This window comes from Natronorubrum tibetense GA33, from assembly GCF_000383975.1.
Taxonomy (GTDB): Archaea; Halobacteriota; Halobacteria; order Halobacteriales; family Natrialbaceae; genus Natronorubrum; species Natronorubrum tibetense.
Window position 1 is genome coordinate 1 of sequence record NZ_KB913018.1, and the last position, 230,686, is coordinate 230,686.

Consider the following 230,686-nt stretch of genomic DNA (forward strand, 5'->3'; position numbering starts at 1 on the left):
GGCCCCCCCCCCCCCCCCCCCCCCCGCCAGTCGGCGGGAGTCGATTCCGCCGGGATCTGTTCGTTCCATCGGTCACGGACGTCTTCGCGAGTGATTCGACGGTACGTGTCGAGCGGCTCCCGCTCGACAAATCGTTCGCCGACGGCCGCTGGCGGTCGATAGACCGGCGCAACCTGGGTCAGCGACGCGACATCGTCATCGACGGTCGTGAGATAGGATCCACACACGATACTTCCCCAGGAGTAACCGACGAGGTGAACCCGATCGAACCGACCGCGGATCGACTCGAGGACTGTGGCCACGTCTCCGACGACGGCCGTTGCTCGAGCGAGAGCGTTGCTTTCATCGTCGGTCGGCGACGGTCGTTCGCTCTCACCATATCCGCGGAGGTCAACGGCGAACGCCGCCCTGCCGCGGCAGGCCGTTGCATGGAGCCAAGAGTAACTCTCGCTGTCCATCGGTGGGGCGAATACCGCTCGACTCGGGTACGTCGCGCCGTGAACGAAGAGTACCGCTTCGCTCTCGTCGCCGCTCGAGACTTCCCAGCGGCGCAGTCGCGTTCCGTCGGGAGCCGTGATATCGCTTCCGAGAGGATCCATACGACGATATCCGGGTCCGGAATCAAAAGGATTGGTGCGGTCGACGAACGATAACACACTCAGTCGGCCGAGTAGCGGCTACCCGTTGCGGAAGGCGCGCCGACTACCACGGGCGAACCTTGGTCTGATACCGGAACAACGCTTTTAGCTCTGTCTGTAGACGCTAGAGTGTGATTGGCGAACAACCTACATTCACCGAAATCGAGCAGCCGTTCATCTGTACGATGATTTCGGAGCCGACTGTCGGGGAGGCACGTAGCGTGATGAAGCACTCGGAGTTCGAAGGGGCCGACTCGTTCATCGTGAATCTAATGGGCGACGGCGAGTTCGGACTCGAACGATCGCTGCTCAACGAGGCCGACCTCGGTGAACTCTTCAGGAGTACATCGCTTCCGTCGATGGCGTGTTACTACCGGTGGAAGTACACCGGCGAACGCGTCGACGAAGACGACGAAGAGCGCATGGAAATACTCAGGACCGCCGTACGGGCGGGCGCCCGAGCGGTCGATATGGTGGGAGACACGTTCAACCCGACCCCAGGGCCCGACGAATTCTCGGACGAAGCGACCGAGTACTCACTCGACCCCGATTCGACGGCCAGAGAGTTCACGACAGACCCGGACGCGATCGACCGACAGCGCGAGGAGATCAAAGCGATCAACGAACTCGGCGGAGAGGTTCAGCTAACGGCCCACACCAGAACACACCTGTCACCCGACCGGGCCCTTGAGATCGCGACGGCGTTCGAGCGGCGGGGAGCCGATATGGTCAAGATCGTCAGCGTCGACACGAGCTGGGAGGATCTGCTCGAGACGCTCGAGGCGACGGTCCTGTTGAACCGTGAACTGGAGATTCCGTTCATTATGATGAGCCACGGCGAACACGGCGTACTCGGTCGCTACATGGCACCGTTTCTCGGGTCGATGCTGTGTTTCACCCAGCACGAGTACCCACCGGGTGGATTCTATCTCCAGCCCCTCACGCCGAACGTTCGGGCGGTTTTCGACTCAATACGGAACGTCACACCGACTCGCGAACCGGCAGACCAGAGCTGGCTGTAGATTAGTCGCCCAACTCCAGTATACTCGAAACACCAAAGCAACCACCCGTCATACGGTACTGTATGCCACTTGACCATCCTCGTGTTGAGGTCGTTGAAACGTACCTCGAGCACCTCCGTAACGAGCGGTTCGACGCGGCCGCAGCGCAGTTTACGGAGGGCGCTTGCTATCTCCATCCGCCGACGTTCCAGGACGAGGTCGAGGAGGTCGGACGAGAGAACATCAGACGATACTTCGAGGAGAGTCGCGGTCCACGCGATATCGACCACAGTATCGAACGTACCGTCGTCGTCGACGAACCCTGTGCCGTTTACGGTCGGGTGACCAGCGGAGACGTCGACGGAGACGAGCGGTTCGTCTCGTACGCGGAAATCGAAGACGGAAAGCTATCGCACTACTGTGCCGGCTTCCTGAAGGGGACCATCGGCTGACCGAAATCACGGCGCCGTGGCAATTCGGGGACCGCGGCTCGACGACGGCCGTCGACGGTGAACCGCTAACGGCCGGTGTTCCGAAACCCTAACTGTTACGTCGTGAAGAGGACACCTCTAATGACAATGGAGATAATCCCCGATCCTCGCCGTATGATCGCCAAGCGGATCTACTACGGCTGGATCATCGTCGCCGCCGCGCTGTTAGCCACGACGGCTGTGTACGGCACCAGTTACGCGTTTGGCGTCTTCTACGACGTGTTCATCGAAGAGTTTGACGTCTCGCGGTCCGTGCTGGCGGCGGTGTTCGGCTTCCAGACGGCGCTGATTTACGTCGTCGGCGTGGCTGCGGGCAGTGCCATCGACCGCTACGGCCAGCGGGCAGTCGCGGCCGTTTCGTCGCTCCTGTTTGTGACCGGGCTCGTCTGGGCCGCGCTATCGCGGTCGTATCTCGAGCTCCTGTTCGCCTACGGCCTGCTCAGCGCTATTGGAATGGGCGGTCTCTTCGTCGTGAGCTTCGCAACTATTCCGCTCTGGTTCGAGTCCAGGCGCGGGACGGCCTCGGGTATCGCTTCAGCCGGACTCGGAATCGGCATGGTCGTCTTTCCGCTCGGCGCCGACCTGCTCATTTCGTCGGTCGGCTGGCGGCGGGCGATGTTCGGGATCGCGGTCTTATCGACCGTTCTGTGTGTCGTGTTCACCGCGTTCTTCGCCAACCGCCCGTCGGACGTCGGTGCGGACGCGAGCGTGGAGTTTGACGGCGGCGAATCTCCGTTCGAGACGGCACAGGGGTATCCCGGCGACCGCACATCCCTCACGAGCAACGAAACGATTACGTCGGTGCCGTTTCTGCTGGTTTTTCTCAGTTGGGTACTGCTGTCGGCACCGATTTATATCGTCATCAGTCACATCGTTTCCTACGCGACGATCATCGGAATCGGCCGCTCAGAAGGAGTCCTCGCGCTCACCGCGATCGGCGTCACGGCCACGCTCGCTCGCTTCGGTATCGGCGCCCTAGCCGACAGGATCGGGCGCACCCGAACGTTCATCGCCAGCACGTACCTCCTCGGAGCTGCGATGCTCGGCATCACGTTCGCACCGATACCGGCGGTCTTTCTTGGAGCGATCGTCTGTTTCGGAGTCGCATACGGTGGCTGCGGCAGCCTCTTTTCGCCCTTGGTGGCCGACCTGTTCGGCCATGACGACCTCAACACATCCTTTGCCGTGATGTCACTCGCATTCGCGGTAGGGGGACTGTCGGCGCCACCGCTCGCCGGACTCTGGTTCGAAATCACCGGCAGTTACACGGGATCGTTCCTGGTCGCAAGTCTCGGGACCATCGTCGGTGCCGGTTGCGTCACGGCCGCGTCTCGGCTCGTCTGAGCGCCGTTCGCGGCTCTCGAGGTCGACCGATGTTCGATTCCCAGCCTGTTCGGTGGGTGGCCAGTAGTCGCTTGGTTCAAGATCGTCTCGTGAGTGATCCCGCGAGTCCAGACCGACGGTCTCTGGCGGGCTGCTCGGTCGGCGACCGGCCCAGAAGCAAAGTGGTCGAGAGAAGTCATCGAGAATCGGTCCACAACGCGTTCAGCCGTTCGGCGAGTAACGGTACCACCATCAGCCCACCGGCCATCCCTACCAGCCTGCTGAAAACGATGTGCTCAATGACAAACATCGCTACAAGGATTATGCCCACACCCAGGATCGCGATCTCGTATCGATGTGCTAACACCGGATCATCGTACGCTCGAGCCATAATTGATACAACTCAGTGGGGTGTAAAAACGATACCGGCGTTCAGGATCGGCTACCCTCGGTCGCCTGCAGTCCGGACGCGCAACCGTCCGAGGAGAAACGACCTCGACCGACCGAGTAATGCAGTTGCTGAACGCGGCCGGTGCAGCAGTACTTACAGTAATCCACCTAGCGCGGTCATCGTCGTCTCTTTTTCAGCATCGGTCATGCCGAAGACGAACCCAACGCGGACCGCGTCGACCGCGTTGATTTCCGCGTATCGACGGACTCGCGTCTGAACCTCGTCCTGCGTGCCCGCGGCGGCAAACTTGTCGAGTACATCGTCCGGAAGTGCCGCTGCCATGGCCTCCTGATCGTTCGCCTCCCACGCAACTCTGATTTCATCGACCACGTCCGAATACCCCTGCTGGGCCACGGAATCCCCGTAGTAGGGACCGTACGCGCCGATCAGGAACGCGAGCATGGATCGCGTCGCGTCGCGCGCCCGCTCACGGTCATCCGCTGCGAAACACCGGAGGATCGGACTCACCTGGACGTCGCTCGCCGCTCGATTACCGAGGGCCAGTCCCCGTTTGAGGTCGTTGAGACGTTCCTCGAGGCCTGCCGGTGAAAAAAGCTGTGGGACCCAGCCATCGGCGAACCGCCCGGTCAGTTCCGTGGCTTTCGGACCGAGCGTCGCGAGATCGATCGGCAGCGGACGCTCCGGTGGCTTCCTGTCGTACGAGAGTCCGTCAAGGTCGAATATCTCGCCCGAGTAGTCGGCAGGACCGCCGTCGCAGATCGAACGCACTACCTCGATCGTCTCGCGTAATCGCCGCAGTGGCCGATCAAATGCCGCACCGTGCCAGTCCTCGGTCAGTGCCGGCGAACTCGGTCCGAGACCGAGACGGTATCGCCCGTCGGACAGATCATGCAGTGTGAGCCCGGTCTGCGCGATCATGGCGGGCGACCGACCGTATGGCGAGAAGACATCATTCGAGACACCGATGTTGTCGGTCCGATTGGCGATCAGTGAGAGCGCGGGAACGACGTTCCATCCCGTCGCTTCGCCCATCGAGACGCGGCTGTATCCCAGCTCTTCTGCTCTTCGGGCCCGGTCGACCATCGTTCCGTGCGCGTCGTGATCGCCAGACATGATCACGAGTTCGAGCGCCTCATTCATCAATCGATGACCTCGATTCGGCCGGAATCGCTTCGTTCCATCGGTCGTAATACCCCTTGGACAACAATAAAAGCTAATGCCAGGGAGTCGGTTGGTTCGTCTCCGTACCGGATCCGACTTCACGAACTGCCGACTCGTCCACGGACGTCCGCAATACATCGTCAGATCCGGTTTGGAGAGCCTCGATGACCGACTCTCCGTATCACTCGTCGGTACGGCCCGCCCGCAGGTCGAGTGCGTGCCTCTTTGGACCGAGTCACCACTCGAAACACCAAATTTCGGTTCGGCGATGAGCGGCGTTCGAGACACTGACATGCCGTCTTCGCACGGCCTTCGCTCTGTCTCGGTACTTGAGCGAACCGGTCGCAGTCAGGCCGCTGCGCCTCGTTGGCCGTTTCGGCAGCTCTCCGACCACGTGACTGTCGGCCAGTGGGTAGTACTATCTTCTCACTGAGTCGAATCAATATTGTTGGCGGAATTGAAGATCGACGCGTAATGGTGCAACTGAATCGGGAGGAGCAGAATCTACGCGATTCCAAGACGATCGAATCGCCACGATGCTCGAACCGCGTCCCGGACTGTACGCGACGATTTCCGCCTCGTGGCTCGGCGGATCTCAATTCGTTCTGCTGTCACCGCTGTTCGACCCCGACGCGACGAACTACCGAATCGCGGACTCGGATGCGAAAGCGATCGTCGTCCCGTGAACCAATCGTCGGTCGCGGGATTAGACACCGTTTGAAACCCGACGGAACCACCGAATTCGGAACGCTGCATACTTTTATATCGCGCGGACGCGACGATTATGCGTATGTCAGACAGAGACGTGTTTCTGCCGGTCGGTGCACAGCCCACTCTCGGAGATCTCGTCGAGCAAGCGGTGACTGCGGAAGACCTCGGATACGACCGCGTCTGGTTCCCAGAGGGCTGGGGACGCGACGTCGTCACGCCGATCGCGACCGCCGCCGAGCGAACCGAACGTATCGGACTCGGAACGAGCATTGCGAACGTCTACTCCAGATCGCCGACGTTGCTGGGCCAGACCGCCGCCACGCTGCAGGAAGCGAGCGACGACCGATTTCGACTGGGAGTCGGGCCGAGTGGCCCAATCGTGGTCGAGAACTGGCACGGCGAGGACTTCGGTAACCCGCTCCGACGCACCCGGGAAACGATCGAGATCGTTCGACAGGTGCTGTCGGGCGAACCAGTCTCGTACGACGGCGAATACTTCACGCTTGAGGGGTTCCGGTTACGTTTCGATCCACCGGAAACGCAGGTACCGATCGATGCGGCGGCGCTCGGGCCCAAAGCTGTTGAACTCGCAGGTCGCTTCGCCGACGGGTGGCACGCCGTCAACTACACGCGGGACGGAGTTACGCCCCGTCTCGAGGATCTGGAACGGGGTGTGGAACTCGGCGAACGCGACCCCGACGAGGTCCGCGTGACCCTTTCCGTGTGTTGCTGTACCCTCGAGGACGGTGACCGAGCTCGCGAACTCGTCGCCCAGCACATCGCATTCTACATTGGCGGCATGGGGGAGTTCTACCGAGACAACCTCGTGCGGCAGGGGTACGAGGACGTTGCCAACGAAATCTACGACGCTTGGCAAGACGGCGATCACGGTCACGCCACGGCTCTCGTCGGGGACGAGTTAATCGATCAGATGGGGGCCGCGGGGACCCCATCCGAGGCCCGCGAGCAGCTGTCGCAGTTTACCGATCTCGAGGGGGTCGACGCCGTCAACGTGTCGTTCCCGAGAGGTGCCGATCCGGAAGAGATACTCGAGACAATGAGAGCGGTGGCTCCGTGACGATGGTCTCGTCCGGTAGACCGCCCCGTAACCGTTCAGGTAACCGGTGTGCTGATCTGAACGAGCGGCCTCGAACAGAGGAACACGAACTTCGGGCCCCGTGACTATGGTGGTCTGGTGATTATACCGGGCCGATGTCCGGCTCCATCGGATCACTCCCAAGAAGACAGTCGCGCTTTACACACGTTCGATTATCCTCATTTCCTGACCGAAACGGATACACATGGTTGACAATGCAGTTTCCTATCCCGTCTGCCCGAGTTCATGGGCGAGTTTGATCAGAAGCATCACGCCGGTCGCGCCCAGCGGGTAGCCGTGGGCGATCACACCGCTGTTGATGTTGGTTCCTCCCAGGAGATGCCGTCTCCTCCAGCCACACGGCGACGGCCGACGCGAACCCTTCGTTCACCTCGAACAGGTCGATTTCCCCGGCAGTCATATACACTTTCTCAATGACACCTTCGGTCGCGGGAATCGGTCCAGGTGCTGTTCAGATATGGTCTGAAAAGCGAGACGGTTAGAATTCTATGTGTCTATTCCCGAATTCAGCCGCGTCATCGATTCTAGCAATGGCGTTCAATTAGCTTTTGTGGAACGCGAGGCGACACCACGCGAACTGATGCGACTCAGCATCCAATTCCGTCTGTCCAGTTTATCACTTTCGGATACTGTTTCTGCCCTAGGGGTTCGATGTCGAACGTGTGCGATCAACCGTTCATAATTGGATTCAGAAAGCAAATTTACAGCCGACAGACGGAAAACAACCGGATCACGTCGCGTTCGCCGAGATTGTGATCCAACTTAATGAACAACGTTACTGGCTGTACGCTGCTGTCGATCCCGAAACCAACGAATTCCTCCATACTGAGCTCTATTGAATGCGAACAACAGCTCTCTCCTCGATGTTTCTCGTCGATTCTGCACCGTGGCTCAAGGCTGTACTGCACGATCACGGACTCCAATTTCGATACGAAACTCATGAAAATCGGAACACCGTCGAACGTCTCTTCAGGAGATAAAACAATGTACAGCCCAGTTTGGAAACTGTTTCAGAAACGTTATCCAGCAACCGCTGAAACACGGCTGCAGAGCTACGCATACTGCAGGAACCAGCTAATCTGAATAATGCCTCGGGCTACTGGCGATCTGACCGATCGAGGGGGTGAATCATTCTCAGGACATGCTTCGACTCACCCCTCGGACGGCCGCACACGCTGACCGTTGTCCGCCGGAACCTTTTCCTACTCACTGACGAATGCTATGGCATGACAGACCTCCTCATTACGAACGCGCGGATCGTCGACGGAACCGGCGCTCCGTGGTTCGCGGGTTCGGTTGCCGTCGATGACGGAAAAATCGTGGCGGTTCGTCGGGAGACAGCGCCCGACGCCGACGGTGAAACGACGATCGACGCCGACGGCCGCGTCCTCTGTCCAGGTTTCGTCGACACGCACTCCCATTCAGACATGCGACTGTTCGAGGAGCCGACGCTCGAACCGAAGATCCGACAAGGAATAACCACCGAAATTCTCGGCCAGGACGGGTTCTCGATGGCGCCGATGTACCGTGAGGGTGGTGCAGCGGAGTGGAGCGCCCAGCTCAGCGCGCTCGCGGGACAGGTCGACGTGAACTGGACCTGGGGGAGTGTTGCCGACTATCTCGACGCGGTCGAGGAGAACGGAATCGCACCGAACGTCGCCCTGTTCGTCGGTCACGGGACCGTTCGGTTCAATCTGCTCGGGATGAGCGACAGGGACCCGACCGACGACGAGCTTGCAGAGATGCGCGACCTCGTCTCCGAAGCGCTCGATGACGGCGCGCTCGGACTGTCGACCGGACTCATCTACACGCCGTGTACGTACGCGGATCGTCGCGAAGTGCAGGAACTGGCCGCGGCCCTGGAACAGTACGGCCGGCCGTTCGTAGCCCACGTTCGAAGCGAGGGGCGCTGGATCTGGGACGCACTCGACGAATTCATCGATATCGGCGCTGAAGAGAGCGTTCCGCTCCACGTCTCACACTTCAAGGTCGCCGGCCTCGGACAGCAGGGAAAAGCGTCGCGGGCCACGACCCTGATCGAGACCGCCCGGGACCGGAACGTCGATATCACGGTCGAACAGTACCCGTACGCTGCGGCCAGCACGATGCTCTCGGCGGTCCTGCCGCCCTGGGTCCACGCAGACGGACCGGAACAGACGCTCGAGCACCTCGCCGACGAGGGGACCAGAGAACGGATCCGCCGGGACGTCGAGGAGTGGCGGATCGAGGGCTGGGAGAACATCGGTGCCCTCACCGGATGGGACGGCGTCGTCATCTCGGACGTGCGGACGGACGCCAACGCGGACCTCGAAGGAAAAAGCGTCGCCACCATCGCAGAGGAACGCGACACCGATCCGGTCGACGCGGTCTGCCGGGTGCTCCGCGAAGAGGAACTCGCCGTGAGCGCGGTCTATCACATGATGGACGAGGCGGACGTCCGGGAGATTCTCACTTACGAACGGACTTGCGTCGGTACGGACGGCCTGTTCGGCGGCAAGCCCCATCCGCGAGTGTACGGCTCCTATCCGCGAATTCTGGGGCAGTACGTCCGCGAAGAGAACCTCCTGACGCTGGGGGAGGCCGTCCGGAAAATGACCTCGCTACCGGCGCGGGCGATGGGCCTTCCACGGAAGGGACTGGTTCGTCCGGGAATGGACGCGGACCTGGTCGTATTCGACCCGGTCCGCGTCGGCAGTGAGGCGACCTACGAGAACCCGCGGCGGTACCCGAACGGCATCGATCACGTGCTCGTCGACGGCGAACCGGTCGTCCACGACGGCGAGGTCACCGGGGCGACGCCGGGGCGAGCGATCAGGGGCGACGAGTGACTCACCGGCGGCGACCGGCCACGCAGTTCGGATTCGCACGCGAACCGCACGCTCGGTCGGGTGACCCGTAACTATCTTCACCGAGAACTGCATATTCCACTTATGAACCTCAGAGAAGAACTCGAACCACCCGTGCCGGCAATCGTTCTCGCAGAGGGTGAGTTCGGTGACGCCGGCGGAAAGACGGCACACGGCGTGGTCATGCACAGCGACCTGTTTACACCCGCGGCGATCGTCGACTCGGAGACCGCCGACGAAACGCCGGCAGCGGTTCTCGACAAGCCGGATGCACCGGACGTCCCGATAGTCCCGTCCGTCGCGGCGGCGCTCGAGGTGGCGCCGGACGTCGAGGCGCTCATCATCGGCGTCGCACCGGCCGGCGGACAGCTTCCCGACGCGTGGGTCCGCGACATCGAGGCGGCGATCGAGGCGGGCTGTGACGTCGTCTCGGGACTTCACACGTTCTTCGGCGAAGACGACGGCTGGTCGTCGCTGGCCGACCGACACGACGTGCGCATCTTCGACGTTCGCAAGCCGCCCGGGGAAGACCGACTCCGGGTCGCCGACGGTTCGGTCGACGACGCCGACGCCGACGTCGTCCTCGTTCTCGGGACGGACTGTGCCGTCGGGAAGCGGACGACGACGTACGAGCTGTTCTCGGCAGCGCGGGAAGCCGGCCGAGACGCGGGCTGGGTCGCGACCGGCCAGACGGGGATCATGGTCGGTGCGCACGCGGGCGTCGTTATCGACCGGGTTCCGGCCGATTTCACCGCCGGCGTCGTCGAGGATCTCGTCTCGAAGGTCGCCGACGATCACGACCTCGTCTTCGTCGAAGGCCAGGCTTCGCTCACCCACCGCGCGTACTCCGGCGTGACCCTCTCGATCCTCCACGGAGCCTGGCCGGACGCGGTCGTGTTGGCGGACGACCCGGACCGCGGCGACCGGGCGCACTTCGAACAGTTTCCCGTCGACGGCGTCGCGGCGGAACGGCGAGCGATCGAAGAGCTGTCCGATGCCGTCGTGGCCGGCGTTTCGACCTGGGGCGACGCCGACCAGCAGGCCCGCTACGATCTTCCCGCGGCGAACGTGTACGACGACGGCGGTGCGACCGAACTGCTTGCTGCGATCGACGACGCCTTGGAGGGGGATCGCACGTGACCGAGATCGTCGCGGTGGAGGCGGAGCCACACGACCTCCCGCTCTCGGAGCCGTTCCATATCGCGCTCGGAACGCGAAACGAGGCCAACAACGTCCTGGTGACGATCGAAACCGAAAACGGAACCCGGGGGTACGGCGAGGGGTCGCCGAGCCTTCCAGTCACGGGCGAGACCAGGGCAGCAGCCCTGGAGACGGCGCGTGCGGCGGCGGAGCTGCTGGAGGGGGAACCGGTCGACGAGTATCGACGCCTCACCGATCTCGTCCGCGACACGTTTCCGGGGATGGTGTCGGCGACGTTCGCCGTGGAGACGGCGCTCCTCGACGCCTACTGTCGCGAACGCGGAATCGCGTTCGCGGAGCTGTTCGGCGGGCCGCCCGAATCCGTCCGAACGGATCTGACGGTCCCGCTCATGCCACCGGCGGAGGCCGGAGATCGAGCGGCGACGGCGGCCGCACGCGGTTTCGATCAGCTCAAGCTCGGCACGGACGTCGAGACCGATATCGAGCGCGTCGCGGCCGTTCGCGACGAGGTACCGGAGGCCGAACTGAAGAGCGACGCGAACCAGGGATGGACGCCGAAGGAAACCGTTCGATTCGCGAATCGTATCGCCGATGCGGACATCGATCTCGAACTGATCGAACAGCCCGTTCCGGCGTCGAACGTCGCCGGACTCGCCGAGGCGACGCGGCGGGTCGACGTCCCGATCGCCGCCGACTAGGCGGTCTTTACGCCCCAGGACGCCGTTCGGATCGCACGCGAAGACGCGGCCGATATTATCAACGTCAAGCTCTCGAAATCGGGACCGCTCGCGGCCGCGGACATCGTCTCGATCGCTCGCGGCGCGGACCTGGAGCTCATGATCGGCTGCATACTCGAAAGCGCGATCGGTATCCACGCGAGCGCGCATCTCGTCGCCGGAACCGGCGCGTTCAGCTACGTCGATCTCGACGGGAACCGACTGTTATCCGCGGACGTCGTTCCGACCGGCGACGGGCCCGAGCACGATATCACCGGGCCGGGTCACGGCGTCACGCCCAACGGGTAGCGACGTCGGGGTACCGTCTCGAACCATCCGGAGCGGGTCATTCGAACCGTCCCGTCCGTTCCCCACAGTCCAGACATCGGGTTACTTTCGCGTCGCGGTCGTCCGTCCACTCGATCGCCTGTGAGGTTCGATCACCGCAAACCTCACAGTCGCGCAAGAGGTCGAAATCTCCCCCATCCTGTGGCGCGCCGAGAGCGACCGCTTCGACCCGCTCGGTCCCGGTGTTCGTCCCCTGCTGGTACTCACCCGGTGCGAACCGGATGGCGTCCCCGGATTCGACGTCGACCGGTCCCTCCTCCGTCTCGAAGGTCACTGTCCCCGAACTGATAACGAACACTTCTTCCTGGGCTTCGTGGGCGTGATAGCCGTACGCGAAGCTGTCTCCGGGCGCGAGTTCGTAGTAGTTGATAGCGAGGTTCGATGCGCCGAGCGCAGCGGTGAGCGGTCGGTTGACGGTCGCCGAATCGATTCGTCGCTCCACGTCTTCGATCGTGACTTTGTGCATAGTCGGACGATAGTGGACCAGTGCCATATATACGGGGGGTGGACCGAGCCCGCAACTCGAAGCGATGAAAATACGTCCGCTTCCCGTCGATACGGCGTCAGTACTGTGAGGGAGCCAACTCTTCGGTGGTCCGTTCGGCGATCCGTTCGTCCGCGTTGCTCGGGATGGTCACCATCGGACGACTGATGCAGTCGATCTCGGCGATGGCCCGAAACTGGTCACGAGCCTGCTCGGGCGTTCCGGCGACCCCGAGCGCCTCGACCATCTCGTCCGTGACGTTACCGGCCGCGGCCTCGCGGTCGCCGCTGTGCCACGCCTCGGCGACTGCTTCGGCGCCGTCGGGGAACCGCCCCGCCACTGCGCGCTCGTATCCCTGACCGTTACCGACGTAGTAGGCGACGTGGGCTCGAACGGTGTCCTTCGCCGCTTCCGGATCGTCGCTCACGGCGGCCGGAACGTACGGCGCGACGTCGATCGTTGCATCGCGACCGGCCTCCTCCATCTGCTCGACGATATACGCGAACTCGTCCTCGAGGTCGGGGAACGGGACGTTGTGCGGGATCCAGCCGTCGCACAGTCGCGCGACGACCCGCTTGTTCGCATCGCCGAGCGCCGCGTGATAAATCGGAACGTCAGCGTTCAACGGCGGGAAATCTTGGACGTCGAAGATTTGCCCCTCGTAGTCGACGCGGTCTCCGTCACCCAGATACGCCGCGGTGAGTTCGATAGTTTCGTGGGCCCGTCGAACCGGATTCGGATCGTCCCACGCCATGCCGTGGAGATCTTCGACGGCTTTCTTGGTCGACGTTCCGACCCCGAGTTTGAACCGGCCGTCGGAAACGCGATTCAGCGACGCGGCAGTCATCACTAACACGGCGGGTGTCCGCGAAAAGACGTTGGCGATCGCCGTCCCGAGAGCGACGTCGTCGGTGTGGTTTGCGATGTCGGTGAGTTCCACGACGGAGCTCGATCCCCACAGTTCACCGAGCCAGAGGCCGTCGTAGCCGAGTTTCTCCGCGCGAACCGCCAGGTCGGTGTTGTCGAACGTCGAGCGCTGTGGTAACAGGAGATCGGTTGGCATCATTCGTCACACACACTCGAACGATAAAAAACTAGCCGCCTGTCCTCGAGTTTTCGAGCGACCGATAACTTCTTCGGACGGGACCCTCTTCGGAGGGAAATTCTTTTACGAGCAGCTACATTTATGATCCCCCACGTGGGTACTACTGTCATGTTCGGACGCTCGGAGGAGCAACAGATGTTAGTCGTTAGCATCGAAGGCGCCATCGAACGAGACATAGAGCCAGTTATCGAATCGTACGAGAAAGACGAGCCGGTATCAAAAAGCGACGCGAAAGCCGTCCTTCGCACGCTCTCCGAACAGGGAATGCTCGGACGGGATATTCCGGAGGAAGAGGGGGGTGCAGGGCTCGATCATACGGATTGGGCGCTCATGTTCGAGCAGTTGCCGATGCAGGTGGATCTGCTAGCGATGATCTCCAGCGAGGTCGCTCGAACGGTTCACTTCACCGGTTCTGAGTATGTCCGCGATACCTATCTCGGGCCGTTGCTCGAGGGCGAGCTGATCGGTTGCGCTGCCATCTCTGAACCGGGGGCCGGTTCCAATCCGCGAGAGATGCAGACGATCGCGGAACGGGACGGCGACGAGTGGGTGATTTCCGGGACGAAAACGTGGATCTCGAACGGCGAAATCGCCGACGTCGCGATGGTCGTAGCGGAGACGGAAGCGGGCAAAACGCAGTTTCTGATCGAAACTGACGCCGACGGATTCCACCGGGAACGACTCGAAATGCTCGGGCGGCAGTACGATCATATGGCCCAGCTCTACCTCGACGAGGTTCGCGTTCCCGACGCACACGTCCTCGGATCGCCGGGCGAGGGTCTGGATCGAACCTACGAGTCGTTCGAACTCGGCAGAGCGAACGTGGCGCTGCTGGGAGTGAAAACCGCACGGAACGCGCTGGACGACGCGATCGAGTACGCTCAGACGCGCGATCAGTGGGGGAAACCGATCGGCGAACACCAGCTCGTTCAACAGCTCATCGCCGACAGCGCCACGTACGTCGACGCGGCACGGCTGCTGGCCTATCGTGCGCTGCACCGATTCGACGAGGGAGACCGAGCAAGTGCGGAGAGCGCGATGGCAAAGTGGTTCGCGACCGAGATGGCCGTCGAGGTCACGTCGAACGTCGTTCAGGTCCACGGCGGGATTGGGCTCTCGCGGGAACTCGACGTCGAGCGGTACTTCCGTGACGCACAGATGCTAACCATCCCGGAGGGAACGACGCAGATCAACAAGCTGATCGTTGCGCGGGATATGCTGGGACTATCCGCGTTCGATTGAGTGCGTCGCGACCGATCGGTCGGCGACGACGATCGAGACGCGGATGGGAGACCGAACGGGGACTTACTCTTCCTCCCCGTACTCCTCTTCGAGTCTGTACCGCTGGATCTTCCCCGAGGCGGTCTTCGGAAGTTCGTCGACGAATTCGATGCGTCGTGGATACTCGTGTTTCGAGAGGCGCTGCTTGACGTCCGTACGAATCTCCTCGGCGAGTCCGTCGGACGGCGTCGCGGAAGCCGTCGGAACGATAAACGCCGTGACGGCCTGGCCGCGCTCGTCGTCCGGTAGTCCCACGACGCCGACTTCGGCCACGGTGTCGTGTTTCAACAGACTGTCCTCGACTTCCGACGGACCGATTCGGTATCCCGCCGAGATGATGACGTCGTCCGCTCGACCCACATACCAGAAGTACCTGTCCTCGTCTCGGCGAGCGAGGTCGTCGGAGCGGATCCACTCGCCGCCGAACTTCTCGTCGCTTTTGTCGGGCATCTTGAAGTACGCTTCGGCGAACGGAACCTCGTCCGTGGTCCGGACCGATATCTCACCCACGCCACCGGTGTCTACCGGTTCGTTCTCCTCGAGGTCGAGAAGCGTTACCTCTCGTCCGGGTATCGGTTTCCCCATCGCACCGGGCTTGATTTCCCACTCCGCCAGCGGGTAGTTGTTCACCAGCATGCCGCCCTCCGTGAACCCGTAGTGTTCGAGAACCGTCGTCCCGAACGTCTCCTCGACCCACTCGATCGTACTCGCGCCAACCGATTCTCCCCCCGAGTAGATGCGCCGGATGTCGACGGCCGAACTGTCGACGTCGACGTCGAGTTGCGCCATCTGTCGGAACGCGGTCGGTGGAGCGAAGAAACTGGTCACCGGATAATCGGCGATGATATCGAAGAGGACATCGGGATCGAAATCCCCACGAATTGTGATCAGTTCCGTCCCCTGGTGGAGCGGAACGACCGTACAGTAAAAGAGGCCGTACGACCACGCTGGCGGGGCCATTCCGAGGAACGTGTCGTCGGGCCGGAGGTCGGCAGCGTACCTCGTATACGGATAGAGGGCGACGGGGGAACCGTGTGGCATCTCGACGCCCCTCGGATCGCCGGTCGTTCCACTGGTATACTGGAGGGCACAGATATCTTCGGCGCTCGTTTCGGCCGGGTCGAAATCCGACTCGTACTCTCGAACCTCGGCGAACGTCGTCTCCGCCGCCGTTCCGCCGTCGACGAGGACGATCTGATCGAGACCGCTCAGTTGGGATTCGTCGATCTTCTCCCGGTGTTCGGGCGTCGTGACGAGCACTTTCGTCCCGGAGTTCTCGAGTCGGTACTGGAGTGCCTCCGGGCCGAACAGCGTGTACAAGGGAACGTATACGTATCCGCCGAGCCACGTACCCGCGATCGTCGCGTACAGCGCTTCCCTGGGTTCCATCACTGCTGCGACTCGATCGCCAGCCGAGAGGCCGCACTCGTCGAGGAAGTTCGCAAACTGGCGACTCCGCGTCGCAATATCGGTCACGGTGATGGTGTCTTCCGACCCATCGTCCATATCGACAATTCGAATCGCTGTCGTTTCAGTCTCATCGCTACCGAGAATTTCGCTCCCCAGATTGAACGAACTAGGCGTACCTTCGAAGGAATCCCAGGCCTGGTTCCAGTCGAATTCGTCACGCGCCTCGTCGTACATCGTGGATAGTGGATTGTCGACCGACATATGCTGTCACATTACAAACATCCATATAAGTGTTAGGTGAGGGACACCGGCTACGAGCCAGTCTACGGGACACGGACGGTTCATTGCACCCCTTTCGTGGATAGACCGCGTGGTACTTCTGATATCGGTAGAGCAATAGATGCGCTGCGTCAAGGAGCGTAACACGGTTATTCCGCGACGACCGTGATGCCCATTAGTATCAACCAAGCGCTTCGATCGCGTACACGTAGATGTTCTATTTCGAACACAACGGTGTCGAGAGGACGGCTTTCACCAGGAATCCACGCCGAGAACGGTTCAGCCGTGTCGGTCGCAGGCGTTCTATTACGATCATTTCGGATACGAGGTAATACTCGTGTCTGGCCGGCGTACGACCGGTCGAATCCATCGTGATATAAGATGTCATGACACGACGTACGCTTATTCCAGAACGGATCGGTGGCTGTGCGAGATCGCGTTTGGTCTCACCGGTCGAGAGGCAGAAATCGACCATATACATACATTTGTACGATTGTAAATCGAAGCGTAACACCGAGACGCACCGGAAGTGGCAGGCTGCGGACGGCAATCCGAAATAGTCGGATGATTCCCGGCAGCGGCCGACTCGAGTCGTACACGTACTCGGATCGTCGGCTGTCGAACGGCACGGACGGCGGGATACCGCCCACGCTTCGGCCGGCCCACCGATGTCGCGTGAGGTGGGCATTCTGTTAGCACTGAGCTATTTCCGAATATATCGGAAAGAATATGCAGGTCGCCGTGGATCGGTAGGGCATGGCAACGGGAATCGGATCACTCCGACGCGCGAACCGCCTCATCGAGCGATTGATCGAACTCGAGACGGCGTCGCCGACGACCCTGGCCAACGAGTTGGAGCTGCCGACGAGTACCGTCCACGACTACGTGACGACACTCGAGTCGCTCGGATATCTAACGAGGATGGACGACGGGCAGTATCGAGTCAGCGGTCGCTTCCTACGACTCGGTAACGAGGTCCGCCATCGGTACGACGTCTACACGACCGCGGAGCCGGAACTGGCCGAACTGGCAGACGAAACCGGAGAGTACGTCGCACTGATGGTCGAACACGGCGGACTTGGGTTGATACTCAGCATGAAACAGGGGAAGAAGGCCGCGCACGTGCGGATCGAGGAGACCTACCCGGGCATCCGGACGCGACTCAACACGACTGCCAACGGGAAGGCACTCCTCGCCTGCCTCTCCGAGGAACGCGTCGCGGAGATCATCGAGAGCTACGGTCTCTCGAAAAAAACGGAGAACACGATCGTCGATCGGGAAACGCTGTACGCGGAACTCGACCGTATCGGCGAACGTGGTTACGCGATCGATGACGAGGAGCGGTTCGATGGAATGCGAGGTATCAGCGCTCCGCTGGTGAGCGAACCGGACGAGACGGTCGCGTCAATCGGTATTTACGGCCCCACGAATCGCCTGACGGACGACGTCCTCCACGAGACGTTCTCGGACCGCATACTCCAGGTGACGAACGTCGTCCAGGTCAATCTCACGTACTCGTGATAGCCAATCCCGACCACGACCCTCGTGGCAACTGGCGGCCGTCGCGGTGGCGCGTCGAATACTGAAAGAGCGGTTCGGGACGGGTTACCCGCGGATGTATCCGCCGTTGACGCTCAGCGTCTGTCCCGTGATCCAGTCGGCCGCATCGCTCGCGAGAAACGCGACCGCGTCGGCGATGTCCGTCGGCTGGCCGAGACGGTCCAACGCGTAGGAGTTCTCGATCATTCGTTCGCGGTGCGCTTCGATCACGTCCTCTGTAGCCGGCGTCTCCGTCGTCCCCGGGGAGACGCAGTTGACCCGGACTCCATCGTCTCCGACCTCATGAGCGACGGTACTCGTCAGTGATACGTTGGCGGCCTTCGCCGCACCGTACACGGCCAGTCCGGGGTCGTTCCCCTTGTAGGAGTCGCTGGCAAAGTTGATGATCGCGCCCGATCCCTGATCGATCATCTGTGGGAGGGCGGCGTGCATGCAGTTCATCGTTCCGAAGAAGCAGACGCCGACCCAGAACTCCCACTCGTCGGGTTCCGTCTCGACGAACGGTTTCGCCTCCGTCAGTCCCGCGTTGTTCACGAGCACGTCAAGGCGACCGAACTCGTCGACGGTCGTCTCGACGAGGTTTCGAGCGTCCTCGTACTCGGTTACGTCCGTCTCGACGGCCTCGACGGTCGCGTCGTACTCCGCCGCGACGTCTCGAGCCGTCTCTTCGGCGGAGTCGATAGCGACGTCGGCGATGACGACGTCGGCACTGAGTCCGGCGAAGGCTTCGGCGATGCGTCGCCCGATTCCCTGTGCGCCACCCGTTACGACCGCCACCTGTTCATCGAACGCTACTTTCTCTGTGATTGTCTCACCCGTCATGCATTGACTCACACTTCGATCAATTACATAAAATTTCGGGGCTGACACGGTTCGAACGGTTCGCCGTCGTCGACTCGTCGACGACCATCGCGCGGAGGGACCTGTTCACACGGTCGGCTCGTCGACGGAATACTCGAGACGATCGATACTAGGAAACGAGCTCGAACTACTACTCCGACAGCGGTGTAATTTGATAGATAGTTATTTGTGCGATTGTCGATACCTCTCATATGGCATGGATACGGAGTACAACGATATCGACGTGAGTCTCGAGGACGATGGTCGAGCGAGAATACGGTTGAACAGACCGGAGTCCCTGAACGCGCTCAGCAATCGTATGGCCGACGAAATACTCGCCGCACTGGACCGACTCGAGGAGGAAGACGTACGGGTGCTCGTCCTCAGGGGAGCCGAGGGTAACTTTTGTGCCGGCGCCGACGTCGGGTCCCCGCCGGCAGAGACCAAACCCCACGAACAGACCCGTCGGTTTCGCCGACTCCGGCGGATGTTCAACCGCATCGAGAGTTTCCCCCGACCGACGGTCGCCGCGATCGAGGGATACTGCCTGGGCGGGGGGTGTGAGATCGCTTGCTGCTGTGATACCCGCATCGCCACCGAGAGCGCGACCATCGGCGTCCCGGAGATCATGCTCGGTGTGATCCCAGCCGGCGGTGGCACTCAGCGGCTCTCTCGACTCATCGGCCTCTCACGGGCGCGGGACATGGTCCTCCGTGGAAAGCACCACGATGCGGAGACGATGCAGGAGTACGGGTTCGTCCACGAACTCGCCGACGACGACGCGTTCGAAGCCGAACTCGAGACGGTCGTCGAGGAGTACCTGCTACGTCCACCGGTCGCGATGGAAGTAGCGAAGATGGCGATCAACGGCGGTTTTGAAGCCGCTCTCGAGTCCGGCCTCGAGATGGAGGCACTCGCGACCGGCGTCGTCTTCGGTACCGAGGACGCACAAGAAGGACTCGAAGCGTTCCGCGAGGATCGAGATCCCGAGTTCGAGGGCGAGTAAGGCGTATCGACCCCGATCGGATGCCGGGCGACGGGCTCGGCGGGGCCCGTCACCGGCCGATCCGTTTCCGTTCGCGTCCCGTCGGTGGCGAGTTAGCGAAACGAAGTTCTCCTCTACAATCCGCCGACGGCAAGAAGAGGACGTTTCACGGCGGGACCGACAGACGATCCGCGTGACGAGCTGGGGCGGTCGCGACCGGGAGGGAAGCCGAATCTCACTCCTGGTGGACCGCTCGGACGTGAACCGCTCCGGTTCCCCGAACGACGACTCTATACCCCGTATACCGAAAATCAACCTGCGTTTCGGGGGCACAAGAGTCCGCCCTGAACAACGTATTCAGGGCCTCGGGGTCGATCGCTTCGTGGAGTGGCGGCAGTTCGAAGCGGTCGGCGTCGGTCGCTTTCGCGACTGCAGAGACGACGGCGAAAACGGGTGTCATCCCGGTATCGTCGCCCCAGGCAGAACTGTCGGTGATTACTAAATCCGTTGACGGGTCAGCCGTGCTAACCCGAGTGTCATCCCCTGACATCACTCGACCATGCTACGATCTCGCATAAATCCGTTGTTGACCGGTCGATATAGTGCGCGAGAGACCACCGGGGGAGCTGATCTACCCTCGACACCGTACTGGGGAAGCTGATCCGCCCTCGACATCGGCTCGATGTTCCGTATTTGTGCCGCGATCGGTATGTTCGATCTCGGTCACCTCGGCACGTCCCAGTCCGCCCGGCCGGTTTACGGCGCCGGTTGATTCGGGTTCACAGCGTCGTACGAATCCGATGACTGTCGGATCGGGTGGCTGCAATCCTATAAATCCCTCGCCTCGCCGAGTCGTCCCACACGCCAGGCGTGATATCTTACGAAAAATCTACAAATTGATATCTTGGTGGAGTACTAGACTTATTAGCTCGGGCGGTGATCTTCAACGCATGCGGTCAGATCAAAGCTTCGAAGACTACCGCGAGTCGATGCTCGACTACCTGTGGAGCGAGATCGAACCACACGCCGAGGAGTGGGACGAGACGGGCGACCTCCCGCGAGAGGAGCTCTGGGATGAGTGGCAGGAGATGGGCTTTCTCGGCGCGATGGCTCCCGAGGAGTACGGCGGACTCGACCTGACACAGCGGGAGTACGTCGAACTCGAGAAGGAGTGGGCGAAAGTGTCCGGCGGACTCCGGGTCATCCTCCACGTTCACAACACGAACGTCGAACTGCTGGACCACGTTGGGACCGAGGCTCAGAAGGATCGGTGGATGCCGGAGATCGTCGACGAGGGCGCGTCGTTCGCGTTCGCGCTGACCGAACCGCACGCGGGCTCCGGGACGGACATCGAAACCCACGCCGAGAAAGACGACGACGAGTACGTTCTGAACGGCGAGAAACATCACATCACGAACGCCGACTTCACCGAATATTTCAACGTCATCACGCGGACGGAGAACGGCTTCTCCATTCTAGTCGTACCGCGGGACGCTGACGGGTTTACCATCAGAGAGATGCCCGAAACGATGGGGAGTCACGGATCGGAACACTGCTATCTCCACTTCGACGACGTGCGCGTTCCCGAGGAGAACCTGCTCGGTCGCGAGGAAGGCAGCGGCGTCCGCGACGCGGTCGACCACCTCCGGGTGAGCCGAATCTACATCGGTGCGAACGCGCTGGGGATCTCCGAACGCTGTCTGGAGGAAGCGGTCAATTGGGCGAAAATGCGCGTCACCTTCGGTAAGCCGATCGCCGAGCGGCAGGCCGTCCAGCAGTACCTCGGTGAGATGGCCCGAGACGTCTACGCGCTTCGCCTCGCCGTCGAGGACGCCGCCCGACAGGTGGACGAGAAGGGGCGGGCGGGTATCGAGGCGGACCTCTGCAAGCTCATGGCGAAGGACGTCACCCAGCGAGTCACCGACAACGCGATGCTCGTGTTCGGCGGGTTGGGGTACTACCGCGAGGTCCCGGTTCAGCGGTTCTACCGCGACGCGCGGCTCAACTGGCTCGAAGAGGGAACCCCCTCGATCCAGCAGATCACCGCCGCGAAGAACCTTCTGAACGGCGAGTACCCCTACGAACTCGACGAGCAGGCCGTCGACCACCTGGACAATCCGGTCGACGAATACGATTCCGACGGCGGGAACGAGTACGAACTGTCCTACGAACTGTAGCCGGCGCCGACCGACGTCCGGTGGCGTCACCGACTTCGGTCCCTCGAAACGACCTTTCGATCGATGACCGGAACGGTAGCCGTGGATCGCTCTGTTATCGACGCCAAGCTGTGCGTGCAGCGCGTGAAAGGATCCGAAACCCACGGAGTATCGGTCGGGTTCGCCCGCTCGACGGTTAGCGTGCGAACTTGTCCCAAAGGCTTAATAGTGGTATGGTCGATTCCTACACGTCATGGGAGAGTCACACGCTACCGACGCGTTCAATCCCGAGCGCGAGTTCATGGAGCGAGAGGAGATCGAGGACCGTCAGGAACGGATGCTTCGAGAGAAGGTCGAACACGCGTACAAGAACACGAGCCACTACCGGGAGGCGTTCGACGAGGCGGATATCGATCCGTCGGACATCAAGACGATCGACGACTACCAGCGGCTCGTCCCTACGATGCTCAAAGAGGACGTCCGGGAAAATCGGTCGGTCGAGGATCCGTTCGGCGGGTTCCTCGCCGTCGACAGGGACGAAATCGACTACTACCACACCTCGACGGGGACGACCGGCACGCCCACGTTTATGCCGGTGCAGGAAACGGAGGTAAGTGCGGCCAGCGAACTCATCGCCCGAACGCTCTATCCGAGCGGGATCGCGGAGGGAGACGTCGCACTCAACGCCGGAATGTTCTACCACCTCTACAGCCGCATGATCGAGGACGCCTACCACAATCACCTCGATATGATTCACTTCAATCGCGGCGGACTCCCGTTCGAGGTCGAGAGCGATCTGGAGGAGGACGTCGAACTGTGGGAGATGGGTAACCCCGCCGTAATAAACATGACTCACTCCTCGCTGCAGAAGGCCACGACGCTCCTGCAGGAACACGATATCGATCCGAGTGACGCGTTTCCGGAGCTGAAAGCGGTCGTCACCGCCGGTGCGGTCGTCACCGGAACTGCCCGGCAGGAACTGGAGGAGTTCTGGGGCGTCCCGCTCATCGAGCACGGCGGCCCGACTGACCAGATGTCGTTTATGGGAACGTTTTGCGAGGCCCGAACCGAAGGGTGGGGTCACTTCTTCGAGGACCAAGGGTTCCACGAAATCATCGACCTCGACACCCTCGAACCGGTCGCCGAGGGCGAACGCGGCGAACACACGTACACCACGTTCCATCTCGACAGCACCCCGTATCTCCGGTGGCGCTCGGAGGACGCCGGTGTCCACGGCGGGTACGATTGCTCCTGTGGCCGCTGTCACATGCGGACTCAGATCCTCGGCCGAACGGTCCAGGCAGTGAACGTCCAGGAAACCTCGGTGTTCCCGCGGGATTTCGAGGAGGTCCGGGACCGCCACGGCTATCCCGAATCGCCCTACCAGATCGTCCGGCGCCCCGAGCAGCCACAGGACCTCCTGACGGTGTTGTTCTCGGCCGACATCTCCGATCAGGAGCGGACGTCGATCGTCTCGGATCTCGCCGAGAGCCTCGGCCTCGAGGAGTCGGACGTGGATATGGACCACATCGACGAGGACGACATTCCGATGAAAGGGCAGTGGAAGTACCGGCTCATCCGTGACGAGGACGAATAACGGACGTTCGATCGAACGTCTGAACGACACGGTTCGAGACGCGGCGGAACCGGGTCGATCGGTGCGAACGCGCCTGTTCGCTCTCGACTGCGGTGGACGCAGACAGTAGGGACAGCGGCCCGAGCTTCGCCGACTCGTCGTCCTTCCTTTCGAAATTCTTATGACCGAGGCTGTGGATGTGAATCTATGTCACGGGTACATCCCGAGTACGACGAATCGCGGCGACTCGTCGACGGTTCGATACGCGTTGCTGAGGACGGCTATCCCGTTCTCGTGGGTACGGAGTGTGCGGAGTGTGGGTTCGTCGTCTTTCCGACGCGGTCGTTTTGCCGGAACTGCCTCTCGGAGGACGTCACCGACGTCGACCTCTCACGCGATGGTGAGCTCCGGACGTACACCGTCGCACGCACCGGACAGGAAGGGTTCGAGCCGCCGTACGCGTTCGGCTTCGTCGATCTCCCCGAAGGGGTCCGACTCTACTCCCTCCTCGAGGGTTGGGAGACGGGGACCCTCGAGGTCGGAGCGCCGGTGGAACTGACCATAGACGAGATCAAACCGGATCCCGAAACCGGTGATCCCCTGTTCGGTCACGTGTTCCGACTCGTGGAGGGTGACGATGAGTGATCACGACGTCGCCGTCGTCGGCGTCGGCCAGTCGGAGTTCGGAGCGCTGGAGGGACAGCGGGTGACGGAGTTCGGGGGACGGGCCGTCCGCGAGGCGCTGCTCGCATCGAACGTCGACAACGACGGTATCGAGGAGGCGTACATCGGCAACGTCGCCAGCGCCGCACAGGACCAGACCGGCGTCGTCGGGCAGGCAGTGCTGCGCGAGGTCGGAGTGACGGGCATCCCGATCACCCGCGTCGAAAACGCCTGTGCCAGTTCGACGTGTGCGTTCCGAGAGGCATACAGGACCGTTCGGTCCGGTGAGTGCGACGTCGTGCTCGCACTGGGCGTCGAGAAGATGACCGGCGTCCCGACCGACGTCGCCCTGAAGGACATGAGCGGGGCCTCCGACGCGGAGGTCGAGGGGCCGATGGGAATGACGTTCATGGGCGTCTACGGGATGCGCGCGAACGCCTACATGGATCGGTTCGGCGATGTGCGCGAGGAGCTCGCTGACATCGCGGTAAAGAACCACTCGAACGGGCTCGCGAATCCGTACGCTCATCTGCACCTCGACGTCGGCCGCGAAGACGTCCTCGACTCCCGGATGGTCGCCGATCCGATCCGGCTACTCGACGCCTGCCCGATGTCTGACGGCGCGGCTGCGGCCGTTCTTGCACGCGGCGAGGTAGCCGAGAAACTGACGGACGAGCCGGTGTACGTCGACGCCGTCGAAGCGTCCAGCGGGGACTACCTCGACAGCGACCTGGAGTACTGGCGCGAGGAACTCGACGAACGAGTCTCCGAGCGAGCCTATCGCGAGGCTGGCATCGGTCCCGACGATCTCGACGTCGTCGAGGTCCACGACGCGGCCACCATCGGTGAACTGATGCACTACGAGGGGCTCGGGCTGGCGAGTCACGGCGAAGGCGCGTCGCTCGTTCGCAACGGGGACGTGCTACTGGACGGACGGATTCCGGTCAATCCCAGCGGCGGACTCAAGTCACGAGGGCATCCGGTCGGGGCGACGGGGATCGCCCAGGTCTGCGAACTCGTCTGGCAGCTCCGCGGCGAAGCCGGCGATCGACAGGTCAACGATCCCACCATCGGTCTCGCTCAGAACTCCGGTGGGGCGCTCGTCGGCGAAGGGGGCGTCTCCACGGTGACGATACTCAGCACCCGCTGAAATCGAATCGTCGCCCTGCTGGGTTGACCTCATCCGCGTGAACGCGGAGGAATCCCGCCACGGGATTTCAGGCCGAGCAAAGCGGCCTGTTGGTTTCAAGACGCATACGTTCCAAGCGTCACCTGCTGGTTTTCAGCATCGGCTTGGCTGTCTTGCGGCCCGGTCAAAGAGGCCCCATCCGTAGCCAAGTCATCGTCACCGGCCTTCTGCCGGGAAGCTCGGTCGCTTTGGCGGTGACTCTCTCCACTACGGTAGCGGTCTGAAATGTTTATCGCCCCGTTCACGTCGGCTTGATACTCACCGACCAAACAGCCGTCGTTCGAGCATTTGAACGTCGCCTGTCGTGGCCGGTAGCCATGTTCACCGCAGGCGTGGCACGCCTTCGACGTGTTCCGGGGATTCACCGTCTCGACGGGAATCCCTTTCTCGGCGGCTTTGTAGCGAATCTGTGCGTAGAGCTTGGCAAAGCCCACCCATGCAACTGCCGATTCATGTACTCGCCGTAGTCCATGTTCTCGCGAATGTACGTCAAGTCTTCCAGCACCAGCACTGGGTTCTCGACGGACTCGGCGCAGTCCACAACCTCGCGGGTTACACGGTGGAACAGGTCGTCAATCTGGTCCCACAGTGCGTCACGTAGGACTCTGCGATTCGTTCACTGCCGCGCTGCTGAAGGCGTCTCTTGGCGATGAAGTAGGTTTTGCGGAGCCGACGAACGGCCTTGCCGTCGTCGGCCCACAGTCGGGGGCGAGCAGGAGAACCGTACTCGTCGCGGTGACACATCGTGACGAGACTCGCTTCTCCAATGTCCACGCTGATCGGCGTCCGCTCGTCGGCGGACGCCTCAGATTGGTCCTCCACATCGCGGGTAACGGTGATGTGGAGATACCACGTTCCGTCCCGCTCGAACAGCTGACTTTCACCCATCTCGGCGTCGTCTGCGTACAACGCTTCGAGCCAATCCCACTGTTCGGGATTGGCGCGTACCGGAATCCAGAGGTGGTAATCCTCGTGGTGTGGGACTTTGACGTACCACTCGATAGCGTTCTGTGGCTGATGGTCAAGTTGCAGTCCCTCGTTGGTGAACCGCACCGGGTGGTCGTCGTGAAGTTCGTCGGCGTCGTAGCTGTTGTGCAGTTGTGGGACGTACTTCTTGAGGGCGTTTTTGGCGTAGCCGCTCAGGTCGTACTCAACAACCACGTCGTTGGCCGCTGACTGTGTGTCACAGCCAGCGGTAAAGGCGGCCTGAAGCGCCTGCTGGTAAGCGTCTCGTATCTCTCGAAGCTTCTGACGCTTGTGGACGTTCGGGTCCACAAGCTTCAATTCGAGCGTTTTTGTGAGTTCGGTCACGCTTCGGCCTCCTTGTGTCGGTTGATGTAGTCCTCGACAGTTTCGCTGGAGACGTGTCCGGCTGTTCCGGTGTAGTAGCCGCGTTCCCACCGGATTTTCTCGCTATCGTGGTCGGCGTGGCGGTGGTTGTACTTCCGTGATGAAATGCACTTGAACCAGTTGGCGAGTAGTGACGGACTGTGTTTGGGCGGGCTACTGACGAACAGGTGAACGTGGTCGGGCTGAACAGTCAGGTTTTGAATGTCCAATCCCTTCTCGTCGGCAATTTCGTGGGGAATGGATTCCACACGGTCAGCAACCTCCCCCGTCAGTACCGTGTTGCGGTACTGAGCGGAACCCTGTTCCGCGATGTCCGCAGAGCCGTCGGTTCTGCGAGACTTCGGGAGCCACACTATGTGGTAGTTGAGGTTGCAGATTGCGTGCCGTGTGGTCTTCATTTGTGCCACACACTATGGTCATCTCATGAAAAATATCTTTCAAAAACGGTAGAAAATCCAGCAGTGCAATAGAACGGTGGACTGTCACACTATGCTGTCCGCTCAACTCCCGCCTGTTCGCTCCTCGGTTCCGACGGAGCGTCGGAACACTCGTCACTCACGGGAAGACGGGGGTATGCGCTCGATAACTCTATCAACGGCTTCACGAATCGATCGGCCTTTATATCGTCCGGTGGACGACGTGACCGCGTCGGTCCGGCGAACCGTCCGAAAGACCGGACGGTCAGGGTCAGTGATAGACCACCGGAATGGAGTCGGGTGGAACCGCGACGATCTCCGGAACGTATACGCCCGGCGGTCGAGTCGCGAGAAAGACGACGATCTCGGTGATATCGTCCGTGTCGAGGCGATCGACTTGAGCGATATCGTCGGTCATTTCGGTCGCTACCTGCCCGGGACAGACGGAACTCACCCGAATGGACGTCTCCTTCAGTTCCTTTGCCAACGTGTTCGTCATACCCTGGATACCGTGTTTCGACGCGCCGTACGCGCTCGTGCCGGCGAATCCAACCTTTCCCGTGAGCGAGCCCATATTGACGATCGTCCCCTCCTCGCGCTCCAGCATTCCGCCGGCGAGTGCCTCCCGACTACACCGAAACGCGCCACTGAGGTTTACGTCGAGTACCGTCTCCCACTCGTCGTCGGTGAGTTCCCAGAGCGATCCCTCGGTGGACGCCCCCGCGTTGTTCACGAGGAGGTCTACCTGCTCGAACGCTCCTCGAGTGCGGTCGAACAGTGCCGTCACGTCGCCAGTCGAGGTCACGTCGGTCGGGACCGCAATCGCCTCGCTCCCGCGGTCGCGGATCGTTTCGGCCACCCGCGTAATCTCGTCCTCGCTCCGAGCGGCAAGAGCGACGTTCATCCCCTCATCGGCGAGTCCGAGGGCGATGTTCCGGCCGATTCCGCGACCGGCGCCCGTGACGACCGCCGTCTTTCCGTCGAGATCCATGCTGGTCATCGGTCATCGATAACGACCCCATCGGCTGTCGCCTCGAACTCGGGCTCGATACTGAGTTCGTCCATCGAGATGTTCAGGATTGAGCGGACCTCGCCGGCGAACGCCTCCCGATCGACCGAATCCGGATCGCCCGCGACCGTCAGCGCAACGTGATCCGTCGTCCCCTTCGGACGAGTCAGTCGAATCTCGAGATTCTCGTGGTCGAGCTCGTCGACGCCCGCCACGTACATCGTTAGTTCGTCGGGATACAGTTTTACCCCTTTCACCTTCTTCATGCTGTCGACACGACCGAACACACCCTGGGGGAGGACGTAGTCGCCGTACTCCGACTCGCGTTTCTCGAGGATCGTGAGGTCACCGGTCCGGTATCTGAGGACGGGAGTCGAATCGGGGGAGAGCGTCGTGAGCACGAGCTCACCCTTCTCGCCGCGCTCGAGCAGCTCCCCCGTTTCCGGGTCGACGACTTCGGGGAACACGCGATCGGTAAACACGTGCATGCCAGCCTCCTCCCGCGACTCGAAGCCGACAAACCCGACCTCGCTCAGCCCGTAGTTATCGACGACGGTCACGTCTCCGCCGTAGGCCTCGCGTACCTCCTCGCGATAGCCCTCGATCGCGGTAAACGGCTCACCGCCGCCGATGACGATATCGACCCCGTCGAGGGTTTCGTCCGCAGTAGTGGCGAGCTCCTGTGCAAAACTCGGGAATCCGCTCACGACCGTTACGTCGTAGTCGCGAATGATCTGGACCTGTTCTTCCGCGTTCCCCGGTCCCATCGGAATGTGAGTTGCGCCGATCGTCTCGGCGGCACCGGCGATCGACCAGCCGAACGGGTACGGCATCATCCCGGCAGTGTTCAGCACCACGTCGTCCTCGGTGACGCCGACCAAGCGGTACGCCTCCGCGAGGCGCTCCTCGTCTCGCCGAATGTCGTCCTCGGTGGCGGGAACCGGCATTCGATGGTCCATGTATGGACTGGGCGTGAGATTACACCGGACCACGTCGTCCGGATCCACCAGGCTCCCGAAGGGGGGGTTCGACTTGACATCGTCGGCCTGGTCGCCGGCGTCCATCGTCGGCAGTTCGCGGAACTGGTCGATCGAGTCGATATCGCTCGGTTCGAGCTCTGCCTTCTCGAAGGCTGTACGATAGAGATCGTACTCGTAGAGCCGTTCGGCCGCCTCTCGGAGCTTTGTGACTACCTCGTCGGTCTCATCGAGCGTCGCACGTGTCATAGCAAGCAAGCAATTGACACACCTGTAGAAAAGCTTTGCCCAGCCACAGGGGTCGTGTTTAGTTTGTAGCATTGTGCCAGACGGCGAAGGCTTGGAGCCACGATTCTGCTGTCGACGGTTGTGCGTGGCTGAAACAGTTTGAGAATGAAGAGGTACGGCGCTTTATCTCACAAAAGACACGTTCAACACTGTTCCGACCTCCATGTTTTTCGTATCGAAATCGGAGCCCAGATCAGCGGAGTGCAGTCTGAAGATGTTTTGTTCCATCAACGAGAAACATAGCATCGTCGAGGTCATGTTTCTCAGTGAGTTCCTGCAGGAACTGTTCTGTCAGAGCGGTCGTAGTCGTCGAATACAGCCGTGTATGGAGTATCTTGTTAGTTTCTGGATCGACAGCAGTGTACAGCCAATAGCGGTGTTCGTCAAGTTGAATCACCGTTTCGTCAAGCGCGATGTGATTCGGATCCTCGTCAACTGCCGGCTGTAGATCGCATTTGTTAACCCAATCGTGGACTGCCTTTCGACTGCGCTCGACACCGAACTTTTCTAATTTTCGAACAGTGTTCGAAAGCGAGAGACCAGCAAGGTGGAGTCGAATACCAAGTTCCATCAGCTGACGCGGTGTCCGCTCTCGCTCCACAAAACTCAAATCAATCCAGTCGCTACACCAGCTGAGGCGGTCGATTTTGGCATGGATACCATAAAATCGCACCGCCTCACTTTTCACGCTTAACGAAACAGCGCCGCCACAGAAGGTAGATAGTCCGGAGCAGAACGGGCGAGGTTGTACCGGAACTGACGTACAGCGGCCCTACGAGAGGACCGGTCGAGCGATCGCGGTCTGCCCAACAATCACTTCACGGCAACGATTTCGTCGATTGTGATGGCGTGTATCGTCGCATCGAATGCTGCAGTGACGGCAGCCCGCTTCACTGCCAACGAATCGATCACGCCAGCGTCGACGACAGAGTCCACGCGAGCGGGGCCATCCGACGGGTCCACCACTCCGGCTGCCTCCTCAGGAACGCGAGCCCGAACTGTCGTCACCGCGTCCAGATCGTCTAGCCCGACGTTTGTTGCTAACGTCCGAACTACCGTCTCAAAAGTGTCGGCGATGGTTTCCAGAATTATCGCTTCCCGCCCTGCGGTCTCCGCGCCAGCCCAGCGAAGCGAGCGTGCGATGTGCATTTCACTACATCCGCCACCGGGAACGGTGGCGGGTTCCCGGACCGCAGCGGCGGTCGCTCCGATCGCAGCTTCGAGCCCTCGCTCGATCTCCTCGGCGCTCGTCCACGTTCCTCCGCGAGTGAGAACGGTAGTGGCCGCTGTGGATTCACACTCCCCGATGAGTGTGTACGACAGCGGACCGAACGTCAACTCCTCTACCTGACCCGCGTATCCGATATCAGTGGGACTAATATCTTGTACATCGCCGACGACGCTCGCGCCCGTCGCTGCGGCTACGCTCTCGAGTATGTTCTCCGGTTTAGCCCGGCGAACGGTGAGGATTCCCTCGCGGAGGAGGGCTGTGGAAACGCGCTCATCGATGCCCTTTCGAGTGACGAGCACATCGACGCCGGCTTCGCGTAGCGGCCGGACGAATCGGTCGTGAACCGCATCTTCAGCACGGTGGAACGCGTTCAGTTGCTCGGGTGAAGAAGGAGCCGCCCGTCGCTGTGTCTCCGCTTCTCCTCTGGTCGTTTCGATGTAGAACTTCTGGTCGACGGTCGCCACGCGAGCGTCCCGGATCGATGTCCGATCCCGGTTGAGGAGCTCTTTCTGGACGAGGATCCCGTCAAACCGTTGAGTCTGTGCCCGCGAGGAACCGGTCCGTGCGATCACGTGCGCGCGGTCAGTATCAAGCAGTAGGCCACCCGCCTCCGTGGGCCGAGCGTCTCGCGCTAGGGCTGTCAACACCTCGGTTATGAGCGGGCCAAACGCTGCCCCGTCGATGAGCTTCGTTCGCGCCTGCGATTGGGCGAGCGCGCGCATATGCGAGTCGGTCGGATCCGGTTCGATTGGGAAGGCAGCGTCCTCGAGCGTTTGTACGGCGATCGCTCGTGCCTGCTCTAGCCCGTTTCGAACGATCTGTGGATGGATTCCCGTCTCGATCGTCGTCTCGAGGCAGTCGGTCAGTAGCCGAGCGGTGAGCAAGACACTCGTGACGACCCCATCATCGTAGTGGGACGATTGAGTGTTGCCGACACCGTAGAGGAGTCGACCGACGGGGTGATCGACCTCGATGGTCCGAAGGACGCGGCTGCAGTCACGAGTGACGATCGACTCACCCTCCTCTGGGATGACGAGTTTGTACATCCCTTGCGGTCCGAGCATGGTCTCGGTCAGGTCGACGAACGACCTGGCCGCCGTTCGAAAGTTATCGTGTACCGCCGCTTCCGAGAGGAGACTCTTGGTCGTCGGTGACCGCTCTATAGGCATAGTGTCAGGGGGCGATCAACGGTATTAATGCTTGGGATCGCCTCGACCGTGGCGGCTGATAATACGGTGGTGCTGCTGACGAAGGAGACAGGAATCGAGTAGGAGACGCTCAGCGTTAGGCCCATCTCTCGATGAGAACGCTGTCCGCTCAGCAAACCACCGAAGTGGTGATAGTCCGAGAAAAATGGCGGTGGAGAACCGATCTGAAGCGGTTCCCGATCGGGAATCTGTCTGCAATCGTGTATTACAGCCGTGCTACACCTGATAGAGTCTAAACTTCTAAACCTCGAAAATTTCTTATAGCGCTATATGATTTATTGATTGGCTAAACACAGATTACATGGGCTGAAGGGCGGCAAATCAAGAAATACGTGGGTACTATCGAATACGCTTGATTAGGTGAATAATCAAGTGTAGTTTTATGATGGTCGCCTCCCTCTATCAATCACGACCGATGGAATCTAGCCAGATCCGGGCTCCCGAGGGTGATCACGCGTGACCATTGAATCAACGGCTGTTGGGGCGCCGCTCGAGGAGTTCCTTCGATCGAAGTCCAAGGGCGGCGAGGGAAGCGGGAACTACCGACGGAACCTCGAGCGCTGCGTCGAGGACTTCCTTGCATGGCTCGAGGCGGATTCGCAGTCCGGAACGACGTTCGACGAGATCGACGTACGAACGTTCCGCCGGTACGCGCGCGAACTCACAACCCGAGACCTCACGCCCGGAACGATTCGAACCTACTACGCTCAGGTGAGCGCCTACATTGGATGGTGCGTTCGAGAAGGACTTCTCGAGGTGAATTACGCGCAGCGAAACGTCGCGAAGGAGCCACTGCCAGAGAACAACGGACGACGATCGGGGGATCAACAGGCCTGGACCGACAAACACCGGCTACAGATCACTCGTTACGTCGACGAACAAGCTCACGACGCAGCAGATAAGAAGGGATTTGGCGCGATCAAAGAGTTCCGCGATCGAGCTCTTGTCTATGTCCTCTGCTACTCGGGGGTGCGGGGCGGAGAAATCTTTGCGGACCCAAAGGATGATCGGCGAAACGGGCTTCGCTGGAGCGATGTTTCCCTCGAGGATCAGAAGATGACCGTCCTTGCGAAGAAGCAGGATTGGTCCGATCGATCGTTGACGAAACAGGCTGTAAATCCTATGCTACGATACAGACATATACTCGATCCGGCTAGTGACGACTGGCCAGTGTTTCCAACGTTTCACCTTCCCTCGCTCTACGAGACGCTTCGAACTGGGTTACGAGATGTTTACGGCTGGTCGACCGACGATATCGAAACGTTCGTCGACGAACTCACCGGGCAGACCGAAGTGTTCGAAGCCCTGCGCGAATATGACCTCTCACCGACCTCGATCAATACAGACGGTGCTCGGAGGATCATGCGCCGACTCTGCGAGGGAGCCGATCTCGACCTCGAGGGGAAGCACGGCTATCTCGCTCCTCACGGAGGACGCCGTGGCGCTGGAGAGGTGATGGTTCGTCAGCGCGGATTCACCGCTGCTGCTCGTCTCTTAGATAACAGTGAGGAAGTTGTTCGCAAGTCATATTCACACATCGAAGCGAAAGAGATGGCCGAAGATGCGGGAAACGCCTTCTCCGAACACGACCAGTGAGTTTCAGTCCCTCACAAGGTCAGTTAGTCACTGAGCTCAGGAGCGTAGGATCCTTGATCAGGACTAGAGTAGCTGATCTCGTTGAACTCGTCGAACACAGCGTACGTGTTATCAGAGCCTTCGATTAGGAGGTTTGTCTCGTATTCGCTTTCGTCGAGTGGTACGGTCTTAGCGGTGGCCTCGACTAGCAGTTGATGGTATCCCTCGTCAGGATCGAGGCCGAGATTGTCCTCGTCAACGTGAGACAGGTGGTAGAGGTTCATCACGGTGTACTCTTCCATTGCTACGGACTGCCCCTCTCGAGTAGGATTCCGGTTTTTACGCCAGAGACTTGCGACGAATGTATCTCGCTGCTCGGTTAGGATCTCCCAATCTGTGGTATCCCGTTCTTGCAGTGATTGATTCTGTTCGCGTAGTGATTGGAAGACGCACAGATCACAGGTCGTCTCACCATGATCGGTCACTATGGGCTCACCGAGCAGCGTTTTCCTTGCCTTCTCGATTTCACTGCTCATGCTTCGATCGACCCTCCTTTTGGGACTGCGTAGTTGGTAATCTCTGCTTCTCGTCATTCGCCGCCTTTAAGAGATCGACGGCGGATCGTTCTTTCGTGGACATAATGCGTAAACCCTTGACGTCCACACCATGAGGCTGTGATCACCGTGTTTGAGCCGGTGATCGAACGCCTCTCGGAACTTTTTGCGGAGTTGTCATCCGCTCAGCCGCGGTGTCGACCAAGGGCAGTTTGGATCGGTCAGGGCTAACGTATAGTTCTTCCCCACACCCCCACGTTAGAAAGATTATATTCTGTATTATATGAAAATCATTTGTGGGTACAGTGCGTGAGGTCAGCCGGATTGTACTGGGCCCTATTGTAACCGTCAGAGCTACTTGCTCGAAAACCGTCATAATATTGCAGTGTATAACCTCGAGCGGTGCTGTATCTCCTTCCTGTTCGCGGTTTCAGCACTCGCCCGGGAAGGCACTCTTCGACTCAGTTCCGCTAAATCAACCCACCCCCCACCATGGGAATAGTTATTTGTAAACTCCCTATCTCGAGGACAAATATGAAGAAAAACGCTGACCCATCAAATAATGTCCAAGCACCATGCAAGAGACACAGTCCTCATTCACCTCCCAGTAGTATCTACTCAGTTCCTCCGTCAATAGGACTTGGTGCACTCGTCCTTCAAGGGCGTCTGAATGGATGTCTTACTCCTACCTTCGCCCATATCGATACTCTCATTGCTTTCCTCGTGGCGGGACCTCTCCTCACCGTGATCGGTTTCTTTGGTCTTGCTGAACTGATTTCTAGATTTGTCCCACACTCTCGGTATGAATACTACTTAACTAATGCTGTGAGTATCTGTTTTCGGGTTAGTTCCGTCCTGATCCTAATTGGACTATTCTTTGTCTTTTTCGTGATATTCCTTGCCCCAGATTGGATTCAAGCTTGCTCTAGGTATGGTGACGACACGGTTTCACTCATTTCCGCTCTGTGAACTGAGGAACTATTAAAAACTATGAATCCAACCATGACAGACCCGTTAGGTCGAATCGCCGATCACGCTTTGCCCGACTGGATCAAACACGTCCGTCATTCCCAACTTGGGTCGCGTCCGTATGATGCGGTCGCACTTTCAGAAGAACAAGCAGATCAATTACAAGAGGCAGGTGAGTCATACCAAGGCTACCTCAACCGAATCCGTCCACACAAAAACGAGGACGGCCTCGAGTACGCCAGCGAACTCATCTCCACCCTCCACAACGAAAACGCGTCTCACTCGCGGCTCGCCCAGAAATTCAACCTCGCAGAGGAACCGAAAAAGTTCACCTTCGAACTGGTACTCAACGACGAAACCGTCGAGTTTCACTGGGGACTGCCCGACACGATCGAACAGCGAGAGTTCCGCCAGCAGGTCTACGGACTGTACCCCAACTCCGAAATCAAGCCCGTCAAGAACAAGTTCCCCGAAATCGATCCGGGGATGTACGTCTCTGGGGGTAAACTTGAGCTATACAGCGAAAAATACCGTCCGATCAAAGGCACCAAGGGAGCTGATCAATTCGAAAACGACCCCTACCAGAGCATCCTGAGTGAACTCGTCGGTTACAGCGACGAGATTGCGATCGTCCAGTTTGTATTCACTCCCGCAAGCGACAAGTGGACAGAAGGCCACAAGTACCACGAGTTTAGCGCTGACCAGATCAACGATAGTCTCACGTACGGCCGAGTCAGAGGGAGTTACTGGAACCCCCGATTAGACGATCCCTCTTCAAAGGACCTCCGAGCAGCAGACGCTGTCCTCAATCAAGAAGGCAAGCAAGCCTTCTACGTCAACATCCGCTACCTCGTCTTCGCTTCAGCTTCGAAAATCGCCAAACACCACGCTCACGGTATTGGGTCGGTCTTCTCGTCACTCTACCACAACGACGAAATCGATCAGACGTTCACGCCACTGGCCTACCACGGCGATGGTCTCCTTGAGGAAGCTCGCCGAACAGCAGCCCGGGAGTTCCATTACGACCAGACCGCGCTTACAGTGGAAGAACTCGCGTCTGTCGCTCACCTCCCCGGCGAAAGCGTCGAATCAACAAACGTTGACTGGACTCGGAAAGGCGTCGGGAATCGCCCACCCGCCCAAGCCAAACGAACGGTCAAGCCGCCGGACATGGAGTACCAACGAGACACCTCTGATGTCAGCGGTGACGCCCTCGCGATGAGTTCCCTGTCGAACGACTCGATGGAGGAATCAGACACTGTCGGCAGTGAAACCACTGATAGCGATTCACTCCTCTGGAAAGGTGCCGAAGTCCTCGCACGCTTCCTCTTCGATGACAAAACTGACTCTGCAGATACCAACGCCCAAGGGGAAGATACTGTCGTCAAAATCGATAGCCCCGAACGACAGGAGGCATTCAACAACGTCTATCGCCGGTTCATCAACGGTGAACTCACCCGCCAACAGATCAAGGCCCAGTACAACGAGAACGTCGCAGATAACCTCCTCCGGAAATTCCGTGAACGACGTGCCGAGGAGATGGGCATCGACCTCGAGGAACTTGAGGATGGATCGATCTTCGACCAGCCGGGCGCTCGGAAAACACCCGACGAAGAACCAGAGCAGGACGACAAACCGGCCACGCAAGAAGATGACCAAGACGACGATACTGCAAGCGAACACACACGCGAGACATCTGCCCCCGAGAGCGTTGAAACGACGTCGGGGCTGCCAGACACGGTTGACGACACACTCCCCGAAAAGCAGGAGTCTGGACTCCCGGCGACTGATCGCCGTGGCTTAGAGAACCCAGCCCACCCAGCCCACTACGTCTACGATCAGGCTGACAGTGACGTCCAGTTCCGGCGTGAGCCGGGCCTTCAGCAGTACTTCCCGTTCGAACTCAAAGCGTTCGCGAGTGGCAAAGAGTATGCTGAAGAGGGAGCCGTCTACTCCGGCTTCGACGTTCGCGACCGACTCGTCCACTCCCACGAACACAACCCGGACGAACCCATCTGGCTTGGCTACGATTCCAACCCAATGGACGGGATTCGAGAAATCGGTCTCGAGCCGTTCTCGTGGTTCCGCCATGCGACTGTCTTCGGATCGACCGGGAAAGGGAAATCCACGACGCTGAACAACATCATGAACCAGATCGCCCGGAAGGATCATGGCTTCGTGTTCATAGACCCCAAGGGCGATACCGTCGACGACCTGATCACGCAACTTCCCGAAGATCGGATGGACGACATCCTCTGGGTCGAACCCGGCAGCGAAACCTTCGAGCAAGTCGCGGGCATCAACTTCCTCGAGCCCGGCAACTGCGAGACGGAGAAAGAGTTCAACCGGGAAGTCGAGTCGATTATTGACGATCTCCGGGCCGTCCTCCGTGGCGGTGAGTACTGGGGACCGAAGATGGAGGGGATCACGTGTAACATCGCTCGTGCGATGATCCGCTCCCGGCGCAAGTTCACCCTCGTGGATATGTACTACGTGCTGGCCGACAGCGAGAGCCGAGCGAAGTTCTCGAACGTCGTCAGCCAAGAAGGGATGACGTTCATTCACGAGTACACCACGAAAATCGCAGAGATGGACGACGAAGAAATCGACCCGGTGCTGCGCCGGATTCAGGACTGGGTCGAGGACCCCATCTCTCGGGGTATCGTCGCCCACCGAAAGGGGACGATCAACATCTCCGACGCCGTCGAAGAAGGAAAGATCATCCTCGTCCGGAATACGATCCGCTCCGACGAGATTCGGAAGGTTGTCTCGACGGGGATCATGCGCCGGGTCTGGTCGACCATCCGCAAGCGAGAGAAGATGCCCGAGGCAGAGCGGGAACCGTTCTTCGCGATCATGGACGAGTTCGACGACATCGCCTCGGAGAACATGGCGCTCGACAAGATGCTCTCGAAGGCCCGGTCCGGGAAGATGGGCGTCATCACCTGCTTGCAGAATCCATCACAGGTGCGGGACTTCGCACCACAGACGCTCAAGCAGATGTTCGGTAACTCGGACACACTGATCAGCTTCGGTGTCACCGAGGTCGATGACGCGAAGATCATCGCCGAGCGTTTCGATGACGAGAATATCGACTCGAGTACGTTCATGTCACTGCCAGCGTTCACGGCACTGACGTCGATCTCCGTGATGGACGAGGACGGCCCGATGCGGTCGGACCCACTGGCACCCAACACGTTCGCTGACTACCCGCCGCGGCGGACGAAAGCCGACGCCGAAGCGATCATCGGCGAGAACCTCGCTGAGTATGGTGTCGATCCACTCGAGCAGGACCTCGACGAATCCGAACACGCCCTGATGCACCTCGGCGGTGAAGCTGACCTCACCAAAAGCTTCCTCGAGGCGTTGTGGGCCGAGCAGATCCGACAGAATGCCCTCGATACACTCGAGGCCGACTACGAGACGCTGGACCCGTCCCCGCCACTCAACATCGATGCCCCAAGCGCCGATACCGATGGAGAAGCGGTCGCTGACGGCGGCACACTCACCGTCACTGTCGAAGACATCTTGGACGGCTTCAAACGCCGGACGAGTACCGCATTTGAGGAACTCCCCGATGGAGTGATGCTTGACGAGGAGTACGTCGAACTCGTCGAGGATGAGGATGAACCAGACGACGACTCGATCCGTGGCAGTGGCGGCACCCCACCCGGTGAAATCCGAATTGCGGAAACGGACACTGAACTCACGATCACGGACAAAGGCATCCGTGCCGTCCTCGAGCAAGCTGATGAGGACTGGCGACCTGAGACGGAGAAACACAATGAGGTCCTTCGGCGTGCGTTCGTCGTGTTCTCTGCAATCGGCATGGAAGTCACCATCGTACACCAAGAGAACAAAGAGAGTTTGCCAGACGCTGTTGCGTTCCCACCGATTGACACCACCGTTGAAACAAAACGGGCAGCGAAACTGCTTGAACAATTCGAGCGGGACTTCCCGATCGCTTCGGAACTCTCTGATGGCGGCGCAATCGCCATCGAAGCAGAGACTGCAACCTACAAGAAACCAGCACGAACCCTCGAAAACCTTGCTCGAGCAATCCGAAACGAGCAGAAGACGATGTTCATCACGCCAGAGAAGGAAGCAGATGACCGAACTGCGCCTGCTGCTCGAGTCAACCACATCCTGACTGACCCAATGTTCCATCGAGGTCACCTCCGAATACGTCCAAACGAGGACGAAGAGGATGTCGATAGTCCTGAAAACCGTGACCCACTCCCTCTCTACTACAACAAGACAGAGTACCTGAACCTCGGGACTCCAACAGATGGCGAACGCAAACATGCAGTGATCGAACGAGGGAAACAGGCTGTTTGGGTGAAGACAGACGACAACGAGCTCAGGCTCTACAACGGAATGACTGGCTCCAAGCGGCGTGGGAAACTCCGCATGGACGAGCACTTCGGTTCAACCAATGCTTTCGAGTCATGGTGCCGATTTGACGACCATAACAACGAATGGATCGTCTATCCGGGTGGTGAAGCACAGCGATACAACACATTGGGTGATCTCAAAGAAGACTGGCAACTCGTCTACGAACCATTCGTCCCCGAACGCGAGTTCGAGGAGCAACCATCCGAAGACCAATGGGACATCGTCCAAACGCCGCTTCCAGACTTCCTCTCACCTGCCGGAAGTGATGAAGAGCCAGAAGTAGAGGGACCATCCGAAACAGACTACAACCACATCGGCGAGGTTCCAGAGGAGGCTGCACTCGACCAAAATCAATCAGCAGATGGAGATGAGGACGACAACGACCCTGAGATAGACGCACGCAGAGCCGGGTTCACGAGAGAGGCAGTCCCACTCCCCAACCGACTGCTTCCAGAAGAGCTCCCAAACAGCACCAACAACGCTATTGGACAGTCTGTCACCGGCGGCCAACAGTATACAACATTACCCGACGATGCCCTCGAGTCAATCATACCTGACGAGTATCAGGACGACTATCGCGGCTTGACCGCACTCGCAGTAGCGGGCAACGATGCCGACCCGGTCGGACTCGACGAAGGCAGCGATGAGACTACAGAAGAAAGTGAGGGACAAGCCCCGGACGATACTGACGATACTAGCGTCGACGCTGAAGTCTCAGACGACGGCTTCGAAGTTGAAGATGACGACGATGGCCCAATCGATGTCCTCGGGGATGGAGACGAGACCGACACCAGCGCCCAGAGCGGCGCCGAACGAATCGCAAAGATTGAGTTTGACCAATACGCTGCTATGGAAGACCTGAACAACTACTACATCGCAAACGACGCCGACGAGAGTACCGCCCCCGAAGATATTGAGATCGACGACGAGGCCGTTGCCGATCGCTTCGGAAGCAAGAAGCCGACGACCCGGAAGTTCTGGACACGGATCTGGGACTCAGCAAACGTCGACGAGACCAAACCGATCTACCGTAACCGACTCCCCGGCGCAGTCGAACTCGCCGGCACTCGGAGTACACAGGTAGCCGATGCAGTCCAACTCGGCCTCGCTTCGGGCGAACTCGTCCCAGCTGGCGAAGACGAAGACGCTGTGCGACTGCCCGGCCCTCGCGATGCCTACCGCGACTACCTCGAGGATGATGAACTCGCGGAGGCTCAAGAGTGGAGTAACTGGAAACGGGTTTGGGACCGCTGCAATCGTGACCACTCCGAGTCACTCCCAGTCCGGCGAGTCGTCATGATGGCAAGGCTGGTTTTCGATGTCGAAGAGCAACTGGCTCGAGCATCGATCGGCGCCGCAGTCGATACGGGTGTTCTCGGCGAATCTGGAACGGACCTCACACTCGGCGACCGGAGGGTCCCGGCCTTCTGGCGTGCCGTCCTCGATAACCTCAACGAACCTGCCCATACGGACAACCACCTCCCCGAGCTCGTAAGTTGGGTCCAACTCACCCACGATATCGATGAGTCGGTGGCCAAGGCCTGCATCGATGCTGGTGTCGATCATGGCGCAGTCTATACCCAAGATGAGGGTATGGAGACCTATCACATCAACACACCTCGAGACAACCGTGGCCCGGAAATCGCTGAGGAAGCGTTCGATCCAGACGCCTACCCTCCAAGTGGCGATTCCGATAGTGGTGCAGGCGACAATGGCGACGGAGACGATGACGACAACTCTGGACCGAGCCAAACCGACGGAGAAACTGAGTCACCCCCATTGTCCGAGCAAACCGAAGCAGACAGAGATGGACCTGCCACGGATTCGTCGCCGACTGACGCAACGTCCAACTCCAGTGGAGCGGACCACAACGAGAACCAACAGGAGGCAGACAGCACACCCGGAGAGCAGGCGACCGAGACCGATGCGACCAAGACCACGTCTCAAGACGAAAATCGCACAGCGACCGACTCAGCGACTCACAGCGAATCGACCGATCAAGACTCGAGTGCTGACGGGGAACAGTCTTCTGAGACACCCACTGAAAATGACGATGGCTCAGAAGACGAGAGCGCCTCACAGAGCGATTCCAGTGAAACGAGTAGTGTAGGTCAAACAGCAGACGGCGAGCCGCGTACCGAGCCCAACAGCACACTCGAAACGAAAGACACGGACGACCTTCGACTCAAACCCACACCGGACCTCGGTGCCGTCCAAGCCTGTCTCGAGGAAGCCGCTCAGTTCTTCCACGACCAACTGGACCAAGAGATCGACCACAACGTCGAGTGGAACGAAGACCGAGCGTTCGAGGAAGGCTACCGAATGCCCGAGACCCCACGCGAGTACTTCACCAGTCTCGAGGGAAGCGATCCAGCCTACCCAGTCGAGCAGGATCCCGATGCTGCCGATGCGATGCCCGCCCATCGCGACGACCAACCAACGGGAATACAGTCGGTCGCAGACGCCGAACAGAAAGTAGCCAGCCCCAGCGACTTCGCCGTCGACGGGCAACCCTACCAGTTCCTCGGCGCCGATCACCGTGGCTGGAGCGAGTCGATCGTCGAACAGAAGCAACTCGGCTGGGCACCCGCCTTCGGCAAGGAACTGTTCTTCCATCTCGAGGAGGAGGGCTTCTCCCATCACACAATGGTCGCGACGGGGCTGTTCACGAAACCGAATGACGCCTACGGAGAGAACAGCGACGGTGAGGGCTTCGTGGACTACAGCCGCGTCGATGATCCAGACGATCTATCGTGTCTGTTCCGTGGTCGCTACATCTTCCCCTACTACGACGAGGAAGGGAGAGTCGCGTTCTTCATCGGCCGCTGTCCCGATTTCGACACCGAGTATGGCACCCATCCCGAAGACTTCACCAATGGCAAGTACGCCAAGCTCGCGACGACGAAGAACTACACCATCGTCGAAGAGCCGATCTACGGCCGAGAGACGATCCGCGACGGCGAGCCACTCGTCATCACCGAGGGGATGGCCGACGCGATCACCGCTCATGCTCACGGTATTCCGTGCATCTCGCCAGTGACGAAGACGTTCAAGCTGAAACACCGCGACGTACTGGCCGACATCATCCGCGGGCGCCAGATCCCCGACGTCTACTTCCTGCAGGATAGCGACCCACCGAAGCGTGTCGTCCTCGCCGAAGAAGATCAGGATCACGACGAACGGGCCTGCCAACGAGCAATGAACGTCCGGAAGCTGTTCTGTACCGGCGAGTTTCCCGGCGGGCCAGAGTTCACGCCAAACACTGTCGTCAGTGCCGCCGAAAACGATATCCTCGACGATATGCTCGAGGATCAGGACCTCCGTGTCTCCCCACCAGCCGATCCAGAGGCAGACGCCGAGGAAGAGACACCGGTCACGGCTGATGAAGTTCCAGTCCACCTCCTGACGACAGAGATGGACCGACCACGTGGGACCGGCCCAATCAGCGAGGCGATCGAGATTCACCAACACGGGCCCGGTGTGGACAGCGCGGTCAACATGGGTCGCGTACTGGATACGCACACCCCATCCCCTGACGATACGTTCACCGGGACCGTCCAGATGGCCACAGACATCTATCGCGAAGAAGTCGTCAACGGCGATTCCGATCCTACGAACGACTACAACGACCTGATGTCGGAACTCGCAGACCGACTTCTCTCGATCAACTTCGAGACCGAGGCAGACACCGAAGACGACTCGAAGAGTGAAGAAGACGGACAGGCCGCCCTCGCGGATGAACCAGACCCAGACCGTTTCGACTACGGTGGGACGAACGTCTGGCTGATCGAGCTCCCACAGTTCGGTGACGAAAAGCGCGACCTCGACGACTACCTACAGAACGGTTGGCTGGCGCTGGCGCCGCCTGCAGACTGGGCTCTCCGACTGACGATGGAAGATACCCCATCGGTCAAAGAACAGCGTGACGGACAAGCCACGGCCCCTGAGTGGATGCAGGCACTCGCCCAACGTGCCGATCCCGTCGCAGACTACCCGACCGGCATGGACACGGACTCACTGAACTACCCAGTGGCTCACGACCTCCTCAACACGGTCGGCTCGATTCCGCACGCAGCGGCTGGAGACGACTTCCCAGTGAAGTCGCCGCACGTCATCAACTCGGTTCCGGAAGCCGACAGCGACGAACTGCAGGCCACTCACAGACATCCTGTTGCCGACGCTGCCGAGCTACGGCAAGACAACAATGCACTCACCCCGACCCCAGAGTCGCCTCATGTCTACCCACCACTCTCGCTGTTCGGCGTCATCCCGACGATACACCCAACGCAGCATCCCGCAGCTTCGGGGACAGTCGGTGGCCTCGTCAACTCCGACAGCGCCTCGACGATCGATGTCGACCCACAGGAGATCGACGATCGTGCTGAGGAGCAGGACTACAAGAGACTCACTGGGAAGCACAATCCCATCTGGAGTCTCGAGCTTCGCGACCTCGGTCTGACCCCCGGCTCGCGAGGGAAGAATCCGTTCGGTCACTTCGGCGAATCGCAGAACTACTTCGTCGTGATCGACGACGATTTCGCCTACTGCCACAAGCGCGAGGCAGTATACAATTTCCAACACTTCGCCCTGTGCGACATGGGCCATCGCGACGGATCCACGTCGGCGAAAGGTCAGAATCTCGATGACTATGAATACTTCCTCCTGTGGAAGTACGCACGCCAAAATGGACTGGTCCCAGAGCACACACCGATCCCGCTCAAGGGGCTGGTCGGCTACGCGCTCAAGCACGACTTCTGTGACCCAGAAGACCTCGAGCAGTTCGGGGGTTCGGAGGGGGCAGACGACGGGGCAGATGACGACGATTCGGGATCGAATGAGAAGCCGCTCACACGTAATCTCAAGCTCCCCGATGACACCTACTTCCCAGTTCTCAAAGATATCGAAGAAGAGACTGGATACACTCCTGCACGCCTCGGTGACAGCGGATCCAGAGAGGGACAGACCGACCACGGTGATGGCCCCAAAGATGCCCCCGATGTGGACCCTGATGAAGTCGCCCGTGAGGAGGCACTCGAGAAGTTCAGTGGCTACTATCTCCTTGGGGACGACTGGCCGGACCCGATGGACCAATTCTTGAACGGGTTCGTCGAGTTCGATGACGAGATCACTGCGGACAAAGACGAGTCCAATTTCACCCCCGTCTCGGACGTCCGTGATGCCTACAATGCATGGGTACAGATCACCCTCGAAGACCTACGTCAAGATCCTGAGAAAAACGTCGACGAAGCCGACATCAAAACCTACGCCCCGGGCGGATTCTCGAGCCGGTTAAAGTCGGTTTCTAATGTGGATCTCCCGAAGAAGAAGATCACGATCGAGGGTCGTGGTCGCCCCCGATGCTACTTCGGTATCACCCTGACTGAGGAGGGCGAGCAGCTCGCCCAGCTCGAGGGTGAGTTCACGGACGATTAGTAGTTCACCACTGCCTTTCGACCTCGATTTTCGTCGTTCACCTCAACCGTTTCCCGCTTACTTCTCAGATTTCGTATGTGGATCTCACTTCCTATTCACTACTGTAAGACCACCACAAAATCTCTTCTAACTCAACGTTCAGGACTCCCAATTACCCCTCCACCAACCGCCTCTCAACGCCTCTCAATCGAACTATAATCCACAGACACAACCAGAAAATTATCTCTGGTATTGGCGGTCTGTGGCGAGTATAGAGATAGCCTGCTCCAGCGCCGTCTCTGAGTTAGCTGACCACCCTCGGATATCCAAATCAAAACCGCAAGAGGGAGACGGGTGTCCGGGGGTTAGATGTAGGGAAAACCACTCCAATATAATCCGTAGAATTAGGTGCGGATCGCGATTAGACGCTGGCCTCGATTATTACAGCCCCACAAACATGGAATATGCGATTTCCGAGAAATATGAAAATAACCATACGGCGTCGGGTGTCCGGGGGGTCGCCAATCCAAAATATTACCCCCCGGACACCAGTCTATAATCGCAAGACGGAGACGGGTGTCCGCGGGTTCACTTCGGACTTTATTCCGCTTCTAATACTCACATTTCAGATACGAAATTCCATATCGTGAAAATAACCATACGGCGTCGGGTTAGGGGTGATTTCATCACTCCTCTGTGACCCCCCTCGGACATCCCCACAAAATCGCAAGAGGGCGTCGGGTGTCCGAGGGGGTGTTACCCCATCAACATTTTTGACTTAGAAATACGCACACTAAACGCCTGTAACGCAGGAATATGAGCTCTCGAGTAGTTATTACAGACCTGAGTTTATTTCACACTTTGAGAGCCCCCCTGATTTTGCCAGCGGCGTCTGGAAAATACCGGTCTATCCCCCCGTTGGGTGGGGGTGTTCAGGCCACTGGGCCAAGAGTCAGAAGAGCTAGATAGACTTGGGCTGAAGAAGACAGCAACACACCCCCTTTCCCCCTGAAGGGGGATGGACTGAATTGGAGAGAAAAGAAGGTGAGTGAGAGAGGGGAAGTGAGGAGTGACCAGACGATCTCCCACCGGCCGGATGGCCTCTCTCCGAACACCAGTAACCAGCAGTCGACGGCCACCACAGCTGGCCGTCTCTCAGTGAACACAGGTCTGTCGAATATCTAGGCGAATCTGATATAGAACAATAACCCAACTTCCTCCGGTCAGTGGGACCGACGAGTGGAGACAAGTCTTGACCAAGATGTCCTGTTGGACTTCCCGTTCCAGATGTCTCCTGATGACCGACGGCCACCTCCGTTTCACTCATCTCGACGAGGCCTGTTGACCCTCGACCCTTCGGTGGAGATGAAGACCATGCTGGTCGCGACGATCGTTGTTCAACTGGACTCGATTCACCGGCGACGAGATGCCTCTCCCTCTGTGTCAGGTTGACCTAGATATTGGTGGTTGTTGACCATCTGGATTCCACTCGGATTCGTCCCTCAGTGATGGCCACGAACTGGCCGCGATAAGACCGTGGGTGACTACTACTGAATCACCTCCGACGTCGGTGACCGACTGGCTGTGATCGACACCACGATTCACCCCCAGATGCGGCAGTGAATTAGCCGCTATTCGACCGTTGATTCCGACTGGATTCAGACCCCAATAATTGGCTCCGAACCAACCTCGTTGAGAGACCGCTATCGCCGGACTCGATTCACCACTGATCGTGGCTGTGAACAAACCCCGATTCAAACTTCTTCGAGCCGTCGATCTCACGGTCGTATCAGCTTCTCGAGGTACCACCACGACCGGCTGTTGACCAGCTTATCGACGACCGACAAACGCGGCCGGAAACCACTTCCAGTCTGAGGGACAGAAGCTGCGGTCTGTGTTCTTGTGTGCGAACGAGACGCGACTCGCCAACGCGGGAATCCACGAAGTGGATATCCAGAACAGACAAAGACCAATCATTCAACCGAGGACGACACCCGTTCACAACCATTTTTGTAAAGGCTGATTTCGAATCGAGCACCGCCTTCGGATCGCTCCGTAATTGCAATCGCCCAGTCGTGTGCATCTACAACACTGGAGACGATGTTTAGTCCGAATCCAGTTCCATCCTCTGCCGTCGTATATCCAGCTTCGAAAATCTCGTCGTACTCCGAGTCTGGGATCCCCGGACCGTCGTCCTCGACATAGAATCCGTCGGCTGTCTCGCCAACGGTCACTGTTACGTTCTCGCCAGCGTGTTCGATTGCATTCCGGAACAGATTCTCGAATAACTGCTTAAGTTGATCCCGGTCAGCCACAACCATGCGATCCGTTTTGATAGCGAGTGTTGCGTCTTTTGTTACTACTGTACCCCAACACTCTTGAAGAATTTCGTCAAGTGACACCTCTTCGACCTCCATTGCATCATCTCCGACCCGAGCGAGTGTGAGCAAATCTTCAGTGAGGGTATTCATCCGGTTAAGAGCGAGTTCAATATCTGCTATGTGGGCGCTGTCGCACTCCTCTTGGAGTAGTCCAAGCCTCCCCTGTGCGAGTTGAATGGGGTTCCGAAGATCGTGACTGACAATGCTCGTGAATCGCTCCAACCGCTCGTTCTGCTCGACGAGTTTTTGTTTTTGTTTATTCTGTTCGGCAATGTCGCGGTCCATCGCCACGAATCGGTCTTTACCGTCCAGATCGAGGCGGATAAGATGAATTTCAACGGGAACAGTTGTTCCATCATTACGTTCGAGTTCACCTTCGAACCGTTGTGGGGTGTTCGTCGGTAAGTCTTTCCAGAACGACTGTGCACGGTCCGGGTCGGCAGCTGTGTCGAATTCCAAGACGTTTTTTCCGATAAGTTCGTCCGCCGTATAGCCGAGTTTGGTGGACATGCGCTGGTTGACATCACAGATGATGCCATTGGCGTCGTGGATAGCAATCATGTCTGGAGAGTGTTTGAAGAGTGCTTCGAGCCGTGCAGTCTGTGAGCGTAACTGCTCTTCGTGAGTCTTCTTTTTCGTCACGTCATTTTGAAAGCCGACGAAATACTCGATGTCGCCGTTGTCGTCAAAGAGTGGTGCAATGCGGACGTGATTCCAGAATTTGGTGCCGTCTGCACGGTAGTTCCGGAGTTCGACAGTAACAGGCTCCCTGTTCTCAACTGCAGTGCGAAGTTTGTCGACTGGTTCTTCGCGTGTTTGTTCGCCTTGGAGGAACCGGCAGTTCCGCCCGAGAACCTCGTCTTTCTCGTAGCCGGTGAGGTCAGTGAACTTATCGTTCACATAGATAATCGGGTTATCCTCGGCATGGGGGTTGGTGAGGATGATACCGACGGGTGCTTCGTTCATCGCTCGTTCTCTCACCGACAGCTGTGTTTCGGCAGACTCGTCAATGGTCGGATTCGAAAGCGTACAGATGAGTGAGCCGTCGTTCGTGTATGAGAGCGTGTGCTCGAGGTCAATCATGGTTCTATCTTTCCGGATGAACGATGTCTGACCGTGCCAGCGGCCGTCCCTAGCAGCAGGTAGCAACACATCATAAATCTCATCGATGTCCTCATCACGGTAGAGTGTCTCCCAATGGGTCCCGATGAGGTTGTCACGCTCGTAGCCGAGTAGTTCCGCGTACGCCGAGTTCAGATACTCAATGTGACCATCTTCGCCCAAGATGGCAATCCCGTCGTGAGCAGTTTCGATAGCTTCGAGGCCGCGATTAAGATAGCGTTTGGCCCAATAGTGTTCGACAGCGTTCTGGATGCGGTTAGCAAGTACCTGGTACTGTTCGGTGCCGCCGCCTTTTTGAAGGTACTCTGTGACGCCCGCAGTAATCGCTTCACTCGCTATTTCCTCAGATCCTTTCCCAGTAAAGAGGACAAATGGGAGCTCAGGATTTTCTTCTCGGACCTGTTGCAGGACCTCGAGGCCGTTCAATTCGGGCATATCGTAGTCGCTGACGATGCAATCAAACGTGATGTCACTGTCCCAAAGTCTGGTAAGCGCGTTCTGAGGATCTGTTTCAGTATGTACGGCAAAGTTCTCGCGTTCGCGCTCGAGAAACGTAGCGACAAGATCTGCAAAACTCTGATCGTCTTCGATATGGAGGATATCAATCGTTTTTGAACTAGGTAACATGGATGCATGGGCAGTAGAGGATAGATTCGATTTCATACTGAATTGATAGTAGTTAGGAGTCAGAGGCTCTTGAATAATATGGCCCTTTTTTCAGTTTACCCTGTACTGTTCGCTGATGTTCGCACACCCCCGTGTCCGCAACGTCCGTAATGTCCACAACTCTGTCTAAGTATTTTCTTTAAGTAACCCCCGCGTCCGCAACGTCCGGAGTAGTATTTGCTTAAATAACACACCCACCCCTTCGCGCCGCATAATTTTCCTACGAGAGGGGGGAGGGGGCAAGAGCCTGAAACCGAACAGAGATAGGGAGTTGAGCCGCGAATCGCTAAAGAAGCCATAGAGAGCAAGGGGAACCACGCTGCGGTCGGAGTACTCCTCTCTTGCTCTATGGGAATCGCCAGTGCGGTTCTGGTTTCTAACCAGTCCACTAAAATTTTTTCTTCCTAAATATTCTTGGTGGGACTGCTACATATCGATCATTCGATGTCTGTCTTTGGTCCCTCCCGATCGGTCCAAATGCAGACCTATCTAGCAATACCAACGCTCTCTCTCTGGGGGTATTCCCATAATCGACTTCGATCTATTTTCACCTCTATCCCACCCCCCACTCCTTCGGATGAGAATTATGCGGCGCGAAGGGGTGGGTGTGTTATTTAAAGAAACACCGTTCCGGACATTGCGGACGTGGGGGTGATTGATATTACCACATATGAAAACCGGATTCACTCCCACCTTCAGGGAGGGAGTTTCTCCTCAAAGAAAGATAGATATTCAACATAAACTGACTCCCCCACCCCGGATTGCCGCCCTATAGAATACAGAGGTAGGTGGGGCAGTTGAAAATGAGGTTTGACATGACTAAAATACCTTTCACAGAAATGTAAGGAGGAAGCCCATGACTTCAGTCGTGGGAGGAATCCAACAAGGCCCGAATCAATCCGCGAGCGATAGCAGTCCGACTCCCCACCACCAGTCGTAGTATTTATAAAGAGATAGTTCAATATGTGAAAAACGGATGGGAGACGTGATTCGCACCGTCAAAGTCAAACTCAACGTACCCACAGAGTGGTGCGACGACTTCCATCAGACGAAAGACCAGTTCCTCCACTGTGCGAACACAACCGCAGGGTGGGCGTGGAGACATCCACAGGACTACTGCGTGACCTCGAAACAGAAAGCCGAGAAAGCCCTCTACGAGCGACTTCGCGATGAGACTGAGTTAACCGCGAATCTCGTCCAGAAAGGGATTCGGCGTGCTATCGAGGCTACCAAAAGCGGTGTCGCTCGCCTCAAGAAAGGCGACAAGACGAGTCAACCACATTTCGATGCATGGAGCGTCGTCTACGACAAACGAAGCGCGACATTCCACCGCGACCACGTTTCCCTTTCCACAGTAAACGGGCGTGTCGAGTGCGACTACGTGATTCCCGACGATCCAGAGGGAACACCGGTTGACGAGTACTTGCTGAACGAGGATTACGAGTTCCGTATGTCCACGTTACAGTACGACCGTTCCACAGAGTCGTTCTATCTCCATGCACGGATGCGCCGAACCGAAAGTGACGAGCAGTCCACGACTGATTCTTCCGATGCCAAGCACAGAACAGTCCTTGGCGTTGACCTGAACGTGGACGGCTCGCTCGCCGTAACTTCCACAGGTGCGTTCATCGGGAACGCTGACGAGGTGAACCACCGACGCCGAGAATTTGAGAAGACTCGTGCGTCGATGCAACAGACGGGAACGCGGTCGGCGCACCTGTCGATTCAGTCACTGAAAGACCGCGAACACCGCTGGATGCAGGACAAACTACACCGAGCATCGAACCAGATTCTCGAAGAAGCCCGTGACCACGACTGTACGCATATCGCGTTCGAGAATCTGACCGATATTCGCAAGCGGATGGCTGGTGCCAAGCGATTCCACGCTTGGGCGTTTCGACGCCTCCACCAGTACGTCGAATACAAAGCCGAGATGTTCGGTATCATGGTTGAACAGGTGAGTCCTGCGTACACCAGTCAGCGGTGTTCATCTTGTGGGTTTACCCACGAGTCGAATCGGCGGTCGAAGCACCAGTTCGTGTGTCAGAAGTGCGAGTACGAACTGAACGCTGACTACAACGCGAGCAAGAACATCGCTCGCAAACTTCTCAAGAAACTCCACTCGGGGCAGAAGTCTTCGAGTGGAGGCGCACTCTGTCAGTGTGCGCTACCGTCAGGGACGCTGAACTTGAACGGCGATTTCCACGCCTCCGTCAGTTCGACGGCAGAAGGGGAGTCCACTGACAAGCCCACGACTTCAGTCGTGGGTCACTGACACGCGGATAACTGCTGTAAGACTGAGTTCCGGAAGAGAAGGCCTGAATCCCCGTTTCAAGTCTTCAAAGCCGAAGGCGTCTCGGCTTTTCAGTCTGCCGAAGATGGTATGCGGAATACTACAGCACCAATGTATAAAAAGCCACGTACCTCAACAATTATAACTGCTTCTTCTCTGTGCCGAAATCGGTAACACCAAAGCCTCTATCAGCGTTATTCGGCATATCTTCGGCTTCATCATCAAATATTTCCTCCGATTTAATGTTACCCGATCAATGTTTCTGTTCTCCCCCTCCCCCTCTCTCATTCTATACGGCGGCAATCCGGGGGGAGGGTGTCGCTTCGCTCAGATCAGATCCCTTCTTCTACAAACAAAACACGACCACCATTAGCCTCCAAAGCTTCGTTAGGAAACTCAACCTATAGTAACAGCTGAAACGATTTACACACCGATCGCAACGCCATCCTGCGATCAGGTGAGCATTGACTTCCAGTGGCTACTATAGCCTCGTAAGAAGAGTTGCTGGTGGTCTGAAGTACATGGATTGCAAGCAAACGGGATAAAGAGACGCTCGAGCCAGCGACACTTGCCCAGAACGCACCCAAGCTCGAAACAGTTGTCCAACTCCTGAATCAGCCAGCATTGGCCCGTGTGTTCGTCTACAGACGAGCAAGGCGAGTGCCTTGGAGCTTGACCCCGAGGCAATTCATTCTCATCCTCTCAACTGAGATATAACTATTAGAAAATTGTCTATTTGGAACTGTTCATATCGCTCACAGACCAGTAAAACTCTTTACTGTTGCATACAATTGTGCAACCATACAATGTATGAGATATGTGGGGAAAACGAATTCAAAACGCTTCTGGCGATTGAGTCAGGTGATTCAATCTCTGGTGTCGCTCGGAAAATCGACGAGAATCGAGAGACGATTCGTCGTGTTGTGAACCGGCTCGAAGACGCGGGATATCTCGTATATGACGATGGATTGGATGTTGTAGATCAAACTGTTCGAGATGCAGCGCTCTCATTTCTCGCAACGTCAGCCGATGTCTCGCCACCATCTATCTCTGAGGCCTATGTACTCCCGCAGTTCGCAGAGATGGAGTATGCCTACACGTCAATTGACGCAGTTTACGTCTGGACACGCGGTGGCTATCAAGTCGCACGTGATCCTGATGACTACCCACTATTCATTGCTGTTCGAAAGCAGGATCTCGAGATATGGACGGAGTTTTTCGAGCGCTTCGGGATTCTTGCCACTGAGGAACGACAGTCCGTAGACGAGCATGATGGTCGATTGCAGGTTGTCCTCGAACCCCGCGAACAGATCACAGCAGAAGTTGTCGATGGCCGGCCTGTAATTCCACTCGAGGAGACCATTGAGTTCGCCACTGAACACTATGCAACCTTTGAGTCTGCCCTTGAGATGCTCGATCGGATGTACGAAGATATTGATACGCAAGCAGAATATCGCATGGGGGCTGCCTAACCATGAGTCAGGAAGCCCGAAGTGAAGCACTCATCGAAGTACTGGAAGAACTAGAGGACTCGGATATTGGATTTGTTCTCGTGGGTGGCTACGCAATCAGCCAATTTGAAACGCGCTTTTCGACCGATCTGGATCTCGTTATCGCACCTCATGACTACGATGGGGTCGTGAACTTTCTAACGGAGCGTGACTTTGAACGAACTGCAGATCTGGAGGTGCCGCCAGCGGAGACCATCTATAACCGGGAAATTGAATTGTTCAAACGTACAACGGGGCTTCCCCATCCTGTTGGTGTGGATGTTCTGGTTAACGGACTTGGTTGTCGCCAGACTGAAGCTGAGTGGTCGTTCGATTACCTGTACCAGCATAGTACAGAGACCACCATCTCCGGAGGATCTCGCTCAACAACGGCGAGAGCTGCTGACGGCGAAGTCCTCGCGGCTGCCAAGCTTCACAGCGCTCGAAAAACCGATCTCGCAGACGTCCTCGCAGCAATTCCAAACATCAATCTCGAAGAAGTCGAAATGCACCTACATCGTGGAGACAACGAGGCACTCCGAGACCAACTCGAGAGCGCATTCAAATTTATCAAAGAAGGTGGCCTTGATCACCGGTTCAAAAGTATGTTCGGTCAGTCGTCGGCGTCAGCCGACGACATCGACGTATTGATCGAGTTTCTTCAGAGGCAGCAGAAACGTCTCTAGCCCTGTTTGACTACTCGCTGCGTGAATCTGCTTTGGCCTTAGTTCGTTGACCTACCCACGACTAGAGTCGTGGGATTCAGTGTAGACTCCCGTTCTGGCCTCTGGTGAGCCAGGAGAATAGCCTCCGTTCACGTTCAACGTCCCGCTGTTCAAGCGCACGCCCAAGGGTGCGCCTGTGTCGCCCCTAGTTTGGTTGCGTTCGAAAATCGCGATGCGATTTTCGAGCCAATCAGAACCCTTCGAGTTCTGATGACGATGGAGATACCACAAGCCGATGTTCTTCGCAGCGTTGTATCCGGTGTGATTCTCGTACCCACACTTGAAGTCCTCGTTGTCGCGGTTGTCTGGGTGCGTGAATCCACAGTGCGAGCAACGCCGCAACGTGTTCTCGTGGTCAACTTGCTTGATCTCAATGCCGTGTCCTTCGGCTTTGTACTCGACGTACTCGCACAGGCGGTTGAACGCCCATTTGTGGCGCCATGACGTTCCAGTTCGCTCGCGGATGTCGGTCAAATCTTCAAACGCGATGACTGAACATCCGTTTTCACGGGTTTCCGCGACGAGTTCGTTACTAATACGGTGGAGTGTCAACTTGAATCGGCTTTCCTCTTTTCGTCCGACGGACTGGATGTTCTCGTGCGCCCACCGAGTGCAACACTGTTGGAATGAACCACGGCGTTTCTCGTATTCTCTACGCCAGTGGTCGAACTCGTCACCCGCCCAGAACGCGCCTGTACTGGTGATGGCGAGGTTGTTCACGCCGCTACTAGACTAGTTTCGGATCCCGAGACAGCTGTCGTCACCGGTGTTAGACGAGAAGCTGTCTGCTGCATAGACTGCCGATAGACTGCTTGAGGAGTATACTAACGACTATCCGACCTAGCAACCATCCACATCGCGGCTCCCGTCAGTGAGTTTTGTGAGAGATGTATCCTCTCCCGAGGGGATCTGTTAGGTCGTGTCCATAGTTAGCCGAGGACGTCAGCTGTCTTCAGGGAGTCCGTATCGGTATCACTCGAAGAGGTAGTCTCACCGGGGATGTCGGCATCCGAAGGGAGGATGAGTCGCCGTTCAGTGTACTCGAGCCCGTTCTTGCGTTCGTTTCGCTTACGGATTGCGACGCGATGCTTGGAGAGATCGAGAATGGCATCGATCACTCGTGAGACGAGTTTCTTGGCGTAGGCTTCACTCGTTCCGGGCTCCTGACGGCGGATCCAGTGTTTCAAATCGCTGGCCTTGACGTACTCTTTGATTCCTTTGCCGCCTATGTCCCATGGGTTGTCGCCAACGCTTGAGTCGGTGCGGGACTGCCACAGCTTTGCAGCTAACCGGATCGGTAACGCGTTAGCCGTCGACTGGAGCATCTCGTCGTCCATTCGAGCGAGTTGTTGGATCGGCAGGAGGTCACCATACGACAGCGAGACGCTACCGTTGTCGAGTGGATCTGCACTCTCGGGGAGCCGGAAGTACGTCTGGCCGTCGTCTTTGGTGAGTTTCTCGAGACGATCGCCCTGTACCTCGAGTTCGTGTTCGTTGACGGTCTCCGTCTGGAGGTGGGCGCCTTTCTCGAGTTCACGTGCCTGTAGTTCGCTGATTCGATCGAGGTTGGTCGTAGCCTTTTTAACAGCAGCGTCGACAATGGCTTCGAGACGGTTGTTCTCCTTTTCAAGGTCAGAAATTTGCTCCTGTTGTTCCTTAGTGGTCGACTCAAGTTCGCCGATGCGGTCTTGTAGCTGGTTATTTTCTTCGATCAGTTGTCCGACTTGTTCCTCGAGAGTAGTAAGGCGAGCGCTTGTGTTCGGTTCTGCTGAATCCGTTTGCGTTGACATTCTTTATGTTGGGGTTAGTGCGGTTGATTGGGCATCGATACGATTACTGGGATAGACTCCGCTACATCTGAGGCGGTACGTCAAGTAGGACAGCGCCGCCGCTCTGTGAGCGGAAAACTTAAATCGATAGCTGATGCACAAAGAACTGCGTGAGGGGTTCTCGGGGCGAGGTAACGCCCCGGTGCGGTAACTATCGACCAGTTGGCGGTATTGCTTTGTACCTATCTTCTTGAATGACTGCTTGTAGTTGACTTCACTTAAACAGTCGCCCCGGGGAGTCCGGTAGATCGTCTAGAAACTCGATAAAATTAATACACTTATTCAACAACAGAACTAAAATTTTACATAAGTTAATAATGGAGCGTAGAAAAATGACATATGGGGGAGATGGAAAAATGCGTATAGACTCGACAAGAAGACGGTTGAGAGCCATATATCGGTATATTTAGATATGGTGAGAAATATGGCGAATCAATTTTATATAAGTGTATCTCAAGTATTTCTTCTCCTCAAATAGATACTGCTTATTTACTTAGAAACTACTAGATTCTTTTTGAATGGCTTATTTCAACCGTCTTCTATTATGCTATATTCCATTTTCTGATCAAGCACTTCGCGGTATGTTTGTGAATTACAGTCTGTATATGTTCTCGAGACAATTCATATGTCACGTCACTTTCGAAGTCTTCAAACCAAATGATAGCTTCAAGCTTCCACGGTATTGATAGGAGTAACGACTGCGTCGTAGTCGAGAGTTCTTTACTCTCTTGCCATCACGAACCCCTTTCTTTCGTACACCGATAGTGTATCTGTGCACTCATAGTGTTCGCTAGCCGAATCCTGTCACATCTCGGGACGTGGCGTTGACGCAATCGACGTTCGCCTCCCCGTGGAGATACATGCCCGGTGCTCGTCGGTCGAGAGTGTCTGCTTCGTCACGTTCCGTACATCAAGCGCTCGAGAGTCGCGAAATAGGCGGGACAGCAGGTCGAAAAGGCTATTTGGTTAGTACTTAGTGCTAACGACATGGCCAACCGGATCAAGTCTTCCGGCGCTGCGGGGCTCGCCTTGCAGGTTACGAACCCCGCTCGAGCGTCGGGGCTCGTCGACGAGAACGCAGAAGGAGAGGCAACCTCGCTTGCGGACGTCCGTGTGTACGCGTTCGATCACCTCCTACTGGTCGTCGATCTCGGGGCAGTCCCAATGGCCGACGTGTCGGAACTGGTGGTCGCCGCTGCACGGGATACCTCGAGTGTGCATCGGGCGATGGATGCCACGGTACAGATCGCCGGCAACGGCTACCAGATCCAACTGCCGCCAGCCGAAGATGCCGGGTTCAACGAGGGTGACCAAGCGCCGTGTTATCCCGCGCCGGGTGTGATCGTTATTTCGATAGACGATGGGACGTCTGCCGGAGCTGACGCTGGACGACTCGCTCGAGATCTAGTGACGATTCGGGAGGGACAAATCAGTACATAGTGTGTCGCTCGAGGTCATGCACTGAGGGGGTCATAGACCACAACTCAATCTGCGAAGTGGAGCAAGGTTCTATACTATTCCGTGTTGAGTCGAGAGATATGAGCAAGTCTGTCGACGTCTCTCAACAGTATACATTCACCTCGTCGATTGACGTTACAGCCATACTGGATCGGCTTGAGGTCCAATATCTGGATGTCAACGAACATCGCGCAATCGTCATTTTTGCTGGCGGGATTCTCAATCTCGAGAGTCAAGCGGGACTGCTGACCGATCTCGAGCGTGCAGAGATCACTGTCTACGACCTGCCACTGAACAGTGATAGGAACACAACGAACGAGACTGAGGCCGCAATTGAACTAATCGAGGACTTCAGGAACCAACTCTCTAACTGACCTCTCGGTAACAAGAGGCTGTGTCTCCCTTTTGACTCTACAGGAACCCAAACTCGGATAACTCTCTTGCAACCCGGTCCTCAACGGTGACGAGCGTGTCGTTGTGGCGGCCGCCATGGGGCACCAGTAGGATTCGTCGTATCTCAAACCCTCGAGTCTTGCCGATTCCACCGCTGTTCCACCCAAATGAGATAACCGTTGCACCGCTCGAGCAGATGCGCTCTATCTCGTCTTTTACGTCTGACCAGAATGTGGCCTGCGTCGTTTCCATTGATGTCTCGAGTCCGATCGAATCATAGACCTCTTTGATTTGTCGTGGCGAATACGGTGGATCGAATAGCACTCCACCGTCTATCTCGTTATCGTCGAACTGCTCGAGGAAATCGAGTGCCTTCATCGTGTAATCCGACTCGATTTCGGGGTTGAGGTCGTTTGTCACGTCGGCGATGGTCGCTCCGCCAGAATACGGATCGACCCACAGACCCTTCGATCGGTGACGCTCTTCAGTGACCAGATCACTGATTGGATTGATATCGAACGTTGCGCTGTTCGGCATTGCCCACTCGCGCTCGAACTGAATACCGCCGTTAGTCGGTCGACTGGTACTGTCTTCCGACATCACGACCACCTCGTGATCGTGGTGTGAGTCGGACTATTGGTACCTGAATTGGCACTGCTTGTGTTCGCTTCGTGTTTGATCACGCACTCAATGCTGCATCGTTCGGCGACTATCCGACTGGTAGTAAGTCCGAGAGAGGGGACGATACCACCATCAGTTGGGAGAGACCCATTGTGATACTGCCAGTCGATAGTTGGATCCTCTTTGGTGTTAGTAGACTGTTCTTCACTGCCGCTGTAGTCGCTGTCTTTAACAGAGAGACAACTCGTACGTTGTATTGCGGGTACCATTGTGTAATAGCTTTGCACTGACACCCGCATCGTGAGGCCGCGGTCACCGTGCTGGCACACGGTGACCGCGTCCTTGCGGCTTTGTCTGATATCGACTCAGCTTAGCCGCAGTACGCGTGTCAGACTGCATTTGGCGTGCCGCCGTGACGGTACTTATAATTTTCCCAGAGCGTGCTCTGTCAGTGAAATATTATAATAACTGACAATGCGAAGTCTTGCGATTTTCTCGGACAATAAACCTTTGGGGACGAGGGGTCCGACGTCTAAAATCGCCCATTTATAAGTCTGGTGTGTATCGTATTCATTAGAATATATTAACTATAGGATTGCGGAACCCCGAATAGCATCCACTCTGCTCGCGCGCACTGAAACATCGCTCTATCGTTAGTAGCAGCTACTAACGCGATCGCTGAGCTATCCGTTAGAGATCAGTAGCTGCTAAACTGAGATTGTTGTCGCTGTCGTCTCGATCCGGTCGAGACAGTGGGGCAGTCGATGAGTACTAATTCAGTCTCGTTAGTTTAGCGTCTCCGCTGGTATGAGCCCACCAGTGCAGATGACGCTCACGGCTTCCGAAGAGTCGAAATCTCCACCAGCGTTCACATAACACAGATCTCGTGGAGTCCGCGAGAGCCAAAGGTCCTGGAGACGACTAACCGGTATTCCCCATTCACGGGAAGCCTCGCCGTTTACTAGAAGGGGGATGTCACGTTGGACCCTGAATCGTGTCATGCTCGCATTTCGCTGGAGTTGACTATCGGAAGTGGTTGCTGGACGATATGTCTCGAGCCCATAGAGACAGATTGGATCAGTTTCTCGCTATTCGAAATTCCGGATCCACTTTCGGGGACATTCTCCAGAATCGGGATCCACCACTCGACCCACTCCCAGTGGTCGACCAGTTGCTCGAGATCGGGGTGCACGTGGTCGGTCAGCTGGAGCCAGCAGCCACAGACCGGATCATCTGGGTCGCCCCATCGGCTCGGGTCCTCAATCAACCCCGATACCAGATCTCGAATTGTGGCCTGCCAACACTCGAGCGAGCACCCTCCAGAAAACCGTTCAGTCTCAGTTACGAATCCCGACAGAGTTTAGCGATTTCCGATGATCTCTTAAAATTACATGCAGAACATAGGTCACTGAGCTTTAATTTTATCTTTTGAGGATTTCTGGTGATAACCGTACGCAATGACTTCGCACAAGCATCCGCTCGGAACTGTAGCTGAACTCGGCGAACAGCGGCTTCGAGAGCTCGACGAAAACCTCCGCGGCGATCTCATTCTCCCCGACAGCGAAGAGTACGACGACGCGCGCAATGTCTGGAATGGGCTTATCAACGAGTATCCCGCCGTTGTAGTACGCGTCGCCGATGCGACCGATGTCGCCAGCGCCGTTCGATTCGCTCGCAACACTGACCTCGAACTCGCCGTTCGCGGCGGCGCCCACCACCAGACCGGCAGCGCCGTCGTCGACAACGGACTCGTCATTGACCTCGAGGACCTCGACAGCATTCAGGTCGATCCCGAGAGACAGACCGCCCACGTCGAACCTGGCACCCGTGCCGAAGACGTACTCGCGGAGACACAGGAACACGGTCTCGCCACACCGACCGGGAGCGCTGGCAGCGTAGGTATCCCCGGTTCGACCCTCGGCGGGGGCATCGGCTGGATCCGTCGCAAGCACGGCCTCAGTATTGAGGCGCTTCGCAGTGTCGAGATCGTCACACCCGACGGCGAACTCCGGACGGCCAGTCCGGACGAGAACGAAGATCTATTCTGGGCCATCCGCGGCGGAGGCGGGAACTTCGGTATTGTCACGAGTTTCGAGTTCGAACTGTACAAAGTCGGGCCGATGGTACAGGGACTCGGCGTCTTCTATCCCGCTGCTGCGGCCGACTCAGTCGTGGAAACCTATCGGCAAGTGATGAGCGAAGCGCCTGAAGAACTGACCACGATGCTCATTAGCGGCCACGTCCCCGGACTTCCGCCGATTCCAGACGATATTGCCGGCGAGGATGCAGTCTGCATTCTCGGTTGCTATGCAGGCGATCCCGAAGTGGGCGCCGAGATAGTCGAACCGCTCCGTAACATCGCGGAGCCGCTCATCGATATGAGCGACGTGATGCCCTACGAGGCGCTCCACGACCTCGGCACGCAGATGTATCCGTGGGGTCGCAAGTACACCCATCGCTCGGTCTTCGTCGACGAAATCACCGACGAGATTCGGGATCTCGTACTCGAGCGGACGGAAGCAGCGCCCACGCCGATGGCCGCGATCGGTGTCTGGTCTCTCGGCGGCAACATCGGCAACGGACCCGACGCCGCATACGCGTGGGCGGACAAACAGTACATGATCACGATCGAGGGGAACTGGGAAGATTTCGAAAACCAGCCAACTCTCAACTGGGCTGCTCAGACCGAACGTGAACTTCGTCGGAGAGGTGCGGAAGGCGCCTACAGCGGTTTCACGGGCGTCGAAGAACGAAACTGGGAGGACTGGACGATGCAGGTCTACGACGACAACTATGACCGCCTCGCCGAGGTCAAAGCCGAGTACGATCCCGGCAACGTCCTGAGCCAGAACGTCAATATCGATCCCGACGAGGACTGATCGAGCGAAACGGCGGTCCGATCTCAGGCTTGAGATCCTCCGTGCTCTAAAGGCCGGAGCTTTCTCCTTGTTTCTCAGGAAGTCTCGACCAGAAGAGCGCGGAGGACGTCACCGATAGAATAAAGCCTTCTTGATCAGCATTAACCGGTACGAGGATTTTATAATGGAGATTTCAGATGACTTGCTATGCTTATTTAGCGCAGAGTTAAGAGAAAAAGACGGAAACTACGTTATCGAAATTCCGGCACGTGAAGTATCTAAGGGCCAGATTCAACCAGATCAGGTCTATCGTGCAGCGATAATGCAGACTGAGACAACAAAGTCAGAAGATCAGATTCAAAGACAGGACCGATCTGATTCAGTAGCAAAGAAGTCAGATCACTCAGCTCAAAGGCGAACCCAACCTGATCAAGAGCCCCCTGTCGAGAAAGGGGAACAGCGTACTGTCGATATCGAGGATCTCGGTGAGCAAGGTGATGGTATCGCTCGTGTCGAGAGGGGCTACGTTGTTATCGTCCCTGATACTGAACCGAACGAGCGCGTGAGAATTGAGATCACGGATGTCTCTAAGAACGTCGGTTTCGGCGAAGTCGTTGAGCGTGAGGACTACTACGAATAGCAGTTTGGATACAAGATCTACAGGAGGAGCAGACCGAGTGTCTTGGGGTCGTCCGAGAGATTTTCGCTCTCGTTTAATGACAAACGGCCTTTAGCCTTCCGAACCATTTGAGTCCGAGGCGATTCATCTCGCTGCGTGGAAAGGTGACGAACCGGAGGGAATCCTCTATCGCCTGGAGTGCATTAGTTTGACTGCTCAGGAAATCATGACGTCGCCGAGGAGATGGTCGGCACAAACTGAAGAATACTGAGATCATATACCTGTGCTTTAGAAAAGATATATGGCCTACGTTCTCGAAGAAGGAATTATGACAAAACAATCAGACCCCCCAAACGATCCGTCAAAACAGTGGGATGCGGATCGGACGACGTTTCAGCGTGTCTACGACATCCTCGTCGGTACTACCGATCCCGTTTCTGCACAACAGTTCGCAGAATGGGCTCGCTGTTCCGAGACCGGTGCTCGGCAGGCACTTGAACAACTCGTTGAGATGGGGATTGCGGAACGAACGGGAACCCGACCAGCTCAGTATCAGCGTAATCCATCGTACTTTCAGTGGAAGCGTGTTGAAACACTTGCACACGAACACAGTGCAGGTGAGCTCCGTTCGCGTTTGGCAGAACTTATTGAAGCAGACCGGGACCTTCAGGAAATGTATGGGGTCCCAGATCCGGATGCTGTCGTCGTCTCTGATGATCCTGTCGAAGATCACGAAGCGCTTCACGACCGGTGGGACGACCTTACAGAATGGCGGACGATTCGTCGAGACATTACGATCTTGAAACGAGCTGTTCAACGCGCCGAGTCATCAAATAATGGTCGTATCCAGTCAAAGACGTGACGGGGCGAGACGAAACGCCAAGCGGTCCTCTTGATGTTCCGACGCTCGAAGTACTCGCACAGCGTGCAGCAACGCATCCGCTTGTTTCAACTTGGGGGTTCCGACCTGATGCAATTTCTCCGCGTGTTCTTGAGCTACAATTAGACAAAACACAGTATCCCTCGGTAGTACATGAGGTTCGGATCGACATCCGGTGGTTTGTCGGAGGCGACTACACAGTCCACTATCTCGAGATCTCTGAAGACGAGACCTGGCAATGCCGATGGGATCGACATCCTAAACCAGAGGCACCCCGGGAACACTATCATCCGCCACCAGATGCATCCGCAAATGTAGAGCCGTCCTCACTCGAGTCTGACCATCACTTGGATGTCCTCTTTGCCGTACTAGAGTGGATCGAAGATCGAGTCCAGACGTTACACGTCTAGCCTGGATATATTTTCACAGCTAATCCGCCACATCGGATGAACGTATTATACCAATGGTGAATCTCCTCAGGGTCAGGCCCCATAGCGGTTCACAGTGTTCAACTTATAAAGAAATACCATTTATCACTACTTACAGCAGAATACGGGATAGATAACAAATACCACGACTGATGGAGTCTTCAGTGAGATGAACGACCTCACAGGATTCCAGCGAGACCTACTGTACGTGATTGCAGGAGCAGACCAACCGTCTGGTCAAGAAGTCAAAGAGGAAGTCGAGATGTACTACAGTAGTGAGATCAATCATGGACGGCTGTATCCGAATCTCGACACGCTCGTCAATAAAGAACTGGTCGAGAAAGGGGCTATTGATAGACGAACGAACTACTACGCAATTGCCGAGGATGGGGAAGAAGCAATCAAGGAACGACGTGAGTGGGTGGAGCAATACGTCGATTAGCTGATCGTGATCTCGTAGTAGTCCGTGTACTTCACGAGGTCACACTCTCGAAGCCCAGCTGCAATTGAACAATCGACAGGAAGGTCATTAGACTCCGTGAGTACGGGGATTTTTTCTTTTGTACCCTCGCTGAGTTCGTCGTAGTGGCATACTCAAGAGTCAGTAGGAATGTCTTCTACTGGCTCGAGTGTGATTTCTGGTGACATGGTTGCCCATACCAACCATGACATCTTCAGTATTTCTGTGGGTGCAATCTATGTGTGTCCATTAGAGAGAGATACACGGAGGTTTGATTAGACCTATGTCCAGAAATAGAGTGGTGGGCCTTCGAACAGCAATGGAAAATTAGATAGAACATATGGTGTGGCACCCGAACTCTAAGTGAATTACACTCACATCCAATTACTGTCGGTTACAAAATTTCGAAAAGTATTACTAAGATGCCGTGGCCTACGATACCATGACTCGGTGTCTCCTGGGTGAGAACACTACACTAAGCGAACAAATCATAGACCGCATAGCAACTCTCGAAAATACCGACCCACTTGAGCTTCCACCATTGTTTGACGCCATCGATCCGGATGCACTCGAGGCGCTCTTCGCTGATCACCGAATCGGAACAGTTGAATTTCCATACGCTGGATACACTGTGACTGTCGAAATTGGAGATGAGTCCACAATCACGATTACGACTGCTCGCGGAGCATAACGAGATGCGGGTGGAGATCCTCGAATTGAGGGCCTCTTATGATTCTCTTGCTTTCTTGGTCCCACTCGATGAACCCAGCATTAGCTAAGTGTGGGAGATGGACATGATGGAGTTCGACGATGGCATCCTGTTCTTGGCGCTCCAACTCCGACTGTATTGTGTAAGTCGCGTCGTTGAAGCAGGAAGCCCCTGCCTCAAGGAGCCGCCAAAGACGGCGAGTAGACAGGGGTAGTTCACAGGGGGCGTCTGCTCTCCCTATAGACAACGCCCCCCAATGTGCTGAATGTGTTTCTATAGGCGGAACAAGCCGAGTGCGTCGGGGCTTGATCCCCAAGGCAGTTCACTATTTTCACCCTATCTTTTTCAAGGGGAGATCCCGCCGTTCACAGCGGGGAGGATGTCACATCAAGCAGGTATAGTTTCTCCGAAAGAATAACCTATATCTATTACTGTTACCCACTATGGATATCAGTTCTGCAATAGTTCTTGCAGCTGGCGAAGGTCAGCGGCTTCGACCACTGACAACAAACCGGCCAAAGCCAATGCTTTCTGCCGGCCCAAAACCGATTCTCGAGCACGTTTTCGACGAGTTAATTGATGCAGGCGTAACCGACATCACTGTCGTTGTTGGTTACCAACGAAATCGGGTTCAATCTCATTTCGGGCCTACCTATCGTAATGTTCCACTCACATATGTGATTCAGGACAAACAGCTCGGTAGCGGGCACGCGCTGCTCATGGCTGAATCCGAAATTGACGAGCCAACGCTCGTGGTCTACGGCGACCAGCTTATTGACAAGCAAATCATTCGTGATGTCGCTACGCACCACGATTCAGCAAGCGCAACGCTTGGACTCGTTCAACAGTCGGACGTCACAAAGTACGGCGGCGTTTTGCGGACCGACGATGGCTACGTCACTGAAATTATTGAGAAGCCACATGACGACCGAAATTACCACCTCAATGCAGGTGTCTACGTGTTTGAGCCGAAGATTGTCGATGCTATCCGAACGACTGATTCACAGGCAGGAGAGCACTCACTTGTTGATGGCCTCGCAACTCTCATTGAGGAGGGGGCGACTGTCCAAAGCGTTGTCTCTGATGGTGTCTGGGTCGATGCAACGTACCCGTGGGACCTCCTCGAGATAGCGGACGATCTTTTCGAGAGCCGCAATGAAGTTGAGAGCCAGATCGCACCCAGCGCATCAGTACATGATGATGCGACGATTATCGAACCGGTCGTCGTTGAGCCAGACTGCGTCATCGGACCAGGCGCCGTTGTGGGACCGAATGTTTGCCTTGGTGAGAACGTTACAGTCGAGGCGAACGCAGCGGTCAGACATTCCGTCATCGATGCCGATACTCGTATCGGGACAAACGCAACGTTGATAGATTGTGTAACTGGCCGGGGCGTACACGTCGGCCCAGCATCAACCGTTGTTGGCGGTCCCGGAGATGTTGAAGTCGGCAATCGAGTCCACCGAAACGAACAGCTTGGAGCTGTACTCGCCGATCGAGTTCATGACGAAGGTGGCGTCACTTACGCTCCAGGAACGATCGTCGGTGCTGATGCGATTATTCACGCTGGCTCGACTGTCGATGGGACAATTGAAAACGATATAGAGGTGCGTGCCTAATGTGTGGCATCATCGGTTACGTCGGGACCGAACGCGGTGACGATGCCCTCGAGGTCTTGCTTGGTGGGCTGTCACAGCTCGAATACCGTGGGTATGATTCGGCAGGTGTTGCATTGGCAGATGGAGGAATCGATGTCCACAAACGTGAGGGTGAACTTTCGGCACTGAAATCTGCCCTTCCGATGGATCGATTCGGCGGTGAAACACTCGGGATCGGCCATACTCGCTGGAGTACCCATGGACCACCTTCTGACGTTAATTCACATCCACATACAGATACGGACGGACAGGTTGCTGTCGTCCATAACGGCATCATCGAGAACTATCAACAGCTGCGTGACGATCTAACGGATGCTGGAATCGAGTTCCAGAGTGACACCGACACAGAGGTTGTTCCGCATCTGATCGCCCAGTATCGCGACGAAGGGCTCGACCATGAGGCTGCGTTCCGTGCGGCGATCGATCGACTCGAGGGAAGTTACGCGATCGCTGCCGTCTTCGATGGAAGAGAGGCAGTGTATGCAGTGCGCAATGAGTCGCCGCTCGTCCTCGGCGTTGCCGATAATGGATACTATCTTGGGAGTGATGTCCCGGCGTTCATCGAGTACACTGATCAGGTAATCTATCTCGAGGACGGTCAGTTTGCCAGACTCACGCCAACCGAACTCGTTGTCACTGATGAGAACGGTGACAAAATCGACACGTCGATCAAGACGATCAACTGGGATCCAGAAGATGCGGGGAAAAGCGGGTACGACCACTACATGCTCAAAGAGATCAACGAACAACCCACAGCACTTCGAGAGTGCTTCCGTGGCCGACTTGATGAACTCACTGGGCGCGTCAAACTCTCCGAACTCGGAAATCTCGAGCCAAATGGAATCGTTACGTTTGTCGCGTGTGGAACGTCGTATCACGCTGCGATGGTGGGTACGCGGCTACTCCAGGAGCGTGGCATCCCTGCACAGGCGTTTCTGGCGAGCGAGTTCAATTTGGATACAGTTCCAATTAATCCGGAGTCGGTCGTCGTCGGCGTTACCCAGAGCGGCGAGACAGCCGATACAATGCGTGCCCTTCGAGAGGCAAACAGCGTCGGTGCAACAACGGTTGCCGTAACAAACGTCGTTGGGAGCTCTGCAGCTCGTGAGACGGATGAAGTCCTGTATATCCGTGCTGGCCCCGAGATCAGCGTCGCTGCAACGAAAACCTTCGCAAGCCAGCAGGCTGCGTTGACGATGCTTGCGACAGTGTTGAGCGGCCAGCGCTCCCGCGAACTGGTCCAGGAGCTCCGTGCAGTTCCCGATCAGATCCAGTCGGTGTTGGATACCTCCTCAGCACGAGAGATAGCTGAGACGTACCACGGCTCGGATGCCTACTTTTTCATCGGTCGTGGCTATCACTACCCTGTTGCACTCGAGGGCGCTTTGAAAATGAAAGAGATCACCTATACACACGCGGAAGGCTTTGCCGCCGGTGAACTCAAACACGGGCCGCTCGCGTTGGTGTCTGCAGACACTCCTGTCTTTGCGATCGTTACCGGCGACGGACGACTCGCTGAGAAGACGATCGGCAATATCAAAGAGGTCGAAGCTCGTGGGACGCCCGTCGTCGCCGTAACCGATGGTCAGTCAAACGTTGAACGGTACGCTGATCACGTCCTCGAGGTGCCGGCATCGTCGTCTGTCACCAGTTCAATCGTCGCGAACGTACAATTGCAACTGGTGGCCTACTGGACTGCAAATCAACTTGGACGGTCGATAGACAAGCCACGCAATCTGGCGAAAAGCGTTACCGTGGAGTGAATTATCTTGTCGAAGTGATTGTTTGAATGGGTTTAAACTCAGAGCTCGTACCTGCCGGTACGCCCTATAAAATGGGACGGAAGAATTGACGCTGGTGATCGTCAGTAACGATTCGAGCGTGCGTGCACTCTGATCGTCCCCTGTTCCGTCCCATTTTATGATTCAGCGCCAACTTATTTACCACTGTTGGTTATACCTTTTGGAGAATACTGATAACAATACAGACCTCACTACGTCCCCTATGATACTAACATTTACTCAGATATTTTCTATTTAGAAGACGTCGGAGGTGTGCCGACGTCGGAGCTCCCTATCCGCTAGTGATGTCTCATCGGATGGGCAGTCAAAGATCGAGTGTCGGCTGGTGTGGTCGACATGTGACTGATCTTCAACTGGGCGGGTAGTTTACGAATGTCTATCGTCGGAGGGAAGCTGTCGGCAACGACAGTACTCCGTACCCGCCAACTGAAGCTTCTTATTTCCAATGGTTAAACTTATTGGCCGGGTGACTTTTAAGCGATACTCGAAAGTTAGCGATCAGTTGAGGTTTCCGCAAAGCTAACTATTATATCGTGTCGAATGCTACCTGCTCACACAGAGGTGGTTCATACGAAACAACATTTTCCGGTTGCAGTACTCACTGACAACCGATCATATCCAACCTAATCTTGTTAGAACCCACCACGAGATTAGTGATTTCTCAACCTTTCCACCCGTTTTGTATATCGGTTTTTGTACGAATTGTACTTAGGCCAGCACTTGTCCCTAAAACGATAGCTATCAGCGGTTCGAACCCAAGTCCGACGTCGACGGGAGACGCCAGCCAACGACCAGTGCTGCAATCGACCCAATCCCGATAGCAAGAATGCCACTACCAGCGATCACCATCGGAGAGATGATAACTAACCCGTCAAACCCAACAATGGATTCAACAATAGTATTCAAGAGATAGGCGAACGGCACCGTCAGTGTAACACCGAAGAGCCAGCCAGCTAGCCCTAAGAAGAACCCTTGAGCGATGACAACGCCAGCAATCGTTGGACGAGCAATTCCCAGCGCAGTAAGTGTCGCTAACTCGGCCCGATGGTGGTAGACAAAAAGGGCTAACATACTGACCGTCAACACTGTTCCCGTGATGAGCGCAACGCCGACGAGCAGTCCGGCACCCACGAGGACTGTTGCTTGCTCACCAACGACAGACTCGAGTTGCTCCTGATTCGTCCGTACCTCGTACTCGGGGTATTCCTCTTGAAGATTGGCTTGGACGGCTTCGGGATTCGCTTCATCCTCGAGCGTGATCGTGATCATCGACGCTGGATCGGTGCCGGTTGAGCCGGTAATAGTCTGGAGTTCGCTCAATCTGACAGTGACTGTCGGCGTTCCGAGGAACTCAGAGAACGTAGAGGAGATCCCGACGACGGTGAACTCGTTGTCGTCGGCAGCCGACGTCGTTCCCCCGAGGTGAACCGTATCGTTGATTGAGAGATCGTACGCGTCAGCGGTTCGTTCGTCGATGACGACTTCGTGCCCCATCTCCCCACCGAACGATCCGTTTGCATAGTGGTCATCGTTCCCGCTAAAGCCCCTCCCGTCTGAAATTGAAACGGCTCCTCCCGCGCCCCCACCTCCGGTGACGCCTGTCCCAATTATCGTGTCGTATGAAGTGCCGTTCTCGCTGATATAGACAGTCTGAAACGACATTGACACGGCATTACTGACCTCCTCGTGGTCGTCTATCTGCGCGGCTACTTCGTGGGAGTCGTGAAGCGTATTTTCGAAGCCACCACCACCTGCCGGCGTCAGTCCAACGGGACCGCCTGTCACCCAGAGATCACGGTCAGCCGAATCGAATTGCTGTTCGCCAACCTCCATGACGCCGAGACCGCCACCAGCGAGCAACGTCATCGCGAGAACTGCAACAGCGATACCGACAATGGCCACAGCTGTACGGGTTCGATCGTGACGGAGTTGGGTTACCGCGAGCCCACCAGTCGCCCACAGCTTCCGTAGCAGCCGGATAAACGCATTACTCACGGATTCGCTCACCTCCGATATCGAGCCGCCAGAGTGCAAATCCAAGGAAGGGTATCGTGATGAGGCCGATCACCAACGCGACGGCGAACCCATACACGAGGAATACCGGATGCCCAACTGCTACTGCACCAACTGACGAGATCTGTTCAGCCGCGAAATTGAGCAGCCGAATACCGAGAAGTCCGATGACTCCGCCAAGGAGCCCCCCGATGATCGTTACGATGATGGTCTGAAGCGCATACATCGTTAGTTGAGACCGAAGTCCGATCCCCATCGCATGCAGTGATGCCAACTGCGAACGGTTCCCGATCAGTTCGAAAACCATCGTCGTTCCGATAAACAGCGTCCCCACGAAAATCGAGACGAGTATTGCCGTCAGGCTCAACGCCAGTGCGAGGTCGGAGTCGAGCACCTGCTGCGTAGTCATTTCAGAACTCGAGTACACTTCTGCCTCGTCATAGAGTCCCTCAAAATCGTCTGCGGCCGATGGAGAACTCGTTTGGACGAGGAACTGATCCGCTTGATCGTGTTCAGCTGCCCCGGTAAGTGTCTGCAGTTCGCTCAGTTGCATTACCGCGATCGGTGTCGTACCAAGGACACTCCCCGCGTCTCCCTCGTCGACATCGATAGTGGTGAACGACTGCGCCCCCCCACCACCGGATACCGACACGTCGGATCCCTCTTCGGCCTCGAGCAATGTCGCAGCGCCATTCGATAGAACGACTTCGTCGGTTGCTGTCCCATTGTAGCTCCCGTTTTCGTAGTAGGGGTCGCCAGGCGTCATCGCTGCAGTCGACAGTCCCATTACTGACTCGCTAGCTGAATCCGGAATAACACCGAGGGCTACGACATACTCAGAAGCACCCGAGTCGGATTCTATCTGCACCACTTGCATCAACAGTGGCGTTGAGGACTCAACGTGTTCGTACTCGAGCAGTCGGTCGTTCGCGGTATGGACGCTCCCGAACTGTGGGTCCCCTGCTGCTACAAGCGCCGAACTGTCGCTCTCCGATTCTGGAACGATCCAGTACTCGCTGTCGCTGCCAGCGCCAGTCATAGGCGACGCAATGCCGACGGCAAGACCGGTCACACTCACCAACAACGCGATTGCCATTGCGACACCGATGACGCTCATCCATGTTCGCTTTGGCGCCGTCTCAAGGCCTTGTGAACGGACCCATTTCCATGCAAGGCCGATTCGTCCACGCCACCGACGAAGCCGTCTGACTGTCCCCGTTACATTTGTTGGCGACGTTGTGTCGCTGGGATCGTTCGGCGCCATTACTCCGGTTTGGCACCCACTTCTGCTCGTTCGACATCATATCGCTGGCCGTCTCGAAGACGAATCACTCTGTCCGCCGCCTCCAGCGTTTGTCGGTCGTGCGACGCTACCACGACTGCTCGATCTGTGGCTACTGTCTTGAGTTCGTCAAGCACTCGACTGCCAGCTTCCCTATCGAGCTCTCCGGTCGGTTCATCAGCGATCACGAGCGGTGGTTCGGTAATGAGTGCCCGTGCGATAGCAACTCGTTGTTGTTCGCCACCGCTGAGCTGTCCCGGTTTATGTTCGAGACGGTCACCGAGACCAACGCGGTCGAGGACTGTCGCCGCCCGGTTCCGCCGTTCTCGCTTCGAGACGCCGATCTCGAGCAACGGAAGCGCAACGTTTGTCCGCGCTGAGAACGCCTCGAGGAGATGGAATCGCTGAAAGACGATCCCCACGTTGTGCAATCGATGCGATCGAAGAGCGCGGGGCGACAACGATGCGAGATCGGTCCCGTCGAAAATCACTGTACCCTGATTGGGCTCTTCAAGTCCCGCTAACAGATGCAACAGCGTCGACTTTCCACTACCACTGGGACCGGCGAGTCCAACAATCTCACCTGGGCGGATGGAGATAGAGACCTCCTCGAGAGCCGTTACCGTCGGTCGATCATCGTCTGTTGACCGCCACGGAAGAATCTTTGAACTACTCGTGGGTGTGCCGCGCGTGTAGACTTTCGAAAGGGAATTGCCGGTGATGACCGGTTCAGGTAACGTGTCTGATCGAGATCGTCGGTCTGCCGAGGGGTTCGATCGTTGGGTCGTGGGTTCGTCTGCGTTCATGGGAGGGCTAGATTGAAGATGTTCTGTTACCCGCCATCGGATCCGACTGAATGTAGATTGCCGAAGACGTGGTTGGCGTGTTCACGTCGGTTGGGAGTTCAGTTTTGCGCGGGGAGGAACCGGATCGCGAACAGGGAAATCGCGATAGCGAGGAGTGCAGCTAGAGGCCCGAAGCCAGGGATCGGGAAGGCACTATCGTCGTCTTCGCCCGGTTCGATCACAGTGAGTGTGCCCGCATCGGCGTCGTTGATTGCGATTTCGTATTCGCCCGCTTCGTCGAACTGTTTGGTGAACTCAACGGTCGTCTCGTCGCCAGCGAAGATTTGGACGGTCTCCTCGTCAACGACCTCGCCGTCGACGAGTAACTCAGCTGTGAACGTGCCCGTTTCGTCGCCGGTGTTCGTGACAGTCGCCGAGGCGTCGACTGAATCACCGATTTCGATCTCAGTGTCGCTTAGCGTTGCATCCGTTACGTCGAACGTTGCTTCAGTCTCGTCTTCTTTGTCTCCAACAGTGACCGTGCCGGCAACGGCGTCGTTGATTGCGATTTCATACTCGCCAGCTTCGTTGAACGAGTGCGTGAACGTGATCGTGTCTTTTTCGCCAGGTCCAACACGTACGATCTGGTCGTCGACGACCTCGCCATCGACGAGTAACTCAGCGATGAACGGTCCAGTACCTTCACCGACGTTCTGGAGTTTCGCAGAGACTTCAAATGAGTCGCCGGGTGCGATCTTCGCGTCACTCAGCGTTGCATCGCTCACTCGGTAATCTGGTTCCTCTGGTGGACCAGGGCTAGGTATTCCGGGCCCGCCTGTATCATCGTCCTCGTCTGCAAGTTCCATCACATCGGTCGATGTCTCGAACTCGCCGTCGGAATCGGCTGCGACGTGGATCCAGCGATAATCGTCATGTTCGCTCCAGTTGCCGTACGTTTCAACTGTCAGGTTTGCCTTTGGCTCATCAGTCTGGATCGCCGTCATAGAACCAGTGAGGTATGTATCGCCTGCCTTCGTCTCGACGTCGTCAGTCAACGTCACATCTCCACCTATGTCCAGCATCGCGTGCAACTCATCACGGAGTTGCTCGAGTTCTGTCTCACCCGTAGTTCGTTGGTGGTCCGTTTCGTTTTGGAATGAAAAGACTCCGTTCAATCCAACGACATCACGTTCGATGACGATATCATCCATGGAGAACTCCGAACTCGGCTCAGTGGTCGCGTTAATAACCGTATCCGTATTCGTGAACTCGTCTTCGTCGTAGAGGACGACTCCGTGTGCGATATCGTCGCCTTCGAGTCCAGTTTCCGCCTCGAACGTTGCATTCTCGCCGGGTTCGATCTCAGACGGTGCATCAACGGTAGAGGAATCACTGTGAACGAGGAATCCTTCAACACCGACGATCGTCGAATCACCCTGTGGATCCAACTCGTTGTTATTGAGTAACGAACTGTCTGTATCCCCAGTCGAAACGATTGCGACGTACTGGCCAGCCTCATCCGTTTCATACTCAATCGAGGACAGTTCACCATTCTTGTCAAAGCTTGTATCAGCGACCTCCTCGAAGCTCATATTCTCGTTGAGCGCCTCGAGTTCTTCCTCACTAAGTGAAGATGGAATCTCGAAGTTGGCGAGGTCTGCGGATGGTTCCGCCTGTCCAACTATTACTGTCGCTGGCTCTTTACTCAAGTTCTCTGTTGATACACCATCCTTGTCCTCAAAGTCCAGCCGGATGTTTTCCGACGTATTGAACATGCCAAGAATCTGACGATCAGCGGGGTGAGGCCCGCTGTTATCTGGTGGACTAATTTGGAACCCTTGGTTGCGAACGGTGTATTCTGCTGCATCCAGGTCTGTCCGGAGCGGAAGAACGGAGCGATCCCAGATAGAGACGTTTTCATGACCTGATCCATGTACTTGGTCTTCTGGAAGTTCCGGGTCAGTTGGTGATGAAACTGAGAGTGCGGGAGACCCCGTTTCCGCCGAAGATGATAACGCTGCACCTGCCACGCCGGCGAATGGCGCGAGGAGCAGCAGTATCGTCATCCCGACCACAACGATTTGTTTATACATAGCTGATGATATTCACAGAACCAGTTATCTCTTGCTCTTCACTATAGCTCTCAAAAGATAGAAATAAATTGAACGAAAACGAGTTTCAGGTCCATACTTTATGGACATGATCGACATAATACTGACAGTAATTCGGACGAGTGCTATAGATGTCAACAACCCCGACCACAAGGGGCCAGGGTATCCGATTTGGCCACTGATGAATCATAATACAAGAATATATGGCTCAGTAACAGAGATACAATCATGATGAAAAACCCTATATCTTCTCGATCAGGTATTTCCGCTCTCGTCATTGTTGTGGGGATATTGCTCCTCCTTTCGAGTGCGATCGTCGTCGCTGCCGACACAGCGGATGGTGAGCTGTCGGTGGCTGGATCAGTCGAGACACCGACGGAAACGGTCACCACCGACGAACTCGACTCCGAGTTTGAGGTTGATGCGTTCGCGACTCTCAGTGCCGGTGATTCTCTCGACGCAGATATCGCGCTGTCTGATGACAGCGCCTTTGATGTCTATCTCTACGATAATGATGGGCAAAACGTCGATCGTGTCGGCGGGACGGGCTCTGACTCTGTGACGTTCGACACGGATTCGCTCAAGTCGGGAACCTACGTACTCGCGTTGTACGTCGACGGGAATTACATCGACATTCACCCTGTCATCATTACTGGCTACGATGTCACGGTCGATGCCCCTAGCGAGGTGTCATCGGATGACGAATCGATGCTTGTGTCGGCCGATGTCACTCCGACAGCGCTCGATATCGATCCCGCTAGCGTCGAAATTGCTGTCTGGGACGACGACACCGTTCTCCGTAAGACAGCTGAAGATCGCGGTGACGGTCAGTACGAGGCTACGTTCCCGATGAGTGACCTTGAGGAAGGTTCGTATTCTGTCTCAGCCGTTGCCCAAGGAACGGACACAGTCAATGGTGAACGAGAAGCGCTCGGGATCAGTGACAGTGATGCCCTTACTGTCTCAGACTCACAAGACGATAGCAGTGATTTCGATGACGGAACAGACGACGAATTGAACGAGTCAGATGATGAACCCGACGAGTCGACCGACGAAACCGATGAATCAGATGATGAAGTGGCTGACGAGTCAGAACCAGGCGAATCCAATGATACCGACGATGCTAACGACTCGAGCGACGACACTAACGGGGTCCAGCAACCGAACCTCGAGGATGATGACGATACTGAGACGGACACCGATGACTCAGATGCCGTACCACTCGCCGTCGTGCCGGTAGTTGCGGTGGCCGCCGTGCTCGTTGGAGTGGTCGTTCGGGTGCGATACTAGAGACCGCTGATTTTCCCCTCATGACGACTTGTCACGACTTCTCCTGTTCGAAGGACAGTATTTCTGACTCTGTTGAAATCCTTGTCTGGTGACTGGTTTTAGGAGTCGTGCTGAATACAGGGTGAGAATGTGGCAGATATTACACGTTGAACAGGCGCAATACCACGGCCTTCAGGCGGAGGGGGATGTCAATCCGAACACGTAGGGTGCTGTGAAGTCATTGCACCAGAAAGTACTTGCACAAAACCAAACAAATAATTGATATGAAACGCCGAAATCTCCTCACAGCAGTCCCTATGGCGACAGCAGCACTTGCTGGCTGTCTAAGTACTAATAACGAGGACAATACCGGTGAAGTTACATACGAACAGTGTACAAACCGCGTCGTATCTCCCGACGACTTACCCGAACTCGCCAAGGATGAAGCAAATACCGCCATTGAGACAGGGAAGTATGAATCTGAAAGCGGCTTACTCCTCCCCGACGTCATCGACGTTGGCAACGCCTTTCTCAGTGTGAACGATGATGATGACACTGTTTACTATGAGATGGTCGTCACCGAACAAGAGAATATAAAACGCTTAGAACTCGAAAAAAGCGCCCCGTCAGCGAACCCCGTCAGCATGGTAATGGGTATGGAAAATCCAGATTATAACGAGAGGATAGAGGCTTACGTATACATAGAGAACGAAGGCGAGGCGCTCGTTGACGAACCGGTCACACTTGACCCTGATGAACGTGTGCGATTGAACGGCAACAGGGAGTACCGGTACGGGAAGTACCGAGCAAAAATCACCGCTGAGATCGACGGAAGTGAAGTTTCTGACGAGATTGAGTGGACCGTGAGCAACCACATAATGCAACCTGAACTGTACATCAGTGATGCTCCAGAATTAATTACTATCTATTCGACCGAAGAGTACAGACATTCGGAAGGATTTGGATCGGCATGTCGCCGGAGTGACACAGGTGAACTCGTAGCGGGACAAAACAGATCCGGAGAAATTGTAGACGGTCCGTCGGAGTCATAATTCGCTCGAGCTGTACAAGAGCAGGCAAAATTCGCACCTTTAAATTGTTGTGTGGATTATTAATATAGTATAAAAGACACACTCTGGCGTCTGATTTCTATAACTATTAACCGATTATACAAAGCAAGGAGAATACCTGCGGCTTTAGCCGCAGGATGAATCCGACAACACGGATACAATCCACGCTTCGATGGCCAGTTCGAGATTTCTAATCCGTATTTTCAAGTGGCAGGCCATCCTCCGTAGAAGTAGGAATCAGGCTAGAACAGAGTGATTCTGCTTAGTCCTACGATGGCGGCCTGCCCGCCCCAAGCAATCAAACAGTAATCGGAACCAGTCGATGACCGGCGAACCCTCACAGGGTTCGACCGGAGTTGACTGCTGTAAGCACGAAGAAAGTAACTCCGAGTCCGTCGAAATCTACCGGACCCCCCGAGGCAAAAACAACTCTGGGAGTCCGAATATGATGGAGGATAGGAGTACCGGGGACTTGGCACTCCCAGCAGTCCCACCCGCTACAGTCCGTGAGCATCCCCACGGATTCTCACCGTTCGGATGCTCGGTAGGACTGCAAACCTGAAATCTCCAACGCTCAGGATTCCTCCGCGTTTACGCGGAGGAGGATGTCAATCAATGTGGCTCGATTGAAACAGACGAGATCGGTTTGTTGCAGCTATTCTCTCTGTTCAGCAAATCGTTTGTTCCAGATTCTGTGGATTTAAACAGAGCCCTTGTTTGACTCGCCCAGTTAGTCGATTGCCGACGTCTCGGTAGGACTATCACGACGACGACTGACTATCCAGACGAGGAGTGCACCACAGCTAGCGACGAGCGCTGGCCAACGGTCGCTACTTAGGTACAAATCCCCTGCTGGCGGCCGATACTGGAGAAACGGCCAGAAAACAGTGTAGGCCTCACCGGTGGGTGTCAATAACAGGATATCGAGAATGTGGTGTGAAAGGACGCCGACTGCGAACAAAGCAAATGCTTGCTTGCGGTGGGCTGGTCCCAACAAGAGCGCACCGAGACCGATCAGGAGTACGGAGCCGACGAAGGTGTGCAGCGAACTCCACGAAAACGCCACACCAAGTGTTTCTGCGACACGCTCGTCCGGAGCGATAAGCTGAATTTTTACGAGATCGGGGGTGAGCGCACCGATCATGACAAGCGTGACGTGTGCCGAACGGAGCGACTCATATCTGATTGAAAGCAGTGTTCCGAGGATGTAGCCGACGAGGACATGCGTTAGGACGTCAGCCATGACGTTCACCTCCGTCAACAGTCGATTTTTCAGGATGCTTGTGGCGGTCTACGGCGGGTCGATCGTCGGTTATGGTGGACTGGCCGTCGTTGTCTTGCGATTCAGCCACAGCGTCCTGAGTCTGGTTAGGTCGACGCTCAGATTGTGATCGATTGGAGTTCTTCGTCTCTGAATCGTCCCTCCCGCCAAGCCGGCTGCCGAGTGGCTGCGCTCGCGGCCTGAATGCGAGTGCACTCCGATCGAACCGCCAGTGGTTGATGAATCGCCAGACGACCCAGAGCCCACCCAGTGCTGAGACCAGATACATATACTGCGCCTCGGATCCCTCCCGAGTAATCGCCCGCTCGACGACGAGAGCCGAGTCGTCCTCAAGGGTACCAAACGTGTTCACTCGATCGCCTATCTCGAGTGGAGCGTCGATGTTCCCGGTCGCTGTGTTTACATCGACGAGAACAAACTGCCCGTAGCCGCTGGCGCGTGTCGCAATTACAACTGGGTCGGTATCAACGACGAATCCGCCGAGGATGACTTGCTCACCCACATATTCCTCGGGTGTCGGCGTCACATCGCTTTCGTCTGGATATGCACCCTCCAGTGGATCACCAGTTGTTGTGCCCGCTAGGACTAGACTGCCGGTCAAGAGTGCAACAAGGATGATCCCGGCGAGAATGCGGCCAAATTGGCTATACGGCTCCGTCATCGGTGTTCCTCAATTTGAGGGTGTAGCGACGGCAAATGTCTTCTGATCCGATCGCTACTGGTATCAGGAACATCTTCGTCACAGCTGATTTTGATATGCATTAGACAACTTGAAAACCGAACGAGGATATTCAGGCGACCGCTGCGGATATCCAACACGCTTATCCAATGGTAATCGAATGCTCTCGATGGCGGGTGAGTGGACGACTGTCGTCTCGGCAGTTTCCACCGACTGAGACATCGCACCCACCCGCCACTCTCGGTGATTGAGTTGTCGTCGCGCCAATCGACACTTGATCGCCTGCTCATTGCCCCCCAGATGAGCTCCACCGCTGGCCCATTGCCAGCGGTTTCAACTGAAGCCGTAGCGTGGAGTCCCCTTCCTCAAGGAACGATCGAAACGTGTGAGTAGTATGGGGTAGTTGACACGGCGTCAGGAGTTCGATTTCACAGGTCGTTCCGAGGGCAATGAGTGTGGTGGCATCGACGTGAATTGATATTATAACTCGCGTGCGCTGTCAACGTCAGCTGCGAGATCGGCGGGTGGCAGTTGGCTCGTTAGATTCCGTTCGCGGGCGATTTCAAGCCACTCTGCGATGCTTATCCCGGCGATTCGGGCGGCCTGATTTGTCGATATCTCTCCAGTCTGATACTGCTCGACTGCGAACCGAATCCGGAGATCCGCAAGGCGTTCACGCAGCGCTTTCCGGATTACCTTGCTCTTGTCCTCGTCAAGTAGCATTGCGACTTCGTTGAGGTTATCTTCGTCCTCGTCGGGAATGCAGGCGCTGATCGATGGCATTGTATATCAAGTCGGACACTGAACTGCAAAAATTCACCGCCGAGATTCGTCGGCAGTGGACGCCGTAGCACCGCTGTGTAGGTGGATCTGCTGGCGACGCCCTATTTGGCTACACCGAAGACACAGACGATTCCCGCAAGTTGGACGAAAGAGAATGCTCCCCCGTCATAGTCCCGACCAATTATACTTGTCACTGGTATCTATGGTATATGGACGAACTCGAGCAAATCAGTATTCCAACGCCGTTCAGCGTCGGTCGAGTCAACTGCTACCTGCTTCCAGGCGACGAGCTCACCCTGTTAGATCCCGGCCCCTCAACGCCCGATGCATACGAGGCCCTCGAAAGCGGTCTGACGCAGGCAGGGTATCGAATTGACGATGTTGATCAAATCCTCATCTCGCATCCCCACATGGATCACTTCGGGCAGGTGCGTCGCATTCAGTCAGAGTCGAACGCGCGCGTCCTCGCCCACGAGGATGCCGTAGCGCGACTTGCGGATCCGCTCGAGCACTTCTCCCACGAGCAAGCGTTCTTCAGACCGTTCCTCATGTCTATGGGCGTTCCCGAACAGATCGTGGATACAGTAGTTGGCCTTCCGGAAGCGTACACTGAGTTTCAAGAACCCGTCGACGTTGACCGCGAGCTGAAAGATGGCGACGATGTTGCCGCCGGGATCGACCTAACCGCTGTGCACACCCCTGGCCATTCGCCGGGCTCGGTCTGTTATGTAGCACCAGCTGCGGACGTTGCGTTCACTGGCGATCACGTCTTAGCAGATGTCACTCCGAATCCCCTCCTGACGCTTGATCCCACCGCAGACACCAACCGAACACGAAGTCTCCCGCTGTACCTCGACTCGCTCCGGAAACTCCTCGAGGTCGACGTAACCGTTGGGTACGGCGGTCACAGCGAACCGATGCCTGATCTTTCCGGCCGCATCCGCGAGACGATTGAACACCATCAGGCCCGCAAAGAACGTATCGCAGCCATGCTCGCAGAGCAGGAACCGGCGACTGCATATGACCTCATGCAAGAGATGTTTCCAGATCTTCCGGCTACGGAAATGTTCCCGGGCATGTCCGAGGTGATTGGTCATCTTGATCTCTTGGAAGATGAAGATCGTGTCAAGATTAGTGATGTGGATGGCGTGCAGCGCTACGCGTCCGCTTAAACCCTTGTAGTACGGTGTTCGCTACGCCGCACCAAGCGCAGACATCTTTAGAACGTCGCTATCGACTTCGTCTGATTTTATCGCTCATTCAATATGATCCTCTGTAGCGATTCGCGTACGGCGGAACATTACGGCCAAAAAGTATAATCACCGTTGGTGTTCAGGATTGGTTATAGATGAGGATAATGAGGAGTGCTGTAGTTGCGTGTTTCGCCACGCTCATACTATTATGTTTGCTAACAGGTATGGCGGTCGCGGAGACAGCTACTATCGAGACGGATAGTACGAACACAACTGACGGGGATACGATCGTGGTCTCCGGCCAACTCACCCTGCCGGACGGTGAGCCGGCGCCTGGCGGGATGGTGTTGGTTATTACCGATAACGGAACGGAGACGATGGATGTCGATGATGACGGGTCATACGAGCTGACCCTTCCGGAACAGGACGAGCCGCACGACGTTCAGTACTACCACGATAGCGATTTAGACTTCCCGCATGATGGGGTCGCCGACGTGTATGCAATTTCCAGTGTCCCCGGCAACGAGGATACAGAACTCGGGACGACTCAGCTCCCAATGGGCCATCTGGTCGAAGCCACGGTCGTGACCCCGGATGGCGAGCCGGTGGCTGACGCAGACGTGTCCCTTCAGCACATTAACAAGGCCGCCAACGCGTCGGCCGGCTTCGGCGGGGCGACGAACGACGACGGCGTTTTCTATCCCCGGGAGCCACCTGGCCTCGAACTGAACGGAACGGTCGAGGTCGAAGTACAACCACCTGAAGACGACAACCGCTTCGTCGAGCAAACCTCCGAACGGACGCTCGATGTCACCGAGAACAAAACGCCAGAGATCGAACTCGAGCAAAAAGACCTCGTCGCCCAGATCGACACTGAGCCGTCGGCACCAGACGTCAACGAAGAGATCACGTTCGACGGCACCGAGTCGATCGGTGAGATCAAAGACTACGAGTGGGAGTTCGGTGACGGGGAAAATGACACCGGCGATAACGTCACGCACTCGTTCGACGAGATCAACACCCACGAGGTCACGTTAACGGTGACCGACGACGAGGGTGAGACGGCAACGACCACCGAGTCGATGTCCGTCGGTGGCCATACCCTGATCGAACACAGTGATGGCTCCACGACGAGCGGTGATGGAATGTATGCCGACATACCGACGATCCACACGAGCGAGTACGGGGAGGCGATAGATATCGGTGGCGACGCCGACACGGCGTTCCAGATTCATAACACCGACACCGGTGAGTCGATTACTGTCACGCCCAAGGAGAGCGACGACACCGTCTCGGCCGAGTTCGTCGACTTCTTCCTGTACGACTCGTCCGGGGCGATCGACCCCGACGAAGATCTGGCTATCTGGGCCCAAGGGGAGGATGGCGATGAAGAAATCCCAGTCGACGTGGCCGGTGACCTCGAGATGTTCGAGAATGAGGACACGTTCTCGCCGTACGAGGTGGCACTCGTCGATACCGAACACGATGGGGCGATCGATACGACTGATGAACGGTTGATGGGAATCGGCTACGAAGCCGAGTTCGAACAGGACGGTACGGAGGGCGAAGTCAACGTCACGATTCCGCGCGACGACGAGGTCAACGAGGAGTGGGACGTGACGTTTGGCGTGTACGGTGAGCATGCTGGCGAGATGCTCGTCGAACAGTCCGTTGCGAACGACGCCGACGCAGACGTGTTCGAGTTTACCGTCGACGTGAGCGATATCGATGATGGAGAGTACACGTGGGGACTTGACCTCGAGAAAAGCGAACAAGAACCACACGTGCAGTGGCTGTACGGGCACGAAGATTTCACCGTTGGTGAGGGTGCGCTCGAGGCGGCGTTTGATGTCGACCCGACCGAACCCGAACTGGGCGAAACGGTGACGTTCGATGCGTCTGCCTCGAGTGGCGACATCGAAGCCTACGAGTGGACGTTCGGCGATGGAACGGAGAAAACCGGCGAGACGGTCAATCACACGTTCGACGACGTCGATACCCATGAGGTCGAGTTGACCATCACGGATGCCGACGGAGCCACTGCGACGACCACCGAGTCGGTCTCCGTCGGTGGCCATACCCTGATCGAACACAGTGATGGCTCCACGACGAGTGGCGATGGAATGTTTGCAGATCAACCAACTATTCGAGTGGGTGAGTATGGGGAGACATTCGAGGTCGGTGGCGAAGCTGACACTGCGTTCCAAATTCGAAACACGGACACCAATGAATCGGTCACCGTGACACCGGACGATAGTGCAGACACCGTGTCGGCGAACTATCTCGATTTCTCCCTGTACAAGTCGTCAGGGGAACTCCGAGATGCGGAAGACCGCACTGTCCGGGCAATCGGATCCGAGGACACTGTAGAGCTTCCTGTCACTGTCGAGGGCGACCTCGAGATGTTCGAAACTGAGGAGACGTTCTCGACGTACGAGGTAACACTCGTCGATACCGAACATGATGAGCCGATCGATACGACTGATGAACGGCTGATGGGCATCGGCTACGAAGCCGAGCTCGAACAGGACGGGACTGCTGGCGAAATTAACGTCACGATTCCGCGCGACGACGAGGTCAACGAGGAGTGGAACGTGACGTTTGGCGTGTACGGTGAGCATGCCGGCGAGACGCTCGTCGAACGGTCCGTCGAGAACGACGCTGACGCTGACGCGTTCGAGTTCACCGTCGATGTGAGGGATATCGATGGCGGAGAGTACACGTGGGGGCTTGAGATAGAAAAGCCCGAGCAGGAGCCACATGTGCAGTGGCTGTACGCGTATGAAGGCTTTACCGTTGGTGAGGGTGAGGTCAACGCAGAGTTCGATGTCGAGCCGACTGAGCCCGAGCTGGGGGAGACGGTGTCATTCGATGCGTCTGCCTCGAGTAGCGACATCGATTCCTACGAGTGGACGTTCAGCGATGGAACGGAGAAAACCGGCGAGACGGTCAATCACACGTTCGACGACGTCGATATCTACGAGGTCGAATTGACGGTCATCGACTCGAGCGGCGAGACGGCAACAACGACGGAAACGGTATCCGTCGGCGGCCACACGGCGATCGAACACGGGGACGGTGCCGGGACGAGCGGCGATGGAATGTTCGCAGACGCCCCGACGATCCGCACGAGCGAATTTGGGGAGACGGTGGACATCGGTGGCGACGCCGACACCGCGTTCCAAATTCGCAACACGGACACCGATGAATCGGTTACCGTGACACCGAACGAGAGCGCCGACACGGTGTCGGCCGATTGGGTCTCGTTCTTCCTGTACGACTCCTCGGGGGAGATGATTCCCGACGAGGCGCACGTACGAGCGTCCGGGACTGAGTCAGGTGAAACCCTTTCAGTCGACCTTGAGGGGGACCTCGAGCTGTTCGAGAACGAAAACACGTTCGCGACGTACGAAGTCGCCCTCATTGATGGCGACGGCGAGCCAATCGATTCAGCTGGTGAACGACTAATGGGGGTCGGCTACGAAGCCGAACTCGAGCAGGACGGTACAGAGGACGAAGTCAACGTCACGATCCCACGCGACGACGAGATCGACGAGTCATGGAACGTGACGTTCGAGCTGCTGAACACCGAGACCGGCGAGATCATCACCAAGGTCCCTGTCGAGAACGACGCCGATGCTACCACGTTCGAGTTCACCGTCGATGTGAGCGACATCGAAGACGGCGAGTACACCTGGGAGCTAGCGCTCGACAAATCCGACCAGGACCCGCTCGTTCAGCGTATCCACGATGTTGACGACTTCATCATCGGCGACATCGAACGCGAAATCCTCATCGAACCGTATTTCGAGGTCTCGGATGAGACGCCGAGCGTCGACGACGACGTTACGTTCGACGCGTCCGATGCGATTGCACTCGAGGACGACGAAGAGATTGAGTTCGATAGCTACAGTTGGGATTTCGACGACGGAACGGAGACGACAATGGAGGACTCGGTCACCAATCACACCTTCGACGAGCCTGGCGAGTATAACGTCACCGCGACGTTCAGTGCGGGTGGCGAGACCAAAACCGACACACGCACAGTGACCGTCAGCGAACCGGTTGATCCGGCGTCCCTTGACGTCGACGATCTCGAGCCCGTAGAGAAAACCGTCGAACAGGGTGACGACATCGATGTCTCTGCAACTGTTACGAACACTGGTGACGAAGAGGCAACCCAGAAGGTCAAATTCGACCTGGATGACGAGGTCCTCGGAACCAAATCCGTTACGCTCGGAGCCGGAGAAACCGAGACAGTCACCTTCGAAGACATTGACACAGCCGGGTTGGACCCAGATGAGTACACGTACGGGGTCTTCAGCGAGGACGACAGTCAGACGTCGGTCCTCACCGTCATGGAACCAGCGTTCTTCGCCGTTACGATCGACGAGTCCGATGTCCCTGACGAAATCGGACAGGGCGATGAGCTGGCGGTCCCCGTCACTGTCGAAAACACCGGTGATGAATCGGATATCCAGCGCATTGAACTCGATATCGACGACGATGTCGATGTCGATGCCGAAGAAGTCGAACTTACCGGCGGCGAGAGTGAACAAGTCACGCTCACGCACAACGTTTCGGCCGACGCGGTAGCGGAAGAGACTGCAGTTGAGGTGCGGAGCGCCGACGATGAAGCCACGACGACCGTCGACATCTACTCGACAGAGAACTACACAATACAGAGTGTCGATACCTCGGCACCGGTGACCGTAGGCGACGTCCTAGAGTTCGATGTCAAGATCGAGAACGTTGGCGATGGCGTTGATAGCCAGACGCTGGAGTTCGAGATCGGCGACGAGACGCACAATGAGACGGTCGCTATCGATCCCGGCGCGACGGAGACCCATACGTTCGAATACGAGACTAACGGGAGCGACACACCCGGCGTCTCGGCAGACGTCACCACCGAAGACGACGAGACAACGGTGAGCGCTCGCGTTCAGTCGGCCGAGCCCGCGACGGTTGAAATCCTTGATGCCGATGTACCAACGGATGCAACCCAGGGCGAGACAATCAACGTTGACGCGACCGTCGAGAACACCGGTGATCTCGAGGGTGAGGATACAGTCGAACTCTACGTTGGTGACGATGTGGTAGTCACCGAATCGATCGAACTCGATGGCGGCGAAACGGAGACTGTCAGCCTTGAGTACGAACTGCCACACGAGCCTCGTGCAGGCGTTCAGTCCGTCGACGTGACGACCGTCACCACCGACGACGTCGCGTTCGAGACTCTTGAAGTCGACTACGAAACCATCGAGAGTGGTCTTACCGAGGCAGAGGCGGGCGACACCGTCTCCGTTGGGGCTGGCACGTACGAGGAATCTGTGACAGTCGAGACCGCAGACGTTCACATCCAGGCCATCGACGGCGCCGACGCAACCGTACTCGACCCGGTTGACGACGTTGGAATCGCGATCGAGGCTGAGAACGTGACCGTTGATCGGTTCACGATCGACGGCGATGGCTCCGGCACCGGTATCGCCGCCACCGCTGAAAATGCCGAGTTGATCCGAAACGCGTTTGTCGGTCTCGAGACCGGCGTCCACTTGAACGCGAGCGACGACCACTCCGTCGCCCATAACACGTTCACGGCGAGCGTCGAGACCGCGATTCTCGTCACTGCATCCGACGACAACGTGCTCGAGCGGAACACGATCTATGGTGAGAGCGAGATAGGAATCGCAACCACTGACGCCGGTACAGACAACGACGGCATTGTCATCGCGGATGGCGCTGACGGGACGGTCATCGAACGAAACACCCTCGACGTCGGCGGTGATGCCATCGTGCTCGAATCAGATGCAGGTGGTGCCAACACCGGGACGTCGAACAACCTCGAAGGGGACAACCTGAGCGTCGCCAACCATCTTAACCCGACTACCTTCGAGGGCAACGCGAACTACTATGACGGCGATCTCGACGATAGAACGATCGGCGAAGTCGAGGACGACCCGGTCGAGGACCGATACGAGGAGGCCACATACGACGTTGAGATCGGCGAAGTCACCGAGACGGTTGCCGTCGGTGACAAGCTGGAGGTCGAGGCGACCATCGAAAACGAGGGCGACTACGAAGGCCTACAAGACGTCGTGCTCGAACTCGATGGAACCGTCGTCGCGACGGCGGATGACCTGACGGTCGCCGAGGACGACGCGGCATCGGTCGAACTAACGTATGCGCCCACCGACGAGGACATCGATGAAGACGTCTCACTCACAGTTCGCAGCGACGATGACGCCGACGACACTTCGGTGACAGTCCAGAGCGCACCGGTGTTCGACGTGTTCGACCTTGACGCACCCCCAGAGGCCGAGCAAGGAGAGGACGTCCAAGTGACTGCGACCGTCGAAAACCTCGGTGGTGAAGCAACCCAGGACCTCGAACTCCGCCTTGGTGACGACCTTACGGACGACGACTCCTATACGGTGCTCGACACCGCATCGACCACGCTTGAGGAGAACGAGACGGTCGTTAGCTCCAACGCAACAATTCCCGACGACGACGCTGCCGGAATGGCGCTTCTCGGCGTCGCGAGCGAGGACGAACTGGATGAGACGACGTTCGACATCCTTGAAGCTGACGAAGAAGAAAAAGAAGAAGAGGGCTCGGGAGCACCGGCGCTGCCTCCGGCCCCATCCGAATCGGCGACCTTCGAGATAGGCTCGATCGACCTGCCAACGACGGTTGAGCCGGGTCAGGAGCTTACGATAACCGCCCCAGTCGAAAACGTCGGCGAAGAGGCCGGAATCACGGGCGTGATAGTTACGGTCTCCGACGACGTGATTGCAGAGGAGACGGTTGATCTCGACGCCGGAGCCGACGAGACCGTGACGTTCGACGTGACGGCACCCGAGGCACCCGGCGACGTTGACGTGGTGATCCAGATGCCGGACAGTGAGACGACCGGCACGTTCACTGTCGAAGCCGACGACGAAGTGGACGATGATGATGCAGCCACCGACCCGGCCGAAGAAGACGATTCCGACCCGGAAACTGACGACGAACCAGCTGACGATGGTACAGCCACCGACTCGGTTGAGGAGGACGACTCCGAACCCGAAACCGACGACTCCGTGCCCGGATTCGGGGTCGTGATGACCGTGGTTGCGTTACTTGTGGCTACGGTCACCCTTGGTCGTTATCGACACTGATACGTTCGTCTCCGGTTTGATTCCGGACTGATCCGACAATTTTAGCTTTTGATCTTCAGCAGATACTCTTACCACGGAACCGACTCCATCAGCGTGACAGTCCGTACACTCTTTACCTGAGATGTGGTGGGTATACTCATATCATGGCGGGCTCGAATTTCGATGGAGTGGAGTTGACTATCGATGGACAAATACGATCGAATCCGATTCAAACTCGCGAAGAGTGGGAGCAAGCGCGGGAGCGGGCAACCGCAGAGCCCGGCCAATTTCACGGAGCGATTGCAAAGCGGGAGATTCACTGGTATCATGAGTCTTCCACTGAGTGGCTATCATGGAACGATACTACAGAGACTTGGTCCGGATTCGACGCTCTGACCGGTGAACAGGTCGATCGACAGCACGCAGAATCTCACGAACCGTGGGACGTAGCGTTCGACGACTCGACAGCACCCCTGTACAAATGGTTCTCCGGTGGACTGACCAACGCCTGTTTTAACGAGGTCGACCGACATGTCCTCGCCGGCCACGGCGATGAAACGGCGTTTCATTTTGAGGGGGACCGGTGGGATCAATCAAAAAACGGTGGCCGTGGCGGACCCGTCGTCAGTGAGGGTGTATCACGGCGCGAGCTCCTTGTTCGCGTCGTTTCGGCCGCACAAGTGCTGACGAATCTTGGCCTCGAAAAAGGGGACCGGATCGCGCTGAACATGCCGAACATCATGGAGCAAATCTATTACACCGAGGCGGCGAGGCGTCTCGGGATCGTCTATACGCCGGTGTTCGGCGGGTTCAGCGACAAAACGCTGTCCGATCGCATCGCTCGGCTTGGTGCCGACGTGCTCCTCACAAGCGACGGTGGCTACCGGAACGCAGAGATCGTCCCGTACAAAGAACAGTATGCCGACCCTGCACTCGACAACTACCTTCCGACCGACACGGTACTGGAGATCGTCGATCGAACGCTTCACGAGCTCCCGGTTGATAGCCACCACGCCGAAACCATTCACAGTCACGTCAAGCGGGCGATCGCCGGCGAGGCGACCGTCAAACGGGGACAGGCAATGCGCGGGGTTGGAACGGCACTCTCCGAGTTCAATGATCTCTCGACCGAAGCGAAATCCGAGATCAGGACCGCCATTGCGCGGGCGTTGGTCGACTCAAACGAGCGGATTGAACGGGTCGTCGTCGTCGAGCATACGGGCCAGGAGATCCAGATGCACGAGCGCGATGAGTGGGCGTCGGATCTGATCGCCGACGCACAAGATGACATCTTGACGAACGCACAGGATGCAGGATTCAATGTCGAGACCTTCGATGACCTGTTCGGACTTTCAGATCGAGATCTAGTTCGAGCGCTTTGGGAAACGTCGCAACCCGAACCGGTGGACGCGGAATATCCGCTTTTCGTCATTTTCACGAGCGGATCGACGGGAAAACCCAAGGGCGTCGTTCACGTCCACGGAGGCTACACTGCGGGTATCGCACACACAATGAAGGTGTCGTTCGACGTCGTCCCGGGTGAAGATACGATATTCGTTATCGCCGATCCCGGCTGGATTACGGGCCAATCATACCTCATCAGCGCTTCGCTGACGACTCGGACGACAAGCATCCTGCTTGAGGGGGCACCCGTCTATCCGGATGCTGGTCGATTTAGTTCGGTAATTGAACGGTATGAGGCTACTGTGTTCAAAGCGGGCGTCACCTTCCTCAAAGGGATCATGGAAGACAACGAGAGCACCGGCGACGTCCGTAAGTGGAGTACCGACTCCCTTCGCGTTGCGACGTTCTGTGCCGAGCCAGTGAGTCCGTCGGTCCAGCAGTTCGGCATGGAAGAGATCTGTGAGTGGTACATCAACTCCTACTGGGCAACCGAACACGGCGGGATCGTCTGGACGCATTTCTTCGGCAACGAGGACTTCGAGTTACGGCCGGACGCACACACCTACCCACTACCGTGGATCTCCGGCGACGTCTGGGTCAAAGAGGAGGAGCATCCCGACGGTTCAGTTACGTGGCGCGAGGCAGAGCCCGAAGAGAAAGGCGAGATCGTCATCGAAGAGCCATACCCCTACCTGCTTCGGTACGTCTGGGGAGACCTCGAGAACTGGGATGGCACGGAGTGGAAGGCAAATTGGAACGGCAACGCGGAGCGGTTCGAAGACGAGTACTGGATCCAGAAGGACGGCGAGTACACGTATCTCCAAGGCGACTTCGCCAAACAGTATGAGGATCGATCGTTCAGCCTCCACGGCCGCTCTGACGAAGTGATCAACGTCTCCGGCCATCGGATGGGGACCGAAGAGATCGAGGGGGCGATTTTGCAGGACAAACAGATCAATCCCGATTCACCCGTTGCGAACGTGGTCGTAGTCGGTGCCGACCACCACGAGAAAGGACTGGCTCCCGTCGCCTTCGTACAGACGAAACCCGACGAACGACTTACGAATGATATCGAGGCTCGGTTGTCCCGACTAGTGAGAGAGGAGAAGGGTGTCACCGCGATACCTGACGCGTTCATCGAGGTTGAAGAGTTCCCCGAAACCCGATCCGGGAAGTACATGCGGCGGATGCTGACCGCGATGCTGAACCGTGAGGATATCGGAGATACGACGACGCTCAAGAACCCCGAATCGATCGAGCACATTCGCCCCAAATGTACACGATGGCGACGGCGCCAAGAGCTCGCCGTCGACCAAGAAATCCTCGAGCAGTACCGAAATATCGCCGTACAGTACAACGCCGTTCGAGGCACGGACAGTGAGACACGGATCGCAACGGTCACCATCGATAGCCCACCCGTAAACGCACTCAACGAGCGGGCACTCGATGAACTCAACACCGTCCTTGAACATCTCGACCGGCGCGAGGACGTCGGCGCAGTCGTCATTACGGGCGCTGGGCCGTCCAACTTCGTGGCCGGCGCGGACGTCGAGCAGTTCCTCGAGGAAGTTCATGAGTTCGACGAGGCGATTACGTTCCCGAACAAGGCCCACGAGGCCTTCCAGCGGATCGAGGAACTGTCGGTTCCGGTCGTCGCTGCAGTCAACGGCTCGGCTCTCGGAGGCGGGAACGAACTCCAACTCGCAGCCCACTATTCGGTTGCCGATCAGCACGCCGAGTTCGGCCAACCGGAACTCAATCTCAATCTGATCCCGGGCTACGGCGGCACCCAGCGACTGCCGCGCCTGCTGGGCGAGAAACGCGACACCGAGGGCGTCAGGGATGCCGTGGTGCTCATTACGAACGGGCGGACCGTCGACGCCGACACTGCCCTCGAGATGGGGCTCGTCGACGAACTCGAGACCGACCGGACGGCCCGTGCACGGGCGTCCGAACTCGCCCGGAAACACGTGATGGCTGCTGCGACAGGGGACGCAAGCGTACTGGCTGACGCTCGCGAACGGCGTCTTAAGAACCGATCGTCTTGGAACGACCCCGGTGAGTTCCCCGAGGAGGTCCTCGAGGACCCAATCGTCGAACGAAACCGAACCCAGTGCGAGCACAGAAGCGAGGGACGGTCGAAAGCGTTCGATCGGGCGATTGAGGCGATTCGAACCGGCTTCGAAGAAGGGATCGATGCCGGTTTGGAAAGCGAGGTGGTCCACTTCGCCGAAGCCGTCGTAGATCCCGACGGCGGAAAGCAAGGGATCGAGAAGTTCCTCGAGCGGGCGAGTGAGCCGCTGCCGACCCGGGGGCGATTCAAGCCCTCGCCGGCAGAGGAAACTGAACTGCTCGAGTCAGGCGACCTCCTGTCGCCGGGTGAGCCGTTTTTCCCCGGAGTCGATGAGATTCCTGACTACCAGTACGCACAGGCCGTCATCAAAGACGACGAAACTGGCGAGGCTGCACACGGTGATCCGAAGGAAGCGGAGGTCGAGGAGATCATTCCCGTCGAAGAGCCGGGGCCGAACGAAGTCTTGCTGTACGTCCTCGCGAGCGAAGTCAACTTCAACGATATCTGGGCGATCACTGGGATCCCCGTGAGCCAGTTCGACGCGCACGACCAGGACTACCACATCACTGGCAGCGGTGGTGTCGCACTCGTCGTGGACGCTGGCGAGGGAGTGATCCGCGAAGGGCGTGTGACGGTTGGCGATCTGGTGACGATCTACTCGGGCCAAAGCGAGCTGCTCTCGCCTACGATGGGACTCGATCCGATGTATGCTGGATTCTCGATTCAAGGGTACGAAGGGCCCAACGGCAGCCATCAGCAGTTCATGCTCGCACAGGGGCCACAGGTCCTCCCGATTCCACAGGAGGCGACGATCGAACAGGCAGGTGCGTATGTTCTTGCGATGGGGACTGTCTGGCGAGCGCTGTTTACGACACTCGACATCGACTCCGGGACGACAATGTTCGTCGAGGGTGCCTCAACCGGCACTGGATGGGAGACGACGAAGCTGGCGACGCGCAACGACGTCGATGTCACAGGGCTGTGCTCGAGCGCCGAGCGTGCCGAGCGCATCGAGACGCTGGATGCTGAGGCGATCGACCGAACTAACGAGCCATACGACGATATCTGGGGACAGATTCCGAAAGATCCCGACGAGTGGACGGAATGGAAAGCAAACGGGAAACCGTTCGTCGAAGCCTTCGAGGATCATCATAACGGTCGACGCGCCGAGTACGCTGTGAGTCACGCCGGCGAGCTATCGTTTCCACGAACGTTCCAGCTGCTCGGCGAGGGCGGTAAACTCGCGTTCTATGGTGCTTCCACGGGATACCACCTTACGTTCCTCGGAAAGCCTGGTGCGTCCACGCCGGCCGAGATGTTCGAGCGATCGGACATCCGCGCGGGCGATGGGGTTCTCGTCTACTATGGCACGGATACCGGCCCCGATGACATCGTCGACGAGACGGGACTGCGCGCCATCGAAGACGCTCGAGAGGCGGGTACGCGGATCGTGGTTGTCACCTACACCGACGAACAACAGGAGTTCGTCGAGTCGCTCGGCTACGGCGACGCAGTCGAAGGAACCGTCAGCATCGAGGGTCTGAAGCGCCGCAATGACGACTTCCGGTGGCCGGACACGCTCCCGGAATTGCCGGACGCACAGGACGATCCGGAGGCGTTCAGACGGACGGTTCAGGCGTTTACCGACGACGTGTTCAAGCCGCTTGGACAGGCAGTAGGTGAACACCTCCGAACCCCGAAGAATCCACGCGGCTATCCCGATATCGTCTTTGAGCGCGCTGACCACGATGCCCTCTTCGTGAGTACAATGCTCACGAAGCCCCACACTGGGTGCGTGGTGTACAGCGAGAACCTCGAAGATACACGTTATTCGATGTACGCACCGCAGGTCTGGATGCGCCAGCGTGATATCCTGATGCCGACAGCAGAGATCCTCGGAACCCACCTGAGTAACGCCTATGAAGTCGAACAACTGAACGAAGCGATCGATGCTGGAGAGATTGATCTGACCGATCCGGAAGTCGTCGATTGGGCGTCTCTGCCCGCAGCACATCAGGCAATGTGGGACAACGAACACGAGGCGAGTAGCTACGTCGTCGAGCACGCGCTCCCGGACGAACACCTCACAACGAAAGAAGAGCTGTTCCTCGCGTGGGCTGCTCAATCTGAGTAGCGACTCAGCTGCTCTCTGGGGAACTTGCAGGCTCTGACGTCTCGGCTGATCACGCTGGGAATTTCTTTGGGGCTCCAGACACCCAGTCGCTCAACGCCTCATCCGAAGCGCCAATACGCGGCGGCCGCAAACGACAGGCCATATGATGACGCCCCTTCGACCCGCTCGGTTTCCGTAGGCTCACCCCACAGTGGAGGTATTTCACCCAACTCAAAACGTCGTCCACCCAACGACGCTAACGCCGTCCATCCGCTCGAAGTGGTCGACGTTCGCTGTCAGCACCGACAGTTGCTCGACCGTTGCCGTCGCCCCGATATAAACGTCGTGGAGGTCATGGAGCGGGGTCCTCTATCGTCGTAACTCGCTGATCATGTCGGCCGCAGCGGTCGCGACTGCACGGTCGATGTCGACGAGTTTGAACTGGTCAAGGAACCGTTGAGGTCCAGGTCAACTCCGTCAGTCGATAACGGCAACCGTCTCCGTGGCCGTGTCGGCCCCTGTGTCGACGACGACGGGGAACTCTTCACGACCGCCAGCGGGCTCCCCTGCCTGAAACGTCAGCGTGAACGTGGACGATTCGCCGGGGGCAAGCGTGCGCATTACGCTATCTTCGACCTGTGGAGTATGACCGACGATGAGTTCGATATCGGTCGTTCCGGCCTCGTCGCCGACGTTCTCGATTGTGGTGTCGACCTCGAGTGTTTCTCCGCCGCCGACCGGCGAGTTCGTCGACGTTTCCATCACGTTAAACGTCGCGGGGATCGGTTCCTCGTCTTCGACTACGACGGTTTCCGTGGCCGTGTCAGCCCCCGTATCGACGACGACGGGAAACTCTTCACGACCGCCGGTGGGGTCTCCTGCCTGAAACGTCAGCGTGAACGTGGACGATTCGCCTGGATCGAGGGTGCGCATCACACTGTCTTCGACCTGCGGATCGTGCCCGACGATAAGTTCGATGTCCGTCCGTCCCGTTTCATCCCCGATATTCTCAATTATCGTATCAACCTCGAGCGTTTCTCCGCCCCCGATGGGCGAGTTCGTCGACATCTCCATCACGTTGAATGTAGCGGGGGTCGGTTCTTCGTCCTCAACGACGATCGTGAACTCGACGGAGTCGTCCTCAGTGGAGACTTCGCCAGGAAAGACCTCTCGCCCCCTAGCGGGATCCCCGGCCTCGAACGTCAGTGGAACAGCGGCCGATTCGCCGGGTTGAAGGCCCACGGTCCGTGAGTCGACAAGTTCGGGATCGTGGCCGACGACGAGTTCGACCTCCGTCGAGGCAGGCTCAGCGCTCGTGTTCTCGACTGTGGCTTCCACCTCGAGCGTCTCACCACCGGCGATTGGCGAATTGGTCTGCACGCTCGAGATTTCGAACGTCGGCCCCTCATCGGGGTAGTCGAACTCCCAGCGGTCGGAGTCGACGACGGCTCCGTATTCATTTACCACCCATGCCATGATCCCTTCAGGAACGATTTCGGACGCGTCGGGCGCGATACTCGCCGTGTCTTCGTCCCCGTCGACATCGGAGATCTCGATGATGTGGTCCGACGCAAGTGCCCACCAGATCACGCGGTCCAATTCTCCGTTTGGATCAGCTACGTCGAGTTCACAATCCAGTGTTGCTCCCTCTTCCAATGGGCGGCTTTCGTCTGGGGATGGACGGGCGTCGTGGATGTGTGGAGACCCGATGCCATCGGAACTGGTCTCGATTGTCCACGTGGTGGTAGTTTCTTCATCGGGATCGATAGTAGCGGTGACTTCACAGTCTTCGTCAACCGTGTACTGCCAAAATTCAGTTCCTTGGTGCTCGCGGTAGGCACTGTACCACGGTCCCATAGACAATCCGGTGGAGCCATCGTCAACTGCCCATTCCGGCCCGGACGAGCCTGCCGCGTCACCGGTGTCAACCTCGAACATGAGACGTGTGTCTGGTTGCACTGTCAGGTCACTCTCGGGTGGTCGTACACGCGCATTGTTCTGCGCAGTTCCGATCGCCGAGGCACTCCCCAAGGCACCACTTGCGGCGATTCCGACGAGGAGATGCCGCCGGTGTAGTTGCTCCCCATACATGGTCTACTACTAGCGGCGATGTCTTTTCTGGTAAACTATTCGTTCGTCTTATCAAATCAACAAATCATTTCGAAAACACGATGACGCTCAGTTTGTGCGAGCGGTGATGGCCGGTGGTCACTCCCGTTCGATTGATGCGCGCCTTGTAAGTGCGCGTTTCCACGGTTGCTACAGCCAGAGAACGATTCTCGAACTGGACGGACGCCACATATTGCTCGTGCAGCGGCGAGCAGCGTGGGGCTGTCTCGTCCGCTTTTTGTCCGGAGACGCATCCTCATCCCGTATTTTCCCATGTATCGGGGCGTGCTCGAGATGACCGTCGAGATGTGCGTATAAACGGCGAGCAAGACAACTACACCATGGTGGATTCACTGAGTACCAGCGCAGAAGCTTCGTGAAAAAACCCGACAGAGTGCTCAAGCATATCGGGTTCGATCGTGACGAGCAGATTGACCGGCAGATGCCGTGCGAGCGCTTCCGTGACCCTGACTGTTGGCAGGGAAACCTGCAGCGCCGTTCTCGATTTCGAAAAATTGCGTTGGACGTGATACAGAGTGCGAGTGCATACCCGCGTCTTCAGGCGCTGGAGGATGTCAACGTTCGAACCCTGACAAGATTGGTAGTAATATAATGTGAGAGCGGACGTGAGAGGTCGTATGGCGCTCGATCACGTCGAAACTCTCGAATGTACGGTCTGTGGGGCGACGTACGACCCCGACCAGATTATTTACACCTGTCCGGAACATGATGGCGTCGCCGGCATTCTCGAGGTCGTGTACGACTACGATGTCATTCACGACCGGTTCGATGCCCCGCTTGACGGTGACATCCGAAGCCAATGGAAATACCAGGCGTTCCTCCCAGTAGATACGGAGGCGACGCCGGTCGCGCTCAACGAGGGCGGGACAGACCTGCTCGACACACCCCGATTGGGGGCGGAACTCGGTGTCGACATTAACGTGAAAAACGACGGCCGAAACCCGACGGGCTGTTTCAAGGACCGTGCGACCAGCGTCGCCGTCACCAAGGCACGCCATGCCGGCCAGGACGTCGTCACCTGCGCGTCGACAGGGAATGCTGCCGCGTCGCTCGCAGGTTACGCGGCACGGGCCGGCCTTGATTGTCGTATTTTCGTGCCTGAGAGCGCCCCCGAAGGAAAACTCGTCCAGCCCCGCGTCTACGGGGCGGACGTTCTCGCGGTCGCTGGGAGTTACGACGAGGCATACGATCTGAGTATGGATGTAACCGACTCCTATGGATGGTACAACCGGAACGCCGCAATCAACCCCTTCCAAATCGAAGGCAAGCGGACTGTGGGCCACGAACTTGCCGAGCAAACTCAGGATTCGATCCCAGACTGGGTCGTCTTCTCCATGGGCGACGGCTGTACCATCGCCGGCTGCTGGAAGGGACTCCGGGAGTTCGCCGAGCTGGGGTACGTCGACGACACACCAAAAATGCTCGGTGTACAGCCCGAAGGGGCAAGCGCGATCCACGATGCATTTCACGGCCACGACGAGGTCGACGACGTTGCGGACACACTCGCTGACGCAGTCGCCGTTGGCCGCCCCCGGAATACGCTCAAAGCCTGCCGCGCACTCGCAGAGAGCGGTGGGACCGCGCTGACCGTGACCGATGACGATATCCTCGCGGCAGAGACCCTGCTCGGACGCGCGGAAGGAATATACGCCGAACCAGCGGGTGCGGCCCCCATCGCTGGCATTCGTCGGGCCCGCGAGCAGGGGATCATCAGCCGTGATGAGTCGGTCGTCGCAGTTGTCACCGGCATCGGGCTGAAGGACACCGCCGGGGCAGAGCGGGCGGTCGGCGATGTGATCCGCATTGAACCGACGCTCGACGACGTTACGAACCAGTACGGAACGGCAAAGAAGGAGCGGCGAGGACGATCCTGACAACAGAGGTCTCCAAGTTCGACTGACTCAAGAGAAGCCGTAGTATTGTCGTTCAATTTCCCAGCAGCTTGGCCTCCCCTAGTGGAGGTGCTCATGCAGGTCGTGGCTGACGTCTCCGGTGAACTCCTCGAGCCGACCGTTCTGTCGCTGCAATTTTTGTTTGCGTTCCTTGTGGATGGTGATATCGTGCGTACTGAGTGCCAAGAGTTGGCACAATTTGACTAGGTTTAGCTTCCCACGTTATTAGTACTTAGTACTAACAAAAGGAGCTGAGCGTCTACCACCCCAACTCTCAGCAAATGGAATGATTGTGTAGTGACATCCTCCCCCGGCGTGAACGCCGGGGCTTCCCGTACCACAGGTGGGTATTTACCGGTCTACGACGCGACCTGTTCTCTCGAGCGTCCCACGGCTCAACTGTCCGATATCGTCTTTGACGTCGTCGTACGTCTCCCAGTCGAGGACGCCTGCACTCGTGACGTTGGCGAGCCGCCGGCGCTCTTCGAGGTGATCCCTGACAACGCCGCTGAAACTGCGATCGCCCTTTTCGCTTTGAGTTCGTGTTAGATGCTGCCGGAAAGTACGATGTTCTTGCTCAGTGATTGCGTATGGATACCATACAAAATAGGATTTTGCGGCGGTCGATTCGAGTCGGCGCTTCGCCCGCGAATATCCGATCGATACTGGTCACTGTTCGGCCGACAGGCAGCTGTCTCATCGCACAGATTCCAGTGACCGCCGCACCTCGAGCGACGGCGAAACCACCATTGCACGCTGCGATTCGTTCGTCCGAAACGTCCCTCGAGGTGCTGAAGATGAGCATGCCGAAAGCAATGTCCTCTAAACGAGCGGTTTGATCGCTCTGTACCGGGCATCCCAGAAGAATTTCGTTTCTACTGTTTAGAGATGGTCACCCTCTCGGTATATCAGACTCCTAATCAGTGTTTTATTCTGACTCTACTGTTTGGTGGTCGACTATAATTTCATGCTATATTCTGACAGGCACGTTATACCTAAGATATAATATCTAAATGTTACTTTCGCACTATGCGACTTGATAGACGGTCAGTACTCAAAGGAATCGGCGCCGCCGGGGCAACGCTCCTCGTATCCGGGGTCGCGTCGGCAAGCGACGGACAAGCACGCTATATTGCCCAGACGAACAACCGTGGCGCGGACGTGGAGTCCGCCGGATTCGAGGTTCTGAACGAACTTGCCGATGGTGAACTCTTGTTGGTAAAAGGACCCGAAGACGCTGTCGACAACCTCAAAGACACCAACGGGGTCACCGCTGCTGTACGAGATCTCGAACTCGAACTCGAACCGGTACTCGAGGACGACCACGACGAAATTCCAGACGACCCCGACGACGTCTATGACGAACTACTGTGGGACAAACAGATACAGGACGTACGCGAAGCGCAGGCACACGCAACGGGCGAGGGGACGACGGTCGCGATCATCGATACCGGTGTCGACGAGAACCATCCTGACCTCAAAAATCTCGATGACGAGGCCAGCGCCGCGATCATCGATGGCGACATTGCATCTCACAAGGGGGACCCCGACGGGCACGGCACCCATGTCGCGGGGACGGTCGCCGCAACGGGTGATGAAGTAATGACGGGGACGGCGCCCGACGCAACGATTGTCTCCGTCGACGTGCTGGGCTACGGTACCGGCTCGTTCGGCGACATCATGGTCGGGATGGAGCACGCCGCCGACGTCGACGCGGACGCTGCGAACATCAGTCTCGGCTTCATGATAGCACCTCAGGAGTTCGCCGAATCCGAGGACAACGTCGGAATGTACCGGCGGATATTCGAGCCGGTCGCGAACTACGGGCAGCGCAAGGGTACACTGTACGTCGGGTCGGCTGGTAACGACGAGACGGACCTCCAGGGCGGCTGGCTCCGCCTCTGGAATGGGCTATCGGGCGTCATCGGCGTCAGTGCCACCGGACCGAACGACAAACTCTCATTCTACTCGAACTGGGGGCGGAACGACGTCGATGTAGGCGCCCCGGGCGGTGGCTACGAAACCGAGCAAAAGTCACTTGACCCGGAGGCGGATGTTGAGTGGCCGCACCCGCTTAACCTCGTGTTCTCGACCTATCCCGGCGGGTACAACTGGTTAGCGGGGACGTCGATGGCGGCACCACAAGTCACCGGCCTCGCCGCCCTCGTTCGCGAACTCGACTCCGGAGCGAACCCACAACAGGTTCTACAGGCTGTTCGGCAGGGCGCGGAGGTCGCAGACAACCACGGTGACTCCGATCTCGGGGCAGGACGGGTGAACGCCCTGAAGACGATCGACCGCTTCGACTGACCGCTGGTGACGCGGCCAGTCGCCAGCGGGAGCGCCCGTTCCCCCTTTTGATCAGCAACCACCCAGCACGCGCGTCGACCCTATCTAACAAAAAATTATCAGTCAACGTAGCAGATAGAAATGATCGAGTCGTATCCTTGCTCGCCCAACCAGACAATGGGCCATCAGATCTAAGTGTAATTGAAAGGATTTCAGAACGTTCAATGTGCGTACACGGGGAGTACGAGACGAGATGGGCGGGTGGCGAACCGCGATTGAATACAATCCACGGCCGGTTTGGAAGGGATCGATGACAGGTTTTAGAATGAACCGTCGCGAGATGCTCAAAGCGACCGGCGCGGGAACGGTATTGGCTTCAAGCGGTCTCACGGCGGGAACGGCAGTCGGAGCAACCGGAGACGTCTCGTCTGAGGTAGATATCACGTTCGTGGAGGCCGATCCAGATGCGGGATTCAATTATCCGTATTATTTTTACGCGCCCCCGATCGACGACGACTACGAGCGACCGATTCTGGTCGAACCAAACAACACCGGAGGAACCTCGGACGACCTTGAAGATCACCGAGACGCGGCCGAAGCACTGATCGAGTGGCGGTCGGCCGAACTCAGCGATCCGCTCGGCGTTCCGATGCTCGTACCGGTGTTTCCTCGACCGTATTCGGAGCCAGTCGACTGGAGGCACTACGTCCATGCGCTCGACGTCGAGACTATGCAGATCGAATCCGGCGATCTCCACCGAGTCGATCTCCAATTAATCAGTATGATCGAGGATGCAAAGGCGAAACTCGCGGACCACTCGGTCCCGGTCGCCGACGATATCCTTATGGACGGGTTCTCAGCGTCCGGGAATTTCGTCAACCGATTCACGGTGCTCCACCCCGAATTGGTCCGATCCGTCACCGCTGGCGGGATCAACGGAACGGCGATCCTCCCGCTGTCCGACGCAAACGACCACACGCTGAACTACCAGATCGGCGTTGCCGATCTCGCGTCACTCGTCGGCGAGAACTTCGACGAGGAGGCTTGGACCGAGACAGCCCAGCTGGTCTACATGGGCGGAGACGACGAGAACGATACGATTCCGTATGATGACGCTTGGAACCAGACCCAACGGGAGGTCGCTCTCAACGTTTACGGCGAGCACATGCAAGAAGACCGGATGTCCTACTGTAAATCCGTGTACGACGAGGCCGGTGCGACCGGTCGAGTAACGACGTATCCGAACGTCGGTCACAGACCGATCGACGCCGAAATCGTCGACTTTCACCGCAAGCGCGTTGTTCCGCACTACATCGAGTTCGCGGCGCCGCCGTCCATCGGCGCAACGGCCGTCCAGGTGCGCGCGCTGACGACCGAATCGTCGACCTATGACGTTCGTGCCTTCGATGCGAACGGGAGTGACATTACGGCCGATCCCGCAGAACTCGATCCCGACGGGGAACTGGCGACGACGCTCGAGCTGACCGAGTCCCTGGCCGCAGGCGACACGATTGAACTCGCGCTTCTCGAAGACGGACAGACCGACTTAGAGCAGGCGCTGGCCAGCGAGACGGCCGCCGCGGCGGGCCGCGTCGAACTCGTCGAGACGCCGGCCGCCGGCGAATCGGAGGTGATCGTCGAATACGAACTTTCGTCGTCGTACGACCCAGCGGAAACGCCGCGACTCCGACTCGACACCGAGCAGGGCGGCGCAGCCGTGGGTCCCGAGTTGGCTCCGGGTGACGCCGGTACCGAAACGGTCGAGCTGTCGACGGATGCAAACGGCATTCCGTTCGAACAGACCAGGGAAGTCGTAGCAAAAATCGTCGATGACGATCCCTACGGCATCGATCCAGTTGCCATCGATACGGAGACGGTCGGGATGCCGGACGAGCCTGTAGTAACGGTCGAGACGACCGCCGACCCTGCTATACGTGAGGGTGAAGACGTTGCTGTCGACGCTCGAGTCCGAACGCTGGGCGGCGATTCGGACGACTTAGAGGAGGCTACCGTCTCCTTTGCGATCGATGGTGAGGGCGTGAGCGAGGAGTCGGTCTCGCTCGAGGTCGGCGAATCCCGGACGGCATCGACGGACCTCGAGACCGATTCAGACACGGACGTTGACGAACTCGCTGTCACGGCCAGCGTCGAAGGCGAATCCGATGCGACGACCGTGATCATCGCGGAGGAGCCGGCGCAGGGCGACGGAACGGGTGAGCAGCCGTATCGGATCGAGACCAGTCGAGAGCTAGCATACGTCCACTTCGAGCTGGATGACGACTACGAACTCGGCGCCGACATCGACCTCTCGGGCTACACCAATTTCTTCTCGCTCGGTCGTTCCGAGAAACCCTTCTCGGGCGTGCTCGATGGAACCGGCCACGAGATCAGTGGGTTGGCAATCGACTCGGCAGCCGACAACGTCGGACTGTTCAGTGACTTAGACGATGGTGAGGTCCGAAATCTCCGCCTACTCGACGTAACTATCACCGGCGGCGATTCCGTCGGTGGCGTCGTTGGGTCCGCCCACGGGTTGGGTACGTTCTCGAAGATCCACGTGTCCGGGAAAATTAATGGTGAGTTGAACGTCGGCGGACTCATCGGACGGACGACGACCGGTGACAACGATTCCAGCGAGGTCGAGATCGACCGTACCGCCGTCGATGCAACGGTCGTTGGTTCGAACACGGTTGGAGGGCTTCTCGGTCAGAGTTCTGGCGATTCAATCACAAGCTCCTACTCGCTCGGTCATCTCGAGAGTTCGTCCGATGTCGGTGGATTGATCGGTGCCGTCTATTTCGACCCGGCGCTCACTGCGTCGTATTCGGCGGCCGTCTTCGACAGTTCAGGTGGCGGCGGACTCATTGCAGGTGGGGATGAGGCTACGGTCGTCGACTCGTACTGGGATACGGAGACGACCGGACAGAGTACGTCGTTCGGCGACGGTGATGGCCTGTCAACCGCCGAACTGACCGGCGAGACCGCGGCAAGCGAACTGGACGGATTCGATTTCGACGCGGTCTGGACCGTGACCGACGAGTATCCGATGCTCAGTTGGGAGAGTCGCCTCGAGATCACCGCGGTCGAGGCCCCCGAGTCGCTCGAACCCGACGATCCGTTCGGCGTCTCCGTTACTGTCTCGAACGACTCTGACAGCGAACTTGACGACGACGTTGCACTCACGTTCGACGGGGGGCCGATCGACTCGATTCCGGTTACCCTCGACCCTGGCTCGTCGGAGACGGTCGAATTCGACGTCGAAACGGATGATCTCGAGTTCGGCGAGTACGACTACCTCCTCGAGTTGGACCAACACAGCGTGTCGAGAACGGTCAACCTCCTCTCCGACGAAGCGATTTTCGACATCACCGACGTCGACTTCCCGGATACGACCGTCGAGGGCACGGACGCTACGCTCGCCATCGAAGTGACCAATTTCGGGCCAGAAGACGAGCAATCGATCACGGCAACGATCGAAACCACCGATGGCGAGGAACTGTTAGCCGAACAGATCACCGATGTCTCACTGGCTCAGGAGGAAGTCTACGAGGACACGATCGAACTCGACACAGCGTCACTTTCGACCAGTGACTTCGAGTTGCTCGTTGAGACGGACGATACGGACACCAAGCTCTCCTTCAGTATCGTCGAGGGCTCCTATGCCGAATTTAGCGAGGTCCCGACCGAAGGGGATCAGGCAGTCACTGTGAACTACTCCGCATCGCCTGATATCCAAGACGAAGACTTGCGGCTTCGAGTCGGCGACGAACAGGATACGGAGATCACCGAGAGTCCTGCGACTGTGTCCCCCGGTGACGAAGAAGAGGAGGTCCCGTTACAACTCACGCGATATCTGGAGGCTGGGGAGTCTATTACTGTAGTCTTGCAACCTAGTGGAGGATACGATCCAGCCGCGTCGTTGGCCGCCGAAACGGTCGCCGTCGAACAGCCTGATGGCATCGTGCTTTCGGACATTTCGGCCCCATCGGAACTGATAATCGGCGATCCGTTCGAACCGATCGTCGAGGTCACGAACTACGGCGAGTCCGCAGTCGACGAGACTCTCGCGTTCGCGTTCGGCGATACCGAGGACGAGGAGTCGATCTCACTCGAGTCAGACGCGTCTACGACGGTCGAATTCACCGCTGAGACCGATGGCCTTGATCCGGGCACCCATGAGTACCTCCTCTACGTGGCCGATCAGACTGGCTCCGAGACGGTCGATCTGCTCCAGACCGATGAACCGGCGTTCGAAGTCACGGACTCCTTCGTGCCGACCCAAATCCCCGAAGGTGTGGAGGCGCATTTCTACGCCGAAGTGACTAATTTCGGGGCGGCAGACGAGCAAGACATTACCGCGACCATCACGGCCGACGGTGAGGAGGTCCTCTCCGAGATGCTCGGCGAAGTCTCGCTTGAGACGAACGAAGCGTGGGATGACCACCACGAGCTCGATACCGCGTCACTAGAGCACAGCGAGTACCTCATGACCGTCGAAACAGCGGATGCCACTGTCGAGTCTGCGTTCACGGTCGCCGAGGTGTCGATCGAACTCGCCGCCCAGCCCGAAGCCGGTGACACCGAGGTCGTCGTCGACTGTATCGTCTCACCGGAAATCGAAACTGAGTTCCACGTCCGCGTGAACGACGACTCCGGAACGGATCTGGCCGACAAATCAGTCGTTCTCGAACCGGGCGACGACAAAACGGGACTTACGATCCCGCTCGTTCGCGAACTCGAAGCGGACGAAGCAGTGACGAGTATCCTGTTGCCGCCGGACAGCTACGATCCCGACCGGGAGTTCCCCAGTGATACCCAAACGGTCGAATCGTCCGGTGGCGGTGGTGGTATCTCACTCCCAGCATCGTCGGAGGACGACGATCCTGAATCCGGTGACGAGCCAGATGACGAGGAAGACTCGGACGACCAGGACAGATCTGACGACCAAGACGAACCCGACGACGAGGAAAAGAGCGACGATCAGGACAGACCTGACGATCAAGACGAATCAGACGATGATGGAGAGGGCGACGAGACCACCGACGATGATTCGCCCGACCCCGATGCCGCTGACGATCAAGGGACCGGCGACGGCATGCCCGGCTTTGGGATCACCAGCACGCTCGGAACCATCGGCGGACTCGGTTATCTCATCAAACGTCGCCTCGAGGACGCCGACGAATCTGAGTAACGATTGAGGTCGTCGATCTGGATTCTTGCCTCGGGAATGGAACCGTCGTCGAGAACCGCACGCGTGTCGCCGAACGTGGATGTCTCGTTCTTGACGACACACCGGGAGTGACGAACAAAGAACTCGGGACCGATTATGTCGACCGATACCACCCCCGTGGAACGTCCGCGATACCAGCCCATTGGGATCGGCATCCTTGAGAGCGCACCGTTGAAACCGGCAGCCAATGACTCGCCACGTGACAGAAGCGCCTGTGACAGCACCGCGACCCCGATCACGGGGAGCTACCCGAAGCAGGTGCTGCTCGGAGAGGTGGGGTCGGAATCCACTGCCGATCGATAGCCCGTATTTCGGTGCAGGGAGGCCGCGCCATTTGCGGCGCAGCGGCCGTCACTCGACTGCTAGACACCGACAACTCGTCCCACGAGTCAGGGTTTGTCCGACTTGTGCATCCAGTCGAGGGCGGCTTGCAGTCCCTCCTCATCTCGAATCTCCCGGAATCGCTCCGCGGCTGTGGACTCCATGGTAAGGGCACCGACATACTCGTCGATGCGGCCGTACCGCCGGAATCCCTGGGTTTCCTGCACGCCGTTGAGTAGGTCCTTCGCGATGGCCACGGCCGTACTCGGGGTCTTCTTGATCATGTCGACTTCCGCGTCGACAGTCTCGTCCAGTTCGCCTTCGGGGACGACCCGATTGACCAGGCCCATCTCATCTGCGGTAGCTGCGTCAACAGTCTTCCCCGAGTAGAGCAGCTCCCGGGCGTCCTTCAGCGAGTCCGTCACGAACGGTAGGACGAACTTCGGCGGTGGTTCGCCGAAGTGCATATCGGGATAGCCGAACTCGGACCGCTCCGTCGCGAAAGTGAGATCACAGCAGATCGCGAGGTTGCATCCGCCGGCGACCGCGGGGCCGTCGACCGCTGCGATGACCGGAAGCCGCGCCGAAAAGATCGTCTCGAGGTGGGTCCGTTGATCAAGGATGTGTTCGTCGGTCGATCGCTCGACTTCAGCTTCACTGATGTCGTAGCCCGAAGAGAAGGCGCGGCCGTTCCCGCGCAGGACGACGACCCGGACGTCCTCGGTGGCCGCGGCGCGGTCGATCGCGGCCTCGAGTTCGCGCAGTAACTGCGGGTTCAACGCGTTGAGCGTGTCCGGACGATCCAGTGCGATTCGAGCCACGCCGTCGTCCACGGCGTACTCGAGATTGTTATACGTCCCCATAGAACACACATTTCGAGCCACCCGTATATATCGTCGGGCGCGCCGCAGCGGCGGAACGACCATCCAGTCACCGCCGAGCCGATTTCGATGCGATAGGTGAACATTCCGCGTGTAGAGCGAATAAGGAGCGGTGCCCAGTTCGAGATCGAACCTGAATTCCGGGTTACGACCGAAGCGATCGGGTCCGGAATAGCGCGATAGAGAGGAGTGCGACGAGAGCGATCACGAGCCCGAATCCGGGGATGCTGTCGTCGGATTCGCCGGTAGACTCGTCGTCGCCGGCGTCGCCATCGTCCATCTCACCGTCCGTGCTGTCAGTATCGTCAGCGTCGTCCGCGTCGTCCGTTTCGCCGGTGTCGTCGTCATCTGCGTCGTCAGCGTCTTTCTTGCTGTCGGTGTCGCCATTATCCGAGTCATCCTCGTCGGCGTCACCGTTGTCATCTGCATCTCCCTCATCCTCGTCCGTGCCATCATCAGGATCCGGCGACGGTGATGGGAACGGGCCTGGAGACGGTGACGAGTCGGCGTCGTCCTCGAGGGTGAAACTCGTCGTGGCAGTCGCATCGTTTCCAGCCTCGTCGGCGACCGAAATCGTCACGGAGAAACTCTCGCCGGGGTCGGCATCGAACGAGTGTTCAGCGCCCGACGAGGTGATACTCGTTCCATCGTCGTTGGTAACATCCGTACCATCGACCGAGATCGCCACCGAACCCAGGTCGATTCCGGAGAGATCGTCGTCGTACGTGAAGCGGACGGTGTCACCGTCGGGCGACTCGGCGACCTGAATCTCCGGTGGCTTCTCGTCGATAACCAGGGCACCGTACGTCGAAAAGCCTGTGACGTCGGCGGTCACGAACGGATCGCTGCCGATCGTCGTCACGGTCGAGTCGACGGCGTTCCACTCCCCGGCGGGTTCGTCGTAGTGGTGGAGAACCACGTCGTCGGCACCGACGCCGGAGGCGAGTTCGTCCTCGTCGATTGCCATCGAGATCGTCGCTCCCTCGATCGTTCCCTGCTCGAGATGATGGTCAATGAAGCTGTCCAGCTCCGCGGTGAGGAAGCCGACCCCGACTTGGCCACCGTCGAGGTTCGCGTTGACGGAGTTTTCCGAGAGCGCGAGGAACAGCTCCTGGGTTTTGATCGCCTGCTCAGCGTCGTCGGCGACGTCGAACGCGACCGACGTTCCCGTCTCGTCGAGCACGATTTCGCCGTCTCCGAGCGTGAAGCCGGTGTTGACGACGACCGACGCCGTGTCCTCGCCCTCGTTTCCGGCGAGATCGGTTCCGGCGGCGGTGACGGTGTAGTTACCCGTTTCGTCGAACTCGAGCGTTCCGGTGAACCGGGTGTCGTTGTCCGCGGCGGTTTCCATCGTCACGTCGGCGGGTTCGGTCGAGCCATCGTCCGAATCGACGAAATCCGCCGAGACGTCGGGCACGTCGGCCAGCGGCGCGTCGCTTTCGACGACCACCGTGGCGTCCTCGTTGTCGACGTCCTCGATCGTCACCGACATCGACGGCTCCTCGCGGTCGATCACGAGCGTTTCCGCCGCGTCGTCGGCCCCTCCGTTATCGCGTTCGTCCACCGCGACGACCGAGAGTGCGTACCGCCCGTCGTCGACGAGGTCCGCGATGGGAACGTCCGCGCTCCACGTCGTTCCGCCCGCGTGACTCGCCTCGGTGGAGACGCTGTAGGTCGTCTCGAGCGAGGTGACGAGCACCGTCACTTCGTCGATCTCGAGGTTCGAATCGACGTCGACCTCGACGGTGGCGTCCTCGCTCGCGTAGACGAAATCGCCGCCGGTTCGGGGGTCGACGACCGTCGAGTGCCCCTGGACGTCGACGATTTCGGGCTCGACAACGGGCTCTTCGACCGCGATCACGCCGGCGGTGCGGTCGCCTAACTCGAGGTCGTAGGTTCCCGATTCGTCGAACTCGGCGGTGATGTTGATCGCCCCCAGGTGGTAGAAGCCGGGCGAGAGTTCGACGTCCCCCGCGACGCCGAGTTCGATCGTCTCGCCGCCGTCGGTCGGCGTCGCGTTCAGCGCGATATCCTCCGGCCCGTCGATGGTTCCGCCCTGGTAGATGCTGCCGATGACGTGGAACTCCTCGCCCTCGACGATCTCGCTCTCGGATGCGGAGGCGGCGACGACCTGGATGTCTGATTCGGCCGCTTCGACCTCGATGAATCCGGCAGGCCGATCGCCGAGTTCGAGGGTGTAGTTGCCCGGTTCGTCGATCGCCGCGGTGATGTTGACCGCGCCCAGGTGGTAAAAGCCCGGCGCGAGCTCGATGTCCTCCGCGACGCCGAGTTCGATGGGGTCGCCGTTTCCGTCCTCGGGCGTCGCGTTCAACGCAACGTCTTCGGGACCCTCGATGGTCCCGCCCTGGTAGAGGCTGCCGATGACGTGGAACTCTTCGCCCTCGACGATCTCGCTCTCGGAGGCGGAGGCGGCGATGACCTGGATGTCCGATTCGGCCGCTTCGACCTCGATGGATCCGGCAGGTCGATCACCAAGTTCGAGGGCGTAGGTTCCCGGTGCATCGATCGCCGCGGTGATGTTGATCGCGCCCAGGTGGTAGAAGCCCGGCGAGAGTTCGATGTTCTCTGCAACGCCGAGCTCGATGGGGTCGCCGTTTCCGTCCTCGGGCGTCGCGTTCAACGTAACGTCTTCGGGTCCATCGATATTTCCACCCTGGTAGAGGCTGCCGATGACGTGAAACTCCTCGCCCTCGACGACCTCGTGCTCGGAGGCGGAGGCGGCGATGACCTGGATGTCCGACTCGGCCGCTTCGACTTCGATGGATCCGGCAGGTCGGTCACCAAGTTCGAGGGTGTAGTTGCCCGGTTCGTCGATCGCCGCGGTGATGTTGACCGCGCCCAGGTGGTAGAAGCCCGGCGCAAGCTCGATGTCCTCCGCGACGCCGAGTTCGATGGGGTCGCCGTTTCCGTCCTCGGGCGTCGCGTTCAACGCGACGTCTTCGGGACCCTCGATGGTCCCGCCCTGGTAGAGGCTGCCGACGACGTGGAACTCCTCGCCCTCGACGATCTCGCTCTCGGAGGCGGAGGCGGCGATGACGTCGATGTCGGAAGTGGCTTCCAGTACTTCGAGCTCTCCAGCGTCCTGGCCGCCGAGCGTGAGGTCGTACCTGCCAGGCTCGTCGATAGAGAACGAGATGTTGATCGCACCCAGGTGGTAGACGCCGGAGTCGAGTTCCACCTCCTGACTGCCGAGTTCGATCAGGTCGCCGGTATCCTGATCGGTTGCCTCGAGTTCGATCTCCTCGGTGCCGCTCTCACCGGCCTGGTAGATGCTGCCGATGATGTACAACTCTTCGTCCTCGAGGACTTCGATCTCCGAGAGCGATGCGGCGATAACGTCGATGTCAGACGGCGATTCTTCGACACCGATCGTCCCGACGTTGTAGTCGCCCAATGTCAGATCGTAGGTGCCCGGTTCGTCGAGCTCCGCGGTGATGTTGATCGCGCCCAGGTGGTAGAAGCCCGGTGCGATCTCGACGTCCTCCGCGACGCCGAGTTCGATGAGTTCATCGCTATCCGTCGGTGTCGCGTTCAACGTAATGTCTTCGGGGCCGTCGACGTTCCCTCCCTGGTAGAGGCTGCCGACGACGGAGAAGTTCTCCCCCGTGGTGACGTTCATCTCGGTGACGGAGGCGGCGATAACCTGGATGTCCGATTCGGCTGCTTCGACTTCGATGGATCCCGCAGGTCGATCGCCCAGCTCGAGGGTGTAGTTGCCCGCCTGGTCATCCTCGAACTCGGCGGTGATGTTGATCGCGCCCAGGTGGTAGAAGCCCGGTGCGATCTCGATGTCCTCTGCAACGCCAAGCTCGATGGGGTCGCCGTTTCCGTCCTCAGGCGTCGCGTTCAACGTAACGTCTTCGGGTCCCTCGATATTTCCACCCTGGTAGAGGCTGCCGATGACGTGGAACTCCTCGCCTGCGACGATCTCGTGCTCGGAAGCGGAGGCGGCGATGACCTGGATATCCGATTCGGCCGCTTCGACTTCGATGGATCCGGCAGGTCGATCGCCCAACTCGAGGGTGTAGTTGCCCGCCTGATCGTCCTCGAACTCGGCGGTAATGTTGATCGCGCCCAGATGGTAGAAGCCCGGCGAGAGTTCGACGTCCTCCGCGACGCCGAGTTCGATCGCCTCGCCGTTTCCGTCCTCGGGCGTCGCGTTCAACGTGATATCCTCCGGCCCGTCGACGTTCCCGCCCTGGTAGATGCTGCCGATGACGTGGAACTCTTCGCCCGCGACGATCTCGTGTTCGGAGGCGGAGGCGGCGATGACCTGGATATCCGATTCGGCTGCTTCGACTTCGATGGATCCCGCAGGTCGATCGCCCAACTCGAGGGTGTAGTTGCCCGCCTGATCGTCCTCGAACTCGGCGGTAATGTTGATCGCGCCCAGATGGTAGAAGCCCGGTGCGATCTCGATGTCCTCTGCAACGCCGAGTTCGATCGCCTCGCCGTTTCCGTCCTCGGGCGTCGCGTTCAACGTAACGTCTTCGGGTCCATCGATATTTCCACCCTGGTAGAGGCTGCCGATGACGTGAAACTCCTCGCCCGCGACGACCTCGTGCTCGGAGGCGGAGGCGGCGATGACCTGAATGTCCGACTCGGCCGCTTCGACTTCGATGGATCCGGCAGGTCGATCACCAAGTTCGAGGGTGTAGTTGCCCGCTTGATCGTCTTCGAACTCGGCAGTGATGTTGATCGCGCCCAGGTGGTAGAAGCCCGGCGAGAGTTCAATGTCCTCTGCAACGCCGAGCTCGATGGGGTCGCCGTTTCCGTCCTCGGGCGTCGCGTTCAACGTAACGTCTTCGGGTCCATCGATATTTCCACCCTGGTAGAGGCTGCCGATGACGTGGAACTCCTCGCCTGCGACGATCTCGTGCTCGGAAGCGGAGGCGGCGATGACCTGGATATCCGATTCGGCCGCTTCGACTTCGATGGATCCGGCAGGTCGGTCACCGAGTTCGAGGGTGTAGTTGCCCGCCTCGTTGAATGTGTGGGTGATGTTTATCGCGCCCAGGTGGTAGAAGCCGGGCTCGAGCGACACCTCCTGCGTTCCCACCACGTCGGTCTGTCCGGTTTCGGTGTTCGTCGCCGTAAGTTCGATCTCCTCGGGGTCGTTGACATTGCCCGCCTGATAGATGCTCCCGATCACGGACGCGTTTTCGCCCTCCACGATTTCGTCGTCCGAGACCGACGCCGCGATCACGTCGATGTCGGAATAGGTGTACTCGAGCGTCACCGTCTCGACGAGCAAGCCGTCGAGCGTGAGCGTCACGTCCGTATGCTCGCCCGCCGGCGGGAACTCCTCACTCGAGGGTGTCCAGGACAGTTCGACGCCGTCTCGCTCGATTCCGGGGCCGACCGTGACGTCCGTCTCGTCGACGACCTCGCCGTCGGCGAGCAGACGTACGGTGTGTTCGCCCTCGGCCCCGGCGTTGTACAGGTCGCCGGTGACGGTGACGGTCTCGCCGTCCTCGGACAGCTCGGTTCGGTCCGTACTGGCTCCGAAGACGGAGATGTCCGGTCCCTCGTGGACGATGACTTCGCCGGCGTCGCTTCCGCCGACCCGGACGTCGAACGTCCCCACCTCGTCGAACGCGTGCGTGAACTCGATCTCGGTGATCTCGCCGGGCCCGAGGTCGACCGTCTTGGTGTCCACGACGTCGCCATCGATCTCGAGGGGGATGGAGAGGGTTCCGCCCTCCTCGCCGACGTTTTCGACGGTCGCCGAGACCGTAACGTTGTCTCCTTCGGCGACTTCGTCAGTGTTCAGTGAGACGTCAGTGACGTCCGACACGGGCTGGAGGCCGTCGTTGAACACGCCGAAGGTGGCAAACTCGGTGACGTTCTCGGCGTAGACGTACTGTTCTGTTGCGTTCACACCCGAATCGTACGACCCGTCCGCCGGCGAGTTCCAGGTCCCGTCGAACTGCCAGATCTCGAGGGTCGATTCGTCGATGTCGAAAACATCGGAATCGTCGTAGTGGAACCGCAGGTACTCCAGCTGTGGATCGTCGCCCGCTTCGGAAACGTTCGCGTACATGTCGAACGGGCTCACCTCCGCTGGCAAGTCGTCCGGCTCGGTTGCGGAGTCGATTTCGACGTTCTGGGCGGCGAACGAGATCGTCGTCTCCTCGAGGGTGATCGTTTCGAAATCGGTGGTTGCCGACTCACCGACGGAGACGCCGGTGTCGGTGTCGGTCACCGTCACGTTGGACAGCGCGTTATCCGGGCCGGCGACGGAGAGACCCGTGTCGGCTCCGTCGATGACGACATCCGACAGCGAATTGTTCGTCGGCGTTCCGGTCATCGCTACTCCCGTCGTGGTGTTACTGATCGTGACGCCCGATACGACGCTGTCTGTGGCTGAACTCGAGACGCTGATGCCGGTTCCAGCGACGTCCTCGACGGTCAGGTCCGTGACGGTCGTTCCGTCGCCGTAAATCGACAGCCCGCCCTGAGCTCCCGTGACCTGGACGTTCGTGAAGGTGTTGTCGTAGTTGTCGCTCGGCGCCAGATAGACGGCGCTCGCGGCTCCACCGGTGACGGTCACGTCGGTGAACTCGTTGTTCTCCGAGCGACTCGTGACGCTGACTGCGCGTCCATCGCTGTCTGCGTACGTAACGTCGGTAAACTCGTTGTGGTCGGCGTTACTGAGCCCAATGGCATCTTCGTCGGTGTCGGTGACAGTCAGCGACTCGAACGTGTTGTGACTGGCGGCCGGACCGCCGGAGAGGTCGCCGACGAGATAAATTGCGGTTCCGTGCTCGCCGCTCGCAGTCACGTTCGTCAGCGTGTTTCCGTCGCTCCCGACTCGAATGTCGTGCCAGCCGTTGCCGGAAACGTTGACCGTCTCGAACGTGTTGCCGGCGGTTCCCGAACTCTCGAGGTTTAGGCCGTACTGGGAGTTGTCGTCGACGGTGGCGTCGATGAACGTGTTCCCGGTTCCCCAGGTCTCGATGCCGACGTGGTTCGAGGACACATTCGCCCCAACGATGTCGTTGGAATCTCCAGCCATATTAATTCCCACGTCGCCGTTGTCGTGTGCAGTGACGTTCGTGAACGAGTTATGGAGAGTCACGTCACCGATCGTAGACCCGGCAGAGATCCCTGTGTTGTCGTTGTGTCGCGCAGTGAGGTTCGTGAAGGCGTTATTGCTCGCATCGCGAATCACGAAGCCGCCACTGTTGTACTCTGCGACGACGTCGGAAACGGTTCCATCGTTGGCCCCGCTGTAGCGAACCCCCTGGCGCCACTCCGTAACTGTCACGTCGCGAACGGTGACATTCGTTAGCGTCTCAGCACTTCCGTTGACGTACACGCCGTACTCCCACCCATCACTCGCGTCGTCGATACCCGTGATGGTGTGACCCTGTCCGTCGAACACCACGTCACTCGAGGTAATCTCGATGGCCGTCGTGTCATCGGTGAGATTTGCATCGAGCAGGTACGTTCCGGGCGCCGAGATGACCGTACTCTCGGTGATCGTCACCGGTTCGTCCTGGTCGACCGACACCGACGCCGTGACGTCGTCGTCTTCGCTTCGAACTGTCACGTCACCGCTGCTGGCGTCGTCCGTTTCGGTCTCCCAGGTGAGCGTGGCCGTGTGATTCTCGTCCGGGTCGAGTGAGAGTTCCTCGAGTTCGTCGACGGTCGAGCCGTCGAACGCCTCGAGGGAAATCGTCTGCGTTCCTGCCTCGGTGCCGGTGTTCTCGACGGTAACGTCGACCTCGAGTGGCTCGCCGGCGGTGACCGGCGAGTTCGTCTCCGCGACCGACACCGCGAAGTGCGGTGCGTCGTCGGCGGGGTCGGTCTTCGTCCACGGATCGAATCGGACGTCGGCGCTCACCGAATCACCGGACCCACTCGCTGTGGCTCCGGTATCTGGGTCAGAGACGCCCCCACTCGGGCCGCTCTCGGCGCCCCACCAGTTCAAACGGGCGTCGACCTCGACGCCACTCGATTCGAGCCCCTCTGGGTTGTCCACGATACTGTTGTGACGCAGGGTCGCGTTCTCCGCATCGACGTGTATCCCGCGGTCACCGCTGTGGGTCACCGTGTTGTTCGACAGCATCGCGTTACCCGAACCTGCACCGACGTCGATGCCGTCGACGACCGATTCCTCGATCGTGTTTCTTTCGACCGTGGCGTTGATTGCGTCACTTAGTCCGATGCCGTTGCCGTAGGTGATGTACGAATAGGTCGGATCGACGTGTCCGTTGTTCGTGATCGCGTTTCCAACAACCGTCGCTGCTGCGGCCTCGTCAAGGAGAATGCCATCCCGAGCGTTGTCAGCTATTTCGTTGTCGAGAATCGTCGCGTTGTATGGTGCATCTCCAGAGGTGAACGCTCCTGGTGGTTCGAGCTGAATGCCCTGGAGACTGTTGTCGGTGATGGTGTTGTCCTCGATCCAGAGATCCACAGTGTCGCGTCCTGCGGCGATCCCCTGCGTGTTTTCGGAAACGTCGTTCCCTTCGACGACCGTCCGGTCGGCGCGTTCGAGGTAGATTCCGTCGTCGCTGTTGCCGGAGATCTCGTTGTCACGCACCACCGAATCTTCAGCGTTCCACCGGATCTGGAGTCCGTGGCGGTCGTTGTTTTCGAGCGTGTTCCCTTCGACGAGCGTCCCATCGGTAGACTGGGCGACGTGGATCCCGTCGCTGTACGAGCCGGTGACCGTGTTATCACGGACGACGTGGTTTTCACCGTGGCGTTCGAGGTGTATACCGAACGTGTACGCCTGGTCCGTGCCCACCGTGTCGCTCACCGTGTTGTCTCGGACGATACTGTCGGACCCACCGACCAGTTGCACCCCGTACTGTACGGTCGAGACGTCGTTGTGTTCGATGAGGGATCCAGTCGAGCCCATGTCGATGATGCCACCCTTCCCGCCCTCGATACCGTCGGAAACCGTGTTGTTCGCGACGATCGTTCCCTCAGTGACTCCGAGTTGAATCGCGGCGACGGTGCCACCGAGTTCGAAGTCCGAAATCTCCACATCCGTCGAATTCGCGACGATGAGCTGCCCGGCGTCCGGATAACTGGATGGGGTAATCGTCACACCGTCTGCGTCGCGTACGTAGACGAGGTCATCGCCCCCAACAGTGTTGTCATCGAACTCGTGGCGGAAGTGGTCCAGCTCCTGTTCGTTCGTCCCGCTCGACATGGTGACACCGTGAGCGAACTCGTTGTCGCGAACCGTCGCGTCGGTCGTCGAGGACAGGCTGAGGTCGGACCCATCGCTCGAAATCGTGTTGTTCTCGACGAGGAGCGTATCCCCTCCCGAGGAGATTCCTTGTCCGTTACCGTCGAGGCGGTTATCGACGATTTCGACCTCGTCGGACGCGCGCATCCAGATGGCGGACGCTGACAGTCCCTCGATGTCGTTGTCGCGAATCTCGATCGAAGAGGCGTCTCCGAGGTGAATGCCTCGCGAGGTGTTCGTAATCGTGTTCCGTTCGATCAGCGCATCGCTCGAGTAGTCCCGAATGTCGATCGCGATCTGGCCGTCGTGCTGGATGTCATTGTCGACGACGGTCGTATCCGAAGATTGCCTGAAGCTGATCGCCGGGGAAGAATCGGTGCCAGTATTGTTCGAGATGGTGTTGCCGGAGACGAGGGTTCCGGATGCGCCGTTCCCTACTCGCTCCCCGATCGCACGAATCGCGTGGTACTCGTTGTCCGTGATCGTGTTGTTCGTGATCTCGATTGCCTCGTGCGATGAATACTCGTGGAATACGATCCCGTTCTCGGCGTTCGCCGTGAACGTATTCCCGTCGATGACGGTTCCGGTGACCCCTGCGAGGTGGACGCCGTCGTCGTTCGCCGTCACATTGTTGTCGCGAATTTCGACGCTGCTCGTGTCGGACGCCACGTGGATGCCTCGCGAGAACTCTCGGACATCGAAGCCCTCGACCGTGACGCTACTGGCGTTGACGAACACGCCGGTAAACGTCTCGTCTTCGGGGGCGAGCGTCACATCTCCGTCCGCGACCAGCGTTATTCCACCACTATCGAATCGCAGGTCCTCCTCGTAAGTTCCACTCCCGACACAGATCGTGTCGCCCCACTCGGCGTCATAAATTGCAGACTGAATTGATTCTCCCGCATCGACCGTCTGTTCACACGACAGGGAGCTTGTTGACGTCGTCTGCACCTGGTCGAAGTCGCTAGAATCTCCCGACTCGTCCGCCTTTTCGTCGTCCTCCTCCGGCTCATCCTCCGCTCCATCGTCCTCCTCCGACTCGTCTGACTCATCCGTCGCTTCATCGTCCGCATCAGACTCAGCTACCTCGTCATCTTCCTCCGGATCAGCCACTTCCTCGCCGTTGTCCCCATCAGTCGACAACAAATTTGCACCCTCCCCGCCGAGATCGGGCGATAACCCCTCCATACCGTCGGCCAATCCACCATCATCGGCGACACCGGAGGCGCCCACCGCGCCGACCGGCGCAGCGATCGAGGTCACCATCAATATAGAGAACAAGATGGCGAATAGCTGCGTTCTGCAAAATCCGTTGTGTGCACCCGCAAACACCTGAATCATGAAGAATGTCTCCGCCGCTAACCTATAACTTGGCGCTTACCTTGGGGTGGGGGGTAAGGTTACATCGGGGTAAGTTTGAGAAGAACTGACGTCGGAGTTGAACGAGGAAGCCCTCGGCGGTGACCGCTACAAATCCCACGTCCTCGCCGAATCCGTTGAAAGCGCACGCCGCTACGGGGATCGATTCCGTCAGTGACCCACGACTGAAGTCGTGGGCTTCCTCCTTGAATTTCTGTGAGTGCAGTCGTCGCAAACCGGTTACACAGCAGTAATCTACGTGATTACCCCCGAGTTAGAGATCAGTTTTAGTGGCCGAATTGAATTGTTCGATCACATGGTACTTCATTTCGGAAAAGCTACAGGCATCTTCCTGAAGACGATGCCGTTCGTGTTCCTTCGGATGGGCGTCGGACTCTTGCTCGGAATCATTTCGATCCTGTATTTCGGGATCGTCATCTGGCTTGGGATGACGCTTCTCGACGCGGGAACGATCTCGGGGTGGATTGCAGGTGTCGGGTTACTACTCGCAATTGTTATCTTCGTCGGTGCGTGGCGACTGGTAAGCAGGTATGTGTTGTACCTAGTCAAAGCGGGGCATATCGCCGTCATCGCACACATCGTCGACACCGGCGAAGTCCCGTCGAACCAGCTTCAGTACGGCACGAGCCAAGTCAAAGCGCACTTCAAGGAAGCGAGCGCGCTTTTCGCCGTCGACCAACTGGTGAAAGGAGTCATCAGACAGTTCAACGGGAAGGTCGCCTCGGTCTCCAACCTAGTTGCGTTCTCTGGAGGGGTGCGCAGTCTCGTCCGACTCGTCGGTCGGGCGATTGCCATTGCCGCCTCTTACATTGACGAGGCGATCATCGCCTATATGTTCACGACCGAAGAGGAGAATCCCTGGCGAGCTGCCAGAGACGGCGTCGTCCTCTACGGAAAGAACTGGAAACCCGTCCTCGCGTCGACGCTGGTGATCATCCTCGGACTGTACGCGGCTACATTCGGGCTCTTGTTAGCGCTGACGCCGCTAGCGAGCGTCCTAGGAACTCTCTCGACAACGCTCGAGATCACCGGCTGGGTCGTCGTCGGTGGGCTCGTTCTCACCGCTTATACCGGCTTTCTCAATCCGTGGGTGAAGACCGTCGTGATCACTACCTTCCTCGTCGAAGCACGCGAGGATACGCCTGACAGTGAGACGATGGATCGGATTGCGGACCGATCCAAGAAGTTCAGAGAGCTGATGAAAAACGCCGAGGAAGATGTTGACGAGGAGATTTCCGCTCCCGCCCGGTAACGCCCCGCCGGTGGCTGACTACCCGCCGTATGGGACTCATTGACGACCTGCGCAAGATGAAACGGACGGTCGATCGCACCGTTGAAGCGGTCGAGGACCCCGACGCCGAACTGTTCCAACAGTGGTTGGCGAGACTCATCGGGGAGTATGTGCGTGGCGAGATCAGTGCCACCGAGTTCGAACAGGAACTTGCCAAGCATATCGACGATCCGAATGCGGGAATCGAGATTATCGTGGAGGCGTTCACCGACGTCGATGCCGCAACGGCCACCGCGGTTGCCACCGAGTACCAGTCGCTCAGCGACCTCGAGGACACTGATCAGGCGCGACTCGAGTCCGTCGCAGGCATCGATCCGGTTACGGCGGACCTGCTTCTCGAGCGGTTGCACCAGTGAGTGACTCGTCCCGTCGGTCGAGCCGCGTCTGCGTCAATCAGCAGGTCGCAGCGAACCGCCTCGGGGTCAAATCTCATGGTCTGTCAGTGGACTCCCGTTCTAACCGATTTACTTCTCGAAGACTAGGGTTGCTTCTTCCGCGATAGCGTCTCGTTCTTTCTCTATTGCGAGACCTGCTGCTGCACCCATGGCATTTTCCATGTGTTTCTCAAACTCATTACTTCGAATCTTCAGACCGGCTTGATGGAGATTCGAGCGGATTCTTTGTGTCATCTGTTTATCTTCATCGACAGTATCTTCAAGCCGTTTAACGACTTTCTGGGCATCACGAAGCTGTTTGATTCGATCGTTACTACCGTTCTTGGTGTCGGTTGTGTCCGACATGATATTTTATGGACCCACCTTCATATATAAATAGTAATGACTCAGAGAGTTTTCTAGATATTTTTCAGTCTGATAAACGTTAGTGTAATGAGGTCCTCTTGCATATACTACCAGTCGAAATATATTGGGCTATCTTTCTGCGAGGAGAGAATCCCGTCGTTTACGACGGGAGTAAATCCGACAACTTTGACATCAACCACCACTGATGGCAAGGTGGATATTCAACGCTAATACACACCGTTAAGTAGGCTTGTTTACAGGGTCAACAAGAGAAAGCCCACGACTTTAGTCATGTGGATGAATCCGTCACTGCTGAAAATAACCACGACACCGTAGCCTGCTTACAATCCTAACGTTTACAGTACGTGAGCCTGACATTTAACGTATGAGCGACCAACCACAACGCACGAACGAGCACACTGCTGAACCCACCAGTGAACGGTATCGGCAGTGTTTATTCGAGTGGTTGGCCGCTCACGCTCCGTTATGGAACCAGATCACCTACCGACGCCGACAGGAATACTTCGCCGATGACGGTGACGTCTGGGGCGCCGAGTACACGGACTTGTACGACGAGTACGCACCAGTCCTCGGCAAGGCAGCGTGCCAGCAGGTCACCCGCAAGAATAGCGAGGCATGGCGGAGCCACTTCCGCCTCCTCGGCAACTACCACAACGACTCGGACTCTACGGTAACAGAGAAACCCGGTCCACCGGGATACTGGGGCAACCGTGAGGACGGCTACGAGCTACACGGTCTCGTTCGCAATGACCTGTACGAGTTCGACTGGGATGAGGATCGGAGTACGTTGGAGTTCGGTGTCGGCGAAGCTCTCGAAGAGAAGTACGACTTCGAGTACCAGGAACGTATCACGCTCGAAGTCCGCGGGAATCCCCACTGGGAGGGTGATGATAGCAGGTTGGAACTTGTCTACGACGAGGCGGCTGCCAAGCTTCGTGTCAAGCATCCGGTTCGCATACGGCCAGATAACATACGCGAACAGCGACTGGATGCCTTCACTCATACACTCGACCCCGAGAACACGATGCAGTCAGCTGCGATCGACGTCGGCGCGAACAACACGCTTGCCATCGTCACCACCACTGGGGAAACCGCAGTCTATCACACTCGACCAGAATTTAAACGGTTCCAAGTGCTGTCCGATCTGATTGCCGAGTTGCAATCAACACTCCCCGACGGCCAGTACACGAGCAAGCGGATCCAACGCGCGTACAACGAACGTGGAGGGAAACGCGACCATAGTCGGGATACCGCGGTGAAACACGCGGCGGACTGGCTACTCGAACGGAACGTAGACACCGTGTACGTTGGTGATTTAACCGACATACTGGACACGCACTGGTCGGCTGAAGTGAACGAGAAAACCCATGCGTTCTGGTCGCACCGACAGCTCATCGACCGACTCGAGCTCACGCTCGGCGATATTGGAATCAGCGTCGAGCAAGTGAGCGAGGCTCATTCGAGCAGTGAGTGTCCGAGTGTGGAAGCGAGAATGCGTCAAGAGATGGTGATTCGTTCCGGTGCCACGACTGCGAGTTGGACGCGCACAGTGACACCGTCGGAGCGTGGAATCTGTTACAAAATGAGGTTGGGCCGATGGCGCGGCCCGCCGCCCTGGCTGCTGGACGCGGCAGGGACGTACCTACCGATGGGACGTACTGGGAGTGGGATGGACACGACTGGAAACCCGCGGTTTTTGGGGAACAGTCGTGTCCGGTTGACCAAACCAGCGTCGGCAAACCCGCAAGTTCACAGCCGGGGTAATCTGCTGGCCGGATTGCCCACGGAGGAATCCCACGACTTCAGTCGTGTGGAGGACGTCAAACGGGATCCCAATCGTCGTAAAGGATCACGTCGAGACAACCGACCTTCCGACGACGTACGGCTCCACAGCGTTCGAAGGGTACATGCCGGAAGAAGAGTCAACCGTCACGCAACGCCTGCGCGATGCAGGGGCGATCGTTCTGGCGAAGACCACGATGCCGGATTGGACAACCGCTTGGTTCGGATTCTCCTCGCTGACCGGGCGGACGAAGAACCCGTACGACCTGGAGCGAGATCCGGGTGGCTCGAGCAGCGGCACCGGCGCGGCCGTCGCCGCGAACCTGGGAGCGGTCGGCATCGGAACGGACTGTGGTGGGTCGATCCGTGTCCCCGCGTCGTTCGACAACCTCGTCGGGTTCCGCGTGACCCCTGGCCTGATCAGTCGCGCCGGCGTCAGTCCATTAGTCTCACAGCAGGACACGGCCGGACCAATGACACGGACGGTCCGCGACACCGCGACGTTGCTCGACGTCCTCGTCGGCTACGACGATCGGGACGACCTTACCGGGAAAACGGAACTCAGCCGGCCGCACGGGTCGTATACGAACCATCTCCTCCCGGACGGGTTGGCCGACTCGCGGATCGGCGTCCTCCGAGATGGGTTCGGTGACGACGACGATCCCGATGCCGCACCGGTCAATCGCGTGATCGAGCGAGCCCTCACGACGATCGACAACTCCGGCGCGACGCTCGTCGATCCCGTCGAAATCCCTCGCTTGGACGACTACTTGGAGGAGACAATGCTGTACATTCTGCAGTCGAAGCGCGATCTCAACGAGTTTCTTGCGGCCCGTGAGACGCCGGTTGCCTCCGTCGACGAACTCTACGAAACCGGCCAATACCACGACGTCCTGGACCTGTTCATCGGCTTCGCCGAGGAGGGCCCCGACGATCTTACGGACGATCTCGAGTACTGGAAGCGCCGATACACACAGCAGACGTTCCAAGAAGCAATCTTAACCGTTTTCGCGAGTCACGACCTCGACGCGATCGTCTACCCCGACGTGCAGGTCGTCCCACCGACGGAAGCCGAGATCCGAGACGGAAAGTATGAGACGATGACGTTCGCCACGAACACGATTATCGCCTCGCAGTCGCTCTGTAGCGCGGTTTCGATCCCCGCGGGGATCACCGGTGATGGGCTCCCGGTCGGTCTTGAGTTCCTCGGGCGGCCGTTCGACGAACCGACGCTCCTCGAACTCGGGTACGCGTTTGAACAGGCGACCGATCACCGCCAGCCACCGGAGACGGCCCCGCCGTTAACCGAGTAATCTTATGTGATAACGATCTTTTGAACCTCTCAGTTTTCGTGGGCTCACCCCACAGTGGAGGAATTCCACGGCTAACGCCGTAGGAAAATCTACGAGTGACGATCCTCGTCCGTCTCTCAGTTAAAACGTCGTCCAATCAACGACGCTAACGCCGTCCATCCGCTCGAAGTGGTCGACGTTCGCTGTCAGCACCGACAGTTGCTCGACCGTTGCCGTCGCCCCGATGTAAACGTCGTGGAGGTCATGGAGCGGGGTCCCCTGTCGTCGTAACTCACTGATCATGTCGGCCGCAGCGGTCGCGACTGCACGGTCAATGTCGACAAGTTCGAACCGGGCAAGGAGCCGTTCGAGTTCCTCGAGTGCGGCTTGGCGTGTTGATTCGTCTTGATATCGCTTGTTTACCCCGAGACGCAGTTCGGTGACGGTGACCGTACTAATTGCATGGCGCCCCTCATCGTCGAGTCTGGCGACCCGGTCGGCGACGCCGCCGCGGTCGATATCGACGAGGACCGACGTATCACAGAGTTTCATTATCCAGATTCGAAAGTGTTCCCCGGCTCAGCTCCCCGATATCCTCTTTGACGGCGTCATGCGTCTCCCGATCGAGCACGCCCGCACCTGTGACGTCAGCGAGCTGGCGACGCTCCTCGAGGTGATCGCTGATAACGTCACTGAAACTCCGATCCCCTTTCTCCCGTTTGAGTTCGCGATAGACCTCGTCGGAGATCGCGATATTCTTGCTCATGCCTTATGTATGGGTACCCATACGCAAAAGATTTTCGCGGTTCTCGAACTCGACTGGCGCCTAGCATCGTCCCATTGGCGGGCGACGGTTTTGCATCGTCAACCGCCTTGGGGTCAACTGGTTCGAGAGCCTTCGTCTCTCGTCATTCCAAAAGGCACCACCTTTCTGACTACCACGAGACTTGTCGGTGAGTTCCCACTCTGCCCGTCGAAAAGGTAGGCCGAAATTGGCCATTTGCGTTCAACGCCCCTGACTCCAGGGCCAGTTGCTGCCCGTCCAGCATCAAGCAATTAGACTTGTTTTCAGTCTTCAACGACTCGTATCGCTCCTCGGTGGCCAAACCAGTTTTTGTCTTCGTAAGCAAAGTCGGTCTCATACGGGGTGCCGTGAGGGAAACAATAGTACAGGTACACGCCAGGCTCCTCGAAGACGTGCTCATGGCTGTTCATCTCCTCTTCATCTCCCTCGATTGCGAACGCATCGGCAGCACCATCCTCTGGTGACTCGTGAGGCGGGTCGAAGTGTGAAGTGAGCGTGTGCGTGTGCTCACCTCCCCATTCCCACGTAACCGTTGTTCCGGGAGAAATCTCGACTCCCCGGGGATCGGCCGCGAATGGGCCCAGAACTTCACCATCGACTTCTAACATCGCGCTGAATTCAATATTGACTGTATCCTCGCCGGTGTAGTCAACCATTTCCCCATCCCAGACGCCATCCCCCCACTCAACTGGTTCGTCAGCTAGGACGTCCAAGCTCGTTGGTTCTTCGTTCAGCCAGTCCTCGATTTCTTCGAGGTCGGCGTCGTCGCCCGCTTCGGTGTCACCGTTATCACCCGCTTCGGTATCACCGTCGTCATCTTCTTCGGGCTCATCATCATCATCCGCCCCAAGGCACCCAGCTATCATCGTACTCCCAGTGATGCCTACACCAAATACTTTGAGGGCTTTACGTCTTCTAATCGACATTTTTTCACTTTTCATTGTTGGCTCCCTAATCCCCACTTGGAAGATAAGGTGAATGTTGAGACTGACGGATGATATTTAATATTGTTGGTACACGGTAAATACTGTTCCACAATCATGATGTTTAGGACTACACTCAGATTTGCATCACCAGATTCGCCGGTAGCGTTCGCTAAATAAGCGCCCTGTATCTTGCACGGCAGCAAGAACATCTAGTAGAATGTCCAGCGGTCAGTACGCAGATCCACTGAGAAACTGATTCGCAGTGTTGTTGTCGAAATAAATATGCTGGTTTCGCGTCTAAACAGGGCCCCTGAGATGTGATGGTTATACTCACATCGTAACATCCTCCTCGGCGTGAACACCGTGGCTTCCCCTACGAGAGGAATCCAATCTGGCAGGTTTCAGTCCGAGTAGGCCGCAAGCGTGATTTACGAGTATTTTTCGCTCGTCTCGCGGTGGACTGTGGCGTTCGCAAGACGCTTGCGTCTTGCGCGCACACCAGAACTCAAAGAGTTCTGGGGACGCTGTCACTGTCGCTCCCATTGCGAGGCGGGTCATTAGTGTTTTATTCTGACTCTACTTTTTAGAGACAGGACTGTAATTCTGCACTAGTATTTGACAGGCACATTATACCAAAGATATAATAGCCAAATGGTACTTTCGCACCATGCAACTAGATAGACGGTCAGTACTCAAAGGAATCGGCGCCGCCGGGGCAACGCTCCTCGTATCCGGGGTCGCGTCGGCAAGCGACGGACAAGCACGCTATATTGCCCAGACGAACAACCGTGGCGCGGACGTGGAGTCCGCCGGATTCGAAGTACTGAACGAACTTGGCGACGGTACACTCTTGTTGGTGAAAGGACCCGAAGACGCTGTCGACAACCTCAAAGACGCCCACGGAGTCACCGCTGCTGTACGAGACCTCAAACTCGAACTCGAACCGGTACTCGAGGAGAGCGATAGCCCGGAAATTCCAGACGACCCCGACGACGTCTATGACGAACTACTGTGGGACAAACAGATACAGGACGTACGCGAAGCGCAGGCACACGCGACGGGCGAGGGGACGACGGTCGCGATTATCGATACCGGTGTTGACGAGAACCACCCTGACCTCAAAAATCTCGATGACGAGGCCAGCGCCGCGATCATCGATGGCGACATTACATCTCACAAGGGTGACCCCGACGGGCACGGCACCCACGTCGCGGGGACGGTCGCCGCAACGGGTGATGAAGTAATGACGGGGACGGCGCCCGACGCAACGATTGTCTCCGTCGACGTGCTGGGCTACGGTACCGGCTCGTTCGGCGACATCATGGTCGGGATGGAGCACGCCGCCGACGTCGGCGCGGACGCTGCGAACATCAGTCTCGGCTTCATGACAGCACCTCAGGAGTTCGCCGAATCCGAGGACAACGTCGGAATGTACCGGCGGATATTCGAGCCGGTCGCGAACTACGGGCAGCGCAAGGGGACACTGTACGTCGGGTCGGCTGGTAACGACGAGACGGACCTCCAGGGTGGCTGGCTCCGCCTCTGGAATGGGCTATCGGGCGTCATCGGCGTCAGTGCCACCGGACCGAACGACAAACTCTCATTCTACTCGAACTGGGGGCGGAACGATGTCGATGTAGGCGCTCCGGGTGGTGGCTACGAAACCGAGCAAAAGTCGCTTGACCCGGAGGCGAATGTCGAGTGGCCGTACCCGCTTAACCTCGTGTTTTCGACCTATCCCGGCGGGTACAACTGGTTAGCGGGGACATCGATGGCGGCTCCACAAGTCACCGGCCTCGCCGCCCTCGTGCGCGAACTTGACTCCGGTGCGAACCCACAACAGGTGCTCCAAGCCATCCGGCAGGGCGCGGAGGTTGCGGACAACCGCGGTGATTCCGAGCTCGGAGCAGGACGGGTGAACGCCCTACAGGTGGTCGAGCGCTTCGACTAACCGCTAACGCGGCCAGTAGCCGGCAGGAGCGCCCCGTCCCCACCTTTTCTCCTCACCGTCGCAATTGATCGGCGATACCGCGGTCGAAGACCTCGACGCCGAACTGTTCCAACAGTGGTTGGCAAGACTCATCGGGGAGTATGAGCGTGGCGAAACCAGTGCCACCGAGTTCGAACAGGAACTCGCCAGGCATATCGACGATCCGAACGCAGGGATCGAGATCATCGTGGAGGCGTTCACCGATGTCGATGCCGCAACGGCCACCGCGGTTGCCACCGAGTACCAGTCGCTCAACGATCTCGAGGCCACTGACCGGGCCCGACTCGAGTCCGTCGCGGGCGTCGATCCGTCCACGGCGGACCTGCTTCTCGAGCGGCTGCACCAGTGAGTGACTCGTCCCGTCGGTCGAGTCGCATCTACATCACGGGTCGCTCGAGGCCAGCAAGTACAATCAGCAGGTCACAGTCAACAGCCTCGGGGCCAAGCCCCGTGGCATCCGCCTTGTCGATCTGTGAATCGTCCCTGCCGAACTATTTTATCCGTGGCACTCGTTCAGCTAGCTATGGGAGTCTATGCCGATGATGTGGCCGAATTTGCGCGCTCGGATGACGCCGACGATGCCGATCGGGAACCGTTAGGTGAGCGGCTTCGCGGCATGGCGTCCGAACTCGACGTGGATGCCGTCGATGAAGTCCGGAACCTCCGCGAGCGGACATGAGGCTCTTTCTCGATACGAACCTCTTCGTCGCTGCCGTCACCGACGAACCGGAAACGGGAGCAATCGCTGCGGACTTACTGAGCGCCGACCACGAGTTGCTGACGTAGACGCTCAACCTCATGGAACTGCGAACCGTATTGACGAAAAAACAGCGCCTCGAACTGTCTCGGGCGAACGCCATTCAGACCGAGATTACACAAGACGTCTCCGTGGTCATCCCCGATGCATCCGATATGATGAATGCGAATCGCCTGCAGCAGGAGACGCTGCTGTATCCGCTCGATTGCTTGATTCTCGCGTGTGCACAGGGACATGACGCTGACCTCGTCTCGTTCGATTCCGAACTGCAGGACGTCGCTGCCCTATCCTCGGACGAGCTCGTCGATTGAGCCGGTACAGCCGCCACTTATATGCAGTACCCTCAATTTCAGTGGTTTACTATGAGTCAGTGACATCACTCAAGTTGAATAATTGGAGATCGTCACGCTCGGACACGGTTTCCTGTACAGATTGGGTCGCGCCACTCCGTGTGAACAACGCGTATTCCGTGTCAACTCCGCCGGAGTCCGGCGTCCAGCGAATCTCCGACGCGTGGTCTTCAAGTGAGGACAGCGCACGGTAATCCAGTGGCGAGTTCGTGAACTTGCACTCTCCCACGACCATTGTTCCGTCTGTGGTGAACCCGACAACATCCACTTCATGTTCCTTGTACCACCAGCGGCCGATATCGAGGAACAGCTTCTCTGAATACAGACGTGGGAGGGCATCCTGGCAAAGCGTTTCGAACTCTTGACTGACGAAATCATGGAGTTCTGGTTCGATAACTGCTTCGTAGGCACCCTCACCTAGACGGTCGTATCGATCTTCTTTGCCGTAGACGAAACGGAACCAGAAGCGAAAAAGTGGATCCAGGAGTCGGTAGCGTCCGCGGCGTGACTTCGCTTTCTCCTCGGTGATCGGAACTTCTCGTTCAATGAGCCGCAACCGCTCTAACTTCTGAGTATAGGTCGAGATTTGCTTCCCGTCGATTCCAACCGTTTGGGCGATTTCGTTCGATGTTGTCTTCCCCGCAGCTAGTGCGGTGAGAATCGCGAAGTACCGATTCGGGTCTGTGAGTTCGGTCCGGAGGACGTATTCTGGTTCGTTGTGAAGATATCCTTTCTGAGAGAGCACCTCCTTCGTGAGGACTGTTCCAAGATCCTGATTGAGATCGATACCGTCGAGATAGTATGGTACACCGCCAAAAATTCCCCACGTGAAAACACGCTCTTCGGGGGAGTAATCGTCCGGGACAAACGCTTGTGCAGCGGCGAAGTCGAGCGGTCGGAGATCAAGTTTCTCGGTGAAGCGCCCGTACAGAGGACTGTTCCCAAGAAGCGTCGCTTCTTCCATCATGCTGATCGATGAGCCAACCAGAATGAGTGTTCCCGCTGTATTTTGGAACCGCTGGTCCCATAATCGCTGAATGACCGAGGGAAGGCTCTCGTCAGCGTCGATCAGATAGGGAAATTCGTCGAGGACGACAATCCCGTCTTGATCGCCGAGATACCCCAGGAGCGCTTCCCAGTTCTGCTTGATATCCGTGATTCCTGGAAACGTGTCGGCAGCGACGTCGACGAACTCGTCGAGTTGTATCTGTGACGTGGTTTCTGTAGCCTGGTAGACGACGGCATCATCGCGCTCGGCAAGCGAGTGCTGGACGAGTTGTGTTTTCCCAAGGCGCCGCCGGCCGAAGATGACGACCATCTCAGCGTCGTCGGAATCGTAGCACCTGCGGAGCCGTGAGAGCTCATCTTCCCGGTTGACGAAGCGCTCCATATCTCTATGTTATCCCGCCAGAGGATAATACTTCCGAGTAGCCTATTCTGAAATAGGCTATTCTAAAATTGGTTAGTCGGTTCCCTGCTGGCAAAAACAATGGGTGGGGGTCACCGACGCCGAGGATAGGAGCAACGGCGGTTTGGCGCAGCCAGCAGTCCGCTTGCTCGACAAACACACCGGCGTAGTAGCCGGCCGAGAACAGGTCGCCGACTGCAAACCGTGATATCCCAACGCCCGGGAATCCTACCACTTCAGCCGTAGGAGGACGTCAATATTCGTAGTACCACGGCGCATCTCGGAATCGCCCGTAGTGCTGGACGGTCGCGGATCGTTCGGGTCGACGCCGTTGTTTTCGTCAGTCGTCGTCAATACGTTTCTACGTCGATTGCGTCGACGCGTTCGAACTCGTCGACGTTTCGGGTGAGGACAGTCGCGTCCGAACGGGTTGCAGCGGTCCCCGCAATCAGAACGTCGATTGCACCGATCGGTTCGCCACGGTCGAGAAGGTCGTGTTGGATGTCGAGCGCACGCTGTGCGGCTCGAGAATCAAACGGAACTTCATCAATCTGGTCGGTCACACGGTCAAACGTCGGCTTGTGCCGTTGGCTGTCGCCTCGGAGTCCGACGCCGACCTCGAAGACCGTGAGTGACGAAATTGCGACTGGATCTTCCCCGTCGACTAGTGCCTCAAGCTTGTCGACGGCGTCGGAGTCGCTACGAACGAGGTCATTCAACTGATACGGTAGCGCGGAGTCCCCTTCCTTAAGGAACGAGCAAAGCGAGTGAGTAGGGAGGGGAGGAGTGCGTTCGTATAAATCACAAACACTAATCTTTAACTAGCCACACGATCACATTGAAACTGTGGCAGACGGCTATGTGCGTCGGACGGCAATCACTCGTCTCGAAGTCACTGACGAGCAACGCGACCTTCTCGAAGATACCATCTCCGAGTGGAAGCGTGGTTGCCAAATCGCCACTGACATGGCGTGGAAAAAATGCAACGCTAAAAGCGACGTGCAACCCCTCGCCTACGCTGACGTACGCGAACAAACCGACCTCGGTAGTCAGCACGCGATTCTCGCCACCCACCAAGCGGCCCAAGCTATCACCGGCTGTATCGAACGCCGGTCCAAAGGCAAGAAGGTAAGCAAGCCAACTTTCACTGCACCCACAGTGAAGTACGATACCCGGACCATGACGTTGTTCGAGGACGATACCGTGTCGCTCTCCACAACGGAGAGCAGAGTCCGATGTCAGCTTGCTCTCCCCGACGCCGACGATGGCTACCAACGGCAGTATCTCAATTCAGACACATGGAGCATCACGGAAAGTACGCTCACCGCCCGTGCCGGCGACTACTTCTTGCATATCGGCTTCCGCCGACACAAGAACGATGCTGAGAGGAACACCGCCGAGGACGGAACGGTCCTCGGGGTTGACCTTGGTATCGAAAACCTCGCTGTCACCAGCACCGCCTACTTCTTCAGCGGACGGGAGCTAACCCATAACCTCCGTGAGTTTGAGAAAGTGCGTGGTGGACTCCAACAGACCGGAACGCGAAGCGCCCACCGGACGCTCGAACAATCGAGTGGCCGGGAACTCCGGTACGTCCGGGACGTGCTACACCGGGCGTCGAATGCAATTGTGGACGAAGCACTTCGGTATGAGTGCGACGTGATCGCATTCGAGGACCTGACAGACATCCGTGATCGCATAGGCGCATCGTGGGGACACAAATGGGCGTTCAGAACGCTGTACGAACAGGTGGAGTACAAGGCCAAAGCGATGGGCGTTTTGGTGAAGCAAGTTGGTTCAGCCTACACATCGAAACGGTGCGCCGAGTGTGGGTTCACGGCAGACGAGAATCGTCCGGCACGCAATGACTTCCACTGTGTGAAGTGCGAGTCGGGGGCGAACGCAGATTACAACGCAGCGAAGAACATCGGAATGCGGTATGTCCGTCGAGGCCAACAGTCGTCTCGGCGGACGGGCAACAGTCAGCTTGCCCTGAAGTCTGGAACGGTGACGCCAAGTGGCGGATTCACCGCCCACCCGGAAGGGTCTGAGGCCGAGTTCATGGACAAACCCCACCCTCCACGAGCGAACCCGTCAGGGTGAGCGAAGTAGGGTGGAGTAGTTGACAAATGTCGAATCGAGAAGCATCCGTCGTTACGCCCCGCTCGTGTTCGATGCGTCCATTTCCTGATTGAACGACTCACGCCACTCCTGCGAGCGCTCACGGGCGGCTGCCGCCTCGTCCTCGTCGAGCATCCCGACGAGGTCACGCAACGGCTCGGCGGGCGCAGAACTCTCGTCGCCCTGATCAGTAGCTGCCCACCACACTTTCGCCTTCGCACCGACATCCATGCTCTCGAGGCGGCCCTCTTCGCGAAGGGCTTTCAGGCGGGTGAGGGCGGTTCGACGGCTGATCGGTAGCTGTTCTGCGACGCCACTGGTCGTAAGAACGGGCGTCTCTGCAGTATCGAACACTGCCACGATCTCGTCATCGTCGACGCGTGGCTTCCTACCAAATTGTGACATAGATAGGAGTTCGGGCCGTAGGATGTTGAATATTCCCGCTAAAGGAAGTAATAGTCAGATACGGGCGTTTCATACGCTGAAGATAGTAGATATATATTTCGTATCGTGAGAACCCTGCCTTCACGATTCTATCCACACAACAGTAGGGAGTCCCAGCCCTATAGGGCGGGCGTGAATCTGTGGACACCCGTCGTCGTCGGACACAGCTGCAACTCCGTCCTCTGACTACACTGTCGAGAGACTGTTCGAGAGGTGTACCAAAAGCTATCCACTCCACCAACCAACCGCTTCGCGTCCATTCTCAGGTATTGCTGTGAGAGCTATGGCCTCTCTCGAGGGATCTGTTAGGGGCTGTCCATGGTTAGCCGAGGACGCCAGCTGTCTCCGGAGTGTCCGCTGCAGTCGATGTTTCACCCGGAATCTCAGCATCCACAGGGAGGATCAACCGGCGCTCTGTATACTCAAGGCCATTCTTGCGCTCGTTTTGTTTCCGGATCGCAACTCGGTGTTTGGAGAGATCGAGCATGGCATCGATCGTCCGCGAGACGAGTTTCTTTGCGTAGGTCTCACTCGTCCCGGGCTCTTGGCGACGGATCCAGTGTTTCAGATCGCTCGCTTTGATGTAGTCCTTGATCCCCTTGCCGCCCGTCTCCCACGGATTATCTCCGATGCTCGAGTCAGTTCGTGCTTTCCAGAGCGTTGCAGCCAACCGAGTTGGCAGTGCGTTGGTCGTCGACTGCAACATATCGTCATCCATCCGTGCGAGTTGCTGGATCGGCAGGAGATCACCATACGCCAGCGAAACGGTACCGTTATCGAGTGGATCTGCACTCTCGGGAAGTCGGAAGTACGTCTGTCCATCGTCTTTCGTGAATTTCTCGAGGTGATCACCTGAGACCTCGATTTCGTGTTCGTCAACGGTCTCCGTCTGGAGATGGGCGCCCTTCTCGAGTTCGCGTGACTGGAGCTCCTCGATTCGGTCTTTGTTCGTACCGGCTTTGTTCAACGCTGCGTCGACGGCCTTCTCACAGCGCGTGCGTTCGCGTTCACACTCCTCGAGTTTCTCTCTGAGCGTGGTCGTTGTCTCTTCGAGTCGGTCACGGTCGCGCTCGAGATCGTCGATACGGTCATCTTTGGCATCGAGTTCCGTCTCGAGGTGGTCGATACGGTCGCGAAGGCAGGCGAGTTCGTCAGCGAACTGTTCGTGTGTCGGTGTGGTGTCTGTGTTCTCAGTGGTCATCGGATTGGAATGGGAGTGCTGGTGCTCAGTGAATCGATCAACGGGCGTACAACGGCGGTTATAGACGGGGTCGTGGCCTCGAAAGCGGGCCCTTCAGCGATTACAGGACAACACGTCTGTCTGAACCCCTAGCTCTCGCTGGAAGCGGGGCGGACCAGCTACGGCCGTGTTGTGGTTACCGTCTCAGAACAGCCGACTTATTCATCCCCTCCATCGACAGGCCCGTCTTCAGCCTCGTCCTCGATTGGCTGATACCGATGCATTCGATCCTTAGGCTCGAAGCCCGGAACATAGCTGAAAGGGTTCTCGGTGTTGAAGTGGAACATCAATGGAAGTGTGCCACGACCTTCCCGCGCGGTGTGTTGTGCTGGGTAGTCGAAGAGATCGTGTGTTGGCGCGCTAACGCTTGGTGCTGGAAGCGCACCACGGTGAAGATCCGAGAGGGTGAGAACCCTGACTTCCCAGTTCCGAGCGATACGGCGAGCCTCTTCAGTCAGGGTTGTCGTATGACACAGAACGGGCATCGCACGACAGGTGAACGCGAGCATACACAGTCTGTAGACGACATCTGCCGTGACGGGACGACTCTCCCAGTCTTTGCATTCGGCAAGCAGCCAATCAGACGGCTTTCGGGGCTTCTTGTTTCGTCTGGCGACGACGTCAACCTCGAGATTGTAGACCGTCTCGCGCATTTCTGCACGGTAGCCCCACCGCTGGAAGGCACGCTGGAGTTGATACTCGAGCCAGCGTCCATCACCATTCCCGCGGCCTTCGATCTCCTCGCGGGGGAACTTCTCTTTGTTAGTCATCGGACTCACCATCCTCGGGGTCGGTAGCCATCGCGTGCAGTTGGATGGTAGCGTCTGCGAGGGCGATCCGTTCGGTTCCGTCCGTCGTTGGCGTCTCTTTCTCGAGCGTCTTCGAGTCGGGACCCACTGTTAGTTCGAGACGGTGGGTCTCGTTGGCCGTCGTTTCGTACTCGAGACAGCAGTTGTATGTGGCTCCATTGGGGTCGTTTACCGCGGACAGATCCGGGATTCGTGTCTTGAGTTGGCCTGTCTCTGGTGCCGTCGTTGTTGTGTTGTACGGTTCGGAGATGTCGTACAGTGCCGTGAGATCGTTGAGCCGTCTGTTGAGCTGGTGCAGTTGGTGGCGCGCCTCCCGAATGTCGCTTTCGTCCGGGCGGTGGTCATCTATCAGCGCGGCTCTGATCGATGTTGCAGTCCTGATAAAGCGGGCAAGCTCACTGTGCTCGGTTGTGGTGTGATGCGTCTCGAACGCTTTACTCAGGTGGCTTCGAGCGATCGAGTCGGCGACGTCGGGATCAGTGGTGGTGTCTTCAGTCATTGGTTTTCAACGGTTTTAGCAGTCGATAGGCTACACTCGGCTGGCGGCTGGTCGGGGTATTCGTCAAGGGTTTGCTGGATCTCTTCGAGAGATATGAACACAGTGGGGCCAAGGGGAGTGGATCTGAGTCGCTCTCTCGCAAACGTGTTGTCGGCCTCGATGCGGTTGCGAACTTCCTCGAGTTGCGTCTCAAGCCACTCGATAGCATCCGTATAGCTTGTCCACGAGTACGTGTCCGCGTCGTCGGCTTCAAGCGGATGCTCCGATGGAGCAGGCTCGAACAGTGCTTGGTGGATATCCAGAAGCTGTGATTGGAGTGCGAACAGTTTTCGCTCGATTCGCGTGGACGTGCGAGTGTCGAGGCGAGTATCAGCGTAGACCGCCTCTGAGAGTTCTCGGACGGTGACGATGACCGTCTCGAGGATAGTGTATTGTTGTTGTTCGGGGGTGTACTCGTCGACCCGTCGGTCGTCAATGAGTTCGTATTTGCGTCTTGGACCGCCCAACGGCCGTATTACGAGCGTTGTTTCGTGCCAGTTAGACGGCAAGACCGCGTCGAGTTCTGCAAAGAGTCTAGCATCGTACCGCTCGAGTGGTGGCTCTGCGATGTGACACAGTTCCTGCCTCTTGCCGCTGCTGACCAGTAGTTGGCCCGTATAGCCGACGAGATACGAGGGGACGTCGATACCGGCATTGGTGACTCGCAGTGGTTCGGTCGGTCGGTTGTTGTATGTGATCGAGTTCAGCGCCCCGAGACGGGTTGGTCCGGTCGCTGTGATCTCCGAGACGGTGGTCTCGTCAGCTGTCGGGCTAAGCAGGAGGGTCCGATCGTCCGTTTCGATATGCCGAAACATGGTCGTTGGATCATAGTTGCAGATCGTCCCCTGCTCATAGACGGTCTCGTCTGCATTTTTCCAGCTCACATAGACCTCCGTATCTGGAACCAGTGCTCGGAGTTGCGTTCTGAGTGTGTGTTGGTCACTCATCGAGGCCACCCTGCTCGAGTTGGTTGCGGCTGTATGGGGTGTCGGCGAGTGATGTGACCGCTGGAACTCCGTGTTTGCGGATGAGTCGTTGGAGTGTGGCGTCGTCGATCGACTTCCAGTGGGTGGATCGTTGGCTATAGTATCGGAGTGTCGTGTTTTTAGCTGCGATGACGATCGGCTGTTCAGTGTTGAACTGGAGTACTTCTGGGTTCTCGGTTTGCCACGTGTGGTGGATTCTGGAACAGAGGGTTTCTATTGTCGGCGGGGTTGGATTCGTGTTTGGGAGGTTGGTGTGGACGGTCGGGTCCTCGATCTGTTCGTATCCCGTTTCGCGCCACTGCTGGCCGTCCCAGACGGTTTCGATGCGGACCCAGCTGTCGTCGGTTTGTTTGATCGTGAGTTTTCGGCGCGGGCCGTTTGTCGGTGACCACTGGAGGGTAACGGTCATTCGAGGGTTTCCTCCAGTTTGCAGTAGGCGTGCTCGAGGTCGCCTGGGGTGATTGGGCGCTCGAGGGTGATGGTAACTGTGAGGTGGTCACTATCGGACATCAGCAGTCACCTCGTCTGAGTACTTCTCCAGAGGGAGTGGGCGCTTCGTTCTGTTTTTGGCCGAATATGCGGGCCACTGATTGACGTTGCGGTTGTCGGTTTCCTCGAGTGCTTCGGTGTGGACGATCTTAGCCGGCCGTGAGACTAGTCCTGAATTCTCGGGGAGTAATTGCTCGACACAGCTCTGTGTTACGTGATTAATGACCTCGGGGGCATGATGGTGGAAGCCTTCTTGTCCACAGTAGCTGTGGGACCTTCCCAAACGCTCGAGTATGATGTTAGCTTGCTGTACATCCGAAATCGTTTCGTGTGTGGTAGTCGTAGATGACATCGCCTTCTCATCAAGGCATGGTCGGCGGCGGTGGTGCGCCGCCGGCTCAGAGGTTTCGTCTGGCCGTGTCCCGTGCCTTAGTATATTTTAGTATCTTGTCCCACATAGTTCTTACGGAGTAAGTTTACAGGAAGTCCGGTGTAGCCGTTAAACGATTACGCTGATAGTCATGGCAACATCAGTATTGAATATGGTTGAGCTGGACGACCGTGATCAAGCCGTACTCAAAGTGATGGCTGACGGTCGAGCGAATCCATATCTGATCCGAGAGGAAACAGAATTGGAGAAGGGAGACGTGAATACAGTACTTGTTAGACTGGCCCGATTGGGGTACGTCGAGCAAGTAACCCGTGGTCTATATGAAATTACTGACAAAGGTAGTAACGCTATGGGTGAAATTGATGAGTGAATAGAATCACACCTATCACTACTAGTGGAGATGCAAACAACATTAGTGAAAATCTCACAAGGAGTCTGCTTGACACTACAATGCTCCTTGAATCCTCAAGTTATGGGCTATTCTGTCTCTAAATATTCGTCTGCATGGTGACCCCGCGTTCTTGGGAAGTTCAATTACGGGGACCACTCGTAAGTTCATGATATCGTCTGTCTATGGCTTGAACGACAGTCAATTTGCACACCCTCGAGGCCGGTGTGTTCTTCGAGCAGGCTATCTCGAGTGTTTTTGCTCTGTGTGACGGGCAAGGGGTTTTGTCACCCCACACTCTTTCAGTCAGTAACGGTGGTCCAGAGCCGTGTCGAGAACACGTGAATGATCAATACCCAAGTCCGAAAATGCGATTAACCATGACGAGGGCAAACGAGGCGGCGAACAACACGGCGAGGATCCACAGCGTCTGGGACCAGCCAAGAGCGTCCGCGAACGCACCGACACCGATGGAGCCGGTCGACCCGACGACAATATATACCGTGCGAAAGACGCCAAAGCCAGCGTTGCGTTCAGCTTCGGACAGTCCGTCGAGGACTTTGGGCTCGAGGGCGGCGAAGAAGCTTGTCGCGGTCCCGAACAGGATGGTCGCTAGGATGATCATCGGCAGACCGGGATCGACGAGGAACACGAGCATCGACGCGATCCCAAGCAGCAGACAACCGGCAACGACGGTATCCCGATTGAATCGGTCCGAGAGCTCTCCGACACCGATCTGGGCGCCGCCGCGAACGACGAAGTACGCCGAGAAGACGACGCCGGCCAGGGTGGGCGTATAGTCGTGGAACTCGACTAGAAACGTCGGGAGGAACGAGATCAGGCCGTTGATCCCGAACATCGCGAGGATCGCGACGATGGTCGCGTACGCGATCGGTGGGCGGGCAAGCAAGGACAGGAATGCTTCGTCAGTTCCACGGTCGTCCGCTTGCTCTTCAGACTCGTCTTGTTGGGGCTCGGTCGGCTCGACGCGCCACAGGAACAGGATGAAGACCGGGACCGCACAGAGGACGACCAGTGCGATGGCGGGCCGCCAGCCGTACCGCGCGCCGATCCAAGCGGCGGCGATCGGCGCGAGCAAGCCAGCGGCCGGCGACCCGAGCGAATGGATGCCGATCGCTCGGCCGATGTCGTCGTACGTCTTTGAGAGCAACGTCGACGCGACGGTGTAGTGGAGGCCGGCGGCCGCGCCCATACCGACGACGCCCAGGAAAAAAGAGCGAAGACGGGGGCGATGGCGGCGAGGGCACTCAGGACGCCGGTCCCGCCGACGGAGAGCAAAATAACGCGTTTCTCGCCGAACTTATCGGCGAGGACGCCACTGGGATACTGCGAGAGCCCGTAGGCGATCCACATCCCCGACAGGGCGAATCCGATCTGGGTGTTCGAGACGGCGAAGTCGTCCGTGATAAACGGGACGACCGGGCTGATCGCGACCCGCGCGAAGTACGTGACGAAGAACGCCAGCGTACAGAGGAGGAGGACGGTGTCGCGATACTGCCAGTTCATTGTGGGCTCGACTGGTCGGTGGGTTTCCCGCCGGGGTATTTGGATATAGTGGAACTCTCGCGAGAAGACCACGCATCGCGGCCCAATCACGGTCGTACCCCGGACCGGAACGGTGCCGTCCTCGACTCGAGTCTGTCCCGTCGGATCACCCAGTCGGCAGAGCAGCAGCGAGCGTTCATCGGGACCCAGTCATTGATGGCGATCCGGGCCACCAATCTGTATTATGAGTCGCTACGATGCGCTGGCCGCAGGCCTATTCGTAAGTGTCGGGGTGTTCGCATGGCTTGCTGGCCCCATAGTGGAAGCCCAGTTCGGGACCGAGGCGCTCATCGCCACCTACGCGGGGGTCGCGTGTGCGGCCGGCGCCATGACGTACGCCGTCTGGCGCCGGGTCGACGCGTATCTGGCCGCGGCCTCAGATTCGAGCGACGGAGACGGCGATGCTGACTCGGAACCGGCAGAACGAATCGAGGTGGTCGACGTCGATCAGGAGTTAGACCAGCTCCGCGAGGAGTGAGTCCGGCGCTGTCTTCGGTCGGGTACGCGGAGTCGAACCGGCGGAACCGGCCACCCGTCGGCGAGACTCGCCGCTGGGGCAATGCCGGGTGCTGTCTCCAACCCATTGGCTACGCGAGTCGGGACCCGCAGTGACGGTCTCTCCAGACCGGTGGTGGGTGTCGGCAGGCGTGCCATCTGGGACAACTCTGGGGGTTGTTTTGAGTGTGATGAGTGAGCGTTCCAGTGGGTGGCTCGCTATCGGGCCACACAGCTCCCCGTGGGCAGCCACCTCGAGACGGTAACATGGGCAGATCCGTTGCAAAGCCTCCATATACAACTGCCGTGAACGCCTGCGTATGTTGCCGTGGGAACACGCGGCGGTCGCGTATCTCTGTTACACGGGGTATGCCCGTCGGGCTGAGGGTGGACCGGCGGCGGGGTGGGCCGTCCTCGTCGTCCTCTTGGCCTCCCAGCTACCGGATCTGATCGACAAGCCGCTGGCGTGGCAGGTCGGCCTCGTCCCGAGCGGCCGGTCGGTCGCCCACTCGGTGTTCGTCGGCGGACCGCTCGCGATCGGTGCGGTCGTGGTCGCCCGGCGGTACGGACGGCCCGCGCTGGGGGCAGCGTTCGCGATCGGCTATCTCTCGCATCTGCTCACCGACGTTATTCCGACGTATCCGGCCGCCGGGTGGAGCCTCGAGAGTGTGCTATGGCCAGTAGCGACAAACGAATCGGCACCCGAAGTAATGGGGACGGACACCGGCGCGATCGAACACACCGGACAGATCCTGTTCGGTGCCTATCCATCGCTGCTCGCACCCGAGGCGCTAATCGGGCTCGGCCTTGTCGGGCTGGCGGGGCTCGTCTGGTTCGCCGATGGCCGGCCGGGCGTCCGCGAGTGCTGGGCAGTGGTTCGATGGCCGATCGACACGCTCCAACCCGTCGTCCGGCGAGAACAGTGAAGGAAATTTATGCGACGGCTGTGACGTGGTGGACATGATGGACTCCGGACCGGACGAGTTGCAGTCGGCGATCGAAAACCCGTTCGACGAGGGCTCCATCGAGGCACGGTTGTACAACGAGATCCTCCGTAGGCAGTCACCGTTCACGATCGCTGACCTCGCTGCTCGTACCGAGTGTGATCCGGCCGGCGCTCGCGAGTACATCCAGTCCTTCGTCAGCCTCGGCGTTGTCATCAAACACAGCGGCGACCCACCCACATACGAGCGCAACGACGCATACTTCGAGTGGGACACTGTCAAAGCCCTCGCACAGGACCACTCGCTCGCCGAACTCGAGAGTCGCATCGAAAGCCTACTTGAGCGAATCCAGACGTATCAGGAACGATATGACGCCGATACGCCCGAGACCGTCGATCAGGTGACCGTGGACGCAAAGATGTCCAGGGCGTCTGTCGATGCGGACCTGAACGATTGGACGAACACTCGAGCGAAATTACGGCGCTATAAGCGGGCTCGACAGATTCGGTTGGGCCGGTCCGAATCGACTTGCATCTGACTCTGACGCGCATCTCCATTAGAGACGACAGTTACTAGGTAACTCCATCATAGATGATCCCACTACGGCGCTCGATACACCGTAGGATGTCGATCACGATCGGCGTTGCGATCTAATCAAATTCGTCGTGGAGTTCACTGAACTCGTCCCAATCGGTGACATCGAGGGCCCGTAGCCGATCAGTCGTCCACTTGGAGTTCGTGCCGATAACGAGCTTGTTAGGGTGCAGGAAGTCCGTGACTGCACTCCCTTCGCGGAGGAACTCAGGATTCATCTCGACCTCGATTTATTCGTTTCCGATGGCACCTTTTTTGACTGCTGGCTCAAGTACGTTCTCGATGCTTGTCGGGACGACCGTGCTCTTGATAATAACGAGGTGGCGATCCGTTTTGTCGGAAAGTGTGTTGCCGGTCGCTTCGGCCTGCGGTCCTTACTCTTCGAGACGTGGCGTGTCTTGCTGATCCCTCGCAAACAAAGTGGTTGAGGGCGTTGCCCACCTTTTCCGAACCCACCAACCTGTTTTATTCCATCCGGGGTGGAAAGTGAGGACGCTATCGTCGGTGGATGGTTGATCAGTCCATCGCTCGCAGCTACACGATCTCAAGCGATTGTTCGATTCGCTCCCGTGACCGCTGGTTTCGGAGCTTCGTGTGGGAGCCGATTACGCTACCGTCGAGATCGATCCCCTCGACGACACTTGCCCCGTCAAGGATGCTGTTCTGGACGGACGCGTCCGTGATAGTCGTCTCCGGAAAGACGACGGCCCGCTCAAGCTCCGCATCGACGACTTCCGCGCCACCCATCACGTGGACATTCTCCCCGATCTGACTGTTCTCGATTCGTGCAGTGGAAGCAATCGAAGAGTCACCCTCGAGGTAGTGGCAGACTGCGTCGAGGTACGACCCCGGCGTCCCGATGTCGAACCACGCACCATCGAATGAAAAGGCGTACACCGATTCGCGATCCTGGAGCCACTGGAGGAACCAGCCGGGTTCGTCCGGGTTATTGCCGTTCTCGAGGTACGTCTCGAGGAGCTCGAGTGCCTCGGCGGGGAAGCCGTAGCAGGCAATCGAGATCAGCGAACTCTGCGGGTTGTCGGGTTTCTCCTCGAAGTCGACGACACGGCCGTGTTCAACGTCGACGACTCCGTACTGAGTGGCGTTCTCCGGCGTGCCGACATCGTAGGCGGCGATTGTTGGCGTACCGTGAGACTCGAAGTGGTCGATGAAATCGCCGACGTCGAAACTGATGTAGTTGTCACCCGCAATGACCAGCGTGTCCTCGGAGAGTTCCTCGCGCTCGACCAGTTGTGCGAGCGCACCGACAACGCCGAGTTTCTCGTTTTCGTGAGTTGTCTCTTCGACTGAGAGCGTAGGCTTTTCGTATGGGCAATCGGCCAGGTGGGAGTTGAACTCCTCTGCGAAAGCCGCGTTCGTCGAGACGTAGACGTCCTGTATTCGGACATCTGCCTCGAGTTCCTCGAAGATCCGGTCGATCACCGTGGTGTCGCCGATCGGGAGAAACATCTTCGGCCGGCGTTTCGTGATCGGCCAGAGTCGCGTCGCGTACCCCCCTGCGAGGACGATGGCGTCCATGGTCTGGATATGTTATTACCCTCAAATAAACCTTCTTGAAAGTCGATTGGCCGAGGTCCAAGGAACACTGGAAAAACGGTACTGTCTAATCAGCGCGGGTTAAGAAACGGGCCGGTTGCAGAGACCGTTTGGCTATGCCGCTCACTCAGGTTGTACGGCCACGGATTCGACCCACCATGGTGATCTCGAACTTCGTCTCACAGGATCTGAATGGCAAGCCACCGGAGATCTGCCGCTCGGGCGAGCAGATCCGCGGTTTCACCTACGTCAACGACGCGGTCCCGGTGAACCGGACGCTGATGAGAATGGGGACAGGCGAAGAGGAGGTGATGAACGTCGACTCGACGGGGACCAGTGATATCCGGACTCTCACAGAGGAGATCCGAGAGGCGATCGATCCCGAACTGGAGATCGAGTACACCGAGGCGCGAACCGGCGACGCCAAGGCGGCCCAAGCCGACGCCTCAAGGGCCACCGAGCTGGTCTGCTACGAGCCACGACGATCCAGGAGGGGGATCGAGCGGTTCATCGAATGGTACGAGGCGAACCGAGAGTGGTACGAACCGCTGGTGTTGCGGTCGTGAGTGGGTCGGGGGACGTCGTTCGGTTCTTGTCATCGTGATAGATAACGACCGCGTCTGGTATACGGAAACCGCGGTGAACATTCTGCATAGACCGCGGGACGTGCCTGTATGTCGAAGCAATTATCCCGTTCGGTTGCACACATTAGTTCGATTGCCAACCATATGTCATCGGATGCTACCGAAGAGGTTTCTCGCCGCGAAAAAATCGACGCGCTCCTTGACGTCGCCCGGTTCGATCCCAAGTTCTCGGTCATAATCGTCGCACTCGGACTGCTGGCTGCGGTACTGGAGGGGGTCGGGCTGAGCTTCATTATGCCGATTATCGAGATCGTTCAACTTGACGACCCCGTCGCGGAGGCCGACGGCATGATGGCGTATTTCGTGCTGGCCTATCAGACGCTCGGGATTCCGTTCACGCTCGGGTACGTGGTCGTGGGGGTTGCAACGGTGATGACGGTTCGATACACTACGAGCTTTTTCGTCGCGTGGTTCCGGGCCGCGCTGACAAACTACTACATCCAGAATCTACAGAATCGGGCATACGGGAAGGCACTAGACGCCCGTGTTGGGTATTTCGACGAGGAGGGATCGGACGACATTCTGAACGCGATTATCACGGAAACCAAATACGGAGCGCGGGTGATCAAAAATTCCGTGCGGTTCCTCGAGAAGCTGTTCTTGTCGGCGGTGTACATGTTGATCGCACTTATCATCTCGCCGCTGTTGACCGCGATCGCGATCGGTATTCTGGGATTCTTGACGGTGTTTCTCCGGCGAGTTATTGAACCGGGATACGAACTCGGTGACATCGTCGCGGATGCTAACGAACGGCGACACGGGGCAGCACAGGCAGGGACACAGGGGATCCGTGAAGTCAGGATCTACAACCTCGCTCAGGAAATGTACGCGGACTTCACCAATGCGGTGGGTCGCTACACCACAAACAAAATCAAGCTCAGGCGGAATGAGGCCGCGCTGAAGAACTTCTACAACCTCGGCGTCGCGGTGTCAGTATTCGTGTTGATCTTCTTCGCACTCACGCTGGCGAATCTATCAGTCGGGGCACTGGGTGTGTTCCTGTTCGCGATGTACCAGCTCGGTCCGAAAGTGAGTGCGCTGAACGAGATTTTTTACAAAATCGAAAACGAGCTCGCTCATCTGGTCCGGACCCAAAGATTCATTCAGGAACTGGAGCGGCTGGAAGAGTCGAACGAGGCGACGAGAAAAGTCCCAAGCGAGATCCGTCACGTCGAATTCGACGACGTCCAGTTCTCCTACAACGAGGACGAGCAGGTGTTGAAGGGAGTCGACTTCGAGGTTGAGAAGGGAGAGTTCGTCGCGTTCGTCGGGCAGTCAGGAGCCGGCAAATCGACGATCGTCTCGCTGTTGGCCAGGTTGTATCCGATCGACCGGGGTGAGATTCGAGGGAATCAGATTCCGGTCTCGGAGATGGATATTGAGGAATGGCGCGATCGGATCGCAGTCGTACGGCAGAATCCCTTTATTTTCAACGATACGTTGCGGTACAACCTGACGGTCGGGAACCGGGACGCCACGCGGGCCGAGATCGATCGGGCGTGTCAGATCGCGAAAGTTGACGAATTTATCGACGAGTTGCCAAAGGGCTACGACACGCAACTCGGCGATGAGGGCGTTCGACTGTCCGGCGGGCAGAAACAACGAGTGTCTCTGGCGCGGGCGCTGTTGACGGATGCGGATCTATTGGTGCTGGATGAGGCAACGAGCGACCTGGATTCACATCTGGAACAGGAGGTCCAGCAGGCGATTGAAGCGATGGATCGGGATTACGCGATGATTGCTATTGCGCACCGGTTGTCAACGGTGGAGAACGCCGATCGGATCTATACGATGGACGAGGGTGAGATTACGGAGGTTGGCTCACACGAGGAACTTATTGACAATGGGGAGCAGTATGCGAACCTGTATGCAATTCAATCGTAATGTGTGTGATATTTGGTGTCAACTATGGAATTAACAAAGCGATCTTCAGGGGAGGAGGTAATGGCAAGACAACAAGAGTCTGGGCGAAGGGCACCGAATAAGATTAATTTATGTAGCTCTGCTTCAAAAGTGAATAATAGAGATGAAAGATAATATAATTTCTTATCATGGCTGGGTTGGACATAACAATTTGGGAGATGAAGCAATTTATCGCGCGTGTGAGAAATTATTCCCAAATTACGTTCTCGTCCCAGAGAATCACATTGAAAGAGAAGTCTCATTAGAACTCTTTGGCGGGGGGACAATATGGCCACCGAAGGAACTCGACTTTGCTGAAGTACCCTCCGCTGGTGTGGGTGTGGGTGTGAAACAACCTAGTTTCTACAATCGCAAACGTTCTACTCTTGATTTCGGTTACTACCTTGGGAAATCTGGCCTCGCAAGGGTGACTAAAGATACGATCGGTAAGAGAGGCCGTTATATATTACCCGACGATTTTAAAAAATTAAGGAGTGTGGGCCAAATAGGAGTTAGAGGCCCCTTATCGCACAAGTTACTTCAAGATTATAACATAGAATCACAAATAACAGGCGATACTGCGTTAATACTCGAACCAAGTGAATATGAACTGATGAATAACAAAAAGATTGCGGTGACACTCCGTGACGGTGGAAAAAAATGGGGAGGGTCTAACGAATATATAGACTCGGTCAAAGAAATCTGTAAGTCAAGGTCTGATCAGTACACCTTTGTATTCATTCCACTCAAGCCCGATGATATACCTCTCCATATTGCACTGGCGCGAGACATACCTAACGCAAAGTTCAAAAACTACTGTACGGTTCCAGACGTTAGTGGAGTTATTGATGAATACGCAACCTGTGAACTGGTGATTGCGGAACGACTACACGGTAGTATTCTTGGGGCCTGTTCATACACTCCGTTCATATCAATCGGTTATCGAGGAAAGAACGAAGACTTTGCTCAATCAATTGATATGGGTGAGTTCAATGTTCGAATTGATCGTGTTACCACCAGACAATTACAGGAGCTTTTTGATATGGCCTCTTCGGATGACCTCCAGTCCAAGTTGAAGTCAGAAGTCGACAAAAAAAGAAACACACTTCGTAATTTCACTCGAAAAATAATTAGCCAAATGTCTTGTATGGAATCTCCCCGATGAACCTTGGATTGATGGGATACAGATTTAGCCGAATGAAATAAGTAATTATAGTGGGTTTCTTCCTGAAGTAGATTGTTAGTTGGGGGAACTATCGCGATGAATGAGCCGTGAGAAAGAATAAATTGAACGTTTAACCCGATTTGTTCCAATTTGAATTGCTAAGCGCCTCCTCCGCGACTCAATCGAGATCAAGGCCGTCGTAAGTCTTGGTGTCGACGTTGAAGTAGTCCTCTACTGCATCACGTACCTAGTAATCTAAGTAAAGTTAGCACCCCTACAGGGGATAGATGCGGTAACATACTTGACTAAAGCTACGCTGTGAGATCAACAAGTGCTGTACAAGATTATGTGTGAAATTGTTCTGATGTGTATGACCCATACGATCAAGCGAACCGTCAACTGATCAATTCCACCGTAGTGTAGCGATTCAGCACGCCCATCTACATAGACTAATTATATCAGAGTCATTTGTCATCCAGCTCTAATGGAGATTCCAAAACTCCGATTAAGCCATACAGTTGCTTTGCACGGCTTTCTCCGTTGAGATGGGTTATATAACATTCTTTGGCCGCGTTGTAATCTAAGTATGGAGAAGAACGAATTTGATTTTCATTTTTTTCCATATATTTCTTAACAGATTTATGTTGGCGGATTAATGTACCATGGTTGGGCCATGATCCACCCCCACCTATTGAATCGTTGATCTCTTTTGATGATCTCTTACCCATTATTTTTTCCCACAACCCTGTGGCTCTACTAAAGTAGTGCTTTATATAATATGGATAATAAAGAGGAAGACCATGACCAGAGTGAGGAATTGAAGCAAGAGATGGATTAAGATCTGATAGGGTAGCTTCAACAACATTTCTCTTGTACCGATGTGAGGTTGGCATTCGGAGTGCAAGATCAATGATACGGTTGTCTAAAAACGGATATTTTGTTGGCCTCATCTGATTGAGGTTGTTATAGAAAATATGGGTCCTAGTGTTTGATATCGGGTATATCATCCCAAATTGAATGATTGATTCCCATGATGGAAAGGGCACTCCCTGAAAGATTATTGTTTTTCCTGTATCTTCGATATTCGAATCCAAAACATCGATTGCACTATGACACTTGTCTAAATAGGGGATGGGAATACTATATTCTCCAATTCCCCCTCTTTTATTATGGAAATGTATTCATCAGAATTCTCAACTTTTTTGGGCCGAGATAGTGGATATAGATGTCTACTAAGGTCTGACATGGGTTCCCTTTTGGGTACATAAGTATCTGATAATATCGCATCGCTATAATGTCCGGAAAATATATTTTCAGTTTGGTTTTGTAACTCGTCAGCAAATCCTATAGCATGGGCCTCGTGAAGAAATCCACTCAAAGAGTTAACTTCGTTTTGTTTATCAAATCCTCTAAAATAATACTCATCATCACGCTTAAGAAAACTGAACCTGGATCCGGCTGTTTGTGCAACCTTCTTGGCTGTTTGAGCTTCATTATTTCCTTCCAAATTTTCGTTCATATGGAAAGATGTAGTATCCTCTCCTAAGATTTCCAGAATAAGTCTCGAGTCAGCGCCACCACTTAATAACAAGCCTTGTTCACGATTTGGATCGGATCTTTCACGAACTGCATTAAGGAATGTGTGCTTGAATTCCTCTCTATATTCTGCAAACGAGGCTTTATTATTTGCTGGAACTGGCCACCAATATTGGCACTTATTGATAAGGTCACCATTTTTATCAAAAGTCAAAATTGAAGCTGGAGGTACCTTTTTAATCCCTTTTACCGGCGTATAGATACCATATACACTGGTGAACGTGAGAAATTCAGAAAGAAAATCTGGATTTGCTTTCAAATCTACCTCCGGGTGTGTAGCAAGCGATTGTAGGATCGAAGAAAAAACGACAGAACCGTCCGTGGCACGCGTATAATATAATGGGCGGGAACCTAACCTGTCTGTGAATATAGAAACAGTTTTGTGCTCATGATCGTAAATAATACCTGAAAATTCACTGTTTAACCCTGCAATAAAATTTGACCCATAGTTTTCGTAGAGAGTACCACAATATTCTGCATCAGTTAAATCATCTGGATTGCAAGTATATTTGCCTCTATATTCATGTCCAAGTATATCTCCCCAGCACCATATTGAGACGTTTTTTGTGGCTACTGGTTGATCATCAAATTCGGTCGAATGGTCTACATATCCAATTTCTAGATGGTCATTACAAAATATTGACTGCTGCTGACCATCAAAAGTATTGATTGAATTCGTAAGGTCATTGATAAAATCATATTGGGAATCTATGATCCCACAAATACCTGCCATTATTCCTTTTTAAGTGAGTCCAACTATATAAGCGTAAGGATGTCTAGGTCAGAAAATCGAATTGTGGAATGTGGCGAAGGTTTGACCCCGCAATCTAGATTTCCAGAATCTATGGTGGAAGAACCAGTAGTAAAAGAGGCTGGTTCAGTATTTGTGAAGGGGAACCGGGCTTCGACGAGCGACCGTTCGTCTCACGTTTCACAGCGTGACTTGCACAGTTCAAGTTCGTCAAGCGTCCAGTTGTAACAAAGTCACAATCTACAAGAACGATAGGTTCACCGCGACACCGCTTCAGCACTTCCTTTGCGAACAGCATCGCGTTGAGGTCTGATCGGTCGGGAGAGAGCTCATGTGGACAACTTCGAGCGTCTCCAAATCAGCTGCGGTCTAGATGTAAACTTCGGTCTCTCGCTCTTCAACTTGGTGGAGACAAATACGTACAGTTTTATGCGATACAACATAACCGTCTCTAATAAGATATCACAAAGTATGGAAATCGCATTTATTCATCCCAGTTCCCCGCAATCCAAAGGATCGGGAGCAACCCACTCCGCGACACAAATTGTTGAGGGGTTGTGTACTCGTGGCCATGACATCACGGTGTACTGCACCGACACCGAACCGGTTGGAACCAAATTTGAATACGATATCGAACAGTTAGATCTCTCAAACGGTCGGTTCTCGAACTTTCCTGAGCAACTCAATGCGGCAATAAATCAAAAACGTATGGAGTTCGGCCAGTATGACTTGGTTCACAGCTATTTGATGCGGTCAATCCCGTCAATGGGTAAAATTGGAGCTACTACCTCCGCATCCACGATGGTGACATTAAACGCATATGGTGGCATCTGCCCTCGTAATGATCTACTGTTTATGAACGATACTGACTGTGACCGTGCTGGAATCGGTCGCTGCGTTACCTGTACGGCTCATGAGAGTCTCACCCGGAGCAAGTACGAGGGAAAGGGTGTAATCGAAACTTCGGTGCGTGCTGCGTATCGCTTCCAGGACCGTATTCGTAACTACCGAAAAGTTCGGGAAGGACGACGCCGTGTCGATCATATCTCCCATTTTCACGCTCTCTCGAACCATGTAAAACAAAAATATCGATCGTTCGGCTTCCCTGAAGATCAGATGTCCGTAATTCCGAATATGGTCGATCAAACGTTCTGCATGGATCATCGTAGTGACTTCACGGAACCGTATAAGCTGTTATACGTCGGCGCATTACGCCACCGCAAAGGGGCCGACCAACTGGTTGAATTTCTTGAACAGTACAATACACAATTCGATCCTCCTGTAGAACTGACCGTCGTCGGTGCTGGTGTTGCGAAGACACACCTCAAGCGTGCGGCGGCTTCTCATGGTGTAGAAAATAATATTCGAATAGAAGGTCATGTCCCATACGAAAAACTCCCTGCTCTCTATGCGGAACATGACCTCTTCGTGTATTTAGGCCGCTGGGACGAACCATTCGGCCGGGTGTTTTTGGAGGCGTTATGCACGGGTACCCCAGTCTTCGCTACGAACGTTGGTGCTGTTGCTGAGATCGTCGGTGAAGCAGGATATGTGACCGACAAAACGGATATTCGAGAATTGGCTGAAGAATTGCGACTGGTTCTTAATTCGCAAACGCTCGGTCAGATGTCTGATCGGACAACGGAGAATTTATTTCCGTATGAACCGAATCAAGTGATTGATCAATTCGATTGTCTCTACCGAACGCTTGTATGATTAATCCAAAATAGATATTGCTCAAAAGATGATTCATAAGATACTGGGAAAACAAGGATTGCCAAAGGCGATTGCGAAGAAAGCCACGTCATACAAATATGACGGTCTCGTGATGAGTTCGTACGAACTTCAGGCCGCTGCCTCTCGCTCGTGGAAATTGGAGGAACGATCGACTGAGCTGAGCTACTCCTATACTTCAGATATTGCGCCTCACTCGGACGATCCGTCCGTCCATCGACGTCCCCAACCGGATTTCGTGTTCAGGCATCCATTCGTCGCTGAGCTACAGGACGCGGCAGTCGTTGGTCCGCGTGCGGCTGTCCTCACACGCGATAATAAGGTCATTGCGGACAGTTTGAAACGTCCAGCGAGGCATCACGAGATACACGCACACACCGCTGGGACGGTTCTTTCACGGTCGTACCTTCGCCACCGATTAAGCCGTCTAATAGGAACTGATGAGCGCACAGTCGAGGTGGCTGCGGTCCTCCATCGGAAAAGTTCAGTTCAGAATTTTTATCATTGGCTGATCGAACGTCTACTCACCCTCCGCGGTGTTTCACATTATCAGGAACAGACCGGGACCAGCGTAAGTCTCATTGTTACTCGAGATGCTCCTGGCTTCGTTTACGATTTTATTGACCACCTGGGATTCAGTGACAACGAAATCATACGTTGGGATGGAGGGCCGATCCGGGCAGATAAAATCGTCGTTCCCTCGTGGCCAGAACTCACTGCAAGCGGCTTAGAGTGGTTGCGCGAACGCATGGTAGCCTCGGTACCCGCTCAACAGAACTCAGTCGAATACGTCTACGTCTCTCGCCAACGAACTGCACAACGGAAGGTCACTAATTTCGACGAAATCGAACCTATTCTCTGGTCATACGATGTTGAGCCGATATTCTTGGGAGATATTTCTCTCGAGGAAGAAATAAACCTCCTGCGGTCTGCTGACGGAATTGTGGGGCCACACGGGGCGGGGCTTACTGGTATGATTTGGCCGGACCATACCAAAGTCCTCGAACTGTTCAATGGCGTTGTTATCCCTCCATTTTATTTGATGGCTGATCTCCTCGGCCATCAGTACGAATCAATTCTGGGGGAACCGGCGGAGATGGAGCGGTCACGGCGACACAGGAATACATATATCGCTCCTGAGGAGTTCGAGGAGCGGTTAGCCGGGTTTGTCAATGCCGATTAATCGTTCGTACTACCCTCATTGGAGCTAGTGAACAACATCGCTTGGTCGTTGTTGTATACGACATTGTAATCTGTGCGAAGCTCCGTCATGGGTTCCCAGGTTAATGAAAATCGATCAAAACGTCCATGATAAGTATCGATGTCCTCCCGCATCATCACTGATGAGTGTTCATCAGGTGTAATTTCAGCGTTGAACAACGCGCTATCTGGTCCCGTACCCAACGATGATATACAATTAGACTGGTGATCGATCCCGTTGAAATATCCTAGCTCTTGTTCTCCATAGACATCTCCAGAAGCAAACTCGCAAATCGTCGTTTGGGCGGTCGCCTCCGGGGCGTCAGCATAGTACCTGGGAGAATTAGCGTAATCTGGAGCTGCCGCCATCGCAAAGACCTGGCTGGCGATGAATAGGACAAAGACGAGGGCGACTCCAATCTGCAATATCTTGGCCCTGTCCAGAAGACTGGCTCTCCAGACTGCCAAGACCACGATAATTACTAACAGTGGCTCGGCCAGATGTAGCGTTCTCGTGGGATTCAATGCGCGGATAGAGATTACTCCAATAACCGTCAGGCCAGCACAGGCTGCAGTCGGGGCGAGTAGCGACAGAACACGCCCTCTGGTTTTTCGCTCTCGCATCGCGAAAAACAGGTACGCCCACGCCAAACCAGCAAGAAGGAGGATCCAGATACCATGCCCACGTTCGACGAAAAGCGAAAGTCCAGACGGGTACTGGTAGAAGTTGGCGATCATTCCGGGGAGTGCTTGTTCTGCAGCGGTTGCTTCGACCCCCGAGCCTGTGGACTGAAGATCCACACTGCCTCCCCCAAACTGACCTGTGAACCGAAGTATGCGACTGACGAGAGTTCGATACATCCCCTCCATGTAGATCATTTGGGTCCAGGCCAAGACAAATACGAATGTAAAGAGGGAGACCACTTGTTGAACCGGGGATAGTCCTGCTAGGTTATCCCAGGTTATTCGTTCTGTCAAGTAGAGTAACAGCATCACGAAGAGCACAAACGCGAAGATAGCCAGGGGAAGTTTGTGGCTGAAAGCCATCGCAGCGGAGAACGCGCCTATCAGGAAGAACATCCTGGCATTCGGATTCTGGACGTACTTCACCAGCACATATGCCGCCGCAATAAAGAAGAACGCTGCAAGGACCTGCTGTCTGGGCCAGTAGGCACGGCGAAGGCCCTCGGTCGTGACCAACGCCAAGATTACGGCCGCTCCGAGGATTCGATGGTCATCGATATCAAATACCTTCAGAATTGCAACAACGAATAGGGGATACAGAACCCCAATCAAAATCGCATACAAAAAGAGGCTGTAGTATCCATCAACGCCTCCAATGATGGAAAACATCCCGTGTAGGAGTCGATGGAATGGGGCACCTGAAGCACTTCCATAGTACCCACCGACGGCACCTAGTTCTCCAGCCGCAACGAACGTGTCGATGCGTTCGGGGTAACTATGTGATGATATCCCAACTGGTGTCGGCGAGTGGAAATTAAAGTATAGTCGATACGCGACCCCGAGAATGACCCCTCCAGACAGGATTCCGGATAGCGGTGAACCGTTCAGTGCGAGCAGGACCAGCAGAGACATTGAGACGAAGAAGACGGCGATTATCCACGGATAGAAGCGACCCGTAGAGTGGCCCGCGAGTACCATTCCACTGATCGCTAGAAACGCCACGATGAGTGGAATGCGGGGGTTGTTGGAAACCACGCTATACCAACTACTTGGTAATACGAGTTTTAATGTTGTCGGTCGGATTCGGGTGGAGGGGTCGGATTCAATTTGGGAAGTACTAAATTAGGACCTCCCCAATAACTCTGACAGGTTCATTTCATGGGGAAGGTTGAACGGCTACAAATCTGGTACGAGGACGAGAGAATCGTGGGGATTCTGAAAGCGGTTTGGGTCACGACAATCTATCTCACCCCCCTATTCTATGTGCTAGAGCGTCTCCTTGGTGAGGAGTTCCACGAGAAGCTGATACGGGCCCCACGCCTTGGCTACTGGCCGAACATCTCCTATCCGCAAAGCTTCAACGAAAAGCTCCTTCATCGGAAGCTGTACACCGACGACGAACGGTACGCGATGGTCGCCGACAAGTGGCGCGTTCGAGAGTACGTCAATGAAAAGGTCGGCGACGAAATCCTCAACGAGGTCTACCATGTGACCGACGATCCCAGGACCATCCCGTTCGACGAACTGCCCGAGAAGTTCGTGATCAAGGCCAACCACGGCTGCGGTTGGAATATCTTCGTCGAGGACAGAGAAGACGCGAATTTCGACGAGATTATTTCTCAGTGCGAGGAGTGGCTCGACAGCACGTACGGGGAACGGAGACGCGAGTACTGGTATCCGGAAATCGAACCGAAGATAATTGTCGAAAGCTTCATCGAGAGCGACACACAGGAGGTCCCACGGGACTACAAGTTCTTCGTATTCAACGGTCGCGTCGAGTACGTAGAAGTCGACTTCGACCGGTTCAACGACCACACGAGGCGGTTCTTCAACAGAGACTGGGAACCGCAGGGTTTCACCCTCGAATTCCCGCTCGGTCCGACCGCGGAGGAACCGAGCCAGTTGGACGAGATGATCAAGATCGCCGAAGCGCTGGGCGAGGACTTCGATGCCATCCGGGTCGACCTCTACCAGCCGACCGAGGACACAATACTCTTCGGCGAAATAACGGTCGCTCACGGGTCCGGTGGGGAGAAGTTTGTCCCCTTGGAATACGACTTTAAGTTCGGGTCATTCTGGAAGGACCCAAATCAAGGATGAAACCCGTTTACGATTCTTTGAAGTGGGTTCTGAGAGCCAACGCGTGGGTCCGCCATGGGAGGAAATACAGTTCGCCTGTCCGCCCGGATCGAATTGTGTGGATCAGCCCGGACGATATTGTCCACAAACCCGTTTCTCCGCCTCCTTCGAAGCGAATCCCACCGGCACTGATAGCAGATGGACACTGGGATCAGGACTTCACGGAAGTCGAAGACGACATCGTCTTCGAGGCATTCTACGATCGGTTCGTCAAGGACGTTGAGTGGGGGGAAACTGGCTACGTTGATTTCCTGATGACCGACGCTTCTGAACATGGGAATCTGTCAGCATCCGATGCACGAGCTAGGTGCGAAAGAATAGACGAGCTTTACGACTACATTCGAAAAGAAGGGTTCAAAACTCAGGCTCAGTTGCTTGATGAAGGGTCGTTGATAAGAGGTCTGAACGACTCCTTACGACCGCCAGAATATCGGGAGATTCCCGTCGATATCGCTCGAGGCGGGGAGTTTCTCTGGCACGGCGGGATGCACCGACTGGCGATAGCGAAGATTCTGGACGTCGACGAGATTCCAGTGCGCATCAATATCCGCCACGAACAGTGGCAAGAGATTAGAGAGAAGGCGTACTGCGGTGAAAGGCTTGACGCGTACAGTTACCACCCCGATATCAAATATCTTCTTGAATAGAGTGCTCGAAAGCTTCCACGAGTGCTGCTTGAGAGTAATGATCGTTGACACGCTCTGCTGCTGCACTCCCGAGTTCTGATCGTAATTCCGTATCTTCAGCTAGTTTTCGAAGATATCTAACGTACTCCTCTATATCCCCTTGCTCAACGAGATATCCAGTTTTCCCCTCTACGACGGACTCTGTGAGCCCTCCAACCCGGCTCGCGATCACTGGAAGACCACAGGCCATACCTTCGATTGCAGTAATACAGAGCCCTTCGTATCGAGAGGGTTGGAAATAGATATTGAAGGTTCCCCACAGTCGGAACAACTCCTCCTGCTCAACTCGACCGTGATAGACCACATTGGCTGGCTTTTGTGTCTTGAACTCGTCTGCGAGAGGACCATCCCCGATTACGTGGAACTCGTACTCAGGGAGGGCTTCCGCACATTTTATAAGTTCCGGATAACCTTTTTCTGGAACTAACCTCGCAACGGTTCCTATCCTGATTTGACTTCCCTGAGTGTGTTCGACTGGCGGATATTTTTCCATTTCAACCCCGGATAGGGGTAAAATTGAGAGTTTGCTCTCGCTTACGCCCCACTCTTTCATGTATTCGTATGCAGCATCGGAATCAACGAGAACACCATCAGAAATCCGGTATGAAAGTTTGTAGAGCAGTTTTTTCAGCCAGAACTGGTTCTCGCTGTTGTGCCTCCACGTGTATACGTTCGATGATCGACATAATCGGGTGAAGAACGGGCCGATAATCGCTGAGGGAGTGAGAGAAGAGACAAAGACATCTGACTCAGTTGTGGCTTTTCTGAACTCACGGATGCTTCTAATGCTTGGATTTCTGTTCAGTCCCAGTTCGATAATTTCGATGTGATTCGGGAGTTCATCGACTAAGTCCTCGTTCGAACCTTTGAGGGTGACAATTGTGATGTCGTACTCGTCTTCGTCTAATCCGGCAAGAAGTCGCACCATCCCAATCTCCGCCCCGCCATATCTGATGTGATTGATAAAATAGGTCAACTTTTTCATTATTGAATGACGGAATAGTACTCCTCGGTCGTTTCCCGCACGGTATCGTCCCACGAGTAGCTCTCGATAACCTTCTTCCGACCAGTCTTCCCGAACCCCTCGCGTCGCTCCTCGGAGCCGAGCAGGTCGTCAAGGCGCTCCGCCAGCGCCTCCGTCGACTCCGTCGGCACGGTGTAGCCCGCACCTTCGACGACTGGCCCGAGCTGCTCGAGGTCGGAGGTGATCACAGGCGTCTCGCAGGCCATCGCCTCGAGAACGGTCCGTGGGAGTCCCTCGTTGAGGCTTGGCAGGACGAACAGCTCGCTCTCGTTGTAGTGGCGTGGAAGTTCGTGGTTCGGAAGTTCCCCAGTGAACGAGACACAATCGCGAACGCCCAGTTCTGCGGCAATGGAGGGCAGTTTCTCGCGCATCGGCCCGTCACCAACGATTTTGATCGAGTAATCGGAGAACTCGTCGGCCAGCGTCGAGAAGGCTTCGAGGAGGAACTGCGCCCCCTTATTGTACTTCAGCCGGGCAACGAACAGGATCTGTTTCTTTCGATCGATCTCAGGATCGGGCGCGAACCGATCGGTGTCGATCCCGTTCGGGATGATTCGAACCTCCGTATTGACGTTCCAATTCCGTAGACGGTCGCGGTCGGTCTCCGTATAACAGAACACGCGGTCGGCCGTCCCCCACGTAAATCGGCCGACGGTCGGATTGAACGCATTGAGAAGCCACCGGGGGGCTGTGTCGGACCAGACACCGTGGTTCGTCATCACTACCGGAGTGTCCGAAAACCGCGCAATGGCCGCGGCAACGTTTGACATGAAATACAGATGTGAGTGGAGATGAACAATATCGTGCTTCGGGACCTCCTTGCGTAATGTTTGTACGATACCCGGTGTGATCGAATTTCCAACCGGTTCGATCATCTGTCGATGTCGAATCACCCGATACCCATCCCGATGTTCCCCCCGCGGAAGTTTCCGATCGCCGTTATCGGAGGTCAACACGGTTACGTCGTGCCCCATTTCTGCTTGGAGTTTCGACATACTACTCACGTGGAGACCAATCCCTCCAACGACTTCGGGATACGTACTCTGGACGACTCGCAAGATGCGGAGTGGAGATCGCGTCATTGTTTGAGCGTCACCTCGAGTGAATTTGCCAGATTATTATCAATCAACCGGTACCTGCGTGTTGTGCGTGTCATAGGGTATCGTACATGCCGAGGTGTGCCATTCGAATCGCTGGTGCTGCTCCGTTCGTAAACGTTTCCGGATCCCACATGTGGACCTGTCGTTCGACGGTGAGCCACCGGTCGTGCTCGATCGGCGCGGTTGCAACCAGTGTGTCGTACCCGCGCTGGAGGCCGACGCTTTCGATTGCATCAATCAACAGTGATTCGGATGACTCATCTGTAGCCTGAAACTCGAGTACGCGCCCTTCGATCGTCAGAGGCTCCGATTTTGGCCCCACAACTGCAAACCCGGTCAGCTGGTCATCTCGATATATGAGTACCGCATCAGCGTCCGGATAGCGTAATAAATGCTCAATATCGGCTGCATCTCGTCGGAACGAAGGTTGCTCTGAACGGCAAAGAGCGACAAGTTCGTCAACTGGTGCCTCATCGGAGTCGGTAAGTAATTCGACCCGATACGCAGTCCCCCGTTGATACTGGATTTCAGCTGTCGATGACCCGAATCTGACCGTATCACGTATCATGTCGACGACCGCCTCCTCGGGCTTCGGGGTAGATGCTATCTCAACGCACCTATCTAAGAGCCGCGCAGGTACCGGGATCGGTAAACCATACGCAAATCGGTTCCGTGTTGCTCCGCGTTCAGTCAGAGCAATGGAATCTCCGCTCGGTGTCCGGACGTTCACATACCGATCGATGGCCTCTAAACCCGCGTAGGTCGTGGAGTCGGACGAAACAACGTTGGTCGCGTACTGTGCGATGACGGTGGAATAATCGAGGATCCGAAGCCGCAATGGAAGCGTTCGGTATTCCCACCCACGGTCGAGGTTTGCGTTGTACGTGATGTTACCCACTCTATTGAACGTCGAAATCACACCGGCATCATTGTACTCCCCCGTAGTGACAGCATGCAACCGGGAGTACAGACCCTGGCCCTGATACGAAGGGTTGACTGCGGTATCCCCGAGGATATAAAGGGGAACCGTTCCATCAGGAGTTACAATGCGCTTCTCAAAGACACGACGGTATGCCGCGAGATCCCCATCACATTCGATATAGAAGCAATGGGCTTCGGGATCGAATTCTGGATACTCGTCGTATTTCCATTGGAGCAACTCGGTAGTACCCCAGCCGTCGTACGCCTGGTTAAGCAGCTCCAGCAACGCGTCTCGGTCGGGAACCCCGGTCTGGACCGTGGGACCACTCTTATTGGTTGTCATAGTAGACCTCCGACAGCATGGTTGATTCGTAACGATGGGGACAATCTGCCGCTACGTACTGTTCAAGAATGGTATTCGGGCTATCGAGATCTCGCCGATATTTTTCTGGAATCATCAGTTGCTAGTGAGACGTGTCAGCCATCGGTAGTCTCGCGGTCTTCCGGTATCTTCACTTGTTCGGTTTCGGTGTCGGCGTCAGTGCCAGGTTCGTCGACGCTAGTGTCCGGTTCCGTCTGCGTTTCGTCGGACTCGTCGTACGTCAACTTCGCGAAATCAATATGGTCGACGACGATATCTGACATTTGAGTGAATTCATACCCTCGGCCGCGAAGTTGCTCGACGAACCGCATGAACAGGTCCACGGACCGATCGAGATTGCGTTTCATGATGAACCGTTTCGGCTGATCGAGCCGGTCGTGGGATGCGGTTCGGTAGAAGTCCTGGAGATGTGTATTTACGACGAGAGGCGCCGGCAGCGCGGCCCGTTTGAGATAGCGGAGGTACGGCCGTCCAAGCAGCTTGAGGTAGCTTTGACAGGTCGGAATGCGCGTGCGGGTCGTGACGCCGATCGGCACCTCGAGCAACTCGTCCGTCTGGGCGGGCTGGTACGGCTCGATCGGTTGGCCGAGATTGTTGTAGACGCCGGGCCGATACGACGGAAAAACGCTCGAGTCGAACCGAAACCCTTCTTCCTCAAGGACCTCGAACTCGTAGGGCTCGATGTTTCCCTGTGGGGCGCGATACCCTTCGGGTTCGACGCCGAAGTGGTTCTCGAACGCTGCCTTCCCCTGCCGAATTTCCTCACGGAAGTCGTACGATTTTGAGGTATCGTGTTGGTAGGAGTGCAGATGGAACTCGCTCTGGAGTTCCGCATCCAACCGATTGATAACCTCTGGAAAACGTTCGATCGTCCGACCGACGGCGAAGACCGTCACCGGGACGTCTAGGTCCCGCATCACACCGATGTAGTCGTCAATGTACTCGAGCGTCAAGTGATCATAGCCGTCGGCGTCGAAATACCAGTCATTCTCGAGATCCAACGTTACGCAGGCAAGATCCCTCTCACTCACGGACCTGCACCTCTCGACTCTCGTTGGCCTGCATATCGAACAACATCGCGAACATCACGAACATGCACCCGACCGAGAAGAGGAGCAGGCTCGAAGAGGCCCGCATGAACAGCGGATCACCGAGCATGACCTTCGCGTAGAGCGACCACAGTCCACCAGCGGTACCCATTCCAGTCATTGCCGCACCAAACAAGTAGAACAATGCTAGCGGATGGAAGTCCAGTACGAGATACTTCACCTTCAGCCGCCAGAAGAAGTTCCGGAGCAACATCCCCGACACCTTCCGAATATACGTCGTGTAGTTGATCGAGGACTCCTCGTCGCCATACACCGCAGGAATCGCAACATCGGCCACCCGCATTCCCTTGGCATTCAGTTTGACCAGGAGATCGTTACAGTAGCCGTAGTACTCGTACATCCCCTCAATGCCCACGTTCGCCAATGCATAGTGAGAGATCGCTGTATACCCGTTCTGGGGATCCATCGTCTTCCAGTAGCCCGACGAAATCTTCGTTAAGAACGTTAGAATCGAGTTTCCGAAGAACCGGAACGGTGGCATATCCGATCGGAACTCCTTGTACAACAACCGATTCCCTTTCGCGTAGTCCGCTTCGTCCTCCACGATTGGATCTAGCAGCTTGGGCAGCTGGGACAGATCCATTTGACCATCGCCGTCGACGGTTGGGACGATATCAACTTCATCCTTAAGTGCCGCCAGATAGCCTGTCTTGATTGCCCCACCAGCACCCAGATTCTCTCGGTGCTGAATTGGCACGACACGTCCGATGGAATCATTGACGATCGCCCGCTGTTCCAGCATGGATCGGCCACCGTCAGTAACGAGTTCGGCTTCCTCGGTCGGTTCCGACCCGAGGACACCATCGTACTCGAGTTCGATCCCAGCCGCATCCGTGCGTGCAGCTGTGTGGATCTCTTCCCATGTACCATCAGTAGAACAATCATCGATCAGATACATCCGATCAACGTAGTCGGGCATCTCGCGGATGACATCGCCGACAAAGCCTTCCTCGTTGTACGCCGGGATGACAACCCCAACAGTGTGGTCCCGATACATCAGAGCCTCCGATAGGTAAAGTCGTTCAGTTGTCCTTGCTCTTCGAACGTTCCGTCAACGTCGACTAACACCGGATCGTCGGCCATTTCATAGGCCAAATCGCCGAATGGCAACCCGTGGAACTCACTATGAGGCGTGCCGATGACGAGTGCGTCGAACCCCTCGACAGAGAGTTCCTCCTGCACATCGATTCCAAACTCCTCACGCATGAGGTCGTCATCTGCATGCGGATCGAAGCCGACAACCTCGATACCGTACTCCTGAAGTTCGTCGATAACGCCGTCGATCGCAGACGTGCGAATATCATCGACGTTCGGTTTGTACGTCAATCCAGCGACGAGCACCCGGCTGTGCTGGAGCACGTTTTCGCTCTCGTTGAGGGCCTTGATGGTCATCTCAGCAACGTGGGTTGGAACGTACTCGTTGACCTCACGGGCCTTCTGGATCAGTTCGGGTGCGAAGCCCTGCTGTTCGCTCTCATAGATCAGATAGAACGGATCGACGGGAATGCAGTGACCGCCGACCAGTCCTGGACGATACTCATGAAAGTTCCACTTCGTACCTGCGGCCTCGAGCACAGCCTCCGTCTCGAGACCCAGATGATCACACGCCACGGCTAACTCATTGACCAGCGCAATGTTCAGGTCACGCTGCGTGTTCTCGACACACTTCGCCGCTTCGGCGGTCTCGATCGTCGGAGCGCGGTGTACCCCAGCATCGACGACCGTCTCGTACAATGCGGCGAGTTCGGTAAGTGTCTCGTCGGTCAACCCACTCACGATTTTGACGACATCTGCGAGACCGTGATCACTATCGCCGGGGACCATCCGTTCGGGCGAATATCCGACACCGAACTCCTCCCCAGCGTCGAGTCCAGAAGACTGCTCAATCGCGGGCACGAACACCTCACGGGTTGCGCCTGGATACACCGTCGACTCGAGGACGACCGTCGCCCCTGGTTGAAGGTGTGCACCGATCGTCTCCCCGGCCGCCTCAACCAATCCGAGATCAGGTTTCTCGAGATCATCGACGGGCGTTGGCACCGCCACGATTACGATTTCCGCCTCTGCCACCAGTCCCGGTTCTGTCGTAAATTCAATCTCGCTGGCAGCGATCGCATCGTTACCGACATCACCCGTCGGATCAACGCCTGCCTCCAGGGTCGCCACTTTTTCGGCGTCGATATCAACACCCCACACGTCGTGGCCCACGCTGTCGAACGCTTGGGCCAGTGGGAGGCCGACATACCCCAGCCCAACGACACAGAGCTGTGTCTGTGTACCATCGAGGGCAGACTCCGCGTACGTCTGGTCACGCATCGCTGTCGCTCCCGACAGTGTAGTTCTGTCTGTGATTCAGGTTCATCCCGTGTAACTGATTGTCACTCTGTTCAGAGTGTACTTCTATAAGTGTCTCAATCATTGCAGATTTGATATTGTCATTTTTTCCAGTAATCGTACGACGGCAGTATTTCGGCTTCCAATTTATCATTCGTACGCACCACCACCGTTCCCAATATTTCAGTTAAAGAGTACTATAGAGAGAACTGGTAAATATCTATTGGTTATGTAATTCACGGGTCAGTATTTTTTGATCATCGGCCGTTGTGTATTAGAATTAGGGAGATGGTGCGAGACGGAGCGAAGAACCTACTTGCTCTTTGCAAACGCGGTAGCTTCCATCTTGAGAACTAGTCACAAGACCGAAACCTTATCTGTCGGATATGAGATGTGGTAATCAGGAATGCAATACGGCAGGGTTCAGGAAATAGAGTTGCTCGAGCGATTGAAAGGGAATGACTGTCAGTTTTGTACAGACGGCTCGCTCGTGCCGGGAGAGTACAAGGGAAACAGCGCCGTACTCTGTCAGAGTTGTCAGACACCCGCCGTCCAACTCTGGTAGCGAGTTCGGTTGTCTCCTCGAACCGTATCCGAACGCACGATGGCTGCGAAGATTTCTGTCGGTCCGGTTTTGCCAATACAGTCAGTTCACGACTGTGCAGCACCGTGATCTCTGATTTGAGCAAGAGACTCGACGCACTGAGCTGGGCACCCGAATATGAAAGTGATGAGGGAGTCCGGATAGCCGCCCGCGAACTGTTTATCGGGCTCGAGGATACCCCACGCGTCGTCCCCAAAAAGTTACATCCCCAGTCGGTGATCACCGTTTCGTCCTGACCACCGATCGAACGCGCTGGGACCGGCTACTCATATACACCGAGATACCTCTTATACAACTCCCGTGACGCGATCAAAAAGCGTAACACTACTTAAATCAGACACAGCGACACCTGAAGGGGTATCTGTCAGACCACTCGAATAGGAAGGTGAATGGACACTCAATTTTTGCATGGGTTGCAGGTATCGTCCTCACCATCGTGCTCTTCGTTGGCAGTTTCCTCGCTACAGTAACAATCGCTGGCGTCGCAATTGAGAGCTTGAGGCGGAGCTAACAAACCCGCCAACATCAATCAGCGAGCAATCGTCTCGAGAAACTGCACAGTGATGACGCGACCGTTCTCCTAACTCGGCGGCCTGCAGCCAGTGCCAAACGATGTACGAGTGCCCCGTCGAAGAAGCTTCGAAAACACCTCGTTTATATCAGTGGCGTAACTGCATCCGGGCATGCAAATCCTCGTAACAGGTGGCGCCGGCTTCATCGGCGGCCATATCGCTGAAGGCCTCGCCAAGGGCGGACATGACGTTACAGTCATCGACAGCTACGTCCCCTACTACAATCTCGGTATCAAGGATCGCAACGTCGACGCCACCAAAGCAGCAGCCGCGGCAACCGACGGCAGCTACACCCTCGTCGAGGGCTCGATCACGAACGAAGACCTTCTCGACGAACTGGTCGCCGATACCGACGTCATCTACCACCAGGCCGCCCAGGCGGGCGTCCGCAAGAGCGTCGAAGAACCAGCCAAGGTCAACCGCTTCAACGTCGACGGTACGGTCAACGTCCTCGAGGCCGCCCGCAGCCACGATATCGACCGGGTCGTAGTCGCCTCCTCCTCCTCAGTGTATGGCAAACCGGAGTACCTGCCATACGATGAGGCCCACCCGACCACCCCCGTCTCACCCTACGGCGTCTCCAAACTCGCCACCGAACAGTACACCCGCGTCTACAACGAGGTCTATGGGCTTCCCACGGTTGCCCTCCGCTATTTCACCGTCTACGGCCCCCGGATGCGCCCCAATATGGCGATGACAAACTTCGTCTCGCGCTGTCTGCACGGCGAATCACCGGTCATCTACGGCGACGGCACACAGACACGGGATTTCACCTACGTTGGCGATATCAAACGCATCAACGAACAGCTCCTCGAGGACGACCGCGCGGACGGCGAAATCCTGAACATCGGGTCGACAGACAACATCGATATCACGACGCTCGCCGAAGTCATCCGGGACGAAATTAATCCATCCCTCGAGCTCGAGTACGGCGAGCCTCGAGAGGGCGATGCCGAACACACCCATGCGGACATTTCGAAGGCTGCCGAGATTCTGGACTACGAACCGACAACCGATATCCGCGACGGGGTCCAGCAGTTCATCGATTGGTACCGAGAGAATCAGGAGTGGTATGACCCGCTCGTCCGGAACTCATAGACACTCTGCTGCCCGGCATCGAGACAGAGCGTACCGGCTACGGTTGTGCCGCCCACGTCCTCGTGGATACGTCACACGCAACGAACGCGATATTGTGAGCCATCACTTGTCCCCAGCTGGGATATCCGAGCCACAGACGGTACAGATATCGAGCTGCCAGGGAACGGTTCGCTTGATCGGCGTCTCTGTCGCACACTGCTGACAGAACGCCGATCCCCGGCCGCGTTCCTCACCCATATATCTCCTGTTGCTATTGCTAATTATGAATGTAACGCACAAGAACTGTTGTGCGCACTCAGTCATGCTTCGTCGACGTCGATCCAGAGTTGGGCGGCATACGGCGCTGACTCCATTGCGGGTTCGTCAGGCACGTCATCCGGATAGAGCAGCCAGACCAGGCGGACGTCCTCGCCAGTCATTGTGGGGGCCACATCGTGGGGGTGATGCCACGTCTCATCGTGGTCGAGTTGTGTCTCGAAACGCTCGAGTTCGCGTTGGTCTTCGACGACCGTTTCGTTGCCCGCCTCGACAACCGATTGTTCGAGGACGACGACGGTGTAGTCGACAGTGCGGTGTTCGTGATTGTCGACGCCGACGATGATTTCCTGGGGCTCACCCTGAATGAACTCTTCGGGGTAGTTATCCATGACGAGTTCGCCGTCATCGTCTTCTCCGAGGAGGTAGACCGCAGAGAACCGCTCATGGTCGGGCGGGACGACGACCGCGTAACTGACTGTCCCAACTGCCAACACGACTGACGCAACTAGAAGCACGGTCAGTGCAGTGTCGGCGCGACTATCGGTCGAAAGCAGTGCCTCGCGGCTGGTGACGTACCATTCGCGATAGGGCACGTGGAACCGCTCGTCCGGCGGGAGTTCCCACCGGCGGACGGCAGCGACGGCGACAGCCACGATGGTAACGGCGCTACCGGCGACCATGATCGGCACCAGCCGAATGCCCCACGGCGTGAAGTTCAAGATGAGTCCGAGCAGCGGCGTGATGGCGATACTGAGCCCGATCGCGAGCGCCGCGCGTTCGATCCCATCGATTCCCTCCGAGAAACGATTCGAGAAGCCCCCGTTCTCGGCGGCCGGTGGTTCAGCATCGAGGCTTGAGTCGGTTGACTCGCGTGCTGTGACCGATGACGAGCCGTCTTCGGGGAATAGCGCTGCGATGACGGCATAGCCGGGCACAAATATGACGAACACCAGTCCCAGCGGGATTCGCAGTGGCGTCTCCCGGACAACGGGTGCGAACACGGCGATGTTCGTCAGCGCGACCAAGATGAGGATGGCAGCGAGATCGGCCGGTAGGCGGCGTACTGGTCGCGGGAGCATCGCCACCAGTGTTCGCGACGCATCCATTCGGCCGTACGTAGCAACGACGGTGATAAAAACAAACCGGTTACTCGATCCACCGATCACATCTAAACCGTTGCTCGAGTCCCAGCGAATGACGGGTTCAATGTACGTCTGGATCGCGACGGACCCGCACGACTGTGACCCACTACAGTCGAACCCGAAGCAGGCAAAATTCCCCCGATAAAAGGAGATGGACACTAATCATCGGCTGCCGTAAACTGGTCCGTATCCGTTGAGGAATCTGCGGGTCCACAGAGTTCGCGGGCGCGCTCAAGGATCGGCTCGGCCGTCTCGTCAGCGACACCGTCGCGACCGAAGGCGGCCCGTTCATACCCCTCGGTCACCGCCTGAAGGGACTCAGTTCGGTCGGCAGCCGTGTCACAGTACGCGCGATAAAACTCCCAATGGGTGAGCGTACCCGTCGCCTCGAGGTGGACGGCGAGTGAGGCGCGAACCGCGTGGTAACTAGTCTGAACGGCGGTGTCAGGGTCGCCGGCAGCGAGGCGGTCGGCCGCGTGCGCCAGCAGCGGTTGAGCGACCGCTGGATCCGGTTCCGGCGCCGCCGGTGATCTTGGCGTCTGCGCAGCGGTCTCGACCGCTGCTTCATCCGGCCCCCTCCGGTCACCGGCCACCGACGGTGCATCCGTCGTGCTGGGTCCACGGACGCGCCACCAGTAGCCGGCGGCGCCACTCCCAGCAAGAACGACAACAGCCACGACGGCCCACGCCCACGTTGGTAGGCCACCCGCACCGCCAGGGGGTGCAACCGTCGCAGCAATCGCCGTCTCTGCCAGGTTCGTCTCCACGTCGTCGTGGACCGCTATGAGTTCAACGTCTTCGTCGGCCGCGTCCGCGGGCAGCGAGATTGTCCCCTCAAACGTACCCGTCTCGTCAGTCGACAGCGTCTCAAGATGAGTGCCGTCGGCCTCGATTCCGACCGCCACATCCGCGACGCCGTCGTCATCGACCATCACCGTCCCCTCGAGCGCTACCGTCTCGTCGTCGACCCGCGCCGCCTCGAACGCAAGTTCAGGTTCAGTCTCCGTGATAGTGACCGTCGTCGTCGCAGAAGTGGGTGTAAGTGCTCGATCAGTGACCGCTGGCTCGACGGTCAACGCTTGCTCGCCGGCGGGAACAGTGGCAGGTACGGTGACGTTTGCGGCGGAAGAGGTGTTGGCAGTACCAATCAGCGAGTCGTACTCTGCGTCCGGATCCGACGGGAGGGTACCCACGTCAGTACCATCGATCGTGACGGCCATAGGGACGGCCGCATCGACCGGCTCTCCGTCGACCGAGAGGGTGGTCTCAAGACTCAGTTCGTCGCCGTAGGCCAGTGGGTCGGGTTCGACGCTCGACATCGACAGAGCCGGTTCGACCGGCTCGATCTCAGTTGGAACAGTCGTCTCGGCACCGAGCTGGCCCGCTTTTGGATCGGGTAGATACGCAACGGTCAGCGTGTCCGTGTCGGCTGGCACGGAAATCGGTCGATACTCGAACTCGAACGCACCCGTCTCGTCCGTCTCGGTCTGAATTTCCTGGTTGCCAACTGCCAGACGAATATCCTCATTGGCAATCGGTTCGCCGGCAGCAGTCTGCACCTCGCCGGTGCCGACCAGTGGATCGGTGTACGAAATCGACGACTGCGACGCATCGACCGTCAGCTCGGTCGCCGCGAACTCCCGTTCACGAATGTCATGTTGGGTAGTTTGGACGCTTTCGTTCATCGCTTCAACCGAGGCCGCCGCCGCACTCAAGTCAGCGTCGGACCCTGCGCTGATCGCGTCATAGGCCTCAAGCAGTTGGTCACTGGCGGTCGCGATCTCGATCGCAAGCGCCTCGAGATCACGGGCACGATCGTAAGCGCGCTCGTCATCGCCTGCCTCGCGGGCCGCGTCGTACTCTGCTTTCGTCTCGTTGTATTCGGCAACGGTCGCCAGCAATTCGTCGTGTTCTCGTTGGGCGTCCGTGGAGGCACTCGAATCGGACTCATCCCCAACGGCGACCTCGAGATATTGGGTGAGGCGTTCGCGGTACTCCGCATCAACGTAACCGGACAGCGCCGTCTCGCCATCACCGAGATCGCTCGCACTATCTTCGAGACGATCAGCAAGCCAACGTTCGACTGTTTCCCCGTCGCCGTCACCGTCGTACTCGTCAGGATTGCGGTGGCGGACAGGTTCCTCATCGTCCTCGTCATCCTGCAGCGCAAAGGCACCAACTGTCGCGGCGCCCTCGCCAGGTCCGGCTTCAGGCGCTGCAACAACCCCACCCATTGCGGCCACTGGCAAGCAGAGTAACAGTGTTGCGAGGACGATCGTCCGACCGACGGGGAGGGTCACGATAAGCGACTTTGCATCAGACAGTAAAAAACTGTTCTCTTGATGGACGATCAGCGACTGTTGCTCGTTCACCATATCGTCGGGCACACCAAATCAGTAGTTTCAACACACCGCCCCGGCATCGATCCCGTATGCGACCCACACGCCGACTCTGGGCAGCGCTTGCGCTCGCGGGCCTGCTCTCGGTGCTGGCGGTTCTCATCGCCAGACCCGTGTTGCTCGCGGGGGCCAGCCTGATCGGAGCGTGGGTCGTCACCCAACAGTATCGCTTTCTCCGGGCCCTTGAGGATACCACAGACGGCCTTCAAGTCAGTCAGACCGCCGCCGCCACCGGCGCCCGTACCGGTGAGACGACACCGGTGACGCTTGTGGCGACCCACGAACCGGCGACCCCGCTCACCCTCGAGATCGACGCCGGCCTGCCACCCGCCGCTACTGCCGACACGCCGCTGTCACTCGTACTCGAGGCGGGCGACGCGGGCGCCGAACGAACGGTCGCTGTCGACTGGCCGGTCACTGGCGAACACCGCTTCGACGAGCCAACGATCACGGCCGGCGATGATTACTTTCGTGAAACGCTTGCAGTCGGCTCAGCCCCGACGGTCACCGTCGAGCCCCGCGGGCCCAGAGCCATCCACGTCGGCGAGGGCGGCGATCGCATCGCAACGGCCTACGGCGACCGCGAAGGTGGGCGGATGGGCTTCGGCCTCGAGCCTGCGGAACTACGCGAGTACGTCCCCGGCGACACGGCCGACCGAATCGACTGGAAGGCCACCGCACGACTGGGGACGCCGTACGTCCGCGAATATGAGGCTGAGACCAACCGTCGGACGCTGTTGGTCGTCGACCACCGCGCGACACTCGCGACCGGACATGATGACGAGACGAAACTCGACTACCTCCGCGATATTGCGCTCGCACTGACGGCGAGCGTCCGCCGTCTTGGCGATCCCATCGGGCTGGTCACCGTCGACGACGCCGGCGTCTCGTTTCGCCTTGAGCCAGCAAGGACCCCGGCAACCTACGATCGGATCCGTCGACGACTGCTCGACCTCGAGGTGACCCCTGCGACGACAGCTGACAGCCGATCAACCACATCACTTCGCCTTGGCACCCGTCCAACGGCTGCTTCCGTCCGACAGAAACTCGGAGCGCTCGACGACGCCGATGGAGCGTTCTCAGCGAGACTCCAGCCGTTTTATGCCACCCGCGAGGGCTATCGCGAGCGCATCGATGCAGAGCCCCTTTATGCCGCTGTTCGAACCAGCCAGCGCCGCGGACACGCCGCCGGCTGGACGGTCATCGTCACTGACGATTCGCGACCGACCGAACTGCGCGAGACGGTCAAGCTTGCGCGCACCACCGGTGATGCCGTTCTGGTATTGCTCGCACCGACAGTCCTCTACGAACCGGGCGGCCTCGCCGATGTCGAACGTGCCTACGAACGCTACCTCGAGTTCGAACGGCTGCGCCGCGACCTCGCCAGGCTGACGGGCGTGACTGCGCTCGAAGTCGGCCCGCAAGACCGTCTCTCGACGGTACTCTCGGCGGGCCGAACACGAAGGCGAGGGGAGGCAGCATGAGCGCAACGGCCGACCTGGACGGCAACCAGTGGGTGATGGTAAGTACGCTCGTCGCCCTCACTGTGCTCTGGACGATCGTACTCGGCCCACTTGGACTCGCCGTAGGCCTCACGACAGCGGTGACTTGGTATGGGCTCGGGACGCCGTACGCGATCGCAGCCGGCCAGGTCATTCTGGTGGCAGGAACCGAGAGCCTCGCCCTCGAGACCATCCTGATCGTTGGACTCGGCTTCCTCGCCGTGGTGCTCGTCCCAATCGTCACCACCTCCACTCTCAGGGTCGTTGCCGTCACGCTCGCTAGTTTCGCCAGCTTCATCGGCCTAGCCTGGCTCGTGGCCCGTACCCAGCCGCTCTGGGTCGCTGCGGCCAGTGTCGCCCTTGCAATCACGCTCACGACATATGCGTGTCATCGCTACGAACGCGTCCGCCTCGGGCTCGTCCCGGAGGCGGCAACCGAGACGACCTCGATAGACCAATGAAGACGGACCACCCATGAGCAGTATCGACCCAGACCGTTCCGAGCCCCGCCCGGCAGACGGTGCCGATTCGACCACCGGCAACGGCACCGCTCCTGACCAGTTCGAACTCGCCGCCCAGGTCGAACTCCTGGCCGATGAGAACCGCCGCCTGCGCGAGGAATACGCCCGGGCACGTCAGTCACGGTATCAGGCGACAGCAATCGGCCTCGCCGCCGTCGGCCTTCTCGCCACCATTGCCGGCCTCCTCTTGCCCGACGCACGCGAGGTCCTCGTCGCCCTCGGCGCGACTGGCCTGTTCGGCGCCGTCTTGACCTACTATCTAACGCCGACACAGGTCGTCGCCGCCGACGTCGGTGAACGCATCTACACGGCGGGGGCGACGAACTTCGCCGCCATCACCGACGACCTCGGCCTTCGGGATGAACGTATCTACGTCCCCGGAGAGGTCGCCCCGGCACGCCTCTACGTCCCTCAACAGGCCGCATACGACATCCCAGACCCGGCCGAACGGGCAGGCCCGATCCTCGTCGACGACGAGACACGCGGTCTCCTTCTCACGGCTACCGGCGGTGAACTGTTCCGGGTGTTCCAGCGAACACTGACCGGTGAACTCGCGACTGCGCCGTCAGTGCTTGCCACCCAACTGACCGACGCCCTCGTTGAGCAGTTCGAACTGGCTACGAGCGCCAATGTGGATCTCGACCCCGAGGGCGGGCGTATCACGGTCGCGATCACGGACAGTGCGCTCGGCGACGTCGACCGCTTCGATCACCCAATCCCCTCGTTCCTCGCCGTTGGATTCACCGCCGGATTGGAGCGGCCCGTGGCCCTCGAGGTCACCCCCGGCGACGATCGTGCCGACTGGCTGGTGACCTGTCGGTGGGCACTTGAGGACGAGGACGCCGGGACCGAAGGCAAATCAGTCACGTTCGACGAAACTGCGGCCGAAGTCGCCGATGACTCCGTATCATCGACAAACAGCCGCAATACAGAAAATAACAACTGAGTTTTAGTTGTTAAACCCATTATACATCGATCGCCCAGCCGTCATGCGATCGAGTACACCTTACTTTTCGGCGGTGACTCTAGTAGGGCGACCGGCCTAGAAACGGACGATACTGAACATCCGCTGACCGGCTGAGGCAGCTACCCGTTGTCGCCGCTGGCGACTGGTGGTTCCACAGTGTCGGCCCCCGGCGGGGTGACTGTCTCGACAACCTCAGTGACTATCTCGTCTCGGCTGACGTCGCTCAGGTCGGCATCTGTGCTTAACACAAGCCGGTGGGCCAAGATCACTTCGGCCAGCTCTTTGACGTCGTCAGGGATCACGTACTCTCGGCCGTGAATTGCAGCGCGAGCCTTCGTGCTGTGAAGGAAGGCAAGCGTCGCACGCGGCGACGCGCCATGGGTAACGTCGGGATGATCGCGCGTCGCCGTGACGAGATCGAGGACGTACTCCTTAATCGCGGGCGCGACATAGACATCCGCGACGGTCTCGCGGGCCGCCAGCAGCTCCCCGACTTCGACAACCTGCTCAACATCCTCAGGTCCGAGCTCGGGATCATCGTCGAACTGGTCGAGCAACTGCCGTTCAACCGCTCGCTCAGGGAGGTCAACGGTGAGTTTGAACTGGAAGCGGTCACGCTGGGCCTCGGGCAGTTCGAAGACACCCTCAATTTCGATGGGGTTCTGCGTCGCGATAACCATAAACGGGGTCGGTAGACTAAGCGTTTCGCCCTCGATTGTCACGTGGCGTTCCTGCATCCCCTCGAGCAGCGCCGACTGCGTCTTCGGCGTCGCGCGGTTGATCTCGTCAGCGACCACCAAGTTGGCGAAGATAGGGCCACGCTGGAGCGTAAAATCCCCAGTAGATTCGCGGTAGACGTGTGTCCCCGTGATGTCGGCCGGCACGATGTCGGGCGTCATCTGGATTCGGTTGTACTCGAGGCCACTGACGCGGGCGAAGAGGTTCGCAAGCGTCGTCTTCGCGATACCGGGGACACCCTCGAGGAGGACGTGACCGCGGGTCAACAGCGCGATTGTGAGGTGTTCGATCGCCGATTCATTACCGATCAGGACGCGGCCAATCTCGTCCTGAAGCGCGTCATAAGTCGCCGCGGGATCGCGCGACGGGAGGTCGTTGGTCGAGGACTCACCGCTCATTCGTCTGCCCGTTTCGATCCATCACGGTTAAGCGCTGCTATCACACGTTGAAGACGTTGCTCGTCCCACTCGGGGTGGCGCCGGCGCAACACCGCTGCACGCTGTTCGTCGTCGAGTTCAAGGATCGGCTTGACAGAGGGTTCGTCACCTGACGTGTAGCGGCCCAAGCGACGCATGGTCGTTGTCCGAATCCAGCCGACCATCGCCCCGCAATCACGCCGCGAGCCGACTGCTACGGCCCCGATACCGACGGCACCGACGAGCAGTTGTACCAGTGGTATCTCTCGCAGCGTTAACACCGCGGCGACCAGCGGCGGCACCTCTTCGGTGTGTGAAAGGTCAATCAATACCTGATCGGCGTCCGCGTACAGCCCGTGAAGAAACGCCTTGTTATCTGGTTCGTCGAGCATTGCGTTGACGGCAAGGCTCGGGTCGCCGACGACGACGACCTGGCCGTCATCGACGTCCTCGACGGTCGCGACGGGATAGGCCGCGAGGTCCTCCCCATCGCTGAGTTCGCCGTCCCGATTCGTATCGCGGTAGGCATACGCGCTGGTTCGGACCAACACCGTAGCGTCGCCTGGTTCGACAGCCGACGCGTAGTTCAGCGTCAGTTGTTCGGCATCGCCGGTGAGCGTGTGGTTTTCGACACCCGTGGCGACCGGCATCGTCGGCCCGCGGAAATACTCCTCTTCGTCGCGGAGCAGTTCGCCGTCGACGCGAGCTTCGGCGTTGACCTCCGTGAGGAGGTCATTGCCGCTCGGGCCGAAGTTCTCGAGGACAACAAGGGTCCCACCGCTGTCGACAAACTCCTGGACCCGGTCGGCATCGGTGCCAGTATACGGCTCATCGGGGGCGATAACGAACGCGACCGTCCCGTTTGGGTCGCCGGTGGCGTACCGATCGGTCTCACGGATTAGTTTGCTCTCGACACCGGGCTCGGCATCGATCTCATCGCGAAGGTCGGAGGTGCCGTCCCACGATGGGTTGTATGGGCCAAAGGCAGCCGTTGAGGTCGCTCCAACAGCGACGACCACGACGAGAACGGACAGTGTCAGCGCGACCAGCAGCGCACGCGGCCAATCGATTCCGCCCCCATCGTGGAGCCACGCAATTGGTTTCACCACGGAAGCACCTCCGGTGACAGAATCTCGAGAACCCGGCGGCTGATGATGACGGCAAAGCCCGTCAGACCGAGTAGAATAAGCCACCGTAGCCGCCGTCGCCAGTCGGGTGTGACGGCAACCGGCGCCGTCAACTCGGTCACAATCAGCAATCCAAGCAGCGAGAGGACGAAGAACAGTTCGTAGGAGAACGCACCAACGGCTGCCAGCGCGAGGATAGCCGCGAGCATCCAGGCGAGCTGCCAGCGAACAAATCGCATCCGTCGGTGCGGTGCCATCTACCCCAGTAGGGGAAATCAGACACCGTAAATATACGGGGTTTGGATATCAGGCGAAGCTGTGATTCGATCGACTGTTATACCCTCGAACAGTCTACAGGCGGGGCAGGCCGAGTACCCCGGGGATTGACCCCAAGGCGGTTCACTAAGCCCCTCGAGGAGTACTTCGAGAAAATAAAAGTGTAGCTGAGAACGTAAACTCGTATTGGCAGGAAAGAGAGTTAATCGGATGCCGCTTCGACGGCGGCCTCGGTCTCGTTCTGTAGTCGGCGTTCGGCTTCGTCTCGATCCTCGGGATACCCAATATCGAGCCGCCAGCCGTCCATCCCGATTGCGTCGATCGTCCGCCCGCTTTGAATCAACAAGTCAATCGCCTCGCTGATCTCGTACTCTCCGCGACTCGAGGGCTGGACCAACTCACACGCCGGGAAAATGGCCGGCGTGAACGTATAGAAGCCAGTCATCACGAGATTCGACGGTGGGTCGTCGGGCTTCTCGACGACATCGGTGATCTCCCCGTAGGCGTTCGTGTCACAGACCCCATATCGAGAGGCTTCCTCCCACGGGACCTCCTCAACCAAAAATGCCGCATCCGCACGGTCCTCGCGTTGACGACGCACGACGTCCTCGAGATTTGCGTTGAAGATGTTGTCCCCAAGCATCAGCATGAAGTCATCGTCGATGTGACTCTCGACACCCAGTAACGCGTGGGCCAAGCCGTTCTGTTCACGCTGATGAGTGTACGTGATTGGCACACCATTATACTCATCGCCGTAGTGATCGATGATCTTCTCTTTCAGATAGCCAACGACCACAACGAACTCGTCGGCCCCGAGGTCAACCAACTGATCAAAACAGTGTGTCAGAATCGGTTTGCCGTCTACCTCCACCATTCCTTTCGGTTTGTCGTCTGTGAGTGGTCGAAGTCGCGTTCCCTTCCCAGCGGCGAGGACAACTGCTTTCATTGTCCCCTGAATGATGAGTCCGCTTACAAGAAGATTCTGGTTAGCGGTAATAGCCCATACCAGTATCACAAATCTTATCTCTTGTCCGCGACCGCACCTATCCCATGCATATCACGGTTATCGGGAGCGGCTACGTCGGCACGACGATCGCCGCGTGTTTCGCCGACCTCGGACACGAAGTGACGGCGATCGACATCGACGAAGCGATCGTCGAAACGATCAACGATGGTCAGGCTCCGATCGACGAACCGGGTCTCGAGGAACTCCTCGAGACCCACGCAGGCGACCGACTCACGGCAACTACGTCCTATGATCCGATCCCGGAATCGGACATCACGTTCCTGGCCATCGGAACTCCCTCCAACGAGGACGGCAGCATCGACCTGACAGCCCTCGAAGCAGCCGCCGAAGCCACGGGCGAGGCCCTCGCAGACAAACGGGACCGCCATTTGGTCGTCATCAAGAGCACGGTCACGCCGCCAAGTATCACTGACGACCTCGTCCCAGCCATCGAACGCGGTGCGAACAACCCCAACGTTTCGGTCGGCATGAACCCTGAGTTCCTCCGAGAGGGCAGCGCCGTCGAGGACTTCACCCATCCGGACAAGCTCGTTGTCGGGACCACCGAAGCGTGGGCCACGGACAGACTCAAAGATGTCTTCGAGCCGCTCCTCGAGGCCCACCCGGCGCCGGTAGTCGAGACCGATCCCGAGACGGCCGCGATGATCAAGTACGCGAACAACGCCTTCCTCGCCTCGAAGATCAGCTTAGTCAACGATCTCGGGAACATCTGTAAGGAGTTCGGTCTCGACGCCTACGAGGTCATGGACGCGATCGGCCTCGATGATCGCATCTCGGAGCAGTTCCTTCGCAGTGGCGTCGGCTGGGGTGGCTCCTGTTTCCCGAAGGATGTCAATGCGATTACGGCCGCCGCTAAAGCCGCGGGCTACGATCCTGCGGTGTTCGAGGCCGCCGTCGAGGTCAATGATCGGCAACCCGAGCGACTCCTCACACTCCTCGAAGCCCATGTCGACCTCGAGGACGCAAGAATTGCAGTCCTCGGCCTCGCGTTCAAGCCCCGCACTGATGATATCCGAAACTCACGGGCGATTCCAGTGATCAATGGTCTCCAGCGCCGAGGAGCTGAAATTGTTGCGTATGATCCGGTCGCAAGTGAGTCGATGAGCACAGAGTTTCCGGAGATTGAGTACGCCGAGAGCGCTGATGCAGCCCTCACCAATGCCGATGGCACGGTCGTCGTCACTGACTGGGATGAGTTCGCGACCCTGGACGACGAGTTCCAGACCATGGCTAACCCTATTGTTGTCGACGGCCGCCGCATTGTCGAGCCAACAGACGACATCATCTACGAAGGCCTGACCTGGTAGGCAAAGTGTCTCGAGTGTTCTGGCGAGCACTCGAGCGCGGAGATCTCGAAAGCCCAAGACCAGTGAGACTACGAACCGACGGTTTCGTCCGTGAGGGCCTCGAGCAAACTATCGATTGGCACCGAAGCCAGCGCGAGTAAGAGTCGATACAATCATTGAACCACGGCTTTTGTCCGGAAAGGGTCGGTTCTGGGACCCCTACCGACAATCGGGACACTTCCTGATGTCCTTCTAATAGACGAACTCATAGGCGATGGAGTCACACGCATCACAGACCTTCGGAACGTCCTGCTTGAGGTGATGTTGCACTGCATTACGAGAGAGATAACACTCGGAACATTTGGCGAATCCGGGAGCTTGCTGGAGTACGTCCATATCGAACTTGTGATTCCGCTCCGCACAGGCTGTGGCCAGTGGATTCCGTGACTGACCCGATTGTTTCAGCTCAATTCCATCATCGGCTGCAATAGCATGAGCAGTCTCTTCACCTAACTCGCCGCTGGCCCATTGAAAGAGGGCGATCAGCTCAACTCCACTCTGAGACATCCCTAAATCTTCGACATCGAGAATCAACAGCTCTTGCTTGGCTTCCCTATGAGAGTATTTCGCGCCAACGAACTGCTCATCGACATACTCCAGCGCATCCTCAAGTGCGTCAGCAAAAAACTCTTGCAGACTCTCACATTCGTACTCGTTTGCGAGTTCGAGTCCGTTGCTCGCAAACCGAACTTTGGAGCACGCGATCGCCGCGTTGTTCGTCTCGCGTAACTCAATCAATAGACGGATCGCCTCTATCGTCGGTTCATCGTCTTCGGACAGTTGATAGACGTCCATTGCCTTTCGGAGGGCGTGATCGACTTGGTCTGCCTCGGCGAACCCCCTCGCCTCTCAGAGGAGATTTTGTTCGTGATTACAGACCTTATCGGACGAGGCGAGCGTTGTGCCGCGCGAGTGAGCGATCGTCCACTCTTCGTGCCGTCGCGATGTACTCTCTCGTGGATATCCGACGCTGAGTCCTCTCGACGGCATTCCGAAGTCGATTACGACCTCCAAAATCAGTAAGCGGATCTCGTTCGGTTCTGATGCGGACGGTTGATTGGTCTCGCCAACCGGGTCGCTCTTCATCCAACACGCCCCAGCAATGCTCCTGGATAATACACCAGTGTAGGCTGTCACTCTGTCGCTCATAGATGAACAAGACTACCGGAACGGATGCCTGTAGACAGTCCTCGAATAGATATTCCGTCTCGAAGTCCCACCAGACATCGTCCTGATCGTCGAACCGTCGAGAGGCTTTCAATTGAGCATAGAACGGTGACGGGGAAACAGTGCCTGCACTTTCGATCTCATCCGCCGGCCGGATCTCGTAATCGAACGCGTAGTCTTCGTCGGCCAATGAGTTCACGGCCCACTGGGCAAGTAATGTTCGTACTCTTCCCCTCGATTGGTCCTCTAATACATTATTCCGATTTTTTCGTTTTCCCACTATATTGGTTCAAAAACTCGCCCCATCTGAGTACTTCGGAGATGGCGGAACAATAACTAATCTTCTGTCCAACTATTTCGATTACTATTCCTTTCTGAAACCGTGGATAGGTATCGAAGTGCGAAAATGATGTAGCAGTCCGTCAGTCGGCTCGAGAACGAATCAGAGAGAATAGATCTAAAGAAGAGCTACCGAATACGATCGCCGAAAAGGACGTTCCAGACTGCGTTCTGTGCGTTTCGGAGTTGCTCGCTCAACGTGGACTGGCAAATATCGAGTTCCTGTGCGACATCCTCAGCCGTTGCCTGCTGTGGAACCTCGAAGTAGCCACACTGATAGGCGGTTTCAATGATGGTCAACTGTTCCGGCGTCAGCTTTCCCTGGAGGTTGTACTTGAGGATGCTGCCGCCGAGTGGGAAGCTCATTTCATTGGTTTCAGTGACGCCGACGAGTTCGAACGACCGATGTTGACGTTCGATAGCTTCGGCGAGGGTCTTCAGTTTTTGCCAGCTGGTCACCGATGCAACGATAGTCATGTCCTGATCTTGGACGATGATACGATGCGGGACGGCATCGTGTGCGAGCAGGATCGCTGTCGGTCTCGGCTCGTGTCCGTTGATGAAGGTGAGAACGTAGAACGTGTTCGAGATGGAACTCGCTGGTTGAACGAACACTGGCTCAATACGGCCAATCTCGTCGAGTATGGGAACCAGATTCGACACCTCCGGGGCCGTTATTGTGAAAAACTCGAGCCACTGTCCGTCAGTGGCTCCGGGTAACACGTTGTCGAGTTCGATCTGGGCAGAGACAGACAGGGCGCTGTTTAGGGCCTCCAACACGCCGATCGGCTCCGTCTGGAACTCGATTCGGAGTCGATTCGAGTCCTGAGTTGTGAGTTCCATTACCAGTACGGCTCGCGCAATAGTTTCTTGTCGACTTTTCCGTAGGGGGTCTGTGGCAACGTGCCGACAGTATCGACCGAATCCGGGACTGCCGGTGGATCGAGTCGCTCTCGGCAGAACTCCTGTAGCTCGTCCAGTTCGAGCAGTTCACCGTCAGCAATCGAGAGGACTGCTTTCACATCTTGTTCGGATTTGTGGAACGTCGCATCGCTAAGAGAGTCGGCCGAACGCTTCGGCACGCCGATGACTGCTACCTCACGAACAGTCGGATGACTCTGGATAACGCTCTCGACTTCGGTCGAGTACACCAACTGGTCGTCCGAAACGATGGCGTTCTGTATCCGATCTAGAACGAAGAGGCGGCCATTGTCGTCAATGCGGCCGATATCACCGGTTCGGATCCACTTGCTATCTGATCGAGGAGCAGTCAGGTCATCATCGGTGTATCCGGTCATTGCGTAGGGAGACTGCACACCAACCTCGCCGATATCATCGCCCCACTTATCATACTCGTTTCCGAAATCGAGCAACGTGATATTGGCCAACTGGGCTGGAATACCGTTCGACTGAAGCCATTCTGTGTTCTGCGTGCTGTGTTTCGATTTCGGGAGAACAGCAACGAGATTCGGAACCTCGGTTAGCCCGTAGAACTGGACGAATACGGAGCCAAGTGCGTCAAGCCCTTCTTTGAGCCGCGAGGTAGGGATCGGTGCTGAGCCGTAAACGAGCGTATCGAGTGCGCCCGTATCAGCGTCAGCAACCGCCGACTGATCGAGGAGTTCAGCAATCATCGTCGGCGTAAGATACAGCCATGAAATGCGATCGGTCTCAATGCGCTCGAGCGTGGTTTCGGGGTCGAACTTCTGGTCGAGCACAACGGTCCCACCCTGCATGAGGATGGTTTTTGCGAAGTAGCCGGCCGAGTGCGAGAGTGGCGTAACGAGCAATCCAGTCTCACCTTTCCTGACTTCCAACTCATACACGTGTGAGTAGAGGTTGAGGATAATGCTCTCGTGAGTGTGCAGTGTCCCCTTCTGCTCGCCGGTCGTCCCACCCGTGTAAAAAATCGTCGCGACATCGTCCGCACTCGAGCGGATTACGGGTAGGCCCGATGGTGCTTTTGCCAGTACCCCCTCAAAACTGTGGAACCCGATGGGAAGGCTGCTATCACTGTCAAGTCCGATGACGTGTTTGCAGTCCAATGATCGCTGTTGAAGATCCCGAACGGTATCGAAAAATGCCGGTCCGACAACCAAGACATCAGGTGCTGAATCTGTGAGAATATATTCACACTCTTCGTCACTAAGCTGGTTGTTTAGCGGAACAGTCGTGACGTTCGCTCGAGCCGCAGCGATCTCAGTAAGGAGAAACTCAGGGCGGTTCCCCATAAGGATGGCAACGCGGTCGCTCTCATTGAGACCGAGCGAATGGAACGCGCTCGCCAACTTTGCCGACTGCGCGTCAAGATCAGCGTAGGTCGTAATTTCGCCCCGGAACCTAATCGCTGGACCGTCGCCGTGCCGCCTAAACAGTTCCTCATAGAACTCGTCCAAGGTACAGAGTTCACGACTCATCTGTACTCGACTCTCTGGGAACCGTCTGTCTTTATTTGGGCCATGGTACCATCCCTCGTAATAACTCTCAACATCCATTCCCTGAAACATTAATCTAACTCCCACTGTGAAAGCCGTGGGAATAGATTCTAGCCGCACCTCCATTTTCTCCAATAAACAGGCCGTTGGTCACTTCTAACGGCCAATTCCGACAAACCAGTGAGAACTCGAACCGCGAGTCTATAATAAATGACCAATATATATCGACCGTGGTTCGAAGGAAGGTTATTGATAACATGCAACAAAGACAGACGAGATGTCCGTAGACGAACACCAACCAGAAATACTGGCGATTGATGCGGGTGGGACACTGACGGACACGATCGTCATCGACTCCGATGGCGGGTTCACCGTCGGGAAGGCACAGACAACACCGGAAAACGAGGCAGAGGGATTCCGTGATTCCATCGACGACGGCCTCGGGTACTGGGACGTATCGCCCGACGATACGTTCCCGTCCTTGGCAGCAGGAATCTATTCGGGCACGGCAATGCTGAATCGACTGCTCGAACAGGAAGGAGAAGTTGGCGGAATCATCGTTACTGCGGGACAGGAAGATTACCTTCGAACGGAGCGCGCACGGCAGACATACACGAATTACTCGTACTCTGACCGGCTCCACTCGGTAACACACCAACACACCGAACCGTTCATTCCAAAAGACCTCATTCGGGGGGTTCGTGAACGGATCGATCCGCTTGGCCGGGAAGCGATTCCGCTCTACGAAGAGGAAGTCCGAACCGCAGTCGATGAACTTCTCGATGAGGATATCAACTACCTCATTTTCAACTTCATCTATTCGTATGCCAACGACACACACGAGCAGCGAGCAAAAGAGATCGCACAGGAGGTGATGGACGAGCGAGGCAAAGAAGTGCCGTTGTACCTCGCAAGCGAGATTCAGCCTGTGAGGGGCGACTTCATGCGTCTCAACACGGTTATCGCCGAGGCGTACGCGGCCGAACCATCCCGGGAACAACTCCATGGGGTGATGGATACCTGCGAAGACCTCGGTGCCGAGTTCGAGCTCAGAGTGATGGCCGGACACGGTGGCACCATTAGTTATAGTTCAGAGAGGCTAGCGAGTACGCTCATTTCCGGGCCGATTGGTGGCGTCATCGGTGCCGACTACGTCGCGAGACATCTCGACATCGACAATCTGGTCTGTACGGATATTGGTGGGACGAGTTTCGACCTCTCGCTCATCACCGACTCGTCGTACTCAGTGGACCCGGAGCCCACCATCTCACGATATCTCCTCAACCAATCGATGGTCGAACTCAACAGTATCGGTGCGGGAACCGGCTCGCACGTAAAGATCGACCCGAACTCCAACCGGATGGAGATCGGCCCGGAGAGTGCCGGCGATCAGATCGGTGTCTGTAACGTCGAGGGTGATGTCCAGCAGCCGACCATCACCGACTGTGATCTCTTACTCGGAATCCTGAACCCAGATTACTTCCTCGGAGGTGATCTCGAACTCGACAAAGACGCCGCCAAAGCAGCTATTGAGGACCAAATTGCGTCAAAACTCGGTGTTGACGCCTACGACGCCGCAGAGGGTGCAGTTGATCTCATGGAGTCGCGGCTCCAGAACCAAGTGAAAGCTGCAGTACTCGGAAAAGGGTACTCACCGGTCAACTACTCGCTCATCTCCTATGGCGGTGGTGGACCAGTTCATGCCGCTCAGTACGTTGAGGATCTTCATTTCCAAGACGTGTTGGTTCCAGCGTGGGCAGCCGCCTTCTCCGCGTTCGGTTGTGCCTGTGGGGACTACGAGTATCGTTACGAGGCGACCATCGATCTCCCGGTTGGCCCCGACCTTGAGGACGAGGAGAAAATGGACGTCGCAGAGACGCTAAACGAACAGTGGGCGACACTCAAAGAGGACATCGTCGAGGAGTTCGAGCGGAGTGGCTACGACGCCGAAGACGTCACGCTCGACCCGGAAGTTCGGATGCAGTATCAAGGCCAACTCAACACGCTCGAAGTGTCGGCCCCGACCGCGAACATCACCGAACCGGAGGAACTCGACCAACTCGTCGAAAACTTCGAGGAACACTATGCAAAGGTGTACGCCCGCTCGGCAGCGTCGCCGGAACTTGGTTACACCATTACCCGTGCAGTCGGTGTCGGCCAAGTCCCCATTGAGAAACCACAGATACCGGACGTATCACTTCAAGATGAGGAGCCACCGGAAGCTGCGGCCAAAGGAACCCGTGAGGTGTACTGGAACGGGGACTGGCAGGACGCGTCGATCTGGGAGATGACCGAGTTAGCCGCCGGAAACGTCATCGACGGGCTCTCGATTATTGAGTCGCCTGCAACAACGTTCGTCGTCCCACCGAATTTTACGGCTGATCTGGACAGTCACCGGATCTTCCACCTGACACAGGAGAACTAACCAATGCCACCACAACAAGACCAACTCAACGACCGCGTACGAACCGAACAGGAACGAATCAACGAGAAAATAGGAACGAACGAAGGTATCGGTTGGAATGGCGAGTCGGTCAGGGAGATGCTCGAGACTGCAGAAAATCAGTACGAAGAGACTGGCCACTGCTATGGCATCGAAGAACTACAACTCAAAAACGAGACGCCAATCGAGTACGAGAAGATTTTCTCCCAGCTTCGGGGTGGTCTGGTCAACGCCCGTGAAACGGCACTGAACATCTCTGCCAGCCCGATCGTGAAAGAGATCGGGGAGCTGAGTTTCATGTTGTATACGCCGGAAGGCGATAGCGTCGCACTCTCGACGGGGATCATCGTCCACGTTCATACGACCAGTGACGCAATCAAGTGGATGATCCGGCATGATTACGAGGACAATCCCGGTATTGAACCGGGTGATATCTTCTGTAATAACGATCCTCATATCGGGGACGTTCACAACACAGACGTCCAGACAATCGTCCCAGTATTCTGGGAAGGCGAACTCATCGCGTGGGCAGCCGGCGTCACACACGAGGTTGATATCGGTGCTTCCTCACCGGGCGGAGATCCGGTTGGCCCGACATCTCGGTACGATGACGGGTTCGATATCCCGGCGATGAAAATCGGAGAAAATGACCGGCTCAATGCTGACTACGAGAAACGGGCCGAAATGGGCGTTCGAACACCCGAACTGTGGAAACTTGATGAACGATGTCGACTCGCTGGCTGTCATATGGTTCGGGATGCCGTCCACAGTCTCATCGAGGAGGAAGGCGTCGATACGTACAAACAATTCGTCCGCGAGGTCATCGAAGACGGTCGTCGAGACTTCAAACAGCGAATTAAGGAACTCACTGTCCCCGGTCGCTACCAAGCCCCGACGTTCACCGACGTGCCGCTGGAAGGCGAACAGGGACTGCCGAAACGGTCTGCCAACAACGATATGATGCACGCACCGTTGGAAGTCGAGATTGAATCCGACGGTTCGTTCGAACTCGACTTTGACGGCTCAGACGCCCAAGGCGAACACGTGTTCAACTGTACACCGAGCGCGCTTCAGGGAGCAATCTGGGTGTTGTTGACCCAGACGATTATCCCGAACGATAAGATCAATGACGGCGCCTACTACGCGACAGAGACGTCGGCCCCCGACGGAGCGTGGTGTAACCCGGATACGGTACGGGCGGCGACGGCCGACGCGTGGCATTTCCTTCGGCCGTCGCTTTCGGGGATGATCCGGTCACTATCACGGTCGTTCAACGCGAGAGGCTATGTCGAAGAGATGGCGTCAAGCTACGGTGACACTGCCAACTACTTCCAAGGCGAGGGAACCGATATGTTCGGCCAGCCGTTCGCGACACTGAACTTCGAATTGTCGAGTCAAGGGTTCGGTGCCCGTGGTTTCACTGACGGGTTCGACGCCGCCTATGCCATGTGGAATCCCGAAGCCGATCTCGGTGAAGTAGAAGTATGGGAACTGCTGGAACCCGCGCTGTACCTCGGACGGACCCTCAAGCCCAACAGTGCGGGGATGGGCAAGTATCGCGGCGGCTCTGCGTTCGAGTCAGTCCGGATGGCTTGGGGTACCGACGAGCTGTACTTGCAGAACAACGGGAACGCCCTCGCATTCAACAGTCCGGGAATGTTCGGTGGCTATCCCTCTTCGACAGGCTACATCCACAACGTTCGGGATACCGACATGGAAGAGCGGATCGAGAATCGAGACAAGTACCCGGTCCGGGACGGAACGCCAGAGGATTCACAGATGTTCGACCTCGTCGAGGGTGAGGATCGCCAGTTCGAAGAACGGGGGACCTCACTGCTCGAGGAGTACGACGAACGAGACCTGTACCTCAGCGTTAACCGTGGCGGTGCAGGGCTGGGCGATCCACTCGAGCGAAGTGTCGAACTCATCGAGGAAGACCTCAACGAAGAACACGTCCAACAGAAGTATGCAGAACGCGTCTACGGAACTCACGTCAAAGAAGTCGGTGACGGTGAATACGAGGTTGATCCCGAAAAGACAGCATCGAAACGAGATCGCATCCGCGAGCAACGAGGTGAGGAAGCAATACCAGTCGACGAGTGGCTAGAGCAACGTCGAGAAGACGTTGTTGAAGGAAACTTCATTCCAGTGGTCAAAAAGACCTACAACGAGAGTCTCGAACTGAGCGACGAATGGGACGACCACTTCCGCTCGTTCTGGGACCTGCCTGCTGACTTCACCTTCGAAATGGAGGACTGACCAATGCCAGAATACTCAAAGGAACGTATTGAATCGCTCATTGACGGCACCATTCCCTTCGACGACGCGAAGGATATGATGAGCGCGTACAAGGATTCGGATCGCTTCGACAAATACCGAGAGATACTCCAAGAACGGGCAGCGTGGGACGACACGATCCTCCTCCCGTTGACCGACCATCTCTACGTGGTCAACAACGGCAATGACCGGGTCACGAAGTGTGACTGTGGTCACGAGTTCGGTGATTACCGAGACAACTGGAAACACGAGGCACTCATCAACGTCAGAGACAGCCGTCAGGATCTCCAAGAGATCTATCCGAAAGCCATGCACTCAGACCCCGAGTGGATGGTGCTCCGGGAGTACTTCTGTCCAGGCTGTAAGACACAACTTGAAGTCGAAGCCGTTCCACCGGGCTACCCAATCGTCTTCGACTTCCGGCCATATATCGACGACTTCTACGAGGACTGGCTTGGCAGGAAGGCACCAGACAAACAGTAAATCGCACCGCAATCCAATTACATAATTCCCCACAATTCACCGGCTTCCAGTTCATCCATGCCATACAGTGACAATCGTGCGTACACCCTGAAGGGCTGTTTCGAGTCTAGTCTGGCCCGAAACAGTGAGCGTACAGCACTTCACTTCGAAGAGACCGACGAGACACTTACATACGCGGATCTTGACAGCCAGTCGAACGCCGTTGCGAACGCCCTCGCTGACCGCGGTGTCACCCCCGGAGACCGTGTCGCACTGATGCTGTCTAATCGAATCGAGTATATCATCGCGGACTTGGCAATCATCAAAGCAGGTGCTGTCAAAGTTCCACTAAACGATATGCTCACGCCTGACGAGTTCGAGTACATGCTCTCGGATTCCGGGGCATCTACCGCCATCGCTGGGCCAAAATTCACTGCCACTCTTGATAGCCTCCATCCAGATCTTCCAGAAATAGAACGTCTCATCGCTATCGCGGAGGGCCAGTCGCTCCCGTCAGCATTCACAGATTTCGAGTTGCTCGTGGCAGAGGGCAGGTCGGAGACGGCACCAACAGTCGACATCGAACCGTCCGAGACGGTCGCCCACTACTATACTGGGGGAACCACAGGGAAACCAAAAGGTGTCATCCACAGCCATCGGAACATGACGATGAACGTCTACGCCCACGCCATCGAACTGGGTATCACGGGTGACGATACGCTTCTGTTAATGACTCCACTGCCCCACTCTGCGGGACTGTTTCTGTGGGGCGGCTTGTTGACAGGGGCGACGATGGTCGTCCGCGACGGCTTCGAACCCGAGCACGCACTGCAAGACATCGAAAACCGGGCTATCTCGTGGACGTTCATGGTCCCAACGATGATCTACCGACTCCTCGACCATGCTGAACTCGACTCGTTCGATACGTCGACGCTCGAGACGTTGGTTTACGGGGCTGCACCGATGACGGCCAACCGCCTCGAAGCGGGATTAGATGAGTTCGGCCCTGTCTTCCTACAGTTCTATGGCCAAACTGAGGTTCCAAACCTCATCACGACATTCGGAAAAAACGAACACCAACAGGCAGTCAATGCAGGCCAGGACGAGCGACTCGAATCGGCCGGTCAACCCTGCTTAATGGCTGATGTGAAGGTCGTCGACTACGAGTCCGGCGAGGAACTCCCACAGGGAGAAATCGGAGAGATTCTCGCGACAGCACCGTACACAATGGAAAAGTACTTCGAACGTCCTGATAAGACCGCCGAGACGCTCGTCGACGGCTGGGTGAGAACCGGTGATATCGGTCGAATCGACCAAACTGGCTACCTCTATCTCCTTGATCGAGATAGTGATGTAATTATCACTGGCGGGATGAACGTCTACAGCACGGAAGTCGAGGATGCACTTGACCGTCATCCGCATATCCGAGAAGTCGCTGTCATTGGGATTCCTGATCCCGAGTGGGGCGAGGCGATTCACGCTATTGTCGTTTCGAAGACTCCATCACTCACCGAATCTGATGTTACGGCCTTCGCAGACGAGAATTTGGCTGATTATAAAAAACCGAAGAGCGTCGAGTTTGTCGACGATATTCCAACGACCCCATACGGGAAACAGGATAAAGTCGCGCTCAGAGACAGATACTGGGAAGGTGAAACGCGAGATATCGCGTAAACTTCCACTGCAACGGCTACCAGACAAAAAGATTTGTATGAAGCACTCGCAGACAAAGATGACGATCGTGAGCAGTAACACGCACCATATGATATAGGTCGCATTCTGGAATGTCCTCAAGGTGTGCTGAGTTACTGACAAACCAGCCACATAGCGATTCTTGATCACGTCTTAAACGGCCGATTGGGCCCATCCTCGACAAGATTCTGAATTGAACGTATTTGTCCACTGTAGGCGTGCTCTTCGGAGAAACAACTCTGCCACGTAGCGTGGCACCGCCGTGTCAACTGTGAGCGTCTCTGTCTCAGTCATCGAGGCCCGCTAACAGAACGGCACCGTCGTCGTCACCGACTGGGACGAGATCGCCGCCGTAGACCAAGAATTCCGGACGATGAACAAATTGATCGTCGTCGACGGCCGCCGCATCCTCAAGTCCACTGAGGACACCGTCTGCGCCTGTGCAGACTGTCCTCCCTGCGTTCCCGTCAATCGAGACGGGCGGAAGCAAAGGACGTCGTGGAAGCAGGAAGCCCCGCGGCTTGACCGCGGGTGTGTTCACAGGCGGGGCACCTCGAGGCAGTATACGAAGGGGCGACCTGATGACCCGAGTAGTCGCCGTTCAATTGGATCGGACGTATCGGAGACAGACTCGAGAGAGCGTTGCCCTGGAGGCGCAACCGCGAGCGGGACGGGGCAGCCGTGGATCGCGTGAGCGTTTATATGCGCCGAGAACGTGATATCAAACGATGAAACGCAGCGAGGATGCCACGCTCGATGATGCGGTCCCGCTCGAGACCGCGCAAGCGGTACTTCGAGAGCACGACGTGCGTGTAGGACTCCTATTCGGGTCGCATGCGACTGGGGATGCCCACGCACGGAGCGATATCGATATCGCAGTGGTACTCGACGACGTCCGTCCCGGCGACCCGGACTATAACGACGTGTTTCTAGGACTGAGTGCAGATCTCAGCGATACACTGGGTACCGACGACATCGATCTCGTCGACCTCCGGACGGCCCCGCCGGAACTGGTGGCCGCCGTCTTCGATCGGGGTGTGGTGCTCGTCGGCGACTCGGAAGACGCGGCGGCGCTCCGAACCGAACTCACGGAAACCGCGTCGGATGACCGCTCACCGCGCGAACGGTTCGATGCGGCGATCACGAAAATCGACGCTCATCTCGGCAGTGCCGCCATCACAGCGACCGACGGAGAAACGCGTGATCGATGACGGACGAACCGTTCCCCACTGAGAGCCTCGAACGGATCCTCACTGCCGTCGAGACGATCGAAGCGAGCATCGGCACCCTCGCCCGAAAACAATCAGTAGATCTCGAGACGTATTACGCCGACACGGACACGCAGGATATCGTCGAGCGCCGGTTCGTCAAGATGACCGAAGCTGCGATCGATATCGGTGAGGTGCTGGTTAAACACGAGCGTGGTGCTCCGCCAGCGAGTAACCCGAAGTCGATGCGGGCGCTCGAGCAGCTCGGCGTGCTATCGGGTCCGACGGCCGAAGAAATGGCACAGGCCGCCCGATTCCGGAACGTTCTCGCACACACCTATGGAGATATCATCGACCACGACATGGTCTACGACGCCCTACAAGATCTCGAGCGGTACCGGCGATTCATCCTCGAGGTTCGTGACTACCTCGAATCGATCGGTGCACTCAAGGAACACGGCAACGATCGGTAGTCTCAGAAATGAGGTGGTGTTCCATTGACCTTGCGTGTGAGTTACGGCTAACGACGGTCGCAACGCTCAAGCTATCCTGACTCCTGAGGTCCTCTAAAACGAAGAAACAGCGGTATCGCAACGTGTCGACCACCCAGTCCACTCGCCCCCGAGCCCAGACTTCGATTTGACCGAACCCCTGGTCGAAATTTCAGAAAAATCACGCAAAAATATTAACAAGCATGGTCATAGACTAACAAGATGACGGGTACGTACTGGGGGCACTGTCTAGTTGAACCAGTTTGAGGAACGAGCAGGTCGTTGAGTGAATTGGACTAGAACGCTCGCAGACCTGCTCAGCGAGTGCTATGACACGGATTTAGAAGAATCTTGGGAGAACGAGCGGACGGCGACGCCCGTCAGAGCGTTCGCTGTCCGCCTCCACGAAACCGGTTGTTCACCCCACGAGACAACTACAATCTTGGCAGAATTAGGTGTTGAACGCTCTCATGGGGCAGTTTGGAACTGGGTACATCGGCTGGCTGACAGCGGGTGCGACCCGCCTGAGGCGCAGCCGAAGCGGGTCGCGGTTGACGAGACTGCTGTCAAGATCAATGGCGAGTGGTCTTGGCTGTACGCTGCAATAGACACCGAAACGAAGCTGATTCTCGATGTCGCGTTGTTTGGTCGGCATGGCACCGATCCGGCAGCTGCGTTTCTGCATCGACTCGACGAGAAATACGATCTCTCCGACACCGTATTTCTCGTAGATCAATTCGGCTACCGGACTGCCCTTGCACGATTAGGGTTGAGCGGTCGGGTCAACTCTACCGAGAGAAACCTCATCGAAAAGTGGTTTCATACCCTCAAAATGCGGATCGACCGCTTCCAAAACTCGTGGGTGGGCAGTCGGGCGAGTGCACGCGAATGATTTGAGCAATTCATGCATTACTACAACCGCCAGAGACCGCACCAAGCTCTCGACGGCAAGACGCCGATCGAGGAGGTGCAGAACTAGACAGTGCCGTACTGGATCTCCCGTCAAGTACTAGAGGCGGCCGTCGGAATGGTATCATTCCCACCTGATACAGTCCAGCGATCATACCCTCTCGCAACGCCGGCAGCCCACAGGGGTTGCTGTGAATATAGGACATCCCACCATTACTCACCGCTGGGGGGTATCTGGCATTCACCCCCCACCCTACCTGCGTTCGGCGCTGTTGCCTGAGGGCAGGTGAATCCCATCGAATGTCTGTGAGCCATTGTTATTTTGTGTGAATTGAGAGTCCAATTCTGAGTCGACAGATAAGCAAGGCGAATGTCTGGGGCTTGCTCCCGAGGCGGTTCACAGGGGGCTGACTTGGTAGCAGATCTAGTACACTCAATACGAATCGGCCAGGAGAGCGAACCAGAGCCAGTGATCCATCGATCGACGGATCGTAGAAACGTTTACCCAGTTACAGACGGTACTGACGAGTATGGCGACAGCCGTCAAGGTCGACGAGGACGCGAAGTCACGGCTTGAGGAACTCCAGGCGGAGATCCGACTGCAGACCGGACGGAACGTCACCCAACAGGAACTCCTCACGCGAATCATTGACGGTGCGTACGAATCACGTGACGAGGTCATCAATTCGTTCCGAGAGTCGACGGTCCCGCTCTCGGAGAGCGAAAAGGAGACCATGCGTCGCGGTCGCTTCCGATCCGGTGTCGACACCGATGAAACGGATGTCGACGACGTGCTGTACGGATGACGGTACTGATCGATACGGGTGTACTCTACGCGGAGCAGGACCTCGATGCGTCCAGACACGATGCAGCTACTGACGCTCTCGAGAGCGTTTACGACGGCGAGTTCGGACAGCCGTACGTGAGTGACTACATCTACGACGAAGCCGTGACGCTGACACTCATGCGAAGCGGATTGTTCACGCCGGCGAAGGAACTCGGCTCGAAGTTGCGCGGTGTCGATCCGTATCCGTCGACCTACGAAATACTTCGCGTTTCGGCTGCCGTCTTCGCCGATGCCGTCGACGTTTTCGAGCAGTACGACGATCAGGAGTTAAGTTTCACCGATGCAACGACGGTCGCACTGTGTCGACGCCACGATATTGACGTTGTCCTGAGTTTCGACGACGACTTCGATGGAATCGTGACCCGGATCGATCCGATGGAGTTCGCAGAGATCGACGATCGATAGCTTTAATCAGAGGTCTTCGTCTCGAGATCCGGCTGGGACACGGTAACGTTCAGAAGGGGAACTGGCCGAGCTCAGCGGGAGGTGATCCATCATACCAAACGACCCGACATCATGTTCGACGAGACCGCGAATGGCAGTAGTACTGACCCCGATCCCAGTGCCAAGGAGATTGCAATAGCACTACAATGAGTAGCACACGCGACCATCTCGATTATCTGTTACAGCCATCTGTAATAGATATCTGTTTTCAACATTCTACAGAGATTGTCTGAAACTGGTAGGGAGTATTAGCCCACGGCTAAAGCCGTGCGGTTTTTTCTTGTATTCCCTATAATCCCGCAGCTACCGAAACGACGGTGGTGACCGTGAACCTGCCGTACCGTTTCGGTGCAGTCTGAGGAGTGCAACGACGATCACGGCGAGGAGTGTAACGACGACACTGAATCCTGGCACGCTATCAGTGTCGTCATCGGGACTGTCTCCTGTCTCGACATCATCAGCCGCGTCATCAGCGAAGTCCTCGTCAGTGTCAGCGTCGTCAGCCGCGTCACTCTCAGAGTCGTCTTCTGCGTCGGTCTCGTCACTGTCGAGCCCAACGGCGAACGCAGAGAAACCCGACGTGGTGGCCTCAATCGTGACCGCCTCGTTGATTTCATCCACAACTGCGGTCTCGAGTGGCGTCCACTCGTTCTCGACGTGGTGATAGACCGTTAGATCCGATGCCGTCCCATTGTAGTCGGACAGGATCTCTTCAGGGACCGTCACCGTGAGTGTCGTCTCCGCAAATGAGCCAGCAGCGTCGTGTGTGACAGAGAAGTAGCCGATCGCGTCTGTGTTGGCCTCAAGTGACGGTGACTCAGCCCCGATGGAATCCAGCGTAGGGCCCTGACGAACCTCAAAGCGATCGTCGACGTCACTGGCGAGACGCATTTCGAGTCGGTCGAGGCTGACCTCACCTGACTCCACCCCGTCCGCCGAGACGAACTCGAGGTCGACGGATCCACCCGCAGATGCGACGATATCGATACTGGACTGGGAGCCGTCACCGTGCTCACTGTGTGTGACCGTCGCTGAGAGATCATCCCCAGTTCGAACGAAGCCGGTGACGTCACCCGAGATCGAACTCGTCGGTCCAGTGGACAAGGACGGGGCGGGACGTGGTTCGATCACGAACACCGGACCACTCACAGTCGAGTCGTTGAGCGTGATCGCCGTTGGACCATCGTCGACTACCACAACGAAGTCATTGCTCGATCCGACGTCGGTGCCGTTGATCGCTGCAGAAACGTTCTGCGAACCGAACGGCGCCGCAAGCGTGTATTCGCTCGGATCCTGTTCGGTGACGTTCCCGTCGATTGTGTGGGAGGTGATGTATTCGGACTCGTTTTCAGCAGAGATCCAGACCTCGAGCTCTTCATCGTCCTCGAATTGGCTGGCTGTTTCGTTATCGAAGAAGAGTTCACCTGTAACAGTTCCTTCACCGACGATATCGAATCCGGCGGCCGTTTGCTCTGCACTGATCACGGAGACGACTTCTGAGCTGATGTCGAAATCACTCGGCTCTCCAACGGCCGTCTCGAGGACGTCGATCGAGACCGTGTACGGAGCGAACGGAAGCTCCTCGAACTCATAGGCGACGCCGTCAGTCGCAGTCGAATTGAGCGTGAGTTCGGTTGCGTTGCGTTCTCCTTCGGTCTCGCTTTTGGCTTCGATTTCGAGGGTCAGTTCACCATCGTCGAGGACGGCAGCGGTGCCGGTATCGACTGTTACCGACCCTGTGAAGGCACCCTCGCCAGAAATTAGCGCACTGGTCGTTTCTGTGCCTCTGTCAAGGACGGTCCGATCGCCAACAAACTCGATCTCGTTCGTGTCGACATCGAAGTCGTCGACGGTGCCGACATCGGTCGCCGTCACCACTGCGGTGGTGTTGACCGTCCCGTACGGAAGCTCAATCGTATCGTTCGCTGGCTCCGAATCGAGATCGTCCATCCCGACGTCGATGGTAGTCGTTCGTCGCTCCTCGAGTTTGTCTTCGAACGTGAAGGTGAGTTCGATGCGTTCGCCATCCGCAAGGACGTCACCGATGCCAGCAGTAATGCCAGCCTGAACGTCGACAGTACCCGTTGCCCCTGCCTCGACATCGCTGAACCGGGCTGTCGACGCATCGAGTGTAACGGTGTTTCCGTCGGCAAACGTGAGGTCGAAGTCGTCGGCGAGTCCGAGGTCAGTCTCCGTGACATCGACGGCGACCGCGTACTCGTCGAACGGAACTCCCTCGAACTCGACGTCTCCGGCGGCAGTTCCACCCGAGATGGTGACCGATTGCGTCTCGCTCACCCCGTGTTCCCCCTCGAGGGCGACTGTGAATGTAATACCATCGTCCTGTTCGAGCGTGTCGAGTGCGCCCTCGGTTCGCTCATCGAACGTGATAGTGCCCTCGACGGTTCCGTTACCCGCCGCCTCGAAGTTCAGGCCGTCGGTCGCCTCTCCAGCAACCGTCACCTCGTCGCCACCGAGAACGTCGATATCGAAGTCAGTCGTCTCGCCGGTATCCGTCTCGACGACGAGCGCGGAGAGGTTGTAGTGGGCGAACGGGACGTCCTCGAGTTCGTACGTGGCGTCCGACTGATCGACCGCGACGGTCGTCAGTATCGACTCGTTGTGTGCGTCAGTCGTGGCAGTAATCTCGACGAGCGCTTCGTCATCGTCGTCGAACACTGCCGCGGTCCCATCAGCGAGTGACACCGAACCCACGATCGACCCCACACCATCGAGTTCAACCGTCTCTGTGGCATCGACCTCAGCTCCGACGACGAGGGTGCCCACGTCGATCTCGGCTGCATCAAACTCGGTGTTCCCGTCAACGGCATCGACATTTACGGTATAGGTCCCCGTCTGGGCACCGGCATCGAAGTCAGCTGCCACCATCACGAGGGCTGTCCCGTTTGCTTCAGCGTCGACGACAGTGTTGTTCTGATCGACTACCTCACCAGTCGCATCGAGGAGTTCGAACTCGACGATTGTCTCCTCGCCCGGTGGGACGACGAGGCCGGCGTCGACCTCAACGGTCGCTGGCTCCGGCACGAGCGATAGCGTTTCAACTGTGCGCTCGGCACCCGGTGCCAGAACTTGATCGACGGCAATCGTATCCGCCCCGTACGCTTGGTTTCCACCGGTCGCCACAGCCATCACCTCGTAGGATCCAGTCTCGACGTCCGTATCACTGAAGGCTGCAGTGAGCGTCACCTCGTCGGTCTCGATTTCGTCTCCGCCGACGGTGGTTTCGCTCTCATCGACGACGAGCCCATCCACAGTATCAACCAGGGAAAACGTCACCGTCGTCTCCTCGCCTGGTTCGGCGTTAAGCGTCGCCCGTGCATCAACCGTTGCAGCCGCAGCCGTGAGGACAACATCGTCGGCGAGTTCGTGCTCATTGGGTCGCAGTTCGCCGAACTGCACGTCTGTTGGCTCGTAGTTCTCGTTTCCACCGACAGCGGAGACGACAACCTCGTAGTCATTTTCGACGCCGACGTCATCATCGGTGAAGTCGAGGTCGAAGGCCACTGTCTCGAGGTCCGTCGTAGCGGCCCCAGCCGATTCGATTGTCGACGCCAGTTCGGTGTCCGTCTCAGCGTTTCGCAGCACGAACTCGATATCGGTCTCCTCACCGGGAGCTGCCTCGAGTGTTGCGTCGACGGTAACGGTTGAATTGACGGGTTTGAGGGGGTCCTCGAACGTCACCGTTTCCACACCACCAGGGACAGCCTCGGCCGTCGCTTCGACACCGTCCGTCTCGTACTCGTCTGCCGAGATCGCCACGGTGTACTCGTCGTCGAACCCGAGCGCATCGACGGGGTCGAACTCAATGACAACGTCACTATCGCCGTCATGGACGGATACCTGCTCCATTTCGAGGACCGTTTCGCTCGAGTCACGCAGTTCGAACTCGAGGACGGCATCGGGAACGGTCACGTTGAGGTCGGCCTCGGCGGTGAGGGTGGCTGACTCGGCCTCGAGAAGGAGGTCGTCTCCATCGAGTGTCACCGTCTCACCGGGGGCGACGTACGTCTCGACGACGGTACTTTCGTATCCATCGGCGCTCACCGACACCGAGAATACCTCGTCGGCGTTCATCGGTTCGACAGGCTCGAATAAGACCGGCTGGGAGCGTGTCGTCTCGCCTTCTGCAAACTCGACGGTGACGGAGTCGCCACCCACGTCGTACGTGACGTTGATGCCACCGCTCGGTGCGTCGGTATCGAGTTCGGCGTCGAGCAAGACGGTTCCGTCCTGCGCTGTCAGTTCGAGCAGGTCCGACTCGACTGACGTCGTCTGCCCCGGATCGAACGCGATGGCTGGCAGGCTGGCACCGTCGTAGCCCGCCGCGCTCACGTCGATTTCATACTCCGAGCTGGGGTCGAGGTCGTCGAACACGACCGGGTCGACCGCAGTCTCGCCCTCGTCGACGGGAACTGTCTCCGAAATGTCCTCGCCGACGAGTTCGTACGTCACTTCGAAGGCGTCTGTCGGTGCCTTGATGTTCAGCCGTGCTTCGGCCTCGATCGCCCCGTCTTGGGCATCGAGCTGTCCGACGTCGACGCTGTCGGTCTCGCCAGGCGGAACGTACACTGTCGTGCTGGCTGCGTCGTAGCCCACAGCATCGACCGTCACGGTGTACTGATCGCCAAAGTCGATCGCGCCGATATCCGTGAGCGTCTTCTCGAACTGTTTAACCCCTCGACCGAGTTCAAGGATCGCTGAACCGTCCGAACTGCCGGGGACGGCCACGTCCACGGAGAGCGCGAAGCCGTCCTCGGGCGCGTCGAGTTCGAGTTCGCCGTCGACGGCGATCGTCACGTCGTCTGCCTCGAGCGCGAGAACTACCGTCTCGTCGCCATCAGCATCGTCAAGATGCTCGACCACACCCGACTCGTATCCCCCGTCGACATCCGTTACTTCGATCGCATACTCACCCGGATCGAGCACGATATCTTCGCCGAAGATCACGGACACCTCGCCGTCGCCATTGACTGTTTCAGCCTCAGTAGTGGTGACCGTATTCCCCGCTTCGTCCTGCAGTTCGACCGTAATGGCAACGCCGCCGGGCGCGTCGACCGCGAGGTCGACGGTAGTATCGATCACGACGTTATTGTCCACTGCAAACACCGCCTGATCCTCGGGTTGGCCGCTCGAGTCGGGGAGATTCGCGGTGACGGTAACGTCCTCACCAAAGTCGTCTTCGGCGGGACTGTACGTCGTGCTGGCGGTCCCGTGTTCGTCGGTACTCCCATCGACATCGCTGAGTGTGGCTTCGTTGTCAGTTGAGAAGCCAACGGCGACGCCCTCCTGGGGGTTGTCCGCCGAAAACGGCGCTTCGAACGTCACCGTCGCGGTGAGTTCGTTCTCACCCGTTGGGTTGATCGATTCGGTTTCCGCTGTGAACTCGATCGACAGCTCCGGTTCGGAGACCTCGATTAATTGGGAGGCCGAAAGGGTCGAGTCCGCGTCGACTTCGACGCCGACCTCGACGTCCGTCTCCCAGTCGCCGTCGCCGACCTCATAAGAGACAGTCGCCTCACCGTGCTCGTCAGTCTCGCTGGCTGTGTTGAGCAACTGGCCGTCGACACCATCAAGCGAAAATGAGACCGGGACTCCGTTGATCGGGTTCTCACTCGTGAGCGTCGCGGTCAGCTCGACCGTGTTTGCCTCGCCACCGCTAACCGCATCGATGGTTCCGTCGGCGTTGAGCGCCGACTCGTCGAGTGCGAACTCGACGGAAACGGGATTGACAGCTACGGAACCGTCATCAGCGATTGCGCCATCAGCGTCGAGCGTAACCGTAACCTCGCCGTCTGCGTCCTGAATGGCGGCGGTGTACGCACCCGTAATCACGCCGTTCTCGCTGCTCGTGACCGTCTCCTCGTCGAACGTGCCACCCCCGTCCGTCTCGAGCGTTACCGCTACTCCGTCGATCCCATCACCAGCGGTGTCGAGGACCTGTGCTTCGATGGCCACCGACTCGCCAGGGTCGATCGCGTCCGGCTCGAGAACGGTCCCCGTAATCCGGTCAGGAACCGCTTCGACCGTTACCTCGATGCTATCGGTATCATCGGTCAGCTCGGTACTCACGGCGACCGATTCGGTTTGGGCCGAGAGCGCGGTCGTCGCCCCGTCGGCGAGCACCTCGAGTGAGGTCGCCGCGCCGTTTTCGTCGAAGGAAACCCCTTCAAGGGTCACCGATTCGTCTTGACCGTCGAGGGCGTCGACGCCGAACGTGACGTCGGCCTCGCCGGTAAACGGACTGCCCACGATGCTGACGGCGTTCTCGAGGTCGATCTCGAGTGGCGAACCTTGTTCGACCGTTTGGTCGGCAGCAACATCGACGGTCTCGAGTCCGGGGTTCCTGTTGACCTCGAACGTCGAGGTGAACTGTTCGGCGTCCTCGCCGGTTTCGTCGGCTGCGTCGATCGTTACAGTGACCGGCCCGTCGGAGTACGATTCTGGTGGATCGATCGTCAGCGTCTCGTCGCTGTAAGTGACGGCTCCATCGTCGAGTCCGGCGTTGGTGAGCACCGATCCATCGGCGTCAGTCACGGAAACGTCGATCGAGTCCTCGTCGACAGTCGTCCCTTTGTCAGCGAGGTCAACAGTGAACGACTGTTCGGGGTCGTCGACGATCGAGCCATCCCCGGGAGATGGGTTCTCAATTGTCGGCCCCTCGCTGTTTATGATGAACGTCGCCGTGTCGTCTGGGCTTCCGTAATCTATGAAATTACCGCCTCCAGTAACGAACACAGTTGCTTCACCGTCGGCGGGTGGACCTCCTCTGAAGTCATCTACCAAGTCGATTTCCGTTGTGTACGTCTCGCTAAAACTCTCTGTCTGAATCACTCCACTTCGGTCTCCCTCGCTGTCCTCGATTCCAAAGTTTACGGTCGAGCCCGAAAAATAGCTGTAGGAAACGGTGATCGTCCCGTCCGATTCGACCGGTGTTTCGGAGTCGATCGAGAGGTCCGAACCGAGTCCGACAGCGGTCCCCCCAAGTGCGATGATCCCCCCTCCCAGTAATACGACCACGAGAGCGGCAACAAGCAACATACGAAGACCGATCGCTCGCTGAACGAGCCACCTACGTCTAACGTGTCGTCGCAAAATGTCGACAAGCCCCCCTTGTGATGACTCGTTTTTTGTCCCGTTATCCATACCGTCCGCTCAGCAAGGTAGTTATAAGTACTCGATACCAGCATGGGGTGGTCACACGGCCAACTAGATAGTTACCCGACCACTTCGACAACTGGCCAGTGTCCACGACGACGCCCCGCCTGTGAAGTACCTCGGGGACAAGCCCCCGAGGCTTCACCGTCTTGTCCGTGTCGCCTAGAAATGGGCGGACGGACGCAAACAAATGTAATTCGATAGCAGCCAGAGGACTAGAAGAGTTCGTCGAGAGGACGGTCGGCACCGTCTTCGGTCTCGGCGTCTTCATCCGGCTCAATAGGGGGTGCATCGAAGAGTCGGCTACCACCGCGTTTTCGGGCAGTGAGCACGTCATCGATCATTGCCTCTGTTTCGTCGTCTATATCTGGAATTTTGAGGGCTTCACTCACGTCTTCTGGCAGGTCTGGTCGGAGCGCATCCTGATGCCGTTCGATTTTCTTAGTCAGGTAGAGATTTTCCTGTAGGGCACGCAGAACTGGGACGTACCGGAGGTAGCTGTACTCATCTAAGAGGGTGATCCCGTAGCTGGTGAACCCCCAGAACTCCCGTGGATCATTTTGTCCGGCCTCATCTCCACGGTATTTGTACTTCGTCACTACCTGCTTCTCTGCAAGCCGGTCAAGGTGCTCCCGAATAGTGGAGCGGTTCTTGGGCACAAGGTATTCGAGTTCGTCGAGCGTCGCCAAGTATTTTGGATGCCCAAGCACGGCTTGGATGATATGGTAGCGGGTTTCTTGCGTGAGGAATTGGTGGGCCCGTCGCTGTTTCTCGATCGGCAAAACGTCGTCACCACCAAATGGATCTGCCTCGCCGCCGACCGGATTTCGTGGGCTCCCCGCACCATTGCTCATACGTGTCCGTTCCGTCTCTACTCATGTGACTGTTCGAGATGTGTAAAGGGCAACCATCGTTCGGAGGGCAGTTCGTTTGTTCCTATCGACGAATGGGTGATCCGCAACGAGCAATCTCATTAGAGAACACCGTGTGCGAAACATTAACAAGCACGAGCATAGACTGGTGAGATGACGGGGACGTACTGGGTCTTCCGTCAAATACTAGAGGCGGCGGTCGGAACAGTATCGTTCCCACCTGATACAGTCCGGCGGTCGTACCCTCTCGCACCGCTCGGCAGCCCATGAGGGTTGCTGTGAATAAAGAAACATCCCACCATTACTCGCCGCCGGGGGGGAATCTGGCATACCCCCTCATCCTACCTGCTTTCAGCGCCATTGCCAGAGGGCAGGTGAATCCCATCAAATGCCTGTTAGCCATTGTTATTTGATGTGAAGTACCTCGGAGCTTGGCTTCGAAATACTTCACCCACTATGCCGAAAATTCGGCTGTGGTCATTCTTCCTAAGTATTCTGCGCTCACGTATCGATATTCAATTTGCTCTGAAAAAACGTACTCTGGGAGCAACGTCTCTGCGGCCCGGCCTGCAGGTTTGTCTGTCGTCAAAAAACGACTCGCTCGGCTTCACCATTGTCGAGGAGCATTGCTGCAAGACCAATAAGAGCTGTATCCGCTTTTTCGATGAGATCCTCCGGAGGATCTGTATCATTCGAAATGAATCATCTGGCAGCATCCATGATGCCGGAGACAAGCGGATTCTCATATGTAAGTTCATCAGCTACAACAATCCATCCCTCTTCGATGCCCTCTTGCCACGGTATCTTACTCGAGGGGTAGTACTCATCCTCAGGCTCACCTCCTAACTCGAGATGCACTCATTGGGGAATACATAGCGAGACTCCTGCCTGGCGGACTGCATTGCGTAGTTGCTGATATTTTGTAGTGTCTGGTCCACCACAACGGATGAATACACCTGTATCTACGATATACGCCGTCTTCATTCGTCGTTTCGGTGCTGGAGAACCACTGGTTCGAGTGCCTGAAGAATGATTTCAGATTCCATCGGAGACACATCAAGTTCACGGGCCATGATTCGGTGGTTAACAGTGCCATCGATATATTCGTGAGCGTACTCGAGGGCAGTTGCCAAGCCGTCCATTCCATGGCGATCAAGGTAGACGTCAATATCGGTGTCTCGTTCACGACGACCAACTGCATCGACAAGTTCGGCAGTGATCGTTCGGGCTTCACCATCCGTCGTCAATGTGATCGAGAGTGGCTCAGTTGTGAACTCGTATGGTCGCTCCTCGCGTGTCTTCGTTACTAGACCGGCGTCCTCGAGTTTTCTCACGTAATCGTAGGCCGTTCCCTGGGGAATCTCGAGATCGGTAATCATGTCCTCGACAGTCGCTCCATCAGTCTGTAGGACGTAAGTATAGATCCGAGCGAGTGTCGGATTTTCCAGCAGATCAACGAGCATTCGAAGTTGCTCAATTGGCACCTCAGACGGAGTCGTAGACTGCGACATCTTATTATGAGTTATGCATAATTCGTAATAACGCTTCCGCTGGTTGCCTTGAGTCAGGGGATGAACGCTGATCGTCTACTCAGTTTTCGTGGTAGAGGGGGAATGCGCCCCGTATAAGCTGGGTTGCAGACTGGAATGTCCTCGAATTATACTGAGTTGCTACCAAACCCACCACATGAGTAGCACATGTAGCCATCTCGAATGTCTGTTACAGGTATCTGTAATAGACATCTGATTTTTGTCTTTCTCCAGGATCCTCTGAACAAAGACGATGACAGAGTATTCGTTGCCATTCTCACCCAACTTCTATAGTAACCGTTAGAACTGTTTACTCAGGAATTGTCGTTAAACGCAGTGGACCATCTCGACAAAATCTCTGTCGAGGAATTACAAGATGCCCTCGGCAACGTGGAGGGAAAGAAGCCGACACAACGGCTATTAGCTGCAATAGCGTACAAAAATGGCCTCACACAGACTGAACTAGCCGAATGGTACGGCGTTCAGCGACGGACAATCTATAGCTGGCTCAAGCGACTCGACACCGACGAATCGCTTGAGCAGGCCGTTACTGATGTTCACCGATCTGGGAGAAAGAGAAAGCTCTCAGAAAGTGAGCAAGAAGAATTCGAAGAAACTGTCCACGAATCGCCTGCGGAAGTTGGGTTTGGTGCGCCGACGTGGACGCCGGCGCTGGTCCAACAGTATCTTAACGAGACATACGATGTCGAATACTCAATCCCGAGTTGCCGACGGTTGCTCAAAGAAGCGGGATTGAGCTATCAGAAACCACGCCGTACAGTCGTTGAATCTGATGCTGGTGAGCAAGAAACGTTCCGCGATGAACTTAAACAAAGCGGCGGGAAATGGACGCCACAGTAGTCCGTATCGATCAGACCAAGAAATCTGTTCAAGTAGAGCCGCGTGCCACAGGGAAACCACGCGGCACGTGGCCAACTATCAAACTATCTGGGCAACGCGACTGGACGTGTCTCTTGGGCGCAATCACCGAGGACGGTGATCGCTTTTTTTCGATTCGAAGAGTACGTGACTGCCGATCACGCAAAAATTTCATTTCCACAATATATGAAAGTTCGAGGATGGCTTGATCATTGTGCTGGATAGAGCACCGTATTTTCAGACGTCAGCCGGCACGGACCTAGCGACCCGTGACGACCTCACCCTCGTCAGGTTGCCGGCGTGCTCTCCAGAGCCAAATCCGGTCGAAGAGTACTAGAGACAACTTAATCAGCGCTTAGCAACCGGTTTTTGACTTACTTCGTGAACTCACAACAGCGATCGATGCCGCTCTTGATCAACTCACTGTACCTAAAGTGAGCAATTATTTCTAACGCTTACTATAGGAATAGACGACCTAAGTAGTGACTATTATTGTATCTAAACGGGAAATATTTGATGTTATGATAATAAGAGAAGGCAGAACATTTAGCAGTGTACCGTCCCTGTTTGACCACATGGTAGAGATTGACACTACTAGATTACGAGAAACGTTTGAAACGTACTCATCAATTGGACAGACAGATAACGACGGACTTCACCGATTAACACTCTCTGAGGAGGATGCACGTGTTCGAGACCAGTTCGTCTCAGACCTTGAACAATTAGGACTTGAGGTTCGAATCGACGAGATTGGAAACATATTCGGCAGGCGTGAGGGACAGAGCCCGGACGCCGCGCCAGTGCTCGTCGGTTCACATTTGGATTCGCAACCGTATGGTGGTCGGTTCGACGGACAACTTGGCGTACTGACGGCCCTGGAAGCACTTCGTACGTTCGAAGATGAAGAGATCAAACATGAACGACCGATCGAGATCGTCAACTGGACAAATGAAGAAGGATCACGGTTCAAACCCGCTTTGATGGGGAGTGGGACTTTCGTTGGCGAGTTTAGTGTTGATAAAACTCTGGCAGAGACGGATGCTGACGGTGTGACAGTGGAGGAAGCGCTCGAGGCGATCGGTTACCGTGGCGACGAGTCGTGTGAACCGCGTGAAGAAATTCACTCCTACCTTGAGCTACACGTCGAGCAGGGTCCGATTCTCGAGGACAACGAAGTCGCCGTGGGTATTGTCGATGGGATCTATGGGATGGCGTGGCTCGAAGCAACGGTTCACGGAGAGTCAGATCATGCAGGGCCATCCCCGGTTTATTCCCGGCAAGATGCACTCGTCGCGGCCGCTGACGTGGTCTTGAATGTCAGAAGGTTATCTAGTCGTGTAGCCGACGATGTAGTGACGACCGTCGGTGAACTCGAGGTTGGTCCAGGTTCAATTAATGTAGTTCCATCATCAGCCGAATTTACTGTTGACGTACGTAGTTATGACGACGACGCAGTCGCCGAACTGGTCTCGTGTGTTGAAAACGAACTGGATGCAGCGTGTGCACGCGAAAACACTACGTATGATCTCGAGGAAATTTGGAGAATTACGCATACTGAGTTCTCATCAGTTGTTCGTGAATCCGCACTAGAGGCTGCAAATGTGCTCAACATTCCACACCAGCAGATGATTGGTGGAGCAGGTCACGATGCATCCTACTTGAACGAGATTACAGATGCTGGAATGCTTTTTGTCCCGAGCGTCGACGGGAAAACCCATAATGAGGCAGAGTACACCGAGTGGTCCGACGTCATCGGAGGAGCAAAGGTGTTCACTGAGACGATGCGACGATTAGCTAGTTAGGATCACACATCTAACACACGTTATTAACCACGTGTGTAGGTAGGCCAGCCAACATTTTCAATCCTGAACTAATACATCAACTACCGATGGCCCATCTTCAGACAATGCGCCCTTGAGAGCGGTCGAAAGGTTTGATGGAGACTCGACAAATCGTCCTTTTGCTCCATGGCTCGCAGCATTTGCAGGTATATCAACTGGCGGTTCAAAATCCATGCCAATATACTCGTAATCGTTCTCAGATCCATCAAAAATCCGTTGCATATTATCTTTCAAAATCCGATAGTTACGATTATCTGGCACCACAACAGTGAGATCAATGTCATAGCGAGACGCTGAATAGAGAGTGTTTGGATAGTAGAGATATGAACCATCACCAATAATCCCAACTACGTGCCGAGACCAGGGCCCTTCTTTCTCTGCAATTGCGGCGCCAACCGTTGCTGGTAACCCATAACCGAGACCGCCACTCTTGTTAGAGATGAGATGTTCCGGCTGGAGATCCCATTGTGTCCGAATTGAAGCGGCAGTTGTTATAGCTTCGTTCACCAAGAGAGCGTCAGGCGTCAACTCATGAAGATTTTTGATTAGACCATCCTTTGATATGAGTTCTTCCTCACTCATCGAATCGGTTTCTTTAGAGGCCCAGTTTGATTCTATCTCCTGCTTTGTGGTCTGAAGCCGTTTTTGTCTTTCGTTGTCAGATAATTTATTCGCCACCATTTCGTTCAACTCTTGCGCTACCAAGCCAGGGTCGCCAATCACAGTGGCGTCAGAACGCAAATTCTTTCCCAGCTGCCACGGATCGTGTCCCAGATGAATACAAGTGGCATTATCAGGAATAAGTGGATTTTCGTGCTTCAATTCGGTTGTGTGGGTCGAACAACCGATAAATACCAATGTGTCCGCCTCCATAGCTTTAGCCGCACCTTCCTCTCTTGAAGAGATGAAAGATGCCCATTGCTCATGTGAGGAAGGGAAATTGACCTCGGCTGAAAGGATTTCTCCATGAACTCTGGCGCCTGTCGTTTCAGCCAGATCAACCACGGCTTCGATCGCTTGTGAGCCGGAATGTGCTACGTGGTCACCAACAATTAGTATTGGTTCAGTTGCATCGATGAGATGTTTTGCTGCACGCTCAAGATTCTCGGGTGCGCCACATCCAGCTGTTGGTATATCTCCGAGTGGTTCTACCTGACTGCTTAGTTCGGCAGTCATCACATCGAGCGGAAGGTCAAGAAAAACTGGACCTGTTGGCGGTGTTCGGGCAACTCGGAATGCTCGACGAAGCATTGTTGGAAGTGATTGGACATCCTTGACTTCAGCACTCCATTTCGTGAATTGCTCCGCCATGCGTACAAGGTTTCCATGAAGAATCGGTTCCTCGTGTTGAAATCCTGTATCATGGTTTCCAGCTGTGATAACTAACGGGGCATTCGCAAACATAGATCCATATAGATTTCCAAGTCCATGAGCAAGACCGGGAGTGATATGAAGGTTTACTACTCCCACAGGGTTTATTTCCGGGTTATGATGAGAGTGATATCTCCTTGTACTCGCATAGCCTGCTGCCATACCGACAGCAATATCTTCATGTAACCCAAGAATGTATTGAAGTTCTGAATCCGCTAGTGAGTTCATCACTGGTAGTTCTGTTGTCCCAGGGTTTCCAAAGAGATGTGTGACCCCATACTCTTGCAATGCATTGACAAAATAATCTGCACCAGTTTGTCTAGCTTTGTCTGTCATGCAAGTATAATTCGATGGTGGACATAATAAATACCCATGTTAAAATATATTGCCGAAAAATGACATCAATAGCTGTTTGTTATCAAAACGCCGGTTGTTGTACAATCATCATCAAGTTGATATCCTGATAACATTCAAATCAATTGAGTGGTCTCTGCGGGCGGGGTGGAATTAATTATCTGGATTATTTTCCTTCTGGTTGATGTCGGACATCATATCAGATTTGTCTAATAGACATGAGACTCTGTGTTGGCTATCTTCGGAGGGATCAACTTCTCTAAGTTGAGGGTGCTTCGCTTCACACTCATCACCAATTTTCTGGGGACAACGTGTTTGAAACGGACAGCCACTTGGAGGGTTCCGTGGACTTGGTACATCGCCATCTAACCGTATCCGAGTCATCTTTTCAGATGGATCAGTTGAAGGAATGCTTGATAACAACGCACGTGTATATGGATGGTATGGGGGCTCAAAGATTTCAGCTTTCGTCCCGACCTCCATTATTTCGCCAAGATACATGATCGCAACGCGATCACAGATATAATTAATTACACTAAGATCATGGCTAATAAATAAGTATGAGGTGTTATATTCGTCACGTAGCTCTTCCAATAGTTGCAATATGCTGGCCTGTACACTAACGTCAAGTGCTGATACGGGTTCATCAAGCACAATAAACGAGGGATTCGCAGCAAACGCTCGAGCGATCGCAACACGTTGTTTTTCACCTCCAGAGAGTTCAGCAGGATATCTTGAAGCGAACTCGATCCCGAGATCGACATCTTCGAGAAGTTGGATAATCCGATCTTCTCGCTCTTCGGGCGATAGATCGGTAAACAGTTTGAGTGGCCGCTCCAGGGTCGAATAAATAGTTTTCTTCGGGTTGAGACTGGAATCCGGGTTCTGGAACACGACTTGACATTCAGAGCGGAACTGCTGGAGATTACGTTCCGAGCGCGACGTAACTTCCTGGTCACGGAATCGAATGGTCCCAGAAGTCGCATCTAGCAGTTTTAAGAGTGTTTTACCGAGTGTACTTTTCCCACATCCACTTTCCCCAACTATTCCAAGAGTCTCTGATTCATGAATTTCAAAGCTAACCCCATTAACCGCTTTCACAGGGTTGCTGCTACCGAAGATGCGGTCAATTAAGGAAGAGTCATCAAAGTGCTTCGAAATATTTTTAACTTCAAGAAGTGATTCACCAATGTCATTAGTTGTGTGCTTTTCGCCGCCCATCGTAGTGGGATTTGATTGCGCTTGCTCCCAGTGAATGCACCGAGAAGTATGCGGTGGGTTTGAGGACACTTGGACTTCATGGACGTTCTCTGATTTGCATTCGTTAGTAGCAAACTCACACCTGTCTGCAAAAATACAGCCTGTTGAGATGTCTGTTAGATCAGGAAGATGGCCTGGAATCGCTTTCAACGTTTTTTCCCGTGTGACCTGTGGTAATGCTGCGAGTAGACCTTGTGTATAAGGGTTTGAGGGGGTCGTGAAAACATCATTCACACGGCCACGTTCCATGATTTCTCCTGCATATAATATGCCGACGCGGTCCGCCGTCTCTGCGATGACACCGAGATTATGCGTGATCAGCATGATACTAGTTCTATACTCTTCTTTCAACTCTTTGATCAAATCCAATATTTTTGCTTGAGTAGTGACGTCTAGGCCGGTCGTAGGTTCATCTAAAATTAGTAATTCGGGACTGCATGAAAGTGCCATTGCAACAAGCACTCTCTGTTGCATACCGCCGGACAGCTCATGTGGATAGCGGTCAGCATTATATTCTGGGTCTGTGATATTCACATCCTCGAGCAATTCATATACTTTCTCTTTTGCCTCAGATTTTGTAACGTCTTGGTGGAGACGAATCGTTTCTGCGATTTGTTCGCCAATGCGAATGCTTGGGTTCAGTGATTTTTTCGGATCTTGTGGCACATGTGCAATTTCATTTCCCCGAATAGAGAGCAATTCATTCTCCGAGAGTTCGCTCATAGAGCGATCCTTGAACGCAATTTCTCCCTCAGTGATACGTCCATTGCTGCTTAGGTATCGCAGAATAGCTTTTGCTAATGTACTTTTCCCACTCCCGCTCTCTCCGGCAATTCCGAGGGTCTCTCCCCGTTGAATTGAGAGTGTAATGTCCCGAAGTGCTTTTAGTGGTCCACGGTTAGTTTCAAACTCGACGTTCAGCGATTCGATACTCAACACGGACTCTTCTGCTAAGTCTATGCTTGGATCGGCTGGTGTCTCCTGGATATTGTTGTTCATTTTAATATGTTTTGGAAGTTATTTAGTTGTCCTCAACGACATCACGGAGACCGTCACCAAGTAGATTGAACCCGATAACGGTTAATGATAACGCAACACTTGGTGCTAGAAGAAACCAGGGAGTATGGTAGATATGGTTTCGAGCTTCAGCTACCATATATCCCCAGTCCGGTGTCGGTGGTTGTGCACCGAGTCCGAGGAACGAGAGTGAAGTGGCGACGAGTATCGCGTATCCAACACGGATTGAACCTTCAACAATAATTGGCCCGCTAATATTCGGCAGAATTTCGCGGTACATGATATACGTTGATGACTCTCCTCGGACCTTTGCAGCCTTTACAAACTCCTCATTCTTCACTGAGAGTGTACTGGCACGTACAATTCTAGCGATTCGGGGTGCATATACCAATCCGACAGCGAGAATCGCGTTCCACATGCTTGCGGAAAGCGCAGTTAGGATCAAAAGCGCAAGTATGAGTGTTGGGAAACTCATCATCACGTCCATTAAGCGCATGATCGCTTCATCGATTTTCCCCCCAGAGTATCCAGCAGCAAGTCCAATCGGAACCCCCAGAGTCAACGCTAACGTACTAGCGACCAGTCCCATAACAAGACTTGTCTGACCACCTAACAACACGCGTGAAATGATATCACGTCCGTAGTTATCTGTCCCCATTGGATGCTCGACGCTTGGAGAAGCGTATCTGTTATCGGCATTTGTTTCAGTGGGACTGTGGGGTGCGAGCATCGGTCCAAACATACTTCCAAACACCAATGGAATTAGGATGATGATTCCGATGAGTGCACTACGATTGTTCGAGAGTTTTTTAACGAACGTAATTGAACGCTCGGTCCGGCTTGGTAACTCTACTGACCCTGACTCCGTCTGTTTTGATTGAGAGATGCTTTCTGTCATTTATATTCAATTCGTGGATCAAGGTATGTATACACGATATCAGCACCTAGGTTGGCCAACGTGTATGTTGTTGCGATAATCAACACTGTGATTTGAATGACTGGAAGGTCCCGGCTTTGGATCGACTCAATTACGAGTCGTCCCATCCCAGGATATGCAAAAACCTCCTCTACAACTACGATACTTCCCAGTAACCAGCCGAAGCTAAGTGCTAAGATGGTTACTGTAGCCATCAAGCCATTTCGCAAAGCATGTTTAGTGATTACTTGCTTTTCATTCATTCCTTTAAGCCTCGCGGTTCTAACGTACTCCGATTGAAGTGCGTCTATCATTCCGGACCGGGTTTGTCGCATTACATGAGCAATGGCAACAATAGCGAGAGTAATACTAGGAAGTATTAGATGTTGGAGCCATGGGATAATCCCCTCACTTAATGGAACATATCCTGAGTGGGGGAGTATACCGAATGACGGACCCGCCAACAACAGAATCAGGAGAGCTCCAGTTACGAACTCGGGAACACTCACTCCTGCATAGGATATGCCACTAACCAATGAATCAAACACTGTATTTCGTTTGACAGCGGCGAGTACTCCTAAGGGTATACCAATTAACGTAATCAGAACCATCGTTAATAGTGCAAGCTCGACGGATCTAATTAACCGTGGGACCACAAGATCTGCTACAGGAGTTCTATGGATCAAGCTATCTCCCCAATTTCCAGATACTATTCCGATCAGCCAATCAAAATACTGTATATATACCGGCTGATCCAACCCGAGCTCTTGTTCAAGTGCAGCAATTGACTCCTCGGTTGCATATTGGCCAAGAATCATCTGTGCTGCACTACCAGGAAGTGCCTGTGTTATACCAAAAATTGCAACTGAGACTAAAAACAACGTCATTATCGTATACACGGCACGTTTGAGCAAATACTGGTATAATGATGCCATTATATTTACTATAGTGTTTTGATTAGTTGTGATTCACTTCTTGGATATGGAGGCCAAGGCCACCTGGATCCGGTTCGTAATTTTCGATCTCTGTTGATGCTGCAGTCAGACGGGATGCGTAGAATGGGACGAGCAATCCACCTTGCTGTTGCATAATACGTGAGCATTCCTCGAGATAGGCCTCACGCTCTTCTGAATCAGGTGTGGCTATAGCGTTCTCTAGAGTTTGATCAAATTCGTCCTCATACTCTGGTGGAATGTGCTCACGATTCCATGCTCCGTCAGAGTGAGCCAATAATCCAAACATGGTTTCCTCAACCGGGCGCATTCCATAAGAATTCATATAAAACGGGGCAGTGCCAGCAACCTCTGAAAGGAATCTATCCCAACTCACTTCCTCAATTTCGAACTCAACGCCGACACGTGACATCTGCTCTTGGAGTAACACAGCAGTCTCGCCTGTTTCAGGAGTCCTCTGAGCCGTTGCATAGAGCGGGTCATCAAGTTCGAGCCCGTCACCGTAGCCTGCCTCCTCAAGGAGTTCTTCTGCTCTTTCTGGTTGAGCGCCAGGACCATACGGGTCACCGATATCTGTCCAGTGTTGGTGAGCTGGTCCGAGGAGATTATCTTGGCCGGGGGCACCAAGCCCATCTACGACAATTTCAAGCATTTCCTCTTTGTCGTACGCAAATTTGAACGCATCACGAACCCGATTATCGTCAAAAGGCTCTTCCACTGTTCGCATCACCACCGGGAAGATCCAACCACCTTCCACCTCTATTGCGTCAATATCTGAGTTGTCATCCAATCGATCAAATTGGTTGGAAGGAACCGTATCCATAATGTGTGACGATCCCGTCTCTAACGCGTTCACCTCAGTAGATGTCTCTGGATAGATTTGCAATGTAACTCGGTCCGCATGAGGAAGCGGGTTGCCCTCCTCATCTTCGAAGTAGAAATCGTCAACCGCGGTAACGGTAATATGACTTCCTTCTTCAATTTCTTCTAACTCGAATGGACCACTCCCGTATGTGTCATTATGCATTGCATCTATATCGTTTTCGAGTGTTTCTTTTGGCATAATACGTCCGAACTCACCTGCCAGTTTCCCTGGTAATGCGCCATCCGGCGATGAGAGATTAAACACAACGGTGTGATCATCAACGACCTCAATATCATCTATATCACCCATATCTCCTTTACCAGGGTATTCACTGTCGGGATCGTAGATTGTCTCAAATGTCGCTTTGACATCATCGGCGACAACCTCTGAATCATTATGGTTGAACGTTACTCCTTCTCTTAGCTCGAAGGTCCAGTTTTCGCCATCATTCTCGGGTTCCCAGTCTGTTGCTAAGTCAGGCTGAACGTTAAGCTCATGATCCATCCGAGTTAGGCTCGAGTAAGTCCATTGGCTCACAAAGTAACCCTCCGTATCAAGATGCTCGAGTGGATGGATAGTATCCGGATAGCCAGAAGAGGTGACTACAAGTTCGTCTGAACCCTCATCAGGCTCAGTCCCTAAACAGCCTGCAAACGCTGCTGCTGTTCCTATTCCAAATGCACTGATGAATCTGCGCCGGTCAATTTCGTCACGTGTTGCCATGGCGTACATGAGAAAGCCTACCATTATAAAACTAATTATTTTCGCCCATACCATATGGAAAAACATATCTTGGGTGAAGAAATGTGTGAATTTAGCGGACAAGAGAAAGCGATCATTCAGAAAGTTCAAAGAAAACAGACCTAAGGAACACAACCTCAGTTTGGTTCCCTGTCCTACGGAACTTCAGATATGCTGGGAATTGATATGCATAACACTTCGTTTAGGTCCTGATCCGTCAAAGGATTCATCATGGGCGTTCTCCTTTGTAGGATCGATACCTGGCGATAGATTTCATGGGTATCGGACGCTCCGGCGGAGGTTGTAGACGGTGGCTTTGAGCACCATTTCGCGGAACTCTAGATGCCATGTTCTGGCTCGGACTGCTGAACCGAGCGTTCGTTTGATGCTTGAGAAGTGGCTTCGACCATACAACGTTGGTTGTAGCGGTCACTGTTGATGCGACCGTTGTGCGCGTGATCGAGCGCCCAGTAGATCCGATGTTCGATTAGGGGGCGATTCCGTGCTCGCGGAGGCTATCACAGAAAGCTTTGTCGTCGTAGCCGCGGTCCGTGGCAAGGTTCCGCAGGTCGTTCGCATTGCGTCGAGCGACCCGCAGACCGATTCGGAAATCCGACGGCATACATGTCGTCGAGTGGATGTCGGTGATATACAGCGTCTCGACATCCACGAGAGCGGTGACTTTCAGGGTGCGAACGCAGTAGTGTAAGCGGGTAGCGTAGTGGCGACACGGCTGGTCACGGTGAAGCCAGTCAAGTCGATCGCAGCGTGGCCACTGCGGTTTTCGACCGAAGCGGCGAGAAACGCTCGCCACGTCGCCAATGAAATCGTCTCGAACCAATCTCGGAACACGGTGGAGTGAGGGATCCGAGTCGGCCCGATTTCGTCGAGAACACCCGGTATCTCGCTGAGTAAATCACACGTCACGCGGTAGGATTTCCCAGCACGATTCCCAGCGCATGCAGCGTCAGCATCGCCCATTCCGCGAACCCGCCACCGCCGATCGGGTCAGCAGGGGCATCTGGATTTGCGACAACTAGTTTAGCTTTGTGAACCGACTTGCGGGTGAAGCAGCGGATTTCAGAACTCAGAACACTCTGTCGCTTCGCTTTCTACAGGAATAACCCAGTCGTCACCCCCCAGTCTAGCGATCCTACAGGACAGGGGCTTTGCTACTCCTACACAGGATAAAAATAATAAATTTTGTAATATTCTAAAGAGTGGTCTATCGATTGCGGTTATGGTGATCTACGCGTAGGTTGCTGGTTCATCAGGTTCTGCATCACGCTTAAGACTCCCCACACAGCAGTGAATGCTACCAGTGTTTCGTGGACGAACGAGACTATCAATATTTACTTCCACAACCTCAACTCCGATCGATTCAAACCATCTAGTTGCCTCTGGATACTGATCTGTTGTCAGAATTTTTCCGGGCTCTAGGACAACACCCGTATCAGGTCCTTTAGCAAAACCACGTGTATCAATACTAGATAGTTCTTCAGGAGGTTCAATAAAGCGCCAATCCATTTCAGCTTTCATCCAATCAACTAAGTACGGATCATACCATTCCTCTTTTCCCACACTGGTATGGCGATCGATCATACTGTAATGAATGGTGCCTTTCCTAGTTCCGTAGCCAGGATTCATTCGAATGTCAACCTCCGGATCTTGAGATTTGATGATATTCGCGTACTGTTGGTGGCCCCATTCATTGGCTCTAACTATTTCGGGCTCCGAAGTATTTGCACGGGGGTAGTGTACTTCTATGAACATGTGTTTCTCATCCAGCCATCCACATGAGCCACCCTCAACCATCCCATCACCGGTAACCATTCCGACGACGGGAATGTTATTTTCAGCCAGTGTTTTGAACGTAGGGACTTCTTCGCCCTTTCGGATGTGGTCGTACATCCGAAGAATCACATGACCATATGGTGCAGCGTGTGCGACGTCATCACAATAAATCGACTTCACCTGGTAAGGGCGATCGTTTGGATCAGGTTGTCTAACAATGACGTCAACACCTTCATCTTCAAGAGTATCCTTTAAATTATAATGGTGTTCAACCAGTTCATCGAGATCAGGATTTTCCGTCATCCTCCATGCTTCAAGGCTGGACTCGTGTGGTGGCCATGGCGTTTCTTCACCGACATTAAGAAACTCCTCCCCCGGTTTGTGAAGGAGTGCTGTCTGGAGTTTCCCAATCGTCGTATTGGCTGTCCAGTCTTCACCCCAATACTTTGGCATCTCATCCTCAAAATCACTGTGTACCTGAGGATGAAGTTGTTTGTATGTTTCATCGAGTTTATTTTCAGACTCTTTGTACTGCTCCACTTTGTCGTTGGCGGCTTCTCCGCTATCTTCGCTACTCATTAGCATTCAGAACTGGTCGTGTACACTATATAAATTTATGGGTGAGAAAAGCTCATCCACAAATTATATCTAACTTTTCAGTAACGGAGAAAAGAGAAGGGGCCTCTTCTGAGCAATCAGTGTCACCCTTCTAGAAGTCGTATTCAGTAAGCTGATACCGTATCTCTAAGGAAATGTAGCATGGGCCCCATGGGTTGTGATTTCCGTTCTAATGATCCAGTACCAAAATGAGATAGCACCAGTTTGAATTGACAATTTCGACAATATTACCACAGTACTCGGTAACTCGATTGTCTAACGTAATTACATTTTATTAGAATCTCCACAACAAGAGCGTGTCAAGATCTGTTGGCAGATACGCTGGACGTAGCTGGCCAAGGAGAGGCCAATTAAAATACGTTGTACATGGAAATATTGCGAGACGTTAACACGAGCATCAACCATAATCTTTTAAATATGATTGAATTATTTTTATAATACATTATATATACTCGACAGATGATGGACTATTTCATATTATACAATCGAAACCAGTCAGTAGACTTGACATCTACCTCTATAACAGAGGTCGATATCTAATATATTACAACAGTACAGTTGTAATTCGAACTAGATGCGGCAGTCCTGAAGCGGTCATTATCATTACGATATTACGGTCTATCAAAACAGCCACATAGATCGTAATCAGGTGAATATGAATCACACAATCTATAGATCTCTAGCAGCACTCGTACGACTACTACGGCACGTGTGTTCGTATTTTAGTCCATGCGTACAAATTTCACAATGTCGAATGGCTAGTAATATGATATAGGCAGCAGATGGTACTGTCTATATGAAAGTTTGAAGAATGAATAGGTGGCAGCGAGAAGTGTCCATACAATTCGCCACCCCACTCAGAGAGATCTTAAACGTGGATTGTGATGAGGTTTGGGAAAGCAGCGTACCCCAACGCCCGTAAGGGTGTTCGGGGTGCGCCTGCATTCAATGGGATTGTCCGTGCTAGAGGTCATCGAAGTCCTCAAATTGCTTGTCGTTGACCGTTTTCACGGTGCAATCTGGAACTAAACACGCACTCATTCGGAGGCCCAGAGCGACCCGCCGACGGCAGAGCCGTCGCAGGTCGCGGTCGGTAAGAAACATATCGAAATCGACGACGAGAAAAATGCCTGTGCACCGCGGTCGACACAGAATCGAATCTCCTGCTCGAAATCGAGGTATTCAGCCGTCGCGTGACTGACTCTGCTGCGGCGTTCCTGCACCGTCTTACTGAGAAACACAAAATAGACGAGGTAGAGTTTCTCGTCGGTGCTGCCGGCTATCTAACAGCCCTCGTTCGCTACGAATTGATCGGTCAGTTCAACTACAGCGACCGAAACCACGTCGAAAAGTGGTCTCAAAGCATCTCAATACGAATTGACCGTTTACACTCGTTCTGGCGGGGTAGTCCAGCCAGTGCACGCCGCTGGCTGAGACGGTTCAGACACCTTACAATCATGATCGACCGAATCGGGCGCTCAATGGCCTAACGCCAGCTGAGGAGATAGTCAACTAGACAGTTTTTTCCAGATGATATTACTAACACGAATCGGCATCAAACGCCCAAAGAGGAAGCACATTGGATCGGTATATGAGGTGACAGACAAAGATAATAAGATTCAGTTGATTGAATGTTCCATGTTGATTTCTAACTCATTAACAGCACCATGTAGAGTTTGATACAACTCTTTTTTATGGCTTTCGGTCCGTAACCGGTGAATTGGCCCAGAGATACTCATAGCACCATAGAATTTTTTTCCGGGCATTTTTACTGGCATTGCCATTGCCCATAATCCATCTATGCTCTCCTCATTATTTTCGGCCAGTCCTTTTTTTCGGATTGATTTTAACTCTTCGAATAGCTCTGCGCGATCCGTGGTCGTATTTTCAGTAGCCTTTGGCAATCCGTGATAATCAATAATTTGATCGACCATTGATTCGGGTATTTTAGCCAAAATTACTTTACCAGCAGCGGTACGGTGCATATGGAGCTCTTTACCAATTCGACTGTTAATTCGAACTGCATTATTGCCGAATTCTTGTTGGATTATGAATAGCTTCCCGTTTTCCATTACGGAAAACTCAGTAAGTTCGCCTGTTTCTTCAGATAGATCCCGTACCTTGTCCGATATCAAATTCTGAAAATCATAGTTTTGTCTTGCAAACGACCCAAGATCAAGAAATTTGACTCCTACTCGGTAATTCCCATCCTGCTCGGTAATATACCCTCTTTTCATCATAGTTCTCAAATGAAGGTATGCTGTACTATTCGCAACATTAAATTCATTTGCAACTTCATTCATACTCGCACCACCCGACTTCTTCAGATACTCTAAGATATTAAAAGCTTTTTCGAGACTTTTAATCGTCTTCTGGTCTTTTGGTGGTTCGATCATAGCGAATAGAGTACCGCGACGAAACTTGAACCTTTCCCCGGTGACGAGCATCGTGTTCAGATAAGCTGATTCCATGCAAAGGCGAACGGTCTGAGCCACTCGTCAGCTGTTTCTGCGTATGCGTTGCTGGGCAGTGTCTAGTTAGGCCAGTTTGAGAAGTGAGCAGGTCGTAGAGTTAGTTTGGAACAATGCTCGCAGACCTGCTCAGTGAGAGCTACGCGGCGGAATTTGATGAATGTTGGGAGCGTGAGCGGACGGCGACGCCCGTCAGGGTGTTCGCCGTCCGTCTCCACGCGACCGGTTGTTCTCTTCGAGAGACACAAGCAATCCTTCGCTTGATCGGCGTGGAACGCTCTCATCAAGCGATCTGGAACTGGGTACATCGGCTGGCTGACAGCGTTCCAGACCCGCCGACGGCGAAGCCGTCGCGGGTCGCCATTGATGAAACCGCTGTCAGGATCAACGGCGACTGGTCTTGGGTGTACGCTGCAATAGACCTAGACTCAAAACTAATTCTCGATGTCGCAGTGTTCGGACGTCGAGGCACCGATCCAGCTGCTGCGTTTCTGCACCGATTGACCGAGAAACACGAACTATCCGACACCGTGTTTCTCGCTGATGGCTATGGCTATCTGACTGCCCTCTCTCGATTAGAATTGAGCGGTCAGCTCGACTACGTTGACCGAAACCTGATCGAAAAGTGGTTTCACACCTTGAAGATGAGAGTTGACCGCTTCCATAACTCATGGGTGGGCAGTCGGGCGAGCGTCAGAGAGTGGCTTGAACAGTTTGTACACTATTACAACACACAACGACCACATCAATCACTCAATGGACAGACGCCCGCGGAGGTGCTAAACTAGACAGTGCCCGTTGCTGAAGCAGTTTGAAAACGAAGAAGTTCGTCTTTTTACCTCTCGAAAGACACGTTCGGCGCTGTTCCGATTTCCGTGACGTTCGTGTCTGAAATCGAGATCATGTCGTTGGCAAGCGTAGTTCAGTGCTTTGTCGCCGTCAACGAGAAACACGGCGTCGTCGACGTTGTGTTTCTCGCGTAGTTCCGCAATGAATGAACTTGCTATCACTTTGGCTCTGGTCGGCTCGAGCTGTGTATGGAGTAATTCGTTCGATTCGGGATCCACCGCAGCATACAGCCAGTACTGCTCATCGTTGAGTCGAATCACAGTCTCGTCAACCGCAACCTGATCCGGATTCCGACCAGAATCTGGCTGTAGATCAGCCTTGTGAACCCAGTTATGGACGGTGGATCGAGCTCGTTTAACACCGAATATATCGGGAATTCGAACAGTATTCGAAAGAGAGAGAGAGAGACCAGCGAGATGAAGCTGAATACTGAGCTTCATCAACAGTCGCGGTGTTGCCTCTCGCTCCACAAAACCTAAGTCAATCTGGCCGATACTAGAGCTGAGGCGTGCGTTTTCGGGCATAGAAAACTTTGAAAACGCCACGCCTCACTCCTTCAACCTTATCTGAACACCACCCCTCGATCCGCAAGAAATTCAAATTCGGGTTGCGGATGGCATCGGTGATGCGGAGGGGTGTCGAATCGATATTATCAGGTATACGTCGGGAGCCTATCGATTCCATTGCGTCGATTCCAACAAAGTCAACTGGCGATTTGATAGCCACCCGAACCCGCACTCTTCGGACCGCCATTTCCACGAGCCACCGGATGCCCGTCAGCGTCGGCAACGGAGTCGTGTATCCAGGTTTCTGAACCGGTCCTGGTTACTCGAGCCGTGTTGAAACTGTGGCGGCGCACCTACGAACAGAACGACCTGAAGAGCCTCAACACAGCACAGAACCCGCCATGAATTCTTGTCTGTAGAATATGCTCAAAACCGTGTTCAGGGTCGGTCGTTGCTACTCCAGCAGTTCCTCGAGATTTTCTTCCGAGAGTTCCTCTCCACGGTAGGGCAGGTGACTGTTCGCTGCCGTACAGCCTCTGTAACAGACGTATATAACGAATATCTGTAACAGACATACAGAATGTAACGTGGAGGCGACCCGAATATTGACGGAGAATCGACGCATGGGTATGACTAATGCGAGAGCCATAGGACAAACGACCAACGATGGGCGATACCAATGACGACTGAGACCGTCCCCTCCCTAGTCGAACCGGAGTGGCTCGAGGCCCGACTAGAGACTCCGGATGTGCGCGTTGTCGACTGTACGCTTCACCTCAGCTTCGATTCCGAAACCGGAGACAGACAGTCCGAATCCGGCCGTTCGGACTGGGAGCGCGCCCATATCCCGGGGAGCGTGTTCGCAGACATTCAGGACGATCTCTCGGCAGCTGACCCGGAGTATCCGTACCAACGACCGACGCCCGAGAGATTCGCCGACGCGATGGAGGCATTGGGGATCGGGGACGACTCGCGGGTTGTCCTCTACGATGCGGCAGAGAACATCTGGGCGGCACGGGCTTGGTGGTTGCTGCGGGCGTTTGGCTTCGATCGCGCGGGCATCCTGAACGGTGGCTGGAAACGCTGGACGGCCGAGGATCGCCCCATCTCCACCGCGCCACCGACGGATCAGGAGGTAACGTTCACGCCCGAGCCGAGGCCAGAGCTATTCGTCGATAAGGAGACGGTTCTGGAAGCCATCGACGATGACAGCTGTTGTCTGGTCAACGCGCTCCGGCCAGCGGATCACGCCGGGACCGGCCTCGTCAAATACGGTCGTCCCGGACGAATCCCGGACAGCGTCAACGTGCCAGCCATCGGTGACGAATCAATCGTCGGTCCAGCGGACAACACGTACCTCCCACGGCCCACACTCCGAGAGCGATTCGCCGACGTCGGCGTGATCGATACCGGTCGCGTGATCACCTACTGCGGCGGTGGAATCGCCGCCAGCAATGCCGCATTCGCACTCCATCTGCTCGGCAGAGAGAACGTGGCTGTGTATGACGGATCCCTTGCAGAGTGGGGACGGACCGATCTTCCGATGGAGACCGACTGAGTGGTCCGTTGTCTGAAGACTATCTAATACAGTGAGAGAGCCCCACCGTTCACGGCGTTGACGAGACGCGACGCATCTCATTGATGCAGGAATCCCGAGCAATGGAAGTTTTAGGCTTACAACCATGATCCTGCCGAGCGAGCACAATAAAAATGTACGGCAAGTACTTCTAGCCAGAGACGAATATAATACGTAATGGATGGAGGGAATCGGACAACTCGACGAACTGCGCTTGGCTTCATCGCCATCGGTGGTATGCTACTAATTATGAAAAGCGCAGGATTCACAAAGACTACAGCGAATCGAATGGCTAGTGTTCGTAGCGCAGACGATGAAAATGCGCTATTGGGACTAACAGATCACTCCACAGATGCACGAATCGAAACCGCAACTGATACGACTACAATCTACACACTCAACGACTCTCTCGGTGGGTTAGCTGAAGAAAATATAGATGTTACTGTCGTCAGTCTTGTCAGTGATGACAGTACTCTCAACAACCCGCCAATTGAAGCGACAGTCAGTAGCGAAACAGCGCCTGAGTTTTCTGTAACGCTTCAGTGTTCTAAAAGCGATGCTACGATTGAAGCGACATACGAAGTCATCTCAAATATCGTAGCATCGAATGGACAGGTCTCCATCGATTTAACCCGGACAACTGATGAACAGATATTCATCTCATGTGCGATTGACTATGGAGACTCGGGTAACTACCGAGATGAAGATGGTAGAGGTGCAGCACACCCGGAGGATGCACGGGGAACAGTCACCAACCCTAGTGCGGTCAGTAGTGAGGATGGTAATTCTGCAACAGCAATATCAACGTCAGGTGGCAATACAGGAAAAGTTGGATTCAAACTCCCAACACAGTCAGCTAGAGACAGTTATCAACTCAGAGTCGTTACTCCAGGACGCACTGGAACACGCTGGGAAACATATCTTTTAGATAGAGATGGGGACGAGTTGACAGCCAGAAATGAGTTAGAGAATGGCGAAAATATATTCACATTTGATTCTAGTGAGAATGATGCCATTCGGGAGAACCACGAAGAGTTATATATCGTATTCGAGGGTGGAACAGGGAACAATAACGAACTTCAACTTGACTATTTTGAACTCCAATAGACCCACTATACACGATTTCAAGTACTCCGTACGACAGCGAGAGCATGTTTCTATGGGGAAGGTGAACCAGTGACGACCGTTGGGACGCACAAAGAGATCACAGTTGCTAACGTGCCCAATCGTGCCCTTAGAATGACGACTCTCCCCCAGTTCGATTCTCGAGTGAGTGCTCGGCCCCACTTCCGTTTTGAAGTTCGCGGTATGTCGAGCAGTTTGGGCAGCTATCGACTGCACCGTCCATGCCGAACACACGAACGAAGTCACTCGTGACGTACTCTTCGCAGTTGCTGCAAGTTGGCATGAGGCAGTCCGTAGTTTCGAATAAGCAATGATAAATGTGCTGGTAGTTACAAGAACTCCAGAACAGCCACCTAATACTGGTTGTAGCTTTTCAAGATCAAAAACACACTTATTTGAATTACTTCCTCGGTGTCACAGATCGGACAGTACACCATATCTTCCGTGTTCTCGCCCATCTTCTCCCCCATATGGCACGCATATTACAACACACATAAGCATTTCCAATGGCTATTCTATCCAAAGACACTTTCAATCGAGATCAGTCGATGACATATTCGGATATTTGTTCAGATCCGCACACTGAACAAGTTTCGGCCGACGGTGCTACCCCTGTTCCACACTGGCGACACTCACGGACAACAGTTGTGTCGTGCTTTCGGAAGAGCACCGATACGATGAGGTCCTTCATTATTGGGTACAGAGATCGTCAGACAGGTGTGGATTAGCCAGTGTCATCCTAACTATAGAGAACCACCGACTGCCAAGCGAATCACAGCACAGCAGCCGATAGCTAGTCGTCAGTGGATAACGCCTCTCCCTGAAAGGCATCTTGCATGGCGTTTCGAAACGCCGTCAACTCCGCTATTTGATCCTGAACCGTCTCTTGTCTCTCTTCGACATCCTCGACTGTGTGTTCCAGAGTGCAGAGTTCACTATTGACGGATTGCTGTTGACTCTCGACGGTGGCTTCGATCTGACTGAGATCCGCTTCAACGTCTTCCTGTCGACTCTCGAACGCCGTCTCGAGCTGTTCGGTTCGGTCCTCGAAGGCCTCGAGCCGTGCATTGATGGCAGCCTGCTCGTCACGGACGGACTCGAGTTGCTCACGAACAGCGTGCAGTTCATCCAATACCTCGGTAAGTACGCTCTCCCCAGTTCCATGGTCATCGAGGAACTCCTCCATAGCATCGGTGTAGGTTGCGAGGTCCTGAAGCTGTGACTGCAAGTACATTACACGTAGTTCGAGACTCGAGCGAGAGACGTCCAGGTCACTGAGTTCGTTAGCCAACCTATTGTGCTGTTCCTGCGATGCATCCGCGTCGAGCATCTCGACCACCATATCGACGAGTTCATCACCGTTATTGACAGTCTCCTCAGCAGCACGGGTCGTGGCCTCAGTTGGCTGGCTCTTGATCACTGCGGCGTCGCCGCGATCAACCGATGCGGTAGTCTCAGTCGGAGCCGAGGCTGTGTCTGTTGTGGTGTCTCCCACAATATCTCCGACAGAGACCTCATCCTCGGCCATCTCGAACTCGGTGTCTTCGGCAGTATCGTGGGACACTGACGCCTGCGCGTGAGCCTCTTCGGCGTACGTCATGGTATCAGCACTATCTGATGTAGCTTCGCCATCGACGACCAGTTCTGGTGGCTGGTGAGTCGTTGTCTCAGCCTCGGTAGTAGTGTATTTGTACCTCGTCGTAACCGATTCCTCTGGCTCGAGTGTTCGTTTGTACTCGACTGTTTCGTCGGTTGTCGACCAGTGTGATGGTTGTGTGGTAGGAACCTGGACAGTCGTATTCGTCGGGACTGCATCCAACACACGGACTGTTAACGAACACTCCCGTGATGACTCGAGCCGTAGTCCGATCTTCACCTCGTCACCGTTCACGTCGACGTGTTTTGTCACTGTGACGCCTGCTTCCTCCGTAGTGAATAGGTCTGGCATCTAATGTCCCCCCTTGTACGTTAATACACAGTCAACCAACTAAACTGTTCGGAATATTAATAATTATTGAGAATAGACATGAAGAAGCTATCACCAATAGCAATTAATTGAATAACCAGATATCGATCAGATTGCTGTTAACACTTGCTATCGTAACCATCCAGTCGTATATTCGAAAAGTTACGTGAGAGGTGTTAGATAGTAGCACTAGTATTTATAAGCAGCAAATACGTCTTTTTAGCTAACTAATGACTGATCCAAAGGATTCAATCAGCATCGAAAACGTAGTAGCGTCAACCGGTATCGGGCAGGAACTCGACCTCCAGAGTGTCGCAATGGACCTGGAGGGTGCCGATTACGATCCTGAAAATTTCCCCGGTCTCGTCTACCGCACCCAGAACCCCAAGTCCGCTGCCCTAATCTTCCGTTCAGGAAAGATCGTCTGTACGGGCGCCAATAGCACTGAAGCCGTTCATGGAAGCCTAAATGTCGTGTTTGACAAGCTCCGTGAACTCCAGATTCAGGTTGAGGAGGATCCCGAGATCATCGTTCAGAACATCGTCAGCAGTGCCGATCTCGGCCGCAATCTCAACCTGAACGCGATTGCAATCGGGCTCGGCCTCGAGAATATCGAATATGAACCGGAGCAGTTCCCTGGACTGGTGTACCGAATCGATGAACCTGAGGTCGTTGCCCTCCTCTTTGGCTCTGGGAAATTGGTCGTCACTGGCGGGAAGCAAATAGAAGATGCCAAACAGGCCGTCGACGTCATCGTCAAGCGACTCGAGGACCTCGGTTTGCTCGAGTAACGCGATTTCTTCTTATATCTGAAACTGGCTCTTAATTCTGAACTCCTCAAAAAGGAGAACCGCAGATGACGTGGTGCTCGAGGGGACCTCCGTATTGTCTGGCTGTTGTTCTCTGACGGTGAGGTCCCAGACGAGCCGTCAATCGACGATACAGAGTATCACCTCCATCTCTGGGTATCCGTCGATGAATCGAACGGAAACTAGACCCACCACCCATTCATTCGTTTCTCGAGCGTCTACATTACGGCGTTGAGCGCTCTGACGACGAGAACTGAACAGGCTACACTCGAAGCGACACGCTTGAAGAACCAAACTCGAAGGTGTTGACGGGCGTCTCCCGAGGCTCAAGCGTGGGCTTCGGCCTTTTCAGTAATCGTCACTGACGGCAACTCGTCGAGTGTTGTCTCGATAGCGTCACTTGGGAAGGTCAGACTCGTAGTCGTCTGTTTCTGGTCGGTGCTCATCGGTCGACCTCGGGGAGATCTACATTCACATCGGCGGGCGTCGCGTAAGTCGGGTCGTCGACGCGGATCGTTAGCTTGCCGTCGATCACGTTGGCTGCTTCGATGACACCCGACGAGTAAACACTCAAGTTAACGTACGCGAAGGTGGGGTCGTCGCCGACTCCGCAGTCGATTAGAACGATCACCTCGAGAGTCGCCGCCGAACGGTAGTAGTCGCTACGCCGCTGTCAAAGGAGTGTGTGCTGTTTCGCATTATGCAAGCGATGGATTGTAATCGTCTATCGAGATAGTCACAGGGTTTGACTGCAAATGTATGGCCACATACTGTTGGAGAGAGGGCTACTGCCCTTCAAATTCGGACAATTCGATTGATTCTGATAGTACCGGTACTGGGCAGGGACCCCCCACATTTCACGAGAGTTCCAGAGCGCGCTGTCAACAGGATACAACGCACCACCCCCCACTTTTCACGAGTGCTTGTGAGATTGTATTATGCATGGACTGTTCCCCCACCCCCCACATTTCACGAGAGTTCCAGAGCAATCGAGCGATCAGAGCGACTCAAGAGTTGTATTTGCAACCCCCTCCCCCCACTTTTCACGAGAGTTGGGCCCAAACTACCGACCAGAGAAACAATCTTTGACGTTCTCCTAGACCATCTCTCCGTAGAATAGAATGCTTTTGAGTGTACTGCGGATACTGTTTATACTATATCGACTTATAATTTCTGGCTAGAGTAGGTCTCCGTTCGGGGGATCCCCTTCAATCGTAGAGAAACACTCGTGAAATGTGGGGGGAGGGGGTTCAACATTAACCCAACACTCGTGAAACAGATGAAACTCGTGAACCAGTGGTTTTATGTTTTCTCCACTGACAGTGTCTCTCAATGGGTCTCGAACCGTTCACTCCTGATTCGACCATCTTTCAGGACGAAAATGTTCTTCGCGACGGGTATCAGCCCGATACGCTGATCGAACGGGATCGAGAACTCGAGGCGTTCCAATCCGCGCTTCGGCCTGTCGTCAACGGTGCGCAACCGAAGAACCTCTTTCTGTACGGGCAGACCGGGGTCGGGAAGACGCTCGCGACGAGCATGGTTCTCGATCGGCTTGCATCTGATCTCGAGCCTATGGTTGAGATCGACCTCGAGACGATTTTCTTGAACTGCAAGTCGCTCACCTCAAGTTATCAGGTTGCCGCCCATCTCGTCAACGAGTTTCGACCGCCGGACGAACAGATCAAGACGACCGGCTATCCGTCAGGTATGATCAACAAGATGCTCTGGTCGGAGATCAACGCACTCGACGCGACCCACTGTCTGATCGTGCTTGACGAAGTGGATTCGATCGGCAACGACGATGATATTCTCTATCAGGTCCCGCGGGCAAACGACAACGGCCATGTCGACGAGACACAGGTCGGCGTAATCGGTATCTCGAACGATTTTACGTTCCGTGATAACCTCTCGGCGCGGGTCAAAGACTCCCTCTGTGATGAGGAGATCCTGTTTTCGCCCTACGACGCAAACGAGTTGCGACGGATTCTCGAGCAACGCGCAGAACAGGCGTTCCACCCTGGCGTCCTTGAAGACGGTGTCGTCGGGTTGGCAGCTGCGTTCGCCGCCCAGAGTAGCGGCTCTGCACGGCAAGCACTCCGGCGACTCTACAAAGCCGGCGATCTCGCTCGTGACGAAGGGACGGACTCGGTAGTCGAACGCCATATTCGGGCCGCTGATGAGGCTGTCGAACGGGACAAAGTCCACGAGGAATTGGTCAGTGTGCCGGTCCAGTCGAAACTCACGCTGTACGCGCTCTTGACGCTCGAAGCCGAAGAGAAGCTCCCGGCGAAGCGGTCGGCCATCTACAAACGATATCGGGTCGCCGCTCAAAAGATTGGGGCGGACGTCCGGACCGATCGGACTGTCCACGATCGTCTCTCACAGTTGACGCTCAAGGGCTTCCTAGATGTCGAGGAGAAGAACAAAGGACCGAAAGGTGGCTCGTACTACGAATATCAGTTCAGTATCCGTACTGAGTTAGTGAGAGAAGCCCTGCAACGAGATTCGCGGATGGACGAACTATTCAACTAACGGAATGTGTCCCGAAAGGGAGCATGCACTCGGGCGGCCATCGAACGGTGCGACGACTGCCGCACGCTGGACCACCTCGAGTACCAGTACCACGGTGGGCAGCCGACGGCGGACAAAACCTTGGCAACGGACGACAATGACTGGTTCTCTGACGCCTTGTATGGTACCCTCGACTAACCGTGCGGTCGTTTCGACAACGCCTATTCATGAATCATCGCGGCGATTCGTCGTCAGGACGGGGACCGACGCAGTGCGGAGGACCCGTTCGGAGATACTGCCGAGGAGTCGCTCGTCCAGTCCCGTGCGACCGTGGGGTCCCATCACTACCAGATTGGTTCCCGTGGAGTCAGCGTACGCGAGGGCGAGATTGTCGCCGACTCGGTCACCGATACGCTCTGCAGTCGCGTTTTCGATGTCGCCGCGTTCGTACAGGCCAATTGGGATATCCGTTTCCCAGTAACCGCCGTTTCGTCGAGACGAGTACGGCCCTCTGTACTCGAACGCTCTCTGTCGACGTTGACGATCGGGTTGATCGTGTCCGGCGTGCCGAGTCCAGGCGTCCCGAGTTTCCGTTCCGAATTGGAGTCGATTATCGGCCGACCGCCTTGGTGTCGCCTGTTGTTCGGCGTTTCTTCCAACTGTCAATATCGTCGGCCCGATCAACGGACTCGACATCGGCAGTGTTGCCGAAACACAACCAGTCGCAGACGTGCATGTAGTCGCGGTCGCGCTCGAGGACGATTGCCTCAGCGTTATCCTTTGATCAGGCGAAGAGCGATTCGTGGTTGTGGTCGAACTCATCGTCCTCGACGCCCAGTTCGCACATTTCGAACTCGGATTCGAACGTCTCGCGGGCCTCCGTGCGCGACATCGCTTCGACGAGGATGTGGTACTCAAGTCCGGTCTCCATAGCCGTGATGATCCACTGCTTGGGTTCGCCGGGCTCGAATCCAGGGAGTGCGCCTTGCTTGGACTCGGCTTCAAACATTCTGGACCGCCTCCATCTGTTGTTCCTGGTCGCTTCTTGACCTATTTCAATGGGACTCCCACACCCCGACTGTCGAGTGTGAACCGCCTCGGGGTCAAGCCCCGAGGCTTCCCGTGGTTTAATCGGAAACTCCCATCCGACTATCGGCCTGATAGCCTCGAACAGTCGGGTGGGTCACGGTCGGGGCGTCCACGGCCCCCGATGCCTGCCGTCGCACCTTCCGAACAACAGGAAGGCTGTTGAGAGCAGGCACATTCCAATCGAGTTTCTTCACGCCTTTCACGGCGATATTCACGCTTGCACCACGGTCGCTGTGGTCTTGATGTTCACATGACCGACACTTGAACCGCTTCTTGTGACGGTTCGCTCGCTCCGTATGACCGCACATCGGACACTGCTGACTCGTGTACTCGGGGTTAATCCACGCGGTCGGAATCCCCTCGAACGACGCCTTGTACGACGTATAGAACTGAAGGGCGCGGAACGGGAGATGGTGCAAGCGCCGGTTCATCCGCGTGCCGTAGTCAATACTATCGCGCATCTCTTTGAGGTCTTCAAAGACGATACACGGCTTCTCGAACTGACGACTCCACTCCACGATGTGCCGAGACACCTTGTGGAGTCGGTCGCGGACAAACCGTTCCTCACGCCCTTCCAACGTATCGTGGATGCTGTCCTTCCTCGCGTTCTGAACGCGCTTCCGCATCGTGAAGTAGCGGTGACGCTCGAACTTGATTTCGGGGAAGTCGATGACCAACGTGTCCTTGACGCCATCCTCGGAGAGAGCGGCGAGAGCCACGTTGTCCTCGTTCACGTCCACACCGACGACCGTCCGCGAGTCCTGCTTGTCTCGGACAGTCTGCTCAGTGTTGGTGACGTTGACGTGCAACTCTGCGGTGTCGTCGTGGAACAGGGCTTCTGCCGTCCCAATCTTCCACTCGTCACTCGTGAGCGCAGTCTTGAGAATGTCGAGGTGGGCGTCACTCCCTTTGAGGACCCCCTTGACATGCTTGTACGGCTTCGCGCTGATGCGGAACGCAACGCCGCCGTCGTCGGTGAGCGACAAGTTGTACCCCTCCTCATAGTTCGCACGAAGCGGGTACGCACCATCTCTAGTGTGACTCGGGAGGCCGAAGTCGTCGTACTCGTAGTAGTTCTCCATCGCACTGAGTGCCTTCGCAACGACGCGCTGAGTCGTGTTCTTTACGAGGTTGGCGTCGTCGGCCACTCGGTCGGGGATCGCGTCCCAGTCCACACCTTCTTTGGCGAGTCGGATGGTTTCGTTGTACACCGAGCGGGCTTCGAGTGTGGCATCGTACAGCAGGCTCTCGTTGTCACTCTGGATGTCGAGTTGGAAGTCCAGCGTCTTGGTGAGAGCCTGTTTCGTGGTCATTCTTCGTCTTGTTCAGTGGATTCTGAGATTCGGACAACTTTCACGTCTGCTCCACGCCAGCGTTTGGGGACGGTGACGTGGGCGCTGTTCCCGAACGGTTTGACCTCGCCGTCGAGAACTTCCTCGCCGTCGATTTCAAAACGGTTCGCCATACCCCCTGTATATCCTTTGGATATACTTAACTGTGTCGGTGGCGTATCCTCAATATGGGTGAGAAGCGGTCGAACCACACGGTATACAACGTCAACTATCACTTCGTGTGGTACCCCAAGTACCGTCACGCAATACTCGAATCAATCTAAGATTCGCTGGAATCGAGTTTCCGAGATGTGTGCGACGAGTACGACTACGAGATATTGTCTCTCCACATCTCGTCTGACCACGTACACTTGTTCCTCTCCGCCCACTCGAAGCACGCTCCGAGCGAGATTGTTCGGACAGTCAAGAGCATCACAGCACGGGAGATATGGGAACAACACGAACCATATTTGGAGGTGTATCTGTGGGGTGGTGGGTTCTGGGAATAGTCGTACTACATTGGAACGGCAGGGCAGCAATCAAGCGAGACGATTGAACGGTATATCGAACGAACAGAACACGTTTGAGTATCGGCTTTACCCTCGGGGTCAAGCCCCGAGGCACTCGCCTTGCTCATCTGTAGAAATAGGAAGCCTCGGGGTCGTTCAAGAGAGCAAAGCTCTCTCGTGATGACGAGAACTTCGATTCTTGAACCACTTAACCCGAAGCAGTTCACTTGTGATTCAAATAGCCAATGGATCAGATAACATTCTCGGTGTTCTTATATACTGACAGAACGACGATCAGACATGTACGATTTAACCGCCTTTCAGCGTGATTTGCTATATACGATCGCAGGTCAAGACGAACCGCACGGTCTTGCGATCAAAGACGAACTCGAGAACTATTACGAAAGCGAGATCCATCACGGACGGCTCTATCCGAACCTCGACACGATCGTCGATAAGGGCCTCGTCGAAAAAGGCGAAGTAGATCAACGAACGAACTACTACACACTAACTGCACGTGGGCGGCGTGAAATCGAGGCTCGTCGAGAGTGGGAAAACCAGTATGTCGGTAATCTGTTGTCAGAGTAATACCAGCAAAAACCGTTCCAAGGACGTCTCCAGTGGCCAGTAGGCTTAATCCACGTTACTCGAATAATCCACCTGGCGGGGGTGAGGAGTACTGTCGTTGCCGACAGGTTCCGTTCGACTTAGGACATTCGCAAGCCACCGTCATCGGTCGAGATCGTTCCACCGTTAATAGCCACTGACACCCGATCTCTGATCGGCTCGTCCGATTGACACATCACTAGCGGATGAGGAGCTCCGACGTCGGCTCATTACCGACGTCTTTTGGACACGTGACTTCTCTAAACAACCTTCGAGGGCGAGTTCCCGACCCACCGGGGTCGGGGGTGAAGCCCGACACTCGCCTTAGTGTTCCGTCTCTTCGATATACCGTTCAACCACTTCCTCAGACACCGCGCCCGTCGTTCCCACATAGTACCCGACCTTCTCAAACCCGCCACCTCAAAAATACGACTCCCGAATCTCGGGATACCAGTCCAGCAAGTGCTTGGCAGAGTATGACTTGAATTGCCGAGCGATGTTCGCAGGGCTGTGCTTTGGGTCAGTTTGCACGAACAGGTGAACGTAGTCGTCTGGAATCTCTGACGCCAGAATCTCGTGTCCGAAGTGGTCGGCGATCTCACCAAACAACTCTCGTACGTCGTCTAAGAATCCTCGAGGCTTGAGCCCGAGGCGATTCACACATCGATGACGGGGTGAGAGGGTTTGTGATGAAACTTCTTTTTCTAGTCACTCTGAATAATACCGAACCCAAGGAGCAGTCAAAACACCTCGGTACAGACCTCAAGTTTGGTTAGAACAGTGGATAGGTGTCTAGCTGAGCTCTCCGAACCCTTCCTCGCGCATCAACTCGGCAACCCCCTCTGGATTCTCGAAAGCGAACTTCAGGGCGAACTCTCGTGCATCCGATTTCGGAATATCGTCATTTGTCTCAAGTTCGTCAGCGAGTGCACTCCGAAAGTTCGACTCTTGGTCAGTAACTTCTTTTCGAAGGTGGGCTTCAATACGCTCGTCTCGCTCATCGAGAACCTTGCTCCGACGGACAAAATATGGGTACTTGTGATCATCCTGTTCTGTTTCCTCTGTTGACTTTGATGAGGATCCAGACTGGTTTGTTTCGGGTGCCTGCGACTGGTCGTGATCCTGCTGGCTATCGTCACTCGAGGAGTCACCTGGCGGTTCAGAATCGGTGGCCTCCTCTGTATCATCGCTTTGGCCGAAATCGAGGTTCCCAGCACCGTCTTTCATTGCGCGGTCACCTCCGCTTCAGCGTCATCAGTAACGTCGAACGACCGTTCACCGTGGTCTTCAATATCGAGCGTAAGTTCTGGGTCGATTTCGACGTCGAAGGTTTCGGTCGCTATGAACGCGGCCAGCTCATAGATATCGCGAACGGTCTCGAGTTCGCGGTCTCGAATCCGACGCTGTCCGGGCTCGCTAACCATTTTGTCGTCTTTCTCGAACGTTTTCCAGCGTTCCTCGATCACTTTGTACGCAGAGCCGCGGGCTTCCCACATCGTATCCATCAAGCTCTCTCGATCGGGGATTGCAACCGGCGTTGCAAACTCGTCGGTATTGTTGAACTGTTTGGAGTACTGTTGGTGTGCGTTCGTCTGGCCGACGCCGGATGGAACGACACACGATAGGCCGACCTCAATATCCAACTTCTTCTCCATATTTCCGACAAGCTCGTCGAGGCCCTCAAGGCTCAGGTTTCCTTTCCCAGCTGGTTTTACTGGTGCTACCAGCGTCCGCATGGCATAGATGGAGTTGTAGAGTAGATCCTCCGCTCGAGCGTTAGGGTCGATGAGGACAGCGTCGTACTTCTCATGTAGCTGCTGTTCGTTCCACAGCAAGTCATAGAGCAGTTCATACCGCGGGAACTCCTCTTTGCTCATATTCTTCATTCCCGTCTCGTAGGCGATCTTTTGCTCGAGATTTGAGGTGAAGTCACCGAGCATATCGTGGCTCGGGATCACATCGACGCCTTCATCCGAAGTTTCGATGAGATCGGTGAACTCGCCATCGGGCATCTCGAGGACGTGTTTGACCAAATTATCGGCGTCTGGATCGCTCCGGTGTGCACCCACATCGAACAGACTCGTTAGGTTACCTTCCTGTGGATCGAGATCGATTATGCAGACATCTAATCCCATTCGTTCCAAGCTAACCGCGAGATTTGCTGTTGTGGTCGTTTTGAAGGTTCCGCCCGATTCTGAGTACACAACTACTGTGATCATAAAGAGACTATACAGTAAACTATTACATAAATCTGTTTCAGGTTGCCGGGCCAGATATCTGTTATGATTATCTGGTACAGCATTCTGTTACAGACATCTGTAACGGATGGTGCTCACGTTCACTCGTTCTACATACCCGCATCAACAACTCATTTGTAGAGTTAGTAACCATCTATATATGGTACGATCAAGCATAACGGTAGTCCGTAACAGCTGTTTATGACAAAGACTAGGTCCAGATAATTGGGGCAGACGTATGTTCTCTACATCTGTTACAGATATCTATAACAGATTTCTGTAATCGCGTGGCTAAAATAGTTTGAGAACGAAGAGATACGACGTGTTATATCGAGAAAAACATGTCGAACATTGTTCCGATTTCCATGTTTTTAACATCGAAATCGGAGCCTAGATTGGCGGGGTCCAGTCTGGAGATGTTTTACTCCATCGACTAGAAACACGGCATCGTTGACGTCATGTTTCTCAGTGATTTCCTGCAGGCACCGTTCTGTCAACGCGGTCGTAGTCGTCGAATCTAGCCGAATCTGGTGTATGCTGTTTGTTTCTGAATCGATAGTACTGTACAGCCAATATCGATGTTTGTCAAGTTAAATCACCGCTCATCAAACGGGACGTGATTCGGGTCCTTGTCAATTTCCGGCTGTAGGTCGTGTTTGTGAACCCGGTCGTGGACTGCCTTGCGACTACGTTTGATACCAAACCTCTCTGATCATCGAATATTATCTGAAATGAAAGAACAGCAGGATAGGGTCGAATACCGAGTTCCATCAGCTGGCGCAGTGTCCGTTCTCGCTCCACAAAACTCAAATCGATCTGTTCTACGTGCTCGAGGGAACGCTCTCCCTGAAGCTCGGACGATCGGACGAGGAAGAGTTCGTTGAGGTCGACGAGGGAAGGTTCTGGGTGGCCGCGCCGAAGATCGGTCACGGTCACCGTTGTATCAGTGAGGACGGCGGTGCCGTCCTCGCAATTGGTGCACCGCCGGTCGAGGATCCCGGTCTCGACCCGCATTCGCTGGGTGATGACAAAATCGACGAAGCGCTCGAGGACTGAGTCGGTCTCGCGAGTACAACAACCGCTGCAGTGGGGTCGATGAATGACCACCGGGAAGCGAAATCCGGATTCACACCCCGAAGGTAGAATCCATGCTATCGACTGGTCCAGCCGCCGTCTGCCGCGAGGATGGTCCCGGTCACGTAGCTCGCAGCATCGCTTGCGAGAAAGACCACCGGACCAGCGATCTCCTCCGGTTCGGCGAATCGATCAAGCGGCGTTCGATCGATGATCGATCGCCGAAGCTGTTCGTTCGATTCGAGCTCTTCGGTGAGCTCCGTCGAGACGTAGCCGGGCGCGACAGCGTTGACCCGGACCTCGGGAGCCCAGTCGAGGGACATGCTCTTCGTCAGACCGACGAGCCCGTGTTTCGAGGCGACGTACGGGTGCTGACGCGGGAGACCAACGAGGCCACCGACGCTGGCGACGTTGATCACCGATCCGCCGTCGCTCTCGAGGAGCCCCTCTGCGGCCGCGGTCGTCACCTCGTAAGCGCCGTTCAGATTGACGTCGAGGACGCGATCAAGACTCTCGGTCGGGACATCCTCCGGGCGACCGAGCGCGTTGTCGGGGTTGAAGCCAGCGTTGTTGACGACGATGTCGATACCGCCGAACTCGTCCTCGGTCCGATCGATCACGTCGGCGACGGCGTCCGAATCGGTTACGTCCGCCGGGACGGCGAGCGCGTCACCGCCGTCGGCCCTGATCTCCTCGGCCACGGCCTCAATTTCGTCCGTGGATCGGGCGGAGGGAACGACCGCGGCGCCAGCGTTTGCGAGCCCGATGGCGATGGCACGCCCGATGCCGCGACCGCCACCCGTTACTACTGCGACTCGTCCATTGAGGTCGAATTGATCACTCATCGGAAAACACCGTATCGATTTGATCGCGAAGTCTCATTTTGTCGAATTTTCCGGTCGCGGTCTTCGGGATCGACTCTACCGTCCTGATCTCGTCGGGATACCACCAGTCGGGCTGGTCGAGTTCGTCGTCGAGGTAGGTCAGCAACTCGTCCTTGTCGACATTGCTTCCAGCTGCGGCCACGACGCAGGCCAGCGGCCGTTCCTGCCATTTCTCGTGTGGGACGCCGACGACGGCCGCCTCAACGACCTCGTCGTGGGCCATCAGCGCGTTCTCAAGTTCGATCGAGGAGATCCATTCCCCGCCGCTCTTGATGACGTCCTTCGCGCGATCGACGATCTCGATGTAGCCGTCCTCGTCAATGGTGACGATATCGCCGGTTTTGAGCCAGCCGTCCTCGAAGTCCTCCTCGTTAGCGTCGGGTCGGTTGTAGTACTCCGGGACGACGCTCGGACCGCGGACCCACAGTTCCCCGACGGCCTGGCCGTCCCACGCGACTTCGTCGCCGTTGTCGTTGACGACGCGCATCTCGAGACCGGGCGAGAGAGTCCCCTGCTTCTTCCGCTTTTCGTACTTTCGGCTCCGATCCCAGTCGCCCATGGACGCCTTCGGCCGCGAGATCGAACCGATGCTCATCGTCTCGGTCATCCCCCATGCGTGTTCCATCGTGACGTCGAACTCGTCCTCGTACCGACGCATGACGCCTTCGGGCGCCGCGCTCCCGCCGATGATGATCCGCTCGAGGCTCGAGAGATCGCCGCCATGCTCGTCGACGTGTTCGAGGAGGTTGATCCAGACCGTCGGCACACCGGCGCTCAGTGTGACGCCGGCGCGCTCGATCAGTTCGAGCAGATCGGCGGGGCCGGGCGACGGGCCGGGAAACACCTGTGTCGCGCCGGCCATCGTTGCGGCGTAGGGAAACTCCCAGGCGTTGACGTGGAACATCGGCACGACGGGCATAACGACGTCGCGCTCGTCGACGTTCAGTCCCGCGGGCGTCATCGCCATCATCGCGTGGGCGTAGATCATCTTCTGGGTGTACTCGACGCCCTTCGGTCGTCCCGTGGTCCCGGAGGTGTAGCACATTCCGCCGGGAAGGTCTTCCGTCAGGTCGGGGAACGCGTCGTCTCCGATCGGCTTGCCGTCTGCGAGAAGGTCTGCGTAGGCGACCGCATTGACGTCGGTTTCCGGAACCGACTCGTCCATGACGACGACCTCGTC

Annotated in this window: 160 protein-coding genes and 18 pseudogenes (1 of these 178 cut by a window edge); 84 read left to right on the plus strand and 94 right to left on the minus strand. The window is 56.3% G+C overall.

Going from position 1 to position 230,686, the window contains the following annotated elements; all coding sequences use genetic code 11:
* Positions 1 to 599, minus strand: a 599-nt coding sequence (locus tag NATTI_RS25075) for an alpha/beta hydrolase (protein WP_019992095.1), incomplete at its 3' end; no start/stop codon positions are given.
* A 170-nt stretch (positions 600 to 769) separates the two neighbouring features.
* Here NATTI_RS25075 and NATTI_RS0120925 point away from each other — a divergent pair.
* From NATTI_RS0120925 to NATTI_RS0120935, 3 genes are all read left to right on the plus strand, one after another.
* Positions 770 to 1,660 (plus strand): type I 3-dehydroquinate dehydratase, encoded by an 891-nt coding sequence (locus NATTI_RS0120925; RefSeq protein WP_241434399.1) that lies wholly within the window; start codon positions 770 to 772, stop codon positions 1,658 to 1,660.
* Between the two features lie 62 nt (positions 1,661 to 1,722).
* A complete protein-coding gene (locus NATTI_RS0120930; protein ID WP_006092077.1) occupies positions 1,723 to 2,091 on the plus strand; it encodes a nuclear transport factor 2 family protein in 369 nt (122 codons plus the stop codon).
* A gap of 120 nt (positions 2,092 to 2,211) precedes the next feature.
* Positions 2,212 to 3,474, plus strand: a complete 1,263-nt coding sequence (locus NATTI_RS0120935; RefSeq protein ID WP_241434400.1) for an MFS transporter — start codon at positions 2,212 to 2,214, stop codon at positions 3,472 to 3,474.
* 175 nt (positions 3,475 to 3,649) lie between these two features.
* Here the strand turns inward: NATTI_RS0120935 and NATTI_RS0120940 are convergent, their stop codons facing one another.
* Both NATTI_RS0120940 and NATTI_RS0120945 read right to left on the minus strand, forming a co-directional pair.
* On the minus strand, positions 3,650 to 3,844 hold the full coding sequence (locus NATTI_RS0120940; RefSeq protein WP_019992096.1) for a hypothetical protein: 195 nt from the start codon (positions 3,842 to 3,844) through the stop codon (positions 3,650 to 3,652).
* A gap of 153 nt (positions 3,845 to 3,997) precedes the next feature.
* Positions 3,998 to 5,005, minus strand: coding sequence for a TIGR04024 family LLM class F420-dependent oxidoreductase (locus NATTI_RS0120945; protein WP_006092079.1), 1,008 nt, complete (start codon positions 5,003 to 5,005; stop codon positions 3,998 to 4,000).
* Between the two features lie 557 nt (positions 5,006 to 5,562).
* On the opposite strand from NATTI_RS0120945, the gene NATTI_RS26665 reads away from it, so the two are divergent.
* Complete coding sequence (locus NATTI_RS26665; protein WP_006092080.1) at positions 5,563 to 5,712, plus strand: hypothetical protein; 150 nt, start codon at positions 5,563 to 5,565, stop codon at positions 5,710 to 5,712.
* Between the two features lie 104 nt (positions 5,713 to 5,816).
* Positions 5,817 to 6,815, plus strand: coding sequence for a TIGR04024 family LLM class F420-dependent oxidoreductase (locus NATTI_RS0120955; RefSeq protein WP_006092081.1), 999 nt, complete (start codon positions 5,817 to 5,819; stop codon positions 6,813 to 6,815).
* Positions 6,816 to 6,992: 177 nt separating this feature from the next.
* Here NATTI_RS0120955 and NATTI_RS25650 read toward each other — a convergent pair.
* Positions 6,993 to 7,296, minus strand: a pseudogene (locus tag NATTI_RS25650) (steroid 3-ketoacyl-CoA thiolase); the annotation flags it as partial.
* Between the two features lie 54 nt (positions 7,297 to 7,350).
* Between NATTI_RS25650 and NATTI_RS25655 the strand changes: the two are divergent.
* The 4 genes and pseudogenes from NATTI_RS25655 (at position 7,351) to NATTI_RS0120980 (ending at position 11,886) form a co-directional block, all read left to right on the plus strand.
* Positions 7,351 to 7,937 (plus strand): annotated as a pseudogene (locus NATTI_RS25655) (IS6 family transposase).
* Between the two features lie 143 nt (positions 7,938 to 8,080).
* The gene (locus NATTI_RS0120970) at positions 8,081 to 9,682 is read left to right on the plus strand and encodes an N-acyl-D-amino-acid deacylase family protein (RefSeq protein WP_006092083.1); all 1,602 of its coding nucleotides are present in this window, start codon (positions 8,081 to 8,083) and stop codon (positions 9,680 to 9,682) included.
* Between the two features lie 102 nt (positions 9,683 to 9,784).
* Positions 9,785 to 10,840: a DUF1611 domain-containing protein gene (locus NATTI_RS0120975; RefSeq protein ID WP_006092084.1), complete on the plus strand. Its 1,056-nt coding sequence runs from the start codon at positions 9,785 to 9,787 to the stop codon at positions 10,838 to 10,840.
* A pseudogene (locus NATTI_RS0120980) lies at positions 10,837 to 11,886 on the plus strand (dipeptide epimerase). The gene NATTI_RS0120975 and the pseudogene NATTI_RS0120980 overlap by 4 nt, the downstream one beginning before the upstream one ends.
* A gap of 37 nt (positions 11,887 to 11,923) precedes the next feature.
* Here NATTI_RS0120980 and NATTI_RS0120985 read toward each other — a convergent pair.
* On the minus strand, positions 11,924 to 12,391 hold the full coding sequence (locus tag NATTI_RS0120985) for a cupin domain-containing protein (RefSeq protein WP_027119249.1): 468 nt from the start codon (positions 12,389 to 12,391) through the stop codon (positions 11,924 to 11,926).
* Positions 12,392 to 12,488: 97 nt separating this feature from the next.
* Positions 12,489 to 13,472, minus strand: a complete 984-nt coding sequence (locus NATTI_RS0120990; RefSeq protein WP_027119250.1) for an LLM class flavin-dependent oxidoreductase — start codon at positions 13,470 to 13,472, stop codon at positions 12,489 to 12,491.
* 150 nt (positions 13,473 to 13,622) lie between these two features.
* Here NATTI_RS0120990 and NATTI_RS0120995 point away from each other — a divergent pair, with 150 nt between their 5' ends.
* Positions 13,623 to 14,756, plus strand: a complete 1,134-nt coding sequence (locus NATTI_RS0120995; RefSeq protein ID WP_006092087.1) for an acyl-CoA dehydrogenase family protein — start codon at positions 13,623 to 13,625, stop codon at positions 14,754 to 14,756.
* A gap of 63 nt (positions 14,757 to 14,819) precedes the next feature.
* Here the strand turns inward: NATTI_RS0120995 and NATTI_RS0121000 are convergent, their stop codons facing one another.
* Positions 14,820 to 16,466, minus strand: a complete 1,647-nt coding sequence (locus NATTI_RS0121000) for an acyl-CoA synthetase (protein ID WP_241434401.1) — start codon at positions 16,464 to 16,466, stop codon at positions 14,820 to 14,822.
* Between the two features lie 774 nt (positions 16,467 to 17,240).
* On the opposite strand from NATTI_RS0121000, the gene NATTI_RS0121005 reads away from it, so the two are divergent.
* Positions 17,241 to 18,005, plus strand: coding sequence for an IclR family transcriptional regulator (locus NATTI_RS0121005; RefSeq protein WP_006092089.1), 765 nt, complete (start codon positions 17,241 to 17,243; stop codon positions 18,003 to 18,005).
* Positions 18,006 to 18,089: 84 nt separating this feature from the next.
* Here the strand turns inward: NATTI_RS0121005 and NATTI_RS0121010 are convergent, their stop codons facing one another.
* Complete coding sequence (locus NATTI_RS0121010) at positions 18,090 to 18,866, minus strand: SDR family NAD(P)-dependent oxidoreductase (RefSeq protein WP_006092090.1); 777 nt, start codon at positions 18,864 to 18,866, stop codon at positions 18,090 to 18,092.
* Positions 18,867 to 19,101: 235 nt separating this feature from the next.
* Between NATTI_RS0121010 and NATTI_RS0121015 the strand changes: the two genes are divergently transcribed.
* Entirely contained in the window at positions 19,102 to 19,890 is a 789-nt protein-coding gene (locus tag NATTI_RS0121015; RefSeq protein WP_006092091.1) for an enoyl-CoA hydratase/isomerase family protein, read from the plus strand.
* A 214-nt stretch (positions 19,891 to 20,104) separates the two neighbouring features.
* Here NATTI_RS0121015 and NATTI_RS0121020 read toward each other — a convergent pair whose 3' ends face one another.
* The gene (locus tag NATTI_RS0121020) at positions 20,105 to 20,329 is read right to left on the minus strand and encodes a HalOD1 output domain-containing protein (protein WP_006092092.1); all 225 of its coding nucleotides are present in this window, start codon (positions 20,327 to 20,329) and stop codon (positions 20,105 to 20,107) included.
* A gap of 490 nt (positions 20,330 to 20,819) precedes the next feature.
* On the opposite strand from NATTI_RS0121020, the gene NATTI_RS25085 reads away from it, so the two are divergent.
* From NATTI_RS25085 to NATTI_RS0121045, 4 genes are all read left to right on the plus strand, one after another.
* The gene (locus tag NATTI_RS25085) at positions 20,820 to 22,046 is read left to right on the plus strand and encodes an acyl-CoA dehydrogenase family protein (protein WP_019992102.1); all 1,227 of its coding nucleotides are present in this window, start codon (positions 20,820 to 20,822) and stop codon (positions 22,044 to 22,046) included.
* A 232-nt stretch (positions 22,047 to 22,278) separates the two neighbouring features.
* Complete coding sequence (locus NATTI_RS0121035; protein WP_006092093.1) at positions 22,279 to 23,622, plus strand: phenylacetate--CoA ligase family protein; 1,344 nt, start codon at positions 22,279 to 22,281, stop codon at positions 23,620 to 23,622.
* Between the two features lie 186 nt (positions 23,623 to 23,808).
* Positions 23,809 to 24,246, plus strand: coding sequence for a Zn-ribbon domain-containing OB-fold protein (locus NATTI_RS0121040; protein ID WP_006092094.1), 438 nt, complete (start codon positions 23,809 to 23,811; stop codon positions 24,244 to 24,246).
* Positions 24,239 to 25,414, plus strand: a complete 1,176-nt coding sequence (locus NATTI_RS0121045; RefSeq protein ID WP_006092095.1) for a thiolase C-terminal domain-containing protein — start codon at positions 24,239 to 24,241, stop codon at positions 25,412 to 25,414. Before NATTI_RS0121040 ends, NATTI_RS0121045 begins: the two co-directional genes overlap by 8 nt.
* Before the next feature lie 95 nt (positions 25,415 to 25,509).
* Here the strand turns inward: NATTI_RS0121045 and NATTI_RS0121050 are convergent.
* The 6 genes and pseudogenes from NATTI_RS0121050 to NATTI_RS0121075 form a co-directional block, all read right to left on the minus strand.
* Positions 25,510 to 26,764, minus strand: a pseudogene (locus NATTI_RS0121050) (RNA-guided endonuclease InsQ/TnpB family protein).
* Positions 26,761 to 27,201 (minus strand): IS200/IS605 family transposase, encoded by a 441-nt coding sequence (gene tnpA, locus NATTI_RS0121055; protein WP_027119252.1) that lies wholly within the window; start codon positions 27,199 to 27,201, stop codon positions 26,761 to 26,763. Before tnpA (NATTI_RS0121055) ends, NATTI_RS0121050 begins: the two are co-directional and overlap by 4 nt.
* A gap of 289 nt (positions 27,202 to 27,490) precedes the next feature.
* Positions 27,491 to 28,219 carry an SDR family oxidoreductase gene (locus tag NATTI_RS0121060; RefSeq protein WP_027119253.1) on the minus strand — a complete coding sequence of 243 codons (729 nt, stop codon included), beginning with the start codon at positions 28,217 to 28,219 and terminating at the stop codon, positions 27,491 to 27,493.
* A complete protein-coding gene (locus tag NATTI_RS0121065) occupies positions 28,216 to 29,454 on the minus strand; it encodes a phenylacetate--CoA ligase family protein (RefSeq protein ID WP_006092098.1) in 1,239 nt (412 codons plus the stop codon). Before NATTI_RS0121065 ends, NATTI_RS0121060 begins: the two co-directional genes overlap by 4 nt.
* A 58-nt stretch (positions 29,455 to 29,512) precedes the next feature.
* Positions 29,513 to 30,151 (minus strand): annotated as a pseudogene (locus NATTI_RS25660) (IS6 family transposase).
* A 155-nt stretch (positions 30,152 to 30,306) separates the two neighbouring features.
* A complete protein-coding gene (locus NATTI_RS0121075) occupies positions 30,307 to 31,893 on the minus strand; it encodes a TCP-1/cpn60 chaperonin family protein (protein ID WP_006092100.1) in 1,587 nt (528 codons plus the stop codon).
* Positions 31,894 to 32,388: 495 nt separating this feature from the next.
* Between NATTI_RS0121075 and NATTI_RS0121080 the strand changes: the two genes are divergently transcribed.
* Positions 32,389 to 33,528, plus strand: coding sequence for a tyrosine-type recombinase/integrase (locus NATTI_RS0121080; protein ID WP_006092101.1), 1,140 nt, complete (start codon positions 32,389 to 32,391; stop codon positions 33,526 to 33,528).
* Positions 33,529 to 33,551: 23 nt separating this feature from the next.
* On the opposite strand, the gene NATTI_RS0121085 is transcribed toward NATTI_RS0121080, so the two are convergent.
* Positions 33,552 to 34,043 (minus strand): hypothetical protein, encoded by a 492-nt coding sequence (locus NATTI_RS0121085; RefSeq protein ID WP_006092102.1) that lies wholly within the window; start codon positions 34,041 to 34,043, stop codon positions 33,552 to 33,554.
* Positions 34,044 to 35,063: 1,020 nt separating this feature from the next.
* Here NATTI_RS0121085 and NATTI_RS0121095 point away from each other — a divergent pair.
* On the plus strand, positions 35,064 to 44,858 hold the full coding sequence (locus NATTI_RS0121095; RefSeq protein WP_241434402.1) for a type IV secretion system DNA-binding domain-containing protein: 9,795 nt from the start codon (positions 35,064 to 35,066) through the stop codon (positions 44,856 to 44,858).
* 1,952 nt (positions 44,859 to 46,810) lie between these two features.
* Here the strand turns inward: NATTI_RS0121095 and NATTI_RS0121100 are convergent.
* The gene (locus tag NATTI_RS0121100; RefSeq protein ID WP_081603687.1) at positions 46,811 to 49,003 is read right to left on the minus strand and encodes a PAS domain S-box protein; all 2,193 of its coding nucleotides are present in this window, start codon (positions 49,001 to 49,003) and stop codon (positions 46,811 to 46,813) included.
* 979 nt (positions 49,004 to 49,982) lie between these two features.
* On the opposite strand from NATTI_RS0121100, the gene NATTI_RS0121110 reads away from it, so the two are divergent.
* From NATTI_RS0121110 to NATTI_RS0121125, 3 genes are all read left to right on the plus strand, one after another.
* Positions 49,983 to 51,281: an RNA-guided endonuclease InsQ/TnpB family protein gene (locus NATTI_RS0121110; protein WP_006092106.1), complete on the plus strand. Its 1,299-nt coding sequence runs from the start codon at positions 49,983 to 49,985 to the stop codon at positions 51,279 to 51,281.
* Between the two features lie 824 nt (positions 51,282 to 52,105).
* Positions 52,106 to 52,771, plus strand: a complete 666-nt coding sequence (locus tag NATTI_RS25665) for an RNA polymerase subunit sigma-70 (RefSeq protein WP_081603688.1) — start codon at positions 52,106 to 52,108, stop codon at positions 52,769 to 52,771.
* A 2-nt stretch (positions 52,772 to 52,773) separates the two neighbouring features.
* On the plus strand, positions 52,774 to 53,475 hold the full coding sequence (locus NATTI_RS0121125) for a nucleotidyltransferase family protein (protein ID WP_006092108.1): 702 nt from the start codon (positions 52,774 to 52,776) through the stop codon (positions 53,473 to 53,475).
* A 51-nt stretch (positions 53,476 to 53,526) separates the two neighbouring features.
* On the opposite strand, the pseudogene NATTI_RS0121130 reads toward NATTI_RS0121125, so the two are convergent.
* Both NATTI_RS0121130 and NATTI_RS0121135 read right to left on the minus strand, forming a co-directional pair.
* Positions 53,527 to 54,237: pseudogene (locus NATTI_RS0121130) on the minus strand (zinc ribbon domain-containing protein); the annotation flags it as partial.
* A gap of 206 nt (positions 54,238 to 54,443) precedes the next feature.
* Entirely contained in the window at positions 54,444 to 55,304 is an 861-nt protein-coding gene (locus NATTI_RS0121135; RefSeq protein ID WP_006092110.1) for a hypothetical protein, read from the minus strand.
* Positions 55,305 to 56,330: 1,026 nt separating this feature from the next.
* Here NATTI_RS0121135 and NATTI_RS0121140 point away from each other — a divergent pair.
* Together NATTI_RS0121140 and NATTI_RS0121145 are read left to right on the plus strand one after the other, a co-directional pair.
* Positions 56,331 to 56,783, plus strand: coding sequence for a hypothetical protein (locus NATTI_RS0121140; RefSeq protein ID WP_006092111.1), 453 nt, complete (start codon positions 56,331 to 56,333; stop codon positions 56,781 to 56,783).
* Positions 56,784 to 56,881: 98 nt separating this feature from the next.
* Positions 56,882 to 57,175 (plus strand): hypothetical protein, encoded by a 294-nt coding sequence (locus NATTI_RS0121145; RefSeq protein WP_006092112.1) that lies wholly within the window; start codon positions 56,882 to 56,884, stop codon positions 57,173 to 57,175.
* Positions 57,176 to 57,212: 37 nt separating this feature from the next.
* On the opposite strand, the gene NATTI_RS0121150 is transcribed toward NATTI_RS0121145, so the two are convergent.
* Entirely contained in the window at positions 57,213 to 57,731 is a 519-nt protein-coding gene (locus tag NATTI_RS0121150; RefSeq protein WP_241434403.1) for an adenine-specific DNA methylase, read from the minus strand.
* Positions 57,732 to 59,272: 1,541 nt separating this feature from the next.
* Between NATTI_RS0121150 and NATTI_RS0121160 the strand changes: the two genes are divergently transcribed.
* The 5 genes from NATTI_RS0121160 to NATTI_RS25680 all read left to right on the plus strand — a co-directional run bounded on the left by NATTI_RS0121160 (position 59,273) and on the right by NATTI_RS25680 (position 63,751).
* On the plus strand, positions 59,273 to 60,694 hold the full coding sequence (locus NATTI_RS0121160; protein WP_006092115.1) for an FAD-binding oxidoreductase: 1,422 nt from the start codon (positions 59,273 to 59,275) through the stop codon (positions 60,692 to 60,694).
* 163 nt (positions 60,695 to 60,857) lie between these two features.
* Positions 60,858 to 61,313, plus strand: a complete 456-nt coding sequence (locus NATTI_RS0121165; RefSeq protein WP_027119254.1) for a TRAM domain-containing protein — start codon at positions 60,858 to 60,860, stop codon at positions 61,311 to 61,313.
* 307 nt (positions 61,314 to 61,620) lie between these two features.
* Entirely contained in the window at positions 61,621 to 62,154 is a 534-nt protein-coding gene (locus NATTI_RS26835) for a DUF7342 family protein (RefSeq protein ID WP_193787798.1), read from the plus strand.
* A gap of 615 nt (positions 62,155 to 62,769) precedes the next feature.
* A complete protein-coding gene (locus tag NATTI_RS0121180) occupies positions 62,770 to 63,042 on the plus strand; it encodes a PadR family transcriptional regulator (protein ID WP_006092118.1) in 273 nt (90 codons plus the stop codon).
* A 460-nt stretch (positions 63,043 to 63,502) separates the two neighbouring features.
* Entirely contained in the window at positions 63,503 to 63,751 is a 249-nt protein-coding gene (locus tag NATTI_RS25680) for a HalOD1 output domain-containing protein (protein ID WP_081603690.1), read from the plus strand.
* Here the strand turns inward: NATTI_RS25680 and NATTI_RS27675 are convergent.
* Positions 63,729 to 64,085, minus strand: coding sequence for a DUF7344 domain-containing protein (locus NATTI_RS27675; protein WP_449289292.1), 357 nt, complete (start codon positions 64,083 to 64,085; stop codon positions 63,729 to 63,731). The genes NATTI_RS25680 and NATTI_RS27675 overlap by 23 nt on opposite strands.
* A 127-nt stretch (positions 64,086 to 64,212) precedes the next feature.
* Between NATTI_RS27675 and NATTI_RS0121195 the strand changes: the two genes are divergently transcribed.
* Both NATTI_RS0121195 and glmS read left to right on the plus strand, forming a co-directional pair.
* Positions 64,213 to 65,388, plus strand: a complete 1,176-nt coding sequence (locus NATTI_RS0121195) for a sugar phosphate nucleotidyltransferase (protein WP_027119255.1) — start codon at positions 64,213 to 64,215, stop codon at positions 65,386 to 65,388.
* The gene (glmS, locus tag NATTI_RS0121200) at positions 65,388 to 67,190 is read left to right on the plus strand and encodes a glutamine--fructose-6-phosphate transaminase (isomerizing) (RefSeq protein ID WP_006092120.1); all 1,803 of its coding nucleotides are present in this window, start codon (positions 65,388 to 65,390) and stop codon (positions 67,188 to 67,190) included. Before NATTI_RS0121195 ends, glmS begins: the two co-directional genes overlap by 1 nt.
* 780 nt (positions 67,191 to 67,970) lie before the next feature.
* Here the strand turns inward: glmS and NATTI_RS0121205 are convergent.
* The 4 genes from NATTI_RS0121205 to NATTI_RS0121225 all read right to left on the minus strand — a co-directional run bounded on the left by NATTI_RS0121205 (position 67,971) and on the right by NATTI_RS0121225 (position 73,402).
* Positions 67,971 to 69,131, minus strand: coding sequence for an ABC transporter permease (locus tag NATTI_RS0121205; protein ID WP_006092121.1), 1,161 nt, complete (start codon positions 69,129 to 69,131; stop codon positions 67,971 to 67,973).
* Between the two features lie 85 nt (positions 69,132 to 69,216).
* A complete protein-coding gene (locus NATTI_RS0121210; protein WP_241434404.1) occupies positions 69,217 to 70,506 on the minus strand; it encodes an FtsX-like permease family protein in 1,290 nt (429 codons plus the stop codon).
* Positions 70,506 to 71,330 (minus strand): ATP-binding cassette domain-containing protein, encoded by an 825-nt coding sequence (locus NATTI_RS25685; protein ID WP_019992110.1) that lies wholly within the window; start codon positions 71,328 to 71,330, stop codon positions 70,506 to 70,508. The genes NATTI_RS0121210 and NATTI_RS25685 overlap by 1 nt, the downstream gene beginning before the upstream one ends.
* Before the next feature lie 98 nt (positions 71,331 to 71,428).
* Positions 71,429 to 73,402, minus strand: coding sequence for a CARDB domain-containing protein (locus tag NATTI_RS0121225; protein ID WP_241434405.1), 1,974 nt, complete (start codon positions 73,400 to 73,402; stop codon positions 71,429 to 71,431).
* A gap of 369 nt (positions 73,403 to 73,771) precedes the next feature.
* Here NATTI_RS0121225 and NATTI_RS0121230 point away from each other — a divergent pair, with 369 nt between their 5' ends.
* Entirely contained in the window at positions 73,772 to 74,710 is a 939-nt protein-coding gene (locus NATTI_RS0121230; RefSeq protein WP_154658249.1) for a cell surface glycoprotein, read from the plus strand.
* A gap of 263 nt (positions 74,711 to 74,973) precedes the next feature.
* On the plus strand, positions 74,974 to 75,741 hold the full coding sequence (locus NATTI_RS0121235; protein ID WP_244879985.1) for a hypothetical protein: 768 nt from the start codon (positions 74,974 to 74,976) through the stop codon (positions 75,739 to 75,741).
* 748 nt (positions 75,742 to 76,489) lie between these two features.
* Here NATTI_RS0121235 and NATTI_RS0121240 read toward each other — a convergent pair.
* The 3 genes from NATTI_RS0121240 to NATTI_RS0121250 all read right to left on the minus strand — a co-directional run bounded on the left by NATTI_RS0121240 (position 76,490) and on the right by NATTI_RS0121250 (position 78,503).
* Entirely contained in the window at positions 76,490 to 77,002 is a 513-nt protein-coding gene (locus tag NATTI_RS0121240; protein WP_006092127.1) for a metal-dependent hydrolase, read from the minus strand.
* Complete coding sequence (locus tag NATTI_RS0121245; RefSeq protein WP_006092128.1) at positions 76,995 to 77,702, minus strand: hypothetical protein; 708 nt, start codon at positions 77,700 to 77,702, stop codon at positions 76,995 to 76,997. The genes NATTI_RS0121240 and NATTI_RS0121245 overlap by 8 nt, the downstream gene beginning before the upstream one ends.
* A 498-nt stretch (positions 77,703 to 78,200) precedes the next feature.
* Positions 78,201 to 78,503, minus strand: coding sequence for a UPF0175 family protein (locus tag NATTI_RS0121250; protein WP_006092129.1), 303 nt, complete (start codon positions 78,501 to 78,503; stop codon positions 78,201 to 78,203).
* A gap of 209 nt (positions 78,504 to 78,712) precedes the next feature.
* On the opposite strand from NATTI_RS0121250, the gene NATTI_RS0121255 reads away from it, so the two are divergent.
* The 3 genes from NATTI_RS0121255 to NATTI_RS0121265 all read left to right on the plus strand — a co-directional run bounded on the left by NATTI_RS0121255 (position 78,713) and on the right by NATTI_RS0121265 (position 92,444).
* Positions 78,713 to 79,675, plus strand: a complete 963-nt coding sequence (locus NATTI_RS0121255) for an MBL fold metallo-hydrolase (RefSeq protein ID WP_006092130.1) — start codon at positions 78,713 to 78,715, stop codon at positions 79,673 to 79,675.
* Positions 79,676 to 79,920: 245 nt separating this feature from the next.
* Positions 79,921 to 86,853, plus strand: coding sequence for a PKD domain-containing protein (locus NATTI_RS0121260; RefSeq protein WP_006092131.1), 6,933 nt, complete (start codon positions 79,921 to 79,923; stop codon positions 86,851 to 86,853).
* 143 nt (positions 86,854 to 86,996) lie between these two features.
* Positions 86,997 to 92,444, plus strand: a complete 5,448-nt coding sequence (locus NATTI_RS0121265) for an AMP-binding protein (RefSeq protein ID WP_081603691.1) — start codon at positions 86,997 to 86,999, stop codon at positions 92,442 to 92,444.
* Between the two features lie 456 nt (positions 92,445 to 92,900).
* Here NATTI_RS0121265 and NATTI_RS0121270 read toward each other — a convergent pair whose 3' ends face one another.
* Positions 92,901 to 94,013 carry a CARDB domain-containing protein gene (locus NATTI_RS0121270; RefSeq protein ID WP_241434406.1) on the minus strand — a complete coding sequence of 371 codons (1,113 nt, stop codon included), beginning with the start codon at positions 94,011 to 94,013 and terminating at the stop codon, positions 92,901 to 92,903.
* 1,157 nt (positions 94,014 to 95,170) lie between these two features.
* Between NATTI_RS0121270 and thrC the strand changes: the two genes are divergently transcribed.
* The 3 genes from thrC (at position 95,171) to NATTI_RS0121290 (ending at position 103,925) form a co-directional block, all read left to right on the plus strand.
* The gene (thrC, locus tag NATTI_RS0121275; RefSeq protein ID WP_006092135.1) at positions 95,171 to 96,427 is read left to right on the plus strand and encodes a threonine synthase; all 1,257 of its coding nucleotides are present in this window, start codon (positions 95,171 to 95,173) and stop codon (positions 96,425 to 96,427) included.
* A 1,047-nt stretch (positions 96,428 to 97,474) separates the two neighbouring features.
* A complete protein-coding gene (locus NATTI_RS0121285; protein WP_027119259.1) occupies positions 97,475 to 98,755 on the plus strand; it encodes a S8 family peptidase in 1,281 nt (426 codons plus the stop codon).
* Positions 98,756 to 99,044: 289 nt separating this feature from the next.
* Complete coding sequence (locus NATTI_RS0121290; RefSeq protein WP_244879986.1) at positions 99,045 to 103,925, plus strand: hypothetical protein; 4,881 nt, start codon at positions 99,045 to 99,047, stop codon at positions 103,923 to 103,925.
* 428 nt (positions 103,926 to 104,353) lie between these two features.
* On the opposite strand, the gene NATTI_RS0121295 is transcribed toward NATTI_RS0121290, so the two are convergent.
* Entirely contained in the window at positions 104,354 to 105,148 is a 795-nt protein-coding gene (locus NATTI_RS0121295) for an enoyl-CoA hydratase/isomerase family protein (protein WP_006091948.1), read from the minus strand.
* A 163-nt stretch (positions 105,149 to 105,311) separates the two neighbouring features.
* Positions 105,312 to 115,658 (minus strand): right-handed parallel beta-helix repeat-containing protein, encoded by a 10,347-nt coding sequence (locus NATTI_RS25095; RefSeq protein ID WP_019992115.1) that lies wholly within the window; start codon positions 115,656 to 115,658, stop codon positions 105,312 to 105,314.
* Between the two features lie 409 nt (positions 115,659 to 116,067).
* Between NATTI_RS25095 and NATTI_RS0121305 the strand changes: the two genes are divergently transcribed.
* Positions 116,068 to 117,024, plus strand: a complete 957-nt coding sequence (locus NATTI_RS0121305) for a hypothetical protein (protein WP_006091953.1) — start codon at positions 116,068 to 116,070, stop codon at positions 117,022 to 117,024.
* A 29-nt stretch (positions 117,025 to 117,053) separates the two neighbouring features.
* On the plus strand, positions 117,054 to 117,419 hold the full coding sequence (locus tag NATTI_RS0121310) for a hypothetical protein (RefSeq protein WP_006091954.1): 366 nt from the start codon (positions 117,054 to 117,056) through the stop codon (positions 117,417 to 117,419).
* 108 nt (positions 117,420 to 117,527) lie between these two features.
* Here the strand turns inward: NATTI_RS0121310 and NATTI_RS25100 are convergent, their stop codons facing one another.
* Positions 117,528 to 117,803 (minus strand): hypothetical protein, encoded by a 276-nt coding sequence (locus tag NATTI_RS25100; RefSeq protein ID WP_006091955.1) that lies wholly within the window; start codon positions 117,801 to 117,803, stop codon positions 117,528 to 117,530.
* A 385-nt stretch (positions 117,804 to 118,188) separates the two neighbouring features.
* Between NATTI_RS25100 and NATTI_RS27545 the strand changes: the two are divergent.
* Positions 118,189 to 119,588: pseudogene (locus NATTI_RS27545) on the plus strand (transposase).
* 44 nt (positions 119,589 to 119,632) lie between these two features.
* A complete protein-coding gene (locus NATTI_RS0121335; RefSeq protein WP_006091958.1) occupies positions 119,633 to 120,919 on the plus strand; it encodes an amidase in 1,287 nt (428 codons plus the stop codon).
* 120 nt (positions 120,920 to 121,039) lie between these two features.
* Here NATTI_RS0121335 and NATTI_RS0121340 read toward each other — a convergent pair whose 3' ends face one another.
* The 3 genes from NATTI_RS0121340 to NATTI_RS0121350 all read right to left on the minus strand — a co-directional run bounded on the left by NATTI_RS0121340 (position 121,040) and on the right by NATTI_RS0121350 (position 122,644).
* Positions 121,040 to 121,450, minus strand: a complete 411-nt coding sequence (locus tag NATTI_RS0121340; protein WP_006091959.1) for a type II toxin-antitoxin system VapC family toxin — start codon at positions 121,448 to 121,450, stop codon at positions 121,040 to 121,042.
* Complete coding sequence (locus NATTI_RS0121345; protein WP_006091960.1) at positions 121,437 to 121,664, minus strand: antitoxin VapB family protein; 228 nt, start codon at positions 121,662 to 121,664, stop codon at positions 121,437 to 121,439. Before NATTI_RS0121345 ends, NATTI_RS0121340 begins: the two co-directional genes overlap by 14 nt.
* Before the next feature lie 302 nt (positions 121,665 to 121,966).
* Positions 121,967 to 122,644 carry a plastocyanin/azurin family copper-binding protein gene (locus NATTI_RS0121350; RefSeq protein WP_006091961.1) on the minus strand — a complete coding sequence of 226 codons (678 nt, stop codon included), beginning with the start codon at positions 122,642 to 122,644 and terminating at the stop codon, positions 121,967 to 121,969.
* A gap of 652 nt (positions 122,645 to 123,296) precedes the next feature.
* Between NATTI_RS0121350 and NATTI_RS0121355 the strand changes: the two genes are divergently transcribed.
* The 4 genes from NATTI_RS0121355 to NATTI_RS0121370 all read left to right on the plus strand — a co-directional run bounded on the left by NATTI_RS0121355 (position 123,297) and on the right by NATTI_RS0121370 (position 125,687).
* Complete coding sequence (locus NATTI_RS0121355; RefSeq protein ID WP_027119260.1) at positions 123,297 to 124,580, plus strand: S8 family peptidase; 1,284 nt, start codon at positions 123,297 to 123,299, stop codon at positions 124,578 to 124,580.
* Positions 124,581 to 124,644: 64 nt separating this feature from the next.
* Positions 124,645 to 124,968: a helix-hairpin-helix domain-containing protein gene (locus NATTI_RS0121360; RefSeq protein WP_006091962.1), complete on the plus strand. Its 324-nt coding sequence runs from the start codon at positions 124,645 to 124,647 to the stop codon at positions 124,966 to 124,968.
* Positions 124,969 to 125,142: 174 nt separating this feature from the next.
* Positions 125,143 to 125,298, plus strand: coding sequence for a hypothetical protein (locus tag NATTI_RS26675; protein WP_019992121.1), 156 nt, complete (start codon positions 125,143 to 125,145; stop codon positions 125,296 to 125,298).
* 119 nt (positions 125,299 to 125,417) lie between these two features.
* Positions 125,418 to 125,687: a PIN domain-containing protein gene (locus tag NATTI_RS0121370; protein ID WP_006091963.1), complete on the plus strand. Its 270-nt coding sequence runs from the start codon at positions 125,418 to 125,420 to the stop codon at positions 125,685 to 125,687.
* 49 nt (positions 125,688 to 125,736) lie between these two features.
* Here the strand turns inward: NATTI_RS0121370 and NATTI_RS0121375 are convergent, their stop codons facing one another.
* Both NATTI_RS0121375 and NATTI_RS0121385 read right to left on the minus strand, forming a co-directional pair.
* Positions 125,737 to 127,116 carry an ATP-binding protein gene (locus NATTI_RS0121375; RefSeq protein ID WP_006091964.1) on the minus strand — a complete coding sequence of 460 codons (1,380 nt, stop codon included), beginning with the start codon at positions 127,114 to 127,116 and terminating at the stop codon, positions 125,737 to 125,739.
* A 368-nt stretch (positions 127,117 to 127,484) separates the two neighbouring features.
* Positions 127,485 to 127,853 (minus strand): PIN domain-containing protein, encoded by a 369-nt coding sequence (locus NATTI_RS0121385; protein ID WP_006091965.1) that lies wholly within the window; start codon positions 127,851 to 127,853, stop codon positions 127,485 to 127,487.
* Positions 127,854 to 127,980: 127 nt separating this feature from the next.
* Here NATTI_RS0121385 and NATTI_RS0121390 point away from each other — a divergent pair, with 127 nt between their 5' ends.
* A complete protein-coding gene (locus NATTI_RS0121390) occupies positions 127,981 to 129,237 on the plus strand; it encodes an RNA-guided endonuclease InsQ/TnpB family protein (RefSeq protein WP_006091966.1) in 1,257 nt (418 codons plus the stop codon).
* Between the two features lie 51 nt (positions 129,238 to 129,288).
* Here NATTI_RS0121390 and NATTI_RS0121395 read toward each other — a convergent pair whose 3' ends face one another.
* From NATTI_RS0121395 to NATTI_RS0121420, 6 genes are all read right to left on the minus strand, one after another.
* On the minus strand, positions 129,289 to 129,660 hold the full coding sequence (locus NATTI_RS0121395) for a hypothetical protein (protein WP_006091967.1): 372 nt from the start codon (positions 129,658 to 129,660) through the stop codon (positions 129,289 to 129,291).
* Positions 129,661 to 130,021: 361 nt separating this feature from the next.
* Positions 130,022 to 130,900, minus strand: a complete 879-nt coding sequence (locus tag NATTI_RS0121400; RefSeq protein ID WP_006091968.1) for a hypothetical protein — start codon at positions 130,898 to 130,900, stop codon at positions 130,022 to 130,024.
* A 197-nt stretch (positions 130,901 to 131,097) separates the two neighbouring features.
* Positions 131,098 to 131,709, minus strand: coding sequence for a hypothetical protein (locus NATTI_RS0121405; RefSeq protein ID WP_006091969.1), 612 nt, complete (start codon positions 131,707 to 131,709; stop codon positions 131,098 to 131,100).
* Positions 131,702 to 132,247 carry a hypothetical protein gene (locus NATTI_RS0121410; RefSeq protein ID WP_006091970.1) on the minus strand — a complete coding sequence of 182 codons (546 nt, stop codon included), beginning with the start codon at positions 132,245 to 132,247 and terminating at the stop codon, positions 131,702 to 131,704. Before NATTI_RS0121410 ends, NATTI_RS0121405 begins: the two co-directional genes overlap by 8 nt.
* Complete coding sequence (locus NATTI_RS0121415; RefSeq protein ID WP_006091971.1) at positions 132,244 to 133,233, minus strand: hypothetical protein; 990 nt, start codon at positions 133,231 to 133,233, stop codon at positions 132,244 to 132,246. The genes NATTI_RS0121410 and NATTI_RS0121415 overlap by 4 nt, the downstream gene beginning before the upstream one ends.
* Positions 133,226 to 133,681, minus strand: coding sequence for a hypothetical protein (locus tag NATTI_RS0121420; protein ID WP_006091972.1), 456 nt, complete (start codon positions 133,679 to 133,681; stop codon positions 133,226 to 133,228). Before NATTI_RS0121420 ends, NATTI_RS0121415 begins: the two co-directional genes overlap by 8 nt.
* 622 nt (positions 133,682 to 134,303) lie before the next feature.
* Between NATTI_RS0121420 and NATTI_RS0121430 the strand changes: the two genes are divergently transcribed.
* Positions 134,304 to 134,522 carry a hypothetical protein gene (locus NATTI_RS0121430; RefSeq protein ID WP_019992124.1) on the plus strand — a complete coding sequence of 73 codons (219 nt, stop codon included), beginning with the start codon at positions 134,304 to 134,306 and terminating at the stop codon, positions 134,520 to 134,522.
* A 367-nt stretch (positions 134,523 to 134,889) separates the two neighbouring features.
* Here NATTI_RS0121430 and NATTI_RS0121435 read toward each other — a convergent pair.
* Positions 134,890 to 136,067: pseudogene (locus NATTI_RS0121435) on the minus strand (MFS transporter).
* A gap of 298 nt (positions 136,068 to 136,365) precedes the next feature.
* Between NATTI_RS0121435 and NATTI_RS0121440 the strand changes: the two are divergent.
* The 3 genes from NATTI_RS0121440 (at position 136,366) to NATTI_RS0121450 (ending at position 138,083) form a co-directional block, all read left to right on the plus strand.
* Positions 136,366 to 136,584, plus strand: a complete 219-nt coding sequence (locus tag NATTI_RS0121440; protein WP_006091975.1) for a hypothetical protein — start codon at positions 136,366 to 136,368, stop codon at positions 136,582 to 136,584.
* 337 nt (positions 136,585 to 136,921) lie between these two features.
* A complete protein-coding gene (locus NATTI_RS0121445; protein WP_006091976.1) occupies positions 136,922 to 137,527 on the plus strand; it encodes a metal-dependent hydrolase in 606 nt (201 codons plus the stop codon).
* 37 nt (positions 137,528 to 137,564) lie between these two features.
* Positions 137,565 to 138,083: a DUF7342 family protein gene (locus NATTI_RS0121450; protein ID WP_244879987.1), complete on the plus strand. Its 519-nt coding sequence runs from the start codon at positions 137,565 to 137,567 to the stop codon at positions 138,081 to 138,083.
* Positions 138,084 to 138,195: 112 nt separating this feature from the next.
* Here NATTI_RS0121450 and NATTI_RS0121455 read toward each other — a convergent pair whose 3' ends face one another.
* Positions 138,196 to 138,357, minus strand: a complete 162-nt coding sequence (locus NATTI_RS0121455; RefSeq protein ID WP_006091978.1) for a hypothetical protein — start codon at positions 138,355 to 138,357, stop codon at positions 138,196 to 138,198.
* 316 nt (positions 138,358 to 138,673) lie between these two features.
* Positions 138,674 to 139,678: a sugar phosphate nucleotidyltransferase gene (locus NATTI_RS0121460; protein ID WP_006091979.1), complete on the minus strand. Its 1,005-nt coding sequence runs from the start codon at positions 139,676 to 139,678 to the stop codon at positions 138,674 to 138,676.
* Between the two features lie 176 nt (positions 139,679 to 139,854).
* Here NATTI_RS0121460 and NATTI_RS0121465 point away from each other — a divergent pair, with 176 nt between their 5' ends.
* From NATTI_RS0121465 to NATTI_RS25715, 3 genes are all read left to right on the plus strand, one after another.
* Positions 139,855 to 140,262, plus strand: coding sequence for a Rossmann-fold NAD(P)-binding domain-containing protein (locus NATTI_RS0121465; RefSeq protein ID WP_006091980.1), 408 nt, complete (start codon positions 139,855 to 139,857; stop codon positions 140,260 to 140,262).
* Positions 140,263 to 140,424: 162 nt separating this feature from the next.
* Positions 140,425 to 142,224: an ABC transporter ATP-binding protein gene (locus NATTI_RS0121470; protein ID WP_006091982.1), complete on the plus strand. Its 1,800-nt coding sequence runs from the start codon at positions 140,425 to 140,427 to the stop codon at positions 142,222 to 142,224.
* 142 nt (positions 142,225 to 142,366) lie between these two features.
* Positions 142,367 to 143,407, plus strand: a complete 1,041-nt coding sequence (locus NATTI_RS25715) for a polysaccharide pyruvyl transferase family protein (protein WP_081603676.1) — start codon at positions 142,367 to 142,369, stop codon at positions 143,405 to 143,407.
* Positions 143,408 to 143,871: 464 nt separating this feature from the next.
* Here NATTI_RS25715 and NATTI_RS26250 read toward each other — a convergent pair whose 3' ends face one another.
* Both NATTI_RS26250 and NATTI_RS25720 read right to left on the minus strand, forming a co-directional pair.
* Entirely contained in the window at positions 143,872 to 144,501 is a 630-nt protein-coding gene (locus NATTI_RS26250) for a hypothetical protein (protein WP_152423974.1), read from the minus strand.
* Between the two features lie 26 nt (positions 144,502 to 144,527).
* The gene (locus NATTI_RS25720) at positions 144,528 to 145,736 is read right to left on the minus strand and encodes an asparagine synthase-related protein (RefSeq protein ID WP_081603677.1); all 1,209 of its coding nucleotides are present in this window, start codon (positions 145,734 to 145,736) and stop codon (positions 144,528 to 144,530) included.
* Between the two features lie 1,173 nt (positions 145,737 to 146,909).
* On the opposite strand from NATTI_RS25720, the gene NATTI_RS27550 reads away from it, so the two are divergent.
* A complete protein-coding gene (locus NATTI_RS27550) occupies positions 146,910 to 147,470 on the plus strand; it encodes a glycosyltransferase (RefSeq protein ID WP_394296419.1) in 561 nt (186 codons plus the stop codon).
* Positions 147,471 to 147,945: 475 nt separating this feature from the next.
* Entirely contained in the window at positions 147,946 to 148,671 is a 726-nt protein-coding gene (locus NATTI_RS27165) for a glycosyltransferase family 61 protein (RefSeq protein WP_241434391.1), read from the plus strand.
* Here the strand turns inward: NATTI_RS27165 and NATTI_RS0121495 are convergent.
* A complete protein-coding gene (locus NATTI_RS0121495; protein WP_241434392.1) occupies positions 148,668 to 150,407 on the minus strand; it encodes a hypothetical protein in 1,740 nt (579 codons plus the stop codon). The two genes, NATTI_RS27165 and NATTI_RS0121495, sit on opposite strands and share 4 nt — an antisense overlap.
* Before the next feature lie 123 nt (positions 150,408 to 150,530).
* On the opposite strand from NATTI_RS0121495, the gene NATTI_RS0121500 reads away from it, so the two are divergent.
* Positions 150,531 to 151,472, plus strand: a complete 942-nt coding sequence (locus NATTI_RS0121500) for an ATP-grasp fold amidoligase family protein (RefSeq protein WP_006091986.1) — start codon at positions 150,531 to 150,533, stop codon at positions 151,470 to 151,472.
* Positions 151,469 to 152,158, plus strand: coding sequence for a hypothetical protein (locus tag NATTI_RS0121505; RefSeq protein WP_241434393.1), 690 nt, complete (start codon positions 151,469 to 151,471; stop codon positions 152,156 to 152,158). Before NATTI_RS0121500 ends, NATTI_RS0121505 begins: the two co-directional genes overlap by 4 nt.
* On the opposite strand, the gene NATTI_RS0121510 is transcribed toward NATTI_RS0121505, so the two are convergent.
* The 6 genes from NATTI_RS0121510 to NATTI_RS0121535 all read right to left on the minus strand — a co-directional run bounded on the left by NATTI_RS0121510 (position 152,139) and on the right by NATTI_RS0121535 (position 159,049).
* Positions 152,139 to 153,182 (minus strand): glycosyltransferase family 4 protein, encoded by a 1,044-nt coding sequence (locus NATTI_RS0121510; protein ID WP_006091988.1) that lies wholly within the window; start codon positions 153,180 to 153,182, stop codon positions 152,139 to 152,141. The two genes, NATTI_RS0121505 and NATTI_RS0121510, sit on opposite strands and share 20 nt — an antisense overlap.
* Positions 153,182 to 154,303 (minus strand): glycosyltransferase family 4 protein, encoded by a 1,122-nt coding sequence (locus NATTI_RS0121515; RefSeq protein WP_081603679.1) that lies wholly within the window; start codon positions 154,301 to 154,303, stop codon positions 153,182 to 153,184. The genes NATTI_RS0121510 and NATTI_RS0121515 overlap by 1 nt, the downstream gene beginning before the upstream one ends.
* A 70-nt stretch (positions 154,304 to 154,373) precedes the next feature.
* Positions 154,374 to 155,585, minus strand: a complete 1,212-nt coding sequence (locus NATTI_RS0121520; RefSeq protein ID WP_006091990.1) for a GNAT family N-acetyltransferase — start codon at positions 155,583 to 155,585, stop codon at positions 154,374 to 154,376.
* 134 nt (positions 155,586 to 155,719) lie between these two features.
* Entirely contained in the window at positions 155,720 to 156,655 is a 936-nt protein-coding gene (locus NATTI_RS0121525) for a polysaccharide deacetylase family protein (RefSeq protein ID WP_006091991.1), read from the minus strand.
* Positions 156,648 to 157,730, minus strand: coding sequence for a glycosyltransferase family 2 protein (locus tag NATTI_RS0121530; RefSeq protein WP_006091992.1), 1,083 nt, complete (start codon positions 157,728 to 157,730; stop codon positions 156,648 to 156,650). The genes NATTI_RS0121525 and NATTI_RS0121530 overlap by 8 nt, the downstream gene beginning before the upstream one ends.
* The gene (locus NATTI_RS0121535; protein ID WP_006091993.1) at positions 157,730 to 159,049 is read right to left on the minus strand and encodes a nucleotide sugar dehydrogenase; all 1,320 of its coding nucleotides are present in this window, start codon (positions 159,047 to 159,049) and stop codon (positions 157,730 to 157,732) included. The genes NATTI_RS0121530 and NATTI_RS0121535 overlap by 1 nt, the downstream gene beginning before the upstream one ends.
* A gap of 424 nt (positions 159,050 to 159,473) precedes the next feature.
* On the opposite strand from NATTI_RS0121535, the gene NATTI_RS27435 reads away from it, so the two are divergent.
* Together NATTI_RS27435 and NATTI_RS0121545 are read left to right on the plus strand one after the other, a co-directional pair.
* On the plus strand, positions 159,474 to 159,632 hold the full coding sequence (locus tag NATTI_RS27435) for an HVO_A0556 family zinc finger protein (protein ID WP_338045779.1): 159 nt from the start codon (positions 159,474 to 159,476) through the stop codon (positions 159,630 to 159,632).
* A gap of 722 nt (positions 159,633 to 160,354) precedes the next feature.
* Positions 160,355 to 161,341, plus strand: coding sequence for a GDP-mannose 4,6-dehydratase (locus tag NATTI_RS0121545; RefSeq protein ID WP_006091994.1), 987 nt, complete (start codon positions 160,355 to 160,357; stop codon positions 161,339 to 161,341).
* A 102-nt stretch (positions 161,342 to 161,443) separates the two neighbouring features.
* On the opposite strand, the gene NATTI_RS27395 is transcribed toward NATTI_RS0121545, so the two are convergent.
* The 3 genes from NATTI_RS27395 to NATTI_RS0121560 all read right to left on the minus strand — a co-directional run bounded on the left by NATTI_RS27395 (position 161,444) and on the right by NATTI_RS0121560 (position 165,041).
* Positions 161,444 to 161,578 (minus strand): hypothetical protein, encoded by a 135-nt coding sequence (locus NATTI_RS27395; RefSeq protein WP_019992131.1) that lies wholly within the window; start codon positions 161,576 to 161,578, stop codon positions 161,444 to 161,446.
* Positions 161,579 to 161,640: 62 nt separating this feature from the next.
* On the minus strand, positions 161,641 to 162,705 hold the full coding sequence (locus NATTI_RS0121555) for a DUF1616 domain-containing protein (protein ID WP_006091995.1): 1,065 nt from the start codon (positions 162,703 to 162,705) through the stop codon (positions 161,641 to 161,643).
* A 194-nt stretch (positions 162,706 to 162,899) separates the two neighbouring features.
* On the minus strand, positions 162,900 to 165,041 hold the full coding sequence (locus tag NATTI_RS0121560; RefSeq protein ID WP_152423975.1) for a hypothetical protein: 2,142 nt from the start codon (positions 165,039 to 165,041) through the stop codon (positions 162,900 to 162,902).
* 131 nt (positions 165,042 to 165,172) lie between these two features.
* Here NATTI_RS0121560 and NATTI_RS0121565 point away from each other — a divergent pair, with 131 nt between their 5' ends.
* Genes NATTI_RS0121565 through NATTI_RS0121575 form a run of 3 tightly spaced genes read left to right on the plus strand, consistent with a single transcriptional unit; the run spans position 165,173 to position 168,109 of the window.
* Entirely contained in the window at positions 165,173 to 166,624 is a 1,452-nt protein-coding gene (locus tag NATTI_RS0121565) for a DUF58 domain-containing protein (protein ID WP_006091997.1), read from the plus strand.
* The gene (locus tag NATTI_RS0121570) at positions 166,621 to 167,103 is read left to right on the plus strand and encodes a hypothetical protein (protein WP_006091998.1); all 483 of its coding nucleotides are present in this window, start codon (positions 166,621 to 166,623) and stop codon (positions 167,101 to 167,103) included. The genes NATTI_RS0121565 and NATTI_RS0121570 overlap by 4 nt, the downstream gene beginning before the upstream one ends.
* Before the next feature lie 13 nt (positions 167,104 to 167,116).
* Complete coding sequence (locus NATTI_RS0121575; RefSeq protein WP_006091999.1) at positions 167,117 to 168,109, plus strand: hypothetical protein; 993 nt, start codon at positions 167,117 to 167,119, stop codon at positions 168,107 to 168,109.
* A gap of 140 nt (positions 168,110 to 168,249) precedes the next feature.
* On the opposite strand, the gene NATTI_RS0121580 is transcribed toward NATTI_RS0121575, so the two are convergent.
* The 4 genes from NATTI_RS0121580 to aglF form a co-directional block, all read right to left on the minus strand.
* Positions 168,250 to 169,266 carry an AAA family ATPase gene (locus NATTI_RS0121580; RefSeq protein ID WP_006092000.1) on the minus strand — a complete coding sequence of 339 codons (1,017 nt, stop codon included), beginning with the start codon at positions 169,264 to 169,266 and terminating at the stop codon, positions 168,250 to 168,252.
* Positions 169,263 to 170,390 (minus strand): DUF4350 domain-containing protein, encoded by a 1,128-nt coding sequence (locus tag NATTI_RS0121585; RefSeq protein ID WP_006092001.1) that lies wholly within the window; start codon positions 170,388 to 170,390, stop codon positions 169,263 to 169,265. Before NATTI_RS0121585 ends, NATTI_RS0121580 begins: the two co-directional genes overlap by 4 nt.
* Positions 170,387 to 170,650: a hypothetical protein gene (locus tag NATTI_RS0121590; RefSeq protein ID WP_006092002.1), complete on the minus strand. Its 264-nt coding sequence runs from the start codon at positions 170,648 to 170,650 to the stop codon at positions 170,387 to 170,389. The genes NATTI_RS0121585 and NATTI_RS0121590 overlap by 4 nt, the downstream gene beginning before the upstream one ends.
* A gap of 239 nt (positions 170,651 to 170,889) precedes the next feature.
* Entirely contained in the window at positions 170,890 to 171,633 is a 744-nt protein-coding gene (gene aglF / locus NATTI_RS0121595) for a UTP--glucose-1-phosphate uridylyltransferase AglF (protein WP_006092003.1), read from the minus strand.
* A 104-nt stretch (positions 171,634 to 171,737) separates the two neighbouring features.
* On the opposite strand from aglF, the gene aglM reads away from it, so the two are divergent.
* Positions 171,738 to 173,021: a UDP-glucose 6-dehydrogenase AglM gene (gene aglM / locus NATTI_RS0121600; RefSeq protein WP_006092004.1), complete on the plus strand. Its 1,284-nt coding sequence runs from the start codon at positions 171,738 to 171,740 to the stop codon at positions 173,019 to 173,021.
* 231 nt (positions 173,022 to 173,252) lie between these two features.
* Here aglM and NATTI_RS0121605 read toward each other — a convergent pair whose 3' ends face one another.
* From NATTI_RS0121605 to NATTI_RS0121620, 4 genes are all read right to left on the minus strand, one after another.
* Positions 173,253 to 173,855: a hypothetical protein gene (locus tag NATTI_RS0121605; RefSeq protein ID WP_006092005.1), complete on the minus strand. Its 603-nt coding sequence runs from the start codon at positions 173,853 to 173,855 to the stop codon at positions 173,253 to 173,255.
* 85 nt (positions 173,856 to 173,940) lie between these two features.
* Entirely contained in the window at positions 173,941 to 174,507 is a 567-nt protein-coding gene (locus tag NATTI_RS27555) for a DUF4365 domain-containing protein (RefSeq protein WP_161606826.1), read from the minus strand.
* A gap of 188 nt (positions 174,508 to 174,695) precedes the next feature.
* The gene (locus NATTI_RS0121615; protein WP_006092007.1) at positions 174,696 to 175,409 is read right to left on the minus strand and encodes a helix-turn-helix domain-containing protein; all 714 of its coding nucleotides are present in this window, start codon (positions 175,407 to 175,409) and stop codon (positions 174,696 to 174,698) included.
* Positions 175,409 to 176,983 carry a class I adenylate-forming enzyme family protein gene (locus NATTI_RS0121620; protein WP_006092008.1) on the minus strand — a complete coding sequence of 525 codons (1,575 nt, stop codon included), beginning with the start codon at positions 176,981 to 176,983 and terminating at the stop codon, positions 175,409 to 175,411. Before NATTI_RS0121620 ends, NATTI_RS0121615 begins: the two co-directional genes overlap by 1 nt.
* A gap of 295 nt (positions 176,984 to 177,278) precedes the next feature.
* Here NATTI_RS0121620 and NATTI_RS0121625 point away from each other — a divergent pair, with 295 nt between their 5' ends.
* From NATTI_RS0121625 to NATTI_RS0121640, 4 genes are read left to right on the plus strand one after another with little or no spacing between them, the layout of a single operon-like run.
* Positions 177,279 to 179,426: a hydantoinase/oxoprolinase family protein gene (locus tag NATTI_RS0121625; protein ID WP_006092009.1), complete on the plus strand. Its 2,148-nt coding sequence runs from the start codon at positions 177,279 to 177,281 to the stop codon at positions 179,424 to 179,426.
* A gap of 3 nt (positions 179,427 to 179,429) precedes the next feature.
* Positions 179,430 to 181,703: a hydantoinase B/oxoprolinase family protein gene (locus NATTI_RS0121630; protein ID WP_006092010.1), complete on the plus strand. Its 2,274-nt coding sequence runs from the start codon at positions 179,430 to 179,432 to the stop codon at positions 181,701 to 181,703.
* Positions 181,704 to 181,706: 3 nt separating this feature from the next.
* Entirely contained in the window at positions 181,707 to 182,204 is a 498-nt protein-coding gene (locus NATTI_RS0121635) for an acetone carboxylase subunit gamma (RefSeq protein ID WP_006092011.1), read from the plus strand.
* A gap of 57 nt (positions 182,205 to 182,261) precedes the next feature.
* Positions 182,262 to 183,857, plus strand: coding sequence for a class I adenylate-forming enzyme family protein (locus NATTI_RS0121640; protein WP_006092012.1), 1,596 nt, complete (start codon positions 182,262 to 182,264; stop codon positions 183,855 to 183,857).
* Positions 183,858 to 184,161: 304 nt separating this feature from the next.
* Here the strand turns inward: NATTI_RS0121640 and NATTI_RS0121645 are convergent, their stop codons facing one another.
* Positions 184,162 to 184,416, minus strand: a complete 255-nt coding sequence (locus NATTI_RS0121645) for a hypothetical protein (RefSeq protein ID WP_193787796.1) — start codon at positions 184,414 to 184,416, stop codon at positions 184,162 to 184,164.
* Positions 184,417 to 184,603: 187 nt separating this feature from the next.
* On the opposite strand from NATTI_RS0121645, the gene mntA reads away from it, so the two are divergent.
* The 5 genes and pseudogenes from mntA to NATTI_RS0121670 all read left to right on the plus strand — a co-directional run bounded on the left by mntA (position 184,604) and on the right by NATTI_RS0121670 (position 187,735).
* Complete coding sequence (gene mntA / locus NATTI_RS0121650; protein ID WP_006092014.1) at positions 184,604 to 185,086, plus strand: type VII toxin-antitoxin system MntA family adenylyltransferase antitoxin; 483 nt, start codon at positions 184,604 to 184,606, stop codon at positions 185,084 to 185,086.
* Positions 185,083 to 185,556, plus strand: a complete 474-nt coding sequence (gene hepT, locus NATTI_RS0121655; RefSeq protein WP_006092015.1) for a type VII toxin-antitoxin system HepT family RNase toxin — start codon at positions 185,083 to 185,085, stop codon at positions 185,554 to 185,556. The genes mntA and hepT overlap by 4 nt, the downstream gene beginning before the upstream one ends.
* Positions 185,557 to 185,860: 304 nt before the next feature.
* Positions 185,861 to 186,553, plus strand: a pseudogene (locus tag NATTI_RS0121660) (IS6 family transposase).
* 460 nt (positions 186,554 to 187,013) lie between these two features.
* A complete protein-coding gene (locus NATTI_RS0121665; RefSeq protein WP_006092017.1) occupies positions 187,014 to 187,289 on the plus strand; it encodes a hypothetical protein in 276 nt (91 codons plus the stop codon).
* Complete coding sequence (locus NATTI_RS0121670; RefSeq protein ID WP_006092018.1) at positions 187,286 to 187,735, plus strand: type II toxin-antitoxin system VapC family toxin; 450 nt, start codon at positions 187,286 to 187,288, stop codon at positions 187,733 to 187,735. Before NATTI_RS0121665 ends, NATTI_RS0121670 begins: the two co-directional genes overlap by 4 nt.
* A 342-nt stretch (positions 187,736 to 188,077) precedes the next feature.
* On the opposite strand, the gene NATTI_RS0121675 is transcribed toward NATTI_RS0121670, so the two are convergent.
* From NATTI_RS0121675 to NATTI_RS0121690, 4 genes and pseudogenes are all read right to left on the minus strand, one after another.
* Positions 188,078 to 194,530 carry a PGF-pre-PGF domain-containing protein gene (locus NATTI_RS0121675; protein ID WP_161606827.1) on the minus strand — a complete coding sequence of 2,151 codons (6,453 nt, stop codon included), beginning with the start codon at positions 194,528 to 194,530 and terminating at the stop codon, positions 188,078 to 188,080.
* 635 nt (positions 194,531 to 195,165) lie between these two features.
* The gene (locus NATTI_RS0121680; protein WP_006092020.1) at positions 195,166 to 195,804 is read right to left on the minus strand and encodes a helix-turn-helix domain-containing protein; all 639 of its coding nucleotides are present in this window, start codon (positions 195,802 to 195,804) and stop codon (positions 195,166 to 195,168) included.
* A gap of 42 nt (positions 195,805 to 195,846) precedes the next feature.
* A pseudogene (locus NATTI_RS27440) lies at positions 195,847 to 195,927 on the minus strand (type II toxin-antitoxin system death-on-curing family toxin); the annotation flags it as partial.
* A gap of 875 nt (positions 195,928 to 196,802) precedes the next feature.
* Complete coding sequence (locus tag NATTI_RS0121690; RefSeq protein ID WP_027119261.1) at positions 196,803 to 197,333, minus strand: DUF7437 domain-containing protein; 531 nt, start codon at positions 197,331 to 197,333, stop codon at positions 196,803 to 196,805.
* A gap of 354 nt (positions 197,334 to 197,687) precedes the next feature.
* Between NATTI_RS0121690 and NATTI_RS25735 the strand changes: the two are divergent.
* Together NATTI_RS25735 and NATTI_RS0121700 are read left to right on the plus strand one after the other, a co-directional pair.
* Positions 197,688 to 198,682, plus strand: a pseudogene (locus NATTI_RS25735) (IS630 family transposase).
* 123 nt (positions 198,683 to 198,805) lie between these two features.
* The gene (locus NATTI_RS0121700) at positions 198,806 to 200,032 is read left to right on the plus strand and encodes a Zn-dependent hydrolase (RefSeq protein ID WP_019992138.1); all 1,227 of its coding nucleotides are present in this window, start codon (positions 198,806 to 198,808) and stop codon (positions 200,030 to 200,032) included.
* A 57-nt stretch (positions 200,033 to 200,089) separates the two neighbouring features.
* Here NATTI_RS0121700 and NATTI_RS25740 read toward each other — a convergent pair whose 3' ends face one another.
* From NATTI_RS25740 to NATTI_RS25755, 7 genes and pseudogenes are all read right to left on the minus strand, one after another.
* Positions 200,090 to 201,778 carry a thiamine pyrophosphate-binding protein gene (locus NATTI_RS25740; protein ID WP_006092025.1) on the minus strand — a complete coding sequence of 563 codons (1,689 nt, stop codon included), beginning with the start codon at positions 201,776 to 201,778 and terminating at the stop codon, positions 200,090 to 200,092.
* A gap of 171 nt (positions 201,779 to 201,949) precedes the next feature.
* Positions 201,950 to 204,055, minus strand: a complete 2,106-nt coding sequence (locus tag NATTI_RS25745) for a dipeptide ABC transporter ATP-binding protein (protein WP_081603681.1) — start codon at positions 204,053 to 204,055, stop codon at positions 201,950 to 201,952.
* A gap of 22 nt (positions 204,056 to 204,077) precedes the next feature.
* A complete protein-coding gene (locus NATTI_RS0121720) occupies positions 204,078 to 204,896 on the minus strand; it encodes an ABC transporter permease (protein ID WP_152423978.1) in 819 nt (272 codons plus the stop codon).
* Between the two features lie 71 nt (positions 204,897 to 204,967).
* A complete protein-coding gene (locus NATTI_RS25750; RefSeq protein WP_081630555.1) occupies positions 204,968 to 205,924 on the minus strand; it encodes an ABC transporter permease in 957 nt (318 codons plus the stop codon).
* Positions 205,925 to 205,946: 22 nt separating this feature from the next.
* On the minus strand, positions 205,947 to 207,530 hold the full coding sequence (locus NATTI_RS0121725) for an ABC transporter substrate-binding protein (RefSeq protein ID WP_241434396.1): 1,584 nt from the start codon (positions 207,528 to 207,530) through the stop codon (positions 205,947 to 205,949).
* Between the two features lie 291 nt (positions 207,531 to 207,821).
* A pseudogene (locus tag NATTI_RS25105) lies at positions 207,822 to 208,639 on the minus strand (IS5 family transposase).
* 157 nt (positions 208,640 to 208,796) lie between these two features.
* Entirely contained in the window at positions 208,797 to 209,921 is a 1,125-nt protein-coding gene (locus NATTI_RS25755) for a hypothetical protein (protein WP_161606828.1), read from the minus strand.
* Between the two features lie 877 nt (positions 209,922 to 210,798).
* Here NATTI_RS25755 and NATTI_RS25760 point away from each other — a divergent pair.
* Positions 210,799 to 211,476 (plus strand): annotated as a pseudogene (locus tag NATTI_RS25760) (IS6 family transposase).
* A 103-nt stretch (positions 211,477 to 211,579) separates the two neighbouring features.
* Here NATTI_RS25760 and NATTI_RS0121755 read toward each other — a convergent pair.
* Together NATTI_RS0121755 and NATTI_RS26260 are read right to left on the minus strand one after the other, a co-directional pair.
* The gene (locus NATTI_RS0121755; RefSeq protein ID WP_241434397.1) at positions 211,580 to 212,356 is read right to left on the minus strand and encodes an IclR family transcriptional regulator; all 777 of its coding nucleotides are present in this window, start codon (positions 212,354 to 212,356) and stop codon (positions 211,580 to 211,582) included.
* 56 nt (positions 212,357 to 212,412) lie between these two features.
* A pseudogene (locus NATTI_RS26260) lies at positions 212,413 to 212,484 on the minus strand (IS6 family transposase); the annotation flags it as partial.
* Between the two features lie 60 nt (positions 212,485 to 212,544).
* Between NATTI_RS26260 and NATTI_RS0121760 the strand changes: the two are divergent.
* Entirely contained in the window at positions 212,545 to 213,219 is a 675-nt protein-coding gene (locus NATTI_RS0121760; RefSeq protein ID WP_006092034.1) for an IS6 family transposase, read from the plus strand.
* 9 nt (positions 213,220 to 213,228) lie between these two features.
* Here NATTI_RS0121760 and NATTI_RS25765 read toward each other — a convergent pair.
* Positions 213,229 to 213,804 (minus strand): annotated as a pseudogene (locus NATTI_RS25765) (IS6 family transposase); the annotation flags it as partial.
* Between the two features lie 661 nt (positions 213,805 to 214,465).
* Here NATTI_RS25765 and NATTI_RS0121770 point away from each other — a divergent pair.
* Entirely contained in the window at positions 214,466 to 215,344 is an 879-nt protein-coding gene (locus NATTI_RS0121770) for a sulfurtransferase (protein WP_006092036.1), read from the plus strand.
* Between the two features lie 195 nt (positions 215,345 to 215,539).
* The gene (locus NATTI_RS26840; RefSeq protein WP_193787797.1) at positions 215,540 to 216,469 is read left to right on the plus strand and encodes a hypothetical protein; all 930 of its coding nucleotides are present in this window, start codon (positions 215,540 to 215,542) and stop codon (positions 216,467 to 216,469) included.
* Between the two features lie 127 nt (positions 216,470 to 216,596).
* Here the strand turns inward: NATTI_RS26840 and NATTI_RS27680 are convergent, their stop codons facing one another.
* Positions 216,597 to 216,770 (minus strand): DUF7563 family protein, encoded by a 174-nt coding sequence (locus NATTI_RS27680; RefSeq protein ID WP_449289293.1) that lies wholly within the window; start codon positions 216,768 to 216,770, stop codon positions 216,597 to 216,599.
* 510 nt (positions 216,771 to 217,280) lie between these two features.
* Positions 217,281 to 218,378 carry a hypothetical protein gene (locus NATTI_RS0121785; RefSeq protein WP_152423977.1) on the minus strand — a complete coding sequence of 366 codons (1,098 nt, stop codon included), beginning with the start codon at positions 218,376 to 218,378 and terminating at the stop codon, positions 217,281 to 217,283.
* Between the two features lie 305 nt (positions 218,379 to 218,683).
* Between NATTI_RS0121785 and NATTI_RS0121790 the strand changes: the two genes are divergently transcribed.
* Entirely contained in the window at positions 218,684 to 219,244 is a 561-nt protein-coding gene (locus NATTI_RS0121790; RefSeq protein WP_006092039.1) for a TATA-box-binding protein, read from the plus strand.
* Positions 219,245 to 219,704: 460 nt separating this feature from the next.
* On the opposite strand, the gene NATTI_RS0121800 is transcribed toward NATTI_RS0121790, so the two are convergent.
* Complete coding sequence (locus NATTI_RS0121800; protein ID WP_006092040.1) at positions 219,705 to 219,893, minus strand: hypothetical protein; 189 nt, start codon at positions 219,891 to 219,893, stop codon at positions 219,705 to 219,707.
* Positions 219,894 to 220,594: 701 nt separating this feature from the next.
* Between NATTI_RS0121800 and NATTI_RS0121805 the strand changes: the two genes are divergently transcribed.
* On the plus strand, positions 220,595 to 221,797 hold the full coding sequence (locus NATTI_RS0121805; protein WP_006092041.1) for a Cdc6/Cdc18 family protein: 1,203 nt from the start codon (positions 220,595 to 220,597) through the stop codon (positions 221,795 to 221,797).
* A 204-nt stretch (positions 221,798 to 222,001) separates the two neighbouring features.
* Here NATTI_RS0121805 and NATTI_RS27445 read toward each other — a convergent pair whose 3' ends face one another.
* The 4 genes from NATTI_RS27445 to NATTI_RS25770 all read right to left on the minus strand — a co-directional run bounded on the left by NATTI_RS27445 (position 222,002) and on the right by NATTI_RS25770 (position 224,330).
* On the minus strand, positions 222,002 to 222,598 hold the full coding sequence (locus NATTI_RS27445) for a universal stress protein (protein ID WP_338045780.1): 597 nt from the start codon (positions 222,596 to 222,598) through the stop codon (positions 222,002 to 222,004).
* Positions 222,561 to 222,785, minus strand: coding sequence for a hypothetical protein (locus NATTI_RS26265; protein ID WP_006092043.1), 225 nt, complete (start codon positions 222,783 to 222,785; stop codon positions 222,561 to 222,563). Before NATTI_RS26265 ends, NATTI_RS27445 begins: the two co-directional genes overlap by 38 nt.
* 118 nt (positions 222,786 to 222,903) lie before the next feature.
* A complete protein-coding gene (locus tag NATTI_RS0121825) occupies positions 222,904 to 224,178 on the minus strand; it encodes an RNA-guided endonuclease TnpB family protein (protein ID WP_006092044.1) in 1,275 nt (424 codons plus the stop codon).
* Positions 224,175 to 224,330 (minus strand): DUF2080 family transposase-associated protein, encoded by a 156-nt coding sequence (locus tag NATTI_RS25770; protein ID WP_006092045.1) that lies wholly within the window; start codon positions 224,328 to 224,330, stop codon positions 224,175 to 224,177. Before NATTI_RS25770 ends, NATTI_RS0121825 begins: the two co-directional genes overlap by 4 nt.
* 54 nt (positions 224,331 to 224,384) lie before the next feature.
* Between NATTI_RS25770 and tnpA (NATTI_RS25775) the strand changes: the two are divergent.
* Both tnpA (NATTI_RS25775) and NATTI_RS0121840 read left to right on the plus strand, forming a co-directional pair.
* Positions 224,385 to 224,783 (plus strand): annotated as a pseudogene (gene tnpA / locus NATTI_RS25775) (IS200/IS605 family transposase).
* Positions 224,784 to 225,005: 222 nt separating this feature from the next.
* Entirely contained in the window at positions 225,006 to 225,293 is a 288-nt protein-coding gene (locus NATTI_RS0121840; RefSeq protein ID WP_006092047.1) for a PadR family transcriptional regulator, read from the plus strand.
* A 342-nt stretch (positions 225,294 to 225,635) separates the two neighbouring features.
* Here the strand turns inward: NATTI_RS0121840 and tnpA (NATTI_RS0121845) are convergent.
* From tnpA (NATTI_RS0121845) to NATTI_RS25780, 4 genes and pseudogenes are all read right to left on the minus strand, one after another.
* Positions 225,636 to 225,935, minus strand: a pseudogene (gene tnpA, locus NATTI_RS0121845) (IS200/IS605 family transposase); the annotation flags it as partial.
* 168 nt (positions 225,936 to 226,103) lie between these two features.
* On the minus strand, positions 226,104 to 226,538 hold the full coding sequence (locus NATTI_RS0121850; protein ID WP_006092049.1) for a hypothetical protein: 435 nt from the start codon (positions 226,536 to 226,538) through the stop codon (positions 226,104 to 226,106).
* Positions 226,535 to 227,530 carry a ParA family protein gene (locus NATTI_RS0121855; protein ID WP_027119262.1) on the minus strand — a complete coding sequence of 332 codons (996 nt, stop codon included), beginning with the start codon at positions 227,528 to 227,530 and terminating at the stop codon, positions 226,535 to 226,537. The genes NATTI_RS0121850 and NATTI_RS0121855 overlap by 4 nt, the downstream gene beginning before the upstream one ends.
* A gap of 272 nt (positions 227,531 to 227,802) precedes the next feature.
* A pseudogene (locus tag NATTI_RS25780) lies at positions 227,803 to 228,364 on the minus strand (IS6 family transposase).
* A 9-nt stretch (positions 228,365 to 228,373) separates the two neighbouring features.
* Here NATTI_RS25780 and NATTI_RS0121860 point away from each other — a divergent pair.
* A complete protein-coding gene (locus NATTI_RS0121860; protein WP_006092051.1) occupies positions 228,374 to 228,604 on the plus strand; it encodes a hypothetical protein in 231 nt (76 codons plus the stop codon).
* Positions 228,605 to 228,699: 95 nt separating this feature from the next.
* On the opposite strand, the gene NATTI_RS0121865 is transcribed toward NATTI_RS0121860, so the two are convergent.
* Both NATTI_RS0121865 and NATTI_RS0121870 read right to left on the minus strand, forming a co-directional pair.
* Positions 228,700 to 229,467: an SDR family NAD(P)-dependent oxidoreductase gene (locus NATTI_RS0121865; protein ID WP_006092052.1), complete on the minus strand. Its 768-nt coding sequence runs from the start codon at positions 229,465 to 229,467 to the stop codon at positions 228,700 to 228,702.
* Positions 229,460 to 230,686, minus strand: the 3' portion of a protein-coding gene (locus tag NATTI_RS0121870; protein WP_006092053.1) for a long-chain fatty acid--CoA ligase. Its footprint extends 384 nt past the window's final position; only the last 1,227 of its 1,611 coding nucleotides appear in the window; the start codon falls outside the window, past its right edge; its stop codon occupies positions 229,460 to 229,462. The genes NATTI_RS0121865 and NATTI_RS0121870 overlap by 8 nt, the downstream gene beginning before the upstream one ends.

Bases quoted from the DNA above. Each gene is read 5' to 3' on its own strand.
- NATTI_RS0120930 (WP_006092077.1), top strand. From the start codon at position 1,723: ATGCCACTTGACCATCCTCGTGTTGAGGTCGTTGAAACGTACCTCGAG.
- NATTI_RS0120935 (WP_241434400.1), top strand. From the start codon at position 2,212: ATGACAATGGAGATAATCCCCGATCCTCGCCGTATGATCGCCAAGCGG.
- NATTI_RS0120940 (WP_019992096.1), bottom strand. From the start codon at position 3,844: ATGGCTCGAGCGTACGATGATCCGGTGTTAGCACATCGATACGAGATC.
- NATTI_RS0120945 (WP_006092079.1), bottom strand. From the start codon at position 5,005: ATGAATGAGGCGCTCGAACTCGTGATCATGTCTGGCGATCACGACGCG.
- NATTI_RS26665 (WP_006092080.1), top strand. From the start codon at position 5,563: ATGCTCGAACCGCGTCCCGGACTGTACGCGACGATTTCCGCCTCGTGG.
- NATTI_RS0120955 (WP_006092081.1), top strand. From the start codon at position 5,817: ATGTCAGACAGAGACGTGTTTCTGCCGGTCGGTGCACAGCCCACTCTC.
- NATTI_RS0120970 (WP_006092083.1), top strand. From the start codon at position 8,081: ATGACAGACCTCCTCATTACGAACGCGCGGATCGTCGACGGAACCGGC.
- NATTI_RS0120975 (WP_006092084.1), top strand. From the start codon at position 9,785: ATGAACCTCAGAGAAGAACTCGAACCACCCGTGCCGGCAATCGTTCTC.
- NATTI_RS0120985 (WP_027119249.1), bottom strand. From the start codon at position 12,391: ATGCACAAAGTCACGATCGAAGACGTGGAGCGACGAATCGATTCGGCG.
- NATTI_RS0120990 (WP_027119250.1), bottom strand. From the start codon at position 13,472: ATGCCAACCGATCTCCTGTTACCACAGCGCTCGACGTTCGACAACACC.
- NATTI_RS0120995 (WP_006092087.1), top strand. From the start codon at position 13,623: ATGTTCGGACGCTCGGAGGAGCAACAGATGTTAGTCGTTAGCATCGAA.
- NATTI_RS0121000 (WP_241434401.1), bottom strand. From the start codon at position 16,466: ATGTCGGTCGACAATCCACTATCCACGATGTACGACGAGGCGCGTGAC.
- NATTI_RS0121005 (WP_006092089.1), top strand. From the start codon at position 17,241: ATGGCAACGGGAATCGGATCACTCCGACGCGCGAACCGCCTCATCGAG.
- NATTI_RS0121010 (WP_006092090.1), bottom strand. From the start codon at position 18,866: ATGACGGGTGAGACAATCACAGAGAAAGTAGCGTTCGATGAACAGGTG.
- NATTI_RS0121015 (WP_006092091.1), top strand. From the start codon at position 19,102: ATGGATACGGAGTACAACGATATCGACGTGAGTCTCGAGGACGATGGT.
- NATTI_RS0121020 (WP_006092092.1), bottom strand. From the start codon at position 20,329: ATGACACCCGTTTTCGCCGTCGTCTCTGCAGTCGCGAAAGCGACCGAC.
- NATTI_RS25085 (WP_019992102.1), top strand. From the start codon at position 20,820: ATGCGGTCAGATCAAAGCTTCGAAGACTACCGCGAGTCGATGCTCGAC.
- NATTI_RS0121035 (WP_006092093.1), top strand. From the start codon at position 22,279: ATGGGAGAGTCACACGCTACCGACGCGTTCAATCCCGAGCGCGAGTTC.
- NATTI_RS0121040 (WP_006092094.1), top strand. From the start codon at position 23,809: ATGTCACGGGTACATCCCGAGTACGACGAATCGCGGCGACTCGTCGAC.
- NATTI_RS0121045 (WP_006092095.1), top strand. From the start codon at position 24,239: ATGAGTGATCACGACGTCGCCGTCGTCGGCGTCGGCCAGTCGGAGTTC.
- tnpA (WP_027119252.1), bottom strand. From the start codon at position 27,201: ATGAAGACCACACGGCACGCAATCTGCAACCTCAACTACCACATAGTG.
- NATTI_RS0121060 (WP_027119253.1), bottom strand. From the start codon at position 28,219: ATGACCAGCATGGATCTCGACGGAAAGACGGCGGTCGTCACGGGCGCC.
- NATTI_RS0121065 (WP_006092098.1), bottom strand. From the start codon at position 29,454: ATGACACGTGCGACGCTCGATGAGACCGACGAGGTAGTCACAAAGCTC.
- NATTI_RS0121075 (WP_006092100.1), bottom strand. From the start codon at position 31,893: ATGCCTATAGAGCGGTCACCGACGACCAAGAGTCTCCTCTCGGAAGCG.
- NATTI_RS0121085 (WP_006092102.1), bottom strand. From the start codon at position 34,043: ATGAGCAGTGAAATCGAGAAGGCAAGGAAAACGCTGCTCGGTGAGCCC.
- NATTI_RS0121095 (WP_241434402.1), top strand. From the start codon at position 35,064: ATGACAGACCCGTTAGGTCGAATCGCCGATCACGCTTTGCCCGACTGG.
- NATTI_RS0121100 (WP_081603687.1), bottom strand. From the start codon at position 49,003: ATGAAATCGAATCTATCCTCTACTGCCCATGCATCCATGTTACCTAGT.
- NATTI_RS0121110 (WP_006092106.1), top strand. From the start codon at position 49,983: ATGGGAGACGTGATTCGCACCGTCAAAGTCAAACTCAACGTACCCACA.
- NATTI_RS25665 (WP_081603688.1), top strand. From the start codon at position 52,106: ATGTATGAGATATGTGGGGAAAACGAATTCAAAACGCTTCTGGCGATT.
- NATTI_RS0121125 (WP_006092108.1), top strand. From the start codon at position 52,774: ATGAGTCAGGAAGCCCGAAGTGAAGCACTCATCGAAGTACTGGAAGAA.
- NATTI_RS0121135 (WP_006092110.1), bottom strand. From the start codon at position 55,304: ATGTCAACGCAAACGGATTCAGCAGAACCGAACACAAGCGCTCGCCTT.
- NATTI_RS0121140 (WP_006092111.1), top strand. From the start codon at position 56,331: ATGGCCAACCGGATCAAGTCTTCCGGCGCTGCGGGGCTCGCCTTGCAG.
- NATTI_RS0121145 (WP_006092112.1), top strand. From the start codon at position 56,882: ATGAGCAAGTCTGTCGACGTCTCTCAACAGTATACATTCACCTCGTCG.
- NATTI_RS0121150 (WP_241434403.1), bottom strand. From the start codon at position 57,731: ATGCCGAACAGCGCAACGTTCGATATCAATCCAATCAGTGATCTGGTC.
- NATTI_RS0121160 (WP_006092115.1), top strand. From the start codon at position 59,273: ATGACTTCGCACAAGCATCCGCTCGGAACTGTAGCTGAACTCGGCGAA.
- NATTI_RS0121165 (WP_027119254.1), top strand. From the start codon at position 60,858: ATGGAGATTTCAGATGACTTGCTATGCTTATTTAGCGCAGAGTTAAGA.
- NATTI_RS26835 (WP_193787798.1), top strand. From the start codon at position 61,621: ATGACAAAACAATCAGACCCCCCAAACGATCCGTCAAAACAGTGGGAT.
- NATTI_RS0121180 (WP_006092118.1), top strand. From the start codon at position 62,770: ATGAACGACCTCACAGGATTCCAGCGAGACCTACTGTACGTGATTGCA.
- NATTI_RS25680 (WP_081603690.1), top strand. From the start codon at position 63,503: ATGACTCGGTGTCTCCTGGGTGAGAACACTACACTAAGCGAACAAATC.
- NATTI_RS0121195 (WP_027119255.1), top strand. From the start codon at position 64,213: ATGGATATCAGTTCTGCAATAGTTCTTGCAGCTGGCGAAGGTCAGCGG.
- glmS (WP_006092120.1), top strand. From the start codon at position 65,388: ATGTGTGGCATCATCGGTTACGTCGGGACCGAACGCGGTGACGATGCC.
- NATTI_RS0121210 (WP_241434404.1), bottom strand. From the start codon at position 70,506: ATGGCGCCGAACGATCCCAGCGACACAACGTCGCCAACAAATGTAACG.
- NATTI_RS25685 (WP_019992110.1), bottom strand. From the start codon at position 71,330: ATGAACGCAGACGAACCCACGACCCAACGATCGAACCCCTCGGCAGAC.
- NATTI_RS0121225 (WP_241434405.1), bottom strand. From the start codon at position 73,402: ATGTATAAACAAATCGTTGTGGTCGGGATGACGATACTGCTGCTCCTC.
- NATTI_RS0121235 (WP_244879985.1), top strand. From the start codon at position 74,974: ATGAAACGCCGAAATCTCCTCACAGCAGTCCCTATGGCGACAGCAGCA.
- NATTI_RS0121240 (WP_006092127.1), bottom strand. From the start codon at position 77,002: ATGGCTGACGTCCTAACGCATGTCCTCGTCGGCTACATCCTCGGAACA.
- NATTI_RS0121245 (WP_006092128.1), bottom strand. From the start codon at position 77,702: ATGACGGAGCCGTATAGCCAATTTGGCCGCATTCTCGCCGGGATCATC.
- NATTI_RS0121250 (WP_006092129.1), bottom strand. From the start codon at position 78,503: ATGCCATCGATCAGCGCCTGCATTCCCGACGAGGACGAAGATAACCTC.
- NATTI_RS0121255 (WP_006092130.1), top strand. From the start codon at position 78,713: ATGGACGAACTCGAGCAAATCAGTATTCCAACGCCGTTCAGCGTCGGT.
- NATTI_RS0121260 (WP_006092131.1), top strand. From the start codon at position 79,921: ATGGCGGTCGCGGAGACAGCTACTATCGAGACGGATAGTACGAACACA.
- NATTI_RS0121265 (WP_081603691.1), top strand. From the start codon at position 86,997: ATGGCGGGCTCGAATTTCGATGGAGTGGAGTTGACTATCGATGGACAA.
- thrC (WP_006092135.1), top strand. From the start codon at position 95,171: ATGGCGCTCGATCACGTCGAAACTCTCGAATGTACGGTCTGTGGGGCG.
- NATTI_RS0121285 (WP_027119259.1), top strand. From the start codon at position 97,475: ATGCGACTTGATAGACGGTCAGTACTCAAAGGAATCGGCGCCGCCGGG.
- NATTI_RS0121290 (WP_244879986.1), top strand. From the start codon at position 99,045: ATGACAGGTTTTAGAATGAACCGTCGCGAGATGCTCAAAGCGACCGGC.
- NATTI_RS0121295 (WP_006091948.1), bottom strand. From the start codon at position 105,148: ATGGGGACGTATAACAATCTCGAGTACGCCGTGGACGACGGCGTGGCT.
- NATTI_RS25095 (WP_019992115.1), bottom strand. From the start codon at position 115,658: ATGGTGACCTCGATCGCTGCGCCGGTCGGCGCGGTGGGCGCCTCCGGT.
- NATTI_RS0121305 (WP_006091953.1), top strand. From the start codon at position 116,068: ATGGTACTTCATTTCGGAAAAGCTACAGGCATCTTCCTGAAGACGATG.
- NATTI_RS0121310 (WP_006091954.1), top strand. From the start codon at position 117,054: ATGGGACTCATTGACGACCTGCGCAAGATGAAACGGACGGTCGATCGC.
- NATTI_RS25100 (WP_006091955.1), bottom strand. From the start codon at position 117,803: ATGTCGGACACAACCGACACCAAGAACGGTAGTAACGATCGAATCAAA.
- NATTI_RS0121340 (WP_006091959.1), bottom strand. From the start codon at position 121,450: ATGAAACTCTGTGATACGTCGGTCCTCGTCGATATCGACCGCGGCGGC.
- NATTI_RS0121345 (WP_006091960.1), bottom strand. From the start codon at position 121,664: ATGAGCAAGAATATCGCGATCTCCGACGAGGTCTATCGCGAACTCAAA.
- NATTI_RS0121350 (WP_006091961.1), bottom strand. From the start codon at position 122,644: ATGAAAAGTGAAAAAATGTCGATTAGAAGACGTAAAGCCCTCAAAGTA.
- NATTI_RS0121355 (WP_027119260.1), top strand. From the start codon at position 123,297: ATGCAACTAGATAGACGGTCAGTACTCAAAGGAATCGGCGCCGCCGGG.
- NATTI_RS26675 (WP_019992121.1), top strand. From the start codon at position 125,143: ATGGGAGTCTATGCCGATGATGTGGCCGAATTTGCGCGCTCGGATGAC.
- NATTI_RS0121370 (WP_006091963.1), top strand. From the start codon at position 125,418: ATGGAACTGCGAACCGTATTGACGAAAAAACAGCGCCTCGAACTGTCT.
- NATTI_RS0121375 (WP_006091964.1), bottom strand. From the start codon at position 127,116: ATGGAGCGCTTCGTCAACCGGGAAGATGAGCTCTCACGGCTCCGCAGG.
- NATTI_RS0121395 (WP_006091967.1), bottom strand. From the start codon at position 129,660: ATGTCACAATTTGGTAGGAAGCCACGCGTCGACGATGACGAGATCGTG.
- NATTI_RS0121400 (WP_006091968.1), bottom strand. From the start codon at position 130,900: ATGACCACTGAGAACACAGACACCACACCGACACACGAACAGTTCGCT.
- NATTI_RS0121405 (WP_006091969.1), bottom strand. From the start codon at position 131,709: ATGACTAACAAAGAGAAGTTCCCCCGCGAGGAGATCGAAGGCCGCGGG.
- NATTI_RS0121410 (WP_006091970.1), bottom strand. From the start codon at position 132,247: ATGACTGAAGACACCACCACTGATCCCGACGTCGCCGACTCGATCGCT.
- NATTI_RS0121415 (WP_006091971.1), bottom strand. From the start codon at position 133,233: ATGAGTGACCAACACACACTCAGAACGCAACTCCGAGCACTGGTTCCA.
- NATTI_RS0121420 (WP_006091972.1), bottom strand. From the start codon at position 133,681: ATGACCGTTACCCTCCAGTGGTCACCGACAAACGGCCCGCGCCGAAAA.
- NATTI_RS0121430 (WP_019992124.1), top strand. From the start codon at position 134,304: ATGGTTGAGCTGGACGACCGTGATCAAGCCGTACTCAAAGTGATGGCT.
- NATTI_RS0121445 (WP_006091976.1), top strand. From the start codon at position 136,922: ATGTTGCCGTGGGAACACGCGGCGGTCGCGTATCTCTGTTACACGGGG.
- NATTI_RS0121450 (WP_244879987.1), top strand. From the start codon at position 137,565: ATGGACTCCGGACCGGACGAGTTGCAGTCGGCGATCGAAAACCCGTTC.
- NATTI_RS0121455 (WP_006091978.1), bottom strand. From the start codon at position 138,357: ATGAATCCTGAGTTCCTCCGCGAAGGGAGTGCAGTCACGGACTTCCTG.
- NATTI_RS0121460 (WP_006091979.1), bottom strand. From the start codon at position 139,678: ATGGACGCCATCGTCCTCGCAGGGGGGTACGCGACGCGACTCTGGCCG.
- NATTI_RS0121465 (WP_006091980.1), top strand. From the start codon at position 139,855: ATGGTGATCTCGAACTTCGTCTCACAGGATCTGAATGGCAAGCCACCG.
- NATTI_RS0121470 (WP_006091982.1), top strand. From the start codon at position 140,425: ATGTCATCGGATGCTACCGAAGAGGTTTCTCGCCGCGAAAAAATCGAC.
- NATTI_RS25715 (WP_081603676.1), top strand. From the start codon at position 142,367: ATGAAAGATAATATAATTTCTTATCATGGCTGGGTTGGACATAACAAT.
- NATTI_RS25720 (WP_081603677.1), bottom strand. From the start codon at position 145,736: ATGGCAGGTATTTGTGGGATCATAGATTCCCAATATGATTTTATCAAT.
- NATTI_RS27550 (WP_394296419.1), top strand. From the start codon at position 146,910: ATGGATCATCGTAGTGACTTCACGGAACCGTATAAGCTGTTATACGTC.
- NATTI_RS0121500 (WP_006091986.1), top strand. From the start codon at position 150,531: ATGGGGAAGGTTGAACGGCTACAAATCTGGTACGAGGACGAGAGAATC.
- NATTI_RS0121505 (WP_241434393.1), top strand. From the start codon at position 151,469: ATGAAACCCGTTTACGATTCTTTGAAGTGGGTTCTGAGAGCCAACGCG.
- NATTI_RS0121510 (WP_006091988.1), bottom strand. From the start codon at position 153,182: ATGAAAAAGTTGACCTATTTTATCAATCACATCAGATATGGCGGGGCG.
- NATTI_RS0121515 (WP_081603679.1), bottom strand. From the start codon at position 154,303: ATGACGCGATCTCCACTCCGCATCTTGCGAGTCGTCCAGAGTACGTAT.
- NATTI_RS0121520 (WP_006091990.1), bottom strand. From the start codon at position 155,585: ATGACAACCAATAAGAGTGGTCCCACGGTCCAGACCGGGGTTCCCGAC.
- NATTI_RS0121530 (WP_006091992.1), bottom strand. From the start codon at position 157,730: ATGTATCGGGACCACACTGTTGGGGTTGTCATCCCGGCGTACAACGAG.
- NATTI_RS0121535 (WP_006091993.1), bottom strand. From the start codon at position 159,049: ATGCGTGACCAGACGTACGCGGAGTCTGCCCTCGATGGTACACAGACA.
- NATTI_RS27435 (WP_338045779.1), top strand. From the start codon at position 159,474: ATGCAATACGGCAGGGTTCAGGAAATAGAGTTGCTCGAGCGATTGAAA.
- NATTI_RS0121545 (WP_006091994.1), top strand. From the start codon at position 160,355: ATGCAAATCCTCGTAACAGGTGGCGCCGGCTTCATCGGCGGCCATATC.
- NATTI_RS27395 (WP_019992131.1), bottom strand. From the start codon at position 161,578: ATGGGTGAGGAACGCGGCCGGGGATCGGCGTTCTGTCAGCAGTGTGCG.
- NATTI_RS0121555 (WP_006091995.1), bottom strand. From the start codon at position 162,705: ATGGATGCGTCGCGAACACTGGTGGCGATGCTCCCGCGACCAGTACGC.
- NATTI_RS0121565 (WP_006091997.1), top strand. From the start codon at position 165,173: ATGCGACCCACACGCCGACTCTGGGCAGCGCTTGCGCTCGCGGGCCTG.
- NATTI_RS0121570 (WP_006091998.1), top strand. From the start codon at position 166,621: ATGAGCGCAACGGCCGACCTGGACGGCAACCAGTGGGTGATGGTAAGT.
- NATTI_RS0121575 (WP_006091999.1), top strand. From the start codon at position 167,117: ATGAGCAGTATCGACCCAGACCGTTCCGAGCCCCGCCCGGCAGACGGT.
- NATTI_RS0121580 (WP_006092000.1), bottom strand. From the start codon at position 169,266: ATGAGCGGTGAGTCCTCGACCAACGACCTCCCGTCGCGCGATCCCGCG.
- NATTI_RS0121590 (WP_006092002.1), bottom strand. From the start codon at position 170,650: ATGCGATTTGTTCGCTGGCAGCTCGCCTGGATGCTCGCGGCTATCCTC.
- aglF (WP_006092003.1), bottom strand. From the start codon at position 171,633: ATGAAAGCAGTTGTCCTCGCCGCTGGGAAGGGAACGCGACTTCGACCA.
- aglM (WP_006092004.1), top strand. From the start codon at position 171,738: ATGCATATCACGGTTATCGGGAGCGGCTACGTCGGCACGACGATCGCC.
- NATTI_RS0121605 (WP_006092005.1), bottom strand. From the start codon at position 173,855: ATGGACGTCTATCAACTGTCCGAAGACGATGAACCGACGATAGAGGCG.
- NATTI_RS0121615 (WP_006092007.1), bottom strand. From the start codon at position 175,409: ATGGAACTCACAACTCAGGACTCGAATCGACTCCGAATCGAGTTCCAG.
- NATTI_RS0121620 (WP_006092008.1), bottom strand. From the start codon at position 176,983: ATGAGTCGTGAACTCTGTACCTTGGACGAGTTCTATGAGGAACTGTTT.
- NATTI_RS0121625 (WP_006092009.1), top strand. From the start codon at position 177,279: ATGTCCGTAGACGAACACCAACCAGAAATACTGGCGATTGATGCGGGT.
- NATTI_RS0121630 (WP_006092010.1), top strand. From the start codon at position 179,430: ATGCCACCACAACAAGACCAACTCAACGACCGCGTACGAACCGAACAG.
- NATTI_RS0121635 (WP_006092011.1), top strand. From the start codon at position 181,707: ATGCCAGAATACTCAAAGGAACGTATTGAATCGCTCATTGACGGCACC.
- NATTI_RS0121640 (WP_006092012.1), top strand. From the start codon at position 182,262: ATGCCATACAGTGACAATCGTGCGTACACCCTGAAGGGCTGTTTCGAG.
- mntA (WP_006092014.1), top strand. From the start codon at position 184,604: ATGAAACGCAGCGAGGATGCCACGCTCGATGATGCGGTCCCGCTCGAG.
- hepT (WP_006092015.1), top strand. From the start codon at position 185,083: ATGACGGACGAACCGTTCCCCACTGAGAGCCTCGAACGGATCCTCACT.
- NATTI_RS0121665 (WP_006092017.1), top strand. From the start codon at position 187,014: ATGGCGACAGCCGTCAAGGTCGACGAGGACGCGAAGTCACGGCTTGAG.
- NATTI_RS0121670 (WP_006092018.1), top strand. From the start codon at position 187,286: ATGACGGTACTGATCGATACGGGTGTACTCTACGCGGAGCAGGACCTC.
- NATTI_RS0121680 (WP_006092020.1), bottom strand. From the start codon at position 195,804: ATGAGCAATGGTGCGGGGAGCCCACGAAATCCGGTCGGCGGCGAGGCA.
- NATTI_RS0121690 (WP_027119261.1), bottom strand. From the start codon at position 197,333: ATGTCGCAGTCTACGACTCCGTCTGAGGTGCCAATTGAGCAACTTCGA.
- NATTI_RS0121700 (WP_019992138.1), top strand. From the start codon at position 198,806: ATGGTAGAGATTGACACTACTAGATTACGAGAAACGTTTGAAACGTAC.
- NATTI_RS25740 (WP_006092025.1), bottom strand. From the start codon at position 201,778: ATGACAGACAAAGCTAGACAAACTGGTGCAGATTATTTTGTCAATGCA.
- NATTI_RS25745 (WP_081603681.1), bottom strand. From the start codon at position 204,055: ATGAACAACAATATCCAGGAGACACCAGCCGATCCAAGCATAGACTTA.
- NATTI_RS25750 (WP_081630555.1), bottom strand. From the start codon at position 205,924: ATGGCATCATTATACCAGTATTTGCTCAAACGTGCCGTGTATACGATA.
- NATTI_RS0121725 (WP_241434396.1), bottom strand. From the start codon at position 207,530: ATGGCAACACGTGACGAAATTGACCGGCGCAGATTCATCAGTGCATTT.
- NATTI_RS25755 (WP_161606828.1), bottom strand. From the start codon at position 209,921: ATGAGTAGCGAAGATAGCGGAGAAGCCGCCAACGACAAAGTGGAGCAG.
- NATTI_RS0121755 (WP_241434397.1), bottom strand. From the start codon at position 212,356: ATGATCGAACCACCAAAAGACCAGAAGACGATTAAAAGTCTCGAAAAA.
- NATTI_RS0121760 (WP_006092034.1), top strand. From the start codon at position 212,545: ATGCTCGCAGACCTGCTCAGTGAGAGCTACGCGGCGGAATTTGATGAA.
- NATTI_RS0121770 (WP_006092036.1), top strand. From the start codon at position 214,466: ATGACGACTGAGACCGTCCCCTCCCTAGTCGAACCGGAGTGGCTCGAG.
- NATTI_RS26840 (WP_193787797.1), top strand. From the start codon at position 215,540: ATGGATGGAGGGAATCGGACAACTCGACGAACTGCGCTTGGCTTCATC.
- NATTI_RS27680 (WP_449289293.1), bottom strand. From the start codon at position 216,770: ATGCCAACTTGCAGCAACTGCGAAGAGTACGTCACGAGTGACTTCGTT.
- NATTI_RS0121790 (WP_006092039.1), top strand. From the start codon at position 218,684: ATGACTGATCCAAAGGATTCAATCAGCATCGAAAACGTAGTAGCGTCA.
- NATTI_RS0121805 (WP_006092041.1), top strand. From the start codon at position 220,595: ATGGGTCTCGAACCGTTCACTCCTGATTCGACCATCTTTCAGGACGAA.
- NATTI_RS27445 (WP_338045780.1), bottom strand. From the start codon at position 222,598: ATGAGTTCGACCACAACCACGAATCGCTCTTCGCCTGATCAAAGGATA.
- NATTI_RS26265 (WP_006092043.1), bottom strand. From the start codon at position 222,785: ATGTTTGAAGCCGAGTCCAAGCAAGGCGCACTCCCTGGATTCGAGCCC.
- NATTI_RS0121825 (WP_006092044.1), bottom strand. From the start codon at position 224,178: ATGACCACGAAACAGGCTCTCACCAAGACGCTGGACTTCCAACTCGAC.
- NATTI_RS25770 (WP_006092045.1), bottom strand. From the start codon at position 224,330: ATGGCGAACCGTTTTGAAATCGACGGCGAGGAAGTTCTCGACGGCGAG.
- NATTI_RS0121840 (WP_006092047.1), top strand. From the start codon at position 225,006: ATGTACGATTTAACCGCCTTTCAGCGTGATTTGCTATATACGATCGCA.
- NATTI_RS0121850 (WP_006092049.1), bottom strand. From the start codon at position 226,538: ATGAAAGACGGTGCTGGGAACCTCGATTTCGGCCAAAGCGATGATACA.
- NATTI_RS0121855 (WP_027119262.1), bottom strand. From the start codon at position 227,530: ATGATCACAGTAGTTGTGTACTCAGAATCGGGCGGAACCTTCAAAACG.
- NATTI_RS0121865 (WP_006092052.1), bottom strand. From the start codon at position 229,467: ATGAGTGATCAATTCGACCTCAATGGACGAGTCGCAGTAGTAACGGGT.